General features: G+C 55.4%; 159 protein-coding genes, 1 tRNA gene and 1 riboswitch (1 of these 161 only partly in view). Of the genes, 77 read left to right on the forward strand and 83 right to left on the reverse strand.

Annotated elements, in window-relative coordinates:
- Positions 1-4,554, forward strand: partial view of an AMP-binding protein gene (locus tag SBL51_RS08195; RefSeq protein ID WP_317930411.1) — the 3' portion only. It extends 414 nt beyond the left edge of the window; the window shows 4,554 of its 4,968 coding nt (coding positions 415-4,968); its start codon lies beyond the left edge, outside the window; its stop codon occupies positions 4,552-4,554.
- A 596-nt stretch (positions 4,555-5,150) separates the two neighbouring features.
- Here the strand turns inward: SBL51_RS08195 and SBL51_RS08200 are convergent.
- Entirely contained in the window at positions 5,151-5,327 is a 177-nt protein-coding gene (locus tag SBL51_RS08200; RefSeq protein ID WP_317930412.1) for a hypothetical protein, read from the reverse strand.
- Positions 5,328-5,333: 6 nt separating this feature from the next.
- Entirely contained in the window at positions 5,334-5,591 is a 258-nt protein-coding gene (locus SBL51_RS08205) for a cytochrome P450 (RefSeq protein WP_317930413.1), read from the reverse strand.
- A 151-nt stretch (positions 5,592-5,742) separates the two neighbouring features.
- Between SBL51_RS08205 and SBL51_RS08210 the strand changes: the two genes are divergently transcribed.
- Entirely contained in the window at positions 5,743-6,219 is a 477-nt protein-coding gene (locus SBL51_RS08210) for a helix-turn-helix domain-containing protein (RefSeq protein WP_317930414.1), read from the forward strand.
- A 74-nt stretch (positions 6,220-6,293) separates the two neighbouring features.
- Here SBL51_RS08210 and SBL51_RS08215 read toward each other — a convergent pair whose 3' ends face one another.
- From SBL51_RS08215 to SBL51_RS08250, 8 genes are all read right to left on the reverse strand, one after another.
- Entirely contained in the window at positions 6,294-8,009 is a 1,716-nt protein-coding gene (locus tag SBL51_RS08215; RefSeq protein WP_317930415.1) for an amidohydrolase, read from the reverse strand.
- 81 nt (positions 8,010-8,090) lie between these two features.
- A complete protein-coding gene (locus SBL51_RS08220) occupies positions 8,091-9,644 on the reverse strand; it encodes an alanine/glycine:cation symporter family protein (protein WP_317930416.1) in 1,554 nt (517 codons plus the stop codon).
- A 27-nt stretch (positions 9,645-9,671) separates the two neighbouring features.
- Positions 9,672-11,042 carry an aspartate aminotransferase family protein gene (locus SBL51_RS08225; RefSeq protein ID WP_317930417.1) on the reverse strand — a complete coding sequence of 457 codons (1,371 nt, stop codon included), beginning with the start codon at positions 11,040-11,042 and terminating at the stop codon, positions 9,672-9,674.
- Between the two features lie 106 nt (positions 11,043-11,148).
- The gene (safD, locus tag SBL51_RS08230) at positions 11,149-12,519 is read right to left on the reverse strand and encodes a sulfoacetaldehyde dehydrogenase SafD (RefSeq protein WP_317930418.1); all 1,371 of its coding nucleotides are present in this window, start codon (positions 12,517-12,519) and stop codon (positions 11,149-11,151) included.
- On the reverse strand, positions 12,516-13,274 hold the full coding sequence (locus SBL51_RS08235) for a sulfite exporter TauE/SafE family protein (protein WP_317930419.1): 759 nt from the start codon (positions 13,272-13,274) through the stop codon (positions 12,516-12,518). Before SBL51_RS08235 ends, safD begins: the two co-directional genes overlap by 4 nt.
- A gap of 130 nt (positions 13,275-13,404) precedes the next feature.
- Positions 13,405-14,874 carry a PLP-dependent aminotransferase family protein gene (locus SBL51_RS08240; RefSeq protein ID WP_317930420.1) on the reverse strand — a complete coding sequence of 490 codons (1,470 nt, stop codon included), beginning with the start codon at positions 14,872-14,874 and terminating at the stop codon, positions 13,405-13,407.
- 207 nt (positions 14,875-15,081) lie between these two features.
- Entirely contained in the window at positions 15,082-18,273 is a 3,192-nt protein-coding gene (locus SBL51_RS08245) for an efflux RND transporter permease subunit (RefSeq protein ID WP_317930421.1), read from the reverse strand.
- Entirely contained in the window at positions 18,270-19,460 is a 1,191-nt protein-coding gene (locus SBL51_RS08250; RefSeq protein WP_317930422.1) for an efflux RND transporter periplasmic adaptor subunit, read from the reverse strand. The genes SBL51_RS08245 and SBL51_RS08250 overlap by 4 nt, the downstream gene beginning before the upstream one ends.
- A gap of 398 nt (positions 19,461-19,858) precedes the next feature.
- Between SBL51_RS08250 and SBL51_RS08255 the strand changes: the two genes are divergently transcribed.
- Positions 19,859-22,117, forward strand: coding sequence for a TonB-dependent receptor (locus SBL51_RS08255; RefSeq protein ID WP_317930423.1), 2,259 nt, complete (start codon positions 19,859-19,861; stop codon positions 22,115-22,117).
- A gap of 341 nt (positions 22,118-22,458) precedes the next feature.
- Here the strand turns inward: SBL51_RS08255 and SBL51_RS08260 are convergent, their stop codons facing one another.
- From SBL51_RS08260 to SBL51_RS08270, 3 genes are all read right to left on the reverse strand, one after another.
- A complete protein-coding gene (locus tag SBL51_RS08260) occupies positions 22,459-23,610 on the reverse strand; it encodes a serine hydrolase domain-containing protein (RefSeq protein ID WP_317930424.1) in 1,152 nt (383 codons plus the stop codon).
- A 113-nt stretch (positions 23,611-23,723) separates the two neighbouring features.
- Entirely contained in the window at positions 23,724-24,665 is a 942-nt protein-coding gene (locus tag SBL51_RS08265; RefSeq protein WP_317930425.1) for a DUF1838 family protein, read from the reverse strand.
- A gap of 86 nt (positions 24,666-24,751) precedes the next feature.
- A complete protein-coding gene (locus tag SBL51_RS08270) occupies positions 24,752-25,663 on the reverse strand; it encodes an alpha/beta hydrolase family protein (RefSeq protein ID WP_317930426.1) in 912 nt (303 codons plus the stop codon).
- Between the two features lie 422 nt (positions 25,664-26,085).
- Here SBL51_RS08270 and SBL51_RS08275 point away from each other — a divergent pair, with 422 nt between their 5' ends.
- The 4 genes from SBL51_RS08275 (at position 26,086) to SBL51_RS08290 (ending at position 31,702) form a co-directional block, all read left to right on the forward strand.
- On the forward strand, positions 26,086-28,497 hold the full coding sequence (locus SBL51_RS08275; RefSeq protein WP_317930427.1) for a TonB-dependent receptor: 2,412 nt from the start codon (positions 26,086-26,088) through the stop codon (positions 28,495-28,497).
- Positions 28,498-28,568: 71 nt separating this feature from the next.
- Positions 28,569-29,744, forward strand: a complete 1,176-nt coding sequence (locus SBL51_RS08280) for a serine hydrolase (protein ID WP_317930428.1) — start codon at positions 28,569-28,571, stop codon at positions 29,742-29,744.
- A gap of 48 nt (positions 29,745-29,792) precedes the next feature.
- Positions 29,793-31,274, forward strand: coding sequence for a flavin monoamine oxidase family protein (locus SBL51_RS08285; protein ID WP_317930429.1), 1,482 nt, complete (start codon positions 29,793-29,795; stop codon positions 31,272-31,274).
- 29 nt (positions 31,275-31,303) lie between these two features.
- A complete protein-coding gene (locus tag SBL51_RS08290; RefSeq protein WP_317930430.1) occupies positions 31,304-31,702 on the forward strand; it encodes a cytochrome c family protein in 399 nt (132 codons plus the stop codon).
- A gap of 92 nt (positions 31,703-31,794) precedes the next feature.
- Here SBL51_RS08290 and SBL51_RS08295 read toward each other — a convergent pair whose 3' ends face one another.
- Complete coding sequence (locus SBL51_RS08295; protein WP_317930431.1) at positions 31,795-32,580, reverse strand: enoyl-CoA hydratase-related protein; 786 nt, start codon at positions 32,578-32,580, stop codon at positions 31,795-31,797.
- Positions 32,581-32,722: 142 nt separating this feature from the next.
- On the opposite strand from SBL51_RS08295, the gene SBL51_RS08300 reads away from it, so the two are divergent.
- The 10 genes from SBL51_RS08300 (at position 32,723) to SBL51_RS08345 (ending at position 41,695) form a co-directional block, all read left to right on the forward strand.
- Positions 32,723-33,598 carry a phytanoyl-CoA dioxygenase family protein gene (locus SBL51_RS08300; protein ID WP_317930432.1) on the forward strand — a complete coding sequence of 292 codons (876 nt, stop codon included), beginning with the start codon at positions 32,723-32,725 and terminating at the stop codon, positions 33,596-33,598.
- A gap of 26 nt (positions 33,599-33,624) precedes the next feature.
- Entirely contained in the window at positions 33,625-34,098 is a 474-nt protein-coding gene (locus tag SBL51_RS08305) for a helix-turn-helix domain-containing protein (RefSeq protein WP_317930433.1), read from the forward strand.
- Positions 34,099-34,136: 38 nt separating this feature from the next.
- Positions 34,137-35,123: an NADPH:quinone oxidoreductase family protein gene (locus SBL51_RS08310; RefSeq protein ID WP_317930434.1), complete on the forward strand. Its 987-nt coding sequence runs from the start codon at positions 34,137-34,139 to the stop codon at positions 35,121-35,123.
- Between the two features lie 354 nt (positions 35,124-35,477).
- Positions 35,478-35,843, forward strand: a complete 366-nt coding sequence (locus SBL51_RS08315; protein WP_317930435.1) for a hypothetical protein — start codon at positions 35,478-35,480, stop codon at positions 35,841-35,843.
- Positions 35,844-36,180: 337 nt separating this feature from the next.
- Positions 36,181-36,531, forward strand: a complete 351-nt coding sequence (locus SBL51_RS08320; protein ID WP_317930436.1) for a hypothetical protein — start codon at positions 36,181-36,183, stop codon at positions 36,529-36,531.
- Positions 36,532-36,658: 127 nt separating this feature from the next.
- Positions 36,659-36,925, forward strand: a complete 267-nt coding sequence (locus SBL51_RS08325) for a YdhR family protein (RefSeq protein ID WP_317930437.1) — start codon at positions 36,659-36,661, stop codon at positions 36,923-36,925.
- A 150-nt stretch (positions 36,926-37,075) separates the two neighbouring features.
- Positions 37,076-37,846 (forward strand): hypothetical protein, encoded by a 771-nt coding sequence (locus tag SBL51_RS08330; RefSeq protein ID WP_317930438.1) that lies wholly within the window; start codon positions 37,076-37,078, stop codon positions 37,844-37,846.
- A gap of 110 nt (positions 37,847-37,956) precedes the next feature.
- Positions 37,957-38,349, forward strand: a complete 393-nt coding sequence (locus SBL51_RS08335; RefSeq protein WP_317930439.1) for a hypothetical protein — start codon at positions 37,957-37,959, stop codon at positions 38,347-38,349.
- Between the two features lie 445 nt (positions 38,350-38,794).
- Entirely contained in the window at positions 38,795-39,814 is a 1,020-nt protein-coding gene (locus SBL51_RS08340) for a GGDEF domain-containing protein (RefSeq protein WP_317930440.1), read from the forward strand.
- A 243-nt stretch (positions 39,815-40,057) separates the two neighbouring features.
- Positions 40,058-41,695, forward strand: a complete 1,638-nt coding sequence (locus tag SBL51_RS08345) for a GMC family oxidoreductase (protein WP_317930441.1) — start codon at positions 40,058-40,060, stop codon at positions 41,693-41,695.
- Here SBL51_RS08345 and SBL51_RS08350 read toward each other — a convergent pair.
- The 3 genes from SBL51_RS08350 to SBL51_RS08360 all read right to left on the reverse strand — a co-directional run bounded on the left by SBL51_RS08350 (position 41,666) and on the right by SBL51_RS08360 (position 44,386).
- Entirely contained in the window at positions 41,666-42,406 is a 741-nt protein-coding gene (locus tag SBL51_RS08350; protein ID WP_317930442.1) for an SDR family NAD(P)-dependent oxidoreductase, read from the reverse strand. The two genes, SBL51_RS08345 and SBL51_RS08350, sit on opposite strands and share 30 nt — an antisense overlap.
- Positions 42,407-42,564: 158 nt before the next feature.
- On the reverse strand, positions 42,565-43,638 hold the full coding sequence (locus SBL51_RS08355) for an acyltransferase family protein (RefSeq protein ID WP_317930443.1): 1,074 nt from the start codon (positions 43,636-43,638) through the stop codon (positions 42,565-42,567).
- Positions 43,639-43,831: 193 nt separating this feature from the next.
- Positions 43,832-44,386, reverse strand: coding sequence for a TMEM165/GDT1 family protein (locus SBL51_RS08360; protein ID WP_317930444.1), 555 nt, complete (start codon positions 44,384-44,386; stop codon positions 43,832-43,834).
- An 85-nt stretch (positions 44,387-44,471) separates the two neighbouring features.
- Positions 44,472-44,570, reverse strand: a riboswitch (yybP-ykoY riboswitch).
- Positions 44,571-44,940: 370 nt separating this feature from the next.
- On the opposite strand from SBL51_RS08360, the gene SBL51_RS08365 reads away from it, so the two are divergent.
- Positions 44,941-45,888: a tyrosine-protein phosphatase gene (locus SBL51_RS08365; RefSeq protein ID WP_317930445.1), complete on the forward strand. Its 948-nt coding sequence runs from the start codon at positions 44,941-44,943 to the stop codon at positions 45,886-45,888.
- A 93-nt stretch (positions 45,889-45,981) separates the two neighbouring features.
- Here SBL51_RS08365 and SBL51_RS08370 read toward each other — a convergent pair whose 3' ends face one another.
- The 8 genes from SBL51_RS08370 to SBL51_RS08405 form a co-directional block, all read right to left on the reverse strand.
- Positions 45,982-48,924: a hypothetical protein gene (locus SBL51_RS08370; RefSeq protein WP_317930446.1), complete on the reverse strand. Its 2,943-nt coding sequence runs from the start codon at positions 48,922-48,924 to the stop codon at positions 45,982-45,984.
- A gap of 355 nt (positions 48,925-49,279) precedes the next feature.
- A complete protein-coding gene (locus tag SBL51_RS08375; protein WP_317930447.1) occupies positions 49,280-50,248 on the reverse strand; it encodes a HupE/UreJ family protein in 969 nt (322 codons plus the stop codon).
- Positions 50,248-51,114, reverse strand: a complete 867-nt coding sequence (locus SBL51_RS08380; protein ID WP_317930448.1) for a peptidylprolyl isomerase — start codon at positions 51,112-51,114, stop codon at positions 50,248-50,250. The genes SBL51_RS08375 and SBL51_RS08380 overlap by 1 nt, the downstream gene beginning before the upstream one ends.
- A complete protein-coding gene (locus SBL51_RS08385) occupies positions 51,111-53,057 on the reverse strand; it encodes a DUF3604 domain-containing protein (protein ID WP_317930449.1) in 1,947 nt (648 codons plus the stop codon). Before SBL51_RS08385 ends, SBL51_RS08380 begins: the two co-directional genes overlap by 4 nt.
- Positions 53,058-53,259: 202 nt before the next feature.
- Positions 53,260-55,674 (reverse strand): TonB-dependent receptor, encoded by a 2,415-nt coding sequence (locus SBL51_RS08390; protein ID WP_317930450.1) that lies wholly within the window; start codon positions 55,672-55,674, stop codon positions 53,260-53,262.
- 892 nt (positions 55,675-56,566) lie between these two features.
- The gene (locus SBL51_RS08395; protein ID WP_317930451.1) at positions 56,567-57,028 is read right to left on the reverse strand and encodes a bacteriohemerythrin; all 462 of its coding nucleotides are present in this window, start codon (positions 57,026-57,028) and stop codon (positions 56,567-56,569) included.
- A gap of 13 nt (positions 57,029-57,041) precedes the next feature.
- Positions 57,042-57,503: a bacteriohemerythrin gene (locus SBL51_RS08400; RefSeq protein ID WP_317930452.1), complete on the reverse strand. Its 462-nt coding sequence runs from the start codon at positions 57,501-57,503 to the stop codon at positions 57,042-57,044.
- A gap of 399 nt (positions 57,504-57,902) precedes the next feature.
- Complete coding sequence (locus SBL51_RS08405; protein ID WP_317930453.1) at positions 57,903-58,802, reverse strand: LysR family transcriptional regulator; 900 nt, start codon at positions 58,800-58,802, stop codon at positions 57,903-57,905.
- A gap of 129 nt (positions 58,803-58,931) precedes the next feature.
- On the opposite strand from SBL51_RS08405, the gene SBL51_RS08410 reads away from it, so the two are divergent.
- A complete protein-coding gene (locus SBL51_RS08410) occupies positions 58,932-59,945 on the forward strand; it encodes an NAD-dependent epimerase/dehydratase family protein (RefSeq protein WP_317930454.1) in 1,014 nt (337 codons plus the stop codon).
- Positions 59,946-60,837: 892 nt separating this feature from the next.
- Here SBL51_RS08410 and SBL51_RS08415 read toward each other — a convergent pair.
- From SBL51_RS08415 to SBL51_RS08445, 7 genes are all read right to left on the reverse strand, one after another.
- A complete protein-coding gene (locus SBL51_RS08415; protein ID WP_317930455.1) occupies positions 60,838-61,980 on the reverse strand; it encodes a hypothetical protein in 1,143 nt (380 codons plus the stop codon).
- Between the two features lie 168 nt (positions 61,981-62,148).
- On the reverse strand, positions 62,149-64,614 hold the full coding sequence (locus SBL51_RS08420) for a TonB-dependent receptor (protein WP_317930456.1): 2,466 nt from the start codon (positions 64,612-64,614) through the stop codon (positions 62,149-62,151).
- Between the two features lie 661 nt (positions 64,615-65,275).
- Complete coding sequence (locus SBL51_RS08425) at positions 65,276-68,836, reverse strand: pilus assembly protein (RefSeq protein ID WP_317930457.1); 3,561 nt, start codon at positions 68,834-68,836, stop codon at positions 65,276-65,278.
- A 63-nt stretch (positions 68,837-68,899) separates the two neighbouring features.
- On the reverse strand, positions 68,900-69,481 hold the full coding sequence (locus SBL51_RS08430; RefSeq protein WP_317930458.1) for a PilX N-terminal domain-containing pilus assembly protein: 582 nt from the start codon (positions 69,479-69,481) through the stop codon (positions 68,900-68,902).
- Between the two features lie 16 nt (positions 69,482-69,497).
- Positions 69,498-70,577, reverse strand: coding sequence for a PilW family protein (locus SBL51_RS08435; protein ID WP_317930459.1), 1,080 nt, complete (start codon positions 70,575-70,577; stop codon positions 69,498-69,500).
- Positions 70,578-70,626: 49 nt separating this feature from the next.
- Positions 70,627-71,094: a type IV pilus modification protein PilV gene (pilV, locus tag SBL51_RS08440; protein WP_317930460.1), complete on the reverse strand. Its 468-nt coding sequence runs from the start codon at positions 71,092-71,094 to the stop codon at positions 70,627-70,629.
- A 94-nt stretch (positions 71,095-71,188) separates the two neighbouring features.
- Entirely contained in the window at positions 71,189-71,677 is a 489-nt protein-coding gene (locus SBL51_RS08445) for a GspH/FimT family pseudopilin (protein WP_317930461.1), read from the reverse strand.
- 1,008 nt (positions 71,678-72,685) lie between these two features.
- Here SBL51_RS08445 and SBL51_RS08450 point away from each other — a divergent pair.
- Positions 72,686-73,849: a hypothetical protein gene (locus SBL51_RS08450; protein WP_317930462.1), complete on the forward strand. Its 1,164-nt coding sequence runs from the start codon at positions 72,686-72,688 to the stop codon at positions 73,847-73,849.
- A gap of 55 nt (positions 73,850-73,904) precedes the next feature.
- On the opposite strand, the gene SBL51_RS08455 is transcribed toward SBL51_RS08450, so the two are convergent.
- From SBL51_RS08455 to SBL51_RS08470, 4 genes are all read right to left on the reverse strand, one after another.
- Entirely contained in the window at positions 73,905-74,825 is a 921-nt protein-coding gene (locus SBL51_RS08455; RefSeq protein WP_317930463.1) for a TIGR03619 family F420-dependent LLM class oxidoreductase, read from the reverse strand.
- 51 nt (positions 74,826-74,876) lie between these two features.
- Positions 74,877-75,674, reverse strand: a complete 798-nt coding sequence (locus SBL51_RS08460) for a sugar phosphate isomerase/epimerase family protein (RefSeq protein ID WP_317930464.1) — start codon at positions 75,672-75,674, stop codon at positions 74,877-74,879.
- Between the two features lie 124 nt (positions 75,675-75,798).
- A complete protein-coding gene (locus tag SBL51_RS08465; protein WP_317930465.1) occupies positions 75,799-76,611 on the reverse strand; it encodes an SDR family NAD(P)-dependent oxidoreductase in 813 nt (270 codons plus the stop codon).
- Positions 76,612-76,623: 12 nt separating this feature from the next.
- Positions 76,624-77,769 (reverse strand): sulfotransferase, encoded by a 1,146-nt coding sequence (locus SBL51_RS08470; protein ID WP_317930466.1) that lies wholly within the window; start codon positions 77,767-77,769, stop codon positions 76,624-76,626.
- 196 nt (positions 77,770-77,965) lie between these two features.
- Between SBL51_RS08470 and SBL51_RS08475 the strand changes: the two genes are divergently transcribed.
- The 5 genes from SBL51_RS08475 to SBL51_RS08495 all read left to right on the forward strand — a co-directional run bounded on the left by SBL51_RS08475 (position 77,966) and on the right by SBL51_RS08495 (position 85,724).
- Positions 77,966-78,850, forward strand: a complete 885-nt coding sequence (locus tag SBL51_RS08475; RefSeq protein ID WP_317930467.1) for an IclR family transcriptional regulator — start codon at positions 77,966-77,968, stop codon at positions 78,848-78,850.
- 123 nt (positions 78,851-78,973) lie between these two features.
- Entirely contained in the window at positions 78,974-79,324 is a 351-nt protein-coding gene (locus SBL51_RS08480) for a cupin domain-containing protein (RefSeq protein WP_317930468.1), read from the forward strand.
- A 1,318-nt stretch (positions 79,325-80,642) separates the two neighbouring features.
- The gene (locus tag SBL51_RS08485) at positions 80,643-82,712 is read left to right on the forward strand and encodes a putative bifunctional diguanylate cyclase/phosphodiesterase (protein WP_317930469.1); all 2,070 of its coding nucleotides are present in this window, start codon (positions 80,643-80,645) and stop codon (positions 82,710-82,712) included.
- 102 nt (positions 82,713-82,814) lie between these two features.
- Complete coding sequence (locus SBL51_RS08490; RefSeq protein WP_317930470.1) at positions 82,815-84,770, forward strand: EAL domain-containing protein; 1,956 nt, start codon at positions 82,815-82,817, stop codon at positions 84,768-84,770.
- 162 nt (positions 84,771-84,932) lie between these two features.
- The gene (locus SBL51_RS08495) at positions 84,933-85,724 is read left to right on the forward strand and encodes a hypothetical protein (protein WP_317930471.1); all 792 of its coding nucleotides are present in this window, start codon (positions 84,933-84,935) and stop codon (positions 85,722-85,724) included.
- Between the two features lie 56 nt (positions 85,725-85,780).
- On the opposite strand, the gene SBL51_RS08500 is transcribed toward SBL51_RS08495, so the two are convergent.
- On the reverse strand, positions 85,781-87,385 hold the full coding sequence (locus SBL51_RS08500) for an inorganic phosphate transporter (RefSeq protein WP_317930472.1): 1,605 nt from the start codon (positions 87,383-87,385) through the stop codon (positions 85,781-85,783).
- A 505-nt stretch (positions 87,386-87,890) separates the two neighbouring features.
- Here SBL51_RS08500 and SBL51_RS08505 point away from each other — a divergent pair.
- Entirely contained in the window at positions 87,891-89,207 is a 1,317-nt protein-coding gene (locus SBL51_RS08505) for an aminotransferase class V-fold PLP-dependent enzyme (RefSeq protein ID WP_317930473.1), read from the forward strand.
- Between the two features lie 132 nt (positions 89,208-89,339).
- Here the strand turns inward: SBL51_RS08505 and SBL51_RS08510 are convergent, their stop codons facing one another.
- Positions 89,340-90,635 carry an NCS2 family permease gene (locus SBL51_RS08510; RefSeq protein ID WP_317930474.1) on the reverse strand — a complete coding sequence of 432 codons (1,296 nt, stop codon included), beginning with the start codon at positions 90,633-90,635 and terminating at the stop codon, positions 89,340-89,342.
- A 266-nt stretch (positions 90,636-90,901) separates the two neighbouring features.
- On the opposite strand from SBL51_RS08510, the gene SBL51_RS08515 reads away from it, so the two are divergent.
- From SBL51_RS08515 to SBL51_RS08530, 4 genes are all read left to right on the forward strand, one after another.
- Positions 90,902-92,248 (forward strand): amidohydrolase, encoded by a 1,347-nt coding sequence (locus tag SBL51_RS08515; protein WP_317930475.1) that lies wholly within the window; start codon positions 90,902-90,904, stop codon positions 92,246-92,248.
- Between the two features lie 95 nt (positions 92,249-92,343).
- Complete coding sequence (locus SBL51_RS08520) at positions 92,344-92,748, forward strand: hypothetical protein (protein WP_317930476.1); 405 nt, start codon at positions 92,344-92,346, stop codon at positions 92,746-92,748.
- Positions 92,749-92,857: 109 nt separating this feature from the next.
- Positions 92,858-92,934: transfer RNA gene (locus SBL51_RS08525), tRNA-Pro, on the forward strand.
- Between the two features lie 318 nt (positions 92,935-93,252).
- Positions 93,253-93,627 (forward strand): hypothetical protein, encoded by a 375-nt coding sequence (locus SBL51_RS08530; protein ID WP_317930477.1) that lies wholly within the window; start codon positions 93,253-93,255, stop codon positions 93,625-93,627.
- 32 nt (positions 93,628-93,659) lie between these two features.
- On the opposite strand, the gene SBL51_RS08535 is transcribed toward SBL51_RS08530, so the two are convergent.
- Positions 93,660-94,571 (reverse strand): LysR family transcriptional regulator, encoded by a 912-nt coding sequence (locus SBL51_RS08535; protein WP_317930478.1) that lies wholly within the window; start codon positions 94,569-94,571, stop codon positions 93,660-93,662.
- A 266-nt stretch (positions 94,572-94,837) separates the two neighbouring features.
- Between SBL51_RS08535 and SBL51_RS08540 the strand changes: the two genes are divergently transcribed.
- The 7 genes from SBL51_RS08540 to SBL51_RS08570 all read left to right on the forward strand — a co-directional run bounded on the left by SBL51_RS08540 (position 94,838) and on the right by SBL51_RS08570 (position 101,883).
- Complete coding sequence (locus SBL51_RS08540; protein WP_317930479.1) at positions 94,838-95,110, forward strand: DUF2798 domain-containing protein; 273 nt, start codon at positions 94,838-94,840, stop codon at positions 95,108-95,110.
- Between the two features lie 108 nt (positions 95,111-95,218).
- A complete protein-coding gene (locus SBL51_RS08545) occupies positions 95,219-96,709 on the forward strand; it encodes an alpha/beta hydrolase (protein ID WP_317930480.1) in 1,491 nt (496 codons plus the stop codon).
- Between the two features lie 85 nt (positions 96,710-96,794).
- On the forward strand, positions 96,795-97,544 hold the full coding sequence (locus SBL51_RS08550) for an SDR family NAD(P)-dependent oxidoreductase (protein WP_317930481.1): 750 nt from the start codon (positions 96,795-96,797) through the stop codon (positions 97,542-97,544).
- A gap of 512 nt (positions 97,545-98,056) precedes the next feature.
- The gene (locus tag SBL51_RS08555; RefSeq protein WP_317930482.1) at positions 98,057-98,971 is read left to right on the forward strand and encodes a sulfite exporter TauE/SafE family protein; all 915 of its coding nucleotides are present in this window, start codon (positions 98,057-98,059) and stop codon (positions 98,969-98,971) included.
- Positions 98,972-99,127: 156 nt separating this feature from the next.
- Positions 99,128-100,681 carry a flavin-containing monooxygenase gene (locus SBL51_RS08560; protein ID WP_317930483.1) on the forward strand — a complete coding sequence of 518 codons (1,554 nt, stop codon included), beginning with the start codon at positions 99,128-99,130 and terminating at the stop codon, positions 100,679-100,681.
- A gap of 187 nt (positions 100,682-100,868) precedes the next feature.
- Positions 100,869-101,081 carry a hypothetical protein gene (locus SBL51_RS08565; protein WP_317930484.1) on the forward strand — a complete coding sequence of 71 codons (213 nt, stop codon included), beginning with the start codon at positions 100,869-100,871 and terminating at the stop codon, positions 101,079-101,081.
- 106 nt (positions 101,082-101,187) lie between these two features.
- Positions 101,188-101,883, forward strand: a complete 696-nt coding sequence (locus SBL51_RS08570) for a GDSL-type esterase/lipase family protein (protein WP_317930485.1) — start codon at positions 101,188-101,190, stop codon at positions 101,881-101,883.
- A gap of 42 nt (positions 101,884-101,925) precedes the next feature.
- On the opposite strand, the gene SBL51_RS08575 is transcribed toward SBL51_RS08570, so the two are convergent.
- Positions 101,926-103,563, reverse strand: a complete 1,638-nt coding sequence (locus SBL51_RS08575; RefSeq protein WP_317930486.1) for an isovaleryl-CoA dehydrogenase — start codon at positions 103,561-103,563, stop codon at positions 101,926-101,928.
- A gap of 231 nt (positions 103,564-103,794) precedes the next feature.
- Positions 103,795-104,031: a hypothetical protein gene (locus tag SBL51_RS08580; protein ID WP_317930487.1), complete on the reverse strand. Its 237-nt coding sequence runs from the start codon at positions 104,029-104,031 to the stop codon at positions 103,795-103,797.
- Between the two features lie 403 nt (positions 104,032-104,434).
- On the opposite strand from SBL51_RS08580, the gene SBL51_RS08585 reads away from it, so the two are divergent.
- A complete protein-coding gene (locus SBL51_RS08585; protein WP_317930488.1) occupies positions 104,435-105,499 on the forward strand; it encodes an ELM1/GtrOC1 family putative glycosyltransferase in 1,065 nt (354 codons plus the stop codon).
- A 98-nt stretch (positions 105,500-105,597) separates the two neighbouring features.
- Here SBL51_RS08585 and SBL51_RS08590 read toward each other — a convergent pair whose 3' ends face one another.
- The 3 genes from SBL51_RS08590 to SBL51_RS08600 all read right to left on the reverse strand — a co-directional run bounded on the left by SBL51_RS08590 (position 105,598) and on the right by SBL51_RS08600 (position 108,763).
- Positions 105,598-106,773, reverse strand: a complete 1,176-nt coding sequence (locus SBL51_RS08590) for a methyltransferase (protein WP_317930489.1) — start codon at positions 106,771-106,773, stop codon at positions 105,598-105,600.
- Positions 106,774-106,850: 77 nt separating this feature from the next.
- Positions 106,851-107,699, reverse strand: a complete 849-nt coding sequence (locus SBL51_RS08595) for a DUF4824 family protein (RefSeq protein ID WP_317930490.1) — start codon at positions 107,697-107,699, stop codon at positions 106,851-106,853.
- The gene (locus SBL51_RS08600) at positions 107,696-108,763 is read right to left on the reverse strand and encodes a DUF2157 domain-containing protein (RefSeq protein ID WP_317930491.1); all 1,068 of its coding nucleotides are present in this window, start codon (positions 108,761-108,763) and stop codon (positions 107,696-107,698) included. The genes SBL51_RS08595 and SBL51_RS08600 overlap by 4 nt, the downstream gene beginning before the upstream one ends.
- Before the next feature lie 398 nt (positions 108,764-109,161).
- Between SBL51_RS08600 and SBL51_RS08605 the strand changes: the two genes are divergently transcribed.
- Together SBL51_RS08605 and SBL51_RS08610 are read left to right on the forward strand one after the other, a co-directional pair.
- A complete protein-coding gene (locus SBL51_RS08605) occupies positions 109,162-110,223 on the forward strand; it encodes a spermidine/putrescine ABC transporter substrate-binding protein (protein ID WP_317930492.1) in 1,062 nt (353 codons plus the stop codon).
- On the forward strand, positions 110,201-112,546 hold the full coding sequence (locus SBL51_RS08610; RefSeq protein ID WP_317930493.1) for an EAL domain-containing protein: 2,346 nt from the start codon (positions 110,201-110,203) through the stop codon (positions 112,544-112,546). Before SBL51_RS08605 ends, SBL51_RS08610 begins: the two co-directional genes overlap by 23 nt.
- A 92-nt stretch (positions 112,547-112,638) precedes the next feature.
- Here SBL51_RS08610 and SBL51_RS08615 read toward each other — a convergent pair whose 3' ends face one another.
- The 4 genes from SBL51_RS08615 to SBL51_RS08630 form a co-directional block, all read right to left on the reverse strand.
- Entirely contained in the window at positions 112,639-114,123 is a 1,485-nt protein-coding gene (locus tag SBL51_RS08615; protein WP_317930494.1) for a heme peroxidase family protein, read from the reverse strand.
- A 617-nt stretch (positions 114,124-114,740) separates the two neighbouring features.
- On the reverse strand, positions 114,741-115,379 hold the full coding sequence (locus tag SBL51_RS08620) for a hypothetical protein (protein ID WP_317930495.1): 639 nt from the start codon (positions 115,377-115,379) through the stop codon (positions 114,741-114,743).
- The gene (locus SBL51_RS08625; protein WP_317930496.1) at positions 115,366-115,827 is read right to left on the reverse strand and encodes a group II truncated hemoglobin; all 462 of its coding nucleotides are present in this window, start codon (positions 115,825-115,827) and stop codon (positions 115,366-115,368) included. The genes SBL51_RS08620 and SBL51_RS08625 overlap by 14 nt, the downstream gene beginning before the upstream one ends.
- A 1-nt stretch (position 115,828) precedes the next feature.
- Positions 115,829-116,509 carry a hypothetical protein gene (locus SBL51_RS08630; protein ID WP_317930497.1) on the reverse strand — a complete coding sequence of 227 codons (681 nt, stop codon included), beginning with the start codon at positions 116,507-116,509 and terminating at the stop codon, positions 115,829-115,831.
- A gap of 414 nt (positions 116,510-116,923) precedes the next feature.
- Here SBL51_RS08630 and SBL51_RS08635 point away from each other — a divergent pair, with 414 nt between their 5' ends.
- From SBL51_RS08635 to SBL51_RS08645, 3 genes are all read left to right on the forward strand, one after another.
- Entirely contained in the window at positions 116,924-118,018 is a 1,095-nt protein-coding gene (locus tag SBL51_RS08635) for an acyltransferase (protein WP_317930498.1), read from the forward strand.
- A gap of 16 nt (positions 118,019-118,034) precedes the next feature.
- Positions 118,035-118,532 (forward strand): DUF2059 domain-containing protein, encoded by a 498-nt coding sequence (locus SBL51_RS08640; RefSeq protein WP_317930499.1) that lies wholly within the window; start codon positions 118,035-118,037, stop codon positions 118,530-118,532.
- A gap of 99 nt (positions 118,533-118,631) precedes the next feature.
- On the forward strand, positions 118,632-119,030 hold the full coding sequence (locus SBL51_RS08645) for a nuclear transport factor 2 family protein (protein WP_317930500.1): 399 nt from the start codon (positions 118,632-118,634) through the stop codon (positions 119,028-119,030).
- 124 nt (positions 119,031-119,154) lie between these two features.
- Here the strand turns inward: SBL51_RS08645 and SBL51_RS08650 are convergent, their stop codons facing one another.
- The gene (locus SBL51_RS08650; RefSeq protein ID WP_317930501.1) at positions 119,155-120,189 is read right to left on the reverse strand and encodes an acyltransferase; all 1,035 of its coding nucleotides are present in this window, start codon (positions 120,187-120,189) and stop codon (positions 119,155-119,157) included.
- Between the two features lie 509 nt (positions 120,190-120,698).
- Between SBL51_RS08650 and SBL51_RS08655 the strand changes: the two genes are divergently transcribed.
- The 3 genes from SBL51_RS08655 to SBL51_RS08665 all read left to right on the forward strand — a co-directional run bounded on the left by SBL51_RS08655 (position 120,699) and on the right by SBL51_RS08665 (position 124,729).
- The gene (locus SBL51_RS08655; RefSeq protein ID WP_317930502.1) at positions 120,699-123,884 is read left to right on the forward strand and encodes an EAL domain-containing protein; all 3,186 of its coding nucleotides are present in this window, start codon (positions 120,699-120,701) and stop codon (positions 123,882-123,884) included.
- Between the two features lie 62 nt (positions 123,885-123,946).
- Positions 123,947-124,390, forward strand: a complete 444-nt coding sequence (locus tag SBL51_RS08660; RefSeq protein WP_317930503.1) for a hypothetical protein — start codon at positions 123,947-123,949, stop codon at positions 124,388-124,390.
- A 12-nt stretch (positions 124,391-124,402) separates the two neighbouring features.
- The gene (locus tag SBL51_RS08665; RefSeq protein ID WP_317930504.1) at positions 124,403-124,729 is read left to right on the forward strand and encodes a hypothetical protein; all 327 of its coding nucleotides are present in this window, start codon (positions 124,403-124,405) and stop codon (positions 124,727-124,729) included.
- A gap of 250 nt (positions 124,730-124,979) precedes the next feature.
- On the opposite strand, the gene nirD is transcribed toward SBL51_RS08665, so the two are convergent.
- The 3 genes from nirD to SBL51_RS08680 form a co-directional block, all read right to left on the reverse strand.
- Complete coding sequence (gene nirD / locus SBL51_RS08670; protein WP_317930505.1) at positions 124,980-125,303, reverse strand: nitrite reductase small subunit NirD; 324 nt, start codon at positions 125,301-125,303, stop codon at positions 124,980-124,982.
- Between the two features lie 14 nt (positions 125,304-125,317).
- Positions 125,318-127,906 carry a nitrite reductase large subunit NirB gene (nirB, locus tag SBL51_RS08675; protein ID WP_317930506.1) on the reverse strand — a complete coding sequence of 863 codons (2,589 nt, stop codon included), beginning with the start codon at positions 127,904-127,906 and terminating at the stop codon, positions 125,318-125,320.
- 297 nt (positions 127,907-128,203) lie between these two features.
- Positions 128,204-129,487 (reverse strand): nitrate- and nitrite sensing domain-containing protein, encoded by a 1,284-nt coding sequence (locus tag SBL51_RS08680; RefSeq protein ID WP_317930507.1) that lies wholly within the window; start codon positions 129,485-129,487, stop codon positions 128,204-128,206.
- Positions 129,488-130,068: 581 nt separating this feature from the next.
- Between SBL51_RS08680 and SBL51_RS08685 the strand changes: the two genes are divergently transcribed.
- From SBL51_RS08685 to hypF, 20 genes are all read left to right on the forward strand, one after another.
- Positions 130,069-130,917: a formate/nitrite transporter family protein gene (locus SBL51_RS08685; RefSeq protein ID WP_317930508.1), complete on the forward strand. Its 849-nt coding sequence runs from the start codon at positions 130,069-130,071 to the stop codon at positions 130,915-130,917.
- A gap of 57 nt (positions 130,918-130,974) precedes the next feature.
- Positions 130,975-132,702: a bifunctional protein-serine/threonine kinase/phosphatase gene (locus SBL51_RS08690; RefSeq protein WP_317930509.1), complete on the forward strand. Its 1,728-nt coding sequence runs from the start codon at positions 130,975-130,977 to the stop codon at positions 132,700-132,702.
- 266 nt (positions 132,703-132,968) lie between these two features.
- Complete coding sequence (locus SBL51_RS08695) at positions 132,969-134,042, forward strand: hydrogenase small subunit (RefSeq protein ID WP_317930510.1); 1,074 nt, start codon at positions 132,969-132,971, stop codon at positions 134,040-134,042.
- A 2-nt stretch (positions 134,043-134,044) separates the two neighbouring features.
- Positions 134,045-135,844, forward strand: coding sequence for a nickel-dependent hydrogenase large subunit (locus SBL51_RS08700; RefSeq protein WP_317930511.1), 1,800 nt, complete (start codon positions 134,045-134,047; stop codon positions 135,842-135,844).
- A gap of 14 nt (positions 135,845-135,858) precedes the next feature.
- Positions 135,859-136,074: a hypothetical protein gene (locus SBL51_RS08705; RefSeq protein ID WP_317930512.1), complete on the forward strand. Its 216-nt coding sequence runs from the start codon at positions 135,859-135,861 to the stop codon at positions 136,072-136,074.
- Positions 136,075-136,087: 13 nt separating this feature from the next.
- On the forward strand, positions 136,088-136,771 hold the full coding sequence (cybH, locus tag SBL51_RS08710) for a Ni/Fe-hydrogenase, b-type cytochrome subunit (RefSeq protein ID WP_317930513.1): 684 nt from the start codon (positions 136,088-136,090) through the stop codon (positions 136,769-136,771).
- 680 nt (positions 136,772-137,451) lie between these two features.
- Positions 137,452-138,174, forward strand: coding sequence for a HyaD/HybD family hydrogenase maturation endopeptidase (locus SBL51_RS08715; protein ID WP_317930514.1), 723 nt, complete (start codon positions 137,452-137,454; stop codon positions 138,172-138,174).
- 1 nt (position 138,175) lies between these two features.
- Entirely contained in the window at positions 138,176-138,487 is a 312-nt protein-coding gene (locus SBL51_RS08720; protein WP_317930515.1) for a HypC/HybG/HupF family hydrogenase formation chaperone, read from the forward strand.
- 5 nt (positions 138,488-138,492) lie between these two features.
- Positions 138,493-138,924, forward strand: coding sequence for a hypothetical protein (locus tag SBL51_RS08725; protein ID WP_317930516.1), 432 nt, complete (start codon positions 138,493-138,495; stop codon positions 138,922-138,924).
- Between the two features lie 31 nt (positions 138,925-138,955).
- Positions 138,956-139,822, forward strand: coding sequence for a hydrogenase expression/formation protein (locus tag SBL51_RS08730; protein ID WP_317930517.1), 867 nt, complete (start codon positions 138,956-138,958; stop codon positions 139,820-139,822).
- Complete coding sequence (locus SBL51_RS08735; protein WP_317930518.1) at positions 139,819-140,019, forward strand: rubredoxin; 201 nt, start codon at positions 139,819-139,821, stop codon at positions 140,017-140,019. The genes SBL51_RS08730 and SBL51_RS08735 overlap by 4 nt, the downstream gene beginning before the upstream one ends.
- Positions 140,016-140,612, forward strand: coding sequence for a [NiFe]-hydrogenase assembly chaperone HybE (gene hybE / locus SBL51_RS08740; protein WP_317930519.1), 597 nt, complete (start codon positions 140,016-140,018; stop codon positions 140,610-140,612). The genes SBL51_RS08735 and hybE overlap by 4 nt, the downstream gene beginning before the upstream one ends.
- Positions 140,605-141,858 carry a nickel-dependent hydrogenase large subunit gene (locus tag SBL51_RS08745; protein ID WP_317930520.1) on the forward strand — a complete coding sequence of 418 codons (1,254 nt, stop codon included), beginning with the start codon at positions 140,605-140,607 and terminating at the stop codon, positions 141,856-141,858. Before hybE ends, SBL51_RS08745 begins: the two co-directional genes overlap by 8 nt.
- 2 nt (positions 141,859-141,860) lie before the next feature.
- The gene (gene hypA, locus SBL51_RS08750) at positions 141,861-142,202 is read left to right on the forward strand and encodes a hydrogenase maturation nickel metallochaperone HypA (RefSeq protein ID WP_317930521.1); all 342 of its coding nucleotides are present in this window, start codon (positions 141,861-141,863) and stop codon (positions 142,200-142,202) included.
- Positions 142,202-143,128 carry a hydrogenase nickel incorporation protein HypB gene (gene hypB / locus SBL51_RS08755; RefSeq protein ID WP_317930522.1) on the forward strand — a complete coding sequence of 309 codons (927 nt, stop codon included), beginning with the start codon at positions 142,202-142,204 and terminating at the stop codon, positions 143,126-143,128. Before hypA ends, hypB begins: the two co-directional genes overlap by 1 nt.
- Before the next feature lie 26 nt (positions 143,129-143,154).
- On the forward strand, positions 143,155-143,394 hold the full coding sequence (locus SBL51_RS08760; protein WP_317930523.1) for a HypC/HybG/HupF family hydrogenase formation chaperone: 240 nt from the start codon (positions 143,155-143,157) through the stop codon (positions 143,392-143,394).
- A complete protein-coding gene (hypD, locus tag SBL51_RS08765) occupies positions 143,394-144,560 on the forward strand; it encodes a hydrogenase formation protein HypD (protein WP_317930524.1) in 1,167 nt (388 codons plus the stop codon). The genes SBL51_RS08760 and hypD overlap by 1 nt, the downstream gene beginning before the upstream one ends.
- On the forward strand, positions 144,557-145,606 hold the full coding sequence (hypE, locus tag SBL51_RS08770; RefSeq protein WP_317930525.1) for a hydrogenase expression/formation protein HypE: 1,050 nt from the start codon (positions 144,557-144,559) through the stop codon (positions 145,604-145,606). Before hypD ends, hypE begins: the two co-directional genes overlap by 4 nt.
- Before the next feature lie 24 nt (positions 145,607-145,630).
- Positions 145,631-147,076 (forward strand): sigma-54 dependent transcriptional regulator, encoded by a 1,446-nt coding sequence (locus SBL51_RS08775; protein WP_317930526.1) that lies wholly within the window; start codon positions 145,631-145,633, stop codon positions 147,074-147,076.
- A complete protein-coding gene (gene hypF, locus SBL51_RS08780; RefSeq protein WP_317930527.1) occupies positions 147,076-149,451 on the forward strand; it encodes a carbamoyltransferase HypF in 2,376 nt (791 codons plus the stop codon). Before SBL51_RS08775 ends, hypF begins: the two co-directional genes overlap by 1 nt.
- Here the strand turns inward: hypF and SBL51_RS08785 are convergent, their stop codons facing one another.
- Complete coding sequence (locus SBL51_RS08785) at positions 149,452-149,919, reverse strand: flavodoxin domain-containing protein (RefSeq protein ID WP_317930528.1); 468 nt, start codon at positions 149,917-149,919, stop codon at positions 149,452-149,454. It lies immediately after the preceding gene.
- A 251-nt stretch (positions 149,920-150,170) separates the two neighbouring features.
- Between SBL51_RS08785 and SBL51_RS08790 the strand changes: the two genes are divergently transcribed.
- Positions 150,171-150,887, forward strand: a complete 717-nt coding sequence (locus tag SBL51_RS08790; RefSeq protein ID WP_317930529.1) for a 2OG-Fe(II) oxygenase — start codon at positions 150,171-150,173, stop codon at positions 150,885-150,887.
- A 90-nt stretch (positions 150,888-150,977) separates the two neighbouring features.
- Here SBL51_RS08790 and SBL51_RS08795 read toward each other — a convergent pair whose 3' ends face one another.
- The 7 genes from SBL51_RS08795 to SBL51_RS08825 all read right to left on the reverse strand — a co-directional run bounded on the left by SBL51_RS08795 (position 150,978) and on the right by SBL51_RS08825 (position 160,794).
- Complete coding sequence (locus SBL51_RS08795) at positions 150,978-152,615, reverse strand: di-heme oxidoredictase family protein (protein WP_317930530.1); 1,638 nt, start codon at positions 152,613-152,615, stop codon at positions 150,978-150,980.
- Positions 152,616-153,132: 517 nt separating this feature from the next.
- Positions 153,133-155,250 (reverse strand): TonB-dependent receptor, encoded by a 2,118-nt coding sequence (locus SBL51_RS08800; protein ID WP_317930531.1) that lies wholly within the window; start codon positions 155,248-155,250, stop codon positions 153,133-153,135.
- Positions 155,251-155,802: 552 nt separating this feature from the next.
- Positions 155,803-157,428 carry a CocE/NonD family hydrolase gene (locus SBL51_RS08805; protein WP_317930532.1) on the reverse strand — a complete coding sequence of 542 codons (1,626 nt, stop codon included), beginning with the start codon at positions 157,426-157,428 and terminating at the stop codon, positions 155,803-155,805.
- A gap of 52 nt (positions 157,429-157,480) precedes the next feature.
- Entirely contained in the window at positions 157,481-157,912 is a 432-nt protein-coding gene (locus SBL51_RS08810; RefSeq protein ID WP_317930533.1) for a DUF3237 family protein, read from the reverse strand.
- Between the two features lie 165 nt (positions 157,913-158,077).
- Positions 158,078-159,661 carry an EAL domain-containing protein gene (locus SBL51_RS08815; RefSeq protein ID WP_317930534.1) on the reverse strand — a complete coding sequence of 528 codons (1,584 nt, stop codon included), beginning with the start codon at positions 159,659-159,661 and terminating at the stop codon, positions 158,078-158,080.
- Positions 159,662-159,897: 236 nt separating this feature from the next.
- Positions 159,898-160,338, reverse strand: coding sequence for a PaaI family thioesterase (locus SBL51_RS08820; protein ID WP_317930535.1), 441 nt, complete (start codon positions 160,336-160,338; stop codon positions 159,898-159,900).
- 33 nt (positions 160,339-160,371) lie between these two features.
- Positions 160,372-160,794, reverse strand: a complete 423-nt coding sequence (locus SBL51_RS08825; protein WP_317930536.1) for a PaaI family thioesterase — start codon at positions 160,792-160,794, stop codon at positions 160,372-160,374.
- Positions 160,795-160,997: 203 nt separating this feature from the next.
- On the opposite strand from SBL51_RS08825, the gene SBL51_RS08830 reads away from it, so the two are divergent.
- Positions 160,998-161,912, forward strand: coding sequence for a dienelactone hydrolase family protein (locus SBL51_RS08830; protein ID WP_317930537.1), 915 nt, complete (start codon positions 160,998-161,000; stop codon positions 161,910-161,912).
- Positions 161,913-162,081: 169 nt separating this feature from the next.
- Here the strand turns inward: SBL51_RS08830 and SBL51_RS08835 are convergent, their stop codons facing one another.
- The 20 genes from SBL51_RS08835 to SBL51_RS08930 all read right to left on the reverse strand — a co-directional run bounded on the left by SBL51_RS08835 (position 162,082) and on the right by SBL51_RS08930 (position 187,125).
- Positions 162,082-163,380, reverse strand: a complete 1,299-nt coding sequence (locus SBL51_RS08835; RefSeq protein ID WP_317930538.1) for an MFS transporter — start codon at positions 163,378-163,380, stop codon at positions 162,082-162,084.
- Between the two features lie 172 nt (positions 163,381-163,552).
- Positions 163,553-165,922 (reverse strand): TonB-dependent receptor, encoded by a 2,370-nt coding sequence (locus SBL51_RS08840; RefSeq protein ID WP_317930539.1) that lies wholly within the window; start codon positions 165,920-165,922, stop codon positions 163,553-163,555.
- 112 nt (positions 165,923-166,034) lie between these two features.
- A complete protein-coding gene (locus SBL51_RS08845; RefSeq protein ID WP_317930540.1) occupies positions 166,035-166,514 on the reverse strand; it encodes a MarR family winged helix-turn-helix transcriptional regulator in 480 nt (159 codons plus the stop codon).
- A 107-nt stretch (positions 166,515-166,621) separates the two neighbouring features.
- A complete protein-coding gene (locus SBL51_RS08850) occupies positions 166,622-167,782 on the reverse strand; it encodes an acetyl-CoA acetyltransferase (RefSeq protein WP_317930541.1) in 1,161 nt (386 codons plus the stop codon).
- Entirely contained in the window at positions 167,775-168,173 is a 399-nt protein-coding gene (locus SBL51_RS08855; RefSeq protein ID WP_317930542.1) for a Zn-ribbon domain-containing OB-fold protein, read from the reverse strand. The genes SBL51_RS08850 and SBL51_RS08855 overlap by 8 nt, the downstream gene beginning before the upstream one ends.
- A gap of 305 nt (positions 168,174-168,478) precedes the next feature.
- Positions 168,479-169,987 carry an AMP-binding protein gene (locus SBL51_RS08860; protein WP_317930543.1) on the reverse strand — a complete coding sequence of 503 codons (1,509 nt, stop codon included), beginning with the start codon at positions 169,985-169,987 and terminating at the stop codon, positions 168,479-168,481.
- Between the two features lie 8 nt (positions 169,988-169,995).
- Positions 169,996-170,832, reverse strand: coding sequence for a p-hydroxycinnamoyl CoA hydratase/lyase (locus SBL51_RS08865; RefSeq protein ID WP_317930544.1), 837 nt, complete (start codon positions 170,830-170,832; stop codon positions 169,996-169,998).
- 223 nt (positions 170,833-171,055) lie between these two features.
- Positions 171,056-172,453: an aldehyde dehydrogenase gene (locus tag SBL51_RS08870; RefSeq protein WP_317930545.1), complete on the reverse strand. Its 1,398-nt coding sequence runs from the start codon at positions 172,451-172,453 to the stop codon at positions 171,056-171,058.
- Between the two features lie 490 nt (positions 172,454-172,943).
- The gene (locus tag SBL51_RS08875; protein ID WP_317930546.1) at positions 172,944-173,972 is read right to left on the reverse strand and encodes an aromatic ring-hydroxylating dioxygenase subunit alpha; all 1,029 of its coding nucleotides are present in this window, start codon (positions 173,970-173,972) and stop codon (positions 172,944-172,946) included.
- Positions 173,973-174,095: 123 nt separating this feature from the next.
- Positions 174,096-175,037, reverse strand: a complete 942-nt coding sequence (locus SBL51_RS08880; protein ID WP_317930547.1) for a Gfo/Idh/MocA family oxidoreductase — start codon at positions 175,035-175,037, stop codon at positions 174,096-174,098.
- Between the two features lie 278 nt (positions 175,038-175,315).
- Positions 175,316-176,155 (reverse strand): class III extradiol dioxygenase subunit beta, encoded by an 840-nt coding sequence (locus SBL51_RS08885; RefSeq protein ID WP_317930548.1) that lies wholly within the window; start codon positions 176,153-176,155, stop codon positions 175,316-175,318.
- 9 nt (positions 176,156-176,164) lie between these two features.
- Positions 176,165-176,545 carry a protocatechuate 4,5-dioxygenase subunit alpha gene (gene ligA, locus SBL51_RS08890; RefSeq protein ID WP_317930549.1) on the reverse strand — a complete coding sequence of 127 codons (381 nt, stop codon included), beginning with the start codon at positions 176,543-176,545 and terminating at the stop codon, positions 176,165-176,167.
- 235 nt (positions 176,546-176,780) lie between these two features.
- On the reverse strand, positions 176,781-177,677 hold the full coding sequence (locus SBL51_RS08895; protein WP_317930550.1) for an amidohydrolase family protein: 897 nt from the start codon (positions 177,675-177,677) through the stop codon (positions 176,781-176,783).
- The gene (locus tag SBL51_RS08900) at positions 177,674-178,696 is read right to left on the reverse strand and encodes an amidohydrolase family protein (RefSeq protein ID WP_317930551.1); all 1,023 of its coding nucleotides are present in this window, start codon (positions 178,694-178,696) and stop codon (positions 177,674-177,676) included. Before SBL51_RS08900 ends, SBL51_RS08895 begins: the two co-directional genes overlap by 4 nt.
- Before the next feature lie 157 nt (positions 178,697-178,853).
- Positions 178,854-179,942 (reverse strand): 4-oxalomesaconate tautomerase, encoded by a 1,089-nt coding sequence (locus SBL51_RS08905; protein ID WP_317930552.1) that lies wholly within the window; start codon positions 179,940-179,942, stop codon positions 178,854-178,856.
- Positions 179,943-179,945: 3 nt separating this feature from the next.
- Entirely contained in the window at positions 179,946-180,635 is a 690-nt protein-coding gene (locus SBL51_RS08910) for a 4-carboxy-4-hydroxy-2-oxoadipate aldolase/oxaloacetate decarboxylase (RefSeq protein WP_317930553.1), read from the reverse strand.
- 224 nt (positions 180,636-180,859) lie between these two features.
- Positions 180,860-181,738: an AraC family transcriptional regulator gene (locus tag SBL51_RS08915; RefSeq protein WP_317930554.1), complete on the reverse strand. Its 879-nt coding sequence runs from the start codon at positions 181,736-181,738 to the stop codon at positions 180,860-180,862.
- 264 nt (positions 181,739-182,002) lie between these two features.
- Entirely contained in the window at positions 182,003-183,271 is a 1,269-nt protein-coding gene (locus tag SBL51_RS08920; protein WP_317930555.1) for a gallate dioxygenase, read from the reverse strand.
- Positions 183,272-183,285: 14 nt separating this feature from the next.
- Positions 183,286-184,578 carry an MFS transporter gene (locus SBL51_RS08925; RefSeq protein WP_317930556.1) on the reverse strand — a complete coding sequence of 431 codons (1,293 nt, stop codon included), beginning with the start codon at positions 184,576-184,578 and terminating at the stop codon, positions 183,286-183,288.
- 123 nt (positions 184,579-184,701) lie between these two features.
- A complete protein-coding gene (locus SBL51_RS08930) occupies positions 184,702-187,125 on the reverse strand; it encodes a TonB-dependent receptor (RefSeq protein ID WP_317930557.1) in 2,424 nt (807 codons plus the stop codon).
- Between the two features lie 516 nt (positions 187,126-187,641).
- On the opposite strand from SBL51_RS08930, the gene SBL51_RS08935 reads away from it, so the two are divergent.
- The gene (locus SBL51_RS08935; protein WP_317930558.1) at positions 187,642-188,883 is read left to right on the forward strand and encodes a LysR family transcriptional regulator; all 1,242 of its coding nucleotides are present in this window, start codon (positions 187,642-187,644) and stop codon (positions 188,881-188,883) included.
- A gap of 9 nt (positions 188,884-188,892) precedes the next feature.
- Here the strand turns inward: SBL51_RS08935 and SBL51_RS08940 are convergent, their stop codons facing one another.
- Positions 188,893-190,530, reverse strand: coding sequence for an ATP-binding protein (locus SBL51_RS08940; RefSeq protein WP_317930559.1), 1,638 nt, complete (start codon positions 190,528-190,530; stop codon positions 188,893-188,895).
- 2 nt (positions 190,531-190,532) lie between these two features.
- Positions 190,533-191,318, reverse strand: a complete 786-nt coding sequence (locus tag SBL51_RS08945) for a response regulator (protein WP_317930560.1) — start codon at positions 191,316-191,318, stop codon at positions 190,533-190,535.
- Positions 191,319-192,254: 936 nt separating this feature from the next.
- On the opposite strand from SBL51_RS08945, the gene SBL51_RS08950 reads away from it, so the two are divergent.
- Both SBL51_RS08950 and SBL51_RS08955 read left to right on the forward strand, forming a co-directional pair.
- Positions 192,255-193,784 (forward strand): hypothetical protein, encoded by a 1,530-nt coding sequence (locus SBL51_RS08950; RefSeq protein WP_317930561.1) that lies wholly within the window; start codon positions 192,255-192,257, stop codon positions 193,782-193,784.
- Between the two features lie 21 nt (positions 193,785-193,805).
- Positions 193,806-194,456 carry a VWA domain-containing protein gene (locus SBL51_RS08955; RefSeq protein ID WP_317930562.1) on the forward strand — a complete coding sequence of 217 codons (651 nt, stop codon included), beginning with the start codon at positions 193,806-193,808 and terminating at the stop codon, positions 194,454-194,456.
- A 194-nt stretch (positions 194,457-194,650) separates the two neighbouring features.
- Here SBL51_RS08955 and SBL51_RS08960 read toward each other — a convergent pair whose 3' ends face one another.
- Entirely contained in the window at positions 194,651-195,706 is a 1,056-nt protein-coding gene (locus SBL51_RS08960) for an integron integrase (protein WP_317930563.1), read from the reverse strand.
- A 1,004-nt stretch (positions 195,707-196,710) separates the two neighbouring features.
- On the opposite strand from SBL51_RS08960, the gene SBL51_RS08965 reads away from it, so the two are divergent.
- From SBL51_RS08965 to SBL51_RS08990, 6 genes are all read left to right on the forward strand, one after another.
- Positions 196,711-196,854 carry a hypothetical protein gene (locus SBL51_RS08965; RefSeq protein WP_317930564.1) on the forward strand — a complete coding sequence of 48 codons (144 nt, stop codon included), beginning with the start codon at positions 196,711-196,713 and terminating at the stop codon, positions 196,852-196,854.
- A 1,502-nt stretch (positions 196,855-198,356) separates the two neighbouring features.
- The gene (locus tag SBL51_RS08970) at positions 198,357-198,605 is read left to right on the forward strand and encodes a hypothetical protein (protein WP_317930565.1); all 249 of its coding nucleotides are present in this window, start codon (positions 198,357-198,359) and stop codon (positions 198,603-198,605) included.
- 97 nt (positions 198,606-198,702) lie between these two features.
- Positions 198,703-199,860 (forward strand): hypothetical protein, encoded by a 1,158-nt coding sequence (locus SBL51_RS08975; protein ID WP_317930566.1) that lies wholly within the window; start codon positions 198,703-198,705, stop codon positions 199,858-199,860.
- Positions 199,861-199,944: 84 nt separating this feature from the next.
- A complete protein-coding gene (locus SBL51_RS08980) occupies positions 199,945-200,256 on the forward strand; it encodes a hypothetical protein (protein ID WP_317930567.1) in 312 nt (103 codons plus the stop codon).
- Positions 200,257-200,366: 110 nt separating this feature from the next.
- On the forward strand, positions 200,367-200,648 hold the full coding sequence (locus SBL51_RS08985) for a hypothetical protein (RefSeq protein WP_317930568.1): 282 nt from the start codon (positions 200,367-200,369) through the stop codon (positions 200,646-200,648).
- A 120-nt stretch (positions 200,649-200,768) separates the two neighbouring features.
- Positions 200,769-201,107: a hypothetical protein gene (locus SBL51_RS08990; protein ID WP_317930569.1), complete on the forward strand. Its 339-nt coding sequence runs from the start codon at positions 200,769-200,771 to the stop codon at positions 201,105-201,107.
- Positions 201,108-201,231: the final 124 nt, after the last annotated feature.

The raw sequence follows: 201,231 nt of genomic DNA on the forward strand, positions 1-201,231 counted from the left end.
CCCCTCAGAGTTCAGCCTAACGAACCCGAAGCTTCCGCAGAATCAACCCCAAATAGCCCTTCATACCTCTATCAACAAAGAAGCCCACTTACCGCTGTCTCTTCCGAGCACAGCAACCCATTGTGCGAGAGTCAGACCCAAGCGCCGCAAACCCTGGCCGAGCTGTTAACCATTAGAGGAGAACAAGAAACACCGCCGGAACTGGTGTTTCTCGCAGCCGACGGCGTTAGTAGAGATAGCCTTGATTGCCAGGAGCTCTTACAACTTGCCAAAGCAACGGCTGCCGGCTTGTTGGCTCAAGGGGTGAAGGCACACGACAACGTCATTATTCATACGCAAAGTTTGAAAAATACTATTGTCGCTTTTTGGGGCTCGATACTGGCCGATGCTGTACCGGTCATTACCTCCACATGGACATCTGCCCAAGCCAGTGACAAGGATTTGCAGAAATTTGACTATGTCTGCTCCAGTTTAGCCGGCGCGCGAATTATTGCTGACGCTCCGGCGGCGGAGTTTTTACGCGGCCAAACGGATTACGCGTTCGCTCAACTCTCTCCGCTTCTGGTAGAGCAATTACTCACTACCGACACCCAATCCCTCGCACTGTCACCCGCAACCAACCCTGATGAGATCGCCTTTTTATGCATGACCTCCGGTAGTACCGGCATGCCTAAATTTGTACAACTGACCCACGCCAACCTGCTGTCACGCAGTAAGGGCGCCATCGATATTTGGCAAAATTCCAGCGCTGACGTCACCCTAAATTGGCTGCCGTTCGATCACATCGGCAGTATTTCCGATTGGCACATCCGCTGTATTGTTGCTGGCTGTAAGAGTATCTACACACCGACAAATGTTATTCTCTCGAACCCAGTGAATTTATTGAATCTGATCGACGAATTTCGCGTGTCGCACACCTGGGCCACAGATTCCGCCTATCGAACCATTATTAATACATTAAAATCGAGTAAGGATACCTTTACCTGGGACTTATCCTGTGTCGATACCTTCCTCAATGCCGCAGAGCCCATCTCTGAATCCACAGCACGGGAACTGATCAGCCATTTGCAAAAATTCCATTTACGAACCAACTGTATCGTACCCGCCTTCGGCATGGCCGAAATGTGTTCAGGGGTCACCTACAGCCGTCCACCAACGGACGAGATTAACAAACAAATTTATATCGACCGGGACTCGTTTAATGAATCCCAATTACGGCTCGTAAAAAAGGGCACACCAAACTGTGTGGCGTCAACCTGCCTGGGACCAATTATTCCCGGTATGTCGATGCGGATCGTCGACGAGAAAAACCACGTATTGCCAGAGCTGTGCAACGGCCAATTGCAAATTAGAGGCCTCGGTGTCACGCAAGGTTATTTAAATAACCCAGAGGCCAACGCTGAACTATTTTCCGAAGATGGCTGGTTAAACACGGGAGACAAGGGCTTTATTTTTGAAGGAGAGCTCTACTTATCCGGCCGCTCAAAAGACACACTCATAATCAACGGCGCCAATTTCAGCCCGATCGACTTCGAGTCTATTGTGGATAAGATTCCCGGCATTGTGAATACCTACTCAGCCGCTATTCAGGCCAGAGCCCCCGGGGATAACAAGGAAAGCTTGGTGCTTTTCTTTTGCCCGGAGCCACACATCAACGCCGACCAGGAATTGCAGGCTTTAGCGGCAGAGATATCCGACAAAATTGCCGAGACCCACAAATTAAAGCCTGACTACATTATTCCTGAAGCTACCGTCAACATTCCGAAAACCAGTATTCAAAAAATCCAGCGTTCCGCACTGGTTAAAAAGTTCGAGTCCGGCCACTATACAGCCACAGCAGAAAAAATGGATCTGCTGCTCGGCACCGAGCGTACTATTGAAAATAGCCTGCTAACCTGCCACTGGCATAATGACAGCCACCAAGCCAATATTGCCATTGCCACGAAGGGCTTAGTGGTACTGACCAACAGCTTCAATCCGACCGTAGTCGAGTACCTGAAAAACAGTGCCACCACACAGCATTCGGTAGTTGTACTCACTACCAACGAACCGCCAGAGTCACTCGCCCTAAGAGCGAATAGCAACATCCAGATTGTACAAGTGGATTACGACCAACTGAATGAAGCCCTCGACGGATTATGGATTGAGCAGGACTATAAAATCCTCGATTTACGGCTGGCAGACCACTTCGCCATCGACCACCTGCCCGCGCCCGGAGACTTTGCCGACCAAGTAATTTCCCTTAACAGAGCCTTCACCCTATTAGCGAAAACGTCGCTCTTTGAAAAAACGTTACACTACTGCCTCGTTGGCCTGGCGCCTTCTATTAGCGAAGATATTTTTGTCAGCCTGGCTAGTTATTATCGAGCAGTAGCGGGCACACTTGGCTTTGGCGCCAAATCAGTTTATTTCGATAAAGATATCAGCCACAAAAATCCCCTGTGTGCAGCATTAATTCATGAAGAGTTGCAAACAGTGGCCGGAGCACCTGACGTTCGCTATGTAACACAACACCAGAACGGGAAGCAGCAGCGTCAAACTCGACAATATAAAGGCTGGGCTGCCAACGACACGCACAACTTACCTGAACTATCTAAAGACCAGTGGGTACTGGTTACCGGCGGCCTAGGTGGGGTAGGCGTCAACATCTGCCGCTGGCTGGCAAGCAAACAGGTTAAACTGCTAGTGGTAGGCAGCACAGCCGAAAGCGACCTACAACAAGTACGACCCGCACAGTTCGAACAACTGCAACTGCTAAGAAAAGAGTGCACCGTAGAATATCGCCGTCATAAAATTTTAAACTCCGGTGAGTTCTTATCCGCCATTCAAACCTGGCAACAGGAGTTGGGAGAATATTTTTCCGCCGTATTTCATCTGGCTGGAAGCGTTGCCGAGCGCGACAACAATGAAATCAGCAAATCAGATTTACAAAAAGTTTGGCTCCCAAAAATTGAGGGTGCCTTGGCCATCGGCCAACTAGCCAAGCAGCAGACAGATCTCCTAGCTGTTTATTTCTCATCAATCACCGCTGAAATGGCGGAAGCACAATCATCCGGCCTGCCAGCCTATGCCGCCACCAACCAGCAATTATCACAGCTGGCAACAAGCCAACGGGCACAAGGTATAAAGGCTTACGCCATCGCCTGGAGCTCATGGAAAGGCCTTGGCATGAGTGCCAGCCTGCCTGGAGAAGTGATTCAGAGCCAAGGGTTAGTGGTGTTGAATAATCGCGCGGCAATCACCGCCCTGGAAGCGATTTTACGCCGGCAACCACAGAACGTGATGGTAGGCGTTAACCGCTTTGCCGACGGCTTCCGCAGTTACAACTCCGGCGAAGCCAGGTCTCCGCACCAATTACTGTGCGCAAAACTCGACGAAAATCTGGTAGATACAAAAAATAGCGCCCTGCCAGAGCGGATTACAATAGGCCAGCATCCAGCGCTCATGCTCAAATTCAGCGAGCTGCCCAGCAATGATCATGGTGTTGATCATGCCGCACTGAGGCCGAAGTTCTCGTTACATAAAAATGTGCGCATAGATCCAAAAACCGAAACACAAAAAAACCTCTTTGAAATTTGGACAACGCTGCTAGGTCACGAAGAGTTCGGTATCACCGACAACTTCTACAATGTTGGCGGCAGCTCACTACTAACAGCCAACCTGCTCGATAAGATTACCACTACCTGGCCAGTCGAGTTCTCCCTGGGGGATTTCTTTACGATTGCCACTATTGAGGCTCAAGCGAAAGCTATAGAGCAACTATTAGCAGGAGGAAGTGACGACACTCCGGCACCACGCAAACGCCTGAACAAAGACCGGGTAATTTGCCTGCAAAATGAAAGCGACAATCGCCCTATTTTTTGCCTGTGTGGTATAGAGATCTATTCTGAGCTTGCCAATGCCCTGAAAGAGGTGGCCCCGGTTTACGCCATTTATCTATTTATGGAAGAGCAAGCATTAAATCAAGACAGAATATTGAATGTCGACGGAATGGCCAAAGCCTACGCACGCGTGATTAAAGAGATCCAGCCGGAAGGCCCCTACAGATTAATGGGCGTCTCCTTCGGCAGTGTAATCGGCTATGAATTAGCCAAGCTACTCACCCAGGAAGGTAACGAGGTAGAGTTGCTTGGTGTATTAGATTTCAATCTACCTGAAAACGCCCATAAACGGTTGAGCCTAACCAATTTGAAATCCAGCTTGACGCTCACAAAATTATTTGGCCTGCGTAAATTAAAACGCCTAATCCAACGCCTATACCCAAATTATAAGCTGAACGCCTTACCCGTTGCCGTGCACTATAAACGAGCTTTTTTTAATAATTACCGGAGGAGAATCACGCGCTGGAACCACCCTGAAAAAGTAGTGATATTTCGCGCTGAAAACGAGCCCTCCTTTCCTGGCTACAGCGCTGAGGCGCACGGTGGCTGGGATCAAATGCTGACAGACACTCCCGATGCTTACTGGATTGAAGGTGATCACCTGGGCATCCTCAAAGCTAACGGAGCACACCAAATTGCGGCACAACTAAAAGACATTCTGGCGATTTCATAATTTGGTTCACCCAGGCTTCGAGCTAAAAACTCACCAGCCAGCCTGACCACAAACCCACGTCTATTCCGCTGCGGGAGGCTTTAAGCCCCCAACAGCGGCCTGCAACCTCTGCTGAGATTTGAATCAGATAAAGAGACCAACCAGCTTTCGATAGACTGTGTTCTAATTGCTTGAGTTAATACGAAATAACTCGCCTAGCAATAAGCCCGAACATAACAACCCCATTAACAATTGGGCTCACCGAAAGCATTGGGGGCTTCACGGCTAACTAAAAAGGCAAAATCTTAGGGGGATACAGACGACAAAGCACAGTAAAAAAAGTGTATCCAAAGGTGCCGGGAAACGGCGTATAGCTGCGCTACACATAGAGCAGTTACAACTTAAGCTGTAGAGCCTCATCTTAATTGCCAGCGACCATGTGCGAGGCGTAAACATTATGCAGCTTTGTTTGGTCGGCACCAACAACGGGGACAACTCAAAACCGACAGGCCACACGTTTAGGTCGTGCTGGGCCCACCAGTAGTCAGCCCTCCCCATCAGCAAACCACACAACGGATCAAAACATAGCCCGTTAACTCTCACGTGCATTGCAGAGCTTACCGGTTCAACCGGATGGGCAAATGCTTCATCGCTCCAACAAAGTTAGAGCGAATATAGTCCCGCTCGGCCAGTACCTCATAGCTGGGAAATACTGCGAGAAAGCCTTCCAAAATAATTTGCAGCTGCATCAGCGCCAAGCGGGAGCCCAGGCAGTGGTGAATACCATAGCCCAAGGTGATCTATTTACTGGCATTTTCCCGGTGAATATCCAATAGATGCGGATTTTCAAAACCCTCCGGGTCGTGATTTTCGGCGCCATAGAGCAGTGCCACTCTATCGCCCTGCTTGATGGTTTTACCGCCTAGCTCCACATCGCAGGTTGCGCTTCTGGCCATATGAAACACCGGGCTAAAACAGCGCAGCAGCTCCTGCTCAGCGCCGGGAATCAGCGCCGGGTTGGCCACCAACTCTGCTCGTATCTTGGGAAATTTAGGCAAGCAACCAGATAGCACCAGAAAGTTAGAATGAATTTTCGGCATCTGTCTAATAGAGAGTGCGCGCCAGCAAGGTTAGTAATGCCCCGGCAGCCCTAAAACCGGCGACCTTTAAATTAGATGCAACCCACTACTCGTAACACGCGGCTTAAATATGACACCGCACCCACACCGACTTGCCGCACTGCTAACCGCCGAAGATTGGTTGGAGACAAGCCCGCTCTCCATTTTGGAATCGCAGGAGTTTAAACCAGTGAACAAATCGCAGGCGACTGTACTGCTCTACCTCTCCCTTGGCGAGAGCCGCCCCTCCACCATCGCCCAGAAGATGAACCTCTCCCGCCAGGCCATCAGCCACATAATTAAAGAGATGGTTGCCGCAGACCTGATTGTGGTTAAGCGGGATGAAACCGACGGGCGCTCGAAAGTACTGGCGTTCAGCCCCAAGGCCGACGTTATCCGGCAGACTTCAAAAAACACACTGAATGATCTCGAAACGCTGCTCACCCGAGGAATCGGTTCAATTACCGTGGCAGAACTCAAGCGGGCACTGGCCGCCGATGGGGGCGACTACGTAAAAACGAGAGAGGAACTGGATGCACTTTTGGCGAGGGAGATGACCAGAACTTAAGCGAGAAACCAAGACGAACTTAGCGGCGGGACTTTGCATCCCGTCGCTAAATTTCCTTGCCGCTAAAGGTCTATCTACATTTTAAAAATGGTCTGGCCGTGGGCGATGGTTTCCAGCACCGGAATATCTTTGATAGTACCTGGATCAACGGTAATCGGGTCGGCGCCCAGTATTACCAGGTCAGCCTGCTTGCCCACCGTCAGCGAACCTTTTTTATCCTCTTCAAAATATTGGTAGGCGGCGTTGATGGTCATTGCGCGCAGCGCTTCCAGTGGCGAGATGCGTTCGTCGGGGCCCAGTACAAAGCCGCTGCGGGTCTCGCGATTTACGGTAACCCACAACAGACGCATCATATCCGGCGGCACCACGGGGGAGTCATTGTGAACGGTAAAAGTAATGCCTTTACGCAAGGCCGAGCCGGTAGGACTGATACCAAAAGCGCGCTCGTCACCAAAGCTTAATCGGTGCCAGTCACCCCAGAAAAATGGATGAGCAGAGTAGAAGGATGGAATCACTTTTAAGCGCTTGGCCCGGTCCAGCTGATCCTGACGCATCAACTGTGCATGGATAATAACCGAACGGTGATCGGGAATTTCCTGGCCAGCAAACGCCTCTTCAACGCTGTCGAGCATTAGATCGATGGCGGCGTCACCATTGGAGTGAACAATAATCGGCATACCGGCCAACAACACCGCCTTCGCCTGAGCTTTGTACTCTGCAGCATCGACTGTGGAGTAGGCCTTGTACTCTTTATCGGTAACGCCGTGTGGCAGATGCGTGTAGGGTTGGGTTAACCAGGCGGTCCGCCCCTGCGGAGAGCCATCCAACGCGAATTTAATACCGGCTACTCGTACCCCTTTTTGATATTCCGTCTGATACAAACTTTGTGGCTCAATGCCCTTGGGCACCATCGAGATATGCGGGAACATCGCGATATCCGCCTGAATCATTCCCTGCTCGGCAAATCCTTGCAGAGCTTTTACATCCGCCAACATTGAGGCACCGTCCTGAATGGTGGTTAAGCCAAAGCTGGCACAATAGGTAATGGCTTTGGCCACCATATCAGCGAACGCGTTGGGATCGGTTGACTGGGTCTTAAAGTACTGCATCATAAAGGGCATAGTTGCGGCCTCTTCCAGCACCCCATTCGGCTCGCTGCCACCGGCCAATCTTCGGATAACACCACCCGCGGGATTTGGGCTATCCGCAGTAATCCCAACTGCAGCCAATGCCGCCGAGTTGGCCACCCCCAAATGCCCGGAAACATGTCTTATGTAGATGGGATTATCCTTGGAGGCTTTATCAAGATCCTCACGCGTTGGATGGCGATTCTCCTTCAATAGGGAGTCGTCATAGCCGTAAGCCATTACCCACTCACCTTTGGCAATGCCTTTCTCTTTTATAAAGGCTTTCAACAACTCGACAATATCGTCGATTTCTTCAACGGGACCGACCGGAGGCGAGGAGACATTCAATAAATCAACCTGTCTGGCCACCATAGTGAAATGGCCATGGGCATCGATTAACCCGGGAATCAACGCGTTGTCGCCCAGTTCGATCACTTCGGTCTGTTTACCAATCAGCGCTTTGGTATCGCTTTTATCGCCGACAAATATGATTTTATCGCCACGAATCGCTACCGCATTGGCAGTGTCGTTGGCGGCATCCATGGTAATGATATGATCACCAAGAAAAACGCGGTCAGCGTAATCGCTGGCGTTGGCGATACCACTACCTGCAACAACTAATGCTGCAGTAGCGAACACACGGCTCAGAAAGTTTCTGGTCATCCTCCACTCCTTAGTGGTCATCTACATCAATTCTGAATAGGTGTATAGGTGTTAAGCCACAGCCACCAAAATTATGGCTGGCTAGCAATTACCGTTTATGGTCTCGGTTTTCTTTGCCGGTTTTGTTTTGCTTTGAATTGACTGTCGATAGCTGCGCAGTTCGCGCTTCGCGGTCGGCGCCAATAAATAGAGCCCAAATATATTGGGCACACAGATCAGAAACACCAGCGCGTCAGAGATATCGAGCACCGGTTGCAGCTGGATACTGCAGCCAAGTGCGGCAAAACCACAAAACACCAATTTAAAACCAAGCTCCGCCGATCGACTCTCACCCACCAGGTAGGTCCAACCTTTGAGGCCGTAATAGGCCCAAGCGATCATGGTGGAGTAGGCGAAGAGAAATCCGGAGATGGCGATAAATATCGGCGACCAACCAATATTGCGGGCGAACGCGTGTGAAGTCATTTCAATGCCGCCCAAGCCCTGAAAAAATCCGGGCTCGTAATAGAGCGTGGTAACAATCACCAGCGCCGTGAGCGAGCAAATCACCACAGTATCAATAAATGGCTCCAGTAGCGCGACATAGCCTTCGGTAATAGCTTTGTCGGTACGTACCGCCGAGTGCGCAATGGCGGCTGAGCCGATGCCTGCCTCATTGGAAAACACTGCCCGCTGGAAGCCGAGAATCATCACCCCCAGGGCACCGCCAGCGACACTGTCGCTGCCAAACGCGCCGCTAATAATTGCGTGCACGGCAAATGGCAGGGCTTCATAGTTCATGGCAATAATCACCAGGGCACCCACACAGTAGAACACCGCCATAAACGGCACCACCTTACTGGTTACCCGGGCGATGGACTTGATACCTCCGATAATCACCAACGCCACCGAAACCGCCAGCACCAGGCCGAACAACCAACCCTTGTCAGCCAGCCAACTAGCCTCGCTACCACCGGTAACATTCACCACCTGCACATAAGCCTGGTTCGACTGAAACATGTTGCCGATACCCATACAGCCGAGCACGATACCAAGCGCATAAAACCCCCCCAGCAAGCGGCCAGCGCGAGGTTTACCACGCAGCTTCAGCGCCTGTTCCAGGTAGTACATTGGCCCGCCAGAGACACTGCCGTCGCTATTTTCCCGACGGAAAAGCACCCCCAATGTGCACTCGACAAATTTGGTCGACATACCGAGTAAGCCGGCCAGGACCATCCAAAAAACCGCACCAGGACCACCCACCGAAATCGCAATGGCAACACCGCCAATATTACCGATCCCCACAGTACCGGAGACCGCTGTCGCCAGCGCCTGAAAATGGCTCACCTCGCCCGGATGGTGTGCCTGACTGAAATCACCACGCACAATTTTGATGGCATGGCCAAAGCCACGCAGATTCAGAAAATTGAAATAGAGGGTGAAGAAGAGCGCTGCGGCCACCAACCATAAAACCACCAATGGCAGCTGGCTGCCAAACAGTGAAACTTTATAGAAAACCAGGCTCGACAGAATCTCTGCCACGGGTGTTGCCCAGGCGTTAATGGTTTCATCAACGCCCGCCAACACGGCCGGGCTAAGTAACATCAAGCTTAACAGCAACCCTCGTTGGGCTTTGCGTTTATGCTGCGCAGACATACATCCTCCTCTCTTCGATCACGGCCATTAAGCCAGGGGCTTGGCGGCAAACGCCCGCTGCAAAATCGCCAAAATCTGATCGATTTCAATCTCTCCGGCAATTAACGCCGGACTCAAGCACAATGTGTTATTGAATTGGTTAAAACTACGATTGGTACGACTGATCAGCAACCCCTGGCGTGCACACTCGGCGACAAAGCCGGCGGCGTAGCTCTCGGCGACCGGCGCTTTGCTCTGCTGATCTGCCACCAACTCAATACCAGCAAACAAACCCTTACCGCGCACATCGCCGATAACAGCAAATTCGCTCTTCAGGCTCTGCAAACCATCCAGTAAGCGTGCACCCATCGCCTTAACATTGGCCAACAAATTTTCCCGCTCCAGAATCTCCAGGGTTTTTAAGCCGGCGGTAGGGCCGGCGGTACAACCGCCAAACGTGCTGATGTCCCGAAAGTAGGGCATGCGCTCGGAAGGGTCGGCCTTGAAACGATTGAATACCGCCTCGGTGGTTACCGTGCAAGAGATAGCCGCATAGCCGCTGGCCACCCCTTTGGCCATGGTCACGAAGTCGGGTTGAACATCGTAATTCTGGTAGCCAAACCACTCACCGGTGCGGCCAACGCCACAAACCACTTCATCGATATGCAGTAAGAGCCCATATTTGCGGCAAATACTCTGAATAATCGGAAAGTACTCCGGCACCGGTGGAATCACACCACCACCGGCGGTAATGGGCTCTAGCACAACCGCGCCAACGGAATCTGGCCCCTCCGCCAACACCACTCGCTCCAAGTCGTGGGCACACTCAATATTGCAACTGCCATACTCTTTACCAAACGGGCAACGATAACAGCAGCAGTGGCTAAAAGCGCTGAAGCCGGGCACAAACGGCCCGTACTGCTCGCGCCGCTCCTCCTGGCCGGTGGAACTGAGTGCACCGATGGTGGTGCCGTGATAATCGCGCTGACGATAGATAATTTTGTACTTCTCGCCCTGACCCTCGATATGGGCCAACTGGCGCACCATCTTGTAGACTTTTTCGTTGGCTTCGGAGCCGGAGTTGGAGAAGTAGACCCGCGCCATACCCGGCATCTTCTCCACCAGTGCGGCGGCGTATTGCGCCGCCGGCAGATTGCCCGCCGAGTGGGCGTAGTAGCACATCTGCACCAGCTGATCGCGCACCGCGTCGGCGATCTCTTCCCGGCCGTATCCAACGTTCACCGACCAGACACCACCCGAGGTCGCATCCAAATACTCTTTGCCATTGGCATCGGTTACACGCATGCCTTCGCCACTGACAATCACCATAGGATCCTGCTGATCAAACAGTTGGTGCTGGGTTAGGTGGTGCCAAACATGCTGTTTGTCGGATGCAATAATATCGGCAAATTCACTCATACAATTGTGTTATCCCGTTGCGTTGGAAGTTGAATTTACTTTAGGGGATTTTGCCGTTCGGGCTTAGGGCCAGGGGCGCGCCAACCATTGGGCCACGCCCGGCCACTCAGATAACCAGCGTCTTGGTAAAGCTCATCTCGCGGATGGCATACTTTATACCCTCGCGGCCGGTGCCACTCTCCTTCACGCCACCAAAGGGGAAGTGCTCAGTACGAAAGCCGGGGCCATCGTTACAGGCCAGGGTGCCCACATCCAGAGCCTCAAACAGCTGGCGAATCACCGCCAGGTTTTGGGTAAACAGGCCGGCCTGCAGGCCGTAGCAACTGTTGTTAATGATCGGCACAATTTCGTCCAGCTCAGTGAAGGCATAGAGCGGCACCACCGGGCCAAACAACTCCTCGCGCATCAGCAGCGCATCGGCCGGCACTGCCTCCAAAATAGTGGGATAGACCAGCGCTCCATCGTATTGGTGGCCGATGGTTACCTGGGCGCCGCGGGCAACCGCATCGTTCACCAGCCGCTCGACTTCTTGTGCCGCACCCTGATGAATAACCGGGCCAACAAAGGTCTGCTCATCCATCGGATCGCCCACTTTCAGCTGTTGGGTTTTGGCCAACAGGCTATTGCGAAATTCGCTATAAACCTGCTGGTGAACAAACACCCTTTTGGCCGCGGTACAGCGTTGCCCGGCCGTGGCAAAACGTTGATTGATAGTGGCATTCACCGCCGCTTCAACATCACCGTCGGGCATCACAATCAGCGGATCATTACCGCCCAGCTCCAACAACAATTTTTTATAGCCAGAGACCGCCGCGATGGCATTGGCCACCTGAGTACTGCCCGTGAAATTGATGCAATTAACGCTCGGGTGCGCATTTAACTGGTCGAGATCAGCAAACGCCGGCATACAGAATTGCAACACCTGCTGATCCATACCCGCCTGGTAACAGAGCTCGGTAAACAACAGCGAAGAAGCGGTATTTTGCGGGCTCGATTTAAAGAGGATGGTATTGCCAGCAGCGAAAGCCGGGCCGATCTTATGCATGGCGATATTAATCGGGAAATTAAATGGCGTGATGCACAGCACCGTGCCCAGCGGCCGCCATAACACCACCCCCAGTTTGCCGCGCGCGGGGGCGAAGCAGTCTGAATCCAGACATTCACCGCTAATCTGGCGCGCCTCCTCGCTGCTGGCAATCGCGGCGTTAATAGCACGGGTCAGCTCCACCCGGGAATCAGAAATCGTCTTGCCGGTCTCGGCGGTAATCAGTTGTGCCAGGCGCTCGGCATTCTGCTCCAGCAGCCCGGCTAATTTGCGCAGAATATTGGCCCGCTCATTGGCCGTGGTGCAGCGCTGTCGCTGCTGGCCCTGCTCCAGCAGTTCCAGTTTAACGCTCAGGCTTGACCAGTCATCGTAGTTAAATTGACCAAGGTGCTCTTGGGTATAGGGATTGCGCACGTCATAGTGGTTGCTCATAGTGGCAGGCTCATCTCTAACAGTTGATAGCCGATGCGTAGACCGGCAAGAAGAAGGGCGACTTTCATCAGCCGCATAAAAAAATTGGCATTAATCCGGTAGAGCACATGGATACCTATCCGGGCGCCCAGCACACCGGCCAGGCTCAAAATAATCAGCAACCCCAGGTGCTCCAGAAAAGGAAAACCCAAATATAAAAAAGCGGGAATTTTGCTGAAGTGCACCACCATCTGCAGCAGCGATTTATTGGCCACAATCGCCTCTTTACTGAGATCGTCGCGCATAAAAAATATGGCCAGAATCGGGTCGATTATACCGGCCACAATACCCAGCGATCCGGTCGCCACACCCACCCAAAAATAGTTGCCGTCAGAGACGCGAATCGGTGGCAGGCGGGCGGGGCGAAACAGCGTGTAGGCAATCAGCAGCAGAATAATCAGCAGCGGCCAGAACTCGCCGACCAGGCGCGCCACAAACAGGGTGGTGAGGGTTACCCCGAGCAGAGCCCCCAAGGTAAAGGGCCAGATAATTGGCCAGCGGAGATAGCGGCGTAAATAGATGCTGCGGGCAGCATTATTAAACAGCTGCACTACGCCGTGAATGGGTACCAGAGCGCGCACAGGAATGCAGAGGTTCATCGCCGCAAACATCAACACACCACCGGCCATACCCGTTACCGAGGTAATAAACGATGCCGCCGTTACCGCCAGGAACAGCGCCAGTAACGCGAGATTGGTCAGCTCAAAATCCACCATACCCAGAACACTCAGTACCGAATAACTGGGTGCAGTGTAGAGCTTGGGAAGGCGATGACAGATAGCCAGATCGGCAAAAAGGATTGGGCCAGCACCGCTTGCTGCCAGCCCAAGTCAGGCTCAGATAACGCTAATCGAGCAGCCGACCAAGGGCCGCAATACCCGGCTCGATCTTGTCGGCGGTAATCGCGGCGAAGCCCAGGCGCAGGTAGTTTTTACGGGGGTCGTCACCGGCAAAGTGGATGGCGCCCGGCTCAATCAGAATACTGTTTTTGGCCGCGCGCCAGGAGAGCTGCTCGGTGTCGACAGCCACTGGCGCCTCCAGCCAGAGCGAAGTGGCGCCCGAGCCGTGTGACAACACTTTAAACTGTGGCAGATGCCGGCTGATGGCCATCTCCATCAAGCCGAGCTTGTGGGCGTAACTCTCGCGCATCTTGCGCAGATAGCTATCGAAATAGCCCTGCGAAATAAACAGCGCCAGTTGCCGCTGGTTGTGCACCGGCACGTGGCGATACATCAGCCGGCGTAGTGCCCGCGCTTCGCTGATCAGCTCTTCGTTGGCTACCATAAAGCCCAGGCGCACCCCGGGGGCAATCGCCTTTGACATACTGCCCACGTAGATGACCCGCTCCTGTGGATCCACCGCCCGCAAGGCCGGCTGCGCCTCCTTCTGCAGATTGATCTCTGCGTCGTAGTCATCTTCGATAATCACCACATCGTGCAGCTCGGCCAAGTGCATAAGCCGTTTGCGCCGCTCGCTACTCATCACCGCACCCGTGGGTACCTGGTGGCTCGGTGTCAGGTAGAGGTAGTCCAGCCTGGCCAGTTCGGCCTCACTCTCCTCATTCAGGATCAAACCATCCTGATCGACATCGAAGAAGCTCAACTGGGCGTTAAAGGTAGAGAAGATATTCTTCACATCCGGGAAGCCGGGGTTTTCCAAGCCCACCCGGGTATTCTTGTCGGCCAACAGGTTGGCAATCATATAGAGCGAATTTTGGGTGCCGATAGTCACTAGAATTTCACTGGCTTCGGCGTAGATGCCCCGGCGCGGCAAAATATTGCTGCGCAACTGCTCCAGCAACAACGGGTCATCGCCATCAATCCAGTCAAACGCCCAATGTTTGCCACTGTGCTGTGACATCGCCTTCTGGCCACACTCACGCCAGCTGCGCTCGGGGAACAGATCGGTAGCGATCTGACCGTAGATAAAGGGGTAGGTAAAGTTTGCCCAGTTGCTCGGTTTAATAATATTGCGCTTGTTACCCGGGTGGGTTTTAAAGCGGGTGGACCAATCCAGCTCCTGGCCGTCGCTGGCACTCACCGGCGACAGCATCGCCTCCTGCTCGTGGAACGCAGTATTGACGAAATAGCCCAGGCGCGGTTTGGAGACCAGGTACTCCATATCCACCAGATCTTCGTAGATCTGCATAATGGTGTTGCGCGAAACGCCGAGCATCTCCGCCATTCGGCGCGAAGAGGGCAGCGCCACATCGGTGGCAATTTTGCCAGCGAGTATCATGGAGACCAGATGCGCGCGCACCTGGTCACGCAGGGTTCGCCCCGCCTCAAACTCAATGTGAATCAGCTGTTCAGACATAAACTACGCACCGCCGTGATGGATCACCGAAACGGGAACAGTGCAATTTGAAGGCCACGCATAGGGCCAGATTGCCCCCGACCATTGGGCCAGCCCAAGCCCGCGCCCGGCGGGCGTGGGCTGGAGCGCTGCATTGGAATCCTCATACTGGTGAACCCTGCTAGCCCGCCAGACATGAGTCGATGGCCGCGTGTGCACCACCGCACCCTATTGGGGCATAGGCTCGCTGGCCGATATCGGCGGCTGTCCCTGGCATTCACTACTTGGCTCCCGCCCATGCCGGCCGGCGCCAATCTGGTAGAGCACAGGCACCAGAAACAGAGTGATCAGCGTGCTAAACAGCAAGCCGCCAGATAAGGAGAGCGCCATAGGCACAAACATGGCACGGGTGGAGGTCTCGGTGGTACTCAGCAAAGGCACCAGGCCAACAAAGGTGGTGAAGGTGGTTAAAAAGATGGGCCGAAAGCGCTCACAGGCAGCGGTCACTATCGCCTGATTCAACTCCAGACCACCCTCCCCCTGCAGGTGGTTGATGCGGTCCACCAACACCAGTGCCGAGTTGATCACTACCCCGGATAACGCCACGATGCCCAAAATGGAGAAGAAGACAAACGCCTCGTTGAGCACCAGGTGACCCAGAATCGCACCCACCAGGCCAAACGGAATGGCACTCATCACCAACAGCGGCTGCAGATAGGAGCGCAGTGGAATCGCCAGCAACGCATACACCAGAAACAGTGACAGCAACACCGCCTGCAACAGGCTGGCACCGGCCTCACTCTGCTCCTCTGCCTCCCCGGCAAAGCGTACATCCAACTGCGGGTACTGGCGCTGCAAGCCGGGCAAGACCTCCTGAGAGAGTTTGGCCAGCACCTCATCACCGGTAATTTGGTTGGCATCGACATCGGCAATCACATTGACCACCCGCCGGCCATCTATGCGCTCGATCTTGGAGAAGCCACGCCCCAGCTCCATGCGTGCGACGCTGGCGAAGGGCACCTCAATACCGGTTTGGGTGCGTATGCGCATCCCCTCCAAATTGCCCAGGCTGGCGCGCTCGGCCTGTGGGTAGCGCACAAACACCTTCACCTCCTCCCGGCCGCGCTGAATGCGCTGCACCTCTTCTCCGTAGAAGGCCTGGCGTACCTGATTGGCCAGCTCGCGGGTGGTCAAGCCCAGGTTGTGTCCCTGCGGCAACAGGGTCAATAGCAGCTCCTGTTTACCGAACTCGAAACTGTCGTAAATATCTGTCACCCCCGGCGTAGCGTAGAGCGCCGCCTTAACCTGTTCGGCGGCGGCGTCCAGCTCGGCCAGGTCATCACCGCGCAGCTGCAGCTCCACCGGCTTGCCCAGCACCAGCGAGGTGGCATCAAAGGATTGCCGCACCGCGTTGGGGATGGGGCCGGTCAACTCCCGCCAGCGCGCCGCCAAGGCCGCCGGGCTGGGCCCGCTGTAATCCTCCGGCAGCTCCAATGAGAGCGCCAGCTCGGCAAAATGGGGGCCGATAACCGCACTCTCGGCCAGGCTGCCCTTAATGAGTTGCTTGCCCAGCGATACCAGGGAGTGGCCAAAAATCGACTCCCCCTCGGGCAGATCAAGCGCCAGATCCACCTCTTCGCGCAGCTGCTGTGCCGAGTGCTGCAGTTGCGCCACCACCGCCTCGGTAGCCGCCACCGACGACCCCTCCGGCAGGCTGATGCTGGCGTAGAGTCGTTCGGCAGGGATGGGAGGGAAAAACTGCAGTGGCACGCGGCCACTGGCCATCAACCCCACGGTCAGCAGCAGGGCGGAAAATGCCAGCGCGATAGTAGCGTAGCGCCACTCGATGGCCAGCTGCAGCGCCGGCCGATAGAGTCGCGCCACTGTGCGGTCCAGGCCGTTGCCAATGGCATCGACCAGGCGCTCAAACCACCAGCTGCGCGCTGGCTTGGCCTTGGCAGCGGCTTGATGAGCCAGGTGGCCGGGCAGAATCCACTGGGACTCCACCAGCGACATCAGCAGGATCAGGGTGACCACCAAACCAATGGGCTTGAGGATGCTGCCAATAGGGCCGGGAATTACCGTTAATGGTAGAAAGGTGGCGACGGTGGTGAGCACGCCGAAAATCACCGGCACCGACACCTCCTGCGCCCCCAGCTTGGCCGCTTCCGCCGGTCGCCAGCCAAGCTGCTGGTAACTGTAGATACGCTCCCCCACCACCACCGCATCGTCCACCACGATACCCAGCACCAGCATCACCGCGGCCACGGAGATGGTGGAGATTGAGATCGACAGAGCCGGAAACAGCAGCAGCGAACCGCACAGGGCGATGGGAATACCGGCGGTGACCCAGAACGCCAGGCGCATGCGCATAAACAGCGTCAGCGTGATGATCACCAGCAGCAGTCCGCTGATGGCGTTGTTACCCAGGGTGCGGATACGGGCGATCAGCTCCTGTGACTCATCCTGCCAAATCTGGTAGTGGATACCTTCCGGCAACCAGCGCTCGGCCTGCTGCAGGTAGGCTTTAACGGCGTGGGCGACCTCGATGACATCCTCCTCACCGATACGCCGAATATCGAGAATAATGGCTGGGCTGCCATCAAAATGAGCCCACACATCCAGATCCTCAAAACCGTCGTGGATGGTGGCAATCTCGCCCAGGGTCACCCGTGAGCCGTCAGCCTTGGCGATCACCACCAGCGATTCAAAATCGTCGCGCCAGTAGCGCTGATTTTCGGTTTTCAGAATGATCTGGCCGTCGCGGCCTTTGATCAGGCCACCGGGCATATTAAGCGAGTTGCGTTCAATCACGGCGGCCACATCGGCCAGGGTCAGCTGGTGCTGGCGCAGGGTCTGCTCCGACACCTCAATAGAGATCTCCTCCGGACGGGTGTAGTTAACCTTTACCTGGCTGACCGCCGGGTGGTCGAGCAGCTCGCGCTGCATACGCACGCCCAGTCGTTTCATCGTTGCTTCATCGGCCGGCCCCGAGAGCGCCACCTGCAGCACCGCGTAACTGGAGGTGACCTCACTCACCACCGGCCGCTCTATGTCCAGCGGAAAGCTATCGATCTGATCGACCCGATTTTTCACCTCCCGCAGCGCTTTTGCCTCGTCGGCCCCGGTGGTCAACTCCATCGCGACCGAACAGCGCCCCTCGGCCGCGGTGGCACGCAGTTTCTTACTCCCCTCCAGGCCGGCCAGGGCATCCTCTAACTTCATGCAGACACTCTGCTCCACCTCGGTGGCGGTCGCCTGCGGGTAGACCACATCCACCGTAATCAGGCTCATCTCAACATCGGGCAACTCCTCGCGATAGAGGTTGGGCAGGGTCACCAGGCCACCGCCGAGCAGCAGCCACATAAGCAGATTACTGGCGACCGGGTTATCGACAAACCAGGCGATACAGCGCTTCATAGTAGACCACCGACTGACTCTGCTGAGATTGGAGCCGCGGCGGGTGCCAACTGCTCGCTCACCAACACCGGCTCTACCACCATCCCCTCCACGGCCAGCTCCACAGCGTGGGTGCTGACCAGAGTACCCGCTGTCAGACCGCCTTGAATCAGCACGTAGTCGCCCTCCAGGCGCAAAATCGACACCTCCGGCAGCCGCAAACGGTGTTCGGCATCGACCACCACCACCTGCTCGCTGTTGCGCATGGCGCTGCGATGCAGGCGAATAACGTTGTCCACTTCCCGGCCCATGATATCCGCTTCAACAAACAGGCCGATGGGCAGCTCCGCCGGCAGCGACTCGTATAGCACCTGCGCCACGCCGTAAACCATATTCGAGCGACGATCCAACTCCGCCTCCAGGCGCACCAAGCGGCCACTGAACTGATGAGTAATACCGGCGTAAAGCGCGTGAAATTGCACCAGTGCCGGGCTGTCTGACGATGGCAAATTGAGGAACTTCAGCTGTTGCTGGGGAATCGGCAGGCGTACTTCCAGAACGCTGGTTTGATAGAGGGCAGCCAGCGTCTCACCGCGCCGGACAAACTGATTTTCAGCCAACGCTTCCGATAACACGCGGCCGTCAAAGGGGGCCAGCAAGCTGGTACGGGTCAAATCTCGTTTAGCATCGTCCAGCAGCGCCTGGGATAGGGTGAGCTCCGCCGACGCCGTCACCGCCAGCCGTTGAGCCTGTTCCAGGGCAGTATCGCTGGCCAGTTTCTTACTGTGCAGCTGGCGCATCCGGGTCAGCTCATCGCTCGTGTATTGCTGCTCTACTGTCGCCTTCTGCAGTCGGGCCTCGGCTTGAGCCACCGCCGACTGATACTCGGCCGGGTCGATACGCAACAGCGGCTCTCCCTCTTGAAAACGGCCACCGGCCACCAGCTCTGGACTAACCCAGGTGATGCGGCCATCCACTTCCGGTGCCAGGTCGAGCGGGTGACGCGCTTCGAGCACCCCTTCCGAGTGCACCACCAGCTGTTCACGGCGCGGCTGCACGGCAACCACCTCTACAATTGGCAAGATTTTTTTATAGGGTTGACTCTGGTGCTGCTTGCCGGTGGCGATCAAGGTCACGGTTAATAACAGGCCACCCAACAGTATCAACAGGGGCACCAGCGTCTTTTTGGAAGGTCGCCAAGGGCGCATAAATCTGCCTCTTTTTTGCAGTAACAATCATTCAACACCCCTGTGGAATAAGGGGCTTAGCAAATTAACAAGTCGGGGCTGACTGGAGGGAGAACCAGTTGCTCAGTAGGTAGTGGGCCAAGCCGTTGTAGGCCCGTCGCGGTAGTGATGAAAAGAGATTATCAAAGACAAAAAGGGGGGAATCGGCCCTCTTTTTATGCACCATTTTGGATGAATACCCCCTTCCAGAGGAAATGCCAGCTCCGCCATGGGGCAAATAGTGGCCTGGTCCGTAACTCATCGAAATCTGGCCCTATGGTCGTACAAAAATCCTACGCTAGCTTGATAGGCAGCGACCTGCACCACTCGCGACCTTGTCGTCGACAGTGGGTTAACTATTTCTTCTGGAGGCAATGAACATGACCAAGCCCGGCGTAGTATCCCCCTTGAGCTTCGCGATCAGCGCCCTGCTGATGGCATCCACCAGCGTATCCGCGCAGATTGAAGAAGTCGTTGTAACGGCCCAGAAGCGGTCGCAGGACCTGCAGGATGTACCCATCGCGGTGACCGCCATGAACGCCGACATGTTAAAAGATGCCGGCATCAGTAACGTCACGGGGATCGCGGCTCGCACGCCAGGCTTTAGCATGGGTGAATTCAACCCGGCGCAACCGCAACTCTATATTCGCGGCATCGGTTCCAACGGCGACGGCGCCGCCAGCGGTGAGCAGTCGGTGGCGATGTTTATCGACGGGGTCTACGTTAACCGCAGCGCCGGTACCGGACTGGAGCTGTTTGATATTCAATCGATTGAGGTGTTGCGCGGCCCACAAGGCACCCTGTGGGGCAAAAACGCTATCGCCGGCGCCATCAACGTCACCACCCGCAAACCCTCCGATCAATTCGAAGCGGCAGCGGAATTCACCCTCGGTAATCTTGGTGTTAGCAACCTGCGCAGTATGATTGCCGGCCCACTGACCGACAAACTCAACGGTAAACTGAGCCTCAACACCAAACAGCGCGACCCCTACGTGCAAAGTGTGGTTGATTCCAGTATCGAGACCGGCGACGTCGACTCCCAAGGCGCCCGCGCCCAGCTCAACTATCTGGCCAGCGATAACCTGGAGTTTCTGTTCACCGCCAACTACGGCACCGATGAACGCGGTGGCAACGCCTCTATCTCCGATGCCACTGTCGGCATAACCGGCCAGGCGCTGACACAGGCCATCGCCGAAGGCTATCCCGAGGCTGACTTCTACGAGAACTACCAAAGCTATCGCGGCTACTCTGATATGGAAAATTCAGGTGCTTCGCTCAAGGTGGACTGGCAGCAAGAGCTCTATACGCTCTCCTCACTGACCGCCTATACCAGCAACAAAGCTAAATTTGCCCAGGCCGGCATGGCGGTCGCACCCGAGATCTTCTATAACTACGGCAGCTTTTCGGTCAGTGCACTCGGCCCCTTTGCCGGGGTCAGTATTGTCAATCCCGTCGACGAAACGTCGGAGATGTTTTCCCAGGAGCTGCGCCTGGCGGGTGAGCTCAACAATGTAACTTGGCAGGCGGGCGCCTACTACGCTGAAGAGGATACCGACCGCACCGAGGGCAATGTCCTCGACGCGCCGGCTTTTTTGATCGGCACCTTGGGCGACCCACTGCTGGCGTTGGCCTACAGTCCATCGGTCGACCAGGCTCGGCAACAAAACACCACCACCACTTACGCCCTATTCACTGAAGCCACCTACTCGGTTAGCGATGCCCTGGATCTAACTCTGGGACTGCGCTATACCCAGGAGACCAAGGATTACTCCAACTCCGGCTCCATGCGCTCGCTGAATGACCCCAGTCTGCCGGTTTTGACCAGTGAGTATCAGGCCAAGGAGACCTGGGACGCACCTACCTACCGCCTGGTGGCCAACTACCGCTTCAACAACGATGTTATGACCTACGCCAGCGTCGCAACCGGCTTCAAAAGCGGCGGCTTTGGCATCTCCACGCCGCTCAGCCCCGCCCTCGGCGAACCCTTCAACGAAGAGCAGGCGCTGAACTACGAGCTGGGTTTCAAAAGCACCCTGCTCGATAGCAAACTGCGCCTGAACGCCGCGCTGTTCCGCACCGAGTACAAAGATCTGCAGATACTGCAGCAATTCCTGTGTGAAGAGTGCACCATCGCCCCGCTGATCACCAAAAATGCGGGTGAGGCGCTCTCACAAGGGGTCGAATTGGAGTTGACCTACCTGCTTACCGACCACTTCACCGCCAGCGCCAACTACTCCTATCTGGAAGCAGAATTCGTTGATCTGGAAGGCACCCTGGCCAATGACGAAGGCAACAAACTACGCAATGCGCCACGCAACACCTACAACGCCGTATTGGCCTACGACACCGACCTAAGTTTCGGCGGCTTCCTGAAAGCACGCCTGGAGTACATTCACAAAGAGAAGGCCTATCAGGACACCGTGAACAATGAGTATGCCGCGATTCCGGAGTATCGACTCTTTAATGGCCGTTTAGCCTACACCTCCGCCAATGAAAACTGGGAGGTGGCGCTGTTTGGCAACAATCTGATGAATGAAGAGTACTACCTGCACAACTTCTCACTGCCCCCCTTCGGCGCTGTGCATGTACCCGGTCTGCCACGCAACTACGGCGTTACCGTTACTTGGAAAAACTTCTAAACCCGAACAATCTCCGATTCCCCATCTCCATGTTTTACCCGGTCGAGGCCGGGTTTTTTTGTTTACCTGAACACGGTATTGGCCGGGGTGAAGGCCGTAGGCGAGTGCAGAGACGAACGCTGCCGGGAGCCAGCACAGAGTTTTGCTGCAGACCAACGCGCTTAAAGGTCGCCGCTATACCGTTCGCTGGAAATAAGGAAGATTAAACGAAGTCGCGCAATGGAAACTAAGCGAGGAGAGTATGTGGAGAATGGTTTGTGCTTATTGAGCAGCACAAACCATTCAGCAAAACCGTGGCAACAGCACCTCGGCAGTAACACGATAGCGGTAGCCCCAGCGCACTACGGCTTAGCCAACAACCCCTTGACCAGCAGATTGGGCAACAGACTGTTATCCCACTCCGGTGATTTGGGCGGCGTACGGCCAAGGCGCAGCACCACCATGTCGTATTTGGGCAGAACATAAACGACCTGGTTGGAGTTGCCATCGAACATAAACAGCGTTTCGTCAGCATAGGGTTGGCTGTGCAACACCTGTGGGCCGGGACCACCGGGGCCGGTAAAGCCGCGCCGCTCAACATAGTCACCGGCAACCCACACCCCCAGGCCGTAGTGGGGATTTTGTTCGGTGGCGGTGGCCATGGCCTGCACATAACCCTCAGGTAACAGGCGCTCACCTTCAACCATGCCGTTGTTTAACAGTAATAGCGCCAGGCGCAACCAGCTCTCGGCCGGCAGGTACATGCAACAACCCGAGTGCGCCAGCCCCTGAGGCCGGTCCACCCAGATGGAGCCACCGGCAGCACCCACCTTGGCCAGCACCTCTTGGCCAATAAAGTCACCGTAGCGCTGGCCGGTGGCACGCTCAATCAACAGCGCCACCATATCGCCGGTGGCATTGTTGTAGAGATATTTCTCCCCGGGCTCGGCTGCCAGTGGGTAGTGGTGAATCAGGTAGTCGCCATGCTCCAGGGAGAGGTAGGCACGGTTCCAGGGGTGGTCAGGGTCGGTGCTGAAACCCTGGGCTAAAAAGCCAGAGCGCATATCCAGCAGGTGGCGCACCTTCACCAGGGCCTTGGGCGTGCCCCGCCACTCAGTAATAAAATCGGCGACCGCTTGATCCAGTGACTGAATCGCCCCCAGTTGCAGCGCCCGGCCAACGGCAATGGCACCGAGCGGTTTGGAGAGAGACTTCGATACCAGCGGTGTCGTTTGGCTTACCTCACCAAAATAACTCGCCGCCTGTAGCCGCCCACCCTGCCAAACCATAAAGGCGTCGGAGTTGTTGCGCTCGGCGTAGTCTATAGCCTCGGCCAGGCTCGCCGCCGAGAGCGTCCGCTCTTCGGCCGCGACACTGACCAGTGGTTGATAATCAGTGGCCCCCAGCACCGGCTCTTGCGGCTCATAGGCTCTCATAAATCCGCCATTGGCCATTACCGTTGCCAACCGCTGTTGGTAGAGCGCTTCGTAGTCTTGCTCAGCTGTAGCACTCACTGCACTCGACACCCAAATTGCACCCAGCAATAATTTGCCGAGCCACAAGCTGCCGACCGAATTCGTATTAAAGGGCAGCCAATTTTTTAATCCATTGATGCGGTTAACCATGCTCACTGTGCCTGCTCACGCTTCTTTTTGGCCATCATTTTCTGATAGTAGTCCACCGAATCGAAACGCAAGTCTGTCCAGTTGTCGGTGTCGAAAATTTCCGGAGTGTATTTTTCAAAAGCGCTGCGCACGTTAGGTTCCAGCGCATCAAAGCCGGAAAAATTAGTACCGAAGGCGCGCACCATAATGCGCCCGGGAGTGCGCCCCAAACGCAAATACGGATGCCAGCTGGTGAGGTTCTGGGCGTGAATTTCCGCCGGTGCCGAGGAGAGTTTGGGGTTGAGCACGTCGCGTAGCGACGCCGAATAGGTGTACATCGAATCCCAGTAGATCACCGCCTCGTTGGAGAGCTCCGGCCACTCCTCGGGTGAAAACATATTGGGGAAGGATTCAATCGATTGCGCGGGCACAAACACCCGGTCGCCAATCACATTTACCCGCAGAGGCTTGGGGGCGATACCCGGCGATTTCACACCTGCGGGGGTGTATTGGCGCACCACCGGGCCAAGTACAAACTGCTCGAGTTCGATGGTCTCTCCGGTAATGGCATTTTGCCAATGGCTGATCGGCTTGTCGGTGTCGAACTCGGCGTAGTAACCCACCTCGTAGTGGCGCACCTGGTAGCTGCCCGGCTCTGCCATGGGCTGCCACTTCTGCACCACATAATTATTGAGCGAGAAAAACGGAATAATATTTTTGCCGGCATAGCCATAAACATGGAACCGCAAAAAGGCGTGGGTCTCCTCCTCGGCAATGCTACCCATCACCTTGGCAATCACCTGGTTGCGCATCTCCGGTGTGGAGAGGTCCAGGTCGGCGATGGTGTAGTGCCGAGGGTTATCGTCACTGGCGTCCACCGGTGCAGTCGCACCCAGGGTGATGCCGGCCGCGCCCAGGGCGCCCAGGTTTTTGAGGGCCGCTCTGCGGCTGATCTTGTTGCTCATGATTGCCTGCCTGTGTTGGAACTGGAAGGGGGAAAAGAGAGGGCGAGCCGCTGCAACCAGCGGCCAACCTGCGTTTGCTAAACGGGCTATTTTTTAAGGAGTACGGTGGGCGACTCAGCGCTGAGCCTGCCGTCCAGCGCCGCCAGGGCGGAGGCGTCCTGCTGCTGGTAGGCGCGCAACATCAGCAGCGAGATATCCGCTGCAGTGGCAATTTCGGCAAGCAGCTTGGGCCCGGGCAGCTCCGGCCGGCAGATGGCACCACCAAAGTAGTGATCGACACCATCGAGTACCAAGGCGTAGCGGTCGCCACCAGGGGCGGCAGCTTCGTAGGCATCCAGGTGGACACGCCAACCAGCATCACTGCCAAAGGGAACATCCTGGGTACCGGTCTGAATTAATGCCGGCACCGCCAGAGCGGCGTAGCCATCCGTGGCGACCAAACCGGGGATGGCCGGTGGTGGCGAGAAGGCCAGCACCAGTGAAACACGGCTATCGGCCGGGTCGCCCTTAAAGCCCTCAGGTAAAATGGCATCGGCGCCACCTAAGGTCAAAGCCACCAGCCCACCATAACTGTGGCCGGCGGCAACGTAGCCGTTAGCACCGTAGGCGTCAGCCAATACCGCCATATCCTCCAGCCGCGCCTGCCACGATGCCATACCCGGGTATTGCGCCGTTAACGGGTGGTCGGTGGAGTCGACATGCAGCGGCGCATAAACCGTGTAGCCGGCCGCCTGCCAGCGGTGAATCAACGGGTCGTATTTCCAGGGTGCCGAGGCCGCGCCATGGGAGAAGAGAATCACCCCCCTAGCCTCGCCCGCCGCCGGCCAGCTCCAGACCTGCATGGTGCGCTCGCCCACGTCCAGCTCATTCACCGCTGGCGGCTCGAGGGTTACTGCCGCTGTGGCCTCCCCAGCCGGCTGCACGGTACAAGCTGCGGTCATTAGTGCGCCCAGCAACAGCAGGCCGGAAAGTAGTCGGCTAAAGAGCGAAATAGGCATGTGGCAAATTCCCGGTTAAATCTGATTGGCTACCCGGCGGGCGCCTTAGAGCGCCGCCAAAAATCCTATAGATATTACATTAACTCAATTAAGTAAAGCCGGACAAAATTATTTGCGCCCTCTTTCGACACCCACCGACCGCATGAAATTTAACCAAAAGCCACGGTTTTCGAGGCCTCAGCTGTAATTACACAGTGCTGTCCAACAGCTCCAACCCGACAGGTCCAATTTGGCCGTTGACTTTTATCAATGACGCCAGTGGTGGCCAGCCATAGTTTGAGCCTACAGATTCGCAATCAACCACCATTACACAAAGCGAAATACCGTGCCCAAAGCAAGCCGCCGGTTCTGTTTTTTATTTTTAGAGCAAGCCATCGAAGGCAAATTGTCACACACACTCAGAACAACTTAGGAGCGCCCCCGTGAAGGCCAACCCCGGTAATCGAACAACCTTAGCTGCATTGGTGGCCCTGGCCACTACCGCCACCACCCAACTCACCCTGGCCCAGGAGTCCGAAAAGGAAGCCATTAACGCCCTGGAAGAGGTGGTGGTCACTGCCCGTAAAACCGAAGAGCGCCTGCAAGATGTGCCGGTGGCTATTACCGCCATCACCGGCGCTATGATCGAAGCCACCAGCGCCACCGGCCTGGAAGATATCGCCCGTCAGACGCCCGGCTTTACCTACGAGCGCACCGTCGGCGCCTTGGGCCAGCCCTCTATGCGCGGCCAGTCCCAATCCCGAATTACCAGCCCGGTGCAGAACGTGGCCACCTTCTTCAATGGTATCTACCTGCAGCGCTCCTATCAGATCGATGGCGGTCTGTTGGGCTTGGAACGCGTAGAGGTGATCAAAGGCCCGCAAGCGGCGCTGTTTGGCCGTAACGCCTTCTCCGGTGCCATCAACTACGTCACCAAAAAGCCCAACCTGGATGAGGTGGAAGTGAAGGTCGAAGCCACCTACGGCAGCGACGAGCGCGAAGAGCTGAAAGGCTACGTCTCCATTCCCTTCAACGGCATGGGTGGCATCAGCCTGGCCGCTTCCACCGATGAGTTCGACGGCACCTGGGAAAACGACAACACCGCTTCAGAGGCCTTAAGCGGCAGCGCCCTCAACACCGAAGACAACCTGGGCGGATACGACAACGACAGCTACATGGTGCAGCTCTATCTGTTACCCACCGATGAACTGACCATCGATGCCTTCTACGCCAAACGCGACTCCCACATTGAGAACGCCGCCAGCTACGCCATCTCCACCATGAGCGCCATCCGCGCCGGCAACACCCTCAACTGCACCCCCTTCCAGGCGGGTAACACCAACTTCTACCTCAACGGCAGCAATAGCCTCTACTGTGGTGAACTGCCCTCCACACCGGAGATCGCCGATGGCGAAGCGCGCCCTGCCGGCCTGCTGGCCGACCGCCGTGGCTACGGCCACGATGGCCAGTCGGAAATTCTGGGGGCCAGCGTCGGTTACGACCTGAGCGACAGCCTGAGCCTGGCCTTTGACTATGGCCACACCGAGTCAGACTCCACCAACATGGGATCACTCTCCGGTGACCCGGTTAACGGCACCTACTTCGGCGCCACCCTGTTCGATAGCCGCGGCAACGGCAATATCGAATCCGACAGCTACGACCTGCGCGTCGAGTGGCAACAGGATGGCCTGCGCCTGATGGCCGGCACCTTCTACTCGGATGTGGACGACTACTCCTGGGGTGCCAGCTTCCTGTTTGCCCCCAACAGCGATACACCCGTCAACTACGACTTCTTCCCCACCGGTAATCTGCTGGCACCGGGTATCAGCGCCGAGCAGCGCGACGAGTCGGTTAGCGCCATCTACGGTTTGGCCGCCTACGATATCAACGATCGTTTGAGCGCCACTCTGGAGGCCCGCTACACCACTGAAGAGATCACGCAGCAGGCGGTAGACTTCGCCACTGGTACCACAACCGGTACCCGCTACAACGAAGAGTTTGAATACTTCACACCGCGCGCCACCGTCGACTATGCCGTGAACGCCGACACCATGGCCTACGCCTCGGTCGCTCGTGGTGTGAAATCCGGTGGTTTCAACACCCGCGCCACACTGGCCTCAGAACAGGTCTACGACCCGGAGACCAACTGGACCTACGAATTGGGTGTGAAAGGTTCACTGGGTGACAAACTCACCTACGACGCCGCCTTCTACTACACCGACTGGACCGACATGCAGGGCAGCCGCGCGCAAACCGGTGCCACCGTTGGTACCGCGCTGATTCTGGGCAACCTGGATGGCGCCGAGGTGATGGGTTTTGAAGTGAGTGGCCTCTACCGTTTGACCGATGAGGTGAAAGTGAACTTTGGCTTTGCCTACAGCGACGCCGAATACAAGAGCGGCACCAAGAGCGCCGTGGTTGAACGCGCCCTCTGTCAGTCCGATGCCTTCCTGCCCGCCGATGCCCCCGCCTGTGATTTCGTGAACTACGATGTTGGCGGCAACCAGGTGGCACGCGCGCCGAAAATCCAGGCCAATGTCGGTATCGCCTATGACACCGAACTGGCGGCCGGCTTTGGCCTCTTCGCCCGCGCTGACTACAGCTACCAGGACAAGATGTACACCGACGAAACCAACAGTGCTTACATCCAGGCCCGTCCGCTGCTGGATGCCAGTATCGGCCTCAGCAAAGAGGGTTGGAAACTGCGCCTGTGGGGTAAAAACATTCTCGATGAAGAGTATGTCTCCTTCGCCTTCACCACCTTTGCGCCACTCGGCCAGGGCAGTGGTGTCACTTACAGCCCGCTGCTGGGCGATCGCCGCACCGTCGGCGCCACCCTCTCTTACGAGTTCTAAGCAGCAACGCAGTTAATTCAGGCTCCTTCGGGAGCCTGTTTTTTTCCTATCAAACCGATTTTGGAGGCACCATGCGTTCCGCTTTACGCACCCTGCTGATCGGCCTGAGCCTGACCGGCCCCTGGGCCGTGGCCGACGAGTGGCCGAGCCCAGCCCAGATTGATTTGGTCGACCAGCGCCGGGCCAGCTTCCCCTGGACTGAGATCGTCTCCGCCGTGGATTGGTACACCCCCCTGGAGACGGTACCCGGCCAAGCCGGCCTACCTCTGCCGGTTGACCTGCAAGTGGCCGACCGCTACCACCAAGCTGAAGCCCTGGCCGAAAAGCACCAGAGCTACGCGCTGATCATCTGGCAGGCGGGCGCCATCCGCTATGAAAAATACTGGCCGGGCTTCGACCAAAACGCCCGCTACGACACCGCCTCCATGCACAAAACCGTACTGGCGGTACTGCTTGGCATCGCCTGGGATCAGGGCCTGATTAAGAGTGTCGATGACCCCCTGGCCAACTACCTGCCGGAACTGGCCGACACCCGCCGTGGCCAACTGCCCCTACGCGCTCTGCTGGAGATGGCCAGTGGCATCCAGTCGCCCCCACCAGGGCAGGGCTCGGAGGCGATCTCCTGGCAGACCTACCTGGGCAATGACCTGCCCGCCGCCATTGCCCATTGGCCGCAGGTGAAGGCGCCGTTTGAAGCCTTCTACTACGCCAACGCCAACCCACAATACCTGGGCCGGGTGATCGAACAGGCCAGCGGACAACGCTACGCCGACTACCTGTCACACAACCTCTGGCAGCCCCTGGGTGCCAGTGACGCCCGCGTCTGGCTCGACCACGAACAGGGACTGGCACGCACCTCCTGCTGCCTGCAGGCCACTGCCCGCGACTGGTTGCGCTTTGGCCTGCTGCTGCTCAACCAGGGCAAGGTGGGCGAACAGCAGGTGGTCTCCGAGGCTTGGCTCACACAGATGCTGGCACCTTCGCCGCAGAACCCCAACTACGGTTGGCTGATCTGGCGCGGCTCGCCCCACAACCCGGCGCGTACCTACGGCGAAGGCATTAACGCGGTGGTGCCCGCCGCCGAACCCTTTGCCGCCGACGACGTGGTCTATCTCGACGGCTCCGGTGCCCAGCGGGTCTATGTCGTCCCTTCCCGGCAGACGGTGATTGTTCGCATCGGTGCGCCCCAGCACGATTGGGACGACTCGGCCCTGCCCAACCTGATATTAACCAGTCAGAACCCCTAGCCCGGCCGCTGCCGGCTTTGGGTTCTGACTTTGTAGGAACTCAAATTGATGGAAATTACCCGCCGTAATCTGCTTAAAACCGCCGCCTCGCTGTCGGTACTCTCTACCGCCGCCGGCACCTCGTTCACCGCCAAAGGGGCGCAGAAGCGCTCGGTGGTTATCATTGGCGCCGGCCTCTCGGGACTCAATGCCGCCCTGCTGCTGAAAGATGCCGGCCTGGAGGTAACCGTACTGGAGGGGGCCAACCGTGTCGGTGGCCGGGTCTTTACCGCCGACGACGTGGAAACCCGCCCGGAGATGGGTGCCAGCCAGGTGGGCCGCTCTTACGCCCGTACCATCGCATTGTGTGAGCGCTTCGGGTTGAAGCTGATCCCCGAGGTACGCAACCTGCTGCCCATGGCGAGCCGCATCGACGGCACCTGGATCAACTCCAAGGATTGGCCCAACTCACCGCTTAATAAGATGGTTGGCGAGGAGCGCAAACTGCAACCGGCCATGGCCGGCTCGCAGTTGCTGTCACACCTCAACCCGCTGCAAGATCTGGATGACTGGCTCGACCCCAAATTTGCCGACTACGACGTCTCGGTCAAAGAGCTGCTGCTGAAAAATGGGGCCTCGGAAGCGGCCCTGCGTATGGCTGACGCCTCCAGCGACATTCACATGGCCTCAGCCCTGGCGCTGCTGCAGGAGAAGAACCGGGGTATCTTTGATGCCAAGTTTGGCGGCGTGGAGCTGAGCAAAATCGATCGACCCTATGGCAACGACAATCAGATTGAGGAAGGCCAGAAACTGGCGATGATCAGTAACATCGACGGCGGCACCTCGCGCCTGCCGGAGGCGATGGTGGCAGAGCTGGGCGACGTCGTATTCACCAACAAGATCGTCAGCAATATCAATCTATCGGACAGCCGGAAGGTGGTGCAGTGTCTGGACGGCAGCCGCTACCAGGCCGACTATGTGATCTCGGCGGTGCCCTTCTCCACCCTGCGCAATATCGCCATCTACCCGCTGCTGCAGGGGCCCCAGGCCAAGGCTGTGTACGAGATGAACTACGCCGCCACCACCCGCGCCTACGGTGTGATTGAGGAGCCCTACTGGGAGGAGGATGGTTTCGAGCCATCGTTCTTCACCAATGACGCCATCCACATGTTGTGGGCCCTACAGAAACGCCCGGGCGACGACAAACACCGGTTTATGGTGGTCTTTACCGAGCCCGCCGCCTCCCGCATCGACCAGCTGCCCGCCGACCAGGCCCTGGCCTATATCGAGCAGCAGGTGATTCGCCTGCGCCCCTCCACCAAGGGCAAGCTGCGCTACCTCACTATGTACGCCTGGCAGAAGAACCCGTTAATTAAGGGCTGCCGTCACATGTTCGCCCCGGGCCAGATCAACGCCTTTGCCCGGGAGATGATCGAGCCCCACTATCAAATGCACTTTGCCGGCGAGCACACCCGCCGCAACGACTTTGGTATGGAAGCGGCCCTGGAGAGCGGCGAACGGGCCGCGTTTGAAATTCTGATGCAGGGCTAAGTCCCCCACCCACCTGTTTAGGAGCCTCAATGAAAGCTATCTTGCAACGCCGCTACCAGCTGGCCGAACTCGCGGCAGCCACCCTGCTCGCCCTGCTCGTTGTCAGCGCCCAGGCCGACGACACACTGGCCACCCGCGGCAAACAGCTGTTTATGCTCTGCCAGGCGTGCCACGCCACCAGCGACCAGGCCACGGCCAAAGTCGGCCCCAGCCTGTGGGGTGTCTATGGCCGCCAGGTAGCCAGCAACGAGCGCTACAGCTACTCTCCCGCCCTTAGCCAGCAAGACTTTGTCTGGGAGGAAACCCTTCTGCAAAGTTGGCTGCAACAGCCCACGCAAATGGTGCCCGGCACCAAGATGAGTTTCGCCGGCATCAATGATGAGAAGAGCCGGGCGGCCATCATCGCCTATCTGAAAACCCTGCAGTAATCGGTACCCCTTGTGATCGAGAGTATCGGGCTTCACAACTGAAAAGGCTCCCAATGGGAGCCTTCTTTTTGGCAGGCTACTGCTTTCTGCCGCTAGCTACCGGTAAAGCTGGGCACGCGCTTTTCCAGCATGCTCATCGCCCCTTCACGCGCGTCGGCGGTGGCGAAGGTTTGCAACTGACGCTGCTCTTCGCAATCCAGATGGCGTTCATAGCCCTGGTCCCACCCCTCCCAGGCCAGTTGCCGCATGGTGCCGAGGGCAAGGGTGGGGCCCTGGGCCAGCTGCCGTGCCAATGCCAAGCTCTCCGCCCTGAAGCTGTCGTCGCTAAAAACGCGATTGATGAGCCCCCACTCCAGCGCCTGCTCCGCCGACAGGCGATTACCCATCAGCAGCAGCTCCTTGGCCCGTGCCCAGCCGACGATTTTGGGTAGCATCCAGCTCAGGCCGCCATCCGGCGAGACGCCAATATTGCGAAACGCCGCCAGAAAAAAGGCCGATTGGGCGGCCACCACCAGATCACCACAGAGAGCGTAGGAGAAGCCCAGCCCAGCCGCCGGGCCATTCACCGCCGTGACAATCGGATAGGGCAGCGCCTTGAGCAGCTTCATCACATAGTGGTGGTGTGTGCCCAGACTGACCCGCTCCGCCTGCGCCTGGGGCTGTCCACCGCCCATCATGCCGACATTACCCCCCGAGCAGAAAGCGCGACCGGTGCCGGTGATCAACAAGCAGCGGAACTGCTCTGCCTGTTCGCTGGCAAAGCGAACCGCCTCCCGGAACTCGTTAGCCATCTCTGCCCCCATGGCGTTGAGGCTGGCCGGGTCGTTCAAGGTGAGGATCAGGATGGAATCTTCGGTGGTGATCTCTACGGCGGCCATGGGCGATTTCCTATTGTGGTGAGAGCTTAAATATTGACAGAAATCTGCCATGTTGACACCATAGTGTCAATTTTCACCTTAACCCAGCCCAATAAAATAGGCTCGGATAAATACAATCAAATAACCAAAATGGGAGCCGCCCATGTCGTCACCCGTAGCGCTAACAGAAGCGCAAATTGCCCAGTACCAGCGCGACGGCGCCATACTGCTTAAGGGCGTTCTCACCAGCACCGAGCAGACGCTGCTGGAGCAGGGGCTGGAGGAGTCCTACCGCAGCCCGGGCAAACGCTCCAGCCGGGCCACCGACCCGACGGGCCAGGGCGAGACCTTTATGGAGTCCTTTCCCAGCCAGCACTGCCCACCGCTGCAAGAGCTGCTCGCCATTGGCCGCATTCCGGAGATCGCCGCGCGCATGATGCGGGCGCCCTCGGCGCAACTGATTCTCGACCAGATCTTCTATAAACAGCGGGGCCACATTATCGCCACCCCCTGGCACCAGGACACCCCCTACATGAAGGTGCGCGGTGACGATATGATTCGGGTCTGGATTACGGCGGACTACTCACCGAAGGCGCTTACCCTCAAGATCATTCGCGGTTCCCACCGCTGGAACGTGCTCTACAGCCCACGGCTGGGTGAAAAAGATAGCAATGCACTGAAGAAATCCGGCGATGGCCGCATCCTCAGCTTTAACCAAGCGACGGACGACAAACCGGTGGTGCCGGATATCGATCGCTACCCCGACAGTTTCGACATCCTCACTTGGGATGTGGCACCGGGTGATGCCCTAGTGTTCAACGGCAATATGCTGCACAGCGCTGGTGGCATGGACGACTACCCCCACTCGCGCCGCGCCTACACCACTATGTGGGGCGGCCCGCAACTGCGCTATGTGATCCCGCCCGATAACGCCATCCCCACGCTGGCCGATATCAACCGCCACAGTGTGCCGAGCGGGGCCGCCATTGGCGACTACCCAGAAGCCTTTCCCATCGGCTGGCCGCGGTCGCCAGCCTAACCTTCACCAACAACCAACCAAGCGCCATGAGTGATCGATCACTAACCGACAACCCCCTGATTCAACTGGTGGACGAAGTGTCGCGCCTGCAGGGTCGCTTCAAAACCCTGTTTGCCGACGTGCACCGGGAGACGGGCTTAAAAGCCATGGAAGATCTGGTGCTCAATGCCATCGTCGAAGCCGACAAACCTCCGACAGTGGCGCAGATTGGCCGCAGCCTCGGCCACCCGCGCCAGGTTATCCAACGGGCCGTCAACGACCTAGTCGACAGTGGTTTTTTAGCCAAGCAGGCCAACCCGGACCACAAGCGCGCACCGTTGTTTGCCTTAACGACCAAAGGCGAGGCACTGAAAATCCGCTCCAACCGTAAAGCCCTGGCCATCGCCGACGCCTTTCTGAGATCGATTCCCAGCCAGCAGTGCCAGCAGTTGGCCAACGAGCTAAAAGCAGTACGCAAGGCGATGGAGAGCTTCGCCCGGACCCAAGCCGATGATCAATAAGTCGCTTGTTTGCCATTCACACTTGTAACGAGACCAGTATGCCAATACCACGCGCGGTGATTGCCGACCAGTTGGGCCCCTTGGAAAACTACAGCCTGCGTGAACACGACCCCGGCGCCCCCGGGGCCGGTGAAGTGCGCATCGCCATCCGCGCCGCCGGCGTCAGCTTTGTCGATGTGCTTAACGCCACCGGCAAATACCAGGGCAAAGCGCCGGTGCCGTTTATCCCCGGCAGTGAATTTGCCGGCGTGATCGAGGCACTGGGCAGCGGCGTGAGTGGCTTGGCGGTGGGCCAGCCGGTGCTGGCCAGCCATTGGGGCGGCGCCTTTGCCGAGGCAGCCGTGGTCTCCGCCAACACGGTTACCGCCATGGCCGAGGGCATGGCCTTTGACGTGGCGGCGGTGTTTCGGGTGAGCGTGCTGACTGCCTGGCACGCATTGGTCGACCGCGGCCAACTGCAGGCCGGCGAGACGCTGCTGGTACTTGGTGCCGGCGGTGCCACCGGCTATGCCGCGGTGCAAATTGGCAAATACCTGGGCGCCCACGTAATCGCCTCGGCCACCTCTGAGGAGAAGAGAGCGATGGCGCTGGTCGCCGGCGCCGATGCCGCCGTTGATGCCCGCTCGCCACAATGGCGGGAGCTGGTGAAAGATGCCAACCAAGGCAAGGCGGTGGATGTGGTGTTCGACCCGGTGGGCGGCGACAGCACCGAACCCGCCTTTCGCAGCCTGGCGGTATTTGGCCGCCACCTGGTGGTAGGTTTTGCCCGCGGCATGACCCAACTGCCCACCAATCTGCCGCTGTTAAAAGGGGCGAGCCTGGTCGGTGTTAATCTACAGCAGTGGAGCCTGGCCGCACCGGAGCAGGCAGCCGCTACCACGCAAAAAATCATGGCCTTGGGGGCTGCCGGAAAATTCTGGCCGGTCATTGCCAAACGCTACCCGCTGGCAGAGTTTGCCACGGCGATGAACGAGGTTGCCGCCGGCAAGACGGCCGGCAGAGTGGTTTTGTTAACCCAATCGTAAAGCACACACTCAAAAGAGTGCACCCTTTAACCCACAACCAATGCACCGCTGCCCGTGCTACCGGCAGCGAGTGAGACTTAAAAATGCCGGAGCCAAGGAAAAAAAAGCAACGGCTTAACTCCCGCAGCTGCCACCAGCACTAGCAGCAGTAAACCCATGCCTTCGATTAAAGCACTTTTGTTCTCATAGCCTGCACCTAACAACGCGATAGCTGGCACTCAGGCGCAAGCCTGCCCTAAGATTACTGACTCCTCACTAAACTCATTAAATTCGCATAATAAAAAAACAAACCTGTAACGTTCAGTTAGCAACAGTTAGTCGGTAACCCAACCATCTAATTACGGGCACACAGACATGAAATATCTGGTTAAAGCCAAGTTAAAAGCTTCGCTAAAAAATGATCTTATGCGGGAAATTAATGCCGACACATTGGGCAGCGGCTCGGTCGCTTTTGGTGAATATATTAAGAATATGCAGCAAGCGAGAGTACTGGAGGATGGCACGCTCTGCTGGTTGGAGATCTGCTTCTGCAGTACACCCCTGGCTGAAGAATTACCTTATTGGCAACGCTATTTTGAAGAGATCACCATTGAAAATGCCCACAACCCAAATAACTGCCAGGATTACAACGGCAACGCCAAGCGCGCCTGCTTTGAATGTTCCTGTACCGATCAATTGGAACAAACAATGTTGAGGTGGGGCGAGCCATTTATTGCTTAATTAGGTGGCGCTAGCGGGTAACGACTCAACGCTGCGGCCTACACACCAACACCCACTAAGGCACAGCCTAAATTGAGACGCCTACCCCCAGGCCGTAAAGCCTGAGGATAAAACCTGGCCACTGTCGATAACAGCCAAAAACCATCCTACAGAAACCCCCTCAAAACGAATGAACCACTGCTCAGCCACTGGCAAGCGGTGCTACTCAACCTACTGCCGCCATCGTAAGAGGCGGGTAAATAGCAGAGCCTTAATACCGATATAAAATAAGCAGGCCAACAGCTGCGATCAAAAATTAGACTGGCGCAATCCCTACTTGCGGAGTTATTGTTTGGCTATGAAAAAGATCGAGTGGTATCCAAAGCTGCATGGAATTGTAGTCAGAAGCAACTTCTTTTCAGCCACGGCAATGCTAGCCCACATTGAACGGCTGGAAGGAGTAACGGTAGTCGCTAAAAAATCCTGCTGGCTGACCGACGATTATGAGGCCTATTTTGACTACAGAGGTTGTCGATTTATTGTTGAAACCCCCTTTGTCGAAGTAGAGGTGTGCGAAGTCGACAGGCAAACCCCCAAAGCGATATCTGGGGAGGTATTGGAACATGCGGCCAACTATCGGTGGGTTAACCCCATTTTATTTTTCTGGTCAACGCTGCGTTACTTTATGCTGCCTTTAAACCCACCCTGAATTACGGCCTCACTAGCGTCTGCGTAAGCACAGACCCATACCCATCCGGCAAACAGATCGGTGATTTAACCATTAGTCAGAGGTATTGCTATGGCCACTGTCCTATTTGTACAGATCCAATCAAACGTTGACTTTACAGCGCTTAAAAAAGCGGTTAGAGACACGTCGACCCAACTTTCTAGCCGTACCCGGTCTTATTCAAAAAATTTACGGTCGCGACCCGGAAACAGGCAAACTGTGCGGCATCTACTTTTTTCACGACAGTGATTCAGCCGATACCTTTCTACAATCCGACTTGGCGAAAACCATCCCCATCACCTATGAGGCAACCGCGCTGAGAAAGGAGCGCTACGAGGTGCTGTTTCCGGTCGACTCAGAGCGTGGGCCTATTTAGCAGTGGGCTTCAGCCAAGAAAAATTGGCAAGACCCAACAATAGCCTAGGTGGTAACAGCAACCAGTCACACGGAATAAATCAAGATTAAAAACCACCATCTGTTCAGGCTTTTTATAAGTTCCACGGGTGGCAATGCAGGGGCTCGTTTAATGAATAAAAATCTCTGCTTATTTTATGTTGCAGCGCTATTTTTCACACCGAGCATTACCGGTTGCGCGGGTAAACTTGAACATGAGCTCACCACAAGCTACAAACCAGAGACGGAATCCCAACTGGGCATTGTTATCGGCTCTGTCAGCGCCAGGCCAGCCCCAGGCAACCCTCCCTGGTACGAGTGGAGCCAATATCAGTACCGCTCCCTATCCTCGCGGGAAATAACCGGCAGTATTAGCTCTGCGTTCAAATGGAACCCTTTTTATATGTGGGGCACAATGCCGCTCTGTGCGGATGATGGCCTTGAGCACGAATGTGGCCACCTGTTCGCGCTGGCACTGCCGGCGGGAGTTTATGAAATTCACCAGGTCACACCGGCCATGATGAGCCGCACCAGCGACCACAGTTTTTCCCCAAGCGGCTGGAGCCTGCCCCTTACGCAATACACATTTGTCGTGCAGACGGGCCAGGCACTCTATATCGGCAACCTGTTAAGTCGAATCTGTATCGGTGGTATAAAACGGGGGAATCAGGTGATGGCGGCAATTGGCCTAGCCAGCGATCAAGCCGAACGCGACCTGCCTCTGCTAATCGCCAAGTACCCACAGCTTAACGGCTTACCCATAATTCAGCGGCCGCTTGCCGACACCCCGTGGCAATGGCGATTTAAAGAGAGCGATGGTTTCCAACCGCCCTACGGCTGGCCATCAGATTGCGCTCTTGAGCCAGGCCAGGTTGAAAATTATTTAAACGACAGAGAGCCGTAATCGGCAACCGATCTAAAGGAGTAGCAACCATCGAACAGCACGATGCCCAAAGCGATTGCCGCTACATCATCGCCACAATGGTCATCTTCTTTTTTCTCTTCCAGAGTCTCGTGATTTATAGTGTGGTCACCGGCACTGGTTGCGGCGAGCTGCTGGATTACTGGCAGGGCTTTGCTATGGCTGCCGACTCTCCCTTCGCAATGGTTGCCGCAATTTTTGCCTTGCTATTTGGCTGGTCCCTGGTTGATGTAATACGCGCTCTGCTTTTCAACTACCGGGATAAAACGCTGGTGGTTGTGGTATTTCTGGTAATGACCGTTTGCACACTTTTTATTGGCGGCGCGCTTAAGGCGCAGTGGGAATTGATGCAGATTGTGAGTGGCACATTAACACCCAGCGAGACACTTCTGCTCAATGTGGAGGGAGAGCGATTTGCGACAGACACCCCTTCGATTGCCCCGCCAACCACTGAGCGCTGTAAAAAATATTCCAGCCTGCCATAACCAAGTGCGCAAAAACCGCGCTCCAGCCGTCACTTGGCAAACCCCCGCTGTACTGAAATTCAGAATCAGTTTTACCACCAGGTTCACCCACTTGCTCGAACCGGCAGGGAGCCAGGTTTCGACGTCTTTGCCATCAACGCACCATTACCAACGCTCCATTACCATTAACGAACCATTGCCATGGTCGCCGGAGGCTTTGGTTTTATGGGATTGCGTAGCAGACATTGCCTCTTTCTGATCTTAGCTGGCCGGAAGCCCTAGGAAGCGCAGTATCGTCAATAGCGAGTAATCAGCACCAGCACCGGTCACCCTAACGCCATCGCCAGACAGGAAAGACCAAACTTAATAAAGAGTTCCAGCTTAATAGGTGCAGCGGTGTTGTTCTTTTTAGCACAATCTAATAGAGTGTAACTGTCGTTTATATCGCCATATCCGCTTCAATATAATGAAAAATGAGCCAGTCTTACTAGACAAGATTATCGGTTTAACATCCCTGCGTGATGTCGAACTGCTGGAATTCAGTCTGCTGCAAACCATTCAGGATTACCTAAAACCCCGCACCATCAGCCTGGTTAAGGTCAACAAACGGGGGCAGCCGCTCTCGCTGACCGAGTTCAATCAAGAGAGCTGTCAGGTCCATTACGAAAATATTACCTTGAGCCAGCCGCTGCAGAGCGCCATCCAACAGTTTGAGAGCAGCCAAAGTCACGAGCTGGCCACCCAGCTGGACAAGGATCATGTGTTGACGCTTTACCTGCTGGAGGAGTCCAACCACTGTGCCAGCTTTCTGACACTGGAGACCAAGAGCTGCTCCACCCCCAACTCCAGCTATCTGGTCAGCGGCTTTATTCAGATCTACCGCAATTTCTGCTCGCTGTTGGCCGAGTCGCAAACCGACGAATTAACCGGGCTCGCCAATCGTAAAACCTTTGAGGAGTACATTCTCAAACTCTACGAGCAACCGGTGAGCTTCGATGAGAACCACCCCAACAATGCCCGCTTGTACGGCGGTAAAAATTACTGGCTAGCCATTATAGATATCGATAATTTCAAAACCATTAACGATACCTTTGGCCACCTCTATGGTGACGAAGTGTTGCTGGTGCTGGCCCAGCAGTTAAAGACCAAATTCCGCGAGGACGATGCTATTTTCCGTTTTGGCGGTGAGGAGTTTGTCGTTATCTTGCGTGCGCCCGACCGCGATGCCTGCCACCAGATTTTAGAACGTCTGCGGGAGTCGATCGCCGAACACACGTTTCCGGGCGTGGGCCATATCACCATCAGCATTGGTGCCCACCAGATTAGCGCCGATACCTTTTATGTGACCCTGCTCGATTACGCCGACAAGGCGCTCTACCACAGCAAAAAGAGCGGCCGCAACCGCATTACCTTTTTTGAAGATATGGTCGCCAACGGCCTGGCCAAATACGAGGCCGTGGAGTCAGGTACGGTGGATCTCTTCTAGCGCCCGATAGTCAGCCACCGGGCGCTCTAACACACTCCTCTAATCCCCGGAGTCCCCCCTTCGATCAGCGCGACTTTACCCAAACTGCCGCCCTCGTTATGCTTTGCCCTGATCTGCCGTGGCGCCCCCCAATAGCCCACGCGCTGATGCAACACTCAGTAAGAGCTGCGAGCAAAGGCAAGCGCCCCAGGTGTTCTCTGCTACAATAGCCCGCGTTTCAGATCCAGTGGAAGGAGTTCGAAATTGATCAACACCACGAATGCGCAAGTACTCAGCACCCCTGCCGAAGCCAACACTTCCGCCTGGGACGCCATTATCATCGGCGCAGGCATGGGTGGCGGTAGCATAGCGCATGCCCTCTGCCAAGCCGGCCAGAATGTGCTTTTAATTGAGAAGGGTAATATCGAGTTTGCCACTGAAGGGCTCGGTGTACAGATTGAGCAGGAAGATCCCGACGAGCGGCTGATGCACGGCAAATGGCCAACCAAGTTGCGCATTCAGGTTAATGGCCGGGCGGCGGACTTGTGGGCGCCACTGGGCTGTGGTGTGGGCGGCTCGACCCTGCTCTACGCCGCCGCGCTGCAACGCCTGGAACCGATGGATTTCGCAAGCCGCGAAGGACCCAGCGGCCAACCACTGGAATGGCCGTTCAGCTACGATCAGCTGCAACCCTATTACCAAAAAGCCGAGTCGCTCTTCTCCGTCAAAGGCGGCGTCGACCCGCGCGATACAGAGAGCCAATACGCTCTGCCAGAACCACCCACCATGAGCGGCTACGATGCGGTCTTTTTCAAAGAGTGTGAAAAAGCCGGCCTCAATCCCTACCGCATACACGTTGCCATCGACTATACCTCGCCCGATTGTGGTGAATGCGGCGGCAATATTTGCACTATCCAGTGCAAACGCAACACCTACAACTCCGCCATCGCCCCTGCCCTCGCCTCCGGCCAACTGACCATTCTCGCCGAGTGCGAAGTGGATAAACTCGAGGCCGATCAGAATGCCGTTACCGGTGTAGTGGTGAGTAAAAATGGCGAGACTGTCACCCTGGCTGTCGGCAGCGCCAACCTGGTGTTATCCGCCGGCAGCTATTTCAGTCCGGTGCTGTTGCTTAAATCCAGCAACGAGCACTGGCCCGACGGATTGGCCAACAGCAGCGGGATGGTCGGCCGCAACCTGATGTTCCATGCCAGTGAATTTATCGCCTTCTGGCTGCCCAGCAAGGCCTCCCGCAATGGCCCGAAAAAAACCGTGGCGGTGCGCGATTTTTACGAGCACGACGGAGTAAAACTGGGCGAGGTGCAATCGACTGGGCGTGTGGCCGACTACGGCCTGGTGTTGTACGCCCTGCGCCTAATGTTCGATGCCAGCGCTTACCGTTTCCTGAAACCAGTGCGCCAGCTGTTGAGAATTCCCGCGTATCTGGCCGCCAAGCTCTACGGCAAAGCCACCATTTACGCCACCATCGTGGAGGATTTTCCCTACCCGGAAAATCGCATTAATTACGACTCAGACGCCCCCTCGGGTATTCGCGTGGAGTATCACGTACGCAAAGAGTTTGAAGAGCGGGTGGTCATGTTGCGGCAGTTAATTCGCAAGAGTTTGAAGGGGATAAAATCCATGCCTATGAATCAGGGGGTTAATCTGAATTACGGCCACCCCTGCGGCACCATTAAAGCGGGTAATGATAAGAGCACCAGCGTGCTGGATGCCAACTGCAAGGCCCACGACCTCGATAATCTCTATGTGGTGGATGGCTCGTTTATGCCCACCAGCGGCGGCACCAACCCCAGCCTTACCATCGCGGCCAACGCCTTGCGCGTGGCCGACCAGATAATCGCCCGCCGCGCCTCAACGCCAGAAGAGCAGCTTGCCAGCTAATTTGGCTTTTAAACTTTGCCGGGGCTGCCACTCCTGGTGCCCCGCAATCACACAGTTTTTAGTCGTGAACCCCGGGCCGGCGGCGAGCTTTACCCCCCAACCCGCCACCAGGCTCGGCTCAAGCCCAACCGCCTCCTCCGCGCTCATTTTTATATGCCCGGGAATCCATTCATGAATTTCAATCTGCTCGGCACGGCTTGCCAGGTCTTGGGCGATAGCCTTGGTTAAGCAGGCGATGGCACCACGGGCACTGGTGTAAACGGCGCTTTCGGCAGTGGGATTTAAGCGCGCCCAGGAGCCCAAATTAAATATCTTCCCGGCATTGGCGGCGACCATATCAGGCAGCACCGCCTTCAGCAGGTAGGCCACCGAATTCAAATTGCGGGCGATAAGTGCATCCCACGCCACCGGAGATTCATCCAGAAAATTGACCTTGGGGTGAAACCAGGGATTATTAAAAACGATGTCGGCCCTGGGCCACCGCTGCTTAAACCACTGATAAAATTCCGCCGTTGCCGCCTGCTCACCCAAATTAACCACCTGGGCAAAATAGTGTTCGCCATCAAGCCCTTCGCCAGCGGCGAGCAGCGCCTGCTCATCTTGGCCAACGGCTACCACCAAAGCGCCAGCGGCCACCAATTGACGACTCAACTCCCGGCCGAAAGCAAGATCGGCTTCGGTCACAATCACTACTTTATCTTTTAAGCTCATGGTCTCACTGCACAGTAGATCTACAAAGTGGCAGGGCGGCCAACACCCCACCCTGGGTGGCTAAAGCCGGGTATCTTTTCAAGTGGTCAAGAGTGTGTCAATACAGGTGCAGCAATGGCGGCCGCACCTGTTTAGGGTCTGAATGTCGGTGGAAATCGTCAGGCTTTTTCCAGCTTCTTATAGAGGCTTAACCTGGGTGGGAATTGTGTTACTGGCATATAGAAAAGCTGCAGCAGGGGGCTGCGCAACACTACCTGGCGTACTAACAGCGGAATCGCGATGCAGGCAATGTAGGTAATGGCGGCCGCCAACAGCTTCCACTCGGAGCCAAGCAAATACATCAACTTTCCGAACACCAGTTGCATCGGGTACCAGTGGAAGATCAACAGAAACAGACTGGAGACACCCAGGTGCACAAACAGTGTGGTTATCCATTTCGACTTAACCGCCAGCTGCGACAGGCAGAAGATAAAATAGATACCCGCCAGGCCACCCAGCAAGGCAAACAACGGCGCCTGGTATTTACCACTGCCCAAATCGACCACCGCTGTGGTGCGTAGGGAGATCACCACAAACACCAATACGCTCGCCAGGAGTATCCAGGGGTTGGTTTTAAAGGTGGCAATCTTATCGCGCAGAAAATAGCCCGCTAAAAAGAAGGCAACACTGATAAATAGCGACTCAAAGGTAAAAGGAAAGGTCTCCGCCCTGAAATCGAGCTCGTCAAAAGTAACCTGCATGGGTGAGAGCAGCTGGGTGGTTAGAATGCCGGTGGCAAGACAGGCGAGCACCGCAGCGCCCTTCACCCAGGCAGAACGACTGGGCAGGTCGAACACCTTAACCAGGGTGATCACCACAGCAAACACCAACCATAAGTGGGTGAGGTACCACATGGGCTGCCAGATGATACTGTCGCGACTGCCGTAGAAAATACCGAGCAGGCCGCCAATCGAGGCCTGGCTGCGGACCAGCGCATCGGCACAAAAGAGCGCCAGCAGAGTAAACAGATAGGGCTTGAGCAGCTGATCAGCCTTCTTAACACACAGCTGCATAGCCGAGGACTTGAGGGACAACACTGTACCCGAGATCAGAAAAAAGAGTGGCATTCTGAACATAGCCAGATCGGCCAACAGCTCAGAACGCAGATTAAAACTGAAACTGGCGTGACCCAGAATTACCAGTGAAATACTGACGCCACGCAATAGATCAATAAACACAATACGCTGGGACATTCCGTTATCCTCGTTGGTCGTGTGAGATAGTCGCAACCTTACCAGATCGCTGGTTAACAACCCGCTGACTGATCAATCGCTAGTCAACATAACAATATGGGGTGCCCCAGACCAGCTAACGACTGTAAAGTTATGTTATTTTGAGCGCCAATTGGGCGCAACCCACTCCGACCGCCCCGCAGCGCCTCGGGCATCAGAAGAAAATCCGCACCACACCCACGGCAATAAAGGTTGCCGCCGCCAACAGATGGGCCAACTTCAATGGGATACGGCGCATCAGAAAGTCACCAGCCAGCACCACCGGCACATTGGCAATCAGCATGCCCAGAGTGGTGCCGAGGGTAACCCAGGTGACCGAGGCATATTGCGCGCCGAGCAACACCGTAGCGATTTGGGTCTTATCGCCGATCTCCGCCATAAAAAAGAGCAGCGTGGTGGCAACAAAGGCACCATATTTTTGCAGTGCCGACTCTTCGCTATCGTCTTTGTCGGGGACCAACAGCCACAACCCCAGGGCGATAAAACTACCGCCAATCAGCCACTCGCCAATGCGGCTTTGCAGGTAGCTTGCCAGCCAATCACCGAGCCAGGCCGAGGCGGCGTGGTTGAGCAGGGTAGCCACTAAAATGCCGAGAATAATGGCCCACTTGTTACGGAATTTAGTGGTAAGAAAGAGGGAGAGGAGTTGGGTTTTATCGCCGATTTCAGCCAGGGTGACGGTAACGGCGGAGATGAGGAATGCGTCCATAAGATACTCCGGTGGGATGGCTTGAAACATAAGGCAAACAACAACCTCCCACCGTTGGGGTTGCTATTTGCCTTAGGTCTTGCCAATACCGCGCCGGCGGTACGAACCTGCCATAAGCCATTGAGGGCTCAAGTATGTTGACAGGCTCTCTCACGAGAGAAGACTACTCCCCTAAGGAAGGTTGGAGGTTACCGACTTTAAAATGGAATTACAACCTGCGGCGGTTACAACGATGAGTTGTAAGGGCAGGCGAGTTTGACTGACTCCCGACGTCGGCCGAACGGCGCGCCCCAGCCCCGCAACCTCTACCCCCTCCCACACCAACTTAGAGAGATCACTAACCAACCACCTACCCACCGTAAGCTGCTGATTTTTAGCCACCTATTTTTATAGATATCTAAAACGGCTGATTCTGCCGCGCTGTAAAAAAACCATCATAGAGCCCCTTAATACTCTTCCCCCAACCAAACCACTCTGCTCCCGGCTACCCGCCAACAGCTGCTGGTTACCCCCGACAACAGCGGCTCAAGCAACATACACCAAGGACTCTACCCATGCTCATTACCCACTCAAGCAGCCCCCACCCAACTCACCGCGCCCGGCGGCGGCTGACCCTATTCGCCGGCATACTATTTGGCCTTAGCGCTCTATTCGCCAAGGCCGATATCGATAGCGCGCTCCAGCTGCAGAGCAAAACCAGTGTCACCACCAGTTACCAACGGGCACTACCCTTGGCGGGCGGCTCCAACTTTCGCGATCTGGGCGGTTACCCCACTGTGGATGGCCAAGTGGTACGCAAGGGGCTGTTGTTTCGCTCAGCGGTGATGACCAATCTCACCGAGGCCGATAAAGGCTATTTGGCCCAATTTGGCTTTGATACGGTGGTGGATCTGCGCAGCAACGAGGAGCGGACGCTCTTCCCCGATAGCTGGCTCGCAGAGACCGGCATCAATTACCAAACCTTCGATTACAGTTTTGCCGAGATGCTTAAACAGGCACAACTGGGCGGCGATACCCGCAAGCATGATATGGGCGACTCCTACCGGCATATGCCCTACGCCATCATCCCCCAGCTGAAGGCCTACTTTGCCCACGCCATCAACGGTGACGCCCCACTCGTGGTGCACTGCACCGGCGGCCAGGACCGCACCGGCATCTCGTCGGCGCTGCTGCTCACCGCGCTCGGCGTCTCCCGCGCTAATGTGGTTCAGGACTATGTCGCCACCCCCATCTATCGCAATCCGGCGGTGGAGCTTACCGGTGTTGACCTGGCCGCCCACGCCGACAGCAACGCCTTTGCCAAACTACTACTTACCTATGGCAGCCAAATTAGGCAGTTCCCCACGCCGGTATTTACCGATGAAGGCGTGCCCTACCTCTATTACGCCTTCGCGCAGATTGAACAGGATTACGGTTCGGTGCCCGCCTTTCTGGACAAAGCACTGGGTGTAAGCGCGGAAGATATCGCCACCCTTAGAGCGCTTTATTTGGTGGGCAAGTAATACGCAGTCCCGAGTGAATTGTCAGGCATTGTTTAAGCCAGGCTGGCCGCGCCGACTACAGCGAGAACAGCCGGCCGAGACGGTAAACGTTTATTAGAACCTCGGGAAATTTATTTTTAATTGCGGCAGTTTTTCGCTCGCATTAAGGTATTCTGGCGGAGTACTGGGAAAAATATCCAGCAAACCCTCATCAGTCAGATAGACGAGTTGTCCACCGCTGGTTAGAGCTTTTAATCGGTTGCGGTGCGGACGCGAATAGTCCCCATAAGGTACCTGCCAAGCTGAAATCAATTGGCGAGTAGCCAGATCAAACGACTCAACAAAGAAATAGTTGTCGGTGAACTGATCCACCTCTACATCGGTATTTGAGATTGCGAATGCTGTGAGCTCCTCACCGTCCAGCACCAATCCTTGATTAGCTACACCCAAGGGATCTGTGAAGGGCAGAGGGTCTCCAATCTCACCGGTGGTCAAAGATATCACTTCACCAGCGGTGCTAATAAGATCACCCGAAGACAATTGGGCAGTCACAGGGTATGATTCTCGCACTAGAGCTACCGAGTCAACAAACATCAATTGATCACCCATCACGGAATAGATACTTGCAATATCAGGCACTGTCCCTACTGACAAAAAACTCCCATCCGCCAAAGGGATAAAGCTACTATTATCCAGCACTCCCTGATTTAACAGAATCTGACCGCTACCGGATAGCCCCACCAAGCCACCTGCTACTGGACTGTAATTCCCTTGCAACAGGATCACGTCATTTTCTAAAAGAGATGGAAATAGTTCGTCGAAGTTATCAGTTCTTTCGAATATGCCATTACGCTCAATGGGTGTAACAATAAGTGGTTCAAGCAGAGAGAAATCTTCTACATTAATGCGATTGACCACATCGGTAGAATTATCATGCAAATAAATAATTGAGCGATCCGCAGAGAGTTCAATAGTGGAAGATGCCAGCGGAACATCATGCAATTGGACAAAATTCGAAACTGGATCTATTTCTGCAATTTGACTTTTCCGAAAAGGATACGAACCATCACCAACATTAAGCGCATAAATTTTATTGCGCAACTCATCGTAAACAACATCAACGATTCGACAATTCAATGAATTGATAGCATATTCAGAGTTGCGCTCAAGAAGCTCACAGGGAGCCCCTTCCACCTGCCCCAAATCGGACTTATCGTACACAAAAATCTTATCCTGACTAGCCACCAATAGCTGGGTACTAACCGCAGAAACTTCGGGATCATCGAGGTACAACTTACTGCCAACAGCATCACGCGCTGATAGTGAATTAAAACAAACCATGCTGGCCAGATCGCAGACTCTCACCTCTAAACCTGCGCTAAAGCCCAAACCAGAATCTTCGTCAATAAAGACCGTACCCTGACTATATTCAAACCGACCACTCTTGTGAAAATCACTGGTGTCAATTAATGTAGAGCCATTAACAAAATAGCCATGATAATATTGGCCAAAGCCAACCAGTCCTGCACGATATCTTTCCCCAACCACTAGGGCATCACCCACCATTCGAAACCGGGTAGTAAACCCATTTGCCGTTATAAATAGTTCATCATTTGCCGGACCAAAATTCAGTTGAACATTGCTATCACTCTCCGGCTCGACCTCAGTAGTCATAACCAGGTTTAGATTTTGGAAAATACTAACCTGGTCATTCGCAAACCGATCGTCACTGCTAAAATATATCGCCAACAAACCGGGATTATCCGGTGCAACCACAAAACTTTCGATGGTATCCGCTGTACCAGGAAAGCTTTTTAACAATTCCAGCTGCGGAAAACTGTAGGCGTTCAACGTTCCATCTGTGGTCAGCGCATAGAGCACATCCCCCGCCGCATTGAATCGCAATTGATTTATTTCAGTGGTCACCCCGTCGTACACAGTTATTGATTTGCCGGACACATAGGCAATCAAATGATTAGCGGCATACAAATCACTGGTGGCTGCAGTCGCGATTAACACCTGATCACGCACAGGATCCCGAACCATAGCATTAGCCGTAACAGATAATGTGCCTGTTTGAAAGGTCTCTCTAAACACGTCGGTACCGATCACAGTTCGATTATTTAGCGCGCCGTTAAATACGTCGGAGTAATTAAAAGTGTACTCCGGCTCAGGATTTGGGCTAACTGAGGAGGGAAAAGAAATTCGATTGTTATTCTCTATCGCAACAGTGCCAATATCTGTCTCGCATCGAAAATCCGGCCCTTCAGCCAATCCGCCCTGGTCGAATTGCACCTCATAACCTCGACAATTGATGAGCTGCTCATACAGGTCGCTGTCTAGCTTAATATCAACTGTAAGACTTGTTACATTGGGAAGATCACTTTGAGCTGTAGGCGCTGCCCGAGTGATAGAGAGTTCCACCAAAGACTCTGTGGTGGCAGCATCGAAAACCACTTCCAGAGGCGAATCACCAAGCAGCTCTACCGATAGGGTCTCCAACTGCTCTGTAAGCTCATAATTTAAGGCTAGAGTTCCTGACACTCGCACAACCGTCGACTCGTCAGGACCGATAGTGAAATCGTCAGCGAATGTCACACTGGCCACAATGTGGATAGTGCCATCTCCGCTGTTACTAAACTCTGATATATGCAGTGTGGCTTGTCCATTTACCGTGTCATACAACAACGCGCTTTCACACTTTTTGGCTGTGAGCAACAGTTCATCACCGGCGGTCAAAGTTGCGCTGTTATCCAGATCGGCATGAGTTACGGCGACTGATCCTGCTTCACACTCTCCTGCGTTGGACTCATAGGTGGACAAAGACAGCCGCTGCCTTTCCAATACTGCATCAATACTGAAGTTAGCCAATTCAACAATAGATTCCACATACACAAGCCCGTACAAGGCGGTGTTTGCGGCATCATCTTTTTCTTGGTCGCTGGGACCGTATTCGCCGGCAGAGCCACCGCCACCGCCACCGCCACCGCCACAAGCAGTGACACAGGCTAACAAGCCCACCAATAAAAAAAGACGAGGTCGAACTGGAATTAACATACTCACTCCATGACTTAGGAATTGGCTTACTTATCAGCCGTTGAAGTCCATTTTTGACACGCTGCAGGATATACATCTCTCAAAAGGAGACAAATTATGCCATGTAGCCCTGGAGCAGCAAATGTAAGATCCGTCAGTGTTTTCCACCTATGTCAATCGCATCCAGCTTAAGCCTCGCCACAACCTGGACCAACCAATCGCCCCACTGCTTAGCTCTCACCCTTGGAAATGGAAATAGGATTGATCCAGGCCCGATGGACAGCCTTACGCCCACCAGCAAAACACTCCAATTAGCAGACTCTCAACAAGAACAAGACCAACACAACCGCCATTTATGACTGGCTGTTTGCCTTACCTAGAACGCGAACAGCCGGCCAAAAAACCAGTCGCTGGCGATGATACCCACCGGCCAGGCCAATAGGTGTTGCAGCGCTCGCGGGGAGAGGTGTGGTACGCCTAAGCTTGGCAGCCGGCGCATAAGCCATTCGAAAATCAGTAGCAGCGCCAGCACAATGCTCAGCTGACCAAACTCGATACCCAAGTTAAACGCCAGCAGAGCGAGGCCGGTTTCACTGGCCGGGATACCCACTTCGCGCAGGGCACCGGCAAAGCCCAACCCGTGCAGCAGGCCAAACAGCGATGCCACCAGCCAGGGATAGCGAAAGGTGAGGCTGTCGCGCCGGGGGCGGACTATCTCCGCCGCCACAAAGACAATACTTAGGGCAATCAGCACCTCCACCGTTCTGCTGTCCAGCACCAGATAACCCAGGGTTGCCAGGCTGATGGTAAGCGCATGGCCCAGGGTAAAGCCGGTCACCGTGGCGACGATGCGGCGCCAGCGGCCGGCAATCACCATCAGGCAGACTAAAAACAACAGGTGGTCGTAACCGCCAACGATGTGCTGCAGACCAATCGCCACGTAGTTAGTGAATACCTGCCAACCGCCAACCTGTGCCGGCAGTTGTACAGTGCGGCTGCCAGCAATGGCGGCTACTGTCCGACTCGCGCCCTGGCGGTAGTTCAAGCGCACGATTATCGGTGAATTGTTGCTCTGGCCCGGATAGGCGAGGGTCAACTGTGCCGGCGGCACATCGCCCGCGCACTGCCAGTTTTCAACGGCACCGGCGCCACCCTGGCGCTGGCAGTTGGGGGCCAGCGCCAGATGCGGCTCACCGCCAACGGGAATAGTGGGCGGCAGCAGGGTCTGCAGCTGATAACTCTGTGCGCCCAGTTGCGTCAGGGTAATGGCGATGGGCAGGGCATCGTGGGCGCGTAGCCAGGGTGAAACCAGAATCAACAACCACAACCAAACACTGCGCCGCATCACGATCCGATACCCGCCGCCAGGCGAACCTGGTAGCGCGCCACAATGGCTGCCTCCGCCGCCTGTAGCGCCTGTTCACGGGCCTCGGCCAGCCACTGCGCCTGCAGCAGTGGCTTCAGGGTTGCAAACGCCGGCAGCTCGGCTGGCTGACGACTCTCAATACGCACCAGGTGCACCCCCTGTTCACTCAACACCGGCCCAAACCAGCGCCCTTCTGGAGCGGTTTCGCCAAACAGCTGGCTCGCGGCGGCCTCGCCCCACTCGGCCGCCAGGGTGGTTTCAGTCACCTGGTACTGGGAGCGCTGGTAGGGGTAGCGATCACCCAGCGCCAGCCAGTCTGTTTGCTCATCACGGTTCATGGTTGCCAGCAACTGTTGCGCCGCCTGCCAGGCGCCATCGCGCCCCCGGCGTTGGCTGTCGAAGTAGATCTGCGACAGCGTGAGCGTGACGCTGCGCAGATAACGCTGCTGGTGGTCCGCCAGATACGCGCGCAGCTGCTCATCACTGGGCAGCTGAGCTGTGCCGCCCGGCGGTAGCTGCAGGCTGAACTGCAGCGATTGAATCAGGCGCCGGCGAATGGCGCTGTCGCCCTCATCCAGTCCCAGCGCCCTGGCTTCACGAAACAGGGCTTCATCGCGCACATATTGGTCGATCAACGCCTGGCGTTCGTCAGCGGAGAGGTTAGCCAGCCCCTGCCCGCGCAGCTGGCCACTGCGCGTGGCCAAAATCTTTTCCAACGCCGCCCGGTTCACCTCAATCACCCGCTCGTTACCACTCTTATTACCGGTCCCGTTAAGCAGGAGATAGACGCCGAAGCCGATCACCAAAAACAGCAGCAGGGGGTCCAGCCGCCGCAGCCAGCTCACGGCCGGTACCAGATGGGTGAGCTATAGGCCCGCTCCTGAATGGTGGCGGGCACCCCTTCGGATACCGGCAGACCATAGAAGGCGGCGTCATAAGTGGTCCAGCGCGGCGTGGGGATCTGCAGCACGCGCACATAGTAGAAGGCGGGCTCACTGGCGTTAAAGTCCGGGTCTTGCCACCAAGTGGCCAGCTCCGGCGCACCGATACTGTTGCTGTACTCAGCCTTTTCTATCTCCACGGTGTTGCCTACCGGCGCAACCCCCCCCTTGCGGTTGGGCTTGCGGCCATCGGACATGGCCACGTTGTAGATCTGCTCGTGGCTTTCACCTTCGCTGTCGACCCAGCCCTTAATAACCTGCAATCGGTCGAGGTAGGCTGAGTCCGGATCGTGGGCGGCGTGAATCAGGAAGGTGGGTGCACCACTAGCGTCCGCCACCGGCAGATCACCGCCCATGGGCACGCCATGCTGATAACCCCAGCGGGCGTAGTCGGCGCGGTCGACATCGGCTTTGGCGAACTCCCAACCGCCAAAGAAGCGCAGGCGGATACGGGTACCAGTGGTACCGTACACCTCACGCCGGCGCAGGGCATCGAACAACGCCGCCCGGGTATTCTCCTCAGCCCACACCGCGGTTAAGCCGGCGGCCCCCAAATCGCGATTAGCCTGAAACTGGCCGCCCATCTTGGCGTACATGCGCTCGGGCGAGGGGTTGGACTCCTTAAATTTGCCGAAGTAGTTGTCCTCTTCGGTAGTGGAGAGGCCGGTGTGAATATCGGTACTGCCAATCAGGCCAAATTTAAAGGGGTTGACACCCAGAGAGGTTTCATAGACCAGACCATCCAGCAGGGCAGCGCGGGCGTACTCATAGCGCACCATCCACGGCTCTTTGGGGGTACTGAAGGCGACGTTGGTTTTATCCCAGGTTTCGAAATCGGCGAACTCGTCGGTGGGCGACAGGCGTGGATGGGCCTCGCCATCGCCTTTCACCTGAGTCACTTCATAGACCGGCTCCCAACGGGCGCGGGTTTCGGCGTATTGTCGATCGAGGGCATCGCCGTTGACGCGCTGGGGCGAGAACATGCGGCCGTTGGATAGGTTACCGTTGTGGGCGATGGCCAACACCTTGCCACCCACCGCCTGTTCGTACTTGGCCAAACCGGCCCAAAGCGCTTCCGGGTCGGGATTTTCATTGGCGTTGATGGGCAGCATCTGGCTGGCAAGCTTGGCATCGTCGCGAAACAGCACCACCCGGTGCAGGTTGTCGCCATTGATCATGGAGGTCCACTCGTAACCGATAATGGCGGTGAACAGCCCTGGCTGGTTGTACTCATCGGCTGTTTTGGTGACGTCCTGCCAAATGGTCTTCTGCACATCTGGGGAGAGGTTGGGCATGGGCCCATGTTTGCGCATCACCTGCATAAACGCGTTGCGCAACCCCACCTCTGGCGCCAGGGCCAACACCTCGCTGTAGCGATCGCCCACTGGCTTACCCACCACCAGCGGATCACCCGCCTCAATGCGGGCGTAGAGGCCAAGGTTTTCACCGTGGTCGGTCACCGCCAGAAAGTCGAGCGGGTGGCGCAGCCGCGCCTCAACACCATTGTCCGCCGTGATGGTCTCGCCTCGGGCAAAGCGGTAAGCCTCCGCCTGGCTGACACTCTTAACACCATTGATATAAGCGTCAGTGGAGAGGTTGGTATGCAGATGCAGATCACCCCAGTAGAGATTTTTTTCCACCGGCGCGCGCAGCGGGGGCGAATATTGGGCGGTGGCATCCGCTGCTGCCTGCGCCCAGGTGGCTGGCACCCAATTCATCGAGGTCACCGCCAACACCGCCAAGGCCGTGCGCGCCACAGTAAAGGCCGCTACGGGCTCGCGACGAGTGCGACCAGCGTTAGCACTTGCGGCGGATAAGAAGGGAAGAGTAGGACGGGGAATTAGCATGGGTCTGCTCCAGATGTGGGCGACCCGAGTATCTGTCGGCCGCCGGATTTCTCATTATTTTATTGTCAGGCAGTCGCGCACAGCCAGTCGATCAAACTGAGCGCTTTAAATGGGTTCACAACGCCCGGCAAATCAGCAATAAAAAAGCGGGCACAAGGCCCGCATTAAGTACCACATTTAAACTATAAAAACCTTACCAAAATCAGAAGTTATAGCGCAGGTTAACACCTATCTCACGCGGCGCCAGGGTATTGATGCGACGGTAATCGGTGGTGCCAGACTGGCCGCTGGAGGAGAAATCAGCGGGGTTGACAGAGACATAACTGGCGCTGGCCAAGGTGGTATCCCGGCGGATTACACGCTCGGTATCAAACAGGTTTTTGGCAAACAGCATCGCCTCCCAGTGGCCATCGGCTGACCGCACACCAGTGTAGAGGTTGACGGTGTTGTAGGCGTCGACATCATCCAGGGCATTGGAGGGGTCGTTTTGTGAATCGCCATAGAAGGTTGCCAGGCCGCGCACATAACCCTCCTGTCCCAACAGACCAAAGGTGTACTCGCTTTGCAGCGTCATGGTCCACAGCGGCGCAAAGTTAGCCCGTTGAGTCACAGCACAGGCACCAACATTATCGCCACCAGTCGCAGCACGAATCTCAGCTACGGTAGGAACAGCACTGGTGCTATCCGGGCTGCCATCGGCCGGATTGTAGTCGTTACAAGGTATAACACCGTTATCGATTTCACCCTTAGACCAGGCCAACATGGCACCAACAGCCAGTTGCTCGGTAGCCTGGTAGGAAGACTCAATCTCGATACCGTTCACCTCCACGGGCACGGCGGCAACGAAGTTAAACGAGGCCACGCTCTCGTTAAAGGTCACCGGGTCGGTGGCGGTATTGGCCGAGGTGGAGACGAAATTGACACCAGAGCCACCGGAGCGATAGGGGAAGTTATCGAACGTCTGGTGGAAGGCCGCCACATTCAAACGCAGCTTGTTATCCAGCCATTCGGACTTGATACCCAACTCAATGGAGTCAGAGGTTTCCGGCTCCAGGTTTTGGAAACTCTTCTCACGGTCAGACTGCGCCACACTGAAGTTACCCACCGCACTAATACCCGGGCGCCAAGAGGTGCCGTATGAAGCGTAGGCAAGGAAGTTATCCGTGAAGCTGTGCTTCAACGAGGCAGAGTAGATGGTGTCATCCCAGTCGTTGCTCAGCTGGGAAACGCGGTTGCCACCCACATCCAGGGAGGTGTCCAATTCGAAATTGATCTGACGAACACCCAGCGAGAATTCGGTATCGTCGGTAATAAAATAGGTGACGTTACCAAACAGCGACTCCTCTGTGGATTTCAGATGGGTATTGATCTGTGTGTTAACCGACAGCAGATAAAAACCTGGCGCAGGGCCGATATCAAAGAAGACGGCGGTGGGCGTCAACAGATCATTTTTTGATTGGTTCTCCTGCATCAAACCACCGACAACAAAGGTAAGTTTACCGTCGAACAGGTACTCGGAGGGCGAGAAGCGCAATTCATGGCTCACGGTATCGACATCACTTACCAGATCGCGTCGGTACTTATCAAGCCCCTGAGCAACATAATTGTTAAAGTAACCGGCCGGGTCACTCTCTTCCGGGTTGAGGTTTTCGATAGTCTGATCGGTAATGGAGCCGGCATAGTTAGCGGTGATTGGGCCAACATCCCAACGCATCTCCAAATTGGTGCGCTGCATATCTTGGAAGCTCCACTGGGCATCAGTAGAGGTTGCCTTGCGGTCGCCAGCGCGAACGATTGGTGAGCTGACGCTGATGGAGCTGTCAGCCAGGTTTCCGGATTCCACTTGCGAGAGCGTGGTACGCTCCGGTCGTAGACGCTGGTACATCAAATTGGCTTCGAAGGAGTCCACCGGCGCAAAGGCTACCGACACCCGATAACCATCACCTTCGTAGTCGGATTCCACACCACTGGTGGTCGACTCGATATCACCGTTATTGTTGGTTTCGTAAAAACCGGCCAGGCGCACAGCCAGGATCTCTTCAATCAGCGGCAGGTTGACCGCAGCGCGCACGTTCTCGGAGTCGGCATCGCTGCCCGTTACATCAACGTAGGCATCGAAGTTGTAGTAATCCGGACGCTTGGTGGTAATGGTGATTGAACCCGAGGGCGAAGCCCGGCCGCGCAGTGTGCCTTGCGGGCCACGCAGCACCTCAATCTGGCCAACGTCAAACAGCGCCTGCATGGCCACCGAAGAGACCACCGGCGAGTCGTTCAGATAGAACTCCACCGTTGGGTTAAAGCCGCTGGCAAAGGCATCAAAACGGACACCGCGCAGAGAAGCATTGGGGGCAATGGGATCTTCCGCCAGGGTTAAACCGGCTACCAGACCCTGCAGGTCTTTGGCGTGGCGGATATTGTTATCGGCAAGGTCATCGGCACCGACCACGTTCACGGTGAGCGGCACATCCTGCAGGCTCTCATCCCGGCGACGGGCGGTAACGACAATCTCTTCCAACATCAGATCGTCACCTACGGCGTAGCTGTTGGTGGACAGAGAATTTAGTGTAACAGAGGCTATAGCGACACAAAGTAGCTTTTTCGAATTGTGCTTCAACATCTCAACTCCGAAATTATTTTTATTGTGGTGACTACCGCCGAACACCCGGCTGAGAGTTTTAGGGTGTACGGTGCGTAATTATTGTTTTAATTATTGATAGACTGGTGTTTTTCGACACTGTGTAAAAGTCTATTAGCTTATTGAATCTGTCGTCCAGAATTTGGTGAACCCGGCTGCATAGAGATTCAGCCACAGTATCGATTTTTGGCAGCGCGGTTTATCACAACGGCCAAAGGTGTAGCTATCCAGCCGCCCCTAATTACATCGCGCACCAACCACAAAGCATGCTTTACACGGCAAAGAACACCTATCCAATTCATCAACCAACCTAACATTAATCGCGGGCATAGAAGCCATGCCTGTCAGTAAGAGCCGACAAGTGGCTACGGATGTAAGCTAAAGTCGCCCGCCATTCCTGCGCAAAAAGTTGGCTTCGTCCAGCTCATATCAGCGCACGCAATACACACTGAATCATTATGGTGGAGAGAGCTATGGTGGAAAATTTTATGCCTGAAGAGAAACGTAATTAACCGATTACAACCCGGCCGATACGGTGGAGTCTATTTGGGAAGGCAGGCCCTGGTCTTGACTGGTCATTCAATAGATACTTTTGTATTTGCACCGGCAATTTCCGCGCACCAATTAATTAACATAGATTTAGCAACGACCAATAAACCAGACCAAATAACAAAAGTAGATAAGAAAGTTGCTCTCCATTCACTTCGATAGGCGCGAATAGAGGAGAGAAAAATAGCGGCGCCAACCAATCTGCGATAAAGAGAGCCGGCTGGCGCAGCAGCGAATAAAATAACCACTACCAGAAATTGGAGACGGCACTGGTCGCTATTGCTACCTGCCTGACCGTTATTGAAAGCGGTTATGGAAAGCCGTGTTATTGAAAATAGCGGGTAACGGCCTCACGCAACCAACCGTGGTGCACAACACCATCCTCCTTGAGCAACAGCGTTTTTACCGCCGGCACATACTTGGCATCTTCCACCATGATGTGAGCAATTAACCAATTCTGCAAAAGATTAGCTAACTCCGCGCCCACGGCTCTTCCCTCTTTGGCACTCTGTTGTAGATGATTGACCAGTTCAGTAAAAGCTTTATGGCTGAGCTTGTGAGCAGATAGATCCTGATAATCGACCTCTTCCAACATGGCTTCCTCAAAAGCCAGGTGGGAGAAGGTGTAATCCATCAGCCCGGTTAAAATTTCATTTTGGGTGGATTCGTCAGCACCACTGTTCAGCGCCTCATAAACCCGGTTGATGTAATCGATAATGCGCATGTGCTGATGATCGATTACATCAATACCCAATTCATACTCTTTGGACCAGACAAAATGGGTCATGGCATACCTCGCTTTAACCAAACAGCCGAGTCATCCAACTGGCTTTTTTGGTACGCACCCGTCTGCTGGCCTCTTCCAAATTGGCCTTTACCACCTTGCTGTAATCACGATCGTCGTGCTGGATATGATTAACCAGCCAACTTTGCAACGTATGCAGCAGCTCATCGGTTACATCCATGCCGGCCTTGGCCTTTTGGCAATAATCCTCAATACGACGGGTAAATAACGCATGCACCTTTAAATGCGCCTTTAGAAACGGGTAGCCCGCTTCGGCAATTAACGTCTCCTCAAAGGCAAAATGAGAAAGCGTGTAATCAACCAACTCATCCAGAACGGCCATTACCTCGCTCCGGCTTTGGTTCTTTTGCACACTTTTTACTTTGCTAATATATTCGAGAATTCGTTTATGTTGACTGTCGATGACAGGAATACCGATTTCAAGATCTGATGACCAATTTATACTCACTGTATGCACCTCAAAACTACTGCAATGACTTTGATGGTGAGTCTAGTATTGCCCGGCCAACCCTCAAGTGCAGAATTGCACCACTAGGATCCAAATCAAATTGGCTGAATTTATTTCGAGAAGCTTATTCTATTTCTGCAATATTTTTTATCGCACGACATTAACCGGTTCTTTAGCAGCTTAATAATTAACCAGACTGTTATTTAACCGCTAATTTCACACATTCGACTAACGTCGAATAGACTTCAAATGAAATATTTTTTGCATTCGAGATTTCAAAAAAACGTGACATCCTCTGCAACAAAATTGAGTTGTAACTTAGCAAAATCATCAACACTCCCAATTAATTCGCCCACAAAATTTTCATAAAATTATTACGCCCCCTCAGCCAGAAAGCTTCGATCCGAGCTAACCATTTGAGCCGGATGATTTGTTTAGCAGAACCGTACAGGCATAGTCCGCCACCGATTGTGCCAACGGCGAGAGCAAGTGCCCCTTGAGAGACACCAGCGCAATAGGGATCTGCCATGGTCGTGGGGCACTCTCAAAGGTAAGTACCTTTAACCGCCTGCTTTTTATATCTTCATTAACCAAAGCCAATGGCGTTATCCAATAACCGTCACTGTGCAGTGTTGTGTGTTTGAGCACCTCGAAATTATCGGCAATGAACACCCCATTTTCTGTGATCTCACTGGGCAGGCGCGACAACTCCACGCCGCACAGTACCGGGTGGCTGAACAGATCCTGGCGCTTTACCTTGCGCTTTTTGGCCAGCGGATGGCCAGCCCGAACCACCATCCCGACATCGATCGCCCCCACCTCAATTACGTTCAGTTCGGCAGCGGATTCAAAATAGCCTATACCGCCCAACAACCACTCTATCTCCCCGGCATAGAGCGCCGGCATCAGTTCGCTGGCAGGTTTAATCGTGGCCCGCATGTTTATCTTGGGATGTTCACTCATAAAATGGGCACTGATATCCGGCAGCAGCAAACTACTGATCACCGGCCAAATACCAAACGCGATGCGGCCAGACTCACCCCGACTGAACAGAGTGACGTTGCGCTCAAAAATAGTTGCCTGCAGCAGCAGCTTCTCTGCCGCCTCGGCGGTGACCTCACCCAGGCTGGTCAACACCACCCCCTGGGCACTACGCTCAAACAGCGCCGCACCAACCTGCTCTTCAATCAGCGCCACGCTCCGACTTAGCGCCGGTTGGGAGAGGTGCAACTGCTCCGCCGCTTTCGACAGGCTACCCAGGCGGGCCACCGTCACTAGATGGTTAAGCTTTTTTAAGTCCAGTTTCATAGCGGCCCCCTACCCCATAAGCCTCAACAGGCCATCAGTAAAATGCATATCTGTGACAAGTTTATTCGAATGTTACTTATACCTATTTCCAGGTAGATTTGTCTATCCACAAGCGCAAGGGTGTCGACGATGAATAAAGAACAGAAACTATCCCTGGATAAACCGGTATTGGTGACCGGTGCCAGCGGTTTTATGGGCAGCCACGTTACCCGGCTGCTGGTGCAACAGGGTCGCAAAGTCCGTGTCTTGGTACGTAAAACCAGCAACACCCAAGCCTTTGCTGATTTGGCTGTGGAGATCTTCTACGGTGATGTTCTGCAACCGGAGACGCTGCACGCGGCCATTGAGGGTTGCTGCTCTATTTTTTATAACGTACTGGACCCTCGTTTCTGGCTGTCAGACCCCGAGCCGCTGTTTCGCAATAACGTTGAAGGGCTGGTCAACACCATGGATATAGCCCTCAGCAAGGGCATCGAACGATTTATTTTTACCAGCTCAATGGGCACCCTCGGTTTTAATCCCAATGGCCCCGTAACCGAAGAGATTGAGTTCAACTGGTACGACCGGGCATCGCCCTATTTTATGGCCCGCTTAAAAGCGGAACAGGAGTTATTAAGATACAGCCGGGAGAAGGGCCTGCCGGGAATGGCACTCTGCATTGCCAACACCTACGGCCCCCAGGACTTTCAACCCACCCCCCACAACGGCATGCTCGGTAAAATGGCGCGCGGGCAAGAGCGGGTGACCTTGGATGCCTGCCAACCCACCATTGATATTCGTGATGCCGCAGAAGCAGCGCTGTTGGCAGAGCGCTACGGGCGAGTTGCAGAGCGCTATATTATCGCCAATGAGTACATCTCCAATCGGGAGTTTTTTACCTTGGCGACGGAACTCGGCGGACAAAGGCCGCCAATTGTAATTCCCCAGTGGTTCGCCTATGGCGTCGCCTGGATGGCCGAACGCTTTTATAAACTGCTGGGCAAGAAGGACAATATCGTCAGCACCGATGCCGTTTACCTATCCAACTGTTTTAAGGTGATGGACAGCAGCAAGGCCCGCACCGAACTGGGTTGGAGTCCACGCCCCATAAGCGAGACCATTGCCGATGCCGTGGCGTGGTTTAACTTGCCCACGGACGATTGATCCCGCCGCGATAAAAAGCCGAAAAAAGTCGTCAATATTTATTGATTAAACAGGTCGGTAACTTTTAAAAGTTTTCAAAAAAACGGCGCAATCAGCGCCGGTTATTGAAGGATGACAATCATCGGTAAATGGCGAAAACTGACGGCCTCGCGACCGTTATTCACACACAAAGCAATTGTGCAACCAAGGCTAGCCAATCCGGTTAGCAATCCCGCCCACCCATGTTGTTACCGGGGCGACCAATAATAGCGAGTTTATCATTGCCACTGATCAGAGCAGATTGGCACTATCGCTGTTACTGCATTGCCGCTTGCATTCGTAATAGATATTTACGCACATAAGCTGGCAGGTTTTGGTATCGGGCCCATCGCTGCAGTTATTTTGGCACCAACGCGCCTCGTCACGGCAGCTCGATTTGCAGCTGCGCCCCTGGGCTAACAACCATGACTCGGTGTCACCCGCCTGTGCGGTGGGGCAAAATGTTGCCGCGGGCTCTTCGGCATGACTTGCGAGACTTGCGCCTAAAATGCATAGCAAAACAATCTTCTTATACATGGTGGTTACACCTGGGTCAGAGTTGTCTATCTCACATGCGAATCCCTTTGCAAAATGTTGGCGTGCAATGTTTTATCTGAAATGAGTAACTGCATGTCAAGGCGCATGCGGTGTTACGCGCCAGCGATTGGGGCGAATAAGTGCAAAGAAAAGCTAAGATGATTTTCCAAGCGTAGCGAACAGATAGATTCGCACGCTCAGAATTAGGGGAGTAATTGATTTACAAAGAAAAACCGCCGGCGTTCGGCGGTTTGCCACAAATAGCACAGGTCAAAGCAGACAAAGGAGAAAACTGTTAGCTGTTGCTCCGAGCAGGACAGCCTGCCCGCAACAGCAATCACGGCAAATGGGTAAACACCTCTGGCAGCGATGAGCGCTCCACCATCCCTACGGTCTCTTCACCATTCCAGCGGTAGATCGCATGGGCCTGCTGCACGATGGGAAAACCGGGCGGCAACTGACCGGGTGCCCGGGAGCGGGTGTTAATAAACGTTTTACCCTCCACAGAGATTTCACCCTCATCGGTGGCCAACACAAACGAGACATCGTCCCCCTGAGTTTTTAACTCGGTAATCCAAGGCACCTGTATCACCCGGGCCGGTTTCAGCACACCACTGCCGTTGAACACATAACCCTCGTTGTAGGAGGGTTCGCCATCCTGACGCGGCGGGAAGGTATTAAAACCAAACGCCTTGCCACTGGGGAACACCGCCGACTGCCAGCAGTGCCCCCAAAACCCTTCGAATTTCCTCACCCCCTGACGACGGATGCGCAGGCCATTACCATTAACCGGGTAGGTCTGATCACCCACCTGCATGCTCCCTTGGCAGCGGAACAGTTGTTCGTAACGGGGGCTAATAAATTCAGCCTGCTCGCCGTTTAAGGTGGTGTCGCTCTTTTTGAGCATGGAACCCGGCGCCCAAGGTGGCACCGCCATATGCATATCGATCGCAAGAGTCACTTGCGTCATTGGCGGTTGTTCTGGCCAAACTCCCTGAATCAGATCCATCGCCGTTGTCTCCGGCGCCTGGCCGGAAAAGGTAACCCGCCAGTGCTTAAACGGCTCCAGGCATTGAAAACTGACACCGCCGGAACCGCGAATGGTGGGCCGTCCCTGAGCATCCAGTGCCGGGTGGGTTGGACCACTCTCATCGCGCAAATTGAGCACCCGGCCATCGGGAAAAGCGATATCCAACCAGACCAGCTGGTTATCCCATTTTTCTGCCAAGGCCTCCACGCCAATACGCAAGGCAAAGGCGCCACTGCGCTCTTCAATCCAGACATTCACAGCATCGCGTAAGTCCGCTGTCGTCGGCCGCTGTGGCAAGACAAATTCTCTTTCCTGGTTAATACCGCCTGTCAAATCCATATCATTTACTGCCTTTGCTGTGTGAGGGAATACCAAGCTTCCAGAAGTCATCATGGATAACTCCAGGAAGGTACGCCGGGTAATTTTTTGCTCAAACCACTCCTGAAACATAAACCACTCCTGAAAATTGCCGGCTAACGAACGATTCTGTGCGTTGGTATTCGAGGCAATACCGCAATTTCACTGTGCAGAAGTCGAATATTTCAAAAGCCATTGGCCAAATGTCGGGCAAAAAAAGCAACGGCCCGAAGGCCGCTGCTAATTATGCTGACACGCTTTTTAAAAGGTGTAGCGGAAGTTGACACCAACCTCTCGGGCTTTGGTGATCTGTATTTGCCGATAGTCAGAATTGAGGGTGACCTGGTTGACCACCGCCCCGCCGGACAACTGCTGATAGGTGACCGAGCCTGGGAACTGCTCACGTTCCAACACCTCTTCGGTATCAAACAGATTTTTGGCAAACAGCTGTACCTCCCAACCCACTTCCCGGTCGGCGATGCCGACGAAAAGATTCAGCAGGTTGTAGGCGTCGACATCGTCCAGTGGATTGATGGGATCATTTTTGGATTCACCGTAGAAGGTCCATAAACCGCGAACAAAACCATCGAAGCCGGCCACCTCAAAAGAGTAATCGGAAGTGAGCGTGGCATTCCACAGGGGCGCATCGTTCGCGCGGAAATCCACCACACAGGAGGAGACGTTCTCTCCTCCCAAGAAGAAGTTTCCGCCGTTCACCGCTTCGATATCGGCCACGCTGGGAGCGCCGTCGACGTAGGCATCCGGGACACCATTGCCGTCGAGGTCGTTACAGGGGATTACGCCGCTATCAATCTCCCCTTTGGAGTAGCTCAACTGGGCACCCAACTCCAGGTTTTCATTCGCCAAATACTTGGCCTCGAGCTCCAAACCAAACACATCAATGGGTACACCAGAGATAAAGTTGTGAGTCTGCACGCTGGGCGCAACACCGATTATTGCACCGGTATTTGGGTCACGCAGCACGCCGTAGCTGTTGTAATAGACCCCATCACCCGGGGCGCGATAGACGTAATCATCAAACGATTGCTTGTAGAGCGAACCGTTCAAGCGCAGGCGCCCCCCCATCCATTCGGAACGGACGCCCACCTCGAACGAGCGGGACTCTTCTGGGTCGGTATCGGCAAAGGCGAGCTGGTTGGCTGATTTCAACGCACTGAAATCACCAATCGAGGCCGCCGGCCCCCGCCAGGAGGTGCCGTAGTTGACGTAACCCATAATGGTGTCGCTGAAGTTGTGCTTCAGTGATGCCGAGTAGATATCGGCATAGTTGGTGGTTTTACCGTCGTTGCCCAATACCGAGCCCGGGCCGATCAAGATCACACCCACATCCAACAGACGCTCTTCCCGGTACTCAATGTAGCGGCCACCCACCGATAACTCGGTGGTCTCGCCCAGCCGGAAGGAGAGATTGCCGTAATAGGACTCCTCAAAGGCTTTGTTTATGCTGGTTATTGGCGTACGGGCGACAAAATAGCTACCGCTATCGAGATTCTCGATTAAGGTGGGGTTCAACAGAAAGGTATCGGGGATGTTGTCCAGCTTAAAGGCACCGACTACGTAGTCCATAAAACCAAACAGTGGCTCGGCCGATTGCAGACGCAGCTCATGGGCTTCACTGTCCTGCGTGGTTTTAGTCAGCTGGCCCACCGGGTACCAGGCGGCGATCAGGGCCGGGTCGTTGGTGCCGAGGGCCGCGCCGGTAACATCGCCGGACTCATCACTCAGCTCACGCTCCAAACTGAATTTGCTGTCGGCGTACACATACTTGAGCGCCTGGCCGGCGAATTCATAGGAGAGCTCCAAGCCCAGGCGCTCATGCTCCTGGCTATTTGTCTCCCGAAAGGAGGTCCCCAAACGATCGCTGGCGCTGATATCCCGGGAAAAGGCGGGTGGCGCCTTGCTCGGATCGGCTCGATAGGCCGACTCGACTTGGTAAACCGGCTCACGTTCGGGCTCAAATTTCTGGTAGTAGGCCTTCGCCGAGAAGGCATCGACAGGTTCAAATAGGGCCGTCACCCGATAGCCACTGCCCTTGTATGCGGACTCCTCACCGGCCAGATTTTCCACCTCATAGAGATCATTCTCTTCCGCAAAACCGGCCAGTCGCACAGCAAATACATCCTCAACAATGGGTATACTGACCGCTGCGTTGATGTTGCTGGCGTTGGCGTCGGTGGCGGTAACATCAACATAACCGTCAAATTCATTCAGCGATGGGTCGCGGGAAGTGATGGTGATTGAACCCGAGGGTGAAGCCCGTCCGCGCAGGGTTCCCTGAGGTCCACGCAACACCTCAATCTGGCCAACATCGAACATCGCCTGTATTACCGATGAAGAGACGTAGGGGGCATCGTTAAAGTAGAACTCGACCGTGGCATTATTGCCACTGGCGAAGGTATCGTACTTCACCCCGCGCATAGAGGCATTGGGGGCGAGACTGTCTTCCGAGAGGGTCAGGCCCGGCACCAAACCTTCCAGATCTTCAAAATGACGAATATTGAGATTGGCAATCTGTTCACTACTGACCGCATTAACGGTGATCGGAACATCTTGCAAACCCTCGTCACGACGCCGGGCCGTCACGACAATTTCCTCCAGCAGACCGGCGTACTCATCACCAGACTGAGCAAAACTGGGAAGTGTGATTACCGCTGAGGCTGAGAGAATACTACTGGCAATAAGGGTCTTGCGGAACTGTGGTTTCATAGGATTTCCCAATTATTATTATTTTTTATTGGTTCAACCAAACTCGCGCAAAGTCTACATATCTAGATAAAACCGTTATGGCTCTAACTCGTTGTGCAGAACAGAAGTGACAGAGAATGGCTTAAAGAGACTGGTGTAAAACCGTTTAATTATTTTTTTACTTAACGTATTGGCTTTAGCACTCGGGCTAAATCTATCACGTAACAGAAAACTGTAAATAGTTTCGGATGGAAAAAACAATTTTTTGCGGTGAAGTCTGTTACCGCAGATCGCATTAATACTCTATAGCCCGCGCACCCCGTGCAGTTATCGCTTTGGCAGGCAAAGACCTTAAAATACCAGAGAATTTCCTCGCTACCGCAATAACAATTTTTCTGCTGCGCTCAGCGGTTCGCAACTGCGAACACTACTAAAAATGCTGCAGGTGCGTACAGAGGCCTAGCTAGGTAAGTCTGCCGATCGGTAAAAATAGTGGCAAAAATTAAGTGCCAGCAATGCAGCGGCCAATATTGATATATCCCCTCATCAACAATTCAAAGTCTACAACAGACAAGTCGCTGATTACCCAATAAAAAAGGCCGCGAAGCGGCCTTTTTTATTGGTGGTAGTCTGCCACTAGCAGCGAACGACTGGTCACCCGCCGACTGCAGCCGCTCTCCGTTTAATTAATCTCTTCCCAGGAGAGGCGTCCTTCCTTGGCGGTGGTGTTGACGTTAACACCGTCCACCAATACGCCACCATCACTACCGGCGGTATAACGTTTTTTGCCCAACATTTTCGACTCGGAGGGAAGCCCTGCAGAGAAGAGCATTCCCACATAGTTGGCATCACTGCCATCGATGGTACCGTCGTTATTAGCATCAAAAGCGGGGTCGGCAGGCGCCAATCCGGTTTTGAAATCAAAGCTCATCAGCCAACCGGTACCGCCCGAATCACAGGTGGTGCTGGAGGGGATAATAGTATTGAAAAAGAGCAGGTTGCTGACGATGGTCGCGCGGGTCACGGCACGTTCGCCAGAGACCGGGAAGTCCATATACCAACCACTCTTCGCACTCCAATCCATAGTGTTACCGGTGACGGTGCGCAAGCTACCGGATTGCACCAGGGTGCGAGGCTCCAGGTCACTCTCATCCAAGGGCGTGTTGGAACTGCTGTCCGGGTCGAGCACGGCGTAGAAGCTCTGCTCATCCAGGTTGGTGATATCGTCACCCAAAATGTACTGACCAGTACCAAAATAGACGGTCTCGCCTGTAGTGCCAGGAATTCGGGCTACCAGCGGTGTAGTGGTAATCGGTTTTAAAGTATCGCCGGCCGTGGGGGCGGTGGAAGTCGATGTGGTTTTAAACAGTGGCTTGGGCGTGCTGCCGCTCTTGTAGCAGGAGTCCCAGTTGCTGCTGTTGTTGGAGGAGATATCAAAACACCAGAGGTTGCCGTACAGGTCACCGGCGTAGACGCGATCGGCGACGGAGTCATTATTCAGATCCACTACCCGTGGCGAGGAGAGACCGTTCGGCCAGGTGGTGGAACCGACACCCGTAGAGATTTCGATGTAGTCACCGGAGGTCCAGCCATCCATGCCCGCCTCAATATCCAATATCAGCAGTTTGGCGATACCATCGCCACCGCCATCTGGCGAGTTATAACCGTTGCCAACAATCACCGACCACTTGCTGTTTTTGGTCATGGCAACAGTCGGACGGCTGAAGGTATAACCCAGGTCCGGCTCATCTGCAGAGGAGAACTCCCACAGCACGTCATTGCCGGTGAAGGTGTCATCGGTCACATCCAGGGCATACAAGCCGCGGCCACCGGCGCGCACGCCGCCGACAATGATGGTCTTCCAGGCATCGGCACTACCGGAAGGATCAGTGATATAGACATCCGCCGCCGATACCGTGTGATCAGCATAGAATTTATGAGAGTAGGTGAAACTGCTTAGGTAGTGCAGGCCTTCGGTAGTGTTGGCGGAGACCACGAAACTCGGCACATAGGCCATCTCCTCATCACCACCACTGGAAGTAGTGGCAAGGTTGGCGTTAAAGCCGTGCAGCATGCCGTCATTGGAGCCGATATAGACCATCGGTTTGCGGTTAACAGTACCGGTACGATAGCTCTCAGCCCAGGTGATATGGTTGTCAGCCCCGGTCGGGAAGGGCGATGCATCGGGATAGGTTGCGGTCGGATCACCAATAAACGAGGGGGTGGAGTTAACCAAATCACCCAACACGCTGTCGCGGTTTCTGAACTGGGTTCCCTCCAGGCTGGTATCGCCCATCAGGAATTGCATTACCTCTTGCGCAGTACCGTTGCCCGCTGACAAATCCGCCACCATCGCCGATGACAGGTTGGAGGGCGAGGCGTTCAAGTTGGCAACCGTAAAGGCGACACCGTTACTGCCGTCATAGGTGAGAATATTGCGGCTGGTGTAGGTGGCCGCATCCAGAATGGCGGAAGCCTCCCAGGCCGGGTCGATATTATTAATTGAGGTGGAGGTGGTGATGCCGTCAGTATCCAAAAACAGGCCGGAAGCCGGGTCCAACTCATAGTTATATAATTTACCGCTCCAGCGAGCGGTATTAAATTGGGCAATAAACACCGAGGAGCCGGTATCCAGTGAGCTGGAGTTAAAGGCCACCGCAGCGATCGAGCCCACCTCGTTAGAGATAGCGGAGATCTGTGAGGTCAAGGCCGACAAAAGCTGGTCGGAGTCACTGGCTGAGATATAGGCACCGCCGCCATTAGTGGCCGCATCCGAGAACAGAGCATTACTGGCCGACTCGGAACCACCAATGCTCACAAAGTAGGAGATGATGTTGTTTCGGTAGGCATTGCCGGAGTCGTCATTAATGCCGGGCAGCCAATCGATATCGTACAGAGCCGCAGCAACGTCATCCAAATAGTCCGAGCCATCGTAGCTGTAGCTGTAACCGGCAGTGTTTTTCTTGTCGTCACTGCCACAACCACCCGCCGCACAATCCTGGTCGTAGTCGAGCATCAGGTTACTGCCGGAAAAGTCATCCTCGTCCATGGATGGGTCACTGCCGGTCACCGTTACCAGGAAGTTCTTACGGCACCACTCGTTACTGTTGGCTGCCATCGGGTTAGTGCTGGCACTGGAAGGCAGAGAGAAACCATTGGCGACTGGGGTAATCTCCAATAGATCGGTAGCACTTACATCACTGGCGGTTACCCCGTAGGAGTCACCCGGGTGGGCGGTCACGGTGCCAACCCGGCCAGCAATAAAATAGCGGCCCACAGCCGCCACGGCACTGGCCAGCGGTGCAAAACCAAAAGCATCCACACCTGTGGACTCGTCACCGCTGCTGGTGCTGGTGTCGTAACCGATGGCCGAAATCATGGCCGACTGATTGTTGGAGATGGAATCCAGCGGCACCTGAATAACGGCATTGTCACCGGATTTTAAAAATTCGTTATTCAATTCAGAGTTGGTCAGAGTAACGCCCTGGCTGTAGGGGGTACTGGCCATACCACTCCATTGGCTGGTACCCCCCATATCGAAGGTTGCCAAGCCCACACGCACCTGGTTAAGGCCTTGCAGCACCCCAACCACGGACTCTTTCATGATCTCCAGTCGGGATTTTGTGTAAGGTTTACGGGTGGCACCCACACCAAAATTGGCGGGCGCGTAGTAGGCACCCGGTGAAGAGAAATACCAGTTGAGGAAGTTACCGGTGTAGGTAGTGTAGAAACTTAAACTGGTACCGTTGGAGCTCTTGTTAAAATCGGTACGCAGGGCCGCCTGGTAGGTCGCGTTACTGTTAAAACAGTACTCACCGGCGTTGTAGCCAAAAACGTAAGGGCTTAGTAGCGATAGTGAAATATCCGGGTCGAGTTCGATCTGGGCATTGCCCAGCGCATCCACCGACAAACTCACCTGATAAGAGGCGGCGTCGATGGCGGTGGCTGGTGAGTCGGCACAGGCGCTGCCTGCGCTTAACTCCGAACCATAGGCCGTTAGGGCATAATCCGTGGTGGAATCGTAGCGATAGAGAGTGGTGGGGTCGAAGGATTCGGCAACCAGGTGATCCATGCCACCAGAGCTGTCCAGCAGGAACATAATATTGGGTTCAGCCTGGGCACTCACCACCAACGGCGAAGAAGCGACCGAGTCGACCACCGGCGTGGCAGCGTGTGCGACCAACGCCACAGCCCCAGCGGGCAGGATCAAGGCGGCTAATATTTTCTGAGAGTAACTTTTCATCGAGCAACTTCTATTTAGGTAACTACGGCCGTTTTCCACGATCGGACCTCATTAGCAAAAAGCTTATAAACGTTTTCCGTAAAAAGCCTGGATGATTTTTACGGATTGACCGTCGCGGCTCTCTCCTCTAGCCGTTACTCGCACTCCTGCGATCTCAGATCCCGCAAGGGAATATTCCTGACTGACATTCAAGTTATTGATTGAGCCGGAATCGGTGGATTGAGAAATATCCATATTGACCAGCTCTAACATATATTTCCCGGCCGGAACATTGCTATCGGTGAGCGTGGTGGCCACACGATACTTTGCCGAATCAGACCAGTTGGCGTGGGTTTTCATGCTCGCCTTATTGGGTGCACTGCCGGCGGTGTACAGGCCACCATTGCCGTTGTCATTGAAGCCACCGGTTGAAACCAAGCCATTAATATAATCTTCGGCATCTGCCAAGGTTGTCTCTGCCGCTTCCAGTGCCAACTGGTTTTCACGCAGAGCGCCGGTCATTTTCTCTTGCAATAAAATGCTGTGCGAACTCGACAGCGCTGCGATAGTCATCACCAGCAGCACAATCAATGCAACCGGCAAGGCCGCACCCTGTTGCATCGCCGGCGGCAAAGATTTCATTGTGGTTGGTTTGTGAAATACCATAATCAATTACCTCGCCTTAACCATTCATTCGGTTGCGAATGTTGGTGACTACTGTGTAGCGCTTGCGCAAACGGCCATCGCCCCCATAGGTAATGCCGTTCAAGGTGTAGGTGGCGGCAGCATCGTCAAAGCCGGTATCTTCACTGGAGACAGTCAAGGTAATGCGTACCGCCAGAATATTTTCCATATCGGTAACGGTACTGGCATCGTGATACTGGTCAACAACATTGTCACCGTTCTTATCTTCACCATAGAGCACCTCCATGTTATCGACATTAGGCACCATCTCTATAGTGCCTGTCTCGGTCGAGAGGTAGAGCGAAGTCCGGCCGTTGAAACCGGTACCGACAAAGTAGGTTTTGGCCTGCAGCATCATGATCAATGCATCGCCGGTATAGATACGAGACAAATTCTGATCGCCATTACCGACCGTGGTGACGATACCCGTGTTGTGTGAAACCTGACCGGAGGTATCGGGGTTAGAGTTGCTCACCTCAAAAATATCGCCACCGGAACAGTCGGTCACCAGCAAAATATCGCCCTGGGCAATAGCGTTACCGGTACTAATGTGCAGGGCGGCTGAGTTGGTATTCATGTAGGGTTCCACCACCTGAATACTGTTATTGCCACCGGCACCAATCAGCGTTAACACGTCGGAGCCGGCCAACACATCAATACCACCGATGGTAGTGCCGGCCGCAACATTATTTTCGCCATCCAGGCCACCCTGACTGAAAGAGTCAACAATACTGGCGGCGGCAGTTGCATAGTTGGCGTTGGTGGTATCCAGGTTGTTTTCAATAACCCCGGGATCATTATTCGACAGACAACCCCAGTAGTCCGCCATACGGATATCGCGCGACAAAAACTCAAGGGCGAAACGGCCACTCTCCTGGATACGGGAATAGGAGCGCTGCATCTTGTCACCCAGTAAACTGCTGGAGAAGGATTGGGTAATCGATAACAGCAATAGGGCCCCCAGTAAAATGGAGACCATCAATTCGATAATGGTGAAGCCTGCTTGTCGTCGGCTATCGCCGATACCCGTCTGGGCAGACGGTAGAAGTGAGTTGGTGGATTCAGTATCAAACGCCATGATTGTGCTGCTCGCGAAGCTGCCGATGAGTGGGCTTACTCACCAGTGATTAAATTCGTACCGTTAAAGTGACATTCTCCGAAGAGGAGAGGTCACCAAAAGTCTCGCGCTCAATCCATTGAACTGTAATGGTAAATTTGTTCGACACGCCAACCGCTGCAGTAATCGAACCATTACCCGAAGGTAATTGCTGAGCCAGATTGCTCTTCCATTCAGCTACATCCAGCTTATATAAGTCTCCCGCCGCCACGTCACCGGTGGGTGCCGTGTAGTTGGTGGCCATGGTGATGGCATCGTAATGACCGGCATCGACACCGTGCGGATTGGCACGCAGCCGTTCGGCCATCTCGTAGGCCATGATATTGGCCTGATAACGGGCCTGGGAGTTGTTGCCACTTTTTAACGAGTTCAATTGCAAGCTCATTGCCCCCAACACCCCCACGGTTACCAACACCAAGGTCACCAAAATTTCAATCATGGTTACCCCGGCCTGGCTGTTTATTTCACGTGATCGCATCTGCACAACTCCGCCTACTCTATATCTGCTTAATTTGCTTACTCAAAATCCTTTTATGAAATATCCCTTAACGGGTAAACACCCAACCCTGCAGCTAGCTGCAGGTCATCGTCCGGTGATCGATAATGCCTGAAACCAGAATGGTGATTTGCCGGCCGGTTTCACCGCTGCGGTTATCGCACACCTCTATGGTTTCCGAACTCGCCAACAAGGTACTGCCATCGGAGGTAAAGGTGATCGAAATAATACCGCCACCACCGTCGGCGGTAATGGTATCGTGCACCGGGGGCATGATGAGCAGATCAGTACCCGCCACCGCTACACTGGCACCTTCGCCCCACTCATTGCCACCAGCACCATTGACCGTGGTCACCACCACGTTGGCACCACGGCGAACGGCTTCGGCCCGGGCAAAGCTCAAGGTATTGACCAGATCATTGGCACCGGCAGAGAGGCGACTGTTTTTGGTGAGAGCAACCATGTTGGGCACTCCGACGGTAAGCAGAATACTCATAATCGAGATCACGATGAGTAGCTCGATAAGCGTAAAACCGCGCTGTTCATTAATTCGCCAACTGCTCATTTTCCTAGTTACCTACCGCGCCGCTAACAAGTTATAAAAATAAATACTTAGAAGTTAAAGGCATATCAGCCAAAAACGGGTTCAAGCTTTGTTCATGACAGTTATTGTAGGCGAGTGAAAAAGTAAGGAAAGCGTCAACAGCCAGTGGTTGGATAATCGGTACAGAATAGAAACCGGTCGGTGACTGGGTTACCCACCAGGTGCAGTTCCCCCCAAATAAATGCGCACTGGATCACACTCTGCTCCTGCACTCACCTCATGCAATGATCGCTATCGGTTTTACAGCGTCCGAGCTATAAAAAATAAGCCGAAATAAAAAACAGAAAATCAATTGCTTTTTCATCGAAGCGCGACTGAAATCAAACGAAAAGTGAGCGCAAGCGTTTAATCCTGCAACTGATGCAGCGACAAAATTGGTCATATTCTGACAAACAGCCATTGGTCAAGAACCTTAACAACTGCCAAATCGCCTGGCATATCCCTGCAAAATACAGCGATTAATTGATGTCGTCATACTGAATTAAATTACGATTTCAGATTACCGTTGATATTAAAATTTACGCCACCTGTATCCGCTGCGCGGCGATTGCAACCTCAATCCCAACTTATCCCACCAGCAACCCAATGCACCAAGGTAGGCAACCTCGACCAACGTCCGATTGACGACTAAACCGATAAGCGCGTGCCACACCGCCCCTGTAAGCAGAGGTCAGACGGTAGAGTGGCTTAGCTGAGCTGGATAACCACTTAGGGGCCTTATCGGCCGAAGCTAGTATATGAGGAGCATTGCCTGAAATTGGCTGCGCACTGGCCAAACAGGCACAATCCGTACGCCCGCTGCGGGTAGCGACCATTTGTGATAGAGTGCACAACTCGGCCAACCACTTCCCCAGGATGGGATGCACAGGAAGATCGACGAGAGAGGAAGGGATAGTCCGCCAGCGGCTCGTTAAACCCTTCATGACCGATAGCCAATAACGATAATGTAACCGCTGCGAGGGCCGTATTTTGCGCACACTACTCCTATTCATTGGCTGCTGGCTATTAGCTGCCTGCTCCACCACCAATGAAATCGTCCTGGCCAACTACGCTACCGACCTGGAACAGAAGTACCCACCGGTCAGCCTCTTTCTGAAGCAACCCAGCGAAGAGCTCAATAAAGATTGTGCGGCCTACGATAAGTTACCGTTGATGCGCGAGTGCAAAGTAAACCCCATCCCGTTACAACAACTGGTGGATGAAGCGCAAGCCTCGGGGCTCTTTGAAGAGACCTACTACACCAACAGCAATGCCGACTACCAGCTCTCAATAACCACCACCTACTATCTGGGCGGCAAGGTCAGCGAACTGGGCAACGCTATCCTCTCCGGGCTGACCCTTATGACGCTGCCGATGAAGAAGCAGATTCTGATCAAAACCGACAGCCTGCTCACTTGGCGCGGGATACCAATTGCTCACCTGCAACAAGAAATTCCCTACACTTCACGCACCTCGCTCACCAGCAGCAGCGACGACCCCTACCGGAATCCAGCCAAGAGCGTCATCTCACACATCTTGAACGAGCTGCAAGGCCAGCAATCTTTTTCCGAAGAGGTATTGGTCAGCAAGTTGAACTCCACCAACTATCGGCAAGACCTGCACCTGCCCGACGAATTGGTTGATTTTATTTTTGATTCACAAACACAATTTCGTCACCCCTTTTGGGGAACGCAGCTGCGCTACGTACACAACCAGTTTGCCTTTGATTACGTCGATATTTTTATCTATCCCGTGCGGGACTGGCGCTGGGACAACACCACAGAGCAACTGGCGGCCGAGTCACAGCGCGTACGTAAAGATATTGAATTTTATGCCGACCGGGATCACTTTAATCAGCTGCAATTCAACAACGAACGCACGCTTAATCTAGGCAGTGGCAGTCAGGCAAGACCGGTAGCAGCCTTTGATGGCATTCTCACCAACAGCGCCGGCGAACGCCTGCTGACCCACACCTACCTCTTTATCAAGGAGGATAAATTCGTCAAGCTGCGGGCAACCTTCAACATCACCGACAACGACACCACCCCGGCATTGGATGGTGTGGTTGCACAACTGATTAATGAAGGCGTGGTACCCAAAGAGTCGCTGTTTATGTCAGAATTGCGCAACAAGTGGCGAGCAGATGCACGCTAAGCGATCGCGATACGAGCCAAAGTAGGGCCAGAAGGTAAACGATAAGCGCCGCCCCTCACTTCACCGCCGGCATAATCTCTTCCGCAAGCCATTGGCTGTAGTCGTAATAGGCCTCGATATTAACCAGTGCCGGAATTGGTACCGAACTCCAGGTAACCCCCTGCTCCTTTAGCCAACTTAATCGATCGATTATCGCCTGCTTGGTCATTCCCGGCCGGGCCTTGGGGTCACTCTGTGGTACGTGGCCTTCGCCCACGCGACTGGTGGCAAAGCCATAAAAAATGTCGGTGAGCTGGCCGTTGTAGTCGGGCTGCGACTTTATAAACTCGATCTTTTCCGCTATCTGTTCCGGCTTCGTCAAAAATGGCCACCAGCCACTGGCATAACGTGCGGTGCGCTTTAATACCGCCTCTGCATCACCACCAAACCAGATGGGGAGATGTGGCTTTTGCACGCACTTGGGTTCAAAGGCCAAATCTTTAAAGGAGACAAATTCACCATCAAATTGCGGGCTCGCCTGCGTCCACAAGGCGATAATCGCCTGAATATACTCCTCCGCCATACGGCCGCGCTTATGAAAATCCACACCCAGTGCGGCAAATTCATCCTCGAGCCAGCCAACCGCAAAGGTGACCGTAACTCGGCCACTGGCCAACCAATCCATGGTCGACAACGCCTTGGCGGTAATGATGGGGTGCTGCACCGGCAGAATAGAGATGCAACTGTTAACCCGCATGGTTTGCGTGGCCCCGGCAAAATAGGCCATGGCAGTAAAGGCTGAAAAATAGTGGGGGCCGGAGAGCTCCACATGTTTTTGTGGAATGGCGTGGTGTTCCGGCACCGCCACCATCTCAAAACCTAACTTCTCCGCCCATTGAATTAATTTGGTCTGCTCCGCCCCGGTAACCATCGCCTCCCAGGGCTGGCTGGTAGCCTTTAAGCGCATAAGATGCGGCATGGCAAAGCCCAGTTTCATACACCCACCTCAATTAAATTATTATTTTCAATCGGAAGTGCTCAGAAGTGTTTATACCAAGCCCGCCAGCGCAATCTGTGCTTTGCTGGCTTCTGCAATTTTTTTCAGTCGCGCAGCCGCCGGCTCGGTGAAGGGCTGCGGCACCTCCATTTCAATGGGCGTCCCTTTCGGCAGTGACTGCAAAAACTCAACCACAGGAAAAACGCCAGCACCCGGCGCCAGGCGATGACTACCCGCCTCCTCGCCGTAGTTGCTATTGGCACTGCCGTCGGCGCTGTCACAAATTTGTACGTAATGGATAAGCGCCTTTGGTACAGCGGCCAGGTCCTGGGGAGTGTTGCCCGCGCGAATCAGATGCAACAGATCCACACCCAGCCCCAAATTGGGTTGCGCCAAGGATTCAACCAGTGCCGTCACCTCCTGCAGGTTGTTCCACTTGGGACTCAATGCCAAAAACTCTAAATTAACACGCAAACCATATTCACTGGCCATTGCACACAGCTCGGTAATATTGTGGCGCACCCGCTCATCGTCGGTGTCGTAGATCAGGGCGGTTACCCCTTTGGCGTTGAGCGCAGCACCCAGCTCCAACGCCGGACGAAATTCGGCAACCACGGTTTTAGGGGTGAGCATTAGGCACTCAACATTGAGAATCGACAGGCCGGTCTCCTGCAGCTTGGCTTGCACGCCGGCTAAATTATTAACCGTCACCAGGGGCAGAGCTGTATTCCCCCCCGGCGGCACCACCAACACGGAGGCCGCCTGGCAGCCATTGGCAGCGGCCAGGCCGAGATAATCTTCCACACTCACATCCAGAGCCGTAAATTGGCCGATACTTAAAGTAGTCACAGTGTTCGCCTTTTATTTTTATATCGAAGAGAGAATTAAGTCGCTTTCACCGGTTACCAAGCCGGCCCACACCAGTAGTTTATGCAACAGCAATTTAACAAATCGCGCGCAAGTGCTCGGCCAATCAGAGCAAACTGCCACCATCCACCGACCACACCTGGCCGGTGACAAAGCTGGCCTTAGTAGAGGCCAAATAGGCCGCCAGGCTGGAGATCTCCGCCGGTGTGGCAAAGGGCCTGCCCACCAACGGCTTGCGCTGGCGCATACTTTTATCATAGTCACTCAGCTCAGCCGCCCCCTTGGCAAAAAAATTGTTGTCCGGGTGGAAGCGGCTGCCGCGACTGAAATCATCCGGCGACTGGCCTATGGTGGCATAGGGGGCAATGGCATTGACCCGCACGCCGTGCTGGCCAACCTCCTTCGCCAATACCTTGGTGAAACTGTGCACCGCCCCTTTCATGGCTGAGTAGATAGGCAGCATATAGTCGCCCACCAAGCCGGCGGTGGAACCGATATTAATAATCGCACCCGAGCCTCGAGCCACCATACCGGGTAGCACCGCCCGGGTCATGCGCAACACGGTGCCGAAATTGAGATCGATATCCTGTTGCCAAAGCTCCGGGTCAGAATCGACAAAAAACGATTGCTCGACATTACCCCCAACACCGTTCACCAAAATAGCGACTGGCCCCAGCTGTTCAGCTGCCATTAAAATTTTCGCCGGCGCCTCAACCTGTAGCAGATCGGCAGCAACGAAGATAGCAGTGCTGGCACCCGCCGTCTTAGCCTCCGCCACCAGCTTTTCACCGGCAACTTCATCACGGCCAACGGCAACCAGTTGTACCTCTTCCGCCGCCAACGCCAGCGCGATGCTGCGGCCGATGTTGGCGGTGGCACCGGTAACAATAGCGACCTGGCCGCTTAACATTAAATCCATAACAACTTCTCTTTAATTGTTAACGGCGATCGCAAACCGATCACAGTAGTCGGCAAAGCGTTCGCGCACCTTAGCGGCGGTTAAGCCGTACTCCGCCAAGCTGTACTCGTGCTTGCCAAATTTACCCTTGGGATTATTGGCCAGATAGGCCGTCATCGCCTGCTCTGCGGCTTCGGTCCAGGGCTCATTAAAATGGTCATAAACCTTTTTAATTTCACCGATAGGATCACGCATCACCGCACTGTAGTGCAGATCATAAATTGAATCCCAACCGTGCTTGGCCTTGAAGGCTAGGGTCCGCTCAACCATGGAGGCAAAGGTATCCATCATGGTTTCGCCAATGTAACGGAGATCAACCTTATCGCTCATCATGGCGCGTACGTGTTTAATCAGGCTGCAACAGGAGCCCACCACATCGACGGGATCGCGATGAGTCATCACCAGTTGGGCATCCGGATAAACCTGCGTTAAATCCTCTAAAAAAAGCGGGTGCCAGGGGTTTTTCAACGTCCAGCGTCCGGGCGCCTGGGCTTGCAACAGTTGCAGCAATTTTTTCTGGTACTGAAAAGCCGGGCGGTAATCCGCATTTAAAAACCATTGGCGGTAACTCGGCACCTCGGCAATGGCCTCGTAATACTGCGCGCAGAAAGACTGCGACATAGCAAACTGGCACTCGGTGGGACTATCGGCATCCTCGTAATGAATGGCGGCAATCTGTGGCGCGTATTTGAGGGAGAGCTGGGTCATTTGCTGGCTCTTCTCATAGCGCGGGCCACTACTTAACTCAGCCGTTGTTGGCGGCGGCACCGAGTCGAGGGACTCCCAACGCCGGAAGCAGCGCCGGGCGGGATCTTCATTCAACAGATTAATAACCAAGGTGGTACCGGTACGCGGCAGGCCAAAGACAAACAGTGGCTTTTCAATGGGTGTCTGTAACAGCTGCGGATGCTCGGCCAGATAGGCCTCCACGCGCAGGCGGTTACTCAGATTGGTAATTAATGTGCCCTGCACACTCTGCCAGCCGCGCTCAGTCAGTGGCGCCTCTCTATTGAGCGAACTGACATACTGATTTAGTCCTTCCAGTACGGCTGGTTCGAGCTTAGCGGGCAAGCCCGTTTGCTGTTCGGCCGCAGCAATAATTGAGTCTACAGAAATCATTTGTCTCTCTACCTAGAAACCACTGTCTTGAAGAAACCCCTGTCGATCAGGCTGCTGTTGAATTCAACCAATGAGGCGTTTATAGTTTTTATTTCCATATATGGAAATATGATTATTAATATTGGAAACATAATTGCGGCCACCCCAGTCCCTGTCAACCGCCTTGTTCCTTAAATCGACACTAAGGCTATAAATCATGTCCGACAGCAACCGCCGGGTAGTTGAGCTGCTCAATTTTTTGGCCGCTCACCCAACCCAGTCATTCAACCTGAGCGAGCTGGCCAGCCGCCTGGCGCTAAGCTACGGCTCAGCCCATCGGGTGCTGTCAACCTTGACCGAAGCCGGCTACCTCACCCGCCACCCGAAGCACAAAACCTATAGTCTCGGCTTGGCGCTGGCTGCCATCGGCCAGGCAACACTGGAACGGCACCCGGTGGTGGCCATCGCCCAGCGGGAGATGACACGTCTGGCGGAGGAGCTCGGCGTACAGTGCATTGCCAGCGCCGTCACCGGCCGACATATGCTGTTTATTGCCAAAGCGGGCTCCTCCACCACGGCGGAGGGGGTGATCAAAACGGGGGAACAGCGGCCGCTTATGCCGCCACTTGGCCTTGGCCACATCGCCTGGGCCAAGCAACCGGAAATTAATGCTTATTTGGATCGCGCCGGCCCCGAACTCAGCGCTCAACGACGCCAATTTCTTAACAACGCCATGGCCGTGGTGCGCGAACGCGGTTACGCAATGTCGGTATTGGAGGCGGGGATGCTGGCCTTGGCCGAAGCCATTCGCCAGCACCATGACGAGCAGCACCAGCCAGACTACTGGGCGCAGATGGCAAAGCAGGTGGCACCACTCAGCAACGATGAGATGCAACTACTCGCCCTGGAGGATTTGGCGGGAAGACGATTGAGCCACATCTCCGCGCCGATATTTAACAGCGATGGCGAAGTGCTATTTGAGCTCTCGCTCAGTGGCCTGCCGCCCGGGCTAACCCATGTCCAAGCCACCACAATCATCGAGCGGCTATTGGCCGTTACCGCCGTAATTACCAGTGAAAGCCACGGTCGCAAGCCCAGATAGAGCGCTTGAGAATGCCATAATAACAAGGGTTTTCCACGAACAGAGTTGCGGCTGACAAGCCATTTTAATTGGGTTACAGTCCCCGTCCACTCACCTTTCCACCACACCCAATGAGCAACCGTTATGAGAAAACTACTAATAAAAATAGCTGCTTTGTGCCTACCCATGGTCACCCTGGCGGAAACACCCCAGAGCAGCAAAGAGATTCTGTTAGACAACGATTCGGTGTTGGTTGTACGCGCGATCTACGCCCCAGGCGCAGAATCGGGTATGCACACTCACGACTACCACCATCGCGTGCTCTATACGGTGAAAGGTGGTCAACTGCAACTGATCGCCAACGACAAAACAACACCAACACAGGTGATCAACCTGAGCGATGGCCAGACCGTCTACCTGCCCGCCACTACCCACAATGTGGTCAACATTGGCGAGAGCGAAGTGGTTATCGTTGAGACGGAACTGAAAAAGTAGCTCTGGTAAAGAGTAAGCTTTGCCACCAAGACGCCAACGCATTTTTAAATAGAGACCAGGCGACGGTAATTAAAGCAGCGCAGCCAACTTAATAAAATCCGATTTTGGTAAAATCGCGCGCCTGGCTTATTAAATGGATGGCCCGGCTAAATTATTGCCCGTCGTCAAATTGTCCGCGCTATTAATTACGAGGGCCCAATTTATATTGAGAGCCCAGTAAGGGCCTAGCAGGTGGGCAAACCGAAGAAGAGGCACGGCGTGTTATAGGGCAGTTAGTAACACGCCAGTCATTAACCTAGGGCCTGTTAACACTAATTTAGCACCACTGCCGGAGGTCAGTTTTTTGTCCAGCTAGGCGCCAGACGTGCCATGTAGTGAGCCTACCTAAGCGGCTGGCAACAACGCTGGGCAAAAAACTGGCCCCTGCCCGAAGGGTTGAGCCTGAAATGAGCTAGCTCGTTGTTGCTCACCGCTGATTTGGGCCCACCAAACTACGCGGCTCGCGCCTAGATCGAGCTCATTTCAAGATCAACAGAGGTGCTAAATTAGTGTTAACAGGCCCTAGGCTCACCGGATAATCCTTTCTCCCAACCACCTTTTTACCCGCCAATTTATTACCCACCAACTCCTTTACCGAAATCCGGGGAGCCCTCTTTGGATAGCCGCTACCCATAGACTGTTATTTATGACAGGTAATTAGAGCGGTACGCTCTCCCACAGACCAACCAACTGGCGTGGCAATCGGCTTTTTAGCCAATAGCAGAGATGATCCAAATCAAACAAACGTCGATTTAAGCGACTGATGGCTAATTTTTTTGAATATAGACCTTAGTAGCAAGACCAAAGAGATAACGAACTTTTGCGGCAAAAAAAGATTTAAAAAAACTATCACGTAAAAACGTATCGTCAGCCCAAAATGTAAAGATAGAGTTAAGTTTTATTAACAAACAAGTTAAGTCGGTCTTAATTTAGCCAACTTTAAATAGCAAAGTATTTATTTACCACCTGCAGCTCGCAGAAAAACAAAAATATTTATAGCCAATTAGAATTTGCCCGCCCCCAGCTGAAATCCTAATCAGTTGATTTTAACTATCGAGCTCACTCAATAAACGCCTCAAGTCCGGCTAAACCCAGAATTGAGCCATTTGAATAACAGCGATGGCTGTCTAATATTGAATCTAGAACCCTAGTTCAAAATAACCACATCGGGCTTGTGGTAAACATTCGAATATTTCAGGACAAGTAGCACAAATGGCCTCGCAGCCAAACACCAATACCGTATCTCTTTGGGCTCACAACCTGTGGGGCAGTCTCGACATTGAAATCGTTTGATATTCAGCAGCAGCTTGCGTCTATTCTCGCTACCACCAACGATGCCATTATCATCACGGACGTCGATGGTTTGATCAGCAGCTGGAATAGCGGCGCTGAAACGATGTTTGGTTACCGACCAGAAGAGATGCTCGGGCAAACCAGCGCCAGGCTCCTACCCGGCGATTGCCTCGAGCAGGAGGCGCAATGGTCGGCCCAGATAGCTATTGGCGAAACACCGGCACCGGTACGCACCCTCCGCTTACACAAAGATGGCCACACAATTAATATCTCCGCCACCACCTGTGCCATTAAAGATCAACAGGGCAATCTGGGACTAGCAATTATTGCCCGGGACATCAGCCATGAGGTTGAGCTGGAGCTGCAGGCGAGACGTTTCCAGGCACTGATCATGGATTGTGACGATGCCATTATCAGTAAAACCACCAACGGACTGGTCACCAGCTGGAACCGCGGCGCTGAACAGATTTTTGGTTACAGCGCCATTGAGATGATCGGCCAGCCCATGCTCAAATTATTTCCGGCAGACCGCGCCGATGAAGAAGATTTCATATTGACAGAAATCAGCCAAGGTCGGCGAGTGGATCACTTCCACACCCAAAGGCTCAGTAAATACGGCCAGTTAATCGATGTTGCAGTAACCCTATCGCCCATTAAAGACGCCGATGGCAAAATCGTTGGCGTATCCAAAATTGCGCGGGACATCTCCCATCAGGTTCGCGCCAGCGAAGCCCTCAGACGGCGCAGCCAGTCAGACGGATTAACCGGCCTATTAACCCGTCGCTCCTTTGTGGAGCAACTGGCCAATGAGATTGATCAGTGCCAGATAACCAATGCTGGCTTCGCCCTGCTCTACATTGATCTGGACAAGTTTAAAAACATTAATGATAAGTTAGGCCATGATTTTGGTGACCTCGTTATTAAACATGTCGCCCAGCAGTTGATTAACACGCTCCGCAAAGAGGATCTGATTGGCCGCATTGGCGGTGATGAATTTTTAGTGCTGCTACCTTCGGTGACTAACCGCCACGATGCCTCGCATATCGCCGCCAAAATTATCAAGGTGCTGCACCAACCGTTTGAGGTGAACAACGTCAGCGTCATTATTTCGGCCAGTGCCGGGATATCACTCTTCCCTGCCCACGGTAAAAGTGCCAAAGATCTGATTGCTTATGCCGACTACGCCTTGTACGAGTCCAAGAGAACCGGCCGTAATACCTACCGGTTGTATGATACCTACATGCAAACCACCATCTCCCGCAACCAGCAGATTGCCAAGGATCTGCCACTTGCCATACAGGGCCAACAACTGCATCTGGTGTACCAGCCGATCGTAGCCCTGGCCAGTGGCAAAGTTGCCAAATCCGAGGCCCTTATTCGCTGGCGCCATCCGGAACTGGGGCTGGTCAGCCCGGCTGAATTTATTCCGGTGGCCGAGGAGAATGGTGTGATTTGCGACATCGGCGAGTGGGTATTTGAATCTGCCGTTGCCACCCTAACCGAGTGGACCAAACGCTTCGGCAAAGATTTTCAAATCAGCATCAATAAGTCGCCGGTACAATTTCGCGCCGAAGACCAGGCGCCACTGCGCTGGAGCAAATATCTGCAAAATCAAGGCTTGTCGTGTAAAAATCTGATCGTCGAAATTACCGAAAACAGTTTAATGGCCAACGCCGGCGTCACTGGTAAAAAATTACGCGACTTCGCCCACCTGGGCATCGAAATTGCCATAGACGATTTTGGCACCGGCTACTCATCGCTCGCCTACATCAACCGCTTTAATCTCGACTACATCAAAATTGATCGCACTTTTATTCGTCGTATAGAGACACACACCAACGACTTTGTTGTGTGCGAGGGGATCATTCTACTGGCACACAAACTCGGCCTGAAAGTGGTTGCCGAAGGGGTGGAGACAGAGCAACAGCATCGCATGCTGCAAGACATAGGCTGCGACTACGGTCAGGGTTACTGGTACTCAAAGCCCTTGGCACCAGCAGAGTTCGAAGCATTTTATTTTAGTGATAATACACGCAAACTTTACGCCGAGCCCTAACGATTCGGCGAGTGACCGTTAAATGAAATTGAGCAATGCAGAGACGCCGCTAGCTCTGTCAAGCACGACATCAACTGCTCGTTAAATAGGAGTTACCAGAGCATGTCCAGTCGCAACGCCGCCACCGACAACATTGATGAGTTTGTGGTTAAAAATCTGATTAAAAATGAAGATTTTTTTCTGGTTTATCAAAAAAAAGTCTCCATTGGCGACCCCTCCGAAGTGGTCGGCATGGAGGGCTTGCTACGCTTAAAAACAAAAGGCTTTGAATCACAATCGCCACTGGTTTTTCTGCCGGTCTTTAAACGCATGGGGCTTTTCCCAACTCTGACCCTATCGATGATCGATAAGTTAGTTGGCGACTGGAAGAGTTGCAGCACCACCGGCCTGGAGCCAAACATCACCATCAATATTGATTTGGCTCTGTTTGAAGATCTCGCCTTTATCGACAAGCTGCTGGCCCGCCTGGAGCGCTCGTCTATGCCACTGGCGAAGCTGACGGTGGACATTATTGAGAGCAGCACCCTGCAGGCACTGGAGCGGGCGCAAGCGGGGCTGTCGCTGTTGAAAGGCGCCGGCAGTAAACTGGCTATAGAGGCGACCGGCAATGCCGAACTGCTTGAAAACTGGCCGGAGCGCAATCAGATTGACGAGATAAAATTACCGCGCTTCTTCTTTGGCGACCCGCAAAATAATCTGGAGAACCGCGCACATATCCAACGCTATCGCGCGATTGCCGACTCAATCAATGCCGAACTGACCGCCGTTGGTGTGGAGAGCGCCGAAGAGACCAACTACTTGGCATCATTGGGCGTTAACTCGGCACAAGGCTTTATGTTCGGCCGGCCATCGCCGCTAAGCGCTATGGACCAGAACTCTCATTTCGCCTGTAGCTATAACCTGGATTGCAATATTGTCCTGGTGGAACACAACCTGGGCTTTCGCGGCAACCTGGTCAGTTTTCTGCCGCACGGCTTTAGAGTGACCACGGTCAACGGCGAGCATTTAAGCGCAGACGAAATCATCAAACTCAACGCCGACCTGCTGATCTTTGAGGTCGACGCCCCCGACAATCGCGCGTTCCAGCTATTGGATGACCTCTCCACACGCGACGACTTTGACGGCAGTTCAACCCTGGTGGTCGCCAAAAGTGACGATAAAAATCTCTACCTGCGCTGCTATGAAGCCGGTGTCTATGCCTTCATCCATCAATCCATGCCGGTGATGGAGACCCTGGCCATCATCAACCGCTCACTCAACGCCCGGGCAGCCAATCGCAAAATATCCCAAATGGCAAAAAGCTCCTCTGAGCTGGCCATGCAGTCCATGCGCGACGCTGCCAATTACGGTGAGATTGTGCAACTGATGAAAGCGATCTGTGCCGCCAACGATGAGCAAGAGATCTCGAAAGCGCTGTTTCGTTACATGCACCAGCACAACCTGCTGGCCAGTGTGGTCTTTTTTGATGGCGACCGCGTCACCAGTTACGACTCCAAACATATTCACTGCCGGCCCACCGAGCTCAACGTATTTGAGGTACTACGCGATAAAGGCCGGCTCTACGAGTTTGGCAACCGCATCGTGGTCAACGGTAAGCTGTGCTCTTTTCTGATCAAAAATCTGCCGCAGGATCCAGCCGAAAAAGGTCAGATCCGCGACTATGTTGCCGCCATTATTGAATGTATGGATGCCCGCTACGAATGCATCATCCAGGCGAGCGCCATCGAACGGGCAGTGGAGGATTTAATGTCTATCTCGCTTACCGCGGTAACCCAGGTTGAGGCCTCCAGCAATCTGCGCCTGGAGATGATCGATACCCTAAACACCGAAATCGGGCTCAGTTTCCATCTGTTGGACCTCACCATCGAGCAGGAGAATTACCTGAAGAATCTGGTGAGCAAGTTCCTAAACGAGCACAGCTGGCAGGAGGACGCCTCCTCACATCTGGTGGAACGACTGCAAACCACGGTAGAACACCTCTCGCTACTCACCAAACACAAAGAGCCGGCAACGGTTGCCGGCGACGACAACCTGGACGATGACGTCGAGTTATTTTAATCCTTAAGCCGACTTAGCTCGCCGGTTAAACCGGCACCGGCCAGTCAACTCAGAAGCTTTTACTACCGCTATTTATTCCCCGGCGGGCCAGCGGCCACTCTGGCCCGCACTTTCGCATACCCGGCCGAGCCATTACTATGGCCCCTCATCGCTTAAACACCGGTGGCCACACGCAGCCGGGCACAAGCCAACCGAGTCTTCTTCACTATGTTCTATCGCCTGCTCCAACTGGTGGCCGCCCTATGTCTGGCACTCACCTTAGCGGATTGCACCAACACACTCTCACCGGCTATACCGCCGGCGGGGTACAGCGCGGCACACAACACTCCAGACGATGCCGCACCACTACGACAGTGGTACGCCATACGCTTGCGAATCGCCGCCGACGAGGGGGGGAATATTCGCTGGGATATGGATCCGCTGCTAGCCCATGAGCTGTTCGCCAAGCTGATCGACCAGCACTATGAGGCGCTGCCGTTGTGGCGGTTTCACCGCCGGGCCGGCTCGGATGCGGCCGGCCATCAATTCAGCTTTCTATTTTTTACCGATGCGCAGACCGCCACCAATCTGTTTGCCCAGATCCAAAACAATGGCTTGGTCGAGCAGGCACTGGCCGCCGGCTACTTAACGCAAGTGATTACCCAAAGCGAGGCCTACCCCGACGCCGAAAATCTGGCCGCCACCAGCGATCAACACTGGTCACCCTCTCTGCAGGCGCAGTGGCCACTGTTTATTATGGGCGTCAGTGCCACCTGGTTAGGCATGGTCGATGACGCACTGCCAGCCGCAACAGTAGAGGAGGAGAGTTTCGAACAGCTGCTGGCGCGTTACCACAGCGCCAATGAGCAGGTCAGTGAAATCTGGCGCAATGAAGGGCAGCACGCCTTCTTCCACCACATCAGCGCCATCTTTGGCTACCAGCCGATCTTATTTGGTAATTTAATTCAGTTCTGACCCGCTCGCCGGCCAACCAACGAGTGAGTACAGGTAGGCGGGAATATTCCGGCCGCTTAGAAAATGCTCTGCAGCACCAGGAAACAGAGAGAGGCCAAGAGGGCGGCGGCGGGCAGCGTGATCACCCAAGCCAGTGCTATCGGCTTCATCAACCCCCAGTTAGCCTGCCGGTTAACCAAACCCACCCCCAGAACCGCCCCAATCAAAATATGGGTACTCGAGACAGGCAGGCCCAGCAGTGAGGCCAGCATCACCACTACCGCAGCAGAAAGCTCGGCGGAAAAGCCGGACGCTGGGTGCATTTTGGTAAGGTTGTGGCCCACCGTTTGAATCACCTCTTTACCGATAAACCAAAGGCCGACAATCAGTGCCACACCAAAGGTAAGCATGGCCACCGAAGGGATGCCGGCCGAGGAGCCAATCTGGCCGGTTTTCAATACCTCCAAAATGGCGGCAAAAGGGCCAATGGCATTGGCGATATCGTTAGAGCCGTGGCTGAAGGCAAAGCCGGAGGCAGTGAATACCTGCATCCAACTGAACATCAGAAAGGTGGAGCGCTCCAGGTCGGAGCTCTTTAAGGTTTTAGCAAAGACAAAGGTGGCCAGCCAGATTACCGCACCTACCATCGCCATCACCAGGAAGTTACTGAGGGTGGATAGCCCCAGGTGCATGTGTTTCAGACCTTTGAACAGCATCATGGCGGTGATCACCATACCGCCCAGGGCGGCAATCAGCGGTACCCAGTTCTCCAGCGCTTTATAGGCCGCGATGGAGGTGGCGCGCTGTTCTATGTGGTGCAGCTCACGAAAGTATTCAGATTCCAGGTCGGAGGCATCAAAATCCCGGTCCTGCCAGACAACCGCGTCGCGGGCCATGGCACCGGCGTAGGCTACCTGTTGCAGCTCTCCCAACCGCTCAAATGCCTCCTTATGTTGTTCTCGGTGCGCTTTTTTCTCCTGGCGGATTCCATTTAGCGCCAGAGAAGCCTGCTCGTTGTAGCGCAGGATGTGATCTTTGATGGTTCTGAACAACACATAGGAGACCAACCCGCCCAACAACGGTGACAGCACCCAGGAGATAGCAATTTGACCAATCTTACTCCAGCGCACCAACGCCCAAGGGGAGCCGGCGTCGGAGAGCATCCCTCCTAGAGTCACCGAGCCACCGACAATACCGCCGATAATGGCGTGGGTGGTAGAGACCGGCCAGCCCATTTTGGTGGCGATCAACAACCAGACAGCCGCCGCCAGCAGAGCCGACATCATGATGTAGACAAACTGCATCGGCTCCAGGTGTACCGAGGAGAGATCGACAATGCCCTTACGAATGGTCTCGGTCACTTCACCGCCAGCAATCACCGCACCACTCACCTCAAAAATAGCCGCCACCAGCAACGCCTGCTTGATGGTGAGCGTGCCGGCACCGACGCTGGTACCAAAGGAGTTGGCGACATCGTTACCGCCAATAGTGAAGGCCATAAATAGGCCGAACAGCGATGCCAGAAAAAAGAGCAACACGTGGTTATATTCTGTGTAGGCCAAGCCCCAATAGAGGAAGTAGCCAGCGAAGCCGAGCATCAGGCACGCAAAGAAGAGGCTAAATTTGGAGATACCGGGTGAAACTGTGGCCAGAGGAGAGCCGAAAGAAGAGTGATTAGCCATACCGCGCCTTAACAAACCAACATTCTGCAGGTGGTTACCAGTGACAAATAGGTGTAGATATTAATAACCTGTTTGTTACAAAAAGATGACAATGCGACAGGCAATGCTCACTAACCCGCGCATTAGCGGGCGATTCCACCCGATACATCCCACGTCCCGGTCACCGGGCCGGCATTATAGCCTGATTCCCATCAGAGGTGGCTCCCAAATCAGAAGCCTTACCGAGCCTGTGCCATCCCAAAACAGTCGTCTCTCCCCGCTGACACACAAAAGCAAGATACTCGTGACATACTTGACCCAAGCGGCTAGCAGAGTTGCCTGGGGAACCACATCGCAGCGACGGCAACAACACCCGCGACTGACCCGCTAGACCCAACGCCAACAACCAGTGACAGGGCAAGCACCGCAGTCGGTAATCCAGCTGGCGCGCGCTGGCACAACCTGTGCGTGGTGCACCGCCAACAGTGCAATAGATTAATTTGGTTAATTCCGCAGTAAGGTTTCAATGAATAGACAACTCCGGCCGCTGTCGCGTCGCCAGCTCTTAATAGGTGGCGCCTCTTTGGCCTCGCTCGCCCCCAGGGCCAGCAATGCCATCCAATTCCCCGAACAGCAGTACCCCTTTAACTCGACTCAGACTACCGATGCTGAAGCGCTGGCCAGTGACGAAGCCTACTGGCGTTACGTGGCCAGCTTCTATGACCGAACCGAGGGCATTATCAATTTGGAGCACGGCTATTGGGGCAAAATGGCGCAGCCGGTGGAGGCCACCTACCTGGCGGCGACCCGAATGGTTAACCAGCAGAACGCCTACTACGCCCGCAAAGGCTACCCCGACGACCACCGCGCCGCGACCGGGCTCGCGGCGACGGCACTGGCTGTCGCAGCAGACGAGTTGGTGTTAACCCGCAACGCCAGTGAATCCTTCCACAGCCTGATCCGGCAGTACCGCGGTTTAACCGCCACCGACGCCATTCTCTGGGCCGATATCGACTACCCCGGCTTTAAGCAGGGCATGGCCTGGCTGGCCAAAGAGCACGGCTGCAGTGCCGTGCAGTTGGCACTGCCAGCCCAGGCCGACCAAGCCACGCTACTGCGGCACTATCTCGATGCCTTCGCTGCCAACCCCAACCTGAAACTCATCCTGCTTACCCACGTCAGCAATCAGCACGGCCTGCGCCTGCCGGTGCGGGAGATAGCGGCCGCCGCCAAAGCCCGGGGGATCGATGTGATCTGCGACTGCGCCCAATCCTGGGGGCTGCTCAACTTCACCCTGCCCGAGCTCGGTGTCGACTGGGCGGTGTTTAATCTGCACAAATGGATTGGCGCCCCGGTGGGTGTCGGCGCCCTCTATATGAAACGCGGCAGTCTGGCCAAGGTGGCCCCCTTCCCCGGTGAAGCGGACCCGGACAACAGCCGGGTCTATACCCGGGTGCATCTGGCCACCGCCAACTTCGCCAGTTTTCTGGCCGTACCCGCGGCGCTCGATTTCCACCAGCGGGTGGGGCCAGCCAACAAGGAGGCTCGCCTACGCTACCTGCGCAATTTGTGGGTGAGTGAAGCCGAACAGTTGCCGGCGATAGAGATGTTGGGAGCCAGCGAGGCCGAGACCAGCACCGGCATGGCCGCCTTCCGCCTGCGCGGCCAAAGCCAGCTTGAGCAGCTGCAAGCCCTGCAGGCGCGCCTGGAAAACGAATTTGGAATTTTTACCGTGGTGCGCAAGGGGCTGGCCAGTGGTTGCTGCATTCGCGTAACACCACAGGTGTTTACCAGCCCAGATGAGATAACGGCATTGCTTGCCGCCTTAAAAAAGCTTGCCTAGCTCGCAGCCAGGGGGTTGCGCCGCCAGTTGCCTGGCTGCGCGCGGGCGACGGCTGCCAACGCAAACCATCGCCCGCACACCACACACACCCTCGAACCTTGGGCAGCCAATTCGGCCGCCCACGACCGACAATTACAAGAAAACAAACTTGGCCACAAAGATGGCACCAATGACATACACCACCGGCGGACAGGCGTGGGGCCGACCGCAGATCACCTTGATCACCGCGTAGGAGATAAAGCCAAGGCCGATACCATCGGCGATGGAGTAGCCCAACGGCATGGCAATCGCAGCAATCACTGCCGGTGCGCTTTCGGTGTAGTCGTCCCACTCCAAGTCGGCCAGGCTGCGGGTCATCAGGCAGGCAACAAACAGTAGTGCCGCCGCAGTGGCGTAGGCGGGCACACTCTGCGCCAACGGCGCAAACAGCAGGCAGAGCAGAAAGAAGATGCCACAAAAGACAGCGGTCAATCCGGTACGGCCACCGGCTTCCACACCGGCGGCGCTTTCGATGTAGCTGGTGGTGGATGAGGTACCCATCAGCGCGCCAAAGGCGGTGGCGCCGGAGTCGGACAACAGCGCCATGCCCAGGTCCGGCAGGGAGCCATCCTTCTTGGTAAGGCCGGCACGGGTGGAGACACCCACCATGGTCCCCGCGGTATCGAACACATCGACAATCAAGAGGGTGATGATGGTGGTAACCATGCCCACCTCGAACGCGCCTTTAATATCCAGCTCAAAAAATACCGGGCCGATGCTGGGCGGAGTGGAGATCACCCCCTTGAACTCAACACTGCCGGTCAGCCAGCCGATGGCGGCCACAAACAGCATGCCCACCACCACGGCGCCGGTGAACTTGCGGTAGGAGAGTGCCGTGATAATGGCAAAGCCACCCAGGCACATTAGTGCGTTAAAGCTGGTGAGATCGCCCAAGGTGACCAGTGTCGCCGGGCTGTCGACCACAATGCCGGCGCTGCTTAAGGCAATAATGCCCAAAAAGAGGCCAATACCCGCCGACATGCCCAGTTTTAAATTCCTTGGGATGGCGTTGATCAACCATTCACGGACCGGCAGCACGCTCAAAATAACGAAGATCACCCCCGACAGAAACACCGCGCCCAGCGCCACCTGCCAGGTATGACCCATACCCAAAACAATGCCGTAGGTAAAAAAGGCGTTCTGCCCCATACCCGGCGCCTGGGCGATGGGGTAGTTGCCCAACACTCCCATAACAATAGAGCCAAACGCCGCCGCCAGGCAGGTAGCCACGAATACCGCTCCAAAATCCATACCGGCATCCGATAGAATGCCAGGGTTTACCACAGTGATGTAGACCATTGCCAAAAAGGTGGTTAACCCGGCCATGGCTTCAGTGCGAATGTTGGTGCCTCGCGCTTTCAGTCCAAAATAGTTCGCAACATATTCCATAAGATTTTCACTTATCCAAAAATTAACGGTCGCCCGGCCAGGGTTACCACAGCACGCAGACGCAAGTGGGCGATTATTGACTAAAGCCCAGGGCAAAGACCAGAACCGACCAGCACCAGTGCAAAGCAAAAAATAAACCAATTGGTCAGGATTTTGCCTGTAGCAACCGGTATTCAACGCTAGCCACCAGCTGCCCCCCTCTGCCAGGACCAGGCATTACCGCCAAGCCCTAACCGAGCAGGCCGGCACTCTGTGAGGATGACCCATTGCGCACCACCGCCATCACCCATGCCCGCATTTACACCATCGACCCAGCCTTCTCGGTCATTGCCGACGGCACCATCGTTTTTGATGAAAGCGGAATTCTGGCCCTGGGACCCAGCGCCACCACACCCAGCCCAGAGGCGGCCGAGGTCATTGACGGACGCGGGCGATTGGCGGTACTGCCCGGGTTTATCGACGTCCACTCCCACTCCAGCCTGCTTAAGGGTTTCACCGAAAATGCCCAGCTGATGGATTGGCTGCCCGAGTACCAGCGCGAACACCAGACCTTAACCGAAGCCGACGCCTACCACGCCTGCCTGATCAGCTACCTGGAAGCCGTCAAAGGAGGCACCACCACGGTCATGGACATGTACCGGTTTCTGCCCCAGGGGGCCAAGGCCGCCCAGCAGTTGGGGCTGCGCGTACACCTGGTGCCCTACGCCGCCGATAACCCCAGCAAGCCGTTTTTTGAAACCCTGGAGAGCAGCATCGCCCTAATCGAGCACTGCCAGGCCCACTACGACCCGGCCATGGTCACCCCCTGGCTGGGTTTGGAACACATCACCTACTGCTCACAAGCGATGTTCCGCCAGGTGCGCGAACTGGCCGACCACTACGGGGTAAACATTCACAGCCACACCAGCGAACAGCAGGAGGAGGTGGCGGCGGTGCAGGCCCTGTTTGGCGACCGCCCGGTAGCACTGTTCAACGACTGGGGCATTCTCAAACCCGGCAGCGTGCTGGCCCACTGTGTTTGGCTAGATCAACGCGAGATCGAAATTCTGGCCCACACCGGCACCGGTGTTGCCCACTGCCCCATCAGCAATATGAAATTGGCCTCCGGCCCGGCGCCACTGGCCAAACTGCGCGACGCCGGTATCACCATTGGCCTCGGCAGCGACGGTGCCATCTGCAACAACTCGCTGAGCATGTTTGAAAATATGAAAACCGGCTCGCTGCTGCAGAAGGTGACCCACCTGGACGCCACGGCGGTATCCGCCGAACAGGCACTGCGCATGGCAACCATCGACGGCGCCCGACTGCTGGGTGTGGAACAGCGCGTTGGCTCACTGGAGCTGGGCAAACAGGCTGACCTCTTCACCCTCGACCTATGGCAACCCCACCTGCTGCCCATCGCCGAGTTCGACGGCCACGACCCGGTGTTGTGGAACCTGGTGTTTGCCGCCCAGGCGGCGGATGTGCAGAGCGTTTGGGTGGCAGGACGGCCAGTAATGCAGCAAAGGGAGCTGGTTACCGTCAATCAGGATGAGCTGCTGGCGCAGGTGCACCGGCAGACCTTGGACCTGCTCAGCCGCCGACGCCAGGTGCAGGGCATACCGATGGTCTAGAGCGATTAACAGACGGGCGGCCCCGGGCGCCAGAGCCGGCCTTGCTATACTGCATAGCAGTTGTAGCACCCATTCACCCGCACACTGGAACCCCCATGCCCAAACACGCTCTGGCCGCTGGTCTCTGCTTGCTGGCCGCCAACTTGTTCGCCGCCGGCGTCTTTGCCGACGACTGCCCGTTGGTGGGCACCTGGAAGTCCGACAAGGGCAAAACCATCGCCGATGTCTACCGCTCCAAACTACCAGCCACAGCCAAGACGGCGCTCACCAAGATGCTTGGCAAAATGGTGGTGGAGTACCCGGACTGTACCCAGGCGAGTTACACCTTCGAGGGGCAAACCACCACCTCCCAACTGGAACTGGTTAGCTACAGCGGCAACACTGTCATCCTGAAAGACCCCACCAACGGCGAGGAGTCCAACATCCAACTGGAGGGTGACTGCTACTCGGTGGTGATGGCACCGCTGGCCATCACCGAGTACTTCTGCCGGGTTAACTAGGCTGGCAACCACGCCTTTACCACCAATTTCGCCCACCATCTTTTTTGCCGGCAAAATTTGGATTACACTCCCGCCCCTCAGGCATGCGGCAACCGTTTTGGCCTGAAATCGGAGTGTAGCTCAGCTTGGTAGAGCACTGTCTTCGGGAGGCAGGGGCCGGAGGTTCGAATCCTCTCACTCCGACCAAGCCCGCACTATCCTCCCCGCCCCCCATTTAACCCTCCCAGCCGGGAAACCAACTGCCCGCTTCACTTGTCGGAGAGTTCTGCCCGCTTAAGCCAGGCAGCGAATAGCCGGCGATCAGTTCCACTCGCTTGTGGCCACTGCAGGTGAACCTCGGCACAACCGTCATCCGCTGCTGTGACTACTGTTCGCAGGTGTTTTTTGTTGTAATAGCTGGCGCAGAGCACAGACGCCACCCGGGCCCTGTGCCGAAAATTGTCTCCCCCGGCCGAGCCGGGGAATAAGCAAACCGTAAAAACGGATAAATCTAGGAGAGAAACAGTGATAAGAATAATGACCACCACCTTGGCCGCCCTTACTCTGACAGCCAGCACCGCCTTCGCGGGCGAATGCACAGCCCCAGAGCTTCCCACCATTCCCGATGGTGCCAGCGCCAACATGGAAGCCATGGTGGCCGGCAAGAAAGCGGTATCCGAATTCCAGGCGGGCAATACCAACTACCTGAACTGTTTAAACGTAGAGATTGAGGCAGCCAAGGCCGCCTTCGCCAGTGAAAAGGATGAGACCAAAAAGGTGGCCGCGCAGAGTAATTATCAGGCACTGCTCGACACCTATAACAAAGCAGTCACTGCGGAAGAGAGCCTGGCGGCGGAATTTAACACGGCTATCCGCGCGTACAAGGCCGCCAACCAGTAACCCGCCTCAATACCCCGCCTCCGCCCACGGCCCTAGTCTGCCCTGGCCAGGCGCCGGGCGATTACCTCAGCCATGAGTTGCCGAAACCAACGGTGCTCGTGGTTGTCATCCTGACGCCGGTGCCAGGTCAACATAATCGGCACCGGCGCCAGCGCCACCGGCGGTTCCGCCAACCACAGCTGTTCCACACTCTCGAGCCCCATCAAAGCCCGTTCCGGTAAGACGGCCAGCAGATCGCTGTTTAACAGGATTTTGGGCACCACCGAAAAGTGATTCACCGTTACCGCGATACGGCGACTCAGTCCCAGGTGCTGCAGGGCCAGGTCGACATGACCCAACGCCTCGTCGGAGTGGGAGACCAGTATGTGGCGAGCGGCGATAAAATCTTCCAGTGAGATAGCACGACCGGCCAGCGGGTGCTGCCGGCTCATCGCCAAACACAGACGGCCGTTATAAGCGATCAAGGAGCGTAGACTCCCCCCCGCTTCAACCTCCGGCCCCATCGCGATATCGATACTGGCATCACGCAATTGTTGCTCGGCACTGCGCTGGCTGAAGGGGACAGCATAGAGATTAATACCTGGGGCCTGCTCGGCCAGCGCTGAGGTCAACGGCAACCAGAAGAGGTCGACGGTGAGATCGGTGGCCGCCACCCGAAACTGGCGCTGACTGTCGGCGGGGTTGAAGGCTTGGTTATCCAGCGCTCGCCGCAGAGTGTGTATCGGCTCGCGCACCTGCTGCCACAGGCTGTGGGCAAAGGCGGTGGGCTCAATCTGACGCCCCTTTTTAATAAACAGTGGGTCGGACCAGAGCACCCGCATCCGGGCCACGGCATTGGAGACGGCGGGCTGGGTCATATTGAGGCGATCGGCCGCACGCGAGATGGAGGACTCCATCATGATCGCATCAAAAATATAGAGCAGAGAGAGATCCTGGTTACGCATTCGGCGCCGCCATCAGTAACCCCGCGCCATCGCTAAAACACACCATGTTTAAAAGCTCACCCGCCATAATTTCGTATCACCTGTCGCTGCCCGAGCTCCCCGCCGGCAACCAGACCCGTTACCCAAAGCACCTAATCATCACTAAAAATGATGACAACTATACAATATTTAAATTTATTTTATGTATTTTGACGATTTAGACTGCCCGGCAATCACTGAATCAGCGCGCGCAGAAGGCGCCTCGCTACCGAGAGCTCAAGAAAACCATGATACCCGTTCGCTACACCCCTATTCTCTTCTCCCTGCTGACCTCCTGCTTCATGTCCTGTTTTATGAGTCTGGTGATCAGCGCCGTTAACGTGGGCTTCACCGCTGCCCTGCCAGGCATCTGGTTACATGCCTGGAGCTTTGCCTTCAGCGTTGCCTTTCCCACCATCCTGCTGATTGCCCCATTGGTAAGACGCCTGGTGGGCCTGTTGGTCTACTCGCCGCCCACCCAACCGGAAATCACCGGCGTCGTCAGCTGCAAATCACAGTAGGCAGAACCAGCCTCGTACGCATACACGGATTTTAATCCGACATTTCATCCTGGGCCTGGCAAAGGCATACTATTGCCTCTTTTGGCAACGGCACTCACACCTCCAGGCATGAAGATCCAACCCCTGTGCAGTAAGCTCATCATCACCCTCGCTGGCATCGTTTTGGGGATAATGGTGACCACAGCGGCCGGGCTGGAGCTCTACGCCCACCTGCAGCCCCGCCTCTACCCTTGGCACCAGGTCGAGCTCGATGAGGAGTACGGCCCGGACAAGTACCAGAGCGTTACTACCTTTGAGCAGTATCTGGCGCTGGAAGAGCGCCTGTTCAACCAGCTGGAGCAGACGCTCTATCAGTCGCTGCCGAAAGATCTACAACCTCTGGCTGGGCGTTTTGATCACACCAGCGCTTTTGATTCCAACACACTGGCAAATAGCGATGATGGCATCGCCCCGGTCAACTGGAACCACAGCCAGATTTTGCCGGTTACGGCACCGAAAGCGGCCTGTCTGTTAATTCATGGCCTCTCCGATGCCCCCTACTCACTGCACCAGTTAGCCACCACCCTGCAAGCACAGGGTTGCTGGGTGGTGGCGGTGCGCCTGCCCGGTCACGGCACGGCTCCAGCCGGCCTGCTGGCAGTACAGCGGGAGGATTTTCAGCGGGTGGTGCGCATGGCCGCCGGCTACCTCCGGCAGCAGGTGGCTGATGACCGTCCCCTCTATCTGTTTGGCTACTCCATGGGAGCCAGCCTGGCTCTGGATTACGCCATCGCCCGGGCGGAAGGCGAGGACTCTCCCAAAGCCGACAGCCTGGTGCTCTTCTCCCCGGCCATCGGCCTTTACGACATCGCCCAATACTCACCCTGGCAGGAGCGAATATCACACCTGCCCGGCCTGAAAAAATTGGCCTGGAACAGCGTAGCGACCGAATTTGACCCCTATAAATATAACTCTTTTGCCATTAACGCCGGGGCCCAGATCTATACCCTGACCACCAACCTGCAACAGCGGCTGGCAGAACTTGCCGAGCAGCAGCGCATGGCGGAGCTGCCCCCCATTCTCGCCTTTATGTCAGCGGTAGATGTTACGGTCAGGTCGGATGCCACCGTCGATAAGCTGTTTCGCCTGCTCGACGGGCAGGATAACCACCTGGTGGTTTATGACATCAACCGCACACTCTACACGCCGCTGCTGTTTACCACCGATGCCCACCAGGTTACCAGCGACCTGCTCAGCCAACCCCTCGCCTGCCGCTTCACCTTAATCAGCAATCGCACCCCGGATTCCAGTAGTGTCGATGCGATGTACAGCTTCGATGGCAAGATTGAGCGCGAGCCGCTGGCCGAGCCCTGGCCAGCACGGCTGTTTTCTCTGGCCCACACCTCGCTGCCGTTCAGCCCTGACGATAGCCTCTACGGCGCCGGGCAGCCCTTTGACGGCAAGAGCGCCGCCTTAGGCCAATTTGATCTGCTGGGCGAGCGCGATGTGCTGACCATACCCAACGGCCATCGAGCCCGTTTGCGTTACAACCCCTTTTATCAATTTCAGGAGCAGACGGTGCTGCACTTTGTAAATCTGGCGGCCACCACTCCCGACTAAACCGAGCACTGTTTCACAACGCCCATCATCCGCAAAAAGCTAACAACAACGACAACAAGCTGTTCTATTTTTTGGAGAATCAACTATGACCAATAAGACTGCATTAGTGACCGGCGCCGGCGCCGGAATTGGCCGCGCCTGTGCTCTGCGCCTGGCACAAGATGGTATCGCCATCGGCGTTTTGGACCTCAACCTGGAGTCTTGCCAGGCGGTGGTGGCAGAGATTGAAGCCGAAGGTGGTAAAGCAATTGCCCTGCAGGCCAGCATCGCTGATCGCGCCCAGGTAACGGCCGCAGCCGACACACTGCGCGCAGCCTTTGGTCCTATCACCATTGTTGTGAACAATGCCGGCATCTCTAACTTCATCCCGTTTGAAGAGCTTACCGATGACGATTGGGACATTATGTTCGAGATTAATACCAAGGGGACCTTTATCGTCACCCAAGTGGTGTTACCAGATATGAAAGCAGCCAGCTGGGGGCGGATTATCAATATCTCCTCCTCCAGTGCACAGACCGGCAGTATCGAGCAGGTGCACTACTCCGCCTCCAAGGGTGCGGTGATCTCCATGACCCGCTCCCTGGCCCAGGCGGTTGGTCCCTACGGTATTACCGTCAACAACATTCCGCCGGGTGCCGTGATGAATACCATTATGTCTGAAGCCAACAAGCACCGGTTCAAAATGCCGATGGAGACGCTCACCAAGATGATCCCGGTAGGCCGCACCGGCGTACCTGAAGATATCGCCAACGCCTGCGCCTGGCTGGCTTCCGAAGCGAGCAGCTACGTGACTGGCCAGACCATTGGTGTTAATGGTGGCCGGGTGGTCTCTTAAGCGTTCGAAAGGGACAGGCCAAACTGAACGGGTTTGGCCTGTAAACTCCTTCAAAATTGTCTGCCGCCGAGCGAACAGCTACTCGATCAAACAGCAGCGTGTGCAACCCAAATTTACCTAACAACATTAAATCGCTTAAATTCAAACTTTCTAAATTTGAAAGCTCTAATAAAAACTTTTAGCTACTGCCGCTGGGTTATAAGGTTACCCTACACCGAAACCGACCGGTCACTTAATGGCTATTTCGACAGTTTTTTCCCGCTAACTTAACCGTTAAAGATAAATTCCCTCGCACTCATTATTTTTTTGCAGTGGGGTATTTACATGTGAACCACAACTGTTTTTAATCGACCAGTTGCAATTGATATTTCTCAACCCGGTTAAGGTTGTCGGCCTCGACTTTCAGGCTGGACCTACTCGATGTTGCATCAATTGCCCCGCTTTAGAGGTACTGCTGCTTTGTTCCGGCAGGTGGTATGGATTGGGCGCCTCAGCGAGGTGTATAAAGGATTATGTGGCGGATTACTCCTCTCATTATTGTCGCCGTTATAGCTTGTGCAACGGCTACGGCTATCGGCCTCTACTTTGATGACCCCATCGCCGCTGTGGCAGAGCGGGGCGTTATTACGCCCATTGCATTTGTGGCCGCCACCTTGGCAAACGCCACCGCCGTGGGCGGCGGATTTCTCTTTTTCCCACTGTTCGTCTACCTGTATGCGCTCTCGCCGGTATCCGCACTTAAGCTGAGCCTGGCCACACAAGCCTTCGGCATGAGCTCCGGAGCCCTGGGCTGGAGCCGTAAGTTTATTGATAAAACCGGGTTTGTGACGGGTAGTAGCGGCGGTCTGACGGGGCTTGCCATCGGCACCTTTGTCTGGCAAATCCCCTCCGCCCACATAAAGCCTTTTTTTGGCTGGATATCGATTGTTTTCTTTTTCGTAATTCTGGCTGAGATCAAACTCGGCACACTGGCACACAACAGTAGTATTGATTCGCGCAATCTACGCAAAAAATTGGGGCTGCTGTTTACCGCCTTTTGTGGCGGATTGGTAACCGCCTGGGCCGCAATCGGTGTCGGTGAGTTTATTGCTCTCTATATGCTGCTTGCCTATCGTGTGAAATTTCAAGTTTCGGTGGGTACCGGGGTGGCGGTCTTGGCTGTCTGCTCCATCGCCGGTTTGCTATTTCATATAAACCTGGGCGGCATACCCTGGGACTACCTAATTTTTACCGCCCCCGGCGTTATGCTCGGGGGCTACACCGGTGCCTGGATTGGCCGCAACATCCACCGCTGGCGACTCAAAGCGAGTCAAACTGCCATGGCACTGAGCGATACCACCGAAAATAGCGCTTCGCTTAAATGGATCTTTTCCATTGTCGTGCTGATAGATGGCGTTTCGATCTTGGTTAATCACTATCTTTTTTGAAAGCTGACTCAGCCCATGTACCGGGCTTGGTTTTACTGTTTGGAAAGAAGGTTCGAAGGCATCTCAAAATAATGGCGGCAGCCGTCAATGCTATTTTGAGATGGTTTCGAGTGAAAAGGGCTCCCAAAGGAGCCCGTTAAGCTGGAGGGAATCAAAGTGGAAAAGAAAGTTATTGTTGTCGGCGCCGGCCTTTCAGGCTTAGCGGTATTGAAAGAGTTACTCGAAGCTGGACTGGATGTCACCTGCTATGAGATGAATAGCGATATCGGCGGTGTCTTCTCGGACATGGCCTCTTACGATTCGGTGATGTTAACCGTTTCCAACCATTTTATGGCTTACTCTGACTACATGCCCTACGAGGAGCCTACTCGATTCTGGACCCGCAAAGAGTATAAAGACTACCTCGATCGTTACGCCGAACACTTTGATCTGCGCAAACACATCCGCTTTGGTTACAAACTATTGCAAGTGGAAGATCCGGAAGGGAGCTGCACCCTGCATTTTGTCTCCAACGATGGCGAAACCATCACCGAGCAGTGCGACAACGCTGTTATCTGTTCCGGCCAGTTCCAGGAGCCCAATATTCCCATGCTGCCTGGGCTGGACACCTTTGACGGTGAAATACTGCACTCATCAACCTACACCAATGTTGAGCAGTGCCAGCATTTAAAGGATAAAAACATCCTCTTTTTTGGCCTGGGTGAATCAGCGGCAGACGTGGTTACCGAAATCAGTGCCATTGCCAAACATTCAGTACTGTCCATCCGCAGACCACATGTCTTCTCCGACCGACTACCCGGAGGGGTACCCATTGACGTAATACAGAGCCGCTTTTGGCATAGTCTCCCAGCGCCAATAAAATCCAGGGCCGTGCGCAATACCTGGCAAAGAGTTGCCAACAACAACCCCGAGGGTTCAGCCCGTCATCATATGGGCACGCATATGGTCGGCAGCTTGGATGAACCAGGCTCTGTGGTCACTAAAACCGAGCGTATCTTTGAGGCCGTTAGCCGCGGCATGGAGTTGGATGTTGGTGGCCTAAAGAGCATCAATGGCAAAACTGTCACTTTCAACTCCGGGCGTGAAGAGGAGTTCGACGCGATAGTACTCTGTACCGGGTTTAAACTGTCGTTTCCGTTTATGGAGACACAATACCAATTTAAGGATATGCGCGATCTTTTTTTACAGGTTTATCACCCACAACTAAAAGAGAAAGTGGCCTTTATCGGCTTCGCCCGCCCGCAACAGGGCGGCGTACCGCTGATGGCCGAGATGGCAGCCCGCTACCACGCCCTGATACTTACCGGCCAAAAAACTCTGCCCCAAAATCTGCCCGAACTGGCCCAGGCCGATAAGATGATGTGGCAGAAAGAATTTTACGAAACACCGCATGTTTCAGGTTTGGTGAATGGCTTACGTTACAACGAAAAATTGGCCCGACTGATTGGCTGTGAACCCCCTAAGCCCAGCTTCTTCAATCTCAAACAATTTTTTATCTACTGGAATCACCACATCTGGCCAAGCCAATATCGCCTGGTAGGTCCGGGAGCTCGCAAAGAGGCACAAGAGCAGTGGATGAAATCTCTTAACGGGGCCAAGAAGGAACCTACCACCCTGAAAGAGCGTGCCCGCTTTGTACTGGGCTACCTCTCACTCCGAATCCGCTCTGCTCTAACGCACGACACTCACGCCAAGTGGCGTCCGTTTTAAGTTGCCCCGCAAGTGGCACGTCGGCGATACTCCGCAATCGCCGGCGTGCCCAACGACCACTCAAAGCCTTTCTCTATTTTATCTTTCTGCCACCTTGCCCCTCACCTTCAGCCGATAAATTATCTATACTTGCCGGTAGTGCCCTAGCTGACTCTTCAATAATAGCGATAACAATCAAGGAGACACCATGGAACCACGTAATCCAACCGACCACATCGCCATCCTCTCCCTCATGATGGTAGGCGTGTTAACCAAGCGGCTGAAAGAAGTTGGCCAGCTCGATGACGACACCTCCCGGCACCTGCACAAACTGGTGAAAAGTGTCGGCGAGCACGCTGAAAGCCTGGGCATTGAAGACTTAAGCGCCCTGTTCCACAATATCGAGCGCACACTCGCTTAAACAATATCGCGAAGCAGTGCCCAAGGTCGACCAACGGTGGTAATCGCTACCGGGGCTTTACTCGTTCCGACTCACCGCAACCACTGACGGGTGGCGCATTATTGGCATGACGATAAAATTATCACCCCGTTTGGTTCTATTATTACTCGCCCTGCTGCTGTTACTGCTGGGATTGAGCCAGTTCGCTCCCAAGGCAACCCTTTCTTTTGTTGGGCAACCCAGCCAGACCTTTTCTCGCCACTACCTGGCCCGCAAGGCACTGTTTGATCAAGCTCGGGAACAAAGCACTGTGGCCTTTGTTGGCGACAGCCTCACCGAAGGTATGCCGTGGCAGCAGATACTGCCCAACACAACCACCGCCAATCGGGGCATCAACGGCGACACCCTGCCCGGTCTACAAAATCGCCTCGATTCAGTCTTCGCCACCGAAGCCAGATGCGTGCTGGTAATGATGGGAATCAACGATTTAATGCAGGGCGAGAGCGTAAAACAAACCCTGGCGAGCTATCGTGATGTAATTAGTACGCTGGCCCGCAGACACCCTCGTATCGTTATCCAGTCCACCCTGCTGACCACCAACGATCAACTCAATCAACTGGTAGTGGAATTAAATGAAGGGTTAAGGCAATTGGCTAGCGAGTTCAGCAATGTCGAGTTCATCGACCTTAATACCACTTTGGGGGAGAACCATCGCCTGCGCACCTCCTACACAATGGATGGGGTTCATTTAACCAACGAGGGCTACTCAGTGTGGCAGCAACAGATTGAGCCGGTTATTACCCTCGCGCTAAGCACTCCCTGACCACTCACACCGCGGTGAATTCGTATCAGCGGCCGCGCCGCATTAAAGCATTACCCGCTGCAACAGCAGGCGAACCGGCAACGCCCTGGCAGCACCAAACATCCGCCCGCGCGCCTCTCCCAGGCGAGCGCTGCAGAAGGCGTCGGCCAGGTCGCGCTCGCCATATTGCAACATTAATGTCGCCTGTAAGGCCAGGGCGATCTGCTCCACCAGTAAGCGACACTCCGCTTCCTCAACCGTACCGCCCTCCAAGCTGATCTTCAGCTGCTGGACCGCTTGGTCCAGATCGCGATTCTCCCCTCGCACCCGATCAAACTCGGTAAAGAGCACAGCGCCGCAGAGCGGCTCCCGCCGCAACGCGCGTAGCACATCCAAACATTGCACATTACCCGCCCCCTCCCAAATGGAGTTGAGCGGCGCCTGACGATAAAGACGGGGCATGGGGGTATCTTCCACATAGCCGATGCCACCCAGGCACTCCAGCGCCTCATTGACCAGCATTGGCGTGCGTTTGCAAACCCAATATTTGCCCAACGCCGTGGTAATTCTGGCCAGCGCCGCCTCCTGGGGATTGTGTGCCGCCGCATCCACAGCGTGCGCCACTCGCATCGCCAACAACACAGCGGCTTCGCTCTCCAACGCCATATCGGCCAGCACATTAGCCATGATCGGTTGGTCAATGAGTAGACGACCAAATACCTTGCGCTGACGGCAGTGATGCACCGCCTGCAATAATGCCTGCCGCATCAGGCCGGCGGAACAGGTGAGGCAGTCCAGCCGTGTTAGCGCCACCATCTCCAAAATGGTGGCTATACCACGCCCCTCCTCACCCACGCGCAGGCCCACGGCCTCCTGGAATTCAACCTCGGAAGAGGCGTTGCTCCAATCACCCAACTTATCCTTCAGGCGCTGTATCGCAACCCGATTGCGGCTGCCATCGGCCAGCAGACGCGGCACCAGAAAACAGGAGAGGCCCGCCTCGGCCTGCGCCAGCACCAAGTGGGCGTCGCTCATGGGTGCCGAGAAAAACCATTTGTGACCGAGCAGGGTATAACTGCCGTTGGCCTGTTTCAGGGCACGAGTCGTATTGGTGCGCACATCAGAGCCACCCTGCTTTTCGGTCATACCCATGCCGACGGTGCACCCCACTTTGGCCGCCATCGGCAACTCCCGGGAATCGTATTGCAGGGCGGTTAATTTGGGGCCCCAACTAACCGCCAATACCGCATTAAATTTCAGGGCGGGCAGAGCGGCGTAGGTCATCGACATAGGGCAGCAGATACCGCTATCGGCCTGATAACCGAGATAGAGCAGTGCCGCCCGCGCAACATGCGCACCCGCCTTGTCAGGGTGTTGCCAGGCAAAGCTGTGCAAACCGAACGCCATCGCCTTGCTCATCAACGCGTGATAGGCAGGGTGGAACTCGACCCGGTCGATACGACGACCATAGCCGTCAAAGGGAAGAAAGCGGGGACGATTCTGGTTGGCCTCTACCGCCAACGCCATTAATTCACCACCCACCAGCTCGCCATAGGCTTGCAGGTGATCTGCCGCCCAGCCACCCCCCAGGCTTTGCACGGCCGATTGCAAGGCCTGGTCCTGCTGCCAGGCGTTGTAATTGGTAAGCGGCTCAGGTTGATTTTCAATTCGATGAGTAACAAACGGGTTGTGATTATTCATTTTTATACCCCGTGTTGGATTGTAGAAAAGGTTATTAAAACGATTTATGCAGGCAACCAAAAATAATTAATCGATCCTTAACACGGCGTTTACAGAACCAATTTCACGGGCGAGGCACAGCACCGCGAGTTTAGTCAACTCATGACGCATGCGCGTATACCGCTACAGGCCGACAACAACACCCAGCGAGGTTCACTTAGGGCCTGTTAACACTAATTTAGCACCACACAATTAACGGGCATTGCGCCAGTTGACCGTTGCAAAGGTTTCTTTATCAAGCTGCATCAACCTGGCTCGGTAGTGAGCCTTATTATCAGAGTCATAATTGTTGGCAATCGCCTTCTCGAGATTGTCTCGGGCTTTGGCATTCTCGCCCAAGCCACTCCAGAGGGACGGACTTGAGTCATCGATTTTAGCAATCTTTCTGGTGAGTGCTTCGGCTTCAATTTTACGTTTCTGCAGCGGCAATAAAGTTCGCTAGTTTTTAAGAATCACCAACTTATTGGCATCTTGCATCAAAGCAAATTAGTCGATCGCCTCCGCCGACTGCCAACCCCCTAGCCGACGATAAATCACGGCCAGCGTTAACAGCCAGAAAGATTTCTGGCACCACCATTGGTAGCAACACACTCATAGGCCCTGCTCTCTGCTAACTGGGCGAAGGTGGTCACACCGTTGACGCAGGCACGAAATTACCGCCAATAAACTTGCGCGATCAACACTCGTTAACGAACATCCATGACCAGAACGCAATAAAAATTCGACGACCGATCAAGCCCCATAACAGTCACAGATTCTTAATATATTCTTAATATTTTTTTAAGTATCGTCACTCAAGATCACTCCTCCAGTCGGTTGTGTGGTGGAGGTAATGGTGAAGATACTGGTGTTATACGATGGTAAAGCTGGCCATTTAACGCAGGCAATGGGTGCCGCCAATTTAATTCGCACACGCAGCCCACAACCCGTATCGATTACCACCTGCATCGCCAAACCCAGGGTAAAACTGTTTAATCGGCTAACCCGACTGCTCGTCACACTATTACCCCGCCCCCTGTTACCACTGATTAAAATATTTTACAGCGGCAACATTGCCAGTGAACCCGCTGACCTGGTTATCTCTTTTGGTGGCAATAGCGTCGCACTGAACGTCGCCCTGAAACGCTACTGGCACAGTAGCAACATCGCCATTGGCAACCGCTACGGCTTAGCGTGTAAATTCTTTGATGCCGCCATTACCATGGCCGGCGAAACAGCTAACCCACACTCCGTCGCCAGCCATATCGCCTTGTGTAAAACCGACCCGCATCGAGCGGCGAAGTTGGGGCGCGAATTTACCACCACCCAGCCAGCACAAAAGCCAATATGGTCACTACTTATTGGCGGTAATGGCAGTGGTTATCAATACCAAAACAGCGACTGGCAAAAATTGGCTGAAGCCTTGGTCACTCTTAGCCATACACACGGTGTACAGTGGTTGATCACCAACTCCCGCCGCTCTGGATGCGCAAGCGAAACAACGCTTAAACAGGCCCTGACCGACGCGGTTTGCCTGCAAACCTACTTTAGTGGCGAGGGGAATCTCGGGGATATAGAAGCCATAATGGCCGCCAGCGAAAGAGTTTTTTGCACCGAAGATAGTCTCTCTATGTTGACTGAAGCCGTTGCCCTGGCCAAACCAGTGGTCACCCTGCGGCCAGAAACCGTTTATAGAAAGCGGGTCCACTCCACCGCCGTGGAGTACATGGCAGGGCAGGGTTTGATAACGTCTATGGCCATTGCTGATCTGGCTGAATACCGTCCGCAGGCTCACCCGGTGTTAAAATCCTACGAGGCTCACCTGGACGAAATTTACGATCAGTTGGCCAGATTGATCCAACCGATAACCAACCGCAGAATCAGCACCTTTGCCGATAGCGCTGTGGCCGTTGTGTAACTGTTTGGCCCAAAGCTTAATGCGGTAAAAGAGCGCCGCTGTGCGGCTGTTAGTTTTCAGCAGTTTTGTCTACCTGCAAGCACCAATTTTAATGTCCGCTAACTAGCCCTGGCATTAATTAGAATATTCCTCGGTGTTAATTCCCGCGGACAAAATTGTTCAACCTGCACCTGATACCCCGCCTCCTGCAGACAGAGAGCTGCATCCAGTACCAGCCACACCTCCAACGCCCTTCGATAACCATGGCGTACCAGTTGTTTGCGCCGTACCTGTTGCCAACGCTGTTCGCCAAGCTTCTGGAAATGTCGCCAGTCGATGTTGCTCGGCAGTGGCAGCTGTTTCCACTCCACCAATTTTCGACAGACCGATTCAAACCCCCAATGCACGGCAGAGAGTGGCAGTGACGGGGTGGGCAGGTATTCATCACAATTGCGCAGCTGACGTTGCAGTTGGTCGAAACCCAAGCGCCAAGCCGCCAGTTTGCGTGCTTGGATTAATTCCCGTTCGTGGGCGGTAACACTCTCCTGTACCGCCAGATGCAGCTCATCGCGGGTGAGCGTTAACGGCAGCCGCCGCCCCGCCTGCGACAGGGGTTGATAGTTCCCCTCAAGCCAAAGCGGATAACAGCAAGGCGCCAGCGAAATTGCCGCAACCGGTGATTGGCTAGCACGACGAATTAAACTGCGGTGCAGATCACCGCAGGCATGCAGTGCCACAACATGATTGTCCGGCGCCAATGTCAATCCTGCCTGCAACACATCGGTGGTCACAAACTGCACCGGGGCATGCTGTGACTCAGCCAACATTTTACCCTGGCGGCACAACTGCCAGTCGCGCTCTACACCAATGCAGGGCAGTCGATACCAAGACGATAAACTGCGTCCCAGGTGCGCCTTGCCCGAACACCAATCGAGCCAACAGGCTCCACCGGGTTGTATGGCACTGGCAAAAGCCTGAATCTGTTCAAATTTTCGGCCCGGAATTCCCGCCTGCCAGTGATTGTCGGCCGGCGACATCTTATAAACAGCAAAGGGGAGTTTTATCAGCTGCTCCAGGCTGTTCATTTGCGGTAGATAACGGCTCAGCCAGAGCAACAACTGCTGTGGCTGAGCCTCCAACGCCTCGACTGCGCTATCAGCAAGCGTTAAACAGGCATTGGCCAGCTCCTGATGACTCGACTGCCACGGCAAATCTGTCTCTTTAAAAGGCGCCGGATGCCAAAGGAGCCTATCTTCAGCCAGCAGATTGGTTAATGCGGTAAAGGTCTCTTCCATAGCAACGCAACTACCCCCAACTGAAATTAATTGTAATTATTACGTCAGGTAACTCTGCTCAATCACCCATTAAGCCATTAATTCGGGTTGGATAATCTCTCCGCCGTTATTAACCAGGGCTGCAAACGTTTGCCAATTTTCAACTCAACCTGGTAACGCGGTTGCGCACGTTCCGGGTCGGCGGCGTAGCGGTAACTGGGCGCAGGTAAACCGCGAAAAAAGTCGGCCAACGGCAGTGGCACATGCACACGATCAATTGCCAGCCGATTAACATACCCCTGCAGCTGATTACCACTCCAGTAAACGGAGATAACGCCGGCCATCACCAGGGTTTGGCTACGGTCGCGGTAACGCTGCGCCAGTGCCTGCCTATCAAGCCCAGCGTCGACCACAAACAGTCTGGAATAACTGTTCTGCCAAAGCCCCGCCTGGCGCTCGATGCTCTTTAACTGCCGCTGACGCTGTTCATCTTCACCAGCGTGCTGCAGGTTCGCACGCGCCTCCTCAACGGCGGACTCTGCCCGTTGTAGCACCGTGCGGTAGGCCTCACCGTCATACTCGAGCACTAGATAAACATTGATATGGCGATCAAGCAGCCGTGCATGGCGAGGTTTGGTGGAGTGCTTCAACCCCACGACATCGACACCCAATTCACTCAGTTTGGCCTCGTCCAACCAGACGGGGCGAGCGCGATAACCATAGTAGTAGTCGAAGCGAAGATTTTCGGGCACCACCTGCCAATCCAGCTTCAGCTGCACTCCACTGTTCTCGCGCCCATAGCGATAGGACGGGTAATAGGCCAACTCCCGCTCGGTGAGCTGCAGGGTGTAGAGCGGTTCGCCGGAGCGATTGTAGGCCACGCTCACCAAGATCAGAGCGTTGACCAGCAGTACCAACACACCAGCAGCGATAGCTACTTTATTCATGGCCGCTGCCCCTCACCTAAGGCTAGCGAGCGATACCGTTTGTAGAACACCAGCAACGCAATGGAGACCAACGCAATCAGTAAAAAGAAAAGATATTTCGGTAGGCTCTGCCACCACCAATCAAAAAATTTGGTGTAGAGAAACAGAACAAAGAAAGAGTTGCCGGTGTTAACGCAGTCGTTCCATTGCTGGCGAACCCCCAACGTGATTAACAGTGCACTCAAGGTAAAACCGAGCAGTTGATAAAAGCCCTCAATAAAGCTCCTATCCCAGGGCAGATAGCTGGCCCGGCCGTAGTTGGCAAGAATCAATACCGGGATCATACACAACAGACAGGCCAGCACCCGATAGATGGGCGCAAAGCCGCTGTAGCGATTGCTCTTCAACCATAATGGCAGGGTGAAAATAGCTACCGCCGGCAACAGAAACACCTCCGGCCGCTCCCCCATATAAATCCAATAGCCGCCGGCGTAGGTGCAGGTACGTGCCGCCAAAAAGCCGGCAAAGGACAAAATAGCCGCCCCCAGCAGTAAGCGCACGTCAAACGCATAGGCCAATAGCAGACCATAAATGGCCCACAGCAGAAAGGCGTTCTCCGAGGGGGCAAAATTATAGATGGAGCCGAGCATCATCAGATTGAGGACAAAGCAGGCGAAGCTGACCATGCTGGCCAGTTTGGCGTAGTAACCAGTGGCTTCACGCCGGGCAAACCAGCTACTGAGTAACAGCGTTAGCAGGGGGGAGGCAATCAACACCAACACCTGCACTGGTGTCACCAGATAACCCCAAAATTGGTAGAAGAGGAAAAAGATGCTGGCCGCCAGGGCCAAGGCGCCGATAAACGAAGCAACTTTCATCCCCAGGGAGAACTGTTTTTGCCGCTGGTTTACATCGACGTCGTAATCGCGTGTCAACTCGGCCAGGAGTTGCTGATGGTAGTTGGCAATCGCCTGCTGCTGTGCTTCGCCCAAGGCTAATACGCCGACCTGCTGCAGCTCAGCGAGCTCACATTGAAACTGCCGTATCTGGTCCGCCCGTTGCTGGGCTCGCTGCCGGTTATCCATAACGGGTGCACGCCATTGATTAGTGGGTTTGCGCAACAGATCTACAGGCCGAGCCACCAACGATTGGACCTGGATAGCCCGCCACTGACCGGCAACAATAACGGTAAGCCAACGCCGGGTAAAGGGTGGCGCTTACCAGGGCCATAACTGGCAAATCTGTCAGGTTACTGCTATAAAAATAGACTTGGCCGCCAACAATTATTAACCATCAGCCACAGCTCCAGCTGTTAGCAGATAAAGTACCTGGAGCCCGCGATTCTGATGACCGACCACGATCACTTCCGCTCAAGCCCAATTCCGAGGGCCACTATTATTGCGCGTACTGCGTGGCCACAAACCGCCTGCCAACACCGGCCCCACCGACCAGCCCAACCCGCCAGCGCCCGAGTTTAGCACTCATGAAACTGACCATCAGGCTACTGACCATTCTCTTGGCGAGCACTTGCCAAGCCACCTTTGCTGAAAATACCTTAAAACTGCTCAACTGGGAGGACTACATAGCCGACTCCGTACTGGCCAAGTGGGAAGCGCAATCTGGTTATAAAGTAGAACAGGTTTATTTCGATAACGATGAAGACCGGGATGCAATCCTACTCTTTTCGGCCAACCACAATATCGATCTGGCGGTGGTGGATGAGGTTATCGGCGAACGGTTTGGCGAACAGGAGCTCTTGGTCGAGCTGGATAACAACAACCTACCCGGGAAAGCCAACTACCACCCCTTCTGGTCCCAACGCTGTGGTCACTATGCGGTGCCCTACCTGTGGGGCACATTGGGCATCGCTTACCGCACCGACAAGGTGAGCCAGCCACCCACCTCCTGGCTCGACATCCTCCAACCCAACACAGCCCTGCAGGGCCATGTTGGCATGATGGAAGACTATACCGACCTGCTGGCACCAGCCTTCTTTTACCTGGGTAAATCCATCAATAGTGAGGCCCAGGAAGATTTGGTAGCTGCCTTTGAGCTGCTCAAGGCTCAGGCTCCCAGCGTGCTCACCTATGAGTACGCCATCACCTATGTCGGCAGCAACGAACAGGCCGACGAGCTCTACATGGCGCTGGTTTACGGCGGCGACCAATTTACCCTGAATGAGCAGGCGCACGCTGACCAGCACTGGCGCTATGTTATCCCCAGCGAAGGCACTGTTCTCTGGGTGGATTGCTTGGCTATCCCTACCACCTCCCAAAACCAGGAGATTGCTCTGCAATTTATCAACTTCCTCAGTCAGCCGGAGATTGCCGCAGAGAATGCCGAGGCGCTCTACTACGCAACCCCCAACCGAGCGGCCGAGCCCCTTTTGGACCCGGAGTTCTTCCATAACCAGGAAGTTTTTTTGCCTAAGGCTGTACAAGACCGCAGCCAGCTTTACAGCCCATTAAGCGAAGAGAACATCGAGCGCAGATTACGAATCACTAACGCAATTATGAATATTCATGAAACTCGGAACTCGCGCTAGCTTACTGATACTACCGGTAATTATATTCAGCTACGGTCTTGCCGCCTTCGCGGTCTACCAACAGCAGTGTCAGCTGTTGGTAGATACAGAGCAAAACCGGATCCAGTTTCGCCTGGGCGAATTGCGCTCGTCCTTTACCACCTACAACAGTTTTGCCGATGCCTATTTGGTCTCACTGGCCGAAGGCGATGCACTGACCACGTTTATCCGCGAGCCGAACAATATTTACCGGGCTAAATTATTGAGCGGCAGCCTGCGCGCCTCGCTCAAACGCTACTTCACCGAGGCAGCTGAATTTGCCTCACTTACCATCGTCGACAATAACCAGGTGATCTACTACACAGAGAACAGCACAGATCCCTTTGCCGAGGCAACAGCAGAAGAGGTCAACTTCGCCAACGAGATGTTACGCAATAAACAGCTGCAGCAGTGGCAACTCTCGGTACAAAATGGAACCACCAAGATTTTACAAGGGCTTATTTTAGACGCCCGCACGTTGGCGCCCCCCATTCCCACCCAGTTGGAGAACACCATTCAGGTGGTGGTGACCATAATTCCCTCCAGGTTCAACCAGCTACTGAGCACCGCCGAATTGGAGTACGGCAGCCAGGCACAGATCCTACACAAATTGCCCACCAGCCGATTACCTGAGGGAGAGCTCGGCGCGGGCGTTAAACTGCAACAGGATTATCGCCTGGAGATCATCCCGGCTCCCGCTTATTTAGCTGGCCTGTTGCACTCGCTGCTTAAACAGTTACTCGTCAGCACTGCCATCGGCGTAATACTGACCTTTATCGCGCTGCGACTGTTGATCAACCGGTTTATCACGAATCCTGTCAGCCGTCTCAATCAACAGCTACATGAGGTGTCCACCAACCGGCGCGCAACGTTGGAACAACCCAGCAATCGGGATGAAATTGGCGATCTCGGTCGCCGTTTTTATCAACTCTATGAAAAACTGCACGAAAACTATCGCAGAACCAACCAGCAATATCGTACCGATACACTCACGCAGCTGCCCAATCGGGTCCAATTTTATGAGACCGCTCCCCAACTGCTGATTGATGCCCGCACCAAGCAGAGCAATACCAGTTTCATCTATATCGACCTGGATAACTTTAAATTTGTTAACGACAAATATGGCCACGAAGTGGGCGACCAACTGTTAAAAGCGGTTGCCAGCCGGCTAAATCACCTGGTGAGTCACGCCCTGCCTGCCGCAGACCTAGACTCCTCCCTCGTCTATCGGTTATCCGGCGATGAATTTATCGTAATGCTGCCAGAATGCAACAATACGTTGGCAAGTAACATTGGTGAAAAGCTGCTGCATATTTTTGTCGATGGCTATCGCTTCGAACTGGGCCACTTTCCGGTCACACTCAGCCTCGGGGTCGCCACCGCACCAGAAGATGGACACACGCTGTCACAGCTGGTCTCCAACGCCGACCTCGCCATGTACGAGGCCAAAAAGTCCGGTAAGAACCGTCTGGCCTGCTACTCCAAAGAGCTGGCCAAGGCGGCGCGCAAGGCCCGCGAGATTGAAACCCAACTGAAAATGGTGGACTGCGACCAGGAGTTCGCCCTGCACTATATGCCCGTAGTCAACCGCGACGGCAGCCTGCGTGGCTTTGAAAGCCTGGTACGCTGGCAATCACCATCCCTGGGCGTGGTTTCTCCCGCCCTGTTTATCCCCATTGCGGAGAGCATATCGGAATTTGAAAAAATTGATCGCTGGGTGATTAACCGAGCCATGCAGGAGCGCCAGCAGCTGGCTGCGATCTATGGCGAAAATATTATCGTCTCCATCAATATCTCATCGGCCGAACTCAGCTCAGACACCATACTGCAAGTGCTCACCGAGGCAACTCTGGCAAATCAGACGGATGCCCGTAATTATGTTCTGGAGATCACCGAAACCTTCTCTCTGGAGCAGGACAACACAGTCTATAACCGGCTTCATCAAATTCGCGCCCTGGGCTTTAAAATTGCCATAGACGATTTTGGCACCGGCAACACCAGCTTGATGCAGATGGTGGACTACCCAATCGACGTGATAAAAATGGACCGGCAAATGGTACTGCGACTGACCGACAACAATAAAGTACCGCTGGCGGCGGCACTGATTGAGCTCTGCCATTCACAGGAGATAAGCGTCATTGCCGAGGGTATTGAGACCCCTGAGCAGGAGGCGTTTATGCAGCGCGCCGGTTGTGATTTTCAGCAGGGCTACCTCTGGGGAAAACCCAAGTCACTGACGGACACCATTCAACCGCTGTCGCAATGGCGATCGGAAAGCGCCTTTAACAGGCAGGCCAAACAGTAGATAGGCAAATAAAAAAGGCCACCACTGCGGCATGAACAGTGGCGGCCAACAATGCTAATCCCTACCGATAGCAGGAAAAAGCCTAGCCAAGTCTAGGCTTCACTATTAACGTAATAGACCAAATCCCGCAGAGTTAACTCGCCATCTTTATGAGCAACACAGGGGTCCGGCTGCCAGTAGTGACCATGCTCTTTGTACTTCAGATAGCTGTCACAACTCACCAGCATGGTACCGAATACCTCCATCAAAATAGCTGAAGCAACCGGGCCCAACTTTTCGCCGCTATTGATAACACCCGCTTCACGCATTAGATAGAAAAAGAGCGGCGTGTGCTTGGCCAGTTTTTTACCGGCCGCATCCAAACAGTGCCAGCCGGGAATCTCGTCGAACTTAAGGTCCTGATTAGGATTAATAGGATAGCCCTTATCCTTCAGCGCCTTGGCGACGGTCTGGCCACAGGCCAGGCCGACGACGTAGCCGCGCAGTAGATTGCGGAATGCCAGTGAGCGGTCGTGAGCGATGGTATTGCGACCCACCACCGGATCCGGCAGATGAATTAATTCATCTGCCAACAGATGGTCGATGGCTTTCGACTTCACATACGGAAAACAGTGTTTTACATCCAGCAGATAGCGCCAATCCACCACCAACTCCGGTGGCACCTGGCCAAAGCCAAGAGTACCAAAGCGCTCATCAAACAGCTCAATCGCCGGGTGATCTTCGTTCACCGGATAAACGGAACGGACCATAGTGTGACCAAAACGGTAGGCCGCCACAGAGAACTCTACCGGCATGCAGATACGACCACAGTGATCCAACAGATTACAGAAGGGGTAGTCGCGATCTTTGGGATCTTTGCGCGCATTTTCAACAATTTTGGGCAGCGCAAAGTTATAGATGTCGTCATCGCAAATGCGCTCCAGGTAATCATTCAGCACAATGTATTGATAGTGATAACGCACATCCCGCTGCGCCTCCTCAAAACTGCGACCAATTAAGCGGCGGTTGTGAAAGCGGATAAACATCAGTTGCAACTGAGAGACAAAAAGATTCTCATCGTTGCGCGGGTCACCAATCAGTGCCCGCCCCTCGCTGTTACGCGGCAGGTCGAGCGGATTTTCTACACCCTCCACCTCACTGCCAACCAACATGCGACCGGGCTGACTGGAGTCGTACTGAAAAGGGCTGGCATCCGGGCCAAAGCCATAGACGCAATCGAGATCCAGCGAGGCCGAACGCAGATTGGGCAACTTGCCAATTTCAGCACCACTGAGCTCACCACCGTGTAACTTGGTGGCTGTATCCAAAGTAATATCATGATCGATAAATTGGGCAAAGAATGTGTAACCGGCGGGGATACCGCTATCGGCGGAACTATTATCGGCATCGTGCATAGTGCCGCCGACACCGCCTAACAACCTGGCCACCTCCTCTGCCTCGCACTGGGCTTTAATGCCGTATTCGTCGGCCCAGCTGGGTAAAGCATCCTTGCCAAACAACTCGCAAAAATGGCCGAGGCTCATGTGCGAACAACCTTTGGCCTTGGACGATCCATGCATCGGTTTTGTCTTTTTCATCCCTAATATCTCCTTTTTAATTGCTATTTTTTATGATCCATCAATTAACTGAGCAAGTTGGCACCTATGCAATAGTGGCAACATTTTATTTGCAAGCAGCATCTGCAAAAATTCGCCACTGCGACCAACCGCTACAACCACAACCCCCAGACAAAAGAGGGATATCCAAACCGAAATGGGGTTTGTGATAGTTCTGCTATCTTGGTGCAAATAGTGATTAGGTAATCTCAGAACACCCCGCTGCTTTTTTTAACAGCGCACACCGCTTGCCAATTTTTATTGGTCAGCGAATGTGTGAATGCGGGACGGGATACTAACGAGAAGATTGTTGATCGAGAAAGATCAACCGAGAAAAAACCGGGAAAGAAGGAAGAAAAAGTCGTCGTTTATTTTTAGCCATCACTGCGTTAAATAAAATGACGACATATCAATGAGTAAACTTTATCGAGCTGACCCAGAGCTAGTCTAGAAAACCGGAACAGTGCCAGGCAGATATCCTGGCTATTTTTAATCAAGCAAACTTTTGGGTTTAAGCCAGATTCGCTTTGGCCATTCAACGTGCCAAAGGCACTCAAAATTGCATTCGTTGAAGCGTCAATTAAGAGTGGTCGACCGGCTCAGCTGTCCCGATTGCGGCCAAAATCGACGGTAATAATATTATCTTCACTGGCCACCACCGCCGCTTTCACTTTCTCCCGGTCGGCATCAATACGCAGATCAATCAGATTTAAACAGATATCACCAAAGGCTTCGGCGGCGGTTGGTTTGCCCTGGGCCTTATCCAAAGTCGGCTGCCGACTGTTGATATCGTAGCTATAGGTAAATGCGGCCCGGCCATCAACCGGCAGCGGCTCGCGATCGTAGAGAAAACGGCGCTCCAGCTTTTCCATCACCTTGATCAACTTACCCTCTTCCAAAGGTTCGGGATCGAGACGATAAACCTGCTCACTGGCAATAGCCTGCAACTGCTGCCGCAAGGTGGCGCTGTCGTAGAGATCGGCCTGTTTACAGATGGCCGCCGCCTCCCGCCAAAAGCGATCGGTAAAGTATTGAGGGAAATTGGCGAACTGTTCAGTGGTGACGCCACAAAAAACCATAATGTACTGGCTGTACTGCTCCTGGGCGACAATACAGGTATCGGTACCAATCAACGCCGCATGGCAGCGCCAGACCAGATCCGCCTCATGCACCGGCGCGCGCACAATATGCCGGTGCAGTGGCTTGACCAGCTCCTTTGGCAGGTTAAACAGGATCATGAAAGCCGGCCCCACTAACAGGTTTTACGGGCTCACACATCAGGCGAATACTCTCCGCCGGCGTGGCAAATTTTTGCAGAAGGTGAGTAATCAGCTCGTCGGGGTAACCCAGCTCGGTAAGCGCCTGCTGCATACAATCCAACCAGGCCTCTTTATCACCCATGTTAATGGGCAGGTGCTTGTGGGCCACCGGCAGGCTAATGGAACCATACTGCTCGGCGAACAATTTTGGTCCGCCCAACCAGCCCGACAAGAAAGCCACCAGCTTCGCCTTGGAAACCGTCAAATCCTGAGCGTGCATATTGCGAATACGGAGAAAACGGGGCTCCGTTTCCATAATTTGATAAAAACGCTCAACCAGCGCTTCGAGACCCACCAGTTCGCCAACGGCCCGGTAACTGCCATCGCCAACACCAAACACGGGTAATTCACTGCTGTTGTCACTCATCTTAGACCTCGACCACAGACGGCCGCTGAGACAGGGAACGACTACCTACCCCCGCCTTGTAGAGCTTATCCAAAAGCTCCTGCCGCCCGGCCAGCCCCCGCCCCACCAGCCAGGCCATCTCCGTGCCGGTCAGCAGGGTGGCGGCCACCAGGCGAATATTACCGGTCATGATCTCAAAGCCGCCGGCAAACTCGGGTGGAGTGTGCAGCATGGCGCCCACCAGGCCGCGGCCATCTTTGATGTGCTCGATATTAAAACGGATCGCCATGGGTTCGTCACGCAACAGCGTGGTGGCCAGCCGCGGAAAGGCGGCCAGGGTGTGACTGATCTCCGCGGTCATGGGAAACAGCCAGGTATCGGTTAGCGCCATCAGTGAATCGTTGTCGGCCAGTTGTATCTCCGGTGACTCGACATACACCTCCAAGCCCAGGCCATTGGCGGAACGATCCCGCTCCACCCAGGGGTCGGAGAGGCCATCGGAGATAATACAGGCGCAGTCGCCATGCTTCAGGGCCAGCCAGGCGGCATCGGAGGGCCACTCTGGGCCATCGTTCACCGGCCCCATCATCGACGTCAGCGAGAAGATCTCGGGCGAGAGTATCTTCTGCAGGGCAAGGTGCCGTAACTGACTGGCTCGCTCCAGCCGCTCGGCATAATTGTTCACAGGGGCGGTACCAGACATAAACTTCTTCACTCGCTAAACAACCAACAGTAGGACTACAGGAGCAAGGATAAGACCAGCCACAACCCCCACAAAAACCAGAAATAACCAGTTAAATCAATAGATTATATAACCACCCCCAGTTGCTCACTTGCAGCAAAGACAACAAATTGGAGGAAAGCCAGCAAAACAGAGACGCCGGTAAAACCGCAGCGTCTCAATGTTCAGGGGACGTTAGTGGCAAAGTGAAACCGACTTGGCGATAATCTCTCTCACTCAGGCAGATTACCACTTAGCGATTTCAGTCAACGATGCCATCAACCGTCAACCCGCCGCAGAGAGCAAGCACAACGGGTCGCAGGACCGCATTGGCCTTAGGGTGATACCAGAATGCTGGGTAACACGAAGAAATCTTAGCTCCCCGAGGATCTCACCTTGCACGACAACAATATTGGTACGTTACGTTTTTTCGGCGCTTTTTTTGTGCTCCTAGGCCATGGCTTTACACTTTCCGCCGGCGATGCCGCGGTTCATGATCCGCTTAGCCATTGGTTGAAATTTTATACTCCGTTCAACAAAGCTCTACCTGGTGTTGGAGTAATGCTCTTCTTCGTGTTGTCGGGCTACCTCATTACCGCCAGTTTTCAACGCAGCCGCAGCACGATCGATTACTGCTTGGCAAGATTTTTACGTATTTACCCAGCGCTGTTCGTCGCTGTGATTTTCTGCCTGCTGATAGGGCTCTTTTTTACTACATTACCCGCAGTCGATTATTTAAGACATCCGGCCACACATCGTTTCTTTACTCAAAATACCGTTTTGTTTCTGGGCATCTCATTCCACCTACCTGGAGTCTTTTCCCAACTACCATGGCCAAACGGGATAAATGGATCACTCTGGACACTTCCCGTTGAGCTTGGCATGTACGGCTACGTTTTCGTACTGGGTGTACTGAAAGTATTCAACAATCGTCTGCTGTTTAATATTGTTGCCAGCGCACTCGTTGGTCTGTTCCTTTATAACCCCGGCGACTTCCCTCTATTAACCCGACCAGGCTATGCCTATCTCGGCCTCTCCTTTCTGTTAGGCGCAGCCTTTTATATCAATCGCGAAAGGATTAACTACAACTTGTCGGTATTGGCGGGATTGGTGCTACTCTCCGCAGTTCTCTACGGCAGCCGCTATTACAACTTTTTCGCACTGATCACCTTTACCTACGGCGTTCTTTTTTTAGGGCTGAGTCAACGTTTACGCCTTCCCCGGTTAGACAAATACGGTGATCTCTCATACGGACTATACCTTTATGCCTTTCCCGTACAGCAGACACTGATTTACTACATCGGAGGACATCACCCCTGGCTACTTAACTTATCAGCCTTGATCATTTCTCTGGTATTAGCCGTACTCTCCTGGCGTTTTATCGAACAGCCGGTACTGGCTAGGCGTATAACGATTGTTAATCTAATCACCCGGGCCCACCTCGCTCTTACCAAGCGCTTATTAAGTGAGCCAGTCAAATCCAAAAACTAATCCACAAGGAAAATAGATGAACCGTATAGCGCTACTCCTATTGGCACTGGCTCTCCCCTGCGCCGTCACAGCGGAGCCAAGTAAACGCGAAAGCGTTGAGGAGCTGATGTCACTTACCAAGGTCGACAGCATGGTCGACAGCATCTACAGCCAAATGGATAAGATGTTAATCAACATGAGCCAACAGATGGGTATTCAGCCGTCTGAGCAGGCGGTCTTCGACAATTTTATGCGCAAGGTGGCCGCTGCGATGCGGCAGGAGATGTCTTGGGAGGTGATGAAAGAGCCGATGATTAACATCTATCTGAAGACCTACACAGAGCAGGAGATACAGGACATGCTGGTTTTCTATCAATCGGAAACCGGCAAGTCCCTGGTCGCCAAGATGCCAGCGGTTATGACTGAATCGATAACACTCTCCCAGCAGATGATGAGCAACTTTATGCCCACGTTAAGAGAGCTGAGCGCTGAATTTGCAACGGAGATTGAGGCAGGCCGGGCGCAAAACCAGTAGCCACCACATTCATGCACTACCATCCCCAGTAAGCAAAAGGGCCGAGCTTTTATCACTACCAAGGCCGGCTCACTCCCAACTAACCATCAAGGATTGAATATGACCCAGGAAGACGCCGCCAAAGCTGTGGTAATGCAATATGTCGAGGCTTTTAATCAGGGCAACATGAATAAACTGCGGGAGATACTGGCCGACGACGCCCAGATTCAGGGGGTTTTTGGCCAGGGTATTTTTGACAAGATAGCCCCCATTTGGCGCCAGCTCATCGAGGGTTATGGTATGCAACTGGAGGTGCAATCGATGGTCGCCGAGGGCAACACCGTCGCCGTACGCTACCTCGAAAGCGGCACCTTTCGCGCCGCCGCCTTCGGCCAACAGCCCACTGGAAAATCCTATCAACTGGTTGCCATGGAGTGGTTTGAAATTGAAGCCGGTAAAATAAAAAGCCGCTGGGGTGCGCGTGACTCTGCCTCACAAGCCAAGCAACTTGGAATCTAACCGACAACCCCATATCCAAACACCGTCTTGAGCAATATCCCTACTTAGAGCAAGATTCGAGAGGTTACCAAATCACCGACCAGTGCGGCAACAGCGCCGCTTTCACTGCCCTGGAGAACAAAAACTAAGAAGCCTTACCGATAACCTTGCGCACCAACACCTTGCGAATAGGGCCATCTATTTTTTTCTCCAAGACAATTGAGCTAAGCACAAGCACGATTACCAATAAAACGCCGAAATAGGGCTGATTGAGAACTATCGTATTTGGAGCTAGAAAATAGACCAGTTCGCCAATTGGTTTATGAAAAACATATATGGGATAACTCGCCAACCCCAAAAGGACCAACCATCGACTTAAGCGATCAGCTTTGGTGGTTGCACACAAAATCAAGCATGCCGGGAAAACCAAAAACACGCTCAGCACATCAACCAGGAAGTCAACCGCCCCTAATGCAGGCACAAAGAACATCAGAAAAATCATCAGCATCGCCAGAATCGGACTCTGAGGAAACCTGCCACTTTCCAGCTTCCTACTAATATATACCCCCATCAAAATGCCAAACGCTGCACGCAGAAATCCTGTTATTACGGAAATACCCCCCCAGCGAAAGCCGCTATCGAGATTCCCCACCTCTGACGCGGCAAGAAATAAACCAGCACCCGCAGCAGTGAGTAAAATACCAAGTACTTTTGGTTTAAGTAATGGCCTGCCAACGGCATATAGAAAATTGACAATCAATTCAAAAAAAAGAGACCAGTAAGGACCATTGACTGGATAGAGACTGCCTGCCATTGAGGGCAGCGAAGGCAAAAACAGCAGCGACAGCACGCCCACGCTGATAAAATCATTCACCCCCAGCAGATCAGCTCCCGGGCTGGATAAAATGAAAGCAGGCATAGCTATACAGAGCGAAGCTAAATAGACAGGGTAAACCCTAATTAATCTTAACTTCACAAACTGGCCTATCGTAATATCACGCCGTGCCAGTCTACCCGCATAAGATTCGGCGATAACAAATCCACTTAAGATAAAAAACAGATCGACTGCCAGGTAACTCCGGTAAACTTCAAAACCCCAGTAACCCACCGTATGCCTGAGCAATATAAAGATTGCCGCAACGCCACGGATACCATCCAGGTACGCATATCTTTTGTTCATATTTCTACTTCCAGGAATCCCAGCACTACTAGACTATCGTTGCACACCGCAAGAGCGATACTGATTCCCTATTAGACTCAACAGTGATCCAATCACTGTCATCCGCAACCGCAGATACCCGCAAATCATCCCCAACAGCCGCCATCCACGATGCCACCATCAGTAATAACATCAAGCCAAGGTTACAACAAGTTGCTATAGCCATGAATAAAACAAGGCTATATTGGAATTTAACCACCCGCTTCACTATACTCGACTCATTCCAGGTTCAACTTTGTGGCTGTAAAGCCTCTCCCTGTGTATTTCAGTTGTAGAAAAGAAAGACCAAACCCGAAGACTGATTATGGCCAGCAGTAAGACCAACCGCTGCCTAACCAGACTTTAGTAAACAGAAACAGGCTAGTGAACCCACGCTCGTGAACCCGCGCTCGACATTGATCACCGGTCGCTATTCGACCGTCGCTCTATCTCTTTTACCCTTGGCTTGCGCACTGGTGGCAGTTGCTGCAATGCGATTGATTTCCGATTACACGGGAATTGTCCATGTGGCATTTTACCTGCCACTGCACACCCTGCTGGAAATTCTCTCCGTGGTGATATCCGCGCTGATTTTTAGTGTTGGCTGGAGTAACAGTAGCCGGCAGTATATTGGCTTCATCTACCTGCTCGCTTACGCCTTCCTTGCAGTTGCCATTTTCGATTGCGCGCACCTGCTCTCTTACGACGGCATGCCGGATTTCATTACCCCCAACCACCCGGAAAAGTCGATCAACTTCTGGTTGATCGGTCGCGCCCTGGTGGCGATTGTACTTTTTTTGGTAGTGCTAAAGCCGGATATCTCCAGCCGCGCCTTTAGTAATCGGCTGCTCACCTTAGCCATTACACTCACTCTCACACTGCTTGCCTGCTATATCATTTTGTTTCAGGAGAGCCGTCTACCGCACACATTTATCACCGGGCTTGGGCTCACGCCCTACAAAATCCGCTTTGAGTACACGGTCGTCTTGGTGCACATAGCCAGCGCTATTCTGCTCGCCTTTCGGCTGCGCCGGCCACTGCCGTTTAATGGCGTTGTGCTGCTGCAGGCGCTGTGCATTATGATTCTCAGCGAGTACCTGTTTACCCGTTATCGCGACATCAACGACACCGATATCTTTCTGGGTCACGTCTTTAAAAGTGTCGCCTACCTCTTTTTATATCGCGCTATCTATACTGAGGCGATCGAGCTGCCCTACAACCTGCTCAATAAAGCCAAGCGGGAAATTCAGTTTCTGGCCAATAACGTACCGGTTTATATCGCGCAGGTTGATAAGCACAAGCGCTTCAGTTTTGTGAATCGACCCTATGCACAGCTCCTGGGGGTTCCCCCCGCCAATATCGTCGGCCAGCCGTGTGAGCTGGTTTTCGATAAAACCACATTTAAAGCACTTGATCCACTTATGAACAACGCTCTGCTAGGGAAGTCCAGCACCATCGAGCTCAGCCTAAACTTCGCAGGAGGGGTGACCAAAACCCTGCTCTACCAGTTGCAGCCGCAGCCCGGCCAGCAGCTACACCGAGATGGGTTTATTGTGGCGGTGTCGGATATCACCGAGCTGGTGCACAGTATGCAGCTGGCCAAACAGACCAGCGACCTGCTGCACTCGATTATTGAGCATGTGCCGGTATGTATCTTCTGGAAAGACAAAAATTTGAACTACCTCGGCGGCAACACCCCCTTCGCCCGCGATGCCGGCCTCGCCTCGCCTGAGGAGCTACCCGGCAAAACCGATTTCGAGCTTCCCTGGAAGGATCAAGCCAACAGTTATCGCGCCGATGACCAACGAGTGTTGGACTCCGGCGAAGCCAAGCTTAATTTCATCGAACCGCAAACCACTGTCGATACAACGGAGCAGTGGGTAATGACCTCCAAGGTGCCACTACGCGATAACGCAGGCGAAATTATTGGCGTACTCGGCGTTTATGCCAACATCACTGCCATGCGCAACACCGAGGCAGCGCTGCGTAAACTTTCCATGGCAGTGGCTCAAAGTCCGAATGTGGTCTTTATTACCGACGCCGAAGAGCGCATTGAGTACGTCAACCAGGCCTTTACCGATATCACCGGCTACAGCAGTGAGCAGGCCATCGGTCAAACTCCGCGACTGCTTAAATCCAACAAAAACTCTCCGGTGGTCTATCGCGATCTCTATACCCACCTCACTCATGGCGAGACCTGGCGCGGTGAGCTGATCAACAAAACCCGCCAGGGCACCGAGTACATCGCCTCGGTGATTATTTCACCCATTCGTCAGACCGACGGCACACTCACCCACTACCTCTGCCTGCAGGAAAATATCACCCTGCAGAAGCGCGCCCAGCAGCGCATCGAAAAACTGGCCCACTTCGACCAACTAACCGGGTTACCCAACCGGGAACTGCTAAGGCAACGCCTAGACCAGGCGATTATCACGGCCCAAACAAACAACAGCTCTTTTGCCGTAATGTTTATTGACCTGGATCACTTTAAAAATATTAACGACAGCCTCGGCCACAGCATCGGCGACCAGGTTTTGATTCGCACCGCAGAGCGTATTCTGAGTAACTCCCGTGAAGAGGACTCCGTCTGCCGACTGGGGGGCGACGAATATATTCTGATATTGCCCAACACCGACAAATTTGGTGCTGAGCGGGTGGCGAGAAAAATTATCGATACCATCTCCCAACCCATGCATATTCATCAGTACGAGTTGGTCATTACCCCCTCCATCGGCATCGCCTTTTATCCCGAGCAGGGCGAGGACCTGGAGGCGCTCTCCAAAAATGCCGATACCGCCATGTACTACGCCAAACAGAGCGGGCGCAACAACTTCTACTGCTTTAACCCCGATATGCAGGCGCATACCGCCCGCACAGTTATTTTGGAGTCCGCGTTGAGGCGCGCGTTGGAGCAGGAGCAATTCACCATTCACTACCAACCGCAAATCGCCCTGGCCAGCGGCAAATTGATTGGCGCCGAAGCGCTTCTGCGCTGGCACCATCCCGAGTTGGGCTGGGTGTCGCCCGCGGAGTTTATCCCCATTGCCGAGTCCGCCGGCTTGATCAACCCCATCGGCGAGTGGGTACTGCGCAATGCCTGCGCGCAACTGCGCAGCTGGCTCGATTTAGGCTTGCCCGCCTTGGTACTGGGCGTTAATCTCTCCGCGGTACAGTTGCGCCAGAGCGATATTGCCAGCACCATTACCACCATACTGCAGGAGTACGATCTGCCCTACCACTGCCTGGAGCTGGAAATTACCGAAGCGGTCGCCATGAGCAACTATGATGCTGCCGTGGAGCTGATGAATAATCTGCGCGATAAAGGCGTGCAAATTTCGATTGATGATTTTGGTACCGGCTATTCCAGCCTCGCTTACCTCAAGCGCTTCAGCGTCTCCAAACTCAAAATTGATCAATCATTTATTCGCGACAGCAACAGCAGCCCGGAAGATAGAGCCATCATTTCCGCCATTATTAAAATGGCCGGCAGCCTCGGCATTAAAACCATTGCCGAAGGGGTAGAGGATGAGCAACAGCTGCACTACCTGTCTGCTGAGGGTTGCAATGAGATTCAGGGCTATCTAATCAGCAAGCCGCTCCCAGCGGCCGATTTTGCACTTTTTTGCCAGGAGTACTCCACCTTCGGCCACGCCACGGCACCGACCGACAGCCACTAACCCGCCATTAACAACATAATAAGGGCACCCGTACTGGGTGCCTGAACCAAGCAGGATTAGGGATGACTATCAAACCAACTACACCGTTCATCGCAGCTACCATCGCGCTACTGCTTTGCGGCTGCACACTGTTCACCTCCCACTACGACGCCACCCGCCTGGAAAATTTTACCCACTTAAAGGCGATCCATTTAAAGCTGTTTCACGACTGGACCGCTGACTCGACCAAAGCCTGGAACGCAGCGGAGATCCAGCAATATTGTGAGAGTGGCGATCTCGCTTTTTGGCAGGCTTTTGAGTTCGCCAAATCGAAAGAGCGGAGTGACCAAACCGGGCAGAAGGCCATCACAATTCTGTGGGACGAATTCACGGCCAACTGTGGGCTGCTAATAAAACGGCAAAAATTATTCAGCACGGTTTTTCGCGATGAACTCCTGCCGCAGATCGAACAAAATTACGACTACGCCATTCAAGGCGAGCTAACGCGCGTTAACGCACCCCAATAGGAGCTATAACCGATGACCAGTTTAGATCAACTGCTCAACACCTCAGGCGACGCCGCCAAAGAGCTGATTAAAAGCCAATTGCTGGAGCTAATCGACAGCGCCAAATCGGAGTCGGCCACTGTGGTAAAGGAGAGCGCTGAGAAGATAGAGCAGTGGCTTAAACTGCGCCTTGCCGGCGAGCTCGACAAGGACGAACTGCAAGCGCTGTTGGACTCCCGCAAGCGCGTGGTGGAGCAGTTCCTCAACAGCCAGGAGATTGCCGCCCGGACACGCCTGGAGAAGATCTCTGTCGGATTGATCAATCTGATTCTCGATCAGGCGCTGGACTCACTACTTTAACAACGGCGAATACGCTTCGCTTACGCAACTGATCACTACCAACTCGCTAACTAATGCTATCGGTTCAGCAACACGGCTCTGAGATTTGTTGGCAACTGACTAGCTGCGCACGACTAAATAGCTGCCATTGGCCACTCCGGCGCTTACGCCACACCGGCAGCGCCACGTTCCTATGGCGTGGTCGGACGCTGGTTCTTTTAAATTAAACAACTCCCGGCCCCGGCAGCCGGGAGTTATCCGTTCACACCCCTTAAAGCGCGACTTGCACGCGACTTCCTTCCAGGCGCACCCGGTAGACCGGAATGCGTACATTCTCATCCTCCAGGCACTGGCCATCGGTTAAGCGGTAGTGCTGTTTGTAGAGCGGCGAGGCGACGGTGATATTGTCACCCAGCTGCGCCAACAACCCGCGGGAGAGCACATTGGCGCCACCAATGGGGTCGAAGTTGCCGACAGCAAAAAGCCGCTCTGAACCCTGACGGAATATGGCCACCTGGCGCCCCTCCACCAGTGCACAGAGGCCGGTGTTGGGGGTCAGGTCGTTTAAGTCACATACGGCTGTCCAGTTACTCATGGCCCTCTCTCCCCTTACACGGCTTTAACAATAATGTCGGATGTATCGGCTTTCTCTTCAACGGTAGCCGGACGGATCTGATCACGCTCCTGCACAAACACCACATTGCTGTCGGTAGCATCACTGTTGATGAAGTGGCGGAAGCGCTTTAACCGCTCCGGGTTTTGCAAGGTGGTGGCCCACTCACACTGGTAGTTGCCAATATTGAGCGCCATCTCCGCCTCCAGCTCGTCACCCAGCCCCAGGCTGTCTTCAATAATCACCTGCTGCAGGTAGGCCAGGCCACCTTCCAGGTTGTCGCGCCACACCGAGGTACGCTGCAGGCGGTCGGCGGTGCGAATGTAGAACATCAGGAAGCGGTCGATCATGCGGATCAACGTCTCTTTGTCGAGATCCGTGGCCAGCAGCTCAGCGTGGCGCGGCTTCATACCGCCGTTGCCACACACATAGAGGTTCCACCCCTTCTCAGTGGCAATCACGCCCACATCTTTACACTGGGCTTCGGCGCATTCTCGGGTACAACCCGAGACAGCAAATTTCAATTTATGCGGTGAACGCAGACCCTTGTAGCGGTTCTCCAGTTCTATCGCCAAACCGACCGAATCATCCACCCCGTAGCGGCACCAGGTGCTGCCGACACAGCTTTTCACTGTGCGCACCGATTTACCGTAGGCGTGGCCGGTTTCAAAACCGGCATCCACCAGACGACCCCATATCTCCGGCAGTTGGTGCAGCTGGGCACCAAACAGGTCAATACGTTGGCCACCGGTGATTTTGGTGTAGAGGTTGTAGTCTTTCGCCACCTGAGCCAGCACCAGCAGTTTATCCGGGGTGATCTCCCCGCCGGCAATGCGCGGCACAATCGAGTAGGTGCCATCCTTCTGCATATTGGCGAGGAAGATATCGTTGGTGTCCTGCAGGGCGATGTGCTCATCCTGCAACACATATTCATTCCAGCAGCTGGCCAGAATCGAACCGATAGCGGGCTTGCAGATTTCACAGCCGTCACCCTTGCCGTGCTTGGCCAACATCTCACTGAAGGTTTTGATGCCGCCGACGCGCACCAGGTGGTAGAGCTCCTGGCGGGTGTAGGCAAAGTGTTCGCAGATATCCTTGCTCACCTCCACACCCAGCTCGGCCAGTTCGTGGTTAACAACACTGGTCAGCAGAGGCACACAGCCACCACAGCCGGTGCCCGCCTTGGTCGCCCCTTTAACGTCAGCCACGGAGCCGCAACCACCGGCAACGGCGCCGGCGATATCACCTTTGGAGACATCGTGACAGGAGCAGATCTGCGCGGTAGCCGGCAGTGCCGCCACACCCAGGGAGGGCTTCTCGGCACCATCACCGACAGGCAGAATCAGCCCTTCCGGGCTCTCGGGCAGCTCGATATTGTTCAGCTTGTACTGCAGCAGAGTGCCATAATCTTCGGCGTCACCGACCAGCACAGCACCCAGCAGGCGCTTGTTGTCGGCACTGACCACCAGCTTTTTGTAAACCTCATCGGGCTGGTTGAAATAGGTGTAGACCAGCGCGCCCGGGGTATTGGCATGAGCATCACCAATCGAGGCGACATCCACCCCCATTAACTTCAGCTTGGTGCTCATATCGGCGCCGGTAAAGGTCTCATAACCGCCGGCAATATGGCCGGCCGCCACCTTGGCCATGGCATAGCCCGGCGCCACCAGGCCAAAAATTCGGTTTTGCCAAAGGGCACACTCACCAATGGCGTAGATATCCGCATTGGAGGTCTGGCAGTAGTCATTCACCGCGATACCACCGCGCTCACCCACCTCCAGGCCGCTGCTACGCGCCAGGCTATCCTGCGGGCGGATACCGGCCGAGAAGACGATGACATCAGTCTCCAGGTTGCTGCCATCGGCAAACTCCATGCGGTGGCCATGGTTCTCTCCAGCTACAATGCGCGAAGTGGCCTTGGCCAGGTGCACACCCACACCCAACTGCTCAATCTTGTCTTTCAAGAGCGCACCGCCACCATCGTCCACCTGCACCGCCATCAAGCGCGGGGCAAACTCGACCACATTGGCCGTCAACCCCAGATCTTTGAGCGCCTTGGCCGCTTCCAGCCCCAACAGACCGCCACCCACCACGGCACCCACTCGGGCACCGGCTTTGGCGGCAGCGGTAATCTGTTCCAGGTCTTCTATGGTTCGGTAAACAAAGCAGTTCGCCCGGTCATTACCCTCGATGGGTGGCACAAAGGGGTAGGAACCCGTCGCCAGCACCAGTTTGTCGTAGGCGATGGTGGTGCCGCTGTGCGCCGTTACCACCTTATTTACCGGGTCGATGGCCTCTACCCGGTCATTGAGATGCACCTCCACACCCTGGCGCTCATAGTCGGCCAGGGTAGTCATGGCCAGTGACTCAGGCTCATGGGTTTTGAAGTAGTCCGTCAAATGTACACGGTCATAGGCAACGCGCGGCTCCTCGGCGAAGGTGACAATACGCACCTGGTCGCGCGCCGACGAGGCCAGCAGGCTCTCTATAAACTGATGGCCAACCATGCCATTACCCACCACCACCACGGTAAGCTGGTTGCTGTTGATGGAGTCTTGCGCTGTCACTGCGTTAGTAATGTTCATCGGCGATCTCCGTTTTAAGGGCAAAAAAAAACGCCCACCGCCAATCTGACCTTTTGTCAGTTGGTGGTGGACGCCTTTGTCCGAGCTTAGTGTTAATAAATCTGGTTGGCGGCTAGTGCCAAAACTGGCTGATTACCGCCTATCTGGAGATCTTATAAACAGAATTCATGCCATTAATTTATTTTCTCGGTAAAACAATAGGTTAGTTAAGATCTAACCAGTAATCCCCAGTAGTAACAGCTGAGGTTGTGTTTTTATATTGTGCAAATAAAAATAAATTGCACCATTAAAAAACATTTATCGTCGTTTTGTTTGCACCTTTTTTGCGCCTGTCGCCTTGGCTGCATCGATCAGAATTTGGCTCACCTCTGCCAGGCGCAGATTGGAGTCCATCGCCCGCTGCTGGATCTTGCGGTAGGCCATCTCTTCCGAGAGCCCCAGATTTTTAATCAGCAGCGCTTTGGCCTGCTCCACCAGCTTGCGCTCTGACAGCGCCTGGCGCGCCTCCTCCAACTCCACCCGCACCCGATTGAGGTGCTGCCCCTGCTCCTGAATCACATCAAACAGCGACCGCGCCAAACCCGACTCCGCCACCTCCAGGCCACCGGCCAACTCACCCAGCAACATGGAGACCGGGGGCCGGTCGGTGAGCAGCAGTGGCGCCCCCTCCTCCGCCGGTTGCAACCTGGCCAGCAGCGCCTGCCGCTCTTTGAATTCACTCTCCGCCACCGCCAGGCGGGCACCGCTGAGCGCCTGTAACGCCGCCACCGCCTCCAGCTCCAAGCTGCGCATGGCATCGATGCGCTGAGTGGCCAGGTCGTACCACACCTCGCTGATCTCCGGCGCTATCGCCTGCCCCGCCGCCAAACCACCGACCAGAGCACGCAGCCGATTGAGCTCGAGCGCCGACTGACTGGCCTCTATTTGCCGCCAGCGCTCGCCGAGGTCCGCCTCGGCAAACTGGTTGAACACCTCCAGGGCGTGCTTCTGCGCCGCCTGCAGATGGGCCTGCCGCTCCTTCAAGCGATCGTCAAACGCCCCCTGGGCAAAGCCAATCGACACCCAGGCGCGCTCCTGGCCGGCATACTCCTTACCCTGCATCAGGTTGAGCAGGCTCACCAGGCCGCGACTCAAGGCCGGGTCGCCGGCGCTATCGGCCACCTCGCCCACCACCGATAACAGCCCGGCAATCAGGCGGCCAAAAGCGGTGGTCGCCTTGGCCGGCGCCAGCTCACAGCCATTCATCTTTACCCGCAAACCATTGAGCTCAACCAACCCCTGCAGGACATAGGCGACCGCACTCAGCAGACGTGCGGATCCGCGCCACTGGGCGCCACCCAACAGCTGCAGCAACCCCTGCAGCTTCTGCTCACACGCCACCGACACCGCAATCTGCTGCAGGCGAGCATCCGCCAGGCGCTCCCCGCCCGAGGCCAGGTAGACATTGGTCAGGCCGCGCTCGCGCTGGAGACTGTGCACCAGATTGCCAAGTTCAGTCACCAGGTTACAGACGTCGACCAGCTGGCGCAGAGACTCGATCTCCACCCGCTTGGCCGCAATCAGAAAGTCCGCCGCTTTCACACACACACCCTCAATCCACTTTTCTCCGGCACCCCTAAAGCGAGGCCACCACACAGCTGCAACCTTAAGGGATAAAACCCTCCGCTCGCACCCCATTCGCCAAGCAAACTGCGCTCCACAACCCCGAACTCACCTGCCGGTGCCGCCTTAGCGCCCATGCTCTTTTATGTGCCAATAGGATAATTAGAAATGGCACCATAATTGACCATAACTAGAAACATGCACACCATTTGAACCATTAAGCTTCCGCACAAGACCACAGTGCAGTCCCGGCAATGCACACTAAGTTACTGATTATTAATCAATAACTAAACATTAAATCGCTTTGGCCCAGGCTTTGCTCTATTGAACTTAGCATTTGGGCCGCAGGCCCCTACAAATCGAACTCAATGGATAAAGGCGTCCACCAACCCACAGTAGCTTCAGCTTACTGCGGGGGTGGACGCCTTTTTTTTGTGCTGGTTATCCACTGAGCTCTATTGCCCGGCCAAATGTTTTTGGTTTGTTACATAAATCGTCCGCCACGCTGCTTACTGTGCCGGATACCTATCAATTCATTGGTTTTTTTACGCGAGGTTGTTATGGCTTATCTCATGCCTTCTGAATTCGTGACCAAAATGGTCGATGCAGGTGAATCCAAAATTTATATGTCGGCTCGCGATACCCTGGTACGTGGCTATATGGCAGGTGCCATTCTGGCACTGGCGGCGGTGTTCGCGGTGAGTGTTGCCGTGGCAACCGGCTCGCACCTGGTGGGCTCAATCCTCTTCCCGGTGGGCTTCTGTATGCTCTACCTGATGGGGTTCGATCTGCTGACGGGCGTTTTTATGCTCACCCCTCTGGCCTGGATCGATAAACGCCCCGGCGTAACCATCGGCCAGATTCTGCGCAACTGGGGGCTGGTGTTTGTCGGTAACTTTGCCGGCGCCCTGACCGTGGCTGTCATGATGGCGTTTATCTTTACCTACGGCTTCAACACCGATGGCGGCGCCATTGCCACCAAAGTGGCCGGTATTGGTAAAGCCCGAACCCTGGGTTATGCCGAATATGGCCTGGCCGGTTGGTTTACCATTTTCATCCGCGGCATGCTCTGTAACTGGATGGTCTCCATGGGTGTGGTTGGTGCCATGATCTCCACCCACGTCAGTGGCAAGGTTATGGCCATGTGGATGCCGATCCTGCTCTTCTTCTTTATGGGCTTCGAGCACTCCGTGGTAAACATGTTCCTGTTCCCCTTCGCACTGATTATGGGCGGCGACTTCTCCATCGGTGACTACTTCCTCTGGAACGAAATCCCCACCGCACTGGGCAACCTGGTTGGCGGCCTGGCCTTCACTGGCCTGACCCTCTACAGCACCCATGTCCGTACAGCGCCCAAGCGCAAACTGGAAGCGCGCACCTTTGCCGCTACCAGCAACGAAGCCGCCTAATCGGCACCGTCGAGACCACCGCCCCCCCGCCGGGGCGGTGACTTCACAGAGAGCAACATGTCCAGCCGCCTGAAAGTCAGCCACGGGCAACACTCAGAACCCGGTCGAAAAGCCGCCAATCAGGATTTTTGTGGCTATCGCAATCCCGCTGGCAGTGCCGAACAGCTTAAAGGCGCCGTCTTCGCCATCGCCGATGGCATCAGCTCCAGCCCCGTCAGCCAGCAGGCCAGCGAAACCGCCGTTAAGTCCTTTCTGGGTGACTACTACTGCACCTCCGACGCCTGGACGGTAAAGCGCTCCGCCGAGCGGGTGTTGAAATCGATCAACTCCTGGCTGTTTGCCCAGTCCCGCCAGGGGGAGTCTCGCTTCGACCCGGACAAGGGCTACGTCACCACCTTCAGCGCCATCATCTTTAAAGGCGATAAAGCCCATCTGCTGCATGTCGGCGACAGCCGTATCTACCGCATCCGCGCCGGCACCCTGGAACAGCTCACCATCGACCACCGCCTGTACGTGGCCGAGAGCCAGAGCTACCTGAGCCGGGCCCTGGGTGCCGCCGAGAGCCTGGAGTTGGACTACCGCTGTTTTAACCTGCAGGCCGGCGATCTGTTTCTGCTGGCCACCGATGGCGTTTACGAACACCTCTCGCCCAACCAGATACTCAACAGCCTGCACAACCCCAGCACCAGCCTCCACCAGGTGAGCCAGAAGCTGGTGGAGCAGGCCCATCAACAGGGCAGCGAAGATAACCTCAGCCTGCAGATCATCCGCGTGGAGGAGATCCCGCAGAGCGGCTCGGCCCTGCTGCAGGAACAGTTGCAGTCACTGCCCATGCCGCCGGAGTTGGCCGCCGGGCAATCCCTCGATGGCTATAAAATCGTACGGCCGATCAACATCACCAGCCGCAGCCACTGCTATCTGGCGGTGGATGAAACCAGCGGCAGTAGCGTGGTGCTTAAGGTTCCCGCCCAGGAGCAGCGCGACGACCGCATCTACCTGGAACGCTTTTTAATGGAGGAGTGGATCGCTCGGCGGGTCAATAATCTGCATGTGGTAAAGGCGGCCCCGGCCGCACGGGAGCGCCACTACCTCTATACAGTTACGGAGTTTATTGAGGGGCAGACCCTCAGCCAGTGGCTGCTCGACCACCCCAAGCCCGACCTCACCAGCGTGCGCAATCTGATTGAGCAGATCGGCCGCGGGTTGATGGCCTTCCACCGGCTGGACATGCTGCACCAGGATATAAAACCGGACAACGTGCTCATCGACCAGCACGGCACCGCCAAAATTATCGACTTCGGCTCCACCTATGTCGCCGGCATTGAGGAGAGCGAGTACGGCCAGCTGCAGCCCAATCTGCTCGGCACCGCCCTCTACACCGCACCGGAGTACTTTTTGGGGGATATGGGCAGCGAGCGCTCCGATATTTTTGCCCTGGGGGTACTCACCTACCACCTGCTCTGCGGCCAGTTCCCCTACGGCACCCAGGTGGCCAAGGCGCGCACGCCAAGTGCGCAAAAGCGCCTGAGCTACCAGTCGCTACTGCATGAAGAGCGGGAGATACCCGCCTGGGTGGATGCCGCCATCAAGAAGGCGGTGCACCCCAACCCCTACCGCCGCTACCAGGAGGTGGCGGAATTTCTGCGCGACCTGCAAAAGCCCAACCCGGAATTTTTAGCCCAGCAACGGCCCCCCTTTATCGAGCGCAACCCAACGCTCTTCTGGCAGTGCGTCAGCGGTGTACTGCTGGCGGTGGTGATTGTTCAGTTCGCCCTCTACCGCTGAATACTGGCCAACCAAACCGACCCGCACCACCCACCTGGCAAGCAACTTTCCACCCGCTCGCAGCAATCGGAAAGTCAGCTTGCAATTTATGGCCGACATCCTCTCCCTGAAATAGCTAACCACCTGAAATTTAACAACTAATTTCATTCGGCACAGCTTTTGCCCTCGCCCGCCAACAATTGGCGCCGAGTTCCACGCCAGAAAAACTACGATAACAGCCTTACCGGTGGTCAGGGAGTGTCCTACCAGAACGGAGGAGTAAGATCATGATTGAAACCTTCTACGATGTTATGCGCCGGCAGGGGATCTCCCGTCGCAGCCTGGTTAAATTTTGCAGCCTGACGGCCTCGGCCCTGGGCTTAAGCCCGGCCCTGGTACCGCGCATAGTGCACGCCATGGAGACCAAACCGCGCATTCCCGTGCTCTGGTTACACGGCCTGGAGTGCACCTGCTGTTCGGAGTCCTTCATCCGCTCCGGCCACCCCCTGGCCAAAGATGTGATTCTGTCGATGATCTCCCTCGATTACGACGACACCATCATGGCTGCCGCCGGCCACCAGGCGGAAGCGATCATCGAAGAGACCATCGAAAAGTACGACGGCAACTTTATTCTGGCGGTCGAGGGCAACCCACCGCTCAATGAAGACGGCATGTTCTGCATCATCGGCGGCAAGCCGTTTACCGAACAGCTGCTCAACGCCGCCGAACACTGCAAGGCGATTATCTCCTGGGGCTCCTGTGCCTCCTGGGGTTGTGTCCAGGCCGCCCGCCCCAACCCCACCCAGGCGACACCGATTCACAAGGTGCCGGGCATGCCCAACAAGCCAATCATCAAAGTGCCCGGCTGCCCACCCATTGCCGAGGTGATGACCGCAGTTATCACCTACATCCTCACCTTTGAAGAGTTTCCCGAGCTGGACCGTCAGGGCCGCCCGAAAATGTTCTACAGCCAGCGGGTGCACGACAAGTGCTATCGCCGGCCGCACTTTGATGCCGGCCAGTTTGTGGAAGATTTCGACGACGACGGCGCCCGCAAAGGCTACTGCCTCTACAAGATGGGCTGTAAGGGGCCAACCACCTACAACGCCTGCTCCACCGTGCGTTGGAACGGCGGCCTCTCCTTCCCGATTCAGGCCGGCCACCCCTGTATTGGCTGCTCGGAAGATGGTTTCTGGGACAAGGGCTCCTTCTACCAGCACACCACCGACACCCACCAGTTCGGTATTGAAGCCAACGCCGATAAGGTCGGCGCCACGGCCGCCACCATCGTCGGTGGTGCCATCGCCGCCCACGCCGCTGTTAGCGCACTGAAGAGTGCCCGCAAGAAAGGAGGTGAATAACCATGAGCACCATTACCACTCCCACCGGTTTCACCATGGACAACAGCGGTCAGCGGGTTGTCATCGACCCGGTTACCCGCATCGAAGGCCACATGCGCTGTGAAGTGAACATCGATGACAACAACTTCATCCGCAATGCGGTCTCCACCGGCACCATGTGGCGCGGCCTGGAGGTGATTCTCAAGGGCCGCGACCCGCGCGACGCCTGGGCCTTTGTGCAGCGCATCTGTGGCGTCTGTACCGGGACCCACGCGCTCACCTCGGTGCGCTGTGTGGAAGATGCCCTGGGCATTATGATTCCCGAGAACGCCAACTCCATCCGCAACATCATGCAGCTCACCCTGCAGGCGCACGACCACCTGGTGCACTTCTACCACCTGCACGCCCTCGATTGGGTGAACCCGGTCAACGCCCTCAAGGCCGACCCGAAAGCGACCTCGGCCCTGCAGCAGAGCGTATCGCCCAACCACCCGAAATCGTCGCCCGGTTACTTCCGCGACGTGCAGAACCGACTCAAGAAATTTGTCGAAAGCGGCCAGCTCGGCCCCTTTAAAAACGGCTACTGGAGCAACCCCGCCTACCTGCTGCCGCCGGAAGCGGACCTGATGGCGGTAACTCACTACCTGGAGGCGCTCGACTTCCAGAAAGAGATTATGAAAATCCGCACCATCATGGGCGGCAAGGACCCACACCCCAACTGGATGGTGGGGGGCGTGCCTTGTGCCATCAATCTCGATGGCGATATGGCCGCCGGTGCACCGTTGAACATGGTCAACCTGAACCTGATCTCGTCGATCATCGATCAGACCCGCGAGTTTATTAAAAACGTCTACATCCCCGATATTCTCGCGGTCGGTCAGTTCTACAAAGGCTGGCTCTACGGCGGCGGTCTGTCGGGTATTAACGTGATGTCCTACGGTGATATCCCCGACAAGGCCAACGACTACTCCGCCAGCAACCTGATGATGCCGCATGGAGCCATCATCAACGGCAAACTGGAAGAGGTGCACCCCATCGACCTGCGCAACCCGGACGAGATTCAGGAGTTTGTACCTCACTCCTGGTACAAGTACGAGGACGAGGCCAAAGGCCTGCATCCCTGGGACGGCGTCACCGACCCGCACTACGAGCTGGGCCCCAACGCCAAGGGCAGCCGCACCAATATTCAGGAGCTGGACGAAAGCGCCAAGTACTCCTGGATCAAGGCGCCGCGCTGGAAAGGCCACGCCATGGAGGTGGGCCCACTGGCCCGTTACGTGGTGGGCTACGCCTCCGGTCACGAGGCCATCACCGAGCAGATCAACTTCGTGCTGAAGACCCTCGACATTCCGTTGAGCGCGCTCTTCTCCACTCTCGGCCGCACCGCCGCCCGAGCCCTGGAGGCCGACTGGGCCGCCGACCAGATGCGTTACTTCATGGATAAGATGCTGGCCAACATCAAAGCCGGCGATACCGCCACCGCCAACACCACCAATTGGGACCCGGCCACCTGGCCAAAAGAGGCCAAGGGCGTGGGCTTTACCGAGGCGCCGCGCGGAGCCCTGGGCCACTGGATTCGCATCAAAGATACCAAGATCGACAACTACCAGTGCGTGGTGCCCACCACCTGGAACGGCTCACCGCGCGACAGCAAGGGCGGCATCGGTGCCTTTGAAGCCTCGCTGATGAACACCAAGGTGGAGCGCAAAGAGGAGCCGGTTGAGATTCTGCGCACGCTGCACAGTTTCGATCCCTGTCTGGCCTGTTCCACCCACGTGATGAGTGAAGATGGCCAGGAGCTGGCCACGGTGAAGGTGCGCTAATGAGGAGTTTAACGATGAAAACAATCGCGAAGATTACCGCCCTGGCGCTGCTGCCTGGGGTGGCCATGGCCCACTCCGGCGCCCACGCGCCCGGACTGCTGCCCAACCTGCAACACCTGCTAACCCAGCCGGACCACTGGCTGCTGTTGCTGGCGTTTACCGCCCCCATCGTCCTGTTTGCCGCCACTCGCAAAAGCCGGCCAGCCAAACGGGTAACACTGCGCAAATAACGGGAGGCTGAACATGGCCACAACCACCAAACAGACGGCGGTTTACGTTTACGAAGCGCCGGTACGCCTGTGGCACTGGGTGAACGCACTGTGCATTGTTGTGCTGGGCGTTACCGGTTACCTGATTGCCAACCCGCTGCCCACCCTGCCGGGTGAAGCCAGCGATCACTTTGTCATGGGCTACGTCCGCTTTGCCCACTTTGCCGCGGCCTATATCTTTGTGATTGGCTTTATCGGCCGGGTTTACTGGTCGTTTGTTGGCAACCAGTACTCGCGGGAGATATTCCATTTCCCCATCTTTAAGCCCAGCTACTGGCGGGAGCTGCTGCACGAGGTGCGCTGGTACGCCTTTTTAGCCAAGGAGCCGAAAAAGTACGTCGGCCACAACCCGCTGGCGACCATCTTTATGGTGGCCATCATAGTCGTGGGCAGCGTGGTGATGATCTTCACCGGTTTCGCCCTCTATGCCGAGCAGGCCGGGCCCGGCAGCTGGCAGGACAGCCTGTTTGGCTGGGTGATCCCGCTGCTCGGCCAGAGCCAGGATGTGCGCATGTGGCACCACTGGGGGCTGTGGGTGATCACCGTGTTTGTCATGCTGCACATCTACGCCGCCGTGCGCGAAGATATTATGTCGCGCCAAAGCCTGGTCAGTACCATGATCAGCGGCTGGCGCATGTTTAAGGATGACCGCGACTGAACCGCCCTTGGCAGCCGGGTGCGCCAACACCCGGTTGCCATACCCTCCTTCTGCGCTTGCCCCCAAACTGTTTCCACCAAATGTTTCCCCCACCGGTCCTACTCGCCACGCCTGGCGGCCCCTTCTAGCTGGCGGCCCTACCAATTTCATTGGTCTGGCTAGCTCATTGGCCTGGCTGCAAAAGCCACCGGATAAACCATTTTCAGCGCTTGATCGGCCAACGGTGTAACAAGTGGCAAGCAACTTTTCACTTTCTCATTACCGGCGATAAATGTGAAAAGTTTGTTTTCAATCAAATGGCAGGCTTGCGACCGCACTCGTCCCTTCTGTAAAGTCACCCGCTCATCGCCGCCCGGCAACCAAGAAAATTGTTGGTCCTCAGGCAGCGATATCGCCTGTGGCGGTTACTCAGGTAACAGCCTATCAGGCACGTAGAAATATTCAGGGAATAGCGATACCAATAATAAAAAGGGTGGGCCAAGTCGCCGAAACCCAAAATAACAGCAGTAAATATCCAAGCAGACCAGTGACGGTCACTTCTCCTTTAGCAAAGCAAAATTGATAGGCAGTTGATAACCCACCCCGGAATCAGGGTGGTCGGTATCCCCTTGTCTGTCCGTTGGCCGCAACCGGGTTGCCGGCTTTAAAAACCACAACACTTTGCTTTGGGGGAATTCGCAGTGAGCTCCAATCGAGCCGACCATAATGTGCTGATTTTAGGCATTGGCAACCTGCTTTGGGCCGATGAGGGCTTCGGCGTGCGCGCAGTGGAAACCCTCAACAGCCTCTACCACTTCCCAAGCCAAGTGCAGCTGCTCGATGGCGGCACCCAGGGCATCTATCTCGTTCAATACATCCGCGACGCCGATATTTTGGTGGTGTTCGATGCCGTCGATTACGGCCTGCCCGGCGGTACCCTCAAGCTGGTGGAGGGCGACCAGGTGCCTAAATTTCTGGGCGCCAAAAAGGTGAGCCTGCACCAAACCGGTTTCCAGGAGGTGCTGGCCATGGCCGAGATGCTGGGCGACTACCCCAAGCACCTGCTGTTGGTCGGTGTGCAACCGGAACAGTTGGAAGATTACGGCGGCAGTCTCAGCGACAACGTCAAAGCCCAACTCACCCCCGCCTTGCAGGCAGCGCTCGACTACCTGGCCGGCTTTGATATTCACGGCCAGCTGCGCGCCGAACCGCTGCTTGCCGACACCGACGCCGCCGGCGCCATTGCCAGCATGCATCTCTACGAACAGGAGCGCCCCTCGGCCGAGGCCGCCTGTCGCGCCGGCGATGGCCGGGTGCTCAACTCCCCCGATTTCCAGGTGGGCTACCGCGCAGTCGACATCGACGGCATCAGCGTTGCCCTGGATCAACACCTCGACAGTTATCGCAAAACGGAGCAGAGCTAAGGTGTGTATTGGTATCCCCATGCAGGTGTTGGAGGCCTATGCCGAAGCCAGCCTCTGCACCACCCCCAACGGCGAACTGGTCACCATCGACACCCTGTTGGTTGGCCCGCAGCAGCCCGGCAACTGGCTGCTCACCTTTTTAAATACCGCGCGCGAACAGATTGAGGCCGAGCAGGCGGAAAAAATATTGGCGGCACTCATCGGTTTGCAAAACGCCATTGCCGGCGACAGCTTCGAACACCTGTTTGCCGACCTCATCGACCGCGAACCTCAACTGCCGGAATTTCTGCGCACCAGCGAGAGCAAGGATTAAAAACTATGGCCACTGCAACCGAAGCCACCACCGCCGTCCACATTGAGAGCCCCATTTTGCGCGCCATGGTCGCCAGGCACGGCATTGCCGTGCTTGACCAAACCAACCTGGACGACTTTCTCGGCCAAAACCCCATGGCCGTGCTCTTTTTTGCCGAAGACCCAAAGCGCTACCCAGAGAGCGCCGATGTCGCCATGGTGCTGCCGGAGCTGGTCCGGGCCATTCCCGAGCTAACCGCCGGCTTGGTGGGCGAACAGGACCAGCTGGCCCTGCAGCAACGCTACCCATTCACCACCTGGCCCACCCTCGCCTTTTTTAAAGAGGGCAATTATCGCGGCGCCATCAGCCACATCCAAAATTGGCAGGACTACCTGGAGCAGATTAACGAGCTCTACTCCGACGACACACTGCCCACTATTCCCGTGGTCAACCTGTAACGCAGCGCATTAAAAAGAGAGAGATAAACAGATGAGCGGTAACGACGGCACACTCTACTTTAACCCGGCCAGCGGCCCCGGCAGCCAACCCAGCGAGATCGACGGCGCCGAACTCGATATTTTGCAACTGCCCTCGGGTATGTCGACCTACGCCGCGCCGATACTGCCGGAGCCGGAAGAGCTGGTCGGCGTCGATGAGGCCAAACAGTTACTGCAGGAGCTGCTCGCCGCCATGGTGGACTACACCACTGATCAGCCACCGCTGGCGGTGGACCTGGCCGAGCTGGATGCCGCCAATCTCGATCTGATCGACCAGGTGTTGGGCGAGGGCGAAGTGAGCATTCTGTTTGATGGTGAGACGGAAATTAAAATTCAGGAGTCGGTGCTGGCCGGTGTCTGGCGTTTAAAAGGCTACCGCGGCGGCAATCTGGTGGCCGACCAGATTGAGGTGGGCAGCGTGCCGAGCCTGATCGCGCAACAAACCTTTAGCCAAGCCGCAGCCACCGCCCAATTTAACCCCCAGGCCGTGCCCCCTGGAGTGGGCAACGCGGTGCCGTTAATCGCTGAAATAAACGATCAGTTGGCCGCCTTCCAACAACAGCAAAACAATCACGTCATCAATCTCACCCTGCTGCCCATCAACGAATACGACCTCGGTTTTCTCGACACCGTCCTCGGCGAAGGCAACACCAAAATTCTTTCGCGCGGTTACGGCAACTGCCGCATCTCCAGTACTCAGCTGAGCCATGTCTGGTGGGTGCAATATTTTAATTCTCAGGACAAGAACATCTTAAATACCCTGGAGATTACCCAGGTGCCAGAGGCCGCCTGTGCCGCTCAGGAAGACATCAACGACAGCAGTCAACGCCTGCGCGAAATTCTTGAGGTCTACGCGTGAGCGAACCAACGACCACCGCCGCCAGCGACAACGGGCCGCGTATGGAGTGCAAAATCTGCTGGCACGTCTACGACCCGGCCGAGGGTGACCCGGTCTGGCAGATAGCCCCCGGCACCCCCTTCGCGGCACTGCCCAGCCACTGGAGCTGCCCCGAGTGCGACAGTGATAAAAATGGCTTTTTGGTAATCAGCGAATGAGCCACTTTGCCGATGTCGAGAGCCTAACCACCACTCTGCAGCGGGTCTACGCCGGCATCCTCGCCACGCGTATGCAGCAGGTGCCGGTGGTCAACCCCGACTTGGGCGTACAGGCGCTGCACTTTACCCAATGGCAGGAGCACTTCATTGGCGTGCTGGCCACCCCCTGGTTTATGAACCTGATGGCGCTGCCCGCCAATGATGCAGCACAACCCCTCTACCAACTGGGCTTTGGCAAAAAATTCAGCCTCGCCTTCCCCTCCGGCCAGTACGAATTCACCCTCGGCGCCGAGGCGAAGCTGGGCGCCTACGGCCTCTGCTCACTCTTCTCGCCCATGTTCGATTTTGCCGACGATGGCGCCGTGGCCGACACCGCCCAAGCGGTGATGGCGGAGCTCTTTAATGGCATGGCAGAGGCGGAGCTGGCGCGCCAACAACAGGAACGCGCCGCCCAGCACAGCACACTGATCACCAGCACCGAGAGCCTGGCGCCGCTTTACCGCCCGGAAGCAGAAGTGGAAGAGGAGCTGGCCGCGGCCCGCAACCATGGCCTCAGCCGGCGCGCCTTTTTAACCGGGGGTCTAAGTGACTAGCGCGGCGCTGCCAGAGGGCAAAATCAGCCTGCGCCTGGCGCTTGCCGGCGAGCAGGTATCGAGTGTGGCCATCCGCTCGACGCGGCCGATCCACGCCAGCCAGATATTCCAGGGCCAGCCCATTGAGCAGGCGCTTACTCTGCTGCCACTGCTGTTTACCGTGTGCGGTAACGCCCAGTCGATTGCCGGTGCCCGCGCCATTGAAGCGGCCCAGGGCCGTGAAGCACCGCCCTGGCAAAACCAGCTGCGCAAACAGCTGATTGCCGCCGAAACCATTGGCGAACACTGCTGGCGGATACTGCTCGACTGGCCAAAACTGACACAAGCCCTGACCAGCCCGGCCGGCGGTGACCAAACCAGCAGCGATGGCAGTGCCGGCAAAAAAGATCTGCTCGCCATTCGCCAGGGGTTGATCGCTTTTAACAAGGCCCTGGCCGCGGCCCGCCTGCCCCTTGCCAATAACCGCAGCCAGGCCGTCAAAGCCGAAAAAGCCCTGTTGGCGGCGCGTGCACAACAGGCGGCCAATTGCCAGCAACTGCTGGCGATACTCGGCAATCGCCTGTTTGGCCGGGCGCTGACCAGTTGGTTAGCAATCACCAACCTGAGTGAATTGACAACCTGGCTGGAGCACACCGACACCGCTGCCAGCCGCCTGCTGCGTGCCATCAACCAGTGCCAATGGCAGGCATCCGGCCAAAGCGAGGTACCGCCTCTGGCCGACTTCGCGCCGCAACAGTGGCTGGTGCTGGCCCAGCAGATGACCGACCAAGCCTTTATTGAGCAACCCCATTGGCGCGCTGCCCCCGCCGAGACCAGCAGCTGCACCCGCGCCACCAGCCCCCTGCTGACCGAGAGCCGGCAGCGCTATGGCAACGGCCTGCTCACCCGCGCCCTGGCCCGCCTCACCGAATTGGCGAGCATGGCCTGCGAGTTAGTCGAACCCGGCCACCACCGGGGTTACAGCGCCTCGCAACCGCTGGCCGCCGCCACCGGCCTGGGCGCGGCCCACGCCGCCCGCGGCCTGCTGCTGCACCGGGTGGAGTTGAACGGCACCACCATTCGCCACTACGCCGTACTGGCCCCCACCGAGTGGAACTTCGCCCACCAGGGAGTGGTGGCCCAGGGCCTTAACAATTTACGCGGCAGTGCCCAGGCCATTGAGCAACAGGCGCGGGTTTACATCGAGAGCATCGACCCCTGCGTCGCCTACGACTTGCAAATCACCCCCACCGAGGAGCCGCACTGACCATGCACGAGATGGCCTTGAGCGAGAGCATTTTGGAGATTCTCACCGGCGCCGCCGAGCAACAGGGCTTCGCCCGGGTGAAACAGGTCTGGCTGGAAGTGGGCCAGTTTGCCGGTGTTGAGAAGTCCGCCCTGGCGTTCAGTTTTGAGGTGGTGGCGCGCGGCAGCCTGGCCGAAGGCGCCACACTCACCATGATCGACCTGCCCGGGCTCGCCTGGTGCCTGCCCTGTGCCGAGGTGGTGGTGATTAAAGAGCGTTTTAGCGAATGCCCCAACTGTGGCAGCAGCCAACTGCAGATCACAGCCGGCGAAGAGTTTCGAATTAAAGAGTTGGAGGTGGAGTAATGTGTACTGTTTGCGGCTGTGCCGAAGGCGAGACCCAGATCGAGCAATCCGGCCATGACCACGACCCTGGCGGGCATCATCATGACCATCACCATGGCCACAGTCATGACCATGATCACGCACACGGTCACAGCCACGACCATGACCATGACCATAGCCACGGGCATGATCACGCTCAGCACGACCACAGCCATCACCATCAGCAGGATCACCATTACGGCCAGGGGCCGGCCGGCGCCCATGTGCCCGGTTTAAGCCAGGCGCGCATGGTGCAGATCGAGCAGGATATTCTCGGCAAAAATAATCAGTACGCCGCCGCCAACCGCCGCTGGTTTACCGAGCACCACATTTTGGCGCTCAACCTGGTCTCAAGCCCCGGCTCCGGCAAAACCACCCTGCTCACCCGCACCATCACCGACCTGGCCGGGCAAGTAGCCATGAGCGTGATCGAGGGCGATCAGCAGACCGCCAACGACGCCGACCGCATTCGCGCCACCGGCGTTAACGCCATTCAAATCAACACCGGCAAGGGCTGCCACCTGGATGGCCACATGGTGGGCCACGCGCTGGAGAATCTGGCGCCGGAAGATAACAGTTACCTGTTTATTGAAAACGTCGGCAACCTGGTCTGCCCCTCCGCCTTCGACCTGGGTGAAGCGCACAAGGTGGTGATTTTGTCGGTCACCGAGGGCGAAGACAAACCCCTGAAATACCCCGACATGTTCTACGCCGCCGATCTGATGCTGCTCAACAAAATCGATCTGCTGCCCTATTTGAGCTTCGACGTGGAGCAGTGCATCGCCTACGCCCGCCAGGTTAATCCCAAAATAAAAGTGCTGCAGCTCTCGGCCACCAGTGGTGCCGGCCTGGAGCAGTGGTATCAGTGGCTACAGGCCAGCCAGTTATTGGCCAGTGTCGGCCACTAGCCGGCAATCCTTTCAGGAGTAGAGATATGTGTTTGGCGGTTCCTGCCCAGGTGTTGCAAATCGACAGCAGCGGCGAAACAGCGCTGGTGGCACTGGGCGAAATAAAAAAGTCGATCTCTCTGGCGTTGGTGGAGCAGGTTAACGTGGGCGATTTTGTGCTGATTCACGTGGGCTATGCCCTGGAGAAGATCAGCGCCGAAGCGGCGGAAAAAACCCTGCGCCTGTTTGCCGAGTTGCCCGCCCAACTGATGGAGCCATTGGATTAATGCGTTACATCGAAGAGTATCGCCAGCAGGATCTCGCCGCCCACATTGCCGGCAACATTGCCCAGGCGGTCGACCCCGCCCGCCACTACCGCTTTATGGAGTTTTGCGGCGGCCACACCCACGCCATCTTTCGCTACGGCATTCAGGATCTGATGCCGGCCAATGTCGAGTATGTGCACGGCCCCGGCTGCCCGGTGTGCGTGCTGCCCATCGCCCGCCTGGACCAGGCCATCCAACTGGTGCGCGCGCAGGATGTGATTCTGTGCAGCTACGGTGATCTGCTGCGCGTACCCGCCAGTGACCGCACCAGCCTGCTGACAGTGAAGGCCGAAGGGCGTGATGTGCGCATGGTCTACTCCACCCTCGATGCCCTGCAGATTGCCCGCGACAACCCTCAGCGCGAAGTGGTCTTTTTGGCCATCGGCTTTGAAACCACCACCCCGCCCACGGCGGTGGCCATTCGCCAGGCGGCCACCGAGCAGCTCAGCAATTTTTCGGTGCTCTGTAACCACGTGCTCACCCCCGCCGCCATTCGCGCTATTCTGGCGGCGCCGGTGGCCGATCAACAACCGCTGCCGCTGGATGGCTTTCTCGGCCCCTCTCACGTCAGCTCCATCATCGGCAGTGCGCCCTATCAGTTTGTCGCCCAACAGCATCACAAACCGGTGGTGATTGCCGGCTTTGAACCCCTCGATGTCATGCAATCCACGTTGATGCTGATCCGCCAGGTGAACGAGGGGCGGGCCGAAGTGGAGAACGAGTATGAGCGCGTGGTCACGGCCCAGGGCAACCAGAAGGCACAGCAGCTGGTGGCCGATGTGTTTGAGCTGCGCGACCAGTTCGAGTGGCGCGGACTGGGTTTTATGGCCAACAGCGCCCTGCAGATTCGCCCCCACTACCGCGCCTTTGATGCCGAGCTGAAATTCGCCCTGGCCGACTACATCAACCCCCACAGCAGCGACCACAAGGCCTGTGCCTGCCCCGATATTCTGCGCGGCCTGAAAAAACCCACCGACTGCCGCCTGTTTGGCAAAGCCTGCACCCCAGCCAGCCCCATGGGCTCGTGCATGGTCTCCTCCGAGGGTGCCTGTGCCGCCTACTGGAGCTACGGCCGCTTTCGCCAACCCACCACTGCCAGCCCAGCCAGCGAGGAGTGCCGCGCATGAACAGCCTGGTGCAACGTTTCAGTCAACCGCTCGATATCGCCCACGGCAAGGTCGACTTAAGCCACGGCAGCGGCGGCCGCGCCAGTGCCCAGTTGATTGAGCAGATCTTTGTCCGCCACTTCCGCAACCCACTGCTTGAGCAGGGCAACGACAACGCTCTGTTTGCCACTCAGGCCGGGCGCATGGTGATCAGCACCGATGGCCACGTCATCTCGCCGCTCTTTTTCCCCGGCGGCGATATCGGCTCCCTGGCCGTACACGGCACCCTCAACGATGTCGCCATGGCCGGCGCCACACCACTCTACCTGTCGGCGGCCTTTATTCTGGAGGAGGGCTTCCCCCTGGCCGATCTCGATCGCATTGCCGCGAGCATGGCCAAGGCCGCCAGTGATGCCGGGGTGGTGATTGCCACCGGCGATACCAAGGTGGTGGAGCGGGGCAAGGGTGACGGCGTGTTTATCACCACCACCGGCATCGGTGTGGTGGGCGAGGCGTGCAACATCAGCGGCAACCGCGCCGCCCCCGGCGATAAGATCATCGTCAGCGGCAGCATGGGCGACCACGGCGTCGCCATTATGGCCAGCCGTGAGAACCTGCAGTTCGATACCGAAATCAGCAGCGACTCGGCCGCCCTGCACCGGCTTATTGCCGAACTGGTCGCCACCGGCTGTGATATCCACTGCCTGCGCGATCCAACCCGCGGCGGCCTGGCCACCACGCTTAACGAACTGGCACAGCAGTCGGCGGTGGGTATGCGCATTAACGAAGCCGCCATTCCGGTCAAACCGGCGGTGCTGGCCGCCTGTGAGCTGCTCGGCCTGGACCCGCTCTACATCGCCAACGAGGGCAAGCTGATCTGCATCTGCGCCAGCGATGACGCCGAGCAGCTGCTCAGCACCCTGCGCCAGCACCCGCTCGGCCGGGAGGCCGCCATCATTGGCGAGGTGGTGGCCGATGACCACCAATTTGTGCAGATGCAGACCCGCTTTGGCGGCAGCCGGGTGGTGGACTGGCTGGCCGGCGAACAGCTGCCGCGCATCTGCTGAACAACCCAGGGAGCCGTCACCACTATGGCAACACCAGCGACCGTATTGATTATCGACTCGCACAAGGAGACGCGGGCCAAACTGCAACAGAGCCTGCAACACGGCTACGAGCTGTTCGCCGCCGACTCCCTGGCCCAGGCAGAAAAACTGCTCGCCGACCAGTGGATTCAGATCGTGGTCTGCGCCGGCGAGATGCTAAGCGATGGCCAGTTTATTGCCGATATCAAAAGCCGCTGGCCGGAGCTGCAGTGCATTGTCCTGGGCGAGGCCAAAACCATCGCCGCCCTGGCCCAGCTGCAGTCGCTGGTCTATCAATTTATTGCCGCCCCCTGGCAGGGGCAGCACCTGCGCCTGACGGTGGCAAACGCCTTCCTGCTGTTTCAACTGCAGCGCCAGAACGAGACCCTCAACCTCGAGTTGAAAATGGCCGGCTACAAAAGCCAACAGAGCCCCAGCGAGCGCGAGAGCTACCACTTTAAAGATGGCATTGTGCGCAGCCCGCAGAGTCCCATGAACGACATCTGCGAGCACCTCTACCAGGTGGCCCCCTACGATATCTCGGTGTTGCTCACCGGCGAATCGGGTACCGGCAAGGAGCTGGCCGCACGCGCGCTGCACAACAACAGCCTGCGCTGGGATAAACCCTTCGTGGTGGAGAACTGCGGCGCCCTGCCCGATGACCTGCTCGAGAGCGAGCTGTTTGGCTGCAAACGCGGCGCCTTTACCGGCGCCGTGGAGGATCGCCCGGGCCTCTTTCAGCGGGCCGATGGCGGCACCGTGTTTCTCGACGAGATTGGCGAGATCTCACCCGCTTTCCAGGTAAAACTGTTACGGGTGTTGCAGGAGGGTGAGGTGCGGCCACTGGGCGGCAGCCAACCCCAGCGCATCGACGTGCGGGTGATTACCGCCACCAATAAAAACCTGGAGCAGGCCGTGGCCGCCGGCCAGTTTCGCGAGGATCTCTACTACCGCATCGCACCGGTCACCATCGCCCTGCCGCCCCTGCGCGAACGGCCCGACGATATCCCCCTGCTGGCCGACTGCCTGCTCGACCAGGCGATCAAAAATTTGGGCAAACCGGCCCAGGGCTTCACCGCTGAGGTCTACCGTTATCTGCAGGCCTACCCGTGGCCGGGCAATGTGCGCGAACTGCAAAACGAGATCAGCCGCATGCTGGTCACCAGCCGCGCCATGACCCTCGGCGCCGAGCTGCTCAACCGGCGGGTAAGCCAGGCCCTGGCCAGTAGCGAACCGACGCCGAGCGAAACCCTCACCGGCACCTTGAAGGATCGCGTCGAGGCCCTGGAGGCCAAAATTCTGCGCGAAACCCTGGTGCGCCTGCGCTGGAACAAGAGCAAAGCGGCCAATGAGCTGGGTCTCTCCCGGGTTGGGCTGCGCAGCAAGGTGGAGCGCTACGGTATCCATCGCAGCAGCCCGTTGGAGGGCTCAGCCAAACTGGTCACCCCCTGATGGCCAGCGCCACCCTTATCCCCCCGGTCGCAACCAACAACCCACTGCGTGCCAAAAAGCTCACGGTGCGCGGCGTGGTGCAGGGGGTGGGGTTCCGGCCGACGGTGTTTCGCCTGGCGAGAGCCAATCAGATCACCGGCTGGGTGGCCAACTGCGGCGAAGGGGTGGAGATCTTTGCCTGGTACCAGGGCCGGCAGCTGGAAAGCCTCTTACAGCAACTGCAGCAGCAGCTGCCGCCCTTGGCCCGCATCGACGGCATCGAGACCAGCGCCATCGAGCCAAGCAGCCTGGAGGATCAACCACCACCACAGGACTTTACCATTCGGGCCAGCCGCAGCGGGCTGCTCGCCACCAGCATTACCGCCGATGCCGCCACCTGCCCCCACTGTTTGAGCGAGCTGTTCGAGCCCGGCAACCGCCGCTACCACTACCCGTTTATCAACTGCACCCACTGTGGCCCGCGCTTCTCCATCGTCAACGCCATCCCCTACGACCGTGCCAACACCAGTATGGCCGGCTTTGCGCAGTGCCCGAGCTGCCTGGCCGAATACCACCACCCCGGCGACCGCCGTTTTCACGCCCAGCCCAACGCCTGCCCGGTGTGCGGGCCGGCGGTGTGGCTGGTGGATAAGCAGGGGCTAGAAGTCACTACGGATGACGCCGTTGCCCGCGCCGCCCAGCAGATTGCGGCCGGCCTTATTGTCGCCATTAAGGGGTTGGGCGGGTTTCAGTTGGCGGTGGATGCCAGTAATGCACAGGCCATCGCCCGCCTGCGCCAGCTAAAACAGCGGCCCAGTAAACCCCTGGCGCTGATGGCCCGCGATCTCTCCGCCATTCAGCCATTTGCCGAGCTCTGCCCCAGCGCGGAGTCGCTGCTCAACTCCGCCGCCGCCCCCATTGTACTGCTGCCCAAGCGTGGCGCGGCCTTGCCCGAGGCGATCGCACCGGGCCAGTCGACCCTTGGCGTGATGCTGGCCAACACCCCCCTGCACCATCTGCTGCTGGCCCACCTGCAACAGCCGATAGTGCTCACCTCCGGCAACGCCCGGGGCGAACCGCAGATTATCGATAACGGCGAGGCACTGGCGAAACTGGCCGCGGTGGCTGACAGCTTCCTGCTGCACAACCGGCCAATCAGCAACCGGGTGGATGACTCGCTGGTGCAGGTGATCGACCAACAGCCGCGACTACTGCGCCGGGGACGGGGCTACGCCCCCGAATCCCTGCCCCTGCCCGAGGGCTTTAGCGCGGCCGATGGCCTGCTGGCCATGGGCGCTGACCTGAAAAACAGCTTCTGTCTGCTGCACAAGGGGCGGGCGGTCACCTCCCAGTACATTGGCGACCTGCACCACCCGGTCACCCAGGCGGAGTTTGCCGGCCAGTTGCAACGCTTTGCCGAGCTCTACCAGTTTCAACCCCACCATATCGCCATCGACCAGCACCCCCGCTACGTCAGCAGCCAGCTGGGCCGGCAGTGGGCGGCCAGTCAGCAGGCCAAAGTCACCGCCGTGCAACACCACCACGCCCATATCGCCAGTGTTATGGCCGAGCACGGCCTGCCACTGGCGAGCGGGCCGGTGCTGGGCATTGCCCTGGATGGCCTGGGCTACGGCAGTGATGGCACGCTCTGGGGCGGCGAGCTGCTCCTGGCCGACTATCGCTCGGCAAGGCGTTTGGCCCATTTTCAGCCGCTGCCACTGCTCGGCGGCGACAAGGCCAATATCGAACCCTGGCGCAACGCCCTCAGCCAACTGCTCAACCACAGCCAGTGGCCGGTGTTGGCCCGCGAGTTCAGAGCGCTGGGCATTGTTCAGTTTCTGCAGCAACAGCCGCTGCCGGTACTTACCGCCATGGCCGAGCGCGGCCTCAACAGCCCGCAGAGCAGCTCAGCCGGGCGCCTGTTTGATGCCGTGGCGGCGGTGTTGGGACTCTGTGTGGAGCAGCAGAGTTACGAGGGCGAGGCGGCCTGTCTGCTGGAGGCGCTGGCGGTACAGGCTTGGGATAAGCCGCTCGCGCCGTATGAGATCGAGCAGAGTAATCACCAACAGTTGAGCTGGGCCGGGCTCTGGCGGCCGCTGCTGGCGGATCTGCAGGCCGGAGTCGCCCGCGAGGTGGTCGCCGCGCGCTTTCATCGAACGGTGATTGAGCGCGTCGCCGATGTGGCGCACAGGATTGCCGCCGAGGCCAACTGCAGCACGGTGGTGCTGGCCGGCGGGGTTATGCAGAACCAACTGATTTTGACGGGTTTGTCACAAGCGCTACAGCCGCTTAAGGTACTCAGCCCGCGGCTGTTACCGGCTAACGATGGCGGTCTGGCCCTGGGCCAGGCGGTGATCGCCTTTGCCCAAAACCAGTCGATGAAGCCGCTGGGCTAATCAGGCCGCGACACCCTGTTCACTCAACAGCTTATGCCACTCCAAAGCCCACTTGGCGGCGGCCAGCGGTTGGTTATCTTCCACCTGTGCATCCAGCAGGCAGATATCGCCAATGCGCTTGGCACCGGCTTTATAGAGCATCCCCTCCAGCTTCAAGCCACCGGCAGCAAACTGCGGGTAGCCCCGGTCGCCCAGGGCAATCACCCCGTAGTAGCGGCCGTGCAGGTCGACCACACCGTCGTCCATGGCGTAGTAGATGCCGTACAAATTGCGCGGCAACTGGCCATCGCCGGTGGTGGAACAGCAAACCAGCAGCAGCTCTTGTGGGTCGCGCAGCAGATCGCGTGGCCCCAACTCCGAGATCAGCTCTACCTGGTGGCCCAAGCGCTCCATTAAGGCGCCCACCGCCTCCGCCGACTGCAGCGCACAGCCGTTGACGCTGCCGACCAGAATAAGAATTTTGGCCATAGTGATCATGCCCTCGATTGGTGGTTATCCGACAATGCCGAGCTTAGCCACCCGGGTATTGCAAAAAGAGGGCCTCACCCGCAGTAAGCCACTGCTCCCACCCGCTACCCCCTATTTCCAAACCGCCTCCCACGCCACCTCGAACAGCTCACAGTGCGACCATTCCGCCGCCACCAAAAATTCATCAATTGTTAACCTGAGTTTAATCAGATGGTAATATTCGCCAAAAAATTGCCCGATGGGAGAGAGTGATGAATGCACAGACAGGCGCAATCGCGCCCAGCCAACACAGCTATGTTGATGCCAGCGGCCTGACCACTACCGAGGCACTGGTGATGCGCGCCCCCTTCTCGTTTCTGGTGGCGCCCAATATGTTGGACGAAAGCGATAAGCAGACGTTGATCGATGACTTCCCACTCAACAAAAGCGCCGGTTACCTGCCCTACAACCGCGAGAGCTGTGCCACCACCATCAACGAGTTGATCGACCAGATCGCCGCACCAGGCTTCGCCAACCCCCTGGGTGAGCAGCTGGGCATCGACAACCTCGCCCAATACCCCACCTACGTCTCCATTGCCACCAAGCTCAACAAGCGCCATGGCACCATCCACACCGATGGCAAATCCAAGGTCGCCACCCTGCTGCTCTATTTGAATGAGGAGTGGTCGGGTGAGGGCAAAGGCTGCCTGCGCTTTTTAAACAAGATTGACGATATCGAAGACACGGTGGTACCGGAAATTCAACCCAAGTTTGGCACCCTGGTCGCCTTTAAACGGGCCGACAACTCCTTCCACGGCCACCTGCCCTTCGAAGGCGAGCGCCGGGTGATTCAAATCGCCTGGCTGGTCAGCGACGAGGACGCCAAGCGCAAAGCCAAGCGCGGTAAGCTCTCCCAGAAGATCAAAAATCTGTTTAACCGAATGGATAAAAAAGTGGGCAGCCAGCGCGATGACAATGCCTATCATTGATTGGCCGGCTCGCTAACCGCGTCAACGCAATAACCCCCATAAAAAACCTGCCAAACGGCAGGTTTTTTATTTCCAGGCAGATGCAATTAGTTACAAACTGGTGGGCGTGCGCAGGGTGCGCAGGTAGGCCAACAGCGCCCGTCGTTGCGCATCGGTTAACACCCGGAACGCCTCGCGCTCAGCATAGGCTTCACCGTCGTGTTGCAGAATCGCGTCGGTGAGTGTTGAGGCGCGGCCATCGTGCAGATAGGGGGCGGTATCCGCCACACCCCACAGGCGGGCGGTAATAAAGGTACGATTCTGCTCTTCCGACTGGCCGGACAGGGTCTCTTGCAGGCGCGGCCCCATATCGTGCAGTTTCAAATCCGAGTGCAGCGGCACGGTGATACCGCCATGAGTGTTGCTGGGAAAGCCAATACTCGGTTGGCTGAGATCCACCTGATAGTAGAGCGTTTCTGGCGTAAACAGCGTCAGCCCCGGGCCAAATTCCGGAAAGTAATAATTTAACACCGCACTTCTGGTTGCAATTTCCGGTACATGGCAGCGGGCACAGCCAATCTCATCAAACAGTGCCGCGCCGACGGCGGCAACTACCGACTGCGGCGATGCCTGCGGTGGTTTGGTGGTGGTATTAAAAATGGCCAGGGCCGAGATGGGGCCAACGCCAATTTCATCAATATAACCATCGCCGTCGTGATCAACATCGTCGAAGATCTCCACCGGCTCAACCCCCTGGTGAAAACGGAGCGCGCCACAGTCGAAGTCGCGGGTGGTGACATTGTTACCCTTGCGACCAAAGGGGCGCACAATCAGGTCCGTGGCCACCCCCACCACTTGGCTGGTATCCAACGCCAGCGCCTTGGTTTTGTCGCCATCGTTGCTATCGGCATAGAGCTTGGGTACTGCACTAAAGCCGATAAATTTATCGCGCGCCAGTTCGTCATCCACCAGGCTGGTGCCGGCCGGATTGCAGTTGTGGGCGAAGCGTTTCTCCTTCTGCGCTTTTATCTCATCCTTCACCGCTTTGGTGGCGGTAATCAGATCCCACTTGATGTAACCAAAGTTAATGCCGTGGGTCTCCAGGGCAAACAATTCACCCGGGTTGGCCCGTGCTTTGGCTTTAATATCCTGCAGCTCCAGCGTCATCTCCATGGCCAACAGTTCAATACCGCCGGAGCCAAACACAAACGGCGGATTGATAATGCGGCCATTAAAAAAGGCAAAGCCGTTGCCCGCTTGGTCGTCGATGTCGAACTCGGTGGCACGAGGCATGGCCATGGCGGCAATTCCGCCCACCCCGCCCACTAAAAAGCGGGCGGGAATCACGCCGTTACTGCCGACAAAATGGCATTCGACACAGGCCTGGGCATCCAGGCCGTTAACCCGCAACGGAAAGGGATGGGGGATATCATCGTTGCCAACAATAAACGAAGGCCGGCCACCCTCTTCTGAGGTGGTCGCCAGGTTTTGTGGGCCATCGCCGACACCGTCGTAACGATTAAACGGGGTGGCAAACAGCTGTTCGCCCTGCTGTTGAATATCGCTCAACGGCAAGGCACCGGACTCGATATCGTCCTGGGTAATGGTCACCGTCAACGCGGGGTACTCACCGGGTGGTGGCTGCTGGCTGGTGTCGTTCGGGTTAACCAACGTCGCGGCAGCGGCAAGGCCGGGTAGGAAAAGTGCCAACAGGCCAAATTTTTTCGTTATCAATTGCATGCCTGACATAGTGCAAAGTCTCCTTAGTAAGTGTGCGCTCAACAATGAGCGAGCGCAGACTAACAGGATGCAATTGAGTGGCTGGTGAATAGCGCGACGAATTTTTACAAACTGGCAAAATGAACAGTCTATTCCGCAGTTTACGTTTTAAACTTTTCGCCACAATTTACGCATGCCACAACCTCGATTACCTATTTAATAAACCAGATGCCAGTCGATATGCAGTCGTAAAAAAGATAAAACCAGTTAGGATCTGTTAAAAACCAATGCTGTTAGCGTTAGCCCAAAAAAGAAGATGACAATAATTAACGCCATCACGAAATCACTCTGGTAAAAAAATATTTACAAACAACCTGATTAAAAAAATGTCTGCCAGGCAGATAATTTTGTTCATCCATGGCGAGTAAGCAGTCATTTTTTTTAGCGAATCACAGGCAGCAAGCAGCCTAAAATAAAAAAAGCCAGCACCCTAACGAGTGCTGGCTTCTTTGCGGGTTGGGCTCTTCTCAAACCCAGGCGCTAACCGTTAAAAAGTATAACCCACAGAGACACCAAACGTTCGCGGTGCACCCCAGGTAGTGAGCGGGCCATAAAATTGCGGCAGCACCTGGTTGCGGTACTCTTCATCAGTGAGGTTGTCACCGTAAACTGCCACGGTGAACTGGTCAGATGGATCGCTCCACTCAGCCCGCAGGCTCAACAGCTGGTAGGAGTCCTGAGGGTAGGATTCCGCCGCATCGAAAAAGAAGTCCGAAGTGTAGTAGAGGTTGCCGGAGAAGTTGAGGTAACCCCAATCAACCTGGGTTTGATAAGCCACACCCAGATTGGCAGTCCACTCTGGCGAACGCTGCATCTCAAAGCCGGAGGCATCGGTAAACGACGGCAGAAAGACACCAAAGGCCGGGCCACAGGCAACAAAATCAAGACACTGTGCCCACACCTGGGATTGATCAAACTGGTCGTACTCCGCCTTCAGATAGTTGGCCGACAAATTAACTTCCCAATGCTCATCGATCGCGTAGCGCACCGCACCTTCAGCCCCGTAGACGGTGGAGTCGGCGGCGTTGCGAATCACACTGGTGTCCGCCACAAAACTGGCCACCTGCAGATTGGAGTAGTCGTAGTAGTAAGCCGATAGATCAAACGCCAGCGAACCGGAACCAAATTTATAACCCACCTCGTAGGCTTTGATCTCCTCCGGCTCAACCTCGATATTATCCAGGGTGCCGCCACCCACGTTTAAAATGCCCGATTTAAAACCCTCGGTGTAGGAGGCGTAGAGCGAGGCGTTATCCGAAACCGCGTAGCGCAACGCCAAGCGCGGTGCCAGGTTGTCGTCGTCGACATCCGGCGCCGAAACCGCTTCCAGTCCATTGACCGTCGGCTCCAGGAAGTAACCGTGGTCGATGGAATCACGGCTGTAGCGCAGGCCCAAGGTCAGGAAGAGGTTGTCGGCCAACGCGTAGGTGGCATCGCCAAACACGGCCACGGAGGAGACGTCGACACTGGAACCACCGCTGCGCACAAACGGGCCGCCGGCAACCGAACCACGGTTGTTTTTAATGGCCGAGGTGTTCTCGAAATAGAACAGCCCGGTGGTCCACTGCAATGGCCCGCTATCGTTGGAAGAGAGCAGAAACTCCTGGGTGAAGACATCTTCGAAGCTGTCGAAAATAAAGTGGAAGATTGGCAGCGCGGAGGCATCGAAATCTTCGTAGTGGGTGCCCTCCTCCTCGCGCACCTGGGTGTAGGAGGTGAGCGTGAAGGCGTCGAAATCGGCGGTTAAGGTCAACTGGGCGGTGGTGCCTTCGGCGTCGAATTGCGGCAGGAAGCCATTGGAGACCTCATTGGCATCGGTCGCCACTGTTGAACCATAAACGGCGGCTGTTGAGTAGGCCACGCCATCGCGGCTGTAACCGCCGGCGGCCAGGTAGGTGTTGTCGTCCATACGGGCGTAACCGTAGCGGAACAGGGCGGAAAAGTTATCGCTCACCTGCCACTTGGCACCTAAACGCACCGAGGAGTTCTCATACTCGGCGTCGGTGTCGCTGCCGGTAATAATGTTGTCGACGTAACCATCGCTGGCTCGGAACGAACCGGCCACGTCAAAGGCCAAGTCATCCGACGGACCACCGGTCATGTACAGCGCCACTTTCGAAGTGTTGTAGTTGCCGTAGCTCGCCTCCACCTGGCCGCCAAACTCGCTGCTGGGGGCGGTGGTGGTGAGCAGAATGGCACCGCCGGTGGAGTTGCGGCCAAACAGGGTGCCCTGGGGCCCTTTCAACACCTGTACACTCTCAATATTGAGCAGCTCAACATCGGCCATCAATGGGCTGGGTGTGTAGAAACCATCGGCGTAAATACCGACGTTGGAGCTGCCACCAGCTACCACCACGGCAGTACCCACGCCGCGAATAGTGGGCTGGGCATAATTACCGGTGTAGTCAAAGCGCAGCCCCGGAGTCAGTTTCATGATGTCGCTCAGTTGCTGCACATCGCCTTTGCCCAGCTGCTCGGAGCCGATGGCGGTAATGGCGATGGGCACGTCCAGCGCCTTTTCCGAACGGCGCTGGGCGGTAACGGTTACCTCTTCCAAAACACCGGCGGCTGCGGTCGACTGCTGGGCCATAGCCGAGCTGGCCATACCCATACCGGCCAGCAATAAACACAAAGGGAGACGTGCAGCTGGGGCTGGCTGCCTTAACGAGCGCCCGCAAGAGTTGTTGTTATTCATTATTGTGAACCTGCTTAAGAATTATTGACTGAGAGAATTATTGGTATTTTTTTAGTTGTAATAGGGCGAGAGTCTGAATCTCGAACCGGGCCGATTATAAACCCCTCTCGCCTCCCTGCATAACCGTGATAAGAAAGTTATTTGCGTGCCGGGGCGATGACCTGCCCAGCAGCACCATTTTATATATTGAACACCTTCACAACTGTCATTCAGCCTTTACCATGGCGCGTTAGCGCTGGTTGGAAGCTCCGTCGCCCGGGTATTGGCAATCAGGTCATTGGGCCGTTGATGGCAGTTGATGATTCGTTGGTCATCTTGGTTTCCATGGCAGAGGTTGAAGGGGAGCGACAACTGGGCAGATCAGCCGCCAGCTAGTGAGCAACCACCGTTGCGCAGTGCGCGGTGCCAGCGACGCGCTCCGGGTTAACGTATCAATCAGGCCGACTAGCTGCCGGCCCTTGGCTAACGCACCGAAATCTGCACATAGCAAGGCAGTTCCGGTTGATGTAACACCTGCTGTTGGGCAGTGACCATTTCGACGGCCTCCGCCAAGGGGGCACCGGTACCCAGGTTGCGGGCGTAACGTGGGTGAGCGCCGCTGGCCACCAGCAAACGCAGGCGGTGGCCCCGGCGCAGGCGATAGGCGGTGGGCCAACAGTCGATGGTCACCAGGCGCACGCCCGCACTATTGGCCGGTGGTTGCCCCGGCCGCAGACGGCGGTAGCCATCGCAAATGTGCACCGCCACCCCACGCCGATCGACATCACACAGGCAGACAAAAAAGTCGGTATCGGCGCGGTCGCTGTGCACCGCCAGCTGCACGCTGACCGCGCCCAGCAGGTCGAGATCATCGCTTACGGCCTCGGCGCTGTAGCTGAGCACATCGGCGCGTTGCTCGAGGGCGGTCATCACCGGTTTTTTACTGCTGCCCATCACCATGGGCCCGTGCAGCGCCGGCGTGGGGTCGGCCGGATCATAGGTATAGCCGCGCGCGCCTTCGTCACTGGCGGGCGGCGTCTCACTCAGCCTGCCATCGGCGTGTAGATAGAGAGTGTTGGTTTGCACCCCCGGCGGCGGCCAGCTGGGTAGCTCCAGCCACTGTTTGGCCACCTGCAGATAGGCGCGTACCGGCGCACGGCCGGCGAAGGGCTCCGCTCCGCGACGGCAATTGCCGAATAACCCTGCCGCCTGGCGCAACCCCTCAATCATGCCGCCCGGGGTGAAGTGGGCCCAGGGGCCAATGGTCAGCCAGGCGCGCTTGCCGGCCGCCTGGGCGGCCTGAAAATCGCGAATCTGGTAGGGCAGAAAGACATCCTGCCAGCCGGCCACCAGTGCCACCGGTGCCTGCAGCTGGCCGATGGCGTCGCTGTAGTTCATAGCCGCCCACCAGGGGTCGCTGGGCTCGGCGTGCTCCAGCCACTGTTGCCACCAGGGGGCAGGCCGACCAAAAGCGATCTTATCCATACTGCCCAAAGGCAGGTGGCCATGGGCGTCGTCCAAACTTCCCGCTTTGGGCCGCTCCATTTTGGCACCGGGCTCGGTCATGGCCATCTCAATCTGCGTCCAGCCCAAGGTGCCGGCCTGAGTGAAGCCGCCACCGCCGAGAATCTCATCTTTGAAGTTACTCAGAGTCACCTGCAACACCAGGCCGCTGAGCAGATCCGGCCGGCCGCTGGCCATGGCCCAACCGGCGTTGCCCAGGTAGCTGGCGCCAAAGGCAAACACCTGCCCGGAACACCAGGGCTGGGCGTGCAGCCAGGCCAGGGTATCGGCGCCGTCGTCGCGCTCCTGGTGCATGGGGTTTAACTCACCGCCGGAGCCGGCGGTTCCACGCACGCTCTGCAACAGCACCGGCAGGCCGCGCTCGGCCAGCAGCGCCGCCATCAGGCCAAACAGCGCCTCCCGGCCGTAGGGGCTGCGCATAATCACCACCGGCCCCGGCTCATCGCCTGCCAGGTGGTAGTAATCGGCCAGCAAGCTAACGCCGTCGCGCATGGGCACCGATAGCCCTTTATCGATCAATAACTTACCGGGTTGCTTTGCCGGCAGGCGCAAAAGCCGGCCCAGAATCCACCGTAGCAGTGCCAAGGGAACCTCGCTTAGTCGGGTAGGACAATCGGGTTAAAAGAGGTAAATGGGGTTAATGAGCTTCGTAGACGACGATAGAGACATTGCCGGTATTCAGATCCGGCTCCAGAGTCGCGACATAGACCGAGTGGTTGAGCCACTCGTGGGGGCCTTCGGGCGCAATAAAACGGGGTTGGGTGATCATCCGCAACGAGGCGGGATCGAGCATCTGGCTGGCGCCATTGAACACCTGAATGATGGTGCCGTCGGCGGCTTTGATGGCGTAGCGGGCATCAACCACAAAGTGGCCATCGCTCAGGCGCACCGCCCAATCGGTGCCACCGGGCAGAACCTCACCCTGCAACCGAGGGCCGCTGATTTCACCGCCGGTGATGGCGATCATCATAGCGTCGCCACCGCGGATTTTACCGAGCGGCAGCGGTGCCTCGCAGGTGACCATTAAAGAAAACAGTTCCGTCAATTGTGGTGGTTGTGCAACGGCCACGTGTCGCTCCTTATTATGATTATTTTTAAAATGGACAATCGCTGTGCTGTCAGGATCGCCGGCAATACCCCAGTTTTGGCCTGCGGCCTTGGTGCGGCGATCAACCAAATAACAGCCCCGCACCAAGGCAAAAGGCCGATGCCGGGGAGGCGCTATAGTAACCAACTATTCGAATTCAGGGTTAGAAGCAATGCACGCCTCTGGCTGCAGCCGCGGCGCCTGTCCCTGTTTGGCCAAACGCTGATTGAGACTGTCGGCAGACATGGGCCGGCCAAAGTGCCACCCCTGGCCGTAGTGTGCTCCGGCTTTGGCAACAATCAGTTTCTGGGCTTCGGTCTCTACCCCCTCCGCCACGGCGCACACCCCCAGCTTGCCGACGATATCCATAATGGTGGAGATCATCGAGGTCTTCAGCCCCTCGGTAGTGATGTCTTGAACAAAGCTGCGGTCGATTTTCAACTGCTGGAAATTAATGTGTTTCAGGTTTTTCAGATTGGAGTAGCCGGTGCCGAAATCGTCAATGGAGAGGTAGTAACCAGCATCCACCAATGCCTGCAACTGGTCGCGCGCCGACTGGCCATCGATGTACTCATTCTCAATAATCTCCAGGCCGATACTGAAGCGGTTGTTCTGCAGGGCGGCGTTGGCGACCAGTGCCGCGCCATGGCCGGCCTCCAAGTCGCCGGGGAAAATATTAAAGGCCACCGTAAAGCCCGCCGGCAGATCAGGCTGGGCCTCCAGCTCGGCAATCACCCGGCTAAACATCGCCTCCGAAAACTGCCAGGTGAGCCCCTCACTACGCAGTAGCGGAATAAAAACATCCGGCGTCAGCGCCCCCTGGGAATCCTCAAACCGGGCCAGTGCTTCGCAACCAACAATCTGGCCACTGCTTAACTCCACCACCGGTTGGTAGAGCCAGTAGAACTTGCCCTGGCGCAACCCCTGTTTTATACGGAAACGATCAGAACGGCGTGTTTGCAGAGCTAAATTAACGATGGTACCGGCCCCCGCCGCCGCCAGCAGGCAGAGCAACAGGGCGAAGGCGAGCACCAGAACGTTGCGCCGCACAAACTCGCGCAGCGAGGTTTTTACCGCCAGGCAGTAGTACTCCACCTCGCCACTGCAACTGATTGCCATACCGCCGTAGTATTTAGAGACACTCTCCACCAGCCCCACCAGGCCGGGCTCGCCGGCCAGATGAAAGGTCTGACCACGGTTATCAAAATAGAGCTCCCAAGTCACCCGTTGCGGATCGGTAATATCGAGTCGGGCCGGGTCGACCACCGCCACCACCGAGTCGCCCCCCACCAACACCACCGCCACTTCGCGGTCATCAAACAGTTGCAGCATGTAGTGTGGTTTCGACCAGATACTCGACCCCTTGGGGCCGACAAAATCGGGCGGCCCCAAGGCCACGGGTTGCGCAAGTTCACCGACGCTGGCGCTACAGAAGAGTTGATTGTTTTGGATCAGGCCGAGATCCAACAGATATTGGCTGTCGAACAGCGCCCGACGCAGGGCGGTGATGTTGGCGGTGGAACAGCTGTGATCGCCATTCTGCTCCAGTTGGCCGATTTTCGCCTCGGGCTCATGGGCCGCCTGTTGAAAGCGCTGCATCAGATCCTCGGAGTAACCGCTATTCTCCGAACGTAAAGATAGGTTGGCCGCCAGCCCCAAACAGAGCAGAGCGATAAGAAAAACGCCGGTTGAGGCATAGATTGAATAGATTCTGGTGGGATGAACAGGCATACCGTTCTCAAACTTCCTTCCATTGCACAGTCTGGTAATGCAATTTATCGGCCCCTATAGATCTCTAACAGGCAAATTGGCAATCTGACTGATGGGCCTTGGCGCACGCCGTCGGCCGCAGAATCCGTTCCTGTTGCTGCCGACTATTAATTTAATTATGGGCCGGCAAACGAGTGGGTTAGAGTAATGCTTTGTACGCCATGATGCCAGTCTCACAGATGATGAGCAGCAAACCATCAAGGGTAATATCGTTGGTTTATGTATTTAAAGGTGCCGTTGACCACCATGAGTAGCTGTTCATCCGAGCGCACCTCACACTGGCAATGGCCAATCTCACCCTCGCCCTGCTTGATAGAGACCAGCGCCTCCACCCAGTGGTTGGCGGTCAACTCCGCCACCCGTTCCAAATTGAGACTGACCGTCACCACACTCTGTTGGCAGTTCCGGCTCTCCACCAGGGAGCGCCCCAGAGCCACATCGGCCAGGGTGGCCAACACACCATCGTGCACCAGGCCATTTTCATCGCAATGACGCGCCTCAAGCCAAAGGCCCAACTGAATTACCGCAGTTCCCCGCTTGCGATAGAAAGGCCCCAGCAGCTCCATAAAGGGCATCTTTGACGTATCAAAGAGTTCAAAACCAGGAGGCACCCTCGCTGGCTCGTCACCTAAACTCACCGGACTATTCACCCTAATTGGCTACGCCTACTATCAATCGGTGGCACGCGGGGTGATAAATTTAAAGGAGCCGCTGGCCATCATGATGAGCCGCTCGCCCTCTTTAATCTCGCAAGTGGCAAAGCCAACACTGCCCTGACCCTTTTTAATTTGCACATGAGCTTCCAGCCAGTCGCCCTCGTAGGCGGTGCCGATATAGTCCAGGTGCAGGCTGATGGTAAAGGCACGTTTATCGTCGCCCAGATGCTGCACCAGCGCGCGCACTGCGGCGACGTCAGCAAGGGTGGCCAGCAGACCGCCGTGCACCGTAGCCAGGGAGTTGCAGTGCTGTTTCTCTATCAACATACCCAAGTGCAACACCTCGGCACCTACCTTGTGGTAGACCGGACCAATCAGCTGAAAAAAGGGGATATCGAAATCAATCGGCTCGTAACCGGCGGGAATTTCCTTGGCCATGTGGGACTGCTCCTAACTGCGGGACTGCAACTACATTGGGAAAAACGCTAACCTTGCCTGCATCGCGGCCTTTGGGCAAGTGGAGATTACCATCGAGCAAGTCCACTGACGGTCGTCCGGCAACTCATGGCCGCACGCGTAGTCCATACTCTGTCACCACCCATATTTAGCACCTGCTGCAGGCACAACAATGGAGAACAGCCATGTCCACCGAGGTAGAGTCCCAGCCACCCGCATCCAACCAACGCCCTATTCCCCAGGAGGCCTTTGACTGGTACGACGAATACGCCCACGGCCTGATCGACCGGCGCACCTTTCTCACCCGCCTAACCGGCCTGGCGGCGCTCGGTTTTAGCCTCACCACCCTCACCGGCGCCCTGTTGCCCAACTACGCCCTGGCCGAACAGGTCTCTTTTAACGACCCCCAGATCAAAGCCACCTATCTGAAATTCAGCTCTCCGCAAGGCAGTAGTGAAGGCCAGGGCTATTTTGTGCAGCCGGCCAACCTAAGTGGTAAAGCACCAGTGGTGTTGGTGGTGCACGAGAACCGCGGCCTCAACCCCTATATCAAGGATGTGGCCCGACGCCTGGCAAAGCAGGGGTTTGTCGCCTTCGCCCCGGATGGCCTCTACCCACTGGGTGGCTACCCCGGCAATGACGACGACGGCCGTGCCCTGCAGGCGATGATGAATCGGAAAGTATTGGAGGAAGACTTCATCGCCGCCGCCCTGTTTTTAAAGGAGCACTCGCTGAGCAACGGCAAGCTGGGTGCGGTCGGCTTCTGCTTTGGTGGCTACATCGTCAATATGCTGGCCGCCACCATCCCCAATGAGCTCGACGCCGCCGTCCCCTTCTACGGCACCCCCGCCGCCGAACCACTTCGCAAAAATGTGCGCGGGCCGCTTATGCTGCAGTTTGGCGGCCTCGATAGACGCGTCAATGAGACCTGGCCGGGCTACGAAAAAGCCTTAAAAGCCAACGGCGCCGACTATATCGCCTATACCTACGACGGGGTTTACCACGGCTTCCACAACGACTCCACCAGCCGCTACTCCGAGCCTGAAGCCGAGCTGGCCTGGCGAAGAACACTGGAGTTTTTTAAAGCCAAGCTGGCCTGATCCCAAGCGCATCCCCGGCAATCCCCCAAAACGGTTAACTTCGGGATTGCCGGCGCGCTAAAGCCGGCGGCGATGGCATTGTCATTGGCCACTGCCGGAAATCTCCGTCAACAGAGCGACAATGCAAACCAGGGAATTGCTATAACAGAAAGGCAACCGGTGGGAAAATTTAACCCGTGCTTCTGGGCAGCAGCATTAAAGCGCCAGCCGCCAGCAGGGAACCCAATGCCATCAATAACGCGACCGTCCCCAGCGAGTGACCCGCCGCAAATAGAAAACCAGCGACGATCGGCCCTAAGGCAGCACCTCCACGGCCGGCGCCAATGACTAAACCGGTACCGCCCGCTCGCACCCGCGCCGGAAAAGATTGTGCGAAAATCGCATACAAGCCAACCACCGCCGCATTGGTAAAGAAGCCGGCCAGCGCCGCGTAGAAAGTAAGCTCCTGTAAATTACCCGGCACCATCCCAAACACCACTACCATGACCGCGGCAAAAACCAGAGTCCCCAAGACAAGATGGCGGATATCAAATTTATGGGTAAGAAAACTGAGCAGCAGTGAACCAATTACACCACCAATATTGGCCCACACCAGCACGCCGCCAGCGGTGGCTGGCGCATAGCCCATATCCACCACAATTTTGGGAATCCACTTCAAGATAAAATAGAAAGTCATAATGTGCGTAAAGTAGGCTGCGGTTAACACCAAGGTGATGCGCCTCAACTCCGGCGACAATAGTTCACGAATGCCCACTTTATGTTGCACAACCGCTTCGGGCAGCGAATGGATTACGCCTCTACCCATTTTTTTGAAAACCAAATTAATTCGTGCCAGTGCATTTGGGGGCCGACGATGGCTAAGGTACTCGATAGACTCCGGCAGAAAAAACCAAACCAGCGGCAAAAATGTTAACGTCAACAGCGCACCAAATAGGAATACCGCCCGCCATTCAAAGTAGACCAACAGAACAGAGACCACAGAACCACCAAAAATGGCACCCAGCGGGTAGCCCGCCGCCATCCAGGCGACCACCATATTGCGCCACTGCTTATTGGAAAACTCCGCCACCATAGCATTGGTGGCCGCCAACATACCGCCAATACCTAGGCCGGTAAACAGACGCACCAAAGAGAGGTTAATCACATTGCTGGCAGCAGCGGCCAGCAACATCCCGGAAGCCATCAACACCAAACAGGCCACAATAATCGGTTTGCGACCAATGCGATCGGCCAGGTTACCCAACAACACCGAACCAATCGCCATACCGACCAGCTCCATGGACAATACGATCCCAAGAGCAGCGCGATCTATCCCCCAATTGGCAGCAATACCCGGGGCGGCAAAGCTGATCGCCAAAACATCAAAACCATCCAGTGCGGTTAAGCCAATACCTAAAATCACCACCACAATTTGCAGTCGGCTCATGGTGGATTGAGCAATAACCTCACAGGGATTGGCACTGTCCATAATTCTGTTTTATCTCTTATTATTTTTTCAAAAACGATCTATCGGCAGGCAGGCTTGGACGATACCATAGCATCACCCACCTTGCCTAAGGCTTGTTACAGCAACAACATCAACGCACTAAATAATCGTGCCCGCAGCAAAAAACTGCGGGCCGATCGTTAACACAACAGATTTAAAAATTATAACTGACCGATAAATAGTAGCTTCTCGGCCGGCTATAAATCACCTCGGCGTAACCACTACCCGTACTTAAGCTGGAGTTACCGGCAATTGCGTAGGTCTCGTCAGTGAGATTCTCCACGCCGGCAACCAAGCTCCAGCTATCGGCAGCATCAGCAAAACGGAAGGAGAGGTTAGTCACCGTTTCGCCGTCTGTTTGCGCCACCTCTTCGGTGTTGGCAGCATCAAAATATTGGCTACTGGTATAGGCCAGATCCAATCTCGGCGTCAGTTCAAAACCACTGAAATAAACACTGTAGGATGCTCCCAAACTGGCACTAATTTCCGGCGTGAAAGGTAGGTCGCTCTCGGGGCCAAGTGTTGCTTCGGCACCGGGTATTTCTGAAACACTATCAATCTCGTCATCCAAATAACCGAGGCTACCTTCTATTATCAGAGCTTCACCTGGGGCATAGGTGAACTCTACCTCTGCACCGGAAATTGACGACTCACCGGCGTTGAAGAGAATTGGCACAATACCCACACGGTAGGTGAGCTGCATATTTTCATAGTCGGTTTTAAACAACGCGGCGTTGACGCGCAGGTTATCACCGACATCCGCCTTAATGCCCAACTCGTAGGTGGTAGCCTCTTCGGAGTCAAACCCGACCGGATCGCCACCGGGAGGGGGCGCATTGTAGCGCTGGTTAAAGCCACCGCTTTTAAAGCCTTCCGACCAGCTCAAATAAGTCATCAGGTTTTCATTAAAGCGATACTGCGTGCTCAACGAGAAAGTTGTCGCATCAAAATTTTGCTTGTGCGGCCCCACGGGTACGTTATAAGGCGGCGCAGGGGTATCGAAGCTCAAGGTTTCCGGCACCGGCAGGGGCACCACCCCGGCGGAAGTGGCAATTAAGCGCATGGATTTATCTTCTTCGGTGTAACGGGCACCGGCGCTCAGGCTCCAGGTTTCGCTCAGATCAAACGTCCAGTTGGTGTAGTAGGCGATGCTCTCGTTTTCCAAGTTGGCCAATTGGTAATCGACCGGCACTATACCGGCGGGCACTCCAGGCGGGCCAAAAGGCACTAGCAAGAAATCGCGAATATCTTCATCAAAGCTAAAGATTCCCGCCACCGCATTGAGCGACGCCACTTGATAGGTGGCTTGAATTTCATGGCTGGTTTGATCTGCAGTACTGTCGTACTGGGTGCTGAGAATCGTCAGGTAGGTGTTGTCGGCATCGCGCGAGCCAAACCAATCCAACTTGCGATCCGCACCGATATATTTCAACGCAAGCGCTTCATTGGCCTGCCAATCAACAGTCACGGAGAAACCTTGGTTCTCGGTATTACTTTCGGCTTTGGTATTGCCGCCGTTGGTGTATTCACCTAAATCCCAGGTGGCATTATTGGCACAGCGTTGATCAACCACGCCACTCGGTACTGAAGGTGGCGGGAAGGTCGCCCCGGGGCAGCCCGCCGTTACACTCTGGTATGCGGGAAAAGCGGCATTTTCATTAATGGCGGCAAACACAAACGGCGAACCATTCTCATCCTCTTCGGTGTAGTCTGCGCGCAGGGCTACGGTTATTTCATCGGTCGCATTCCAAAATAGCGAACCATTAACGGTGTAGCTATCTTCATTGCCTAAATCGAGGCCATCGTAAATCCGCTCAACGTAACCGTCGCGCTGCCGTGCACCGATACTCAGACGCGCCGCCACAGTATCGGTAATTGGCAGGTCCAGCGCGGCAAAAGTTTCGAATAAACCTTCATCGCCCACGCCCACCTTTACTTTGCCGCTGAACTCATCACCCGGTTTTTGTGTGGTAAGAATTACCGCACCACCGATGGTGTTGCGGCCAAACAGCGTGCCCTGGGGGCCGCGCAAAATTTGAACATTGGCGATATCGCGAAAATCCATCACCCCACCCACCGAACGGCCCATATAAACACCATCGATATACAAACCGACTCCGGGGTCGACACCACCGGAGGCATCCGACTGGCCAATCCCACGAATAAACACTTGCGCGGCAGAGCTGTTGCCCGAGAGCGGGCTGTAACTTTTAAATTGCAGGTTGGGAGTTACTCGGCTGAGGTCTTCGGTGGTCACCAGCATGCGGCGTTCCATCGCAGCTTCGGAAAAAGCCGAAACTGCTACCGGAGTGTCTTGCAGGTTTTCCTGAACTTTGCGCACCGTTACCACAATCTCTTCCAGTGCGACGCTCTTGCCTTCGGCCAGCACATTGGCGCTGGCCAATGCTGCCAACGCCAGGTTGGCCGCGATAACTTTAACCAGAAGAGTCTGTTGCAACCGAGGCTTATTTGATTTGGCGGCGTGCTTCCATTGGCTACCGCTAATCGCTTTTGAACTTCTCATACTAAGTATCTCCTGCTGTTATTATTATTTGTTTGTAGGTAATACATACAGAAAAACCGCCAGTCCAGCGCCGTTAACTACCCCTCCTGATCAACAAGTCTCGTTAAAACAATTAATCCTGCCGAATTAACGACAAACAACGAATCAGCTCCTGCAACTGCTTATCGCTTAAACGCTGTTTAAATTGCTCATCGGTGGCTTTTACTTTGGCCTCTGTGGTGACAATTTCCTGCCTGCCCTTTGCGGTAAGGTAGAGCGCGTAGCGACGCCGATCTATCGGTGACTTGCGACGCTCTACCAGCCCACTGCTCTCCAACTTATCCATAATCGCCATGGTCGATGCGCGATCAAGATTGAGTGCCTCGCCGATAACCCCTTGCGACATCCCTTCGTTGTCGGCGACCAAGGTAAACACACTGTATTGTACGGGGGTCATACCCACCTGCTGCACAAACGATTTATAAATGGCCCGCTCCGCCATGCGAATACGAAAACCCAATTTATCTTCCAGTGTATTGCGGTTGATGACTTCGTCCTGATTACTATTTTTGTTAACTTTCGTTACAGAGATACTAGTCGTGTCTTTTGGCATCGATACTTCCTGCCTTGGCAAATAAAAATAACCACGCCAGTCTCTGCGAGTTATTGGTTTATGTCCAGCAATTATCTGCTCAGCTTTTTTGCTTAACGGTCATTCACCTAGAGGGCAGCGGCAGTGGCAAAGATCGCCGTGGCCTGGCTTGACAGATGCCCGCCGTTACCATTGCATAGGGCAATTTCGGCACTCGCCACCTGGCGTTCACCGGCACTACCGCGCAACTGTTCTACGGCTTCCACTATCAGCATCAAACCGTACATGCCGGGGTGCACGCAGCTAAGACCGCCGCCGTTGGTATTAACCGGTAAACCGCCACCGGGGGCGATATTGCCAGCGCTGACAAAATCACCAGCTTCACCTTTGCCGCAAAAACCCAGGTCTTCCAGAAACAACAACGTGTTAATGGTGAAGGCATCGTAGAGGCAAACCACATCGACATCCTTGGCCGCAACGCCGGCCATCGCATAGGCGCGGGCGCCGGACTGAACAGCAGCGGTGACGGTTAAATCGGGCATCTGGTGAATTCCAGCGTGCGTGGTAGCCACCCCCACACCCAGTAGATAAACAGGCTTCTGTTTTAAATCCCGAGCGCGCTCCGCCGACACCAACACCACCGCCGCGCCGGCGTCGGCAATGAGGCAACAGTCAAGCGCTGAGAGTGGGTCGCATACCATCGGGGCCGCTAACACCTGTTCAATGCTGAGTGGTTCCCGGCGCATGGCCCTTGGATTTAACTGCGCCCACCGGCGTGCCGCTACCGCCACCTCAGCCAGATGCCGACGCGTAGTACCAAATTCATGCATATGCCGCGCAGCCGCCAATGCGTAGGCGTTGACCGGTGCCTTGGGGTGGTACTCATCCTCATAGGGGAAGGCCTCGCGCGGGCCGTCGATAATTCCCTGTTGCTTGAGCTTGCTGCGGGTATTGCTGCCCATGGCAATCACCGCCACCTGGCAGAGCCCCGCATGGATGGCCGCTGCGGCGTGCTGCAACTGCGCCACGTAAACCGCACCGCCGATGTTGCTGTCGTCGAGCACATTCGGCTGCAGCCCCAAATATTCCGCCAAATGCAAGGCGGCGAAGGTATCGGGGAAGTTGGAGGTAAACAGGGCATCCACCTCATTCTTGTGAATGCCGGCATCTGCCAAAGCGTGAAACACCGCCTCGGCGCAGTTCTCAATCGCCGAGCGGCCAGGTAGATCACCAAATTGAGTGAGGCCCACGCCAGCAACGGCGGTGCGTCCACGCAGGCAGTTAGTCATGGCCGCTCGCCCCCGCCGCCTGAAACAGCACCAGTGGCTCCGCCTCCGCCAACCGGCCAATAAGCGCCTGCACCGGTAAACCAATAGTCACCGCCTCCGGCGCCATACCAACGACGCGGCTGAGCAGGCGTGGGCCTTCGGCCAAGTCGATTAAGGCGATGTTGTAATCCCCCTTGGGCGAGCGCACTACACTGGTGGAGTAAACCACACCTTCGCCCGACACCGGCCGCCACTGAAGCTGCGCCGAGCCGCAGTGGGGGCAGAGCAAACGCGGGTGATACAGATATCGTTGGCACTGATCACACTGCTGCAAACAAAATTCTCCAGCCTGTAGAAACTGGCGAAAGCGTTGATCGGGGCCGAGATTAGAGGTTAGATTTTCGCCGCTCATTCTCGTCATACCGCATTAATTATCATGCCCACCGGGTGGGTAACCGTACACTGAGTGGAACAACCGCGCGCTACCCAATACACGGCGCTACGCTCAGTAAAGTGGCCGACAGTTTTGCCAAAAACAGCATGGCTGTCGCGCTCACCACCCGAAATAGACGCCTTAAGTGAACCGGGCTGGCAATTGAATTTCACAAACCATCCTCTGCTGACTATTGTTATCGTTCTGCTGCGGCCAAGGGAATTTGGCAGAGCGGTGCAGAGTTATCTATTTTTAATTAATTAAACGCACCCCAAGGGGCAACCTTAATTCAACGAGCCGTGAACGCTTTGAGCCAGCATATCGCGCAGCAAGTGTTTTTGTATTTTGCCCGACGAGGTGTAAGGCAGCTGCTTTACCAATAAGATTTTTTTCGGCACCTTGTAAGCCGCCAGGCGTGCACGACAGTGCCGTTCAACCTCTTGCCCAGCCAGGTTTACGCCAGGCTTGGCAACAATAGCCGCCACACCAATCTCACCCCATTGCGCATCGGGCAGTCCAATGACCGCCACCTCGGCCACGCCGTTTAATTCAGTGATCACCGCTTCCAGCTCAGCGGAGTAGATATTCTCCCCGCCGGAGATAAACATGTCTTTTTTGCGATCGACAATAAACAGGTAACCGTCTTGATCGAGCCGGGCCATATCACCGGTTTTAAACCAGTCGTAGGCAAAGGCCAGTTCGGTTTTTTCCGGCTGGTTCCAATAGCCGGAGGTTACCCCCGGGCCACGCACCCACAATTCGCCAATATTGTCCACTGGCAGCGCCTTGCCCCGTTCATCGGTAACGCGCAGCTCAACCCCGAAATAGGGGGCACCGGCACAGCCACACTTCTGAAAAATGTGCGGAAGATTGTGCAACGGCATGCCCGAGACCGAGCCAGTTTCAGTCATACCAAAACCGTTCGACATGGGTACACCAGCATCGATAAAACGCTCAATCAAACTTTGCGGATTGGGCGCACCACCGGTGGCATAAACACGCAGGTGGCGAAGTTTTTCTGGATCAAAGCCGGCGTAATCCCACAGCCGGCGGGCCATTTGCGGCACAGAAAAATAGTGGCTGACCGGTAATTTACTATCGCTCAAATGGGCGAAGGTGTTGGCCTCATCGAAACCACGAGAAATTAGCACCGCGCCGCCCGCCTGCAGCGGTGCCCGGGTATTGGCCAATAGACCGGCCGTGTGAAACAGCGGCATATCACATAGGAAAATGCTATCGGCACCCACTTCGTTGCCGGAATTAAACGCCTGCTGCGACCAAAAAGCGTTAAGCTCACTTATTTTCACCCCTTTCGGCAAACCGCTGGTGCCCGAGGTGTATAGCAGCAACGTAGTCTCTTCCGGTGGCCGGCGGCTCTCTGCGCTCAACACCTCGGAATATTTTTTAGCAAGGGTAAGCAGATCGTCAGTAGCAATAGCGGTAATGCGGGTATCGCTTGGGCGAAATTCGGCATCGCAAACAATTAACTCTGGCTCTGCATCCTCCAAGATCAGTTCAATCTCTTTTTCGGCAAGACGCCAATTACAGGGCACATAGATCGCACCGGCGCGGGCGCAAGCCAGGTAGAGCATAATCAGCTCGGCGCGGTTACGGGCAATGCTGGCCACACGCTTACAACTGGCGGCGCCAAGTCTTGCCACCAAGAAATTGGCCAGGCGATTTATATCGCGATCGAACTGGTGATAATTCCAGCGGCGGTCGCTCTCCAAATCGACACAGGCAAGCGCTTGGGGTGTGCGCAGAGCAAAAGTGGCAACGGCGTCAAGCAACATGGTGGGCATCACTTCTGTTTGGATTTATCGTAACTACCTAAACCGGGCTTATAGGTTTTATCGTCGATGAATTGACGAATGCCCTCTTTGCGGCCGTCGTTGTCAAACGAGTTGGCCGCCTCCTGTGCGCGCACCAGAAAATCTTCAGCGTTGTCATAGGTCATTTCACCCACGCGGCGAATGGCATCTTTGGTGGCCTTTAAGGCAACCGGGTTTTTCTGCAATAGCACGCGGGCCACTTCGGTAACCCGATCCTTCAGTGCTCCTAACGGCAGTGCCTCATTCACCAGGCCCCACTCGGCAGCTTTTTTGCCGTCGATGGTTTCGCCCATCAGCGCGTGATACATGGCGTTGCGAAAGGTCATCAATTCCACGGCAATTTTAGTGGCACCACCGCCGGGTAAAATACCCCAGTTAATTTCCGACAAACCAAACTGCGCCTCTTCTGCGGCGAAGGCGAGGTCGCAGCCAAACAGCGGCCCATAACCGCCGCCAAAACACCAACCGTTAACCATGGCAATGGTCGGCTTTTGGTACCAACGCAGGCGCCGCCACCAACCATAGGATTCCCGTTGCGCTTGGCGAACGGCACCCATACCCTTGGCTTCGGTTTCGCGAAAATACTCTTTCAAATCCATCCCCGCAGACCAGGCACTGCCCTCACCGGCCAACACCAAGACACCGACATCATCGCGAAACTCCAGCTCGTCAAGCACACGCATCATCTGCCGGTTTAACGGCGGGTTCATGCAGTTGCGTTTTTCCGGGCGATTGAATTTCACCCAGGCAATACCCTCACACACCTCAAAGGCAACGGTTGCCTGTTCTGTTTGACTCTCTGACATAGTGCTCACTCCTACTGCGCGTTTTGTTGCCGCTGCTTTTTAATTTTATTTAGCGGCGACGATGTTTATTAAAATTTCAGTCGGCCAAGCGGCGGCCCGGCTTAAGGCACTACCGGCAAAATCAAACAGGGCCAGCTGTCGATTTTGTGAGGCAAATGACAATGACAGTTTCATTTGCCGTTATTTGAAGAGTTCAAGGATGAGAACTTCAAATCTTAAAAAGTTAGATTGGGTAGTGGCCAGGCAAGGTTTCCACAGTGATCCAGCGCAGTTCGGTAAACTGCTCGATCCCCGCCTGGCCACCAAAGCGGCCATAACCGGACGCACCCACGCCACCAAAAGGCATCTGCGCTTCGTCATGCACGGTGGCGCCATTAACGTGGCACATCCCCGAGCGAATTTGGCGCGCCACACGCAAACCACGGGCGGCATCACCAGTGAATACCGAGGCGGAGAGACCATAGTCGCTGTCGTTGGCAATACGAATGGCGTCGGCCTCGTCGCGGGCGCGAATCACCCCCACCACCGGGCCAAAACTCTCGTCGCGGTAGAGGCGCATGGCCTCGGTAACCCCCACGACCAGGGTCGCCGGCATAATCACCGACTGCGCCTTACCGCCGGTGGCTACTCTCGCCCCCTGAGCAACGGCGTCATCGATTAGCGCATTGACGTGATCCACACTCTTCTGGCCCACCACGGCACCGAGGGGAGTATTGCCCGCGGCAGGGTCACCAGCAGGCATCGATGCCGCTTTAGCGGTAAAGCGCTCGATAAAGGCGTCGGCAACGGCTTCTACCACAATGACCCGCTCAGTGGACATACAGATCTGCCCCTGATTCATAAAGGCACCAAAGGCAGCCGCGGCTACGGCCTGATCCAGATCGGCATCGTCCAATACCAACAGCGGCGCCTTGCCACCCAACTCCAACAGGCAGGGCTTGAGCTTTTCCGCCGCGCGCACAGCAATCCGGCGGCCCACTTCGGTGGAGCCGGTGAAGTTGATGCGCTTAACCGCCGGATGCTCAATCAATGCGCCGACGATGGCTTCCGCCTGGTGCGGCGCATTGGTGACCACACTGACCACCCCTTCGGGGAAGCCAGCGGCGGCAAAAGCTTCAGCCACCAGTTGGTGGGTACGCGGGCACACTTCAGAGGCTTTGAGAATAACGCTGTTACCACAGGCAAGTGGCACTGCGATGGCGCGCACAGCGAGAATAATGGGTGCATTCCAAGGGGCGATGCCAAGCACCACACCCACAGGTTCACGCAGGGTCAGGGCGATGCAGCCGGGTTTATCGGAGGGGATGGTTTGGCCGGAGATCTGGGTGGTGAGCGCCGCGGCTTCGCGCACCATACCCGCCGCCAGGTGCAGGTTAAACATGGCCCAACCTTGGGTAGCGCCAATCTCTTGCATCATCGCTTCCACGAATGCGCCGGCGCGCGCTTCAAGTTCGACTGCGGCCTGCATCAACACCGCCCGACGAGCGTTGGGGCCCTGTGCGGCCCACTGGGGAAAGGCCTCTGCCGCCCGCTCGGCAATAGCGTTCACATCCTGCGGTTGCATGGCGATGGCAGTGCTGGCGACGGCACCGGTTAACGGATTGATTCGTTCGAAATTCATTACAGCACTCCCTTCGGTTTTTTATTGTTATGACCAATAGGTGTTGGCAAGTTGGCTGGCACTGTTCAGGTTGCCTAAGGTGAATTACTGATTTTGAAAATTTTCTACTCAGAAATTGCTATTTAAAAATTTCAATTTAGAAATTGTCTAGCCAGAGACCACCGGCCCGGAAATTCACTTTCGGAATGTCCCGCCTGCCACTTATGCCTATTAACAAACTGTATGTGTTACATACTATTTATAGGCAGCTACCCTTGTCAATGAGAATAATTTAAAGATCGTACCGTTTAACTTCGTAGCCCTTTTGGCACAGACATAAGCCTGTAAAAGCGATGGCTATAAACCATTGATTTTGAGAGACAACGGGAAAGAATACCTGGAGAATTTTGCGAACCAGAGGGCAGAGCAAACCACCAGGGCGCGGCTTACCCAATCCTGTTTTTAATTTCTGCCCTCAGATTGAAGTCATAACTAAGCAAATCTGAGCTGGCTAAATATTATTTTCAGCGGCGATCCGGCGTTCAATAATACGTCGCGCCTGTACCCCACCGGCGTCGATATCCAGCTTCAGCAGCCGCCGCTTAGGATGCTCGGCCAGGTTTCGCTGCTGTTGCTCGAGCATGGCCAGATCCTCGGCGAAAATTTTACCCTGCCCCTCGCGAATGCTCGCCGTAAGCTCGGCATCGCCCGGTTTAAAATTGCGCGCCATGCCCCAGAAGTACCAGATGCTGTTTTCGGTTTCCGGGGTAATAAAGTCGACCACAATGCTACTCGCTTTGTGCTCAGCCGGGGCGTGGTAACCACCGTGGCCGGCGTGCGCCACCCCCACCTCAATTAACACGTGGCTGGGCGGGGTGAAATGACAAATTTGCCAACGATCAACGGTTACATCCACTGCCAGGCCATTGGCGGCAAGCGCCATCTGCCAGAAAGGCGGCGGCAAAACTCCCGCCATAGAGCGACTGGTGATCACATGGTCGCCGTCCACCTGCGTGTTCACCGGCGCCTCATCGATCTCCTTCTGGCCAATGCTACCGGCGTGCACGTAGGTCTCGTGCGTGAGATCCATCAGGTTATCAATCATCAAGCGATAGTCACAGTGAATGTGGTACAGGCCACCGCCGTAGGCCCAGTCATCGCTTTCCGCCCAAGGCAACGCCGGCAGTTTTTTTTCATCGGCAAGCTCCGCTTGCCCAGGCCACAACCAAATAAACCCGTAACGCTCAATAACCGGGAAACGACGAATGGCCGGAAAGCGCTCCACCCGCTGCTTGGGCATAGAGTGGGTAACGCCATCGCTGCCCATACACAAACCGTGATAGCCACACACCAGCCTGCCATCCTCCACATAGCCTAACGACAAGGGCGCGCCGCGATGGGGGCAAAAATCCTCCAGAGCAGAGACACCATCCGCCCCGCGAAACAGCACCACCCGCTCACCGCATATCTGCCGGCCAAGGGGTTGATTGGTTAGCTCATCGCTGCTGGCAGCAACGTACCACTCGTTTTTACAAAACATAACGCAACCTAATTATTATTTTTCCAGGCTGTGGAGCTTCGCTTGGCCTGGCCAGCAAGTTGCGAAGCAGTCTATTTAGTGAGGAAAACGGCATAATTCCAAAGGAGTTTATGCCGTAACCCCTCAACCCAGTTGCTCTTCCAACTGCGCCAACACCTGGTAACAGGGCAACACCTTGGCCACACTGGAGTTGGGCTCGCGCCCCTCAGCGATGGCAGCAAAGAACTCGCGGTCCTGCAACTCAATGCCGTTCATGGAGACATCCACCTGGGAGACATCCACCGGTTCCTCTTTGCCATTAACCAAGTCATCGTAGCGGGCGATGTAGGTGCCGTTATCGCAGATGTAGCGGAAGAAGGTACCCAGCGGGCCATCGTTATTAAACGACAGCGACAGGGTACAGATGGCACCGTTGGCCGCTTTCAGTTGGATCGACATATCCAGGGCAATACCCAGCTCCGGGTGTACGGGCCCTTGAATGGCGTTGGCCTGCACCACCGGCGCTCCGGCCTGGTAGGCAAACAGATCGACGGTATGGGCGGCGTGGTGCCACAGGAGATGATCCGTCCAGGAACGCGGCTCACCGGCGGCATTGATATTTTTACGGCGGAAGAAATAGGTCTGCACATCCATCTGTTGCAGATTCAACTCACCGGCCGCCAAGCGCTTGTGCAGCCACTGGTGCGAGGGGTTAAAGCGGCGGGTGTGGCCCACCATACAGATTTTGCCGGTGGCCTGCTGCTTGGCCAACACCGCTTCGGAATCGGCCCAGCTGTCGGCCAATGGAATCTCCACCTGTACATGCACGCCCGCCGCCATGCACTGAATCGCCTGAGCGGCGTGCATTTGGGTAGGCGTACAGAGAATCGCTGCGTCCACCCCGGGCAGTGCCAGCGCCTCGGAAAGATCGGTACAGACGGTGGCAACGCCATACTCATCCGCTACTTTTTGCGTGGCTTCCAAGCGGCGACCAACCAGGGCCACCACCTCTACGCCATCGATATTTTTAATGCCGTCCAGGTGTTTTTTACCAAAAGCACCGGCACCAGCCACAATCACTTTCACAATCACTACCTCCCATGTGAATTAGGGAAAATTTATTCGAATTTAACCAGCCCGTCACTTTTTAGGCTTCTGTTTAAATCAACGACTTTTAAGCACAGAGAAAATCGATTAAAACCTCAGCAAACTGCAGCGAGGAGTCGCCGCCATTGGCTTTCTTGTGAACATTAAAAAGCCAATGTGAGCCGAAAAAATCCAGGACGTTTGCACACCGCCGCCAGATTTTTTCTGGCGACAGTTTGGATCGATAGGGAATCGATCCAAACATTAGGTAAAAAGCGCTAACTGTTTTCTAAAATCATATGCCCCACCGCCGTATTCGACGCCGGCACATGGTAGAAGCGGTGTTTCTCCACCACCTCGTCATTCATCGCGCCGCGGGCAATCAACCACATCACCAGCTCAATACCTTCCGAGCCCGCCAGGCGTACATAATCAATATGCGGCTTTTGCGATAAGGTCTCAGGGTCGGCAATTAACTGCTCGAGAAAATCGAGGTCAAATTCGCGGTTAATCAAACCGGCACGCGGCCCCTGCAGTTGGTGGCTCATACCACCGGTGCCCCAGATCTGCACGTTGAGATCCTCATCAAAAGAGTCCACCGCCCGCCGCAGCGCTTTGCCTAGGGCATAGCACCGTTTGCCCGACGGGGGTGGATAAAGCACCACATTCACTGCAATGGGGATCACTAAGCAGGGCCACTCTTCTGGCTGACCAAACATCAGCGACATAGGCACGGTCAGGCCGTGGTCCAGGTCGATGGTGTTGACTACGGTCAGATCAAACTCATCCTGAATCACCGACTGGGCAATGTGCGCAGCCAGGCGTGAGTGGCCCTTAACATTGGGCACCGGTCGGGCACCCCAGCCTTCGTCGGCTGGCTTGAACTCGTCGCCGGTGGCGATGGCAAAGGTGGGGACAAAGTTGCTGTCGAAGGCGTTAGCGTGGTCGTTATAGACCAGCAAAATCACATCCGGGCGATTCTCTTTAATCCACTCTTTGGAGTAGTCGTAACCGGCGAATACCGGTTGCCAGTACTCCTGTTCGGTTTTACCCAGGTCGATGGCCGCACCAATGGCCGGCACATGCGAGGTGTAAACACTTGCGCTAATTTTTGCCATGCTAAAACCCTATTCTTGGTAGAGATTGCCTTCCGGCGAGCGACCGCCGTTGAGCATCATCTGCGCGTACTCTTCTTGCGTCATGCCGGTCATGGTGGCGGCGGCAAATTGAAAGCTGAGGCCATCGGTGGAAAATATTTTCGCCAGAAAATAGACGTTGCCACCCAGGCTCATCATGCGGTTGTAATCGCGATCGAGCACCGCTTGCTTCTGTGCTTCGGTCATCGCCCACTGATCGAGATAGGCGCGCTCATCCGCTTTAAACTGCTCGCGATTTTCCGCCTTCATCAGCGACATACAGAACTGATTTAAGTGAAAGCCCTGGCGGGCCATATCGGCATCAAAAATAGTGGTGCCGGGAATATCCTGATAGGGTTTTGCCAAAGACATTTGCCCTTCCTCTTTCTGTTATCGTGCGCCTGCCGTTATTGTTTGTATGCAAAACTGCCAACGGCAATAAGATTTGCTCGACGTTAATTTCAACTGGCAATTTACGCCGAACTTGCAGCAAAAAAATGTCATTTTCGCTGCCCACCCAATAGCAACGACCGACCGTCATTGCTATTGCCGGAACAGCCCTGTTCCAGAAGAAGTCTGTTGAAATTCGCCGAATTACAACAACCTGCTAGCCCAACTCCGGCCAGTAGAGCCGCATCGGGTTATCGATTAACAATTTCTTTTGCAGCTCTTCGGTTACGGCAATTTTAGGAATCATATCTACCAGATGACCGTCGTCCGGCATATGGCTTTTCATATTTGGGTGCGGCCAGTCGGTACCCCACAACACCCGCTCAGGGAACTGCTCCACCACCGCCCTGGCAAAAGGCACCACATCGTCGTAACCGGGCGGCCCCACCTGTGACAAACGCTCCGGGCAGCTCACCTTAGACCAGAAGTTTTCATTCTCGCGCAACAGCTTTAAGAAGAGGCCAAACTCCGGCCCATCGACCGGCTTGGTCACATCCGGGCGGCCCATATGGTCGACCACCACGGTGGTGGGCAGCGCAGTGAAAAAGTCGTACAGCTCGGGCAGCTCCTGAGCTTCAAAATAGATAACGATATGCCAACCCAGGGGTTTGATACGCTCGGCAATGGTGCCCAGCTCGTCAAACGGCAGCGCATCCACCAACCGTTTTACAAAATTAAAACGCACGCCGCGCACACCCGCCGCATGCAGCGCCTGCAACTCGCTATCGGTAACGCTGCCTTTCACTGTCGCCACACCGCGGGCAAAACCCTGGCTGTGGTGCAGGGCATCGACCAGGGCGCGGTTATCGGCGCCGTGGCAGGTGGCCTGCACAATCACATTGCGGCTAAAGCCCAGGTGGTCGCGCAGAGCCCAGAGCTGATCTTTGCTGGCGTCGCAGGGGGTGTACTTGCGCTCGGGCGCAAAGGGGAACTGGCTGCCCGGGCCAAACACGTGGCAGTGGGCATCCACGGCACCGGCCGGTGGTTTATAACTGGGCAGGCATGGGCCAACTTTCCAGTGCAGCCAGTCGGCGTCGGGGGTAAATGCGCTCATAGGCCCCTCGCTTTAAATAGGGCATCCAAGCGCGGGTAAACCCGGCGGGCGTTGCCTTCAAACACCTTGTAGCGCTGCTCTTCGGTAAGGTCGAGCGCATCCAGGTAGCGTTTGGTGTCGTCGAAGTAGTAGCCGGTTTCCGGGTCGATACCGCGCACCGCGCCGACCATCTCCGAGCCAAACAGAATGTTGTCGATATCGATCACTTTAAACAGCAGGTCGATACCCGGCTGATGATAAACGCAGGTATCGAAGTAGACATTTTTCATCACATGCGTGGCCAGCGGCGGCTGCTTAAGCATATCCGCCAACCCGCGATAACGGCCCCAGTGGTAGGGCACGGCACCGCCACCGTGGGGAATAATAAAGCGCAAATCGGGGAACTCTTTAAACAGGTTGCCCTGAATAAACTGCATAAAGGCGGTGGTATCGGCGTTGATGTAGTGAGCGCCGGTCGCGTGAAAGTTGTGATTGCACGAGCCCGATACGTGAATCATCGCCGGCACATCCAACTCCACCATCTTCTCAAAAAAGGGGTACCAGCTCTCGTCGGTGAGCGGTGCGGCAGTCCAGTGGCCACCGGAAGGGTCCGGGTTAAGGTTGCAACCAACAAAGCCCAGCTCGGTAACGCAGCGTTCCAACTCGGCGATGGAGTGGCTGATGGGCACACCTGGCGACTGCGGCAGCTGACAGACGCCGATAAAGGTCTCCGGATAGAGATCGACCACCCGCTTGATCAAATTATTGCAGGCGTAGGTCCACTGCTGGCTCACCTTCTCGTCACCCACATGGTGGGCCATGGCCGAGGCGCGGGGTGAGAAGATGGTCATATCGGCGCCGCGCTCGCGCAGCAGACGCAACTGATTCTGCTCGACACTCTCTCGTATCTCATCGTCGCTGATGTTGGGCAGCTCAGGCAGCGCCTGGCCCGCTTTGAAGGCCGCCAATTGCGCCTCGCGGAACAGCTGATGCGGCTCCGGGGCGGTGGTGTAGTGGCCGTGACAATCGATTATTTTCATGGGCATTCCAATTTATTAATCCAGCATCCAAATAAATCTCCTCTTTATTTGAATACGCGCCATTCAATTCCAGCAGAAAGGTGTCAACTCCTTTGAGAGTTACTGGCTTACATTGGCGGGTCAGCCAATGACGGCAGATCCTTGTGCCGAGTCAATATTATTCAGTGATTTCCGGCACCATCACCTCGCCGCGCATCAGCAGGCGGGCGGTGCGCACCAGCGCCGCGCGGATGATTTTCAGGTTGGCCAGCAGGCCGCAGCCTTCCAGGGTAAGGGCGACGGTGAAAAAGCCGGTGGGGTGTTCCACCTGCAGGGTGATATCGCCTTCCGCCACCTGTCGATCCAACAGCGGGGCGGCTACCGAATCGGGTAGCAGGCAGGCGGTCGCGGCACTCACCGCCCCCAACACACCAATGGCCTCGTGCACCCGGTGCGGAATAAACGTGCGGGTATTGATGTGGCCACCGCTGACCGGCGGCGATACCAAACACATTTTGGGTACGGTTTTGTTTTTCACATCGCCCAGGTTCATCATCGGGCCCGCCTGTAAGCGGATGGACTCGATTCTCGCCTTCAGTTCACTGTTGGCCTCCAGCTCCGCCGGGCTCTCACTACCGGTAATGCCAAAATCGCGGGCATTCAGCACCACCACCGGCATGCCGTTATCCACGCAGGTAACCGCCACACCATCGATGACATCGATGCAGTTGCCAGTGGGCAGCAGCGAGCCGCAGCTGGAGCCGGCAATATCGAGAAAATCGAGCACAATGGCGGCGGCGCTACCGGGCACGCCGTCGATGCGGCAGTCGCCCTGATAGTTGACCTGGCCATTGAGGGTAGAGACATGGGCCACCGCCAGAGCGCCGGTGTTGACCATATGGATACGCACCGCGGTCTCGCCATCGCAGGCCTCGACCAACCCCCGCTCAATGGCGAAGGGGCCGACACCGGCGAGAATATTGCCGCAGTTCTGGGCATCACTCACCAACGCCTCGGTGACCGACACCTGTAGAAAGAGGTAGTCGACATCGGCTTCGGGATGCTGGCTCGGCGAGATAATCGCCACTTTACTGGTAAGCGGGTGAGCGCCGCCCACACCGTCAATCTGGCGGGCATCCGGCGAGCCCATGGCGGCCAGCAGCAGCTGGTCGCGTTCGGTTTCATCCGCTGGCAAGTCCGAGGCTAAAAAGTAGAGCCCCTTGGAGGTGCCACCACGCATCAGCAGAGCGGGAATTGCGCGTTGCACTGCTTAGATCTCGTCCAGGGTTTTCACGTAGCGCAGCCCTTTTTCGGCCAGGCGCTCACGCATTTTGTAGATGTCGAGCCCCAACTCGCCGGCGGCAAAGCGCTCGCGCTTGGCGGCTTCGTTGTCTTCGCGCGCCTGCACCTTGGCCCGCACCGCTTCCGCCTCGGTGCGGCGTACCACCACCACACCGTCGTCGTCGGCCACAATCAGATCACCCGGGTTGATCAACTGCCCGGCACAGACCACCGGCACATTGACGTTGCCCAGTGTCTCTTTCACACAGCCCTGGGCAAACACCACCTTGCTCCACACGGGGAAATTCATTTCGGTGAGGGTGGCGGTGTCGCGCACGCCGGCATCGATAATCAGGCCAAGCACGCCGCGCGCTTTCAGGGAGGTGGCGAGCAGGTCGCCGAAGTAGCCATCTTCGCAGGGGCTGGTGGGGGCCACCACCAGCACATCACCCGGGCGGCACTGTTCCACCGCCACGTGCAGCATCCAGTTATCACCGGGAGCCACCTCACAGGTAACGGCGGGGCCGGCGATTTTTGCCGGCCGGTAGATGGGGGTCATGTAGGAGGCGAGCAGCCCCTTGCGCCCCTGGGCTTCGTGTACGGTGGCGACTTCGGCCCCCTGGTAGCTCTCTACCACGGCGGCGGAAACGCGTTCGATATCAGTCACACAAACGGGCATGGGCAACTCCTGGCTTATTCTTATGAATATCGATGCAGCCCCGGCAAAGCATTTCGGGGTTGCCTCTCACTGGGTTGCCATTATCAACAAAGGGGCTGTAATTGACCTGCCCGATTGCTGTAACGGGCTATTAGATTTTTCTATAGGCCTCTAAAGTGGCGAAGAGCATAAGCGCTCCACCCCCCACCCGGCGGGCACTAGAGGCCTATGGCCATAGCCGGCACTTAGTGGCTGACCTTAAACTGCTCGCGAAAATTGCTGGGCGCTTCGCCCTCGCGCTTGCGAAAAAAGCGGGTGAAGTAGGAGGGGTCAGTGAAGCCCAAACGGTAGGCGATCTGCTCAATGGTGCGGGTGGAAAAGATCAGATCCTTTTTCGCCTCCATCAATTTGCGCTCCTCCAAAACCTCTTTCGGCGCACACTGGCACACCGATTCGCAGGCCGAGCGCAGCTGAAAACTGGTCACGTGCAGACGCTCGGCGTACTCCGGAATTTTCAGGTTTTCAAACAGGTGCTCTTCGATAAGCGCTTTAAAGGCGTAGACCAACTTCAACTGTTTATCCGACGCCTGACTACCGGCCTGATTACTGCTGCGACTGACCCGTTGCAAACTGATCAGCAACGACAGCAGCTCCGACTCAACAATAATTTCGTAGTTCTCAGACTGATTTAAAATCTCTTTTTGGATATTACCCAGGCGGCTGTTGATCACATCGAGGGTCAACTCGGTGCGCGCCAGGGGGATGACTGCAGGCAAACTCATCAGCTGGCTGATCTGCGCTACCCGCGAACTGATCTGGGCCAGGCAGTACTCCGCCAGAGTGACCACCCAACCATCGGTGCTGAGTTGGTAATCGAAGCCATGAATGGCATCCACGGGAATAATCAGCGCGCAGGGGCTGTTAAAGTTAAGCGCTTTCTCTCCAACCTGCATCACACCGCGACCGCGCAGCACAAACATCACCTGGGCAAACGCCGGGTGGCTGTGCAGACCTATTTTCCAGCCACGCTCCTGGCAACGTTTGGAGAGTTGCTCAATATTTAAAAACCAATCCACCGGCCCTTCAGAGCCTTGGCCATAGAGGAGATATTTGGGCACACTCATGCCGCGGGTACCTTTATCTTTTTTCTATTAACCTACTATTCAAATAGATCATCCTGATCTATTTGAATGTCGCCCTTAAAATTTGGCGTAGTTGTGTGAAACTACTGAATTTTAAGGGCTCGCATCGGCTACGCCGATGGCGGTACATCCCTGTACCGCACTCGTATCCTGAGCTATTTGAATGTCGCCCTTAAAATTTGGCGTAGTTGTGTGAAACTACTGAATTTTAAGGGCTCGCATCGGCCAGCGCCCATGCACCACCGATTAATTCGAGCCGTTGTTATCGCCACCGGCCACCGAATAGCTCATCGACACATTTCGCGTGCGCTGAAACTCTTCTAAGGTTTTGCCGCTCATTTGCGCATAAACATCCAGGTTAGACAAGCCCACCACCGCCGCCATCTTCTCCAGGCTGAAGAAGATAACGCCGTAGTGAATTAAGCCAATCCAGTCGCGGGCATTAACCAGGTCGCGCTCCGGCTGTGTTAACTGGAAATCATCATAAAGCGCCTCCGGCTCCGCCAAAAATCGCGCGCGGTGGTCGGGCTCAATCAATTTATGCAAAAAGTCGTTCAGCCGGTAAGCCTGGTGCGCCCGCGCCAGGGTAAACGGATGGGTGCCCTCTATGGTCTCTGCACCGGCCAGCTGGGCACCAATTTTTTGCTGCTGCTGGGCGATACTCTCCGCACGCGGCGCACTGCAGTTTTCGTAAATAACCGTGGCGATATTGGTCATCGAAGGTAGATGGGTACCCCGGTGCACACAGTTGATCTTGGCCGACAACGCACCGCGCATAATCAACCACATAATCACCTCGGCACCCTCCAGGCCACCCAGGCGGGCATATTCGGCGTGGGTGATTTGGGCGAGCACCTCCGGGTCGTTCTCCAGTAAGTCCAAAAACTGCTCATCCCAGGCGGGGTTATTAAAGCCACAGCGCTCGCCGTGCACCTGATGCGACAGGCCACCGGTGGCCACCAGTGCCACGGAGATATCCTCCGGGAAGCTCTCAATGGCGCGGCGCAGCGCCTGGCCCAGGTTGTAACAGCGCTTGGCCGTGGGGATGGGGAACTGCAACACCCCCACCTGCAGTGGCACAATCGCCCCGCTCCACGCCCGGCCCCGGTCGGTCATCATCGACAACGGCGAAAAGAGGCCGTGATCAATGGGCTTTTTCTGGTAGAACGAGATATCAAACTCATCGGCAAAGAACGACTGGCCAATATGGCGAGCAAGCGCGGCGTGGCCCGCCACCGGCGGGTAGGCACGGGCACCACCACCCTCATCGGCCGTGACGTAGCGGTCGTCCACACCCAGTACAAACGGCGAGTAGTGATCAAAAAAGAAGGAGGTGATGTGGTCGTTATAGATAAAAAAGAGCACATCCGGTTGCTTCTCTTCCAGCCAATGGCGAATGGGATCAAACAGTGTAAACACCTGCGCCCAGGCCGGATCTTCCGGCGACTTGGTATCCTTGGCAAAACCAATGGTGGGCGTGTGGGAAGCGGCAATGGCGCCGATAATTCTGGCCATAATAGAGCTCCGATTTAGGCAACGCCCTTGAGGCGCACGATAACCAACCCGGCCACCACCAGCGGCAGGCTGAAAAGAATAAAGGTCCAACCGATGGGCACCCCGGCACCGAGGATAAAGCCCGCCACCGCCGGCCCGGCTATCGCCCCCAGGCGCCCGGCGCCAATGGCCCAGCCCACGCCGGTGGTGCGAATTTCGGTGGGGTAGAGGCGGGCGGCCACGGCGTAGAGCCCGGTAAAACCACCCTGCACGAAATACATCAACAGAAAAATCAGCACCAGAATCACCAGCACCGATACCTGCAAATTGCCGTAGGCAACACTCATCGCCGCCGCACAAAAGAAGAACAGGCTAATGGTGCGCGCCAGGCCAAATCGGGCGGAGAGCAACCCCAAACTGATGGAGCCAAAAAAGGCGCCCAGGTTGAGGCTGATACCGGCCAACATCGCCTTGCTGACATCCAGCCCTGCCTCCACAGCCAGCTTTACCACCCAGCTGAACAGGAAATAGAGGGTGGCGAAGCTCATCATAAAGGCGAGCCAGAGCAGCAGCGTGGCGGCCCGAATATTGGGCGCCAGCAGTGCCGCCACCCCCACCGACGCCCCCTCTTCCGCCACCGGCGCCGGCAACTCCGGCAACGGGGCGTGGGCCATCTTCTGCAGAATGCGGTTGATGGTAACCAGGGCATTGGCCGGCTGGCGGTGAGCCAGAAAATCGAGCGACTCTGGCAGCCCCCAGAACACCAGCGGAATCACCACCGCCGAGACCAGCCCCGCCAGCACAAACAGTGGCCGCCAACCCCAGTGGGGCACAATCCAGGCGGCGACAAAGCCGGCGATAATAGCGCCCACCGGGTAGGCGGCGTGCAACACCAAAATCGCCTGATTGCGCTTCGCATCCGGCGAGTACTCCGCCACCAGCGCCGTCAGGCTGGCCAACATCGAGCCGATACCCAGCCCCGCCAGCAGGCGCAGCAGTGCCAGCTGCCAGACCGACTGTGCCGCCGAGGTGGCCACCATCGCCACCGCCACCATACAGAGGCTGGCAAGGATCATCCGCCGCCGGCCGACTTTGTCGGTCATTGGCGAGATCACCAACGCGCCAATGGTCATGCCCACCAGCGCCGCGCTAAAGACAATGCCCAGCGCCTGCGGTGAGATAGACCACTGCTCGGCAATGGCCGGCGCAGCAAAGGAGATGGCCAGCACATCCATGCCATCGAGCATGTTGAGCAGAAAGCAGAGAGCCATCACCCGCAGCTGCAGGCGGGACATTGGCGAGGCGTCGATTAGGGTGCGAACAGACATGCGATACCAATTCTTTGGTGAGGTTTTTTAACGGTTTTTAAAAAAAGCAGCGCTGCTGCCGACCCGGAGCGGTGTTGATTGCGAATCAGTAACCGGTGCCGGGTTCGGCAGAGCAACCTCGGTTTAGAACTCCCAGGTGGCCGAAGCGAAGATCACCCGCGGCCGGGCATAGGCCACCTCGGCGTAGCCGGAGCCCGAGGTGAGCGACGAGTTACCAGAGACCCGATACTCCTCGTCGGTGGCGTTGTTCACGCCCACCACCACCTTCCAGTTGGCGTTGAGATCTTCGACCGCCACCGACAGATCCACCAGCGAGTAGCTGTCGGACTGAGCGATGGTGTCGGTGTTGGCGGCATCGAAGTAAACCGAATCGCTGTAGGTGAGATCCACCCGCGGTGAGATCTGCAGCGAGCCCAGCGCCAGGTTGTAGCCAATACCCAGGTTACCCTGCAGCTCCGGCGCAAACGGCAGCTGGTTGCCCTCCTCCACACCGGCGCTTACCGGCCGGCCGGGGACAACAATCTCCACCGCCTTGTCGACCGAGGTATCCAGGTAGCCCAGGCCACCCTCGATAATCCAGCTGTCGGAGGGCACGTAGGTGACCTCCAGCTCGGCACCATCAATAGAGGCCTCACCGGCGTTAAAGAACCAGGGAGCGATAAAGACACGGTAGGTGAACTGCAGATCGGTGTAGTCGGAGGAGAAGATGGCACCGTTGATACGCAGGTTGTCGGTAAGGTCCGACTTAAAGCCCAGTTCGTAGGTTTTTACCTCCTCCTGATCAAACTGGTGGCCCGCCTCCAAATCCGATTCGGTCAGGGCAAAGTTGAAGGTGGAGTTCCAGCCGCCGCCTTTGAAGCCCTCAGAGTAACTGCCGTAAACCATGGAGGTCTCACCCAGCCGGTAACTGAGGTTGGCCGAAACCGTCGTCGCCGAGAAGTCCGCCTCGTAACGTTTTTTGGGCAGGTACTTGTCGTCCGGCGCGGCGTAGTCGAACTGATCGGGGATCGAGGCTTTGGTCTCTTCCGTGTAGCGCACACCCAAGGTACCGCTCAACTGCTCGGTAAAGTCGTAGGTGAGCTGACCAAAGGCCGCCCAGGACTGGTTATCGGTGATGTTGTTGTCGCTGTCGAGGTGGCAGCGGTCGGTGCCCACACCACAAGAGAAGCCCGGCCCGCGGTCGCCCACCTGCACGCTGAGAATGTCGGTCACCTCCTCCTCGTAGTAATAGAGGCCGGCCACGCCGGTGAGGCTGTCACTCTCGTAGTTAAACTGCAGCTCCTGGCTGAACTGGTCGCCATCGGAGTGGAAGTCGGTGTGCAGAATGGTGAAGGGGGTGTTGTCGGCGTCGCGCTTACCCACCCACTCCAGCTCGCGATAGGAGGAGATCGACTTCAAGGTGATCTCCTCATTGAGGGCATACTCCAGCTTCAGCGAGACGCCTTGGTTCTCCAGGGTGCTCTCCACCGGGTAGGTGCCGTTGGTGGCGTAGGGGCCGGCATTCCACTGATTGTTAACACAGCGGGCATCGGCGCTCTCACCGGTGTAACCGCGCGGGCCGCCACCGGTGGTGGTCAGGCCGGAGACATCCAGAGTGGAGCCGTCGGCGGTGGTTACCGGCCGCCCGGGGGGCCCCGGCAGAGCAATCCAGGCGTCCGGGCAGCCGGCACCCACACTGGCGTTGGCACCAAACCAGGCGGCATCAATGCTGGTGTCGTTGACGTCGGTGTTGTTGTTGTAGCCACCAAACACCAGCGGCGAGCCGTTTTCGTCGGCCTCGGTGTAGTCGAGGGCGAGGTTGGCGGTAAAGCTCTCGGTCGGTTCCAGCAACAGCTTGGCGGTCAGCGTGTAGTTATTGGTATCGCCCAGGTCGGTGCCATCGGAGACGCGCTTGACGTAGCCGTCCTGCTGTTTGGTACCGGCGGTGAAGCGGGTTTTAACGGTATCGGAGATGGGTACATCCACCGCACCAAACAGCTCCATCAGGCCATCTTCCCCGGCGCCGACGCGAATCTTGCCACCCAGCTCATCACCGGGCTGGGTGGTGCTGATCAACACTGCGCCACCGATGGTGTTGCGGCCAAACAGTGTGCCCTGCGGGCCGCGCAGTACCTGCACACCGGCGATATCGCGCATCTCCATGGTGCCGCCCACCGACTGCCCCATGTAAACGTCGTCAATGTAGAGGCCAACACCCGGGTCGGTGTTGGCGCGGGCGCTGATCTGGCCAACACCGCGGATAAAAATCACCGAGGAGTTGTTGTTACCGGCCAGGGGGGCGTTGTTGGTGAACTGCAGATTGGGGGTAATCTTGCCGATATCATCGGAGCTATCGATCTGGCGGCGCTCCAGGGCATCGCCCGAAAAGGCTGTTACCGCGATAGGCACCTCTTGCAGGTTCTCCTCCACCTTACGGGCGGTGACGGTAATCTCTTCGAGAACAAAACCGGATCGTTGGGCCTCTTGTGCGAGGGTGGGAGTGGCCAGCACAGCGGCCGACAGCAGGCTCAGCCCGGCCAGGGGCTTTTTGGCGTGAATGATTTCCATCGGAATTCCTCACCTTAGTCTGGTTATTATTAGAGTTGTAGGGCCAAACCACTGCCTGTGGCCCTCGGTGTGAGAAACGCGGTTATTACGGACCGAATTCAGGTTGAAGGCAACCTTTTCACAGGCGCCACTATTGGTCTTTACCCCAGTAGCCTCCATTCACTTTTTTACACTTCACCGGCACTTTTCTATATCCGCTTGGTAAATAATTACCAGCAAATATGGCCGGCAAAACAACCATTTAATCACCGCCCAACTAAAACCAAACAGAATTTCTTATATTTTTCAAAAACTTAAGAAGACACCCGGTGTTGCACCGGCAACCATGACGTAACCGGGAGCGGGTAATGCTGGCAGTATTTTTTTTAGCTGTAATTAAATCCCTAAAGTGCTGCAGGCCGCGTCGATACTAGGGCCGGATAATTATCGGCACTGGCGGCTGGCCGCCGGTGCCGCGAAAGTGGTTAACAGTTATTAAATTTTTCTATAATCTTCCCTCCCAAAAGCGCCCTACCCATGCCCAAACAGACCCCAACCGATTACACCCAACCGCATCAGGCCCTGCCGCCACTGCCCAACCTGCGCCACCTCACCGCCGCCCTGGAGGTCAACCGCGTTGGCAGTATCAATCGCGCCGCCGAACGGGTGCACCTGTCGCAGTCGGCCATCACCCAGGGGCTGGCCAAACTGGAGCGCGCCCTGGCGGTGGAGCTCTTTACCCGTTCCCCCACCGGGGTGTTCACCACCGAAGCCGGGCAGTGCTTCCTAGCGCGCATTGAGCGCGCCATCGCCAGCCTGGCCAAAATCGATGGCCTCTTTGCCGAGGGCAGCAGCGGTAAAAACCGGCAGCTGCATCGTCTGCTCACCAGTACCCAGCTGCGCGCCCTGATCAGCGTGGTGGAGCACGGCTCCTACACCCTGGCGGCTAATCAACTGGGGCTGGCCCAACCCACCGTGCACCGCGCGGTGCGGGAGCTGGAGAGCCTCTGCCGGCAGACCTTTTTCAGCCGCTCCCCGGCCGGCGTGGAACCGCTCTGGCCGGCACGACAGGTGGCCCGCCTGGCCAGCCTCTTCTTTGCCGAATACCACCAGGCCATAGAGGCACTGGCGGAGCTGGCCGGCAGCCACTCGGGCAGCCTGCGGGTCGGCAGCCTGCCGCTGGCGCGTACACGCCTGGTACCCCACGCCGTTACCCAGCTGCTGGCCGAATACCCCAATGCCCAGGTGAGTATTATCGATGGCCCCTACGAGGAGCAGCTGCACAGCCTGCTGCACGGCCAGTCGGATGTGATTGTCGGCGCCCTGCGCTACCCGCCGCCCAGCCCCCATATTCAGCAGGAACTGTTGTTTAGCGACCCGCTCCATATTGTGGTGCGCCCCGGCCACGTGCTGGCCAAACGGGCGCCCACCAGCGCCGCTGAATTGCAGGGGTTAAGTTGGATAGCCCCCAAAATCAACACGCCGGCGCGGGGGGTGTTCAGCCGTTTTTTTCTCGATCAGGGCTTCACACCACCGGCGCGGGTGATTGAGTGCAGTTCGTTAGTGGCGATTCGCGGGCTGCTGCTGGAGAGCGACCGGGTGGCACTGCTGTCTGCCCAGCAGGTGGAGGTGGAGGTACAGGCGGGGTTACTGGCGGTCTGCCCCCAGGCACTGCCGGGCAGCCGCCGGGAGATTGGCCTGACCCTGCGCCGGGATTGGCTGCCCACCAATCTGCAACAGCGCTTTTTAGCGCTGCTGCGGGCCGGCAATCAAGCCTGAAGTTTGGCGCTACTCTTCCAACGCCTTAAAGCGGCTGGCGATATCGGCCACCTGACGATCCATCCCCTCTTCGTCGGTCACCAACAGGTCGCCCTCCAGGCGGGCATTCAGGCTTGGCATTTTCAGTTCAAACAGCACGCCGGCAATATCCTGGGGAATAAAACGCAGGCGGGTGTGGCCAAAGCGGCCGGCGTCGATCTGCAACTGCCAACGCGGGTGGAACGACTGGCTCGGGTCGGGCAGCAGCCCCTCGGCCAGGGCATCACCGACAAAGCGGTGGGTTTTCTGGTCGCTCTGGTGGGTGACCTCAATGGAGGCCAGCTCACCGGCCAAGTCCCACTCCATCTCCGCCACGGCGGATTCACTGCCGGTTTTGCGGCAGCAGGGTTTCCCCTCCACCACCTGCTGTTCAATCACATCGGTAATCACCGTGCCGTTGTTCAACTCCATGCGCAGCGACAACACATCGGGCCGGTTGGCGATATTCTGGTGGCTGATTTTGCCGTCGTAGCCTTTGATAATCTCATTCACAAAATAGAGCCCCAGCCCCTTGCCGTTGTTCTGTTTTACCCGGCGGGTGGAGTAGCCCAACTGAAACAGCTTGGCCGCGCTCTCGTCGTTGATGTGCGGGCCGCGGTTGTAAACCCGGTAGCCGATAAACTCCCGCTCCTGGTAGAGCTCGATGGCGATACGGGCATTTTTCTCCAGCTTGCGGTTGCCCTGGCGGCCGGCAAAGTATTGGGCGTTATTGATGATATTTTCCAAGGCCAGAATCAGGTGGTTCTCATTGCCCAACAGCGGCGCTGCCGGATGGCAGCGCACCCATACTAAATTGTGTTCGGGCACCTGCAGGGTGTGGTAGTCGTGCGGGCTTGGCACTGCGATGGGCGGGCTGCCAAAGCAACGGGTGAGGGCCTTTTCCAGGGCAGCTTCGGCGGCGAAGATCGGTTTTTCCGGCAGCGCCTGGGCGTTATTCAATTCCGCCTGAAAGAGCAGCTCCTCCGCCTCACACACCTTGTTGGCAATGTGCAGGGCGATGTTGTCGGTGGTGGAGAGATCGAGCAGGTCCCACAGGTAGCGCATACTGGCCACCGCCTCGCGCAACTGTTTGGCCTCGCTGTTCTCTTCACTGCCGGCATCGCCACTGTCGTTACTGTTGCTCTCGGCCAGCTGGGCAATTTGTTGTTCGAGGGCGGTGCTCACCTTGTCGTAACTGATCACACCATTGTGGCGCACCTCACTGGCGATGCTTTTAAAGTGCAGAAATTTTTCGTCGTACTCGATGTACTCCAACAATTTATCGCTGATAAACAGTTTTAATTTATCGGCATGGTTGGCGTAGACGTGGGCCTTGGCGTTGAGCTGACGCTTGTTCGCCAACAGCTCATCCATCTGCGCGCGGATTTCGCGAATCGCCCTTTTCTGAATTTTGCGTTTGCGCTCCACCAAGCGCAGCTCGGCCAGCAGCAACACCACAAAGCCCGCCAATAGCGATTCCGGTACCGGTGCCAGAAAAATCCAGTCAGGCAGCGGGTAAAACGCCCGCAACCCGGCGTGGGTTTGGGCGTAAAAATAGGCCAGCAAAAAAATCGCCGCGAGCATGGTCAACAGCGGGTAGGGGGTGCGCTTGGGGGCTTCAATGCTCATGGTTATTGATCACTCTTCCAAAAGTAGGCCTGGGCGTCGCCAAAGGTGACGATACCACGCCCGGTCTTGCACAGCTCGGTAAACTGCCCCACACCGGGCTCGGCGGCATCGAACGCCGTGCGCAGGGTTTTAATGTGCTGCCGATAATTGGCGTAGGAGAAGCGCTCCAGGTCGGCCTCGAGCAGGTCCGCCACCTGCTCCGTGGAGAGCGGCCGGGGGCTGCGCTCCACCAGATAGCGCAAAATTTTGCGCGGCGTGGGTGCCAACGGCCGCTTGGGGTTGTGCGGGTTCATCAGCCGCTGGCCCTTCCAGAACACCTCCCAGGTCTCCAGGTCGATCTTCAAACTGCCGCTCACCAGGTGCTGGCCGGCAGCCGCCTCCCCCGCTGGCTGTTTCAACGCCGCCTTAATCCGCCAGCAGAGCACCGCCTCAATATTGCGCTGGTGCTTGGCGATAAAATCCCGGGCATCGGTATTGGTGATCGCCTCCTCTTCTATCTCTGTGCCGCTGTGTTCAGAGAGAAAAATAATCGGCAGCTCCGGCCATTTCTTTCGCAGTGCCCGCGAGACGCTGAACCCCGCCTGATCAAAGCCGTTCATATGGGCATCGAGAATGGCCAGGTCGGGTTTTTGCTCATCCTTCATCAAGGCAATGCGCTGCTTGGCCGCCTCGGCAAATTTGTACACCTCCAACTGCGTGGGCCCGCCATCGAACAGCGTGCTCTCCAGTATGGGCGTGAATTTTTCGATCCAGTGGGATTGATCCTCAACCCAGAATAGTTTGGCCATAACGATTTCTATTTTGTTTTCTTTCTGATTTTGTTGTTGCTGTTTATTGCTTCGGCAATAGTTTATTTTCGATTACCACCGTGGTAGTGACCGGGCAGAATGCAGCAAGCTGCTCACCCATTCGGGCATGGTCTCCGTTTCGCTTCGGAGCGATGTCGAACTCGGGCTTTTGCTCCTCCCCTTAAACACGCCTGGCTCGGTGCCCGAAGAGAACTGAGCTACTCGCCCTCTACACATTGGCCCCAAGCAAGCGAAGCATGCTAAAAACAAAAGCACCGCCTTTGGCGACCAAAGCGATTTTGATTTTCGTTTTTAGAGCCAGCGAAGCTGGCGTCAGGTCCCCTTTGTGCCGCCGAGCACTGCCGTGTTTTTGCGATTAGGGCGAGGACTGTTTGAGCGCAGCGAGTTCCGCAGCCCCGCAAAAACGCGAAGCGCACAGGGGAGTCGCGCAGCGACCGGCACATCGGGGCGTGTTTTCTTTGCTGACTTTCTTTGCACGAGCAAAGAAAGTAAGGCGCCAGCAGGCGCAACCTGCGCTCAGCGTGAGCGAGGCAGCCCCGCAAAACCCACAATGACAACCAAACAGCCAACACTTAATTAGCACCACCTAAACCAAAAAACCTCACACCCAATTCACTCAAAAGCCAACATAAACCCACAGATCAGCAGTCGAATTTTGAGCAAAAGCCCCGGCTCTGGCACCAGCCATACCAAACACCGCCCCCTTCGGCTCACGGCACTGCCACCGGCCAGCCTTTAGCGGTTCAGCAGCCCCATCTGCCCCCCAACACTGGGGAGCGCCAGCCACCGTCAAAAAAAGAAAAAACATTCACCGAAAAACTCACCGAATATTCACCAGCCTAGCCAAAAATCGGTTCTCAAGGGCGTTGGAGTTCGCCAACTGCCCCCTCTATCACAAATTTTGAGGATACGATCATGTTTAACGACCTGCTTCTACTGTGGTCCAGCCAGCCCGGCGTTTCGCTGGCAATCTGGCTGGTCGTACTGATAACAGTACTCTACCTGGGCCGGGTGCCGGCCCACCAACTTATCCTGACCACCGGCCGCAGCATCTACCGCTTTATGCGCACCGCCAGCCGGGCCGTGGCCAACATTGAACGCGAGGCCATTACCCGCAACAAGGAGATTATCCTGGCCCATGGGCGCGAGGCCACCGAGCGCATGATTGAACGGGAGTTTACCCGCATTAATGAGATTGTCGCCCGCGACCTGAGCCACTACCCGGCTCTGCACCGGGAGCTGAGCGATGCCGTCGAGCGCCTGGAAAACGACTATCAGGCCGCCACCGATGCGCCACCCCTGCCGCCCGAGTGGCTGAATGTGGTGCAAACCATCTCTGAGTTGCCGAAACAGAGCGACCCGATGGTGGTGACCATTCTGGAGAGCATTAAGGATGAAGTAACCGAGGCCCACGACAAGACCCTTAAGGCCTACCAAAAAACCAGCGCCGAGCGCCATCGCCTGTTGAGTGCATTGCAACCCCAGTGGCGGGCACTGGCCACCAAACTGGGTAAAACCAAAGAGGTGGTTGCCATTACCCAGGAGCGCGCCGATGCCGTCGACAAGCATATGGCCACCTACGAGGCCATCCGCGATAGCGAGGACCCTATCGCCCGTTCGCTAACGGCTTCATCGCTCACCCAGTTCTTTATCGCCGGCCTGGTGTTAGTGGTGGCGGTGATGGGCGGCCTGATCAACTTCCAGTTGATCGCCATGCCCATGTCGGAAATGGTGGGCGGCTCCAACTATGTGGGCAGCGTGAAGACGTCGGATATCGCCGCGCTGGTGATCATTCTGGTGGAGATAGCCATGGGCCTGTTCCTGCTGGAGAGCCTGCGTATTACCCGCCTCTTTCCGGTCATCGGCCACATGGATGACAAGATGCGCCGCCGCATGATGGTAATCACCTTTACCATTCTGTTTGTGCTGGCCAGCATCGAGGCCTCCCTGGCCTACATGCGCGACCTGTTGGCACTGGATCGCGAAGCGTTGAAACAATCTCTGGTGGGCGTGGCAACCACCAACGCGGAGTTTCGTTGGATCCCCTCCGTGGGCCAGATGATTATGGGCTTTATTCTGCCCTTCGCCCTGGCCTTCGTTGCCATACCGCTGGAGTCGTTTATCCACGCTACCCGCACCGTGCTGGGCGTGATCACCGTAGCCCTGCTGCGCACGGTGATCATCAGCCTGCGCATCGTCGGCGGCGTTGCCAACCAGCTGAGCAAAATATTGGTGCACGGCTACGACGTCGTGATCACCGTACCACTGACCATTGAGTCGTGGGCCAAGAAAGGGATCAATGCGCGCAAAGGCCACACCGCAACAGTAGCCATTGAGCCCGAACTGAATGAGCTGGAAGAGACAGGAGAGAGCGCCAAACCCCGCCGCAGCCGAGCCAAGCGTAAAGCAAGCGACGATGGCGACCTGGTTCTGGCAGACAACTAACTCGGCAAGGAGAATCCGACCATGAAAAAGTTACTCTTAACCGGTGCCCTAACCCTAATGCTGGCCGCGTGCGGCCAGCAGGCACCCAGCCACCAGGCGGTTTATCTGCTGGTGGATACCTCCGGCACCTATACCGAAGAGCTGAACAAGGCACAGACCATTTTGAACTACCTGCTGGCCACCCTCGATAGCGGCGACTCCATCGCCGTAGCGAAAATCGACAGCGGCAGCTTTAGCGAAAAAGATCTGGTCGCCAAAGTCACCTTCGATGAACGGCCCAGCACCGCCAACGACCAAAAACGGGTATTTAAAAAATCGATGGATGAGTTTGTGGCCAAGGTAACCAAAGGCAGCGCCCACACCGATATCAGCGGTGCCATACTGCAGGCCACCGAATACTTGAACGAAACCGGCGCCGGTGAAAAATATGTGCTGGTCTTCTCCGACCTGGAGGAGGACCTGGAGAAGGGAGCAATTCGCGACTTCCCCATCGACCTGCAAGGCATTCACGTGGTTGCGCTCAACGTAACCAAACTGCGTAGCGACAACATCGACCCGCGCGACTACCTCAACCGCCTCGACAGCTGGCAACAAAAAGTGGTGCAGGGCGGCGGTGACTGGCGGGTGGTGAATGATTTTGATCGGTTGGATCGGCTGATCGCGGTTCGTTAATACTCACTCACACAATTATTTTTTAATAATTGGTTAAGCCCGGTACTGGTTACCGGGCTTTTCATTTGTGCTAACACGCTAGCAGCGCCCGCCCGCAGCCGGGGATGCGTAGGGCGTGTAAAATCCTAAAATGCTCAGTATCGGCCCTTAGACTCGTGGCACCGGATCTCCTTAAATCTGCCAATGCCGGCATGTTATTGCAAAATCAACGCGCTACTGCCAGACATGTTTTGGCGACGATCAATATCGGTGGGGAGAGGCTCTCGAATACTATCCAATGGGCTTACCACCCCTCGCTCATGACTGCCAACCACATGGGTGTAAATTTGCGTGGTGCTTAAATCTCGGTGACCAAGCAATCCCTGAATAGAACGGATATCGGTGCCGGCCTTGAGTAGATTGGTCGCAAAAGAGTGCCGAAAGGTGTGGCAGCCGGCCTTTTTATAGATTTGCGCCTTCTTGATAGCCTCTTTCACCCTTACCTGTACCAAGCGTTCACTAATGTGGTGTCGACGGGTAACGCCACTGCGCGGATCTTCCGAATACTGTCTTGCTGGGAAAAGATATTGCCAGGCTGGGGCCGTTTCGGCAGATGGATATTTTTTTGCCAACGCATAGGGCAAATAAACCGAGCCAAAACCCAGCTCCAAATCCACCGAGTGTTGCGCTAATACAAATTGAATCTGCGTTCTTAATGGTTCAATTAAACTCTTGGGCAACAGCGTTCTTCGCCAATACTGCCCCTTGGATTCGCGCACAATAATACAGCCGTTACTGAAATCGATATCCTGAACGCGCAACCGCACCGACTCCATCACCCGCAAGCCGGAGCCATACATCAACGACGCGCACAAATGCTCAATACCTGTAATATTTGCCAGGACGCGAGACGCTTCGTCGTGGGAAAAAACCGTGGGTAACCGTCGGACCTTATTACTACCACCAAAATCCAGCTGGCCAACAGCCTGACCGAGAAACTTTTTAAAAAGGAAAACAATTGCGTTCAAAGCTGTTTTTTGGGTATTAACCGAAACATTCCGCCGTAACGCCAAATAGCTTAAATATTCATTAATATCCGCATCAGAAAGCGTTTGAGGGTGCTTTCGCCCATGAAACCGAATGAAGTCTATAACCCAAAAACAGTAGGTCTGTTCTGTTTTATAACTCATATGGCGAGAGCGCATATAAGCACGGAAACAATCCATAAAACGAACGGGCTTTTCTGGCAGGGGCTTGGGAATGTCATCCATGGAAAACCTCATAACTGTTTTTATATACAGTATAGGAGACACCCTACTCCTCTTGTAAACTCCAAAAACGCGAAACCATGACGCTGATCACGGACCAAGCTTAAAGGCGCGGACAATACCGTTACAATTCAAGAGCTTAGATAGATGCGTAATTTTGGTGATAGGCGAAACGATTTCGCTTTTTCCAGAAGAGAAAAAACGCAAAGCCCCAAGAGCCCCGAATAACGGGAGCTGCAGAGCTTTGCAAAACTTTACGAAAAAATCATGCGAAATGGAAAAAGCGAAACTGTTTCGTTGATTCAAATGTTAGCTGTACGAGAGAAGTCATGAAAGGTTCAATAACGGAGTACCAGAGAAAGAGAGCTATATTCGGTAAAATCATTCCAATATGCTTTGGCTTCTTTTTTCTGTCTGTTGTTTTGTCCTTTATAAATTCTCTTGGCTCGCAATTGTTTTGGTTTACTTGTGGCGTATTGTCTGTAAGTATCGCAATCGTTACACAAATGTTGCTAAACAAATGCCCCAACTGTGGCAAAGTTCAGTTTGGCTCTATCACAGTAAATGGCAAAGTAATTCGCACTAAGGGTTGGGCGCTAAATCCAATGTCATGCCCTTGGTGCAAGGCAAAATTGAGTGGTGCCAATGGCCACAGCTAACAAGGTGGTCAAGTTCACTCCGCCCGCAAAAAGCGCGGGCTGCGCGGGACAGCCTACGCGTTGCTTCGGCTGCCCCTTACCACGGCGTTAAATGAAATGATTATTTTAAACTGGTTGGTATATTTAATTTGGCTATCTGTTGTTGGTTCCGCAAGTCTCCAGTTTTTTATAAATGCTACGTTTGTCCGTTATAGAGCTTTATTGTTATTGATACCAATTGCATCAATCTTGGTGTTTTCTATAGTCTTTGTGTTGAATAGAGGGTCGAGCGTTGTGCAATTATCTGAATCTAAGGATCTTTGGTCATTATGGTTCCACTGGTATTTTCCGTTATCAATAGGTGGCATCATGAATTTAGTAGCTTCGGCTATTCTTGTGGTCACAGCGGTTGTAAAAAAACACCATAGTAAAGTACTAACATTTAACTTGGCTGTGTTAATAGCTACAGCTTTAGGCGTTTATCATGTTCTACCAAATATGCCAGATGCATAAATCATTTAACAATCGCAGCCATGCACGCCAAATACCGTCGGTATTTGGCTGGACCTCCTTACGCGTTGCTTCAGTCGGCCCATGCTGCGGGCGTTATGTGTAGGAAATATTAAAATGCGGTGCCAAGACTGCAAGGGCGATGGTATTAGTCCGCTAAAAAAAGTGGGTTTACTTTTTGATCTGAGTGTCCAATGTACAAAATGTGGTACTGAGTTTAATTTGAACAAAGGACTAGCATTTATAGTTTCTCTATTGCTGCAAATAGCTATCCTATTTTCCATTGCTTATGCATTCGTTTACATGGAATCATACATAGCATATGCCGGTGCTGTAGCAGGAATAGTGTTGGCAAGTACTATCGTGTTACTTTTGCCAATGCAAAAGCGAAAAGGGTTAAGGATTAAACGCAATGTACAGTAAGCACATAACAATTAAAGGCAGCAGACGCGTAAACGCGCTGCTGCTTTAGGCGTTATGGCTCTGAACGATTTTAGGGTTTTAACATTGGCTTGTGCGAAGTTTTCGATTTCGCAGCTTTCTGCTAAATCGGTTTCGGCTCACTACGTCAGCCGTTGAGGTTTGGTGTTACGGTAAAAGTGCCTTTATAAAAACAGTATGTGTTGTTGCGGTATTTAGGTTTCTCTGTTGCAATTATTTCCGGCCAGCGTTGCTCGCCGGTCTGGGTTCAGGGCAGCGGTAAACTGAAATATCGCAACAGTGTGCCAGGTTAAAGCATCGTGCACATTCGAGGTTTCAGTGTTCGGCCAAGTTCCATCGTCAGTGTTCCAGCTTGGGCATTGTTGGTGTTAAAAATAAATTCAGTGCAGGGAGCCAGTTTCGGTAAATGAAATTCCAAGCCATAACAAACAAAGGCAGGTTAGGCCACTTCGTGGCCCGGGACCTCCGTTCCGCTGGCGCTTTTTTGTGGTTGGCTACCACAAAAAATCACCAGCTCCACTACGGCCCCTGCTTTGGGCGTTAAATGTACAAATGACATCGTGCCCACACTGCAAGAAAACAATGAGAATTATAGATGCACTGTGTCTGGATAATTGGCGGCCTACTGTTTGTGGGCATTGTGAAAAGTCATGTATGGCAACTGATAGCTCGCTGGTATTATGGCTTATTGTTTTCTTAGTAACTTGCGGTGTCGCTATATTCTCTCTTATGGCAATAACTGAGATTAACAAAATAGTAGCTGGCTCAATCGCGGTTCTTGTGTGGCCCATTACGTTTCCTGCAATTGTAAAGGCCAAAAAATATAAGCATCGACATTATTGGCTTCCTAAAAGCCGTCTGCTTGGGTATTTCATATACCTCGGTATACCAGTAGGCGTTGTAGGGCTGGCATTGGTGCTAGTAATCCATTTTGAGTTGGGCATGTGAAAACATTTAACAAACTAATCAACGCCCGCCAGCAAGCTGGCTCGGACCTCCACTCCGGTGTTTCACGCCTGCGTTGCGGCCCGTTATTAGGGCGTTAAGAGTACAAGGAGTGTGAGATGAAGGGTGTTGTCACCTATCTGGAAGAAATTGATGGAGGAGTACTCCGCCTGGTGATGGATGATGTTTCTTCCTCTTCGGAAGGTGAGAATATCTGGGCGAGAGAAATGCTCTTTACTCATAATGACTACGATGCGGATTCGCTCGCCGATCTGTCATTGAGCAAAGAACAATTCGCCGAGATTGGTGAGAATCTAGTTATGCGGCTAATGGCAATAAAAAATGTGGATTCACGGTCGAACTCTTAACAAGACGTGGCAGCAAGGGCGCTGTGCGCCGGGACAGCTTACACTGCGTTCCAGCTGCCCCTGCACTCAGCGTTAGCTGTCTAGTAAGAAATATACGATGAAACAAGCTTTCAAATATATTGACGAAAATAATGCCTTGGCAGTATTACCCATACCTCTTAGCTCAATACTAGAAATTGAAGAATTGCTCGTTGAAATTGATGAAGGAAGGCACGGAAATAAGCTGGGTTACATATCCAAATTGGTAAAGATAAACAAAAATTCTCGCCTCACTAAAAAGTCATGGGGTCGGCTCGCCACAGGTAAAAAGGTTGATTTGGCTATCACCTACAATTTCATTACTTTTGATGAGCAAGAGGATTACGAAAAATATTTCTATTCATACGAAGTATGGTCTCATGGCACTCCGCAAGCACCTATGCTCATGCTCAGTTTTGATCGAATTTCAGGAGTAGAGCCGAAAGACTCCTTGGAAACAAAGCCTGATCAAAGAGTCTCCTCAAGGAGAGTAGTTTCTATACCCATCCAATGCATCCTAAAGAATTGGGGCGATGTAGAAAAGGGCTATATGATTTATGAGCATAACCTTTCAGCAATGGATAATGCTGAGCACCAATTTGAATCTATTAGTTACATAGGGCTAACCTCTCGAAACTGGCAAACGAGATATAAAGAACATCAAAGAGATGCTCTTACGGGTAGTGAGTTGATTTTTCATACTTCGCTGGCTGCAGCGATCAATAAAGACAGTATTATCCAAAGAGGGATGGGGCCATTTGAGATGGTTCGGACTGGCGTATGTTTATTGTCAGAACTTCAATATATAAATCTGTCCTACGAAGAGGCAATGGATGTCGAAGAGCAAATGGTGGAGCGCAGTACACTTTACCCCAAGGGCTTAAATATGATCCCGGGTGGTTTTGCTGGCACTAAGTTTCTACATAAATTGGGTTATCTGAATAAAGACCGAGCAACAGTCGATGATAGAGATTATGCTGCTGCAAAGTACCTTAAAGATCACCCTGTAGAGAAAAGATCCGCACCTTGGGTGCAGGTAAATTGGGAGAATGATGAGTTTTATGAGGGTGTAATCTTTAAAAGAAATAATACCCTCAACAAAGAGCAAGTATTGTCTATCCGTAAATATGGAAATGAGTGGGGCTTCGATACTGAAATAATCGCGAACCTTGTTGGTGCAAATGTTCGGCAAGTACGGGATGTTTTAAGTGGTAAGTACTACTCCCGAGTCCAGTGAAACACAGCTAACAAGGCGCTGCTGTCGGACAAATTTTCCGCTGCGCTCCAAATTTGCCGCAGAGCGCGGCGTTAGGCAAAAGGAATGAGAGATCGAAAAATATTCGTACACGTTCTCTTCGGAGTAGGCATTCCCACTATTTTGCTATTAAATGCTTTTGTAGTGCCAGAGCCGTATTCTCATCCCCTAATACATTTGGGGCTGGCTCCAGTTAAACTTATGCCTTTTCTAGAAAATCGGGAGCTAATGGGGTATTTGACGGAGCTAGTGTTTAGGCGTATGACTCCCAACTATGCTCCTATTCAAATATTGTTTCTTTCTATGTTTTGGGTGTTAGCTTCTATTGCTGCTTCTGTTTTTGCATCTGCTTTATGGCGGTTAAGAAAAAGTGCCTAACAATCGTAGGCACCAGACACAAACTGCGGCGGCGCCTCTTGTGTTCGCTGCGCTTATAACACAACGGCACCACCACAGTTTGTGCAGGTGCTACGGGCGTTAGGTGATTAGTGGACGATTATAAGGCTCTGATTTTTGGCACTTTAGCTGGTTTGGTATCGTTGTTTCTAAGAAGTAGTGAGGCCTACGGATTATCGTGGCTTGCTTTTCTTGCTATGGCTATCTTATTTTTTCAAGCAATTTGGCAAAAGGGCATTCCCTTGTTTCCCCATGACTCTTCTTGGGTAAGTAAGGTGCAATGGGGTTCTGCGTTTTGGCGTTTTATTATGTTCGTAGTTTGTTTTTCTGCGGTTAACTTAACGGTAAATATATTGGGTCATGCAAAAACCTAACAATTGTAGGCACCAGACACAAACTGCGGCGGCGCCTTTTGTGTCCGCTGCGCTTATAACACAACGGCGCCACCACAGTTTGTGCAGTTGCTACAGGCGTTAGCATCTGGTGTGCTGTTTATGAAAAAAAGGGTAATTGTCAGCTTAATAATACTTGGCGCCTGCGCTTTTATTTGTGGGGTTATTTTGAATACGAAAGTACTTCCACAATATATTGCAGGTCAGGAAGAGGCTGAGGCGCGTATTGCGGAAGTTGCTGATAAAATACGATCTGGAGATATGGTTCTGGATACTGAGCAAGTTGCAGGCCTTTTAGAGGTTACTGCTGATAGAACTCCTGAAATATATATCGTTAAATTTTATGTGCGTGTTGCTGTCACAGCTGTTTCAGTTTCTATTTTGTTATATTCGCTAGGTCTATTTATGGGTCTTAGAGAGGGGCGGAAGAAAAAATGCTAACAAGCGACTGTGGTGTCAACCCAGTTAAATTTACCTTTAGTAAGCCCAAGCAACATCGTCGCGAACCATAGCATTAAGCATAGTGATTAACTTGCGCATGCAGGCAACGATAGCGACCTTTTTA

Source organism: Halioxenophilus sp. WMMB6 (assembly GCF_033283405.1).
Classification (GTDB): domain Bacteria; phylum Pseudomonadota; class Gammaproteobacteria; order Pseudomonadales; family Cellvibrionaceae; genus Halioxenophilus.

Excerpts from the sequence above, each read along its gene's own strand:
- SBL51_RS08210 (WP_317930414.1), top strand. The coding sequence starts at position 5,743 with ATGACACCGCACCCACACCGACTTGCCGCACTGCTAACCGCCGAAGAT.
- SBL51_RS08215 (WP_317930415.1), bottom strand. The coding sequence starts at position 8,009 with ATGACCAGAAACTTTCTGAGCCGTGTGTTCGCTACTGCAGCATTAGTT.
- SBL51_RS08220 (WP_317930416.1), bottom strand. The coding sequence starts at position 9,644 with ATGTCTGCGCAGCATAAACGCAAAGCCCAACGAGGGTTGCTGTTAAGC.
- SBL51_RS08225 (WP_317930417.1), bottom strand. The coding sequence starts at position 11,042 with ATGAGTGAATTTGCCGATATTATTGCATCCGACAAACAGCATGTTTGG.
- safD (WP_317930418.1), bottom strand. The coding sequence starts at position 12,519 with ATGAGCAACCACTATGACGTGCGCAATCCCTATACCCAAGAGCACCTT.
- SBL51_RS08235 (WP_317930419.1), bottom strand. The coding sequence starts at position 13,274 with ATGGTGGATTTTGAGCTGACCAATCTCGCGTTACTGGCGCTGTTCCTG.
- SBL51_RS08240 (WP_317930420.1), bottom strand. The coding sequence starts at position 14,874 with ATGTCTGAACAGCTGATTCACATTGAGTTTGAGGCGGGGCGAACCCTG.
- SBL51_RS08245 (WP_317930421.1), bottom strand. The coding sequence starts at position 18,273 with ATGAAGCGCTGTATCGCCTGGTTTGTCGATAACCCGGTCGCCAGTAAT.
- SBL51_RS08250 (WP_317930422.1), bottom strand. The coding sequence starts at position 19,460 with ATGCGCCCTTGGCGACCTTCCAAAAAGACGCTGGTGCCCCTGTTGATA.
- SBL51_RS08255 (WP_317930423.1), top strand. The coding sequence starts at position 19,859 with ATGACCAAGCCCGGCGTAGTATCCCCCTTGAGCTTCGCGATCAGCGCC.
- SBL51_RS08265 (WP_317930425.1), bottom strand. The coding sequence starts at position 24,665 with ATGAGCAACAAGATCAGCCGCAGAGCGGCCCTCAAAAACCTGGGCGCC.
- SBL51_RS08270 (WP_317930426.1), bottom strand. The coding sequence starts at position 25,663 with ATGCCTATTTCGCTCTTTAGCCGACTACTTTCCGGCCTGCTGTTGCTG.
- SBL51_RS08280 (WP_317930428.1), top strand. The coding sequence starts at position 28,569 with ATGCGTTCCGCTTTACGCACCCTGCTGATCGGCCTGAGCCTGACCGGC.
- SBL51_RS08285 (WP_317930429.1), top strand. The coding sequence starts at position 29,793 with ATGGAAATTACCCGCCGTAATCTGCTTAAAACCGCCGCCTCGCTGTCG.
- SBL51_RS08290 (WP_317930430.1), top strand. The coding sequence starts at position 31,304 with ATGAAAGCTATCTTGCAACGCCGCTACCAGCTGGCCGAACTCGCGGCA.
- SBL51_RS08295 (WP_317930431.1), bottom strand. The coding sequence starts at position 32,580 with ATGGCCGCCGTAGAGATCACCACCGAAGATTCCATCCTGATCCTCACC.
- SBL51_RS08300 (WP_317930432.1), top strand. The coding sequence starts at position 32,723 with ATGTCGTCACCCGTAGCGCTAACAGAAGCGCAAATTGCCCAGTACCAG.
- SBL51_RS08305 (WP_317930433.1), top strand. The coding sequence starts at position 33,625 with ATGAGTGATCGATCACTAACCGACAACCCCCTGATTCAACTGGTGGAC.
- SBL51_RS08310 (WP_317930434.1), top strand. The coding sequence starts at position 34,137 with ATGCCAATACCACGCGCGGTGATTGCCGACCAGTTGGGCCCCTTGGAA.
- SBL51_RS08315 (WP_317930435.1), top strand. The coding sequence starts at position 35,478 with ATGAAATATCTGGTTAAAGCCAAGTTAAAAGCTTCGCTAAAAAATGAT.
- SBL51_RS08320 (WP_317930436.1), top strand. The coding sequence starts at position 36,181 with ATGAAAAAGATCGAGTGGTATCCAAAGCTGCATGGAATTGTAGTCAGA.
- SBL51_RS08330 (WP_317930438.1), top strand. The coding sequence starts at position 37,076 with ATGAATAAAAATCTCTGCTTATTTTATGTTGCAGCGCTATTTTTCACA.
- SBL51_RS08340 (WP_317930440.1), top strand. The coding sequence starts at position 38,795 with ATGAAAAATGAGCCAGTCTTACTAGACAAGATTATCGGTTTAACATCC.
- SBL51_RS08350 (WP_317930442.1), bottom strand. The coding sequence starts at position 42,406 with ATGAGCTTAAAAGATAAAGTAGTGATTGTGACCGAAGCCGATCTTGCT.
- SBL51_RS08355 (WP_317930443.1), bottom strand. The coding sequence starts at position 43,638 with ATGTCCCAGCGTATTGTGTTTATTGATCTATTGCGTGGCGTCAGTATT.
- SBL51_RS08360 (WP_317930444.1), bottom strand. The coding sequence starts at position 44,386 with ATGGACGCATTCCTCATCTCCGCCGTTACCGTCACCCTGGCTGAAATC.
- SBL51_RS08365 (WP_317930445.1), top strand. The coding sequence starts at position 44,941 with ATGCTCATTACCCACTCAAGCAGCCCCCACCCAACTCACCGCGCCCGG.
- SBL51_RS08370 (WP_317930446.1), bottom strand. The coding sequence starts at position 48,924 with ATGTTAATTCCAGTTCGACCTCGTCTTTTTTTATTGGTGGGCTTGTTA.
- SBL51_RS08375 (WP_317930447.1), bottom strand. The coding sequence starts at position 50,248 with ATGCGGCGCAGTGTTTGGTTGTGGTTGTTGATTCTGGTTTCACCCTGG.
- SBL51_RS08385 (WP_317930449.1), bottom strand. The coding sequence starts at position 53,057 with ATGCTAATTCCCCGTCCTACTCTTCCCTTCTTATCCGCCGCAAGTGCT.
- SBL51_RS08390 (WP_317930450.1), bottom strand. The coding sequence starts at position 55,674 with ATGTTGAAGCACAATTCGAAAAAGCTACTTTGTGTCGCTATAGCCTCT.
- SBL51_RS08395 (WP_317930451.1), bottom strand. The coding sequence starts at position 57,028 with ATGACCCATTTTGTCTGGTCCAAAGAGTATGAATTGGGTATTGATGTA.
- SBL51_RS08405 (WP_317930453.1), bottom strand. The coding sequence starts at position 58,802 with ATGAAACTGGACTTAAAAAAGCTTAACCATCTAGTGACGGTGGCCCGC.
- SBL51_RS08410 (WP_317930454.1), top strand. The coding sequence starts at position 58,932 with ATGAATAAAGAACAGAAACTATCCCTGGATAAACCGGTATTGGTGACC.
- SBL51_RS08415 (WP_317930455.1), bottom strand. The coding sequence starts at position 61,980 with ATGTTTCAGGAGTGGTTTGAGCAAAAAATTACCCGGCGTACCTTCCTG.
- SBL51_RS08420 (WP_317930456.1), bottom strand. The coding sequence starts at position 64,614 with ATGAAACCACAGTTCCGCAAGACCCTTATTGCCAGTAGTATTCTCTCA.
- SBL51_RS08425 (WP_317930457.1), bottom strand. The coding sequence starts at position 68,836 with ATGAAAAGTTACTCTCAGAAAATATTAGCCGCCTTGATCCTGCCCGCT.
- SBL51_RS08430 (WP_317930458.1), bottom strand. The coding sequence starts at position 69,481 with ATGGTATTTCACAAACCAACCACAATGAAATCTTTGCCGCCGGCGATG.
- SBL51_RS08435 (WP_317930459.1), bottom strand. The coding sequence starts at position 70,577 with ATGGCGTTTGATACTGAATCCACCAACTCACTTCTACCGTCTGCCCAG.
- pilV (WP_317930460.1), bottom strand. The coding sequence starts at position 71,094 with ATGCGATCACGTGAAATAAACAGCCAGGCCGGGGTAACCATGATTGAA.
- SBL51_RS08445 (WP_317930461.1), bottom strand. The coding sequence starts at position 71,677 with ATGAGCAGTTGGCGAATTAATGAACAGCGCGGTTTTACGCTTATCGAG.
- SBL51_RS08455 (WP_317930463.1), bottom strand. The coding sequence starts at position 74,825 with ATGAAACTGGGCTTTGCCATGCCGCATCTTATGCGCTTAAAGGCTACC.
- SBL51_RS08465 (WP_317930465.1), bottom strand. The coding sequence starts at position 76,611 with ATGGATTTAATGTTAAGCGGCCAGGTCGCTATTGTTACCGGTGCCACC.
- SBL51_RS08470 (WP_317930466.1), bottom strand. The coding sequence starts at position 77,769 with ATGATTTCTGTAGACTCAATTATTGCTGCGGCCGAACAGCAAACGGGC.
- SBL51_RS08475 (WP_317930467.1), top strand. The coding sequence starts at position 77,966 with ATGTCCGACAGCAACCGCCGGGTAGTTGAGCTGCTCAATTTTTTGGCC.
- SBL51_RS08480 (WP_317930468.1), top strand. The coding sequence starts at position 78,974 with ATGAGAAAACTACTAATAAAAATAGCTGCTTTGTGCCTACCCATGGTC.
- SBL51_RS08490 (WP_317930470.1), top strand. The coding sequence starts at position 82,815 with ATGTCCAGTCGCAACGCCGCCACCGACAACATTGATGAGTTTGTGGTT.
- SBL51_RS08500 (WP_317930472.1), bottom strand. The coding sequence starts at position 87,385 with ATGGCTAATCACTCTTCTTTCGGCTCTCCTCTGGCCACAGTTTCACCC.
- SBL51_RS08505 (WP_317930473.1), top strand. The coding sequence starts at position 87,891 with ATGAATAGACAACTCCGGCCGCTGTCGCGTCGCCAGCTCTTAATAGGT.
- SBL51_RS08510 (WP_317930474.1), bottom strand. The coding sequence starts at position 90,635 with ATGGAATATGTTGCGAACTATTTTGGACTGAAAGCGCGAGGCACCAAC.
- SBL51_RS08520 (WP_317930476.1), top strand. The coding sequence starts at position 92,344 with ATGCCCAAACACGCTCTGGCCGCTGGTCTCTGCTTGCTGGCCGCCAAC.
- SBL51_RS08535 (WP_317930478.1), bottom strand. The coding sequence starts at position 94,571 with ATGCGTAACCAGGATCTCTCTCTGCTCTATATTTTTGATGCGATCATG.
- SBL51_RS08540 (WP_317930479.1), top strand. The coding sequence starts at position 94,838 with ATGATACCCGTTCGCTACACCCCTATTCTCTTCTCCCTGCTGACCTCC.
- SBL51_RS08545 (WP_317930480.1), top strand. The coding sequence starts at position 95,219 with ATGAAGATCCAACCCCTGTGCAGTAAGCTCATCATCACCCTCGCTGGC.
- SBL51_RS08550 (WP_317930481.1), top strand. The coding sequence starts at position 96,795 with ATGACCAATAAGACTGCATTAGTGACCGGCGCCGGCGCCGGAATTGGC.
- SBL51_RS08555 (WP_317930482.1), top strand. The coding sequence starts at position 98,057 with ATGTGGCGGATTACTCCTCTCATTATTGTCGCCGTTATAGCTTGTGCA.
- SBL51_RS08565 (WP_317930484.1), top strand. The coding sequence starts at position 100,869 with ATGGAACCACGTAATCCAACCGACCACATCGCCATCCTCTCCCTCATG.
- SBL51_RS08570 (WP_317930485.1), top strand. The coding sequence starts at position 101,188 with ATGACGATAAAATTATCACCCCGTTTGGTTCTATTATTACTCGCCCTG.
- SBL51_RS08575 (WP_317930486.1), bottom strand. The coding sequence starts at position 103,563 with ATGAATAATCACAACCCGTTTGTTACTCATCGAATTGAAAATCAACCT.
- SBL51_RS08585 (WP_317930488.1), top strand. The coding sequence starts at position 104,435 with ATGGTGAAGATACTGGTGTTATACGATGGTAAAGCTGGCCATTTAACG.
- SBL51_RS08590 (WP_317930489.1), bottom strand. The coding sequence starts at position 106,773 with ATGGAAGAGACCTTTACCGCATTAACCAATCTGCTGGCTGAAGATAGG.
- SBL51_RS08595 (WP_317930490.1), bottom strand. The coding sequence starts at position 107,699 with ATGAATAAAGTAGCTATCGCTGCTGGTGTGTTGGTACTGCTGGTCAAC.
- SBL51_RS08600 (WP_317930491.1), bottom strand. The coding sequence starts at position 108,763 with ATGGATAACCGGCAGCGAGCCCAGCAACGGGCGGACCAGATACGGCAG.
- SBL51_RS08605 (WP_317930492.1), top strand. The coding sequence starts at position 109,162 with ATGAAACTGACCATCAGGCTACTGACCATTCTCTTGGCGAGCACTTGC.
- SBL51_RS08610 (WP_317930493.1), top strand. The coding sequence starts at position 110,201 with ATGAAACTCGGAACTCGCGCTAGCTTACTGATACTACCGGTAATTATA.
- SBL51_RS08615 (WP_317930494.1), bottom strand. The coding sequence starts at position 114,123 with ATGAAAAAGACAAAACCGATGCATGGATCGTCCAAGGCCAAAGGTTGT.
- SBL51_RS08620 (WP_317930495.1), bottom strand. The coding sequence starts at position 115,379 with ATGATCCTGTTTAACCTGCCAAAGGAGCTGGTCAAGCCACTGCACCGG.
- SBL51_RS08625 (WP_317930496.1), bottom strand. The coding sequence starts at position 115,827 with ATGAGTGACAACAGCAGTGAATTACCCGTGTTTGGTGTTGGCGATGGC.
- SBL51_RS08630 (WP_317930497.1), bottom strand. The coding sequence starts at position 116,509 with ATGTCTGGTACCGCCCCTGTGAACAATTATGCCGAGCGGCTGGAGCGA.
- SBL51_RS08640 (WP_317930499.1), top strand. The coding sequence starts at position 118,035 with ATGAACCGTATAGCGCTACTCCTATTGGCACTGGCTCTCCCCTGCGCC.
- SBL51_RS08645 (WP_317930500.1), top strand. The coding sequence starts at position 118,632 with ATGACCCAGGAAGACGCCGCCAAAGCTGTGGTAATGCAATATGTCGAG.
- SBL51_RS08650 (WP_317930501.1), bottom strand. The coding sequence starts at position 120,189 with ATGAACAAAAGATATGCGTACCTGGATGGTATCCGTGGCGTTGCGGCA.
- SBL51_RS08655 (WP_317930502.1), top strand. The coding sequence starts at position 120,699 with ATGCGATTGATTTCCGATTACACGGGAATTGTCCATGTGGCATTTTAC.
- SBL51_RS08660 (WP_317930503.1), top strand. The coding sequence starts at position 123,947 with ATGACTATCAAACCAACTACACCGTTCATCGCAGCTACCATCGCGCTA.
- SBL51_RS08665 (WP_317930504.1), top strand. The coding sequence starts at position 124,403 with ATGACCAGTTTAGATCAACTGCTCAACACCTCAGGCGACGCCGCCAAA.
- nirD (WP_317930505.1), bottom strand. The coding sequence starts at position 125,303 with ATGAGTAACTGGACAGCCGTATGTGACTTAAACGACCTGACCCCCAAC.
- nirB (WP_317930506.1), bottom strand. The coding sequence starts at position 127,906 with ATGAACATTACTAACGCAGTGACAGCGCAAGACTCCATCAACAGCAAC.
- SBL51_RS08685 (WP_317930508.1), top strand. The coding sequence starts at position 130,069 with ATGGCTTATCTCATGCCTTCTGAATTCGTGACCAAAATGGTCGATGCA.
- SBL51_RS08690 (WP_317930509.1), top strand. The coding sequence starts at position 130,975 with ATGTCCAGCCGCCTGAAAGTCAGCCACGGGCAACACTCAGAACCCGGT.
- SBL51_RS08695 (WP_317930510.1), top strand. The coding sequence starts at position 132,969 with ATGATTGAAACCTTCTACGATGTTATGCGCCGGCAGGGGATCTCCCGT.
- SBL51_RS08700 (WP_317930511.1), top strand. The coding sequence starts at position 134,045 with ATGAGCACCATTACCACTCCCACCGGTTTCACCATGGACAACAGCGGT.
- SBL51_RS08705 (WP_317930512.1), top strand. The coding sequence starts at position 135,859 with ATGAAAACAATCGCGAAGATTACCGCCCTGGCGCTGCTGCCTGGGGTG.
- cybH (WP_317930513.1), top strand. The coding sequence starts at position 136,088 with ATGGCCACAACCACCAAACAGACGGCGGTTTACGTTTACGAAGCGCCG.
- SBL51_RS08725 (WP_317930516.1), top strand. The coding sequence starts at position 138,493 with ATGGCCACTGCAACCGAAGCCACCACCGCCGTCCACATTGAGAGCCCC.
- SBL51_RS08730 (WP_317930517.1), top strand. The coding sequence starts at position 138,956 with ATGAGCGGTAACGACGGCACACTCTACTTTAACCCGGCCAGCGGCCCC.
- hybE (WP_317930519.1), top strand. The coding sequence starts at position 140,016 with ATGAGCCACTTTGCCGATGTCGAGAGCCTAACCACCACTCTGCAGCGG.
- hypA (WP_317930521.1), top strand. The coding sequence starts at position 141,861 with ATGCACGAGATGGCCTTGAGCGAGAGCATTTTGGAGATTCTCACCGGC.
- hypB (WP_317930522.1), top strand. The coding sequence starts at position 142,202 with ATGTGTACTGTTTGCGGCTGTGCCGAAGGCGAGACCCAGATCGAGCAA.
- SBL51_RS08760 (WP_317930523.1), top strand. The coding sequence starts at position 143,155 with ATGTGTTTGGCGGTTCCTGCCCAGGTGTTGCAAATCGACAGCAGCGGC.
- hypD (WP_317930524.1), top strand. The coding sequence starts at position 143,394 with ATGCGTTACATCGAAGAGTATCGCCAGCAGGATCTCGCCGCCCACATT.
- hypE (WP_317930525.1), top strand. The coding sequence starts at position 144,557 with ATGAACAGCCTGGTGCAACGTTTCAGTCAACCGCTCGATATCGCCCAC.
- SBL51_RS08775 (WP_317930526.1), top strand. The coding sequence starts at position 145,631 with ATGGCAACACCAGCGACCGTATTGATTATCGACTCGCACAAGGAGACG.
- hypF (WP_317930527.1), top strand. The coding sequence starts at position 147,076 with ATGGCCAGCGCCACCCTTATCCCCCCGGTCGCAACCAACAACCCACTG.
- SBL51_RS08785 (WP_317930528.1), bottom strand. The coding sequence starts at position 149,919 with ATGGCCAAAATTCTTATTCTGGTCGGCAGCGTCAACGGCTGTGCGCTG.
- SBL51_RS08790 (WP_317930529.1), top strand. The coding sequence starts at position 150,171 with ATGAATGCACAGACAGGCGCAATCGCGCCCAGCCAACACAGCTATGTT.
- SBL51_RS08795 (WP_317930530.1), bottom strand. The coding sequence starts at position 152,615 with ATGTCAGGCATGCAATTGATAACGAAAAAATTTGGCCTGTTGGCACTT.
- SBL51_RS08800 (WP_317930531.1), bottom strand. The coding sequence starts at position 155,250 with ATGGCCAGCTCGGCTATGGCCCAGCAGTCGACCGCAGCCGCCGGTGTT.
- SBL51_RS08815 (WP_317930534.1), bottom strand. The coding sequence starts at position 159,661 with ATGCCTGTTCATCCCACCAGAATCTATTCAATCTATGCCTCAACCGGC.
- SBL51_RS08825 (WP_317930536.1), bottom strand. The coding sequence starts at position 160,794 with ATGGCCAAGGAAATTCCCGCCGGTTACGAGCCGATTGATTTCGATATC.
- SBL51_RS08830 (WP_317930537.1), top strand. The coding sequence starts at position 160,998 with ATGTCCACCGAGGTAGAGTCCCAGCCACCCGCATCCAACCAACGCCCT.
- SBL51_RS08835 (WP_317930538.1), bottom strand. The coding sequence starts at position 163,380 with ATGGACAGTGCCAATCCCTGTGAGGTTATTGCTCAATCCACCATGAGC.
- SBL51_RS08840 (WP_317930539.1), bottom strand. The coding sequence starts at position 165,922 with ATGAGAAGTTCAAAAGCGATTAGCGGTAGCCAATGGAAGCACGCCGCC.
- SBL51_RS08845 (WP_317930540.1), bottom strand. The coding sequence starts at position 166,514 with ATGCCAAAAGACACGACTAGTATCTCTGTAACGAAAGTTAACAAAAAT.
- SBL51_RS08850 (WP_317930541.1), bottom strand. The coding sequence starts at position 167,782 with ATGACTAACTGCCTGCGTGGACGCACCGCCGTTGCTGGCGTGGGCCTC.
- SBL51_RS08855 (WP_317930542.1), bottom strand. The coding sequence starts at position 168,173 with ATGAGCGGCGAAAATCTAACCTCTAATCTCGGCCCCGATCAACGCTTT.
- SBL51_RS08860 (WP_317930543.1), bottom strand. The coding sequence starts at position 169,987 with ATGTTGCTTGACGCCGTTGCCACTTTTGCTCTGCGCACACCCCAAGCG.
- SBL51_RS08865 (WP_317930544.1), bottom strand. The coding sequence starts at position 170,832 with ATGTCAGAGAGTCAAACAGAACAGGCAACCGTTGCCTTTGAGGTGTGT.
- SBL51_RS08870 (WP_317930545.1), bottom strand. The coding sequence starts at position 172,453 with ATGAATTTCGAACGAATCAATCCGTTAACCGGTGCCGTCGCCAGCACT.
- SBL51_RS08875 (WP_317930546.1), bottom strand. The coding sequence starts at position 173,972 with ATGTTTTGTAAAAACGAGTGGTACGTTGCTGCCAGCAGCGATGAGCTA.
- SBL51_RS08885 (WP_317930548.1), bottom strand. The coding sequence starts at position 176,155 with ATGGCAAAAATTAGCGCAAGTGTTTACACCTCGCATGTGCCGGCCATT.
- ligA (WP_317930549.1), bottom strand. The coding sequence starts at position 176,545 with ATGTCTTTGGCAAAACCCTATCAGGATATTCCCGGCACCACTATTTTT.
- SBL51_RS08895 (WP_317930550.1), bottom strand. The coding sequence starts at position 177,677 with ATGAGCGCATTTACCCCCGACGCCGACTGGCTGCACTGGAAAGTTGGC.
- SBL51_RS08900 (WP_317930551.1), bottom strand. The coding sequence starts at position 178,696 with ATGAAAATAATCGATTGTCACGGCCACTACACCACCGCCCCGGAGCCG.
- SBL51_RS08910 (WP_317930553.1), bottom strand. The coding sequence starts at position 180,635 with ATGCCCGTTTGTGTGACTGATATCGAACGCGTTTCCGCCGCCGTGGTA.
- SBL51_RS08915 (WP_317930554.1), bottom strand. The coding sequence starts at position 181,738 with ATGAGTGTGCCCAAATATCTCCTCTATGGCCAAGGCTCTGAAGGGCCG.
- SBL51_RS08920 (WP_317930555.1), bottom strand. The coding sequence starts at position 183,271 with ATGGCCAGAATTATCGGCGCCATTGCCGCTTCCCACACGCCCACCATT.
- SBL51_RS08925 (WP_317930556.1), bottom strand. The coding sequence starts at position 184,578 with ATGTCTGTTCGCACCCTAATCGACGCCTCGCCAATGTCCCGCCTGCAG.
- SBL51_RS08930 (WP_317930557.1), bottom strand. The coding sequence starts at position 187,125 with ATGGAAATCATTCACGCCAAAAAGCCCCTGGCCGGGCTGAGCCTGCTG.
- SBL51_RS08935 (WP_317930558.1), top strand. The coding sequence starts at position 187,642 with ATGCCCAAACAGACCCCAACCGATTACACCCAACCGCATCAGGCCCTG.
- SBL51_RS08940 (WP_317930559.1), bottom strand. The coding sequence starts at position 190,530 with ATGAGCATTGAAGCCCCCAAGCGCACCCCCTACCCGCTGTTGACCATG.
- SBL51_RS08945 (WP_317930560.1), bottom strand. The coding sequence starts at position 191,318 with ATGGCCAAACTATTCTGGGTTGAGGATCAATCCCACTGGATCGAAAAA.
- SBL51_RS08950 (WP_317930561.1), top strand. The coding sequence starts at position 192,255 with ATGTTTAACGACCTGCTTCTACTGTGGTCCAGCCAGCCCGGCGTTTCG.
- SBL51_RS08955 (WP_317930562.1), top strand. The coding sequence starts at position 193,806 with ATGAAAAAGTTACTCTTAACCGGTGCCCTAACCCTAATGCTGGCCGCG.
- SBL51_RS08960 (WP_317930563.1), bottom strand. The coding sequence starts at position 195,706 with ATGGATGACATTCCCAAGCCCCTGCCAGAAAAGCCCGTTCGTTTTATG.
- SBL51_RS08965 (WP_317930564.1), top strand. The coding sequence starts at position 196,711 with ATGAATTTAGTAGCTTCGGCTATTCTTGTGGTCACAGCGGTTGTAAAA.
- SBL51_RS08970 (WP_317930565.1), top strand. The coding sequence starts at position 198,357 with ATGAAGGGTGTTGTCACCTATCTGGAAGAAATTGATGGAGGAGTACTC.
- SBL51_RS08975 (WP_317930566.1), top strand. The coding sequence starts at position 198,703 with ATGAAACAAGCTTTCAAATATATTGACGAAAATAATGCCTTGGCAGTA.
- SBL51_RS08980 (WP_317930567.1), top strand. The coding sequence starts at position 199,945 with ATGAGAGATCGAAAAATATTCGTACACGTTCTCTTCGGAGTAGGCATT.
- SBL51_RS08990 (WP_317930569.1), top strand. The coding sequence starts at position 200,769 with ATGAAAAAAAGGGTAATTGTCAGCTTAATAATACTTGGCGCCTGCGCT.